The 169,307-nt window shown below is 61.3% G+C and carries 163 protein-coding genes, 1 other RNA gene, 1 pseudogene and 1 riboswitch (1 of these 166 only partly in view); of the genes and pseudogenes, 81 read left to right on the plus strand and 84 right to left on the minus strand.

Annotated elements, in window-relative coordinates:
• From rbbA to AAIS01_RS11930, 3 genes are all read right to left on the minus strand, one after another.
• Positions 1–872, minus strand: partial view of a ribosome-associated ATPase/putative transporter RbbA gene (gene rbbA / locus AAIS01_RS11920; RefSeq protein ID WP_343469119.1) — the beginning only. It extends 1,852 nt beyond the left edge of the window; 872 of the gene's 2,724 nt are visible here — the first part of the coding sequence; the start codon lies at positions 870–872; its stop codon lies beyond the left edge, outside the window.
• Positions 869–1,834: an HlyD family secretion protein gene (locus AAIS01_RS11925; protein ID WP_343469121.1), complete on the minus strand. Its 966-nt coding sequence runs from the start codon at positions 1,832–1,834 to the stop codon at positions 869–871. The genes rbbA and AAIS01_RS11925 overlap by 4 nt, the downstream gene beginning before the upstream one ends.
• Positions 1,835–1,915: 81 nt before the next feature.
• A complete protein-coding gene (locus AAIS01_RS11930) occupies positions 1,916–2,365 on the minus strand; it encodes an EVE domain-containing protein (protein ID WP_343469123.1) in 450 nt (149 codons plus the stop codon).
• Between the two features lie 195 nt (positions 2,366–2,560).
• On the opposite strand from AAIS01_RS11930, the gene AAIS01_RS11935 reads away from it, so the two are divergent.
• Positions 2,561–2,707 carry a hypothetical protein gene (locus AAIS01_RS11935; protein ID WP_092395219.1) on the plus strand — a complete coding sequence of 49 codons (147 nt, stop codon included), beginning with the start codon at positions 2,561–2,563 and terminating at the stop codon, positions 2,705–2,707.
• A 36-nt stretch (positions 2,708–2,743) separates the two neighbouring features.
• On the opposite strand, the gene AAIS01_RS11940 is transcribed toward AAIS01_RS11935, so the two are convergent.
• The 4 genes from AAIS01_RS11940 to AAIS01_RS11955 all read right to left on the minus strand — a co-directional run bounded on the left by AAIS01_RS11940 (position 2,744) and on the right by AAIS01_RS11955 (position 4,199).
• Positions 2,744–3,349 (minus strand): 5-formyltetrahydrofolate cyclo-ligase, encoded by a 606-nt coding sequence (locus AAIS01_RS11940; RefSeq protein ID WP_343469124.1) that lies wholly within the window; start codon positions 3,347–3,349, stop codon positions 2,744–2,746.
• 116 nt (positions 3,350–3,465) lie between these two features.
• Positions 3,466–3,645, minus strand: a non-coding RNA gene (gene ssrS, locus AAIS01_RS11945) — 6S RNA.
• 30 nt (positions 3,646–3,675) lie between these two features.
• Positions 3,676–3,993, minus strand: coding sequence for a cell division protein ZapA (locus tag AAIS01_RS11950; RefSeq protein ID WP_047226084.1), 318 nt, complete (start codon positions 3,991–3,993; stop codon positions 3,676–3,678).
• The gene (locus AAIS01_RS11955) at positions 3,990–4,199 is read right to left on the minus strand and encodes a TIGR02449 family protein (RefSeq protein ID WP_030138125.1); all 210 of its coding nucleotides are present in this window, start codon (positions 4,197–4,199) and stop codon (positions 3,990–3,992) included. Before AAIS01_RS11955 ends, AAIS01_RS11950 begins: the two co-directional genes overlap by 4 nt.
• 127 nt (positions 4,200–4,326) lie before the next feature.
• Between AAIS01_RS11955 and AAIS01_RS11960 the strand changes: the two genes are divergently transcribed.
• From AAIS01_RS11960 to gcvH, 8 genes are all read left to right on the plus strand, one after another.
• Positions 4,327–4,881 carry a YecA/YgfB family protein gene (locus AAIS01_RS11960; protein ID WP_047226083.1) on the plus strand — a complete coding sequence of 185 codons (555 nt, stop codon included), beginning with the start codon at positions 4,327–4,329 and terminating at the stop codon, positions 4,879–4,881.
• A gap of 27 nt (positions 4,882–4,908) precedes the next feature.
• On the plus strand, positions 4,909–6,243 hold the full coding sequence (gene pepP / locus AAIS01_RS11965) for a Xaa-Pro aminopeptidase (protein ID WP_343469126.1): 1,335 nt from the start codon (positions 4,909–4,911) through the stop codon (positions 6,241–6,243).
• Complete coding sequence (gene ubiH, locus AAIS01_RS11970; protein ID WP_343469127.1) at positions 6,240–7,427, plus strand: 2-octaprenyl-6-methoxyphenyl hydroxylase; 1,188 nt, start codon at positions 6,240–6,242, stop codon at positions 7,425–7,427. The genes pepP and ubiH overlap by 4 nt, the downstream gene beginning before the upstream one ends.
• Positions 7,428–7,494: 67 nt before the next feature.
• Positions 7,495–8,712: a 2-octaprenyl-3-methyl-6-methoxy-1,4-benzoquinol hydroxylase gene (locus tag AAIS01_RS11975; RefSeq protein ID WP_343469248.1), complete on the plus strand. Its 1,218-nt coding sequence runs from the start codon at positions 7,495–7,497 to the stop codon at positions 8,710–8,712.
• Positions 8,713–8,938: 226 nt separating this feature from the next.
• Positions 8,939–9,943 carry an extracellular solute-binding protein gene (locus tag AAIS01_RS11980; protein WP_343469128.1) on the plus strand — a complete coding sequence of 335 codons (1,005 nt, stop codon included), beginning with the start codon at positions 8,939–8,941 and terminating at the stop codon, positions 9,941–9,943.
• Positions 9,944–10,068: 125 nt separating this feature from the next.
• Positions 10,069–11,685, plus strand: coding sequence for an ABC transporter permease (locus AAIS01_RS11985; RefSeq protein WP_343469129.1), 1,617 nt, complete (start codon positions 10,069–10,071; stop codon positions 11,683–11,685).
• A 150-nt stretch (positions 11,686–11,835) separates the two neighbouring features.
• Positions 11,836–12,918, plus strand: a complete 1,083-nt coding sequence (gene gcvT, locus AAIS01_RS11990) for a glycine cleavage system aminomethyltransferase GcvT (RefSeq protein ID WP_343469130.1) — start codon at positions 11,836–11,838, stop codon at positions 12,916–12,918.
• Between the two features lie 51 nt (positions 12,919–12,969).
• The gene (gcvH, locus tag AAIS01_RS11995) at positions 12,970–13,353 is read left to right on the plus strand and encodes a glycine cleavage system protein GcvH (protein WP_343469131.1); all 384 of its coding nucleotides are present in this window, start codon (positions 12,970–12,972) and stop codon (positions 13,351–13,353) included.
• Positions 13,354–13,449: 96 nt separating this feature from the next.
• On the opposite strand, the gene AAIS01_RS12000 is transcribed toward gcvH, so the two are convergent.
• The 5 genes from AAIS01_RS12000 to AAIS01_RS12020 form a co-directional block, all read right to left on the minus strand.
• Positions 13,450–13,767, minus strand: coding sequence for a DUF2388 domain-containing protein (locus AAIS01_RS12000; RefSeq protein ID WP_343469132.1), 318 nt, complete (start codon positions 13,765–13,767; stop codon positions 13,450–13,452).
• Between the two features lie 68 nt (positions 13,768–13,835).
• Positions 13,836–14,285: an NfeD family protein gene (locus AAIS01_RS12005; protein WP_343469133.1), complete on the minus strand. Its 450-nt coding sequence runs from the start codon at positions 14,283–14,285 to the stop codon at positions 13,836–13,838.
• A 9-nt stretch (positions 14,286–14,294) separates the two neighbouring features.
• On the minus strand, positions 14,295–15,215 hold the full coding sequence (locus AAIS01_RS12010) for an SPFH domain-containing protein (protein WP_343469134.1): 921 nt from the start codon (positions 15,213–15,215) through the stop codon (positions 14,295–14,297).
• A 188-nt stretch (positions 15,216–15,403) separates the two neighbouring features.
• Positions 15,404–17,188: a type IV pilus assembly ATPase TfpB gene (gene tfpB, locus AAIS01_RS12015; RefSeq protein WP_343469135.1), complete on the minus strand. Its 1,785-nt coding sequence runs from the start codon at positions 17,186–17,188 to the stop codon at positions 15,404–15,406.
• Positions 17,189–17,333: 145 nt separating this feature from the next.
• Positions 17,334–17,666 carry a hypothetical protein gene (locus AAIS01_RS12020; RefSeq protein ID WP_343469136.1) on the minus strand — a complete coding sequence of 111 codons (333 nt, stop codon included), beginning with the start codon at positions 17,664–17,666 and terminating at the stop codon, positions 17,334–17,336.
• Positions 17,667–17,791: 125 nt separating this feature from the next.
• On the opposite strand from AAIS01_RS12020, the gene AAIS01_RS12025 reads away from it, so the two are divergent.
• A complete protein-coding gene (locus AAIS01_RS12025) occupies positions 17,792–18,262 on the plus strand; it encodes an Lrp/AsnC family transcriptional regulator (RefSeq protein WP_343469137.1) in 471 nt (156 codons plus the stop codon).
• A gap of 154 nt (positions 18,263–18,416) precedes the next feature.
• Here the strand turns inward: AAIS01_RS12025 and AAIS01_RS12030 are convergent, their stop codons facing one another.
• The gene (locus AAIS01_RS12030) at positions 18,417–19,784 is read right to left on the minus strand and encodes a CYTH domain-containing protein (RefSeq protein WP_343469138.1); all 1,368 of its coding nucleotides are present in this window, start codon (positions 19,782–19,784) and stop codon (positions 18,417–18,419) included.
• A 158-nt stretch (positions 19,785–19,942) separates the two neighbouring features.
• On the opposite strand from AAIS01_RS12030, the gene argE reads away from it, so the two are divergent.
• The 4 genes from argE to AAIS01_RS12050 all read left to right on the plus strand — a co-directional run bounded on the left by argE (position 19,943) and on the right by AAIS01_RS12050 (position 25,258).
• Positions 19,943–21,100 (plus strand): acetylornithine deacetylase, encoded by a 1,158-nt coding sequence (gene argE / locus AAIS01_RS12035; RefSeq protein ID WP_343469139.1) that lies wholly within the window; start codon positions 19,943–19,945, stop codon positions 21,098–21,100.
• Between the two features lie 132 nt (positions 21,101–21,232).
• Positions 21,233–22,531: an amino-acid N-acetyltransferase gene (argA, locus tag AAIS01_RS12040; protein WP_214913834.1), complete on the plus strand. Its 1,299-nt coding sequence runs from the start codon at positions 21,233–21,235 to the stop codon at positions 22,529–22,531.
• 485 nt (positions 22,532–23,016) lie between these two features.
• Positions 23,017–24,333 carry an OprD family porin gene (locus tag AAIS01_RS12045; protein WP_343469140.1) on the plus strand — a complete coding sequence of 439 codons (1,317 nt, stop codon included), beginning with the start codon at positions 23,017–23,019 and terminating at the stop codon, positions 24,331–24,333.
• Positions 24,334–24,619: 286 nt separating this feature from the next.
• A complete protein-coding gene (locus tag AAIS01_RS12050) occupies positions 24,620–25,258 on the plus strand; it encodes a peroxiredoxin (RefSeq protein WP_092452750.1) in 639 nt (212 codons plus the stop codon).
• Positions 25,259–25,370: 112 nt separating this feature from the next.
• Here the strand turns inward: AAIS01_RS12050 and AAIS01_RS12055 are convergent, their stop codons facing one another.
• Together AAIS01_RS12055 and AAIS01_RS12060 are read right to left on the minus strand one after the other, a co-directional pair.
• The gene (locus AAIS01_RS12055) at positions 25,371–26,006 is read right to left on the minus strand and encodes a TetR/AcrR family transcriptional regulator (protein WP_343469141.1); all 636 of its coding nucleotides are present in this window, start codon (positions 26,004–26,006) and stop codon (positions 25,371–25,373) included.
• 287 nt (positions 26,007–26,293) lie between these two features.
• On the minus strand, positions 26,294–27,670 hold the full coding sequence (locus AAIS01_RS12060; protein ID WP_047226058.1) for a glutamine synthetase family protein: 1,377 nt from the start codon (positions 27,668–27,670) through the stop codon (positions 26,294–26,296).
• Positions 27,671–27,948: 278 nt separating this feature from the next.
• Here AAIS01_RS12060 and AAIS01_RS12065 point away from each other — a divergent pair, with 278 nt between their 5' ends.
• From AAIS01_RS12065 to AAIS01_RS12100, 8 genes are all read left to right on the plus strand, one after another.
• On the plus strand, positions 27,949–28,725 hold the full coding sequence (locus AAIS01_RS12065; RefSeq protein ID WP_343469142.1) for a gamma-glutamyl-gamma-aminobutyrate hydrolase family protein: 777 nt from the start codon (positions 27,949–27,951) through the stop codon (positions 28,723–28,725).
• Positions 28,726–28,766: 41 nt separating this feature from the next.
• A complete protein-coding gene (locus tag AAIS01_RS12070) occupies positions 28,767–30,125 on the plus strand; it encodes a glutamine synthetase family protein (protein WP_343469143.1) in 1,359 nt (452 codons plus the stop codon).
• Between the two features lie 60 nt (positions 30,126–30,185).
• Positions 30,186–31,550, plus strand: a complete 1,365-nt coding sequence (locus AAIS01_RS12075; RefSeq protein WP_343469144.1) for an aspartate aminotransferase family protein — start codon at positions 30,186–30,188, stop codon at positions 31,548–31,550.
• A 180-nt stretch (positions 31,551–31,730) separates the two neighbouring features.
• The gene (locus tag AAIS01_RS12080; RefSeq protein ID WP_343469145.1) at positions 31,731–32,843 is read left to right on the plus strand and encodes a polyamine ABC transporter substrate-binding protein; all 1,113 of its coding nucleotides are present in this window, start codon (positions 31,731–31,733) and stop codon (positions 32,841–32,843) included.
• Positions 32,844–33,057: 214 nt separating this feature from the next.
• Positions 33,058–34,125: a polyamine ABC transporter substrate-binding protein gene (locus AAIS01_RS12085; RefSeq protein ID WP_431191922.1), complete on the plus strand. Its 1,068-nt coding sequence runs from the start codon at positions 33,058–33,060 to the stop codon at positions 34,123–34,125.
• 70 nt (positions 34,126–34,195) lie between these two features.
• On the plus strand, positions 34,196–35,338 hold the full coding sequence (locus AAIS01_RS12090; protein ID WP_343469147.1) for an ABC transporter ATP-binding protein: 1,143 nt from the start codon (positions 34,196–34,198) through the stop codon (positions 35,336–35,338).
• Positions 35,335–36,255, plus strand: a complete 921-nt coding sequence (locus tag AAIS01_RS12095; RefSeq protein ID WP_343469148.1) for an ABC transporter permease subunit — start codon at positions 35,335–35,337, stop codon at positions 36,253–36,255. The genes AAIS01_RS12090 and AAIS01_RS12095 overlap by 4 nt, the downstream gene beginning before the upstream one ends.
• On the plus strand, positions 36,252–37,139 hold the full coding sequence (locus tag AAIS01_RS12100; RefSeq protein ID WP_343469149.1) for an ABC transporter permease subunit: 888 nt from the start codon (positions 36,252–36,254) through the stop codon (positions 37,137–37,139). The genes AAIS01_RS12095 and AAIS01_RS12100 overlap by 4 nt, the downstream gene beginning before the upstream one ends.
• A gap of 206 nt (positions 37,140–37,345) precedes the next feature.
• On the opposite strand, the gene AAIS01_RS12105 is transcribed toward AAIS01_RS12100, so the two are convergent.
• Positions 37,346–37,984: an HD domain-containing protein gene (locus AAIS01_RS12105; RefSeq protein WP_343469249.1), complete on the minus strand. Its 639-nt coding sequence runs from the start codon at positions 37,982–37,984 to the stop codon at positions 37,346–37,348.
• A gap of 185 nt (positions 37,985–38,169) precedes the next feature.
• Here AAIS01_RS12105 and AAIS01_RS12110 point away from each other — a divergent pair, with 185 nt between their 5' ends.
• On the plus strand, positions 38,170–39,135 hold the full coding sequence (locus tag AAIS01_RS12110; protein ID WP_343469150.1) for a GlxA family transcriptional regulator: 966 nt from the start codon (positions 38,170–38,172) through the stop codon (positions 39,133–39,135).
• A 12-nt stretch (positions 39,136–39,147) separates the two neighbouring features.
• Here AAIS01_RS12110 and AAIS01_RS12115 read toward each other — a convergent pair whose 3' ends face one another.
• The 4 genes from AAIS01_RS12115 to AAIS01_RS12130 all read right to left on the minus strand — a co-directional run bounded on the left by AAIS01_RS12115 (position 39,148) and on the right by AAIS01_RS12130 (position 44,975).
• A complete protein-coding gene (locus AAIS01_RS12115; protein WP_047226049.1) occupies positions 39,148–39,489 on the minus strand; it encodes a carboxymuconolactone decarboxylase family protein in 342 nt (113 codons plus the stop codon).
• 104 nt (positions 39,490–39,593) lie between these two features.
• On the minus strand, positions 39,594–42,002 hold the full coding sequence (locus AAIS01_RS12120; RefSeq protein ID WP_343469151.1) for a penicillin acylase family protein: 2,409 nt from the start codon (positions 42,000–42,002) through the stop codon (positions 39,594–39,596).
• A gap of 355 nt (positions 42,003–42,357) precedes the next feature.
• Complete coding sequence (locus tag AAIS01_RS12125; protein WP_343469152.1) at positions 42,358–44,475, minus strand: type III effector; 2,118 nt, start codon at positions 44,473–44,475, stop codon at positions 42,358–42,360.
• 11 nt (positions 44,476–44,486) lie between these two features.
• Positions 44,487–44,975, minus strand: coding sequence for a type III secretion system chaperone family protein (locus tag AAIS01_RS12130; RefSeq protein ID WP_343469153.1), 489 nt, complete (start codon positions 44,973–44,975; stop codon positions 44,487–44,489).
• 157 nt (positions 44,976–45,132) lie between these two features.
• Between AAIS01_RS12130 and AAIS01_RS12135 the strand changes: the two genes are divergently transcribed.
• Positions 45,133–46,257, plus strand: coding sequence for a transglycosylase SLT domain-containing protein (locus AAIS01_RS12135; RefSeq protein ID WP_343469154.1), 1,125 nt, complete (start codon positions 45,133–45,135; stop codon positions 46,255–46,257).
• A 31-nt stretch (positions 46,258–46,288) separates the two neighbouring features.
• Here the strand turns inward: AAIS01_RS12135 and AAIS01_RS12140 are convergent, their stop codons facing one another.
• Positions 46,289–47,446: a serine hydrolase domain-containing protein gene (locus tag AAIS01_RS12140; protein WP_343469155.1), complete on the minus strand. Its 1,158-nt coding sequence runs from the start codon at positions 47,444–47,446 to the stop codon at positions 46,289–46,291.
• 144 nt (positions 47,447–47,590) lie between these two features.
• Between AAIS01_RS12140 and AAIS01_RS12145 the strand changes: the two genes are divergently transcribed.
• Complete coding sequence (locus AAIS01_RS12145; RefSeq protein WP_343469156.1) at positions 47,591–48,805, plus strand: cytochrome P450 family protein; 1,215 nt, start codon at positions 47,591–47,593, stop codon at positions 48,803–48,805.
• Between the two features lie 163 nt (positions 48,806–48,968).
• Here the strand turns inward: AAIS01_RS12145 and AAIS01_RS12150 are convergent, their stop codons facing one another.
• Positions 48,969–49,565, minus strand: coding sequence for a GNAT family N-acetyltransferase (locus tag AAIS01_RS12150; RefSeq protein ID WP_343469157.1), 597 nt, complete (start codon positions 49,563–49,565; stop codon positions 48,969–48,971).
• Positions 49,562–50,113 carry an RNA polymerase sigma factor gene (locus AAIS01_RS12155; protein WP_343469158.1) on the minus strand — a complete coding sequence of 184 codons (552 nt, stop codon included), beginning with the start codon at positions 50,111–50,113 and terminating at the stop codon, positions 49,562–49,564. The genes AAIS01_RS12150 and AAIS01_RS12155 overlap by 4 nt, the downstream gene beginning before the upstream one ends.
• 319 nt (positions 50,114–50,432) lie before the next feature.
• Between AAIS01_RS12155 and sctW the strand changes: the two genes are divergently transcribed.
• The 12 genes from sctW (at position 50,433) to AAIS01_RS12215 (ending at position 61,593) form a co-directional block, all read left to right on the plus strand.
• A complete protein-coding gene (gene sctW, locus AAIS01_RS12160) occupies positions 50,433–51,560 on the plus strand; it encodes a type III secretion system gatekeeper subunit SctW (RefSeq protein ID WP_343469159.1) in 1,128 nt (375 codons plus the stop codon).
• Positions 51,557–53,644, plus strand: a complete 2,088-nt coding sequence (gene sctV, locus AAIS01_RS12165) for a type III secretion system export apparatus subunit SctV (protein ID WP_343469160.1) — start codon at positions 51,557–51,559, stop codon at positions 53,642–53,644. The genes sctW and sctV overlap by 4 nt, the downstream gene beginning before the upstream one ends.
• 155 nt (positions 53,645–53,799) lie before the next feature.
• A complete protein-coding gene (locus AAIS01_RS12170) occupies positions 53,800–54,690 on the plus strand; it encodes an FHA domain-containing protein (protein WP_343469161.1) in 891 nt (296 codons plus the stop codon).
• Complete coding sequence (locus AAIS01_RS12175) at positions 54,690–56,048, plus strand: FliI/YscN family ATPase (protein WP_343469162.1); 1,359 nt, start codon at positions 54,690–54,692, stop codon at positions 56,046–56,048. The genes AAIS01_RS12170 and AAIS01_RS12175 overlap by 1 nt, the downstream gene beginning before the upstream one ends.
• The gene (sctO, locus tag AAIS01_RS12180) at positions 56,035–56,454 is read left to right on the plus strand and encodes a type III secretion system stalk subunit SctO (RefSeq protein WP_343469163.1); all 420 of its coding nucleotides are present in this window, start codon (positions 56,035–56,037) and stop codon (positions 56,452–56,454) included. The genes AAIS01_RS12175 and sctO overlap by 14 nt, the downstream gene beginning before the upstream one ends.
• A complete protein-coding gene (locus AAIS01_RS12185; protein ID WP_343469164.1) occupies positions 56,447–57,013 on the plus strand; it encodes a type III secretion protein in 567 nt (188 codons plus the stop codon). The genes sctO and AAIS01_RS12185 overlap by 8 nt, the downstream gene beginning before the upstream one ends.
• The gene (sctQ, locus tag AAIS01_RS12190) at positions 57,010–58,122 is read left to right on the plus strand and encodes a type III secretion system cytoplasmic ring protein SctQ (protein ID WP_343469165.1); all 1,113 of its coding nucleotides are present in this window, start codon (positions 57,010–57,012) and stop codon (positions 58,120–58,122) included. The genes AAIS01_RS12185 and sctQ overlap by 4 nt, the downstream gene beginning before the upstream one ends.
• Entirely contained in the window at positions 58,119–58,772 is a 654-nt protein-coding gene (gene sctR / locus AAIS01_RS12195; protein ID WP_343469166.1) for a type III secretion system export apparatus subunit SctR, read from the plus strand. The genes sctQ and sctR overlap by 4 nt, the downstream gene beginning before the upstream one ends.
• 9 nt (positions 58,773–58,781) lie before the next feature.
• A complete protein-coding gene (gene sctS, locus AAIS01_RS12200; RefSeq protein WP_343469167.1) occupies positions 58,782–59,036 on the plus strand; it encodes a type III secretion system export apparatus subunit SctS in 255 nt (84 codons plus the stop codon).
• Entirely contained in the window at positions 59,036–59,833 is a 798-nt protein-coding gene (sctT, locus tag AAIS01_RS12205; RefSeq protein ID WP_343469168.1) for a type III secretion system export apparatus subunit SctT, read from the plus strand. The genes sctS and sctT overlap by 1 nt, the downstream gene beginning before the upstream one ends.
• Before the next feature lie 15 nt (positions 59,834–59,848).
• The gene (gene sctU / locus AAIS01_RS12210) at positions 59,849–60,949 is read left to right on the plus strand and encodes a type III secretion system export apparatus subunit SctU (RefSeq protein WP_343469169.1); all 1,101 of its coding nucleotides are present in this window, start codon (positions 59,849–59,851) and stop codon (positions 60,947–60,949) included.
• Positions 60,950–61,068: 119 nt separating this feature from the next.
• The gene (locus AAIS01_RS12215; protein WP_343469170.1) at positions 61,069–61,593 is read left to right on the plus strand and encodes a type III effector; all 525 of its coding nucleotides are present in this window, start codon (positions 61,069–61,071) and stop codon (positions 61,591–61,593) included.
• Positions 61,594–61,782: 189 nt separating this feature from the next.
• Here the strand turns inward: AAIS01_RS12215 and AAIS01_RS12220 are convergent, their stop codons facing one another.
• From AAIS01_RS12220 to AAIS01_RS12285, 14 genes are all read right to left on the minus strand, one after another.
• Positions 61,783–62,229: a type III secretion system chaperone gene (locus tag AAIS01_RS12220; RefSeq protein ID WP_343469171.1), complete on the minus strand. Its 447-nt coding sequence runs from the start codon at positions 62,227–62,229 to the stop codon at positions 61,783–61,785.
• A gap of 12 nt (positions 62,230–62,241) precedes the next feature.
• Entirely contained in the window at positions 62,242–62,619 is a 378-nt protein-coding gene (locus AAIS01_RS12225) for a hypothetical protein (protein ID WP_343469172.1), read from the minus strand.
• 6 nt (positions 62,620–62,625) lie between these two features.
• Complete coding sequence (hrpT, locus tag AAIS01_RS12230) at positions 62,626–62,835, minus strand: HrpT family type III secretion system protein (protein ID WP_343469173.1); 210 nt, start codon at positions 62,833–62,835, stop codon at positions 62,626–62,628.
• Complete coding sequence (gene sctC, locus AAIS01_RS12235; protein ID WP_343469174.1) at positions 62,832–64,982, minus strand: type III secretion system outer membrane ring subunit SctC; 2,151 nt, start codon at positions 64,980–64,982, stop codon at positions 62,832–62,834. The genes hrpT and sctC overlap by 4 nt, the downstream gene beginning before the upstream one ends.
• A complete protein-coding gene (locus AAIS01_RS12240) occupies positions 64,975–65,412 on the minus strand; it encodes a type III secretion system chaperone (protein ID WP_343469175.1) in 438 nt (145 codons plus the stop codon). Before AAIS01_RS12240 ends, sctC begins: the two co-directional genes overlap by 8 nt.
• Positions 65,399–65,623 (minus strand): serine kinase, encoded by a 225-nt coding sequence (locus AAIS01_RS12245; protein WP_343469176.1) that lies wholly within the window; start codon positions 65,621–65,623, stop codon positions 65,399–65,401. The genes AAIS01_RS12240 and AAIS01_RS12245 overlap by 14 nt, the downstream gene beginning before the upstream one ends.
• A 90-nt stretch (positions 65,624–65,713) precedes the next feature.
• Positions 65,714–66,295 (minus strand): type III secretion system stator protein SctL, encoded by a 582-nt coding sequence (gene sctL / locus AAIS01_RS12250; RefSeq protein WP_343469177.1) that lies wholly within the window; start codon positions 66,293–66,295, stop codon positions 65,714–65,716.
• On the minus strand, positions 66,273–66,863 hold the full coding sequence (locus AAIS01_RS12255) for a type III secretion protein (protein WP_343469178.1): 591 nt from the start codon (positions 66,861–66,863) through the stop codon (positions 66,273–66,275). The genes sctL and AAIS01_RS12255 overlap by 23 nt, the downstream gene beginning before the upstream one ends.
• The gene (sctJ, locus tag AAIS01_RS12260) at positions 66,860–67,747 is read right to left on the minus strand and encodes a type III secretion system inner membrane ring lipoprotein SctJ (protein ID WP_343469179.1); all 888 of its coding nucleotides are present in this window, start codon (positions 67,745–67,747) and stop codon (positions 66,860–66,862) included. The genes AAIS01_RS12255 and sctJ overlap by 4 nt, the downstream gene beginning before the upstream one ends.
• 14 nt (positions 67,748–67,761) lie before the next feature.
• Complete coding sequence (sctI, locus tag AAIS01_RS12265; protein ID WP_343469180.1) at positions 67,762–68,136, minus strand: type III secretion system inner rod subunit SctI; 375 nt, start codon at positions 68,134–68,136, stop codon at positions 67,762–67,764.
• 48 nt (positions 68,137–68,184) lie between these two features.
• Positions 68,185–69,114: a type III secretion protein gene (locus AAIS01_RS12270; RefSeq protein WP_343469181.1), complete on the minus strand. Its 930-nt coding sequence runs from the start codon at positions 69,112–69,114 to the stop codon at positions 68,185–68,187.
• A gap of 60 nt (positions 69,115–69,174) precedes the next feature.
• Positions 69,175–69,480, minus strand: a complete 306-nt coding sequence (locus AAIS01_RS12275; RefSeq protein ID WP_489685658.1) for a type III secretion system major pilin HrpA — start codon at positions 69,478–69,480, stop codon at positions 69,175–69,177.
• A complete protein-coding gene (locus tag AAIS01_RS12280) occupies positions 69,455–70,402 on the minus strand; it encodes a sigma 54-interacting transcriptional regulator (RefSeq protein WP_343469183.1) in 948 nt (315 codons plus the stop codon). The genes AAIS01_RS12275 and AAIS01_RS12280 overlap by 26 nt, the downstream gene beginning before the upstream one ends.
• A gap of 415 nt (positions 70,403–70,817) precedes the next feature.
• Positions 70,818–71,393, minus strand: coding sequence for a DUF6436 domain-containing protein (locus AAIS01_RS12285; RefSeq protein ID WP_343469184.1), 576 nt, complete (start codon positions 71,391–71,393; stop codon positions 70,818–70,820).
• Positions 71,394–71,501: 108 nt separating this feature from the next.
• Here AAIS01_RS12285 and bipL point away from each other — a divergent pair, with 108 nt between their 5' ends.
• Positions 71,502–72,449: a phospholipase BipL gene (gene bipL / locus AAIS01_RS12290; RefSeq protein WP_343469185.1), complete on the plus strand. Its 948-nt coding sequence runs from the start codon at positions 71,502–71,504 to the stop codon at positions 72,447–72,449.
• A 132-nt stretch (positions 72,450–72,581) separates the two neighbouring features.
• Here the strand turns inward: bipL and AAIS01_RS12295 are convergent, their stop codons facing one another.
• Positions 72,582–73,325 (minus strand): DUF2059 domain-containing protein, encoded by a 744-nt coding sequence (locus tag AAIS01_RS12295; RefSeq protein ID WP_343469186.1) that lies wholly within the window; start codon positions 73,323–73,325, stop codon positions 72,582–72,584.
• A 140-nt stretch (positions 73,326–73,465) separates the two neighbouring features.
• Here AAIS01_RS12295 and AAIS01_RS12300 point away from each other — a divergent pair, with 140 nt between their 5' ends.
• On the plus strand, positions 73,466–74,098 hold the full coding sequence (locus tag AAIS01_RS12300; protein ID WP_343469187.1) for a 2OG-Fe(II) oxygenase: 633 nt from the start codon (positions 73,466–73,468) through the stop codon (positions 74,096–74,098).
• Positions 74,099–74,100: 2 nt separating this feature from the next.
• A complete protein-coding gene (locus tag AAIS01_RS12305) occupies positions 74,101–74,592 on the plus strand; it encodes a 2-thiouracil desulfurase family protein (protein WP_343469188.1) in 492 nt (163 codons plus the stop codon).
• Between the two features lie 192 nt (positions 74,593–74,784).
• Here AAIS01_RS12305 and AAIS01_RS12310 read toward each other — a convergent pair whose 3' ends face one another.
• On the minus strand, positions 74,785–76,158 hold the full coding sequence (locus tag AAIS01_RS12310) for a DUF3482 domain-containing protein (protein ID WP_343469189.1): 1,374 nt from the start codon (positions 76,156–76,158) through the stop codon (positions 74,785–74,787).
• Positions 76,151–77,518: a DUF2868 domain-containing protein gene (locus AAIS01_RS12315; protein ID WP_343469250.1), complete on the minus strand. Its 1,368-nt coding sequence runs from the start codon at positions 77,516–77,518 to the stop codon at positions 76,151–76,153. The genes AAIS01_RS12310 and AAIS01_RS12315 overlap by 8 nt, the downstream gene beginning before the upstream one ends.
• Positions 77,519–77,593: 75 nt before the next feature.
• Here AAIS01_RS12315 and AAIS01_RS12320 point away from each other — a divergent pair, with 75 nt between their 5' ends.
• The gene (locus tag AAIS01_RS12320) at positions 77,594–78,106 is read left to right on the plus strand and encodes a dihydrofolate reductase (protein ID WP_343469190.1); all 513 of its coding nucleotides are present in this window, start codon (positions 77,594–77,596) and stop codon (positions 78,104–78,106) included.
• A 15-nt stretch (positions 78,107–78,121) separates the two neighbouring features.
• Here AAIS01_RS12320 and AAIS01_RS12325 read toward each other — a convergent pair whose 3' ends face one another.
• On the minus strand, positions 78,122–79,513 hold the full coding sequence (locus AAIS01_RS12325) for an L-cystine transporter (RefSeq protein ID WP_343469191.1): 1,392 nt from the start codon (positions 79,511–79,513) through the stop codon (positions 78,122–78,124).
• Between the two features lie 242 nt (positions 79,514–79,755).
• Between AAIS01_RS12325 and AAIS01_RS12330 the strand changes: the two genes are divergently transcribed.
• Positions 79,756–80,811 (plus strand): HAD family hydrolase, encoded by a 1,056-nt coding sequence (locus AAIS01_RS12330; RefSeq protein ID WP_343469192.1) that lies wholly within the window; start codon positions 79,756–79,758, stop codon positions 80,809–80,811.
• A 106-nt stretch (positions 80,812–80,917) separates the two neighbouring features.
• Here the strand turns inward: AAIS01_RS12330 and ilvD are convergent, their stop codons facing one another.
• From ilvD to AAIS01_RS12355, 5 genes are all read right to left on the minus strand, one after another.
• Positions 80,918–82,759 carry a dihydroxy-acid dehydratase gene (gene ilvD, locus AAIS01_RS12335; protein ID WP_343469193.1) on the minus strand — a complete coding sequence of 614 codons (1,842 nt, stop codon included), beginning with the start codon at positions 82,757–82,759 and terminating at the stop codon, positions 80,918–80,920.
• Positions 82,760–83,026: 267 nt separating this feature from the next.
• A complete protein-coding gene (locus AAIS01_RS12340) occupies positions 83,027–84,229 on the minus strand; it encodes an MFS transporter (protein WP_343469194.1) in 1,203 nt (400 codons plus the stop codon).
• The gene (locus AAIS01_RS12345; protein WP_343469195.1) at positions 84,222–85,175 is read right to left on the minus strand and encodes a diiron oxygenase; all 954 of its coding nucleotides are present in this window, start codon (positions 85,173–85,175) and stop codon (positions 84,222–84,224) included. The genes AAIS01_RS12340 and AAIS01_RS12345 overlap by 8 nt, the downstream gene beginning before the upstream one ends.
• The gene (locus tag AAIS01_RS12350) at positions 85,172–86,254 is read right to left on the minus strand and encodes a SagB family peptide dehydrogenase (RefSeq protein ID WP_343469251.1); all 1,083 of its coding nucleotides are present in this window, start codon (positions 86,252–86,254) and stop codon (positions 85,172–85,174) included. Before AAIS01_RS12350 ends, AAIS01_RS12345 begins: the two co-directional genes overlap by 4 nt.
• A gap of 438 nt (positions 86,255–86,692) precedes the next feature.
• Entirely contained in the window at positions 86,693–87,889 is a 1,197-nt protein-coding gene (locus AAIS01_RS12355) for a class I SAM-dependent rRNA methyltransferase (RefSeq protein ID WP_092395418.1), read from the minus strand.
• A gap of 199 nt (positions 87,890–88,088) precedes the next feature.
• Here AAIS01_RS12355 and AAIS01_RS12360 point away from each other — a divergent pair, with 199 nt between their 5' ends.
• Genes AAIS01_RS12360 through AAIS01_RS12370 form a run of 3 tightly spaced genes read left to right on the plus strand, consistent with a single transcriptional unit; the run spans position 88,089 to position 90,135 of the window.
• Positions 88,089–88,904 carry an HDOD domain-containing protein gene (locus tag AAIS01_RS12360; RefSeq protein WP_343469252.1) on the plus strand — a complete coding sequence of 272 codons (816 nt, stop codon included), beginning with the start codon at positions 88,089–88,091 and terminating at the stop codon, positions 88,902–88,904.
• A gap of 44 nt (positions 88,905–88,948) precedes the next feature.
• A complete protein-coding gene (gene mutM / locus AAIS01_RS12365) occupies positions 88,949–89,761 on the plus strand; it encodes a bifunctional DNA-formamidopyrimidine glycosylase/DNA-(apurinic or apyrimidinic site) lyase (protein WP_047226033.1) in 813 nt (270 codons plus the stop codon).
• A 53-nt stretch (positions 89,762–89,814) separates the two neighbouring features.
• Entirely contained in the window at positions 89,815–90,135 is a 321-nt protein-coding gene (locus AAIS01_RS12370) for a multidrug transporter (protein ID WP_343469196.1), read from the plus strand.
• 162 nt (positions 90,136–90,297) lie between these two features.
• Here AAIS01_RS12370 and AAIS01_RS12375 read toward each other — a convergent pair whose 3' ends face one another.
• The 5 genes from AAIS01_RS12375 to AAIS01_RS12395 all read right to left on the minus strand — a co-directional run bounded on the left by AAIS01_RS12375 (position 90,298) and on the right by AAIS01_RS12395 (position 95,008).
• Entirely contained in the window at positions 90,298–90,549 is a 252-nt protein-coding gene (locus tag AAIS01_RS12375) for a YfhL family 4Fe-4S dicluster ferredoxin (RefSeq protein WP_003206534.1), read from the minus strand.
• Between the two features lie 132 nt (positions 90,550–90,681).
• Positions 90,682–91,161 carry a pantetheine-phosphate adenylyltransferase gene (gene coaD, locus AAIS01_RS12380; RefSeq protein ID WP_007897855.1) on the minus strand — a complete coding sequence of 160 codons (480 nt, stop codon included), beginning with the start codon at positions 91,159–91,161 and terminating at the stop codon, positions 90,682–90,684.
• 115 nt (positions 91,162–91,276) lie between these two features.
• Positions 91,277–92,872: a GMC family oxidoreductase gene (locus AAIS01_RS12385; RefSeq protein ID WP_343469197.1), complete on the minus strand. Its 1,596-nt coding sequence runs from the start codon at positions 92,870–92,872 to the stop codon at positions 91,277–91,279.
• 133 nt (positions 92,873–93,005) lie between these two features.
• On the minus strand, positions 93,006–93,551 hold the full coding sequence (locus tag AAIS01_RS12390; protein WP_343469198.1) for a twin-arginine translocation pathway signal protein: 546 nt from the start codon (positions 93,549–93,551) through the stop codon (positions 93,006–93,008).
• 26 nt (positions 93,552–93,577) lie between these two features.
• Positions 93,578–95,008 carry a coniferyl aldehyde dehydrogenase gene (locus tag AAIS01_RS12395; RefSeq protein ID WP_343469199.1) on the minus strand — a complete coding sequence of 477 codons (1,431 nt, stop codon included), beginning with the start codon at positions 95,006–95,008 and terminating at the stop codon, positions 93,578–93,580.
• Positions 95,009–95,156: 148 nt separating this feature from the next.
• On the opposite strand from AAIS01_RS12395, the gene AAIS01_RS12400 reads away from it, so the two are divergent.
• The gene (locus AAIS01_RS12400; RefSeq protein ID WP_343469200.1) at positions 95,157–95,828 is read left to right on the plus strand and encodes a TetR/AcrR family transcriptional regulator; all 672 of its coding nucleotides are present in this window, start codon (positions 95,157–95,159) and stop codon (positions 95,826–95,828) included.
• Between the two features lie 32 nt (positions 95,829–95,860).
• The gene (locus tag AAIS01_RS12405) at positions 95,861–96,715 is read left to right on the plus strand and encodes a sulfurtransferase (RefSeq protein ID WP_343469201.1); all 855 of its coding nucleotides are present in this window, start codon (positions 95,861–95,863) and stop codon (positions 96,713–96,715) included.
• Positions 96,716–96,845: 130 nt separating this feature from the next.
• Here the strand turns inward: AAIS01_RS12405 and AAIS01_RS12410 are convergent, their stop codons facing one another.
• From AAIS01_RS12410 to AAIS01_RS12425, 4 genes are read right to left on the minus strand one after another with little or no spacing between them, the layout of a single operon-like run.
• Positions 96,846–97,844 (minus strand): hydrolase, encoded by a 999-nt coding sequence (locus tag AAIS01_RS12410; protein ID WP_343469202.1) that lies wholly within the window; start codon positions 97,842–97,844, stop codon positions 96,846–96,848.
• A gap of 29 nt (positions 97,845–97,873) precedes the next feature.
• Positions 97,874–98,485 carry a 16S rRNA (guanine(966)-N(2))-methyltransferase RsmD gene (rsmD, locus tag AAIS01_RS12415; protein WP_343469203.1) on the minus strand — a complete coding sequence of 204 codons (612 nt, stop codon included), beginning with the start codon at positions 98,483–98,485 and terminating at the stop codon, positions 97,874–97,876.
• Positions 98,485–99,975, minus strand: a complete 1,491-nt coding sequence (locus AAIS01_RS12420) for a M16 family metallopeptidase (protein ID WP_343469204.1) — start codon at positions 99,973–99,975, stop codon at positions 98,485–98,487. The genes rsmD and AAIS01_RS12420 overlap by 1 nt, the downstream gene beginning before the upstream one ends.
• The gene (locus AAIS01_RS12425) at positions 99,968–101,323 is read right to left on the minus strand and encodes a M16 family metallopeptidase (protein WP_092395436.1); all 1,356 of its coding nucleotides are present in this window, start codon (positions 101,321–101,323) and stop codon (positions 99,968–99,970) included. Before AAIS01_RS12425 ends, AAIS01_RS12420 begins: the two co-directional genes overlap by 8 nt.
• 344 nt (positions 101,324–101,667) lie before the next feature.
• Here AAIS01_RS12425 and ftsY point away from each other — a divergent pair, with 344 nt between their 5' ends.
• The 4 genes from ftsY (at position 101,668) to rpoH (ending at position 105,770) form a co-directional block, all read left to right on the plus strand.
• On the plus strand, positions 101,668–103,116 hold the full coding sequence (ftsY, locus tag AAIS01_RS12430; RefSeq protein ID WP_343469205.1) for a signal recognition particle-docking protein FtsY: 1,449 nt from the start codon (positions 101,668–101,670) through the stop codon (positions 103,114–103,116).
• The gene (gene ftsE, locus AAIS01_RS12435) at positions 103,113–103,784 is read left to right on the plus strand and encodes a cell division ATP-binding protein FtsE (protein WP_024778908.1); all 672 of its coding nucleotides are present in this window, start codon (positions 103,113–103,115) and stop codon (positions 103,782–103,784) included. The genes ftsY and ftsE overlap by 4 nt, the downstream gene beginning before the upstream one ends.
• Positions 103,781–104,803 (plus strand): permease-like cell division protein FtsX, encoded by a 1,023-nt coding sequence (ftsX, locus tag AAIS01_RS12440; RefSeq protein ID WP_214913777.1) that lies wholly within the window; start codon positions 103,781–103,783, stop codon positions 104,801–104,803. Before ftsE ends, ftsX begins: the two co-directional genes overlap by 4 nt.
• Positions 104,804–104,915: 112 nt before the next feature.
• Entirely contained in the window at positions 104,916–105,770 is an 855-nt protein-coding gene (gene rpoH, locus AAIS01_RS12445) for an RNA polymerase sigma factor RpoH (protein WP_092395442.1), read from the plus strand.
• Positions 105,771–105,951: 181 nt separating this feature from the next.
• Here rpoH and mtgA read toward each other — a convergent pair whose 3' ends face one another.
• A complete protein-coding gene (gene mtgA, locus AAIS01_RS12450) occupies positions 105,952–106,674 on the minus strand; it encodes a monofunctional biosynthetic peptidoglycan transglycosylase (protein ID WP_343469206.1) in 723 nt (240 codons plus the stop codon).
• A 73-nt stretch (positions 106,675–106,747) separates the two neighbouring features.
• Here mtgA and AAIS01_RS12455 point away from each other — a divergent pair, with 73 nt between their 5' ends.
• From AAIS01_RS12455 to trmB, 4 genes are all read left to right on the plus strand, one after another.
• The gene (locus tag AAIS01_RS12455; protein WP_343469207.1) at positions 106,748–107,119 is read left to right on the plus strand and encodes a DUF423 domain-containing protein; all 372 of its coding nucleotides are present in this window, start codon (positions 106,748–106,750) and stop codon (positions 107,117–107,119) included.
• 90 nt (positions 107,120–107,209) lie between these two features.
• Positions 107,210–107,410 carry a sulfur carrier protein ThiS gene (gene thiS, locus AAIS01_RS12460; protein WP_160893822.1) on the plus strand — a complete coding sequence of 67 codons (201 nt, stop codon included), beginning with the start codon at positions 107,210–107,212 and terminating at the stop codon, positions 107,408–107,410.
• Positions 107,411–107,464: 54 nt separating this feature from the next.
• Entirely contained in the window at positions 107,465–108,259 is a 795-nt protein-coding gene (locus tag AAIS01_RS12465; protein WP_003177480.1) for a thiazole synthase, read from the plus strand.
• Positions 108,260–108,268: 9 nt separating this feature from the next.
• Positions 108,269–108,994, plus strand: a complete 726-nt coding sequence (trmB, locus tag AAIS01_RS12470) for a tRNA (guanosine(46)-N7)-methyltransferase TrmB (RefSeq protein ID WP_343469208.1) — start codon at positions 108,269–108,271, stop codon at positions 108,992–108,994.
• Positions 108,995–109,157: 163 nt separating this feature from the next.
• Here the strand turns inward: trmB and AAIS01_RS12475 are convergent, their stop codons facing one another.
• The 9 genes from AAIS01_RS12475 to AAIS01_RS12515 form a co-directional block, all read right to left on the minus strand.
• Positions 109,158–109,481, minus strand: a complete 324-nt coding sequence (locus AAIS01_RS12475) for a DUF3392 domain-containing protein (protein ID WP_343469209.1) — start codon at positions 109,479–109,481, stop codon at positions 109,158–109,160.
• Positions 109,482–109,498: 17 nt separating this feature from the next.
• The gene (gene hemW, locus AAIS01_RS12480) at positions 109,499–110,698 is read right to left on the minus strand and encodes a radical SAM family heme chaperone HemW (RefSeq protein ID WP_343469210.1); all 1,200 of its coding nucleotides are present in this window, start codon (positions 110,696–110,698) and stop codon (positions 109,499–109,501) included.
• Positions 110,695–111,291, minus strand: coding sequence for an RdgB/HAM1 family non-canonical purine NTP pyrophosphatase (gene rdgB / locus AAIS01_RS12485; RefSeq protein WP_047226014.1), 597 nt, complete (start codon positions 111,289–111,291; stop codon positions 110,695–110,697). The genes hemW and rdgB overlap by 4 nt, the downstream gene beginning before the upstream one ends.
• Complete coding sequence (locus tag AAIS01_RS12490) at positions 111,288–111,722, minus strand: DUF4426 domain-containing protein (protein ID WP_214913773.1); 435 nt, start codon at positions 111,720–111,722, stop codon at positions 111,288–111,290. Before AAIS01_RS12490 ends, rdgB begins: the two co-directional genes overlap by 4 nt.
• A gap of 25 nt (positions 111,723–111,747) precedes the next feature.
• Positions 111,748–112,368, minus strand: a complete 621-nt coding sequence (gene metW, locus AAIS01_RS12495) for a methionine biosynthesis protein MetW (protein WP_343469211.1) — start codon at positions 112,366–112,368, stop codon at positions 111,748–111,750.
• 7 nt (positions 112,369–112,375) lie between these two features.
• Positions 112,376–113,515 carry a homoserine O-succinyltransferase MetX gene (gene metX / locus AAIS01_RS12500; RefSeq protein WP_343469212.1) on the minus strand — a complete coding sequence of 380 codons (1,140 nt, stop codon included), beginning with the start codon at positions 113,513–113,515 and terminating at the stop codon, positions 112,376–112,378.
• A 272-nt stretch (positions 113,516–113,787) separates the two neighbouring features.
• A complete protein-coding gene (locus tag AAIS01_RS12505) occupies positions 113,788–114,378 on the minus strand; it encodes a YggT family protein (RefSeq protein ID WP_343469213.1) in 591 nt (196 codons plus the stop codon).
• A 10-nt stretch (positions 114,379–114,388) separates the two neighbouring features.
• Positions 114,389–115,207 carry a pyrroline-5-carboxylate reductase gene (proC, locus tag AAIS01_RS12510; RefSeq protein WP_343469214.1) on the minus strand — a complete coding sequence of 273 codons (819 nt, stop codon included), beginning with the start codon at positions 115,205–115,207 and terminating at the stop codon, positions 114,389–114,391.
• Between the two features lie 42 nt (positions 115,208–115,249).
• Entirely contained in the window at positions 115,250–115,936 is a 687-nt protein-coding gene (locus AAIS01_RS12515; protein ID WP_343469215.1) for a YggS family pyridoxal phosphate-dependent enzyme, read from the minus strand.
• A 53-nt stretch (positions 115,937–115,989) separates the two neighbouring features.
• On the opposite strand from AAIS01_RS12515, the gene AAIS01_RS12520 reads away from it, so the two are divergent.
• Positions 115,990–117,024: a type IV pilus twitching motility protein PilT gene (locus AAIS01_RS12520; RefSeq protein ID WP_214913767.1), complete on the plus strand. Its 1,035-nt coding sequence runs from the start codon at positions 115,990–115,992 to the stop codon at positions 117,022–117,024.
• A 180-nt stretch (positions 117,025–117,204) separates the two neighbouring features.
• On the opposite strand, the gene AAIS01_RS12525 is transcribed toward AAIS01_RS12520, so the two are convergent.
• Positions 117,205–117,816, minus strand: coding sequence for a C40 family peptidase (locus AAIS01_RS12525; protein ID WP_092395466.1), 612 nt, complete (start codon positions 117,814–117,816; stop codon positions 117,205–117,207).
• 249 nt (positions 117,817–118,065) lie between these two features.
• On the opposite strand from AAIS01_RS12525, the gene AAIS01_RS12530 reads away from it, so the two are divergent.
• Positions 118,066–118,494, plus strand: a complete 429-nt coding sequence (locus AAIS01_RS12530) for an NINE protein (RefSeq protein ID WP_047226005.1) — start codon at positions 118,066–118,068, stop codon at positions 118,492–118,494.
• A gap of 132 nt (positions 118,495–118,626) precedes the next feature.
• Here AAIS01_RS12530 and AAIS01_RS12535 read toward each other — a convergent pair whose 3' ends face one another.
• From AAIS01_RS12535 to gshB, 7 genes are all read right to left on the minus strand, one after another.
• The gene (locus AAIS01_RS12535) at positions 118,627–119,898 is read right to left on the minus strand and encodes a dihydroorotase (RefSeq protein ID WP_343469216.1); all 1,272 of its coding nucleotides are present in this window, start codon (positions 119,896–119,898) and stop codon (positions 118,627–118,629) included.
• Entirely contained in the window at positions 119,895–120,899 is a 1,005-nt protein-coding gene (locus AAIS01_RS12540) for an aspartate carbamoyltransferase catalytic subunit (RefSeq protein WP_047226003.1), read from the minus strand. Before AAIS01_RS12540 ends, AAIS01_RS12535 begins: the two co-directional genes overlap by 4 nt.
• A 24-nt stretch (positions 120,900–120,923) precedes the next feature.
• Positions 120,924–121,430, minus strand: coding sequence for a bifunctional pyr operon transcriptional regulator/uracil phosphoribosyltransferase PyrR (gene pyrR, locus AAIS01_RS12545; protein WP_343469217.1), 507 nt, complete (start codon positions 121,428–121,430; stop codon positions 120,924–120,926).
• An 85-nt stretch (positions 121,431–121,515) separates the two neighbouring features.
• Positions 121,516–121,953, minus strand: a complete 438-nt coding sequence (ruvX, locus tag AAIS01_RS12550) for a Holliday junction resolvase RuvX (protein WP_092395470.1) — start codon at positions 121,951–121,953, stop codon at positions 121,516–121,518.
• Entirely contained in the window at positions 121,953–122,522 is a 570-nt protein-coding gene (locus AAIS01_RS12555; RefSeq protein ID WP_047226000.1) for a YqgE/AlgH family protein, read from the minus strand. Before AAIS01_RS12555 ends, ruvX begins: the two co-directional genes overlap by 1 nt.
• A gap of 196 nt (positions 122,523–122,718) precedes the next feature.
• A complete protein-coding gene (locus tag AAIS01_RS12560; protein ID WP_343469218.1) occupies positions 122,719–123,615 on the minus strand; it encodes a TonB family protein in 897 nt (298 codons plus the stop codon).
• A 77-nt stretch (positions 123,616–123,692) separates the two neighbouring features.
• Positions 123,693–124,646: a glutathione synthase gene (gshB, locus tag AAIS01_RS12565; RefSeq protein ID WP_092452638.1), complete on the minus strand. Its 954-nt coding sequence runs from the start codon at positions 124,644–124,646 to the stop codon at positions 123,693–123,695.
• Positions 124,647–124,856: 210 nt separating this feature from the next.
• Here gshB and AAIS01_RS12570 point away from each other — a divergent pair, with 210 nt between their 5' ends.
• The 15 genes from AAIS01_RS12570 (at position 124,857) to madM (ending at position 142,697) form a co-directional block, all read left to right on the plus strand.
• A complete protein-coding gene (locus AAIS01_RS12570; protein ID WP_343469219.1) occupies positions 124,857–125,285 on the plus strand; it encodes a response regulator in 429 nt (142 codons plus the stop codon).
• Between the two features lie 47 nt (positions 125,286–125,332).
• The gene (gene pilH, locus AAIS01_RS12575) at positions 125,333–125,698 is read left to right on the plus strand and encodes a twitching motility response regulator PilH (protein ID WP_245140335.1); all 366 of its coding nucleotides are present in this window, start codon (positions 125,333–125,335) and stop codon (positions 125,696–125,698) included.
• 10 nt (positions 125,699–125,708) lie between these two features.
• Positions 125,709–126,248 (plus strand): chemotaxis protein CheW, encoded by a 540-nt coding sequence (locus AAIS01_RS12580; protein WP_343469220.1) that lies wholly within the window; start codon positions 125,709–125,711, stop codon positions 126,246–126,248.
• Between the two features lie 158 nt (positions 126,249–126,406).
• Entirely contained in the window at positions 126,407–128,467 is a 2,061-nt protein-coding gene (locus AAIS01_RS12585) for a methyl-accepting chemotaxis protein (RefSeq protein ID WP_343469221.1), read from the plus strand.
• A 221-nt stretch (positions 128,468–128,688) separates the two neighbouring features.
• Entirely contained in the window at positions 128,689–134,607 is a 5,919-nt protein-coding gene (locus AAIS01_RS12590; RefSeq protein ID WP_343469222.1) for an Hpt domain-containing protein, read from the plus strand.
• Positions 134,600–135,067: a chemotaxis protein CheW gene (locus tag AAIS01_RS12595; RefSeq protein WP_343469223.1), complete on the plus strand. Its 468-nt coding sequence runs from the start codon at positions 134,600–134,602 to the stop codon at positions 135,065–135,067. The genes AAIS01_RS12590 and AAIS01_RS12595 overlap by 8 nt, the downstream gene beginning before the upstream one ends.
• Positions 135,068–135,443: 376 nt before the next feature.
• The gene (mdcA, locus tag AAIS01_RS12600; RefSeq protein WP_343469224.1) at positions 135,444–137,114 is read left to right on the plus strand and encodes a malonate decarboxylase subunit alpha; all 1,671 of its coding nucleotides are present in this window, start codon (positions 135,444–135,446) and stop codon (positions 137,112–137,114) included.
• Positions 137,115–137,990 (plus strand): triphosphoribosyl-dephospho-CoA synthase, encoded by an 876-nt coding sequence (locus tag AAIS01_RS12605; RefSeq protein ID WP_343469225.1) that lies wholly within the window; start codon positions 137,115–137,117, stop codon positions 137,988–137,990.
• Positions 137,990–138,289: a malonate decarboxylase subunit delta gene (locus tag AAIS01_RS12610; protein WP_343469226.1), complete on the plus strand. Its 300-nt coding sequence runs from the start codon at positions 137,990–137,992 to the stop codon at positions 138,287–138,289. The genes AAIS01_RS12605 and AAIS01_RS12610 overlap by 1 nt, the downstream gene beginning before the upstream one ends.
• Positions 138,282–139,133 carry a biotin-independent malonate decarboxylase subunit beta gene (locus AAIS01_RS12615; protein ID WP_343469227.1) on the plus strand — a complete coding sequence of 284 codons (852 nt, stop codon included), beginning with the start codon at positions 138,282–138,284 and terminating at the stop codon, positions 139,131–139,133. The genes AAIS01_RS12610 and AAIS01_RS12615 overlap by 8 nt, the downstream gene beginning before the upstream one ends.
• A complete protein-coding gene (gene mdcE / locus AAIS01_RS12620; protein ID WP_343469228.1) occupies positions 139,130–139,933 on the plus strand; it encodes a biotin-independent malonate decarboxylase subunit gamma in 804 nt (267 codons plus the stop codon). Before AAIS01_RS12615 ends, mdcE begins: the two co-directional genes overlap by 4 nt.
• Complete coding sequence (locus AAIS01_RS12625; RefSeq protein WP_343469229.1) at positions 139,927–140,550, plus strand: malonate decarboxylase holo-ACP synthase; 624 nt, start codon at positions 139,927–139,929, stop codon at positions 140,548–140,550. The genes mdcE and AAIS01_RS12625 overlap by 7 nt, the downstream gene beginning before the upstream one ends.
• Positions 140,547–141,467 carry a malonate decarboxylase subunit epsilon gene (mdcH, locus tag AAIS01_RS12630; RefSeq protein ID WP_343469230.1) on the plus strand — a complete coding sequence of 307 codons (921 nt, stop codon included), beginning with the start codon at positions 140,547–140,549 and terminating at the stop codon, positions 141,465–141,467. The genes AAIS01_RS12625 and mdcH overlap by 4 nt, the downstream gene beginning before the upstream one ends.
• A 67-nt stretch (positions 141,468–141,534) precedes the next feature.
• On the plus strand, positions 141,535–141,927 hold the full coding sequence (gene madL, locus AAIS01_RS12635; protein WP_047226951.1) for a malonate transporter subunit MadL: 393 nt from the start codon (positions 141,535–141,537) through the stop codon (positions 141,925–141,927).
• 5 nt (positions 141,928–141,932) lie between these two features.
• The gene (gene madM / locus AAIS01_RS12640; protein WP_092456038.1) at positions 141,933–142,697 is read left to right on the plus strand and encodes a malonate transporter subunit MadM; all 765 of its coding nucleotides are present in this window, start codon (positions 141,933–141,935) and stop codon (positions 142,695–142,697) included.
• A gap of 118 nt (positions 142,698–142,815) precedes the next feature.
• Here madM and AAIS01_RS12645 read toward each other — a convergent pair whose 3' ends face one another.
• On the minus strand, positions 142,816–143,730 hold the full coding sequence (locus AAIS01_RS12645; protein WP_092455810.1) for a LysR family transcriptional regulator: 915 nt from the start codon (positions 143,728–143,730) through the stop codon (positions 142,816–142,818).
• A 197-nt stretch (positions 143,731–143,927) separates the two neighbouring features.
• On the opposite strand from AAIS01_RS12645, the gene trhA reads away from it, so the two are divergent.
• Positions 143,928–144,545, plus strand: a complete 618-nt coding sequence (gene trhA / locus AAIS01_RS12650; protein ID WP_047226953.1) for a PAQR family membrane homeostasis protein TrhA — start codon at positions 143,928–143,930, stop codon at positions 144,543–144,545.
• Between the two features lie 128 nt (positions 144,546–144,673).
• On the opposite strand, the gene AAIS01_RS12655 is transcribed toward trhA, so the two are convergent.
• On the minus strand, positions 144,674–145,393 hold the full coding sequence (locus AAIS01_RS12655) for a 16S rRNA (uracil(1498)-N(3))-methyltransferase (RefSeq protein ID WP_343469231.1): 720 nt from the start codon (positions 145,391–145,393) through the stop codon (positions 144,674–144,676).
• Positions 145,394–145,579: 186 nt separating this feature from the next.
• The gene (locus AAIS01_RS12660; RefSeq protein ID WP_343469232.1) at positions 145,580–146,986 is read right to left on the minus strand and encodes an adenosylmethionine--8-amino-7-oxononanoate transaminase; all 1,407 of its coding nucleotides are present in this window, start codon (positions 146,984–146,986) and stop codon (positions 145,580–145,582) included.
• A gap of 220 nt (positions 146,987–147,206) precedes the next feature.
• Here AAIS01_RS12660 and AAIS01_RS12665 point away from each other — a divergent pair, with 220 nt between their 5' ends.
• The 3 genes from AAIS01_RS12665 to AAIS01_RS12675 all read left to right on the plus strand — a co-directional run bounded on the left by AAIS01_RS12665 (position 147,207) and on the right by AAIS01_RS12675 (position 151,216).
• Positions 147,207–148,964 (plus strand): flavin monoamine oxidase family protein, encoded by a 1,758-nt coding sequence (locus AAIS01_RS12665; protein WP_343469233.1) that lies wholly within the window; start codon positions 147,207–147,209, stop codon positions 148,962–148,964.
• Positions 148,965–150,035: 1,071 nt separating this feature from the next.
• Complete coding sequence (locus tag AAIS01_RS12670) at positions 150,036–150,587, plus strand: cytochrome b (RefSeq protein WP_343469234.1); 552 nt, start codon at positions 150,036–150,038, stop codon at positions 150,585–150,587.
• A gap of 32 nt (positions 150,588–150,619) precedes the next feature.
• Positions 150,620–151,216: a YceI family protein gene (locus AAIS01_RS12675; protein ID WP_343469235.1), complete on the plus strand. Its 597-nt coding sequence runs from the start codon at positions 150,620–150,622 to the stop codon at positions 151,214–151,216.
• A 253-nt stretch (positions 151,217–151,469) separates the two neighbouring features.
• Here the strand turns inward: AAIS01_RS12675 and rhlE2 are convergent, their stop codons facing one another.
• The 5 genes from rhlE2 to ahcY all read right to left on the minus strand — a co-directional run bounded on the left by rhlE2 (position 151,470) and on the right by ahcY (position 158,029).
• Positions 151,470–153,329: an RNA helicase RhlE2 gene (gene rhlE2, locus AAIS01_RS12680; RefSeq protein ID WP_343469236.1), complete on the minus strand. Its 1,860-nt coding sequence runs from the start codon at positions 153,327–153,329 to the stop codon at positions 151,470–151,472.
• A 266-nt stretch (positions 153,330–153,595) separates the two neighbouring features.
• Positions 153,596–154,372 carry a substrate-binding periplasmic protein gene (locus AAIS01_RS12685; RefSeq protein ID WP_343469237.1) on the minus strand — a complete coding sequence of 259 codons (777 nt, stop codon included), beginning with the start codon at positions 154,370–154,372 and terminating at the stop codon, positions 153,596–153,598.
• Between the two features lie 55 nt (positions 154,373–154,427).
• A complete protein-coding gene (locus AAIS01_RS12690) occupies positions 154,428–155,510 on the minus strand; it encodes a hypothetical protein (protein WP_343469238.1) in 1,083 nt (360 codons plus the stop codon).
• A gap of 83 nt (positions 155,511–155,593) precedes the next feature.
• Complete coding sequence (gene metF / locus AAIS01_RS12695) at positions 155,594–156,439, minus strand: methylenetetrahydrofolate reductase [NAD(P)H] (RefSeq protein WP_047230426.1); 846 nt, start codon at positions 156,437–156,439, stop codon at positions 155,594–155,596.
• A 180-nt stretch (positions 156,440–156,619) separates the two neighbouring features.
• Positions 156,620–158,029 carry an adenosylhomocysteinase gene (gene ahcY, locus AAIS01_RS12700; RefSeq protein ID WP_343469239.1) on the minus strand — a complete coding sequence of 470 codons (1,410 nt, stop codon included), beginning with the start codon at positions 158,027–158,029 and terminating at the stop codon, positions 156,620–156,622.
• 23 nt (positions 158,030–158,052) lie between these two features.
• Positions 158,053–158,159, minus strand: a riboswitch (S-adenosyl-L-homocysteine riboswitch).
• A gap of 191 nt (positions 158,160–158,350) precedes the next feature.
• Here ahcY and AAIS01_RS12705 point away from each other — a divergent pair.
• Together AAIS01_RS12705 and AAIS01_RS12710 are read left to right on the plus strand one after the other, a co-directional pair.
• Positions 158,351–158,755 carry an acyl-CoA thioesterase gene (locus AAIS01_RS12705; RefSeq protein WP_188251837.1) on the plus strand — a complete coding sequence of 135 codons (405 nt, stop codon included), beginning with the start codon at positions 158,351–158,353 and terminating at the stop codon, positions 158,753–158,755.
• A 135-nt stretch (positions 158,756–158,890) separates the two neighbouring features.
• On the plus strand, positions 158,891–159,772 hold the full coding sequence (locus AAIS01_RS12710; RefSeq protein WP_343469240.1) for a formate/nitrite transporter family protein: 882 nt from the start codon (positions 158,891–158,893) through the stop codon (positions 159,770–159,772).
• On the opposite strand, the gene AAIS01_RS12715 is transcribed toward AAIS01_RS12710, so the two are convergent.
• Entirely contained in the window at positions 159,723–160,892 is a 1,170-nt protein-coding gene (locus AAIS01_RS12715) for an MFS transporter (protein ID WP_343469241.1), read from the minus strand. The genes AAIS01_RS12710 and AAIS01_RS12715 overlap by 50 nt on opposite strands.
• A gap of 197 nt (positions 160,893–161,089) precedes the next feature.
• Here AAIS01_RS12715 and AAIS01_RS12720 point away from each other — a divergent pair, with 197 nt between their 5' ends.
• The 3 genes from AAIS01_RS12720 (at position 161,090) to AAIS01_RS12730 (ending at position 163,584) form a co-directional block, all read left to right on the plus strand.
• Positions 161,090–161,923: an EamA family transporter gene (locus AAIS01_RS12720; RefSeq protein ID WP_343469242.1), complete on the plus strand. Its 834-nt coding sequence runs from the start codon at positions 161,090–161,092 to the stop codon at positions 161,921–161,923.
• A gap of 50 nt (positions 161,924–161,973) precedes the next feature.
• Entirely contained in the window at positions 161,974–162,357 is a 384-nt protein-coding gene (locus AAIS01_RS12725; protein WP_343469243.1) for an MAPEG family protein, read from the plus strand.
• Positions 162,358–163,212: 855 nt separating this feature from the next.
• A complete protein-coding gene (locus tag AAIS01_RS12730; protein WP_343469244.1) occupies positions 163,213–163,584 on the plus strand; it encodes a DUF6124 family protein in 372 nt (123 codons plus the stop codon).
• Positions 163,585–164,038: 454 nt separating this feature from the next.
• Here the strand turns inward: AAIS01_RS12730 and AAIS01_RS12735 are convergent, their stop codons facing one another.
• Entirely contained in the window at positions 164,039–164,377 is a 339-nt protein-coding gene (locus AAIS01_RS12735) for a hypothetical protein (protein WP_047230543.1), read from the minus strand.
• 196 nt (positions 164,378–164,573) lie between these two features.
• A pseudogene (locus AAIS01_RS12740) lies at positions 164,574–169,307 on the minus strand (LapA family giant adhesin); the annotation flags it as partial.

Below are 169,307 nucleotides of genomic sequence, written 5' to 3' on the forward strand. Positions count from 1 at the left end.
CTGACCTTGTCGACTGCGGTGAAATCACCAAAGCGCAAGGTGAGGTCGTGGGCCTGGATGGCGATGTCGGCGTTGTCAGTCCTGGGGGGGATCGTCAGTGGCGCGGTGTTGTGGCCGCTGTCACCCTGGAAATAGGTAAAAGCCGAGTCGAGCTTGCCGTCGGGGGTGACGCCAGCCAGTTCGGCGCTCAAGCCCTTGGCGATCAAACGGCCGTTGTCGAGCATCAGGCAATGCTCGAACTGTTCGGCTTCCTCCATGTAAGCCGTGGCGACCAGCAGGGTCAGTTTTGGTCGTTGCCGGCGCACGTCTTCGATCAGCTCCCAAAAGCGCCGGCGCGACAACGGGTCCACGCCGGTGGTGGGTTCGTCGAGAATCAGCAGGTCCGGCTCGTGGATGAGCGCGCAACACAGGCCGAGCTTTTGTTTCATGCCCCCCGACAGTTTGCCCGCCGGACGTTCGGCAAAACGCTGCAGGTCGGTCGCCAACAGGAGCTTGCCCATGCGCTGTTCGCATTCAGCCCGCGAAAGCCCGAACAGCGTGGCGAAAAACCGGATGTTCTCGCTTATCGACAAATCAGGATAAAGATTGCCCCCCAGCCCTTGGGGCATGAAGGCGATGCGTCGATAAAGCGTATTGCGATGACGTCGATCCTCGATTGACCCCCCCAGCACCTGTAACTCGCCTGTCTGGTGTTTCTTGACCCCGGCAATCAGCCCCAGCAGGCTGGATTTTCCCGCCCCGTCCGGGCCGATCAGGCCGCAACGAGTGCCGATGGGCAGACTGAACGCGATATCGCTCAAGGCTGTCAGCTGGCCGTAATGGTGCTCAAGGCCCCTGACGTGCAGGGCTGGTTCGCCAACAGCGGCGCTCATTGCAAGTTGGCCGGCCAGTCAATGGGGGCCGTGCGCACGTAGCCGGCGCCGGGCATGCCCGGTTTTGCCTGGGGCACTTCGCCGGGCCGCGTCAGGCGTATCTTGACGCGGAACACCAGTTTCTGGCGCTCGTCACGGGTTTCGACTTCTTTGGGGGTGAACTGGGATTTGGCCGCGACGAAGCTGACCGTTGCCGGCAATGGTCGATCGGGCAGGGCGTCGAGCAGCAGACGCGCCTGATCGCCCACCGCCAGTTTCCCGGCCACGGACGCCGGCAAATACAGGTTCATGTATTGATCGTTCGGATCGATCATCAGCAATACCCGGCCACCGGCGCCCAGCACTTCGCCCGGCTCGGCCAGGCGCAACTGAATCACACCGTCAATGGGGGCGCGCAGGCTGCTGTCGTCGATTTCGCTGGTCAGTTGGGCAACCTGGGCCTGGGTCGCACCGATGGCTGCGGCCGCTGCCGACACCTGGGCCTGGGCAGCATTGACCGCGGCGTTAGCCGTGTCGAAACGGGCTTGTTGTTGGTCGATCGCCTGGGCACTGGCGTAACCGCGCCTGAACAGTTCCTGGGTGCGTTTGAGTTCTTGGTGGGCGAGCAATTGTTCGCTCTGGCGCAGTTGCACATTGGCTTGGGCAGCGGACAGGTTTTCCCGGGCACGCGTTACTTCGGCTTCGGCCTGGCTTCGCTGGGCCTCCAGGGTGCGGGTGTCCATGCGCGCCAGAAGTTGGCCCTTGCTGACGACATCGCCTTCGTCAACATGAACGTCGGCCAGGCGCCCGGGTGTCTTGCTGGCGATTTGGACTTCGGTGGCCTCCAAACGCCCATTGCCCATGCTTAGGCCTTCGGGCAGGCGATCCTGGCGCGACTTCCAATAGCCAAACCCTCCGGCGGCCAACAACAGCGCCATCAAGGCGAGGGCGAAAAAGCGAGAGCTACGGTGGTTTGTCGACATGTCCGGCATCCTGCGGCTGTAGCGTTGCAGTCTGCTGGATCCGTTACCGGCCCAGCTTGATATCCATCAACTCATGGAGGATCAGCATAAGGCAATTACCGCCTCCCACTGCTCAGCCGTCACCGGCATCACCGACAGTCGCGAGCCTTTTTGCACCAGCGGCATTTCAGCCAGGGCGGTTTGCTGCTTGAGATAGTCGAGCTTGAGCACGCGGGGAAACGTTTGGACATGGGCCACGTCGATTGCAGTCCAGGGATTTTTATCCGGGCTGGCCTTTGGGTCGAAGTAATGACTGTCAGGTTCCAGGGCCGTGGGGTCGGGATAGGCGGCCTTGACGATTTTGCCGATTCCGGCGATGCCGGGCTCGGGACAGCTGGAATGGTAAAAAAAGAACTGATCGCCCACCGCCATGGCCCGCAAGAAGTTGCGCGCCTGGTAGTTGCGAACCCCGTCCCATCGCGCCTGACCGAGCTTTTCCAGACCCTGGATGGATAATTCGTCGGGCTCGGATTTCATCAGCCAATAGGCCATGATTTCTACTCCTGGGCGGTAATAATAAAAAAAGTTCAGCGATCTTATGACAAACCGACAGTCGGTTGACGCCAGAGTTTGCGTGTTGATGCCGGTTGCCGCAAAATGCCGGCCTTCCAAGCTTTACGCTGCTGCACGGCCAATAAGAAAACCGCTGCTGTCATCGTGTGTGATATGCCTTGAGGGGGGCAATCGATGAAACGCAAACCGGATTTGTTGTGGATCTTGGTCATTCTGTTCGGCCTTGGGGTCGTTACCACGGGTTACGCCCAGAGTTTGTGGGCCAGCAAGACCGATACACCGATGGAAATCACCCAGCCGGCGCCTTCGCTCAAACGCTGAGCCGGTCTGCCGGACGCCGCTGTTTGCCTGCGGCGTCTACCCCGCGATATACCAATGCCGGTCGCTGACCGTTCCCTGCAGCGGCACGTCCCAGCTCGCCTGCGCCAGCCGTTCGACTTTCTGACATTCATGGGCCAGCCCCAACAGCGTCGGCTTGCGCCATTGCTGGCGTCGCGCCAGATACGCCAGGCTGCGGTCATAGAAGCCCCCGCCCATGCCCAGCCGACCTCCCGCCTCGTCAAACCCCACCAGCGGCAATAGCACCAGGTCCAGCGTCCAGACCTTGCGTTGCCGGGCGATGTTCATCTGCGGCTCCAGAATACGAAAACGATTGGCTCGCAGCTTTTCGCCGGGGCGGATGCGTTGGAACACCATCTTGGTCTGCGGCCACGGGCTGAGTACCGGCAGGTAAGTGGCCTTGCCCCGACGCTGAGCGGCGCGCAGCAACAGGCGCGGGTCGATCTCGCCATCGTTGGGCAGGTACAGGGCGATGTGTCTTGCCCGGCGAAACAGCGGATGCTGCGCCAGTTGCCTGTAGAGCCCGCGAGCGGCTTCGCGCTGCTGAGCAGGTGTCAGTGCGCGACGAGCCTGGCGTAGCAGGCGGCGGAGTTGCGGGCGCGGCAGCAGCGCGGGTTCAGTCATATCGATATTTCACGCAATCGGTGGCGACAGCACAGCGTAACCGCAAAACAGTGTGCTCAGAAATGCCTGCGCCAGACACAACAATGCCAGTCTTGATGACTGGCATTGTGAGAATCAGGCTCCCCGGATGAACCGCTGTCGGCTTAGCCCTTGAACCCGAAAGTTCAAGGTGGAAGTTGCAGGGGGCGTTAAGGCTTTCCGTCAAGCGGACATGCACACCGGCCCCAACGTGCAACTCCCGTGGTTGTGCGTATCGGCTCAGGGACATCACCAACTGGCAAGCACCCCAGGGAGTGACGCAAGTATACCCCAGGCAGCCTCGCGAATCAGCCTTTGCTGACGTCCGGATCGGTGGCCAGTACCAGATCAACCCGATCGAGCAGGTCGCGCACCTGTTCACGGGTCGAGCCGCTGACTTGCACGTCCGGCGTATCCTGGCGGTGCAACAGCTCGTGGGTGATGTTCAAGGCAGCCATTACAGCAATGCGGTCGGCGCCGATGACTTTGCCACTGCTGCGGATCTCGCGCATCTTGCCGTCCAGGTATCGGGCGGCGCTCACCAGGTTGCTGCGCTCTTCCTGGGGGCAGATGATCGAATATTCTTTATCGAGGATCTGCACGGTTACGCTATTGCTTGAACTCATGAGTCTTGCTCCAGGGCCTTGAGGCGCGAAATCATCGATTCGACCTTACGCCGGGCGATTTCGTTTTTTTCAATGAGGTGCGCGCGTTCCTCGCGCCAGGTCTTTTCCTGAGCTAATAGGAGTCCGTTTTGGCTCTTAAGTTGCTCGACCCGCTCAATTAGCAATTCGAGTCTGGCCATCAGCGCTTGCAGGTCGGTGTCTTCCATTGTGTCCACTGAAGATTGTGTCTGATGGGAATAGGGTCGCACAGCCTCTGATAGTCTTGGCGAGTCTGTCGATGTAGGATACAAGGCCTCCATTCTAGACATAGCGCCGTCTGGCGCCTAGCTGCCCATGCCCATTCAGAATTCCCCGTATCAAGCGTTTGCCACCCTGCTGAGCACCAGCGGTCATCCTGTCTCGCCTGCTGAACTGCATGGCCTGTTGCTGGGGCGCAGTTGCGCCGGCGCCGGCTTCGATGCCGACGGCTGGCTGGCTGACGCCGCCGAGTTGCTGGAAGGCGAGCCGGCGGACAACGTGCGCAATGCGCTCATCGGCCTGCAGGAAATGGTCAAGGGTGAGTTGACCAGCGATGACATGACCGTCGTCCTGCTGCTGCCTACCGATGACGCTCCGCTGGCCGAACGCGCCGCTGCGCTGGGCCAGTGGTGCCAGGGCTTCCTCGCCGGCTTCGGCCTGACCCGCCGCGAATATGCGTTGAGTGACGAGGCCAAGGAAGTGTTGCAAGACCTGGCGGCGATCTCTCAGGTCCAGGACGCTCTGGAAGAGTCCGATGACGGCGAAAGCGACTACATGGAAGTGATGGAGTACCTGCGGGTCGCGCCCTTGCTGCTGTTCACCGAAACCAAGAAAACCGCTGAACCGGCCGCCAAGCCGTCCTTGCACTGATTGCTTGAAAGGGAACACCGTCTGCCCATGATTCATATCCCGAAATCGGAATACAGTCGTCGCCGCAAGGCCCTGATGGCGCAGATGGAACCCAACAGCATCGCAATCCTGCCCGCCGCCGCCGTTGCCATTCGCAACCGCGACGTCGAGCACGTTTACCGCCAGGACAGCGACTTTCAATACCTCAGCGGCTTCCCCGAGCCGCAAGCGGTGATCGTGCTGATGCCCGGGCGGGCTCATGGCGAATACATCCTGTTTTGCCGCGAACGCAATGCCGAACGTGAGTTGTGGGATGGCCTACGAGCCGGCCAGGAAGGCGCGATGCGTGACTATGGCGCCGACGATGCATTTCCCATCACCGACATCGACGACATCCTGCCGGGCCTGATCGAAGGCCGTGACCGGGTGTACTCGGCCATGGGCAGCAACCCGGAATTCGACCGGCACCTGATGGAGTGGATCAACGTGATTCGCTCCAAAGCCCATCTCGGAGCCCAGCCACCGAACGAATTCGTTGCCCTGGATCACCTGCTGCACGACATGCGCCTGTATAAATCGGCGGCAGAGGTGAAGGTGATGCGCGAAGCGGCGCGGATTTCCGCCCAGGCGCACATCCGGGCCATGCAGGCTGCGCGCGCGGGGCTGTACGAATACAGCCTGGAGGCCGAGCTCGATTATGAATTCCGCAAGGGCGGGGCGAAAATGCCGGCCTACGGGTCGATCGTCGCGGCGGGTCGCAACGGCTGCATCCTGCATTACCAGCAGAACGACGCAGTGCTCAAGGACGGCGACCTGGTATTGATCGACGCCGGTTGTGAAATCGACTGCTACGCCAGTGACATCACCCGTACCTGGCCCGTCAGCGGCAGGTTTTCGCCCGAACAGAAGGCGATCTACGAAGTGGTGCTGGCCGCCCAGGAGGCCGCGTTTGCCGAAATTGCGCCGGACAAACACTGGAACCAGGCCCACGAAGCAACCGTGCGGGTCATTACCGAGGGGCTGGTGCGCCTGGGCCTGTTGGAGGGCGAGGTGGACGAGTTGATCGCCAGCGAAGCCCACAGGGCCTTCTACATGCACCGCGCTGGCCACTGGTTGGGCATGGACGTACACGACGTTGGCGAGTACCGGGTCGGTGGCGAATGGCGGGTACTGGAAGTCGGCATGACGTTGACCGTGGAGCCGGGCATCTACATCGCCCCGAACAACCGCAACGTAGCGAAAAAATGGCGCGGCATTGGCGTGCGCATCGAGGATGACGTGGTAGTGACCAAAACCGGTTGTGAAATCCTGAGTCACGGCGTACCCAAGACGGTCGCTGAAATCGAGGCCCTGATGGCCGCCGCCCGGGCGGATGCGGCATGAGCCGGGTCAATCTGGCGATCGTCGGCGGTGGCCTGGTGGGCGCGAGCCTGGCCCTGGCCCTGCAAGCCGGTGCCAAGGCCCGGGGTTGGAAGATCATGCTCATCGAACCCTTCGCCCCCGGCGATGCCTGGCAACCGAGCTACGATGCCCGTTCCTCAGCCTTATCGTTCGGGTCCCGGCAGATTTATCAACGCCTGGGGATCTGGCAGGAAGTTTCTCGTCACGCCGAGCCGATCAAGCAGATCCACGTGTCTGATCGCGGGCGATTTTCCACGGCGCGGTTGTCGGCCATGGAAGAAGGGGTGCCGGCCCTGGGTTATGTGGTGGAAAACGCCTGGCTCGGCCAGTGCCTGTGGCAAGGGCTGGACACCGAGGTGGTCAGTTGGCACTGTCCGGCACAAGTCACCCGGATGGAGCCCATGGTCGGCGGCTATCGCCTGACGCTCGATGACGAAACCACCCTGGAATGCGACCTTGCCGTGCTGGCTGACGGTGGCCGTTCCAGCCTGCGCGAACAGCTGGGTATTGGCGTGCGCAATCGACCTTACGGCCAGAGCGCGCTGATTGCCAACATCACACCCGGCGAAGCCCACAACGGCATGGCCTTCGAGCGCTTCACCGACGATGGCCCGATGGCCTTGTTGCCGCTGCCGGAAAACCGTTGCGCGTTGGTCTGGACCCGTCAGGGCATGGATGCGCAACGTCTGGCGGCCCTGGATGAGCGCAGCTTCCTCAGCGAATTGCAGGGCGTGTTCGGTTATCGCCTGGGCACCCTGAAACAGGTAGGCGCTCGACATCTATATCCGTTGGCGCTGGTGGAAGCCGAAGAGCAGGTCCGCCCGCATCTGGCGATCCTGGGCAACGCGGCCCACAGTCTGCATCCGATTGCCGGCCAGGGGTTCAACCTGTCCCTGCGCGATGCCCAGGCCCTGGCCGACGCCTTGCTCGACAGCGACAGCGCACCGGGGGATTTCGCCGTGCTGCAAGCCTATCGCGAGCGTCAGCGGATGGATCAGACCCTGACCGTCGGGTTTTCCGATCAGGTGACGCGTCTGTTCAGCAGCAACCTGCCGCTGGTGTCCCTGGGCCGCAACCTGGGCCTGCTGGGCCTCGACCTGTTGCCGCCGGCCAAGCGCTGGTTTGCCCGCCAGGCCATGGGGCTGGGGACACGTCCCGATGCGTAGGGCTGGGTTTGGTTATTTTTCTCATGGGCGACTCATGTCGCCAGCACAACAGGCTTAAAGCATGGAATTGCGCGCAGATCTGCTGATTGTCGGTGCCGGAATGGTCGGCAGCGCCCTGGCGCTGGCGTTGCAGGGCAGTGGCTTGCAAGTGCTGTTGCTCGACGGTAGCCCGATGAGCGTCAAACCCTTCGATCCCCAGGCTGCCTTCGAACCCCGGGTCAGTGCCTTGTCGGCGGCGAGCCAGCGGATCCTTGATCGTCTTGGAGTCTGGGACGGCATTATCGCCCGGCGAGCCAGTCCTTATACCGACATGCACGTCTGGGACGGCAGCGGCACCGGGCAGATCCATTTCTCGGCGGCCAGCCTGCATGCCGAGGTCTTGGGCCACATCGTCGAGAACCGCGTGGTGCAGGATGCCCTGCTGGACCGCCTGCATGACTGTGACCTGGGCCTGCTGGCCAATGCGCGGCTTGAGCAGATGCGCCGCTCCGGCGACGACTGGCTGCTGACCTTGGCCGATGGCCGCACCCTGCGGGCGCCGCTGGTGATCGCCGCCGACGGGGCGAACTCCGCCGTGCGTCGCTTGACGGGTGTCGCGACCCGGGAATGGGATTACCTGCATCACGCCATCGTGACCAGTGTGCGCAGTACCCGGCCTCATCGAATGACGGCATGGCAGCGCTTCACGGACAACGGACCTTTGGCATTCCTGCCACTGGAGCGCGACGGCCAGCAGGACTGGTGCTCAATCGTCTGGTCCACCACCCCTGGCGAGGCGCAGCGGTTGATGGCACTTGATGAAGCGGATTTCTGCAACGAACTGGAGCGGGCCTTCGAGGGGCGGCTGGGGACGGTGCTCAGCGCCGATCCGCGCGTGTGCGTACCGTTGCGCCAGCGCCATGCCAAGCGCTACGTGACCGAAGGGCTGGCGCTGATCGGCGATGCGGCTCACACCATCCATCCGTTGGCCGGACAGGGGGTGAACCTGGGTTTCCTGGATGCCGCTGTCCTGGCCGAAGTGCTCCTACAGGCGGCCGGGCGCGGTGAACGGCTGGCGGACGTGAAGGTATTGAGCCGCTACGAACGCCGACGCATGCCCCATAACCTGGCGCTGATGGCCGCGATGGAAGGGTTTGAGCGGTTGTTCCAGGCCGATCCGTTGCCGGTGCGCTGGCTGCGTAATACCGGGCTGAAGCTGGTGGACGGTCTGCCCGAGGCCAAGGCGCTGTTCGTGCGTGAGGCGCTGGGGTTGACCGGGGATTTACCGGATTTGGCCAAGGCCTAGATTTTTGTCGGGGCGAAAGGCCTCGTCGCGGGCAAGCCATGCTCCCACAGGGGGCAATGTGGGACGAGCTTTTGTGGGAGCAAGGCTTGCCCGCGATGGCGGACGCAAAAACACAGCACATCTCATAGTTGCAACATTTTGAAACGTGTCTGGACAGTGTTCGATTGAGAAGCTAAATGTGAGTCCTTATCATTTGCGCACTTACAACAATCGAGAGACCGCCCCCATGTTGGCATCCAAGCGTCTGCTGTCCGTCCTCGCCCTGGCCCTGATCGGCTCCACCGCCGCCCAGGCTGCCGATGAGGTGGTGGTCTACTCCTCGCGTATCGATGAACTGATCAAGCCGGTTTTCGATGCGTATACCAAGAAGACTGGCGTCCCGGTGAAGTTCATCACCGATAAGGAAGCGCCATTGATGCAGCGGATCAAGGCCGAGGGTGAAAACGCCACCGCCGACCTGCTGCTCACCGTCGACGCCGGCAACCTCTGGCAGGCCGAGCAGATGGGGATTCTCCAACCGTTCACTTCCAAGGTGATCGACGCCAACATCCCGGCCCAGTACCGTGCGTCTTCCCACGCCTGGACCGGCCTGAGCCTGCGGGCGCGGACCATTGCCTACTCCACCGACCGGGTCAAACCGGGCGAACTGACCACCTACGAAGCCCTGGCGGGCAAAGAGTGGGAAGGCCGCCTGTGCCTGCGCACCTCGAAGAAGGTCTACAACCAGTCCCTGACCGCCACCCTGATCGAAACCCATGGCGCGGAAAAAACCGAAGAAATCATCAAGGGTTGGGTCAAGAACCTGTCCACCGATGTGTTCTCCGATGACACGGCATTGCTGGAGGCCATCAATGCCGGGCAGTGCGACGTCGGCATCGTCAACACTTACTACTTCGGGCGCCTGCACCAGCAGAAGCCGGACCTGAAGGTCAAGCTGTTCTGGCCGAACCAGGCCGACCGTGGCGTGCACATCAACCTCTCGGGCATCGCCCTGACCAAGTACGCACCGCACCCGGAAGCGGCGAAGAAACTGGTGGAGTGGATGACCACGCCCGAAGCTCAGAACATCTTTGCCGACGTGAACCAGGAGTTCCCGGCCAACCCGAACGTGGAGCCTTCCAAGGAAGTCGCCGCCTGGGGCAAGTTCAAGGCCGACACCCTGCCGGTGGAAGTGGCGGGTAAACGCCAGGCCGAAGCTATCCGCTTGATGGATCGCGCTGGCTGGAACTAAACACTCAAGATCGCAGCCTGCGGCAGCTCCTACAGGGATTCGCGTTCCAATGTAGGAACTGTCGCAGGCTGCGATCTTTTTTTTGCGGTTTAATAGGCGTTTGCTGTCAGCCCTGAGACTCCCCCTTGACCCACCCCGTCCAACGCCGCTGGTACCCTCTGGTTTTTGCTATCGCCGCGCTGGTGCTGTTGCCCTTGAGCGTCCTGCTGCTGTCCTGGCAAAACATCGACCAGCAGATATGGTCCCACCTGTGGGATACCCAGATGCCACGCTTGTTGGGCAACACCCTGACGCTGATTGTCGGCGTGGGTGTCGGAGTAACGTTGCTGGGCGTCAGCCTCGCCTGGCTCACCAGCCTGTGTGAGTTCCCTGGCCGACGTTGGCTCGACTGGGCGTTGATGTTGCCGTTTGCGATTCCGGCCTACGTGTTGGCGTTTGTCTTCGTGGGCCTGCTGGACTTTGCCGGTCCGGTGCAGACATTGATGCGCGAATGGTTCGGCAGCGACCTGCGCCTGCCCCGGGTTCGCTCCACCGGCGGGGTGATCCTGGTGTTGGTCCTGGTTTTTTACCCTTACGTTTATTTGCTGGCGCGAAGTGCATTCCTGGCCCAAGGCAAGGGATTGATGGAAGCGGCCCGGGTGCTGGGGCAGTCGCCGTGGCAGGCGTTCTGGCGAGTGGCGTTGCCGGTGGCCCGACCGGCCATTGGTGCCGGCGTGGCGCTGGCGTTGATGGAAACCCTGGCGGATTTCGGCGCGGTCTCGGTGTTCAACTTCGACACCTTCACCACGGCCATCTACAAAACCTGGTACGGCTTCTTCAGCCTCTCCAGCGCCGCGCAACTGGCCAGCCTGTTGTTGCTGGCGGTGATGCTGGTGCTTTACGGCGAACGCCGCGCCCGAGGTGCCCAGCGGGCCAGCAACGAGCGACCCCGCGTCAAGGCGCTTTATCACTTGCGTGGCCTCAAGGCTGTGGCGGCCAGTGGCTGGTGCGCGCTGGTATTTGCCTGTGCTTTTGTTATTCCGATGCTGCAACTGGCGGTGTGGTTCTGGCAGCGCGGCCGGTTCGATCTGGACGAGCGTTATGCTGGGCTGATCGTCCACACCCTCTACCTGGGTGGGCTGGCGGCACTGGTCACTGTTTGCGTCGCTTTGCTGTTGGCCTTCGCCCGCCGTCTGGCGCCGACCCGTCCCATTCGCGCCGGCGTCGGCCTGGCGAACCTGGGCTACGCCTTGCCCGGTTCGGTGCTCGCGGTATCGATCATGCTTGCCTTCAGCTATCTGGACCGCGAGTTGGTCATTCCTCTGTCAACACTACTTGGCGGCGCTGGCAAACCGTTGCTGTTGGGCAGCTTGTCGGCGCTGCTGCTGGCCTATCTGGTGCGCTTTCTGGCCGTGGCCTACGGGCCACTGGAAAGCAGCCTTGCGCGAATCCGCCCTTCTTTACCAGAAGCGGCCCGCAGTCTTGGGGTCAGTGGGCCGCGACTGTTTTTCAAAGTGTATCTGCCATTGTTGTTGCCGGGCACCTTGAGTGCGGCGTTGCTGGTGTTCGTCGATGTGCTCAAGGAAATGCCCGCAACCCTGCTGATGCGCCCGTTCGGCTGGGACACACTGGCGGTGCGAATCTTTGAAATGACCAGTGAAGGGGAGTGGGCCCGGGCCGCGTTACCGGCACTGACCCTGGTGCTGGTGGGGTTGTTGCCGGTCATCGGATTGATACGACGCTCGGCCCATCGAAACAGCTAGGTGTCAGTCCTACATCATGCGGCTACAATGCGCGGCATTCGGTGCGGTCCGTCTGTCGGACCGGGCAACTGATAGCGTCTGAGAGCGTTTTTGGCGTTCACGCTGTGCAGTGCTCGTCCGCACCTTCGCCAAGCCCGGAAGGAGACACCCATGGGACAGCGTACGCCTCTGTATGACCTTCATCTCGCCCTTGGCGCGAAGATGGTCGATTTTGGCGGTTGGGATATGCCATTGCATTACGGCTCGCAGGTTGAGGAGCACCATCAGGTGCGTCGCGACTGCGGTGTGTTCGATGTATCCCACATGACCGTTATCGATGTCGCCGGACCCCAGGCCAAGGCCTGGTTGCAGCGTTTGCTGGCCAATGATGTCGATCGCTTGCAGGACACGGGACGTGCCTTGTACAGCACCATGCTTAACGAGCGCGGCGGTATCGTCGACGACATGATCATTTACCGTGTCGAGGACGGCTATCGGCTGGTCTTCAATGCCTCGACCCGCGATCAGGACCTGGCCTGGATGCAGGCGCAGCTCGGTGAATACGATGTGCAGTTGCTTGAGCGTCCTGAATTGGCAATGCTGGCGATCCAGGGGCCCCAGGCCCGGCACAAGATTGCCGAACTGGTCTCGCAATCGCGCGGCCAACTGATCCAGCAACTCAAGCCTTTCGAAGGCCGTGCCGACGGTGACTGGTTCATCGCCCGTACCGGCTACACTGGCGAAGATGGCCTGGAAATCGTCCTGCCTGCCCACGAAGCCCCAAGTTTTTTCAATGATCTGGTGGGCGCCGGCATTTCTCCCATCGGCCTTGGCGCTCGCGATACCTTGCGCCTGGAAGCCGGCATGAACCTGTATGGCCAGGACATCCACCAGGACGTTTCGCCGCTGGCCTCGAACATGGCCTGGAGCATCGCCTGGGAACCGGCCAGCCGTCAGTTCATCGGGCGCAGTGCTCTGGAAGCCGAGCTGGCCGGCGGTGTACAGCAAAAGCTGGTAGGCCTGGTGCTGGAAGAACGCGGCGTTCTGCGCGCTCATCAGGTGGTCCGCATCGCCGATGTTGGCGAAGGGGAGATCACCAGTGGTAGTTTTTCTCCTACGCTTAGCAAGTCAATTGCTTTGGCACGCGTTCCGATGGCCACCGCCGATCGTGCCGAGGTGGAAATTCGTGGTAAGTGGTACCCGGTACGAGTGGTCAAGCCGACCTTCGTCCGCCATGGCAAAACCCTGATCTAACCTTTTGCGGCGGGCCGCTGGCCGCTGACACTTCTCTTGAGGACACTGAATATGAGCAACATCCCTGCTGAACTGCGTTTTGCCGAAAGCCACGAGTGGGCGCGTCTGGAAGCTGACGGTACGGTCACCGTGGGCATTAGCGATCATGCGCAGGAAGCTCTGGGTGATGTGGTGTTTGTCGAATTGACCGAACTCGGTAAGGTTTTTTCCGCGGGTGACCAGGCCGGCGTGGTGGAGTCGGTAAAGGCTGCTTCCGACATCTACTCCCCGATCAGTGGCGAAGTGATCGCAATCAACGAAGACCTGGGCGGTTCACCGGAACTGCTGAACTCTGATCCTTACGGCGCGTGGATTTTCAAGCTCAAGCCAAGCAACGAGGCCGAGTTGGACAAGCTGCTTGATGCGGCAGGCTACAAGGCTGCTATCGGCGAATAACCCGCTCCCACACGGGATACTGCGTACAGCCTGATAATATTTTCGGGCAAAAAAATGCCGCTCCCATCGAGCGGCATTTTGTTTATGGGTCTGGAATCAGTCCTGGGCGACGGCGTTTTTTGCCAGGATCGCGTTGGCCAGTTCCATGTCGGTGGCTTGCAGGTCTGGGTTGTCGGCACGGACTTTCTGCATCGCAGCTTCCAGGTAAGGACCACGGATACCGCCGTCGCTGGCAACGAAGCTACCGGCGTCGTCCTGGGCGGCAACGATCAGCTTGTTATCCTTGAAGGTCAGGTAGGTAGAGCCGGTGGTCGCACCGGATGAGAGGACGTTACGCCAAAATGTGTCGGCCATTACCGAGCCAACAGGAATAGACAGCAAGGCCAGGGTCGCGACAGCAAGTTTGAGACGCATGATAGGTGACTCCACAGGGTTAACTATGACTTTGGATAGCCAACCTCTCGATTCAGTTCCATGACCCTTCAGTCATCCCGTTCCACCCTCAATACCGCCCCTTCCTGTGCAACCACTCGGACCCGCGTACCCACTGGCGATTCGGGGCCTTTGACCAGCCACACCCCGTCAGCCACCTTGATCTTGCCGCGTCCGTCGATGATTGCTTCGTGCACCTGGAAAGTTTTGCCGATTAGTTCCTGTCCACGCAGGTTCAGGAGAGGCTGATCGCTTTCACGGACGGCACTGCGCTGACGTCGCCACCAGTACAACGCTGTCGCCATGGCGAACAGCCCGAACAGCAGGAACTGCATCTCCCATGACAACTGCGGCAGGATGAATGTCAGCACGCCGACCGCAGCTGCGGCCATGCCGATCCATAGCAGGTAGCCACCGGCACCGAACACTTCCAGGATCAACAGGATGACGCCCAGCGCCAGCCAGTCCCAATACGACATCTGTTGCAGGAAAGTCCACATACCCGAGCCTCAGCTTTTCTTGCTGTCGAAAGTGGCCTTGACGATCTCACCGATGCCGCCGACTGCCCCGATCACCTGGCTGGCCTCCAATGGCATCAGGATGACCTTGCTGTTGTTGGCCGAGGCCAGGCGGCCCAGGGCGTCGATGTATTTTTGTGCGACGAAGTAGTTCACCGCCTGGACATTACCATCGGCAATCGCTTCGGACACCACCTTGGTGGCCAGGGCTTCGGCTTCTGCCTGGCGCTCCCGGGCTTCGGATTCCAGGAACGCGGCCTGACGGCTGCCTTCGGCCTCGAGGATCTGCGCCTGTTTCTTGCCTTCGGCGGTCAGAATCGCTGAGGCGCGCAGGCCTTCGGCTTCCAGGATCTGGGCACGCTTGATCCGTTCGGCTTTCATTTGTCCCGACATGGCAGCCATCAGATCCGCCGGCGGGCTGATGTCCTTGATCTCGATCCGGGTGATCTTGATACCCCACGGTGCCGTGGCTTCGTCGACAGTGCGCAGCAGCTTTTCGTTGATGCCATCACGCTGGCTCAACATCGCATCCAGCTCCATGGAGCCAAGCACGGTACGGATGTTGGTTTGCAGCAGGTTGCGGATGGCGTGTTCGAGGTTGTTGACCTCATAGGCCGCCTGGGCCGTGTTCACCACCTGGAAGAAGCACACCGCGTCTATCTGCACCGTGGCGTTGTCGGCGGTAATGACTTCCTGTGGCGGGATGTCCAGTACGCTTTCCATGACGTTTATCTTGCGACCGATACGGTCCATTACGGGGATGATGATGTTCAGGCCCGGCTTGAGGGTGTTGGTGTAGCGCCCGAACCGCTCGACGGTCCATTGGTACCCCTGGGGCACGACCTTGAAGCCCATGAACAGGATGGCGATCACCAGCCCGACAAAAAGTAAAAGTACGCTACCGATCTGCATAACTGTTCCTTGTTTAAGTGAGATGATCCGTGAGTGTAAGGCAAGCGGCCATTATCTGTGGCGAGGGAATTTATCCCCGCTGGGCTGCGAAGCAGGCCCCAACTGACAACGTGGTGTTTCAGACGGATTCTGTTGTGTGTAATTGGGCTTGCTCCGCAAGCCAATGGAGATAAATCCCCTCGCCACAACTACTTCTGCTCACTCTGCGGCGTCACACGCAGGACTTCTTCAACGGTGGTCAGCCCCGCGGCGACTTTTTGTGCGCCCGATAACCGCAAGCTGCGCATCCCTTCCTTGAATGCCTGGCGACGCACTGCCAGCAAGTCGGTGTCGGGGTGAATCAAGCCTTTGACGCTGTCGGTCAATTGCATGATTTCGTAGACCCCGGCACGACCGCGATAGCCGGTGTCACGACACTCCAGGCAGCCGACGGCCTGTTGGGCATTGCCCGGCAACGGGGCCTGCCAGGGGCGTGTCAGGGTTTGCCAATCATCGTCATCCAGGGTCAGGGGGGCCTTGCAGTGCGGGCACAGCGTGCGTACCAGACGCTGGGCCATGACACCGAGCACCGTGGCTTTGATCAGGTAATGGGGCACGCCGAGCTCCAGCAGACGGCTGATGGCGCTCGGCGCATCGTTGGTGTGCAGGGTCGAGAGGACGAGGTGTCCGGTGAGCGCCGCCTGAATCGCCATTTCGGCGGTTTCCAGATCGCGGATCTCGCCGATCATGATGATGTCCGGGTCTTGCCGCATCAGCGCACGTACTCCGGCGGCGAAGGTCAGGTCGATGTTGTGCTGCACCTGCATCTGGTTGAAGGACGCCTCGACCATTTCAATCGGGTCCTCGATGGTGCAGAGGTTGACCTCCGGCGTCGCCAGCTTCTTGAGGGTGGTGTAGAGGGTGGTGGTCTTGCCCGAACCGGTGGGTCCGGTCACCAGGATGATGCCGTTGGGCTGCCGGGTCATGTCTTGCCAGCGGCGCAGGTCATCGGCGGAAAAGCCGAGCTGGTCGAAGTCCTTGAGCAGTACTTCGGGGTCGAAGATCCGCATGACCATTTTTTCGCCAAACGCCGTGGGCAACGTCGACAGGCGTAATTCCACTTCGCCTCCGTCCGGGGTCTTGGTCTTGACGCGACCGTCCTGGGGCTTGCGCTTTTCCGCGACGTTCATCCGCCCCAGGCTCTTGAGGCGGCTGATGATCGCCATCGTCACCTGCGGCGGGAACTGATAGACGGTGTGCAGCACCCCGTCGATGCGGAAGCGCACCGTCCCCTGCTCGCGGCGTGGTTCGATGTGGATATCGCTGGCGCGTTGCTGGAAGGCGTACTGGAACAGCCAGTCGACAATATTGACGATATGAGCGTCGTTGGCGTCCGGCTCCTGATCGCTGGCGCCCAGATTGAGCAGTTGTTCGAAATTGCTCAGGTTGCTCGGTTGCTGGTCGACCGTCGTGGCGCCGCTGACCGATTTGGCCAGCCGATAGAACTCTACGCTCAGGCGCTGGATGTCCACCGGGTTGGCAACGACCCGCTGGATCGGCAGCTTGAGTACATGGGTCAGGTCTGCTTCCCAACTGCTGACGTAAGGCTGCGCGCTGGCCACCGTGACCGCGTCGCGGTCCACAGCCACCGCGAGAATCTTGTGGCGCTGGGCAAAGGCGTAGGACATCAGCGGCGTGACGGCCGCCACGTTGATTTTCAGCGGATCGATGCGCAGGTAGGGCTGGCCGGCCTGCTGGGACAGCCAGAGGGTCAGGCTTTCCAGGTCCAGGCGCTTGCCGGGGCGGCTGAGGTCGTCCAGATGCTGGTTGGCGATGAACTCCAGTGGGTGCAGCTGGGCGCTGGCGCTATGGCGCCGGCGCGCATTGAGTGCGGTTTCGGCGCAGTCCTGGCTGATGAAGCCCTGGGCGACCAATTGGCGCAGCAGATCATTGAGGTCCAGCCAGCGGTCCTGAGTGGCGTGTTTGGTGGACATGGGGGGTTCCTATTGGACAATTGCAGCAAAGCCGCGATACAGACGCCTCGGCGTCCTCGCTCGGTGTGCAAAAGAATAGTCCCGACCTGATAGACCGTTGGGCCACTACCCGACCAATGCGTTTCGAATTCTTGCCAGCCGGCCTTCAGCCGGCCGCCTGGGCCGGCTCAAGGCACGCACCGTCAGCGTCTTGCAGGTCCACGGAACACACGCTGATCAGGTTACGTAATTTTTCAGCGAGCACTTGGGCACGGTGCCAGCTCAAGCCGTCCATGAGGAGCTCCATCGACAGCAGATCGTCGTGGCGTTCGACGAGGACCTGTCGGGGTGTCAGGCCCTGCAAGGCAAATAGATTCAGCGCTCGGCACAGCAGATCCGGTTCAGCTTCGGCCAGCAGATGGTAGCGAGCGCGACAATGGGCGTTATGAGCGTGCCAGACATCGGTGCGGGTGGGGATGACGGCTTCGAGAGGGGGCATGGACAGTCTCCGGGGATATGGAGAAATTTTTACATGCGCGAAGGGGTATTTCTTATCTAATATGGATGATTATCCAAGTCAGATGAATCATATGATTCTTGATTAACTCTAAACGAGGTTTATTTATGCAGGGCGAGTTGGACGGCTACGACCGCAGGATCCTGGCGTTGTTGCAAGAGGATGCCTCGCTGTCCAGTGCGCAGATCGCCGAGCAGGTGGGCTTGTCCCAATCCCCCTGTTGGCGGCGGATTCAACGGATGAAGGAGGAAGGGATTATCCGCAGTCAGGTGACCTTGCTCGATCGCAAGAAAATCGGCCTCAACACGCAGATATTCGCCGAAATCAAACTCAATGCGCACGGACGTTCAAACTTCACGGAGTTCACCGAAGCCATTCGCGGCTTCCCCGAGGTGCTGGAATGCTACGTGCTGATGGGCTCGGTGGATTTCCTGCTGCGCATCGTCACGGCGGACATCGAGGCATATGAGCGCTTCTTCTTCGAAAAGCTGTCGATGGTGCCTGGGATCCAGGAAGTGAACTCGATCGTGGCGCTGTCGGAGATCAAGTCGACGACGAGTTTGCCGGTACTGCGCTGAGCTGGCATTTGCGGTGAATGTGCTGATCCCTTCGCGAGCAAGCCCGCTCCCACATGGGGTCTCTGTCGTACACACATTTTGTGTTCGCTGAAGATCCAGTGTGGGAGCGGGCTTGCTCGCGAAGGCGATATTCCAGACGCTGACGATATCTCGGTTACAGCCGCAGCAAAGTCTTCCAGGCCCGATTCTGATAGACCGCAATCGCCTGTTGCTTGCGCGCCTCCAGGGCTTCGTCGGTAATCGGTTGGTTGGCCAGGTGCGCCAGTTTGTTCAGCTCTCCGTAGAGGCGGTCCATTTCCGGGATTTCCAGCACATGGCGAGCATGGTGCAGCCAGGCCTGGATGCGTTCGATGCGCGGCAACTGCTCGGCCAGGTCTTCCGGCTGTTGCTGATAGCGTTGCAGTTGCAGCGACGACGATTCCTCGCCCAGCAGACGGGGCAGCCAGCTACCCAGTTGGGCCGCGCCCTGGCGATTGCCGCGGGTGTTGCGCTCGGCAGCCCAGCTACGGGCCAGCAGCCAGCGTGAAGTGTTGAGGGAGAATTGGCCCCAGCGCGGGTCTTGCAGCTCTTCAAGGAACTGTTCCGGCGCTGCCTTGCGCACGTCTTCGTCATCCAGGCCGGCCTGGACCAACGGGCGCCAGTCTTCCAGCAGTGCGTCCAGGGCGACGCGCAGGTCATGGGTCGATTGGCGTGGTGCGGCCTGGCCAAGGCTGCTGAGCAGGGCGCGCAGTTCGGCCAGGTTTTCCACCCAGTCCTGCAGCAGGCGCCAGTGGCCGTTAAACCGATATTGCTCGGCCAGACGCTGGCTGCTACCCAGCAAATGCCAACTCAGCGCGGCAAAGGCATCATCGAGTGGCATCTCGGCGGTCAATTGCGGGGCCGGCAGGCTCAGGGCATAGCTGCTTGCATCATGCAGGCGATAGCCACGCTCGGCCTTGCTGATATCACACGGCATCAGGGGCAGGGTCGCGGCCAGTTCGGCGGCCAGTTCCAGCAGAGCGGCGGGCTCGCCTTCGCGCAATTCCAGCTCCAGCTCGCAGATTTCTTCCTTCTGCTTGCCGACCACGACGTGGCCCAGGTCCAGGGCGGCTTCGATGACCACTTTGCTTTTGCCGCGGCCCCAGGCGATTTCTGCGCGTTCACGAACGAAGTCGGTGGTGAAGATGGCCTTGAGGGTTTTCTTGTCCAGCTCGGCCAATGCCTCGGGCCAGCATTCGCCGTCGAGTTTCTTCAGGTCGAGCTTGGCTTTGGCCAGGTGCCAGTCGTATTCGTTGCGCTCGGACAGGCCGGCGATGCTCTGGCCGCGCGTCTTGAGGGTCTGGATCACCTCTTCACCGTCGCGACGCAGGCGCAGGGCGACCTTGGCCCGGGCCAGGTCCCGCTCTGGTGTGTCGAAGTACTGGTTCATCAGTTCACGGCGCTCCCAGCCACTTTTGTTGCGTTTTTTCAGCAGCGGATGCTCGCGCAGGGCTGCCAGGGTCTCGCGGCTGACGCGGAGTTTGATTTCGGTTTCTTTCTGCATGGCCGGAAAATCCAGGGATCGAGTGCGCAGCCGGGGGAAGGTGTGGCTGCCAAGGTCGTGCAGTGTACAGGACTCATCCGTCCTACGCGCCGCGACGGTTTCTTCCTTGCGCCGGATGGTTCTATGATGAACGTCAATTTGTAAGTCCGGAGCCAGCGATGCCTTTGCCTACCCTGAAAGATCAGTTCGCTGCCCTGATCGCCGCGCCTTCGGTCAGTTGTACCCAACCTGGGCTGGACCAGTCCAACAGTGCCGTGATCGAGCTGCTGGCGGGCTGGCTCGCCGACCTGGGGTTCTCCTGCGACATCCAGCAGGTCAGCCCCGGCAAGTTCAACCTGCTGGCCAGTTTCGGCAGCGGGCCTGGCGGCCTGGTGCTGGCCGGGCACAGCGACACGGTGCCGTTCGACGGCGCGTTATGGCAGACCGACCCGCTGAAACTTACCGAGGTTGACGGTCGTTGGGTGGGCCTGGGCAGTTGCGACATGAAGGGTTTTTTCGCCCTGGCCATCGAAGCGGTCAAGCCCCTGCTGGACCAGCCCTTCAAGCAACCCCTGCTGATTCTCGCCACCTGCGACGAAGAAAGCTCGATGTCCGGGGCCCGGGCCCTGGCCGATGCCGGCCGGCCCTTGGGGCGCGCGGCGGTGATCGGCGAGCCGACCGGCCTCAAGCCGATCCGGATGCACAAAGGCATCATGATGGAGCGCATCGACATCCTCGGGCGCAGCGGCCACTCCTCCGACCCGAGCCTGGGCCACAGCGCCCTGGAGGCCATGCACGATGCCATGGGTGAACTGCGCGGCTTGCGCCTGCAATGGCAGCGCGAATTTCGTAACCCGCAATTCACGGTGCCACAGCCAACCCTGAATTTCGGCTGCATCCACGGCGGCGACAACCCCAACCGGATTTGCGGCCAGTGCTCCATGGAGTTCGACCTGCGGCCATTGCCCGGCATGGACCCGAATGTCTTGCGGGCTGCGATCCAGCAGAAACTCAATCCCATCGCCGAGCGCCATAAAGTCAAGATCGACTACGCACCGCTGTTCCCCGAAGTGCCGCCCTTCGAACAAGCCGAGGACTGCGAACTGGTGCGAGTGGCCGAGCGACTCACCGGCCATCGTGCCGAAGCAGTGGCGTTTGGCACCGAAGCGCCTTATCTTCAGCGTCTTGGCTGCGAAACCCTGGTACTGGGCCCCGGCGATATCGCCTGTGCCCACCAACCGGGCGAGTACCTTGAAATGTCACGTTTGCAACCTACCGTGCAGCTATTGCGGCAACTGATTGAACATTACTGCCTGACACCGGCCACGGCCGGCTAAATTGCCCACATCCGGGCCCGTATTCATGAGGAGAGCGCGCGTGTCGCCAAGCCTGTTCCGACGATAACCATCAGCCCGCTGTGCGTTCCGTTTCGTCTTTTTTCGGCTGCTATTTATTACAGGCCCAGGTTCATGCCCGAATACGTCAATTGGCTTCGTCACGCTTCGCCCTACATCAACGCCCACCGCGATTGCACCTTCATCGTCATGCTGCCCGGCGATGGTGTGGAACATCCGAACTTCGGCAACATCGTCCATGACCTGGTGTTGCTGCACAGCCTGGGTGTACGCCTGGTGCTGGTTCATGGTTCGCGCCCGCAAATCGAAACCCGCCTCGCCGCGCGGGGCCTGACGCCCCATTACCACCACGGTATGCGCATCACCGACGCTGCAACCCTGGAGTGCGTGATCGACGCTGTCGGCCAGTTGCGCATCGCTATCGAAGCGCGCCTGTCGATGGACATGGCGTCCTCGCCGATGCAGGGTTCGCGCCTGCGTGTCGCCAGCGGCAACCTGGTGACGGCACGGCCCATCGGCGTACTGGAAGGCGTGGATTATCACCACACCGGCGAAGTCCGTCGGGTCGATCGCAAGGGCATCAATCGCCTGCTGGACGAGCGCTCCATCGTCCTGCTGTCACCATTGGGCTATTCGCCGACCGGGGAGATTTTCAACCTCGCCTGCGAAGACGTCGCGACCCGGGCGGCCATTGACCTGGCAGCCGACAAACTGCTGCTGTTCGGTGCCGAGCAGGGGCTGATTGGCGAAGATGGTCGTTTGGTGCGCGAGTTGCGCCCGCAACAGGTCCCGGCCCACATGCAACGGCTGGGCGGTGACTACCAGGCCGAACTGCTGGATGCGGCGGCGCAGGCTTGCCGCGGCGGTGTGGCTCGCAGTCATATTGTCAGCTACGTCGAGGATGGTGCGTTGCTGGCCGAACTGTTTACCCGCGATGGTAGCGGTACGCTGGTGGCCCAGGAGCAATTCGAAGTCGTCCGTGAGGCGGCCATCGAAGATGTTGGCGGATTGCTGGACCTGATCAGCCCGCTGGAAGAACAGGGGATTCTGGTGCGTCGTTCCCGCGAAGTGCTGGAGCGTGAGATTGAGCAGTTCAGCGTGGTCGAACGCGAAGGCATGATCATCGCCTGCGCGGCGCTGTACCAGATCGCCGATTCAGATGCCGGGGAGCTGGCGTGCCTGGCGGTGAACCCGGAGTACCGCCACGGCGGACGTGGCGATGAGCTGCTGGAGCGGATCGAAACCCGGGCACGGGCCAAAGGGCTCAAGACGCTGTTCGTTCTTACCACCCGTACGGCCCATTGGTTCCGCGAGCGGGGCTTTGAGCCCAGCAGCGTCGAGCGTCTGCCAGCGGCGCGGGCATCGCTGTACAACTATCAGCGCAACTCGAAAATCTTCGAAAAAGCCCTCTAGGCGCCCTGCCTGGGGAGCCGTCCATCGGAGTGAACCGCGTAGCTGCGACCTTCTTGATTCCAGACAATGATCCGTCAGGCTGGAATCTATCAAGATCGCAGCTACGCTGTTTTGTCCATGAGTGCTGCAGTTGGAAGGCTTGGGAGCCTGCTGCGTTTCCCTGGATCGCCAAAGTGCAGAAGCGCTATCAATAAAACATTCAGTAATTCCCAGACTGGCCGATATGCCATGTCACGGTTGGATGACGCTTTGATGGCGGTGATATTTCCAAATGAGCTGAAAAATTATGAAACAATTCTTTTTGGATTTATAAACAAACCATTATTCTGCCGGCCGGTGTCGCTGGGTTAGACCTTGGTCGTAATCACAAATGGTTACGATTGACTTGCCAGTCACAGACTGGCGCTAATCAAGCATCCGCGGATTCCGGGCGTTCGACCGGAAACCAAAGACACACAAGAATTAGAAAACGAGAGGAGCGAAGCATGAACAAGTCCACCTTGGCCCTGGCCGTGGCCGTTGGGGTTCTGGCGCAGCAGGCAGGCGCCGCCGGTTTTATCGAGGACAGCAAGGCGTCTGTCAATTCTCGTACGCTGTACTTCAATAACGATAACCGTGAGGGCGGTGAGGACCTGCGCGAAACGGGCACGGGCCTCAAGTTCGACTACAAGTCTGGCTTCACGCAGGGTGTTGTCGGTTTTGGTATCGACGCTCAGGCACTGGTTGGTATTCGTCTCGATGGCGGCAGGGGTCGTAACGCCGGCTCCTACATGCCAAGTGATACGGATGGTTCGGCGGTACATGAGTGGAGCCGTTTGTCCGGTAACGTAAAGGCACTTTTCTCTAAAACCGAAGCTCACGTGGGCGGCGCTCTGGCACCGAACCTGCCGATTCTGGTTGCCAACGACAGCCGTCTGCTGCCACAGACCTTTGAAGGTGGCACCATCACCTCCAAGGAAATCGACAACGTCACCATTAATGCCGGTCAGCTGGAGCACGCCACGGGCCGTGCATCGAGCAACAGTACCGGTCTGGCGATAGCTGGCGGTACCGAGGAGAGCAACCAGTTCCGTTTTGCCGGTGCTGACTGGAAGGTCACCAAAGACCTGACCCTTCAGTACTACTACGCCAACCTGCAGGACTATTACAAACAGCACTTCCTGGGTGCCGTACACGTATTCCCGATCAGCGAAGGTCAATCCTTCAAGACCGACCTGCGTTACTTCGATAGCAGCTCGGATGGCCGTAACGGTGACGCTGGCTATCAATTTAACAACAACAGCGGTTATGCCAAGACCCCGGGCGAGGTCGATAACAAGACCTGGAGCGCGATGTTCACTTACACCCTCGGCGGCAGTGCCTTCCTGTTGGGTCACCAGCAAGTCGGCGATGACGGTGGATTTGTCTACCTGAACCAGGCCAACGTAGTTGATGGCAACGGTCGTAACGAAGGTGCTGGCGGCGCGAGCTTCTACCTGTTCACCGACAGCATGATCAACGGGTTTGTCCGTGCTGGTGAAAACACCACCTTCGGCCAATACTCCTACGACTTCGCTTCCTTGGGCGTGCCGGGCCTGAAAGCCTCGGTTTCCTACCTGCGTGGTGACGACGTCAAAACCGTCAGCGGTGCAAGCGATTACTCCGAGTGGGAACGCGACATGCGTGTGGATTACGTCATCCAGCAGGGCGCGTTGAAAGGCTTTGGTACCACCGTGCGTCACGGTACCTACCGCAGCAGCGGTGTTGGCGATGATCAGGATCAGACTCGCGTGATCTTCAACTACACTTACAACTTCATGTAAGACGTAGAGCTATAAAAAAAGCCCCGCCCGGCAACACACCGGACGGGGCTTTTTGCATTTTCGAGTCGGGCCCACCCCTGTAGCCTTTCTCGAAGCTTCTCCTCTTTTCAGCAAATCGAGGCCTTCTCGAACCTCACGGCCATCCTGGCTCCGATGGTGCTCCGGCGCCAGTGAACAGTTTTTTAATATTTGAAAACGTTATAAACAAATCGACATTCGGTCTTTCTAAGCCGAGTCAAACGCAGGCACAGTTGGGCTCCCCAAGCACCCCCATCAGGAGCTGCACATGAGTCTCAGACTGGGCGACATCGCCCCCGACTTCGAACAGGATTCCAGCGCGGGCAAGATCCGCTTCCACCAATGGCTCGGCGATAGCTGGGGTGTGCTGTTTTCCCACCCGGCGGACTTCACCCCGGTATGCACCACCGAGCTGGGCTTGACCGCCAACCTCAAGGGTGAATTCGACAAGCGCGGCGTCAAGGCCATCGCACTATCGGTGGACCCGGTGGACTCGCACCAGAAATGGATCGAGGACATCAACGAAACTCAGAACGCGGTCGTCAATTTCCCGATCCTGGCTGACGCTGACCGCAAAGTCTCGGACCTGTATGACCTGATTCACCCCAACGCCAGCGACACCCTGACCGTGCGTTCTCTGTTCGTGATTGACCCGAACAAGAAGATTCGCCTGACCATCACCTATCCGGCCAGCACCGGGCGCAATTTCAACGAGATCCTGCGGGTGATCGACTCGTTGCAACTGACTGACAACTACAAGGTGGCCACCCCGGCCAATTGGCAGGACGGCGATGAAGTCGTGATCGTGCCGTCGCTCAAGGATGAAGACGAAATCAAACAGCGTTTCCCTAAAGGCTATCGCGCGGTGAAGCCCTACCTGCGCCTCACCCCGCAGCCCAATCGCTAAGGCAAACGCAAAACCTGTGGGAGCGAGCTTGCTCGCGATAGCGGTGTATCAGCCATCAATGCTGCTGGATCCGACGCTATCGCGAGGGCGCCCACCGCATGATGAGGTTGCGTCAGACGCGCTCACGTTTGGGCAGGTACGGCGGCAGATACAACCCCAGGTAAGCATCGAACACGCGCATGCCTTCTTCGGCCATGCGCGGGGTGATCTGGCCATGTTGCTGCACCGAGCGGGCGTAGACGCGGTCGCCCAGCTCCATGGCCAGGGCGAACACATCAACGTCATTTGGCAGTGTCGGCAGTTCGAAATGTCGGGCGAAGAGCTTGTGCAACAATTCGCCGAGTTCGAGATCGTGCTGACGGTCGGCCTGAATGACTTCGGTCAGGCCATGCTGGGCCAGGATCAGTTGGCGGGCGGCGGCGTCCTGGCTGTAGATGGAGAGCATGCGCTGCTCCACCAGCCGCGACAGATCGTGCCAGTGGTTCAGTCGCGCATGGTCGATCGGCACTTGCAGGCAGGCGCGAAAGGCGGCGTGGACGTCGGCGGTCAGTCCTTGAAGCAGGGCCGGGACGCTGGCGAAGAAGTGATACACCGAGGAGGGCGGGATGCCGGCGCGCTCGGCGACGCTGTAGATCGACAGGCTGGCCACGCCTTCGGCAGCAAGCAGCGTGCGGGCGGCATCGAGAATCGAGTCGATCCGGGCCTGGCTGCGTGCGCGAGGCTTGCGAGGGGTGGCGGTGCGCGTCATCGGTGTCTCCTGCGGGGCTGCCGGGCATTGTACGCAGAGCGGGCGGTGGGTCCATAGCTTGTGCTTGTGGGGAAAGGAATTCCTGTGGCGAGGGAGCTTGCTCCCGCTGGGCTGCGAAGCAGCCCCGAAGTCAGTCACTGCGGTGCTTCAGGTTGACCGATTTAGCTTTATTGGGGCTGCTGCGCAGCCCAGCGGGAGCAAGCTCCCTCGCCACAATGGGTGTTGTGAACAGCCAAAAAAAACGCCGCAGCCTTTAAGGGCCGCGGCGTCATTTTTACTGCAACCATTTACACGGTATGCAGGTACCAGTTGTACTCAAGGTCGGAGATGGAGTGTTCGAATTCCTCCAGCTCGCTTTCCTTGCAGGCCACGAAGATATCGATGTATTTCGGATCGATGTACTTGGCCATGACTTCGCTGTCGTCCAGCTCGCGCAGGGCATCGCGCAAGTTGTTCGGCAGGCTTTGCTCGTTCTGCTCGTAGCTGTTGCCTTCCACCGGCGCACCGGGTTCGATCTTGTTGACCAGGCCATGGTGTACGCCCGCCAGTACGGCGGCCATCAGCAGATACGGGTTGGCGTCGGCGCCGGCCACGCGGTGTTCCAGGCGCACCGCATCGGCGGAGCCGGTGGGTACACGCAGGGCCACGGTGCGGTTGTCCAGGCCCCAGGTCGGCGAGTTCGGCACGTAGAATTGTGCGCCGAAACGACGGTAGGAGTTCACGTTCGGGCAGAGGAAAGCCATCTGCGCCGGTAGGGTCTCGAGCACACCGCCGATCGCGTGACGCAGTGCGGCGTTCTGCTCGGGATCCTCGCTGGCAAAAATATTCTTGCCATCTTTATCCAGGATCGAAATGTGAACGTGCAGGCCGTTGCCCGCCTGGCCCGGATACGGCTTGGCCATGAAGGTGGTGTCCATTTCATGGTCGTAGGCGATGTTCTTGATCAGGCGCTTGAGCAGTACCGCGTAGTCGCAGGCCTTGATCGGGTCGGCCACATGGTGCAGGTTCACTTCGAACTGCGCCGGGGCACTTTCCTTGACGATGGCGTCGGCGGGAATGCCTTGCTCCTTGGCCCCTTCCAGAATGTCCTGGAGGCAATCGACGTATTCGTCGAGATCGTCGATCAGGTAGACCTGTGTCGAGTGCGGGCGTTTGCCGGAGATCGGCGAGCGGGGCGGTTGCGGGCGTCCATTCACGTTCTCCTGATCGATCAGGTAGAACTCCAGCTCGAATGCCGCGCAGATGGTCAGGCCCAGTTCATCGAACTTGGTCACGACCTGGCGTAGCACTTCGCGAGGGTCGGCGAAGAAAGGGTCACCTTCAAGTTCGTGCATGGTCATTAACAGTTGCGCGGTAGGGCGCTTCTGCCAGGGCTCGTTGCATAGGGTGTCAGGGATTGGATAACAGATCCGGTCAGCGTCGCCGATGTCCAGGCCCAGGCCGGTGCTTTCCACCGTGGAGCCATTGATATCCAGGGCAAATAAAGAGGCCGGCAGGTTGATGCCTTTCTCGTAAACCTTGTGGAGGCTGGTGCGTTCGATGCGCTTGCCGCGCACCACACCATTCATATCCGCAATCAGAAGGTCAACGTACAGAACCTCAGGATGTTCCTTAAGGAACGCGTTCGCTTCGTTAAGCTGAACGGCACGCGGGGGTACCGACATGATGCAACACCTTTGTTGTTAAAAATATCAATCATTGATCTCTTCTAAACCCAGTCAACCCGAACGGCATGCCGAAGTCAAGCTGGGCCTTTTTTGCTCTAAAAAAGCACCTCCGGGGCTTTTTTGAGGCAATTTGGGGCGTTTTTTCCCTTTGGGGGGCGGTGGCGCCCGCAGGTTTGAGCGGGCCGTGTTGTATTTTTTACGGGGGTGTTGTGTAAAAAAATGAACAAGGCTAAGCTCGATTCAAACCCATAACAGCAATAATACCGGGGTGCTCCATGTCTCGCCTGCCGTTAATCGGCGTCACCACCTGCTCCAGGCAGATTGGCCTGCATGCGTATCACATCAGTGGCGACAAATATTCCCGGGCTGTCGCGACAGCTGCCAAGGGCTTGCCAGTGCTGATTCCGTCCCTGGCGGATCTGTTCCCGCCGTCCGATATTCTGGACGCCCTGGACGGTATTCTTTTTACCGGTTCTCCTTCCAATATAGAACCTGTTCATTATCAAGGCCCCGCCAGTGCGCCGGGCACTGCTCATGATCCTGCACGCGATGCCACCACCCTGCCGATGATCCGCGCTGCTGTCGATGCGGGCGTTCCGGTGCTGGGTATTTGCCGGGGGTTCCAGGAAATGAACGTTGCCTTTGGCGGCAGCCTGCATCAGAAGGTTCATGAAGTCGGAACCTTCATCGATCATCGTGAAGACGACACTCAAGCGGTGGATGTCCAGTACGGCCCGGCTCACGCCATGCATATCCTGCCCGGTGGCATCCTGGCAGGCCTGGGACTGCCGCAGGTGATTCAGGTCAATTCGATCCACAGCCAGGGTATCGAGCGTCTGGCGCCTGGGTTGCGGGCCGAAGCGGTGGCGCCGGATGGCCTGATCGAGGCTGTTTCGGTGCCAGGAGGCAAGGCTTTTGCTTTAGGTGTGCAATGGCACCCTGAATGGGGGGTAAGCTCCCATCCGCACTACCTTGCGATTTTTCAGGCATTTGGCGATGCCTGCCGGGCAAGGGCAATACAACGCGACGCCGATGCGTCAAACAACGCCTGACTACTAAATAGCAGCCAGGAAACTCACGCCTAGAGGCATTTATGAGTAACAACCTCGACCAGCTCACCGATTGGTTGAAAGACCATAAGATCACAGAAGTCGAATGCATGATTGGCGATCTGACCGGTATCACCCGGGGCAAGATCTCGCCGACCAACAAGTTCATTGCCGAAAAAGGCATGCGCCTGCCCGAGAGCGTTCTGCTCCAGACCGTTACGGGCGACTATGTCGAAGACGACATCTATTACGAACTGCTCGACCCTGCCGACATCGACATGATGTGCCGTCCGGACGAAAACGCAGTGTTCCTTGTGCCCTGGGCCATTGAGCCCACAGCCCAGGTTATCCACGACTCGTACGACAAACATGGCAATCCCATCGAACTGTCGCCGCGCAACGTGCTCAAGAAAGTGCTCAAGCTCTATGCCGACAAGGGCTGGCAACCGATCGTCGCGCCGGAAATGGAGTTCTACCTGACCAAGCGCAGCGACGACCCGGACTTCCCGTTGCAGCCGCCCATTGGCCGCTCCGGTCGCCCGGAAACCGGCCGCCAGTCATTTTCGATTGAAGCGGCCAACGAATTCGATCCGCTGTTCGAAGACGTCTACGACTGGTGCGAACTGCAGGAGCTGGACCTCGATACGCTGATCCATGAGGACGGCACGGCACAGATGGAAATCAATTTCCGTCACGGCGACGCCTTGTCCCTGGCCGACCAGATCCTGGTGTTCAAGCGCACCATGCGCGAGGCGGCGCTCAAGCACAACGTAGCCGCCACCTTCATGGCCAAGCCCATGACCGGCGAGCCCGGCAGTGCGATGCACCTGCACCAGAGCATCATCGACAAAGAAACCGGCAAGAACGTCTTTTCCAATGAAGACGGGACCATGAGCACGCTGTTCCTGAACCACATCGGCGGGCTGCAGAAGTTCATCCCCGAGCTGCTGCCGCTGTTCGCCCCCAATGTGAACTCGTTCCGCCGCTTCCTGCCGGACACGTCGGCGCCGGTGAACGTGGAATGGGGTGAAGAGAACCGCACCGTGGGTCTGCGCGTACCGGAAGCCGGGCCGCAGAACCGTCGGGTAGAAAACCGTTTGCCGGGTGCCGACGCCAACCCGTACCTGGCCATCGCCGCCAGCCTGTTGTGCGGTTACATCGGCATGGTCGAAGGCATCAACCCGAGCGCGCCGGTGGTGGGACGAGGGTATGAACGTCGCAACCTGCGCCTGCCACTGACCATCGAAGATGCCCTCGAGCGCATGGAAAACAGCGCCACCATCGAGAAATACCTGGGCAAGAAATTCATCACAGGCTACGTCGCGGTCAAGCGGGCCGAGCATGAAAACTTCAAGCGCGTCATCAGTTCGTGGGAGCGGGAATTCCTGCTCTTTGCCGTCTGAAGCGCCGGGCGGGGCTGCTTCGGGCAGTTCCGTCCCCACCGATATACAAGGAGAATTCGCATGACCGGCAACAATCCGCAAACCCGTAAATGGCAGGCCCTGAGCAACGATCACCACCTGGCGCCATTCAGCGACTTCAAGCAGCTCAAAGAGAAAGGCCCGCGCATCATCACCCACGCCAAGGGCGTTTACCTGTGGGACAGTGAAGGCAACAAGATCCTCGATGGCATGGCTGGCCTCTGGTGCGTGGCCGTCGGCTACGGCCGTGACGAACTGGCCGACGCCGCCAGCCAACAAATGCGCGAGCTGCCGTACTACAACCTGTTCTTCCAGACCGCTCACCCGCCGGTACTGGAGTTGTCCAAAGCCATCGCCGACATCGCCCCTGAAGGCATGAACCACGTGTTCTTCACCGGCTCCGGCTCCGAGGGCAACGACACCATGCTGCGCATGGTCCGCCACTACTGGGCGATCAAGGGCCAGCCGAACAAAAAAGTCATCATCAGCCGCAAGAACGGTTATCACGGTTCGACCGTGGCCGGCGCGAGCCTGGGCGGCATGACGTACATGCACGAGCAGGGCGACCTGCCGATCCCCGGCATTGTCCACATCGCCCAACCTTACTGGTTCGGCGAGGGCGGCGACATGAGCCCGGAAGAGTTCGGCGTATGGGCCGCCAACCAGTTGGAAGAAAAGATCCTGGAAATCGGCGTCGACAATGTCGGTGCCTTCATCGCCGAGCCGATCCAGGGCGCGGGCGGAGTGATCGTGCCGCCGGACAGCTACTGGCCGCGCATGAAGGAAATCCTCGCCAAGTACGACATTCTGTTCGTGGCTGATGAAGTGATCTGTGGTTTCGGTCGCACCGGTGAGTGGTTCGGTACCGATCACTACGGGTTGAAACCCCACATGATGACCATCGCCAAGGGCCTGACTTCCGGTTATATCCCCATGGGCGGCCTGATCGTGCGCGACGATGTGGTGGCGGTGCTCAACGAAGGCGGCGACTTCAACCACGGTTTTACCTATTCCGGTCACCCGGTCGCCGCTGCGGTAGCCTTGGAAAACATCCGTATCCTGCGCGACGAAAAGATCATCGAACGCGTTCACGGCGAAACGGCACCCTATTTGCAACAACGCCTGCGGGAACTGAACGATCATCCGTTGGTGGGTGAGGTGCGCGGGGTCGGTTTGCTGGGGGCGATCGAACTGGTCCAGGACAAGGCCACGCGCAAACGTTACGAAGGCAAGGGTGTGGGCATGATCTGCCGACAGTTCTGTTTTGATAACGGGCTGATCATGCGTGCCGTGGGTGACACTATGATCATTGCGCCGCCGCTGGTGATCAGCAAGGGCGAGATCGATGAGCTGGTGACCAAGGCGCGGCATTGCCTGGACCTGACGCTCAGTGCGGTGCAAGGCTAAGTGCTAGGCTCTGAGCGAGGCGCCCGTACGGGTCTCGCCCGGCGTGAATAAAGGCAGGGCTTTTGTTGAAAGCCTGGCCCTTAACTTGCCAGACTACCGGCTGTTCAAGTTGCCCGCGAGCCGGCTACTGAACGACGGCTAAGAAGAATAACTGGAGCATTTTTCATGAAGGCATTAGGCATGAAGACATTAGGTATGAAGATGGCTGGCAAGACCCTTCTCGCCATGTCCCTGACGGGCGTGATGGCGAGTGCTGTTCAGGCGGACGACAAAGTGCTGCACGTCTATAACTGGTCCGATTACATTGCACCGGACACGGTCGCCAAGTTCGAGAAAGAGTCGGGGATCAAGGTCGTCTACGACGTGTTCGACAGCAACGAGACCCTGGAAGCCAAGTTGCTGGCGGGCAAGTCCGGCTATGACATCGTGGTGCCGTCGAACAACTTCCTGGCCAAGCAGATCAAGGCTGGCGTTTATCAGGAGCTGGACAAGTCCAAGCTGCCGAACTGGAAGAACCTGGACACGGACTTGCTCAAGGCCGTGGGCGACGCCAGCGACAAGGGCAACAAATACGCCTTCCCCTACATGTGGGGCTCCATCGGTATTGGCTACAACCCGGAGAAGGTCAAGGCCGCGCTGGGTATCGACAAGATCGACTCGTGGGACGTGGTGTTCAAACCGGAAAACATGGCCAAGCTCAAGAGCTGCGGCGTGAGCTTCCTCGATGCGCCGACCGAAATGATCCCGGCGGCACTGCATTACCTGGGCAAGCCGACCGACAGCAAGGACAAGGCTGACCTGAAGGCCGCTGAAGACCTGTTCCTGAAGATTCGTCCTTCGGTTGCCTATTTCCACTCCTCCAAATACATCTCGGACCTGGCCAACGGCAACATCTGCGTGGCCGTGGGCTACTCCGGTGACCTGGAGCAGTCCAAGGAACGCGCCAAGGAAGCAGGAGACAAGGTCAAGCTCAGCTACGTCATTCCCAAAGAAGGCGCCGGCACTTTCTATGACATGGTCGCTATTCCGAAGGACGCCGAGAACGTCGAATCCGCCTACAAGTTCATGAACTTCCTGATGCAGCCGCAGATCATGGCTGAAATCACCAACGCCGTGCGTTTCCCGAACGGCAACAAGGCGGCCACGCCACTGGTGGACAAGGACATCACCAGCGATCCGAGCATCTACCCGTCTGACGAAGTGAAGAAGCAGCTGTATGCAATCAGCGATCTGGATGCCGGCACGTTGCGTTTGATCACCCGCAGCTGGACCAAGATCAAGTCCGGTAAATAAGCCGGTCTGAAGCATCTTCCTGTTGCCGCCGGCCCTGCGGCGGCGGCAACGGGAACAATTAAATGACTAAAAGTTTTGCTGGATCGGTTTATCGAGGGTAAGTTGCGCGCCGGTTTTGTTGCAGGGCACATCGCTGCCAGGTAACGGGGGCAACTTGGGCCCAACTATTTAAGAGGACCTCCACGTGCCTGTTTTTTCTTTGCTACGCAATGCCATGCTGATCGGTGCCGGATTGACGCTTGCCGTCAGCGTCCAGGCTGCCTCCACCGTGCATATTTATAACTGGTCGGACTACATTGGCGAGACCACCCTGGCGGACTTTGAAAAGGCCACGGGGATCAAGCCGGTGTATGACGTCTTCGACTCCAACGAAACCCTGGAAGGCAAATTGCTGGCCGGTCGTACCGGTTATGACGTGGTTGTGCCGTCCAATCATTTTCTGGGCAAGCAGATCAAAGCCGGGGCGTTCCAGAAACTCGACAAGTCGCAGTTGAGCAACTATGCCAACCTGGACCCGGTGCTGCTCAAGCGCCTGGAAAAGAATGACCCGGGCAATCAGTACGCCGTGCCTTATCTGTGGGGCACCAACGGCATCGGCTACAACGTCGAGAAGGTCAAAGCGGCGCTGGGCGTCGACAAGATCGATTCGTGGGCCATGCTGTTCGAACCGGAAAACATCAAGAAGCTGTCCAGCTGTGGCGTTTCGTTCCTCGATTCGGGCGACGAGATGATTCCGGCGATGCTCAATTACCTGGGCCTTGACCCCAACAGCCAAAACCCTGAGGACTACAAGAAGGCCGAGGCCCAGTTGCTCAAGATTCGGCCTTACGTGACCTACTTCAACTCCTCCAAATACATCTCCGATCTGGCCAATGGCGAGATCTGCGTGGCCGCCGGTTTCTCCGGCGACATCTTCCAGGCCCGCGAACGTGCTGAAGAAGCGAAAAAGGGCATCGAGATCGCTTATGTGATCCCTAAAGAGGGCGCCAACCTCTGGTTCGACATGCTGGCGATCCCGCGCGACGCCTCCAACGCCAAAGAAGCCCACGCCTTCATCAATTACTTGCTCAAGCCCGAGGTGATCGCCAAGGTCAGTGATTACGTCGGCTATGCGAACCCGAACCCCAAGGCCGGCGAGCTGATGGACCAGGACGTGCGCACCGATGAAGCGGTTTACCCACCGCAGGCGGTCGTCGACAAGCTGTATGTCAACTCCGAACTGCCGCCCAAGATCCAGCGCGTCATGACCCGCAGTTGGACCAGGGTCAAGTCAGGCAAATAGCCTCAGCGCTTTAACTATTCCAAGGCTCGTCCGCGCAGGGCGAGCTGCAAATTTTGTGGGAGTTTCGTAAATGGCAGTTGCCTCCGGCGCCTATAAGAAAGCCCTCGAGGGCGACCAGACACCCAAGCAGGTGTTGGTCAAAATCGACCGGGTCACGAAAAAGTTCGACGAGACGATTGCCGTGGACGATGTGTCCCTGGAAATCAAGAAAGGCGAAATCTTCGCCCTGCTCGGCGGTTCGGGATCGGGCAAATCCACCTTGCTGCGCATGCTGGCGGGTTTCGAACGGCCCACGGAGGGGCGCATTTTCCTCGACGGAGTAGACATCACCGACATGCCGCCCTATGAGCGGCCGATCAACATGATGTTCCAGTCCTACGCCTTGTTTCCTCACATGACCGTGGCGCAGAACATTGCCTTCGGCTTGCAACAGGACAAGATCCCGAAAGCCGAGATCGACGCCCGTGTGGCCGAAATGCTCAAGCTGGTGCAGATGAGCCAGTACGCCAAGCGCAAGCCGCACCAGCTTTCTGGCGGCCAGCGTCAGCGTGTGGCCCTGGCCCGTTCCCTGGCCAAGCGGCCCAAGCTGTTGCTGCTCGACGAGCCGATGGGTGCCTTGGACAAGAAGCTGCGCTCGCAAATGCAGCTTGAGCTGGTCGAGATCATTGAGCGGGTTGGCGTAACCTGCGTCATGGTGACCCACGACCAGGAAGAGGCCATGACCATGGCCGAACGCATCGCGATCATGCACCTGGGCTGGATCGCCCAGATCGGCAGCCCGATCGACATCTACGAAACCCCCACCAGCCGGCTGGTCTGTGAGTTCATCGGCAACGTCAACATCTTCGAGACCGAGGTGGTCGAAGACGCCGAAGGTCACGCGGTGCTGACCTGCAAGGACCTGGACCGCCACATCTACGTGGGCCACGGCATCAGTACCTCGGTGCAGGACAAGTCCGTCACCTACGCCATCCGCCCGGAAAAGTTGCTGGTCACTGCCGAGCAGCCGGATTGCGAGCACAACTGGTCCAGCGGCAAGGTCCATGACATCGCCTACCTGGGTGGCCATTCGGTGTTCTACGTCGAGTTGCCGAGCGGCAAGCTGGTGCAGTCTTTCGTCGCGAACGCCGAACGCCGTGGCCAGCGCCCGACCTGGGGCGACCAGGTATTTGTCTGGTGGGAAGACGACAGCGGCGTGGTGCTTCGCTCATGAACATGCGCAAATTCAAACGCCGACTCGACCGAATAACGCCCGGTGGCCGTCAGCTGGTCATCGGGGTGCCCTTCATCTGGCTGTTCCTGTTCTTCATGTTGCCGTTCTTCATCGTCCTGAAGATCAGTTTTGCCGAAGCCGACGTGGCCATTCCGCCGTACACCGAGATCTACAGCTACATCGACCAGAAGCTGCAGGTACTGCTCAATTTCAGTAACTATGTGCTGCTCAGCGAAGATGACCTGTACATCGCCGCCTACCTCGGCTCGCTGAAGATCGCGTTGATCAGCACCGTCTTGTGCCTGCTGATCGGCTACCCGATGGCCTACGCCATCGCCAAGGCCCGCTCGGACCTGCAAACGGTGCTTCTGCTGCTGATCATGATGCCGACCTGGACCGCGATCCTGATCCGCGTCTACGCCTGGATGGGCATCCTCAGCAACAACGGTCTGCTCAACGGGTTTTTGATGAGCATGGGCTGGATCAGCGAACCGCTGCAGATCCTCAACACCAACCTGGCGGTGTACATCGGTATCGTCTACTCGTACCTGCCGTTCATGATCCTGCCGCTCTACGCCAACCTGGTGAAGCACGATGCCAGTCTGCTGGAAGCAGCGTCCGACCTGGGATCGAGCACCTTCAACAGTTTCTGGAAAATCACCGTGCCGCTGTCCAAGAACGGCATCATCGCTGGCTGCATGCTGGTGTTCATCCCGGTGGTGGGCGAGTTCGTCATCCCGGAACTGCTGGGCGGCCCGGAAACCCTGATGATCGGTAAAGTGCTGTGGCAGGAGTTCTTCAACAACCGTGACTGGCCGGTGGCGTCCGCGCTGGCAGTGGTGATGCTGGCGATCCTGATTGTGCCCATCATCCTGTTCAACCGCAGTCAGGCCAAAGAAATGGAGGGCAAGGAATGAAGCGCTTCAGTTTTTCAAGCCTGATGCTGGTGCTGGGTTTGCTGTTCATCTATGCGCCGATGCTGATCCTGGTGATTTACTCTTTCAACGCCTCGAAACTGGTGACGGTGTGGGGCGGCTGGTCGGTCAAGTGGTACGTCGGTCTGCTGGACAACAGCCAGTTGATGGGTTCGGTAGTGCGTTCGCTGGAAATCGCCTGCTATACGGCGATCGCCGCGGTGGCCCTGGGTACACTGGCGGCCTTCGTGCTGACGCGCATTACCCATTTCAAGGGCCGCACGCTGTTCGGCGGCCTGGTCACCGCACCGCTGGTGATGCCGGAAGTGATCACCGGTCTGTCGCTGTTGCTGCTGTTCGTGGCGATGGCGCAGATGATCGGCTGGCCCCAGGAGCGTGGCGTCGTCACGATCTGGATCGCCCACACCACGTTCTGCTCGGCCTATGTGGCGGTAGTGGTCTCGGCACGCTTGCGTGAGCTGGACCTGTCCATCGAGGAAGCGGCCATGGACCTGGGGGCGCGGCCATGGAAGGTGTTCTTCCTGATCACCATCCCGATGATCGCGCCATCGCTGGCGGCAGGTGGCATGATGTCGTTCGCCTTGTCGCTGGACGACCTGGTGCTGGCGAGTTTCGTCTCCGGTCCGGGCTCGACCACCTTGCCGATGGAAGTGTTCTCGGCGGTACGCCTGGGGGTCAAGCCGGAAATCAACGCCGTGGCGAGCCTGATCCTGTTGGCCGTGTCGCTGGTGACGTTCCTGGTCTGGTACTTCAGCCGCCGCGCCGAAGAAAACCGCAAGCGGGCAATCCAGCAAGCCATCGAAGAAAGCGCCGCCGACTCCTGGAAACAGCCAGATCCGCGCCGGGCCGAGACCGCGCCGGTCTGACCGGCCGCTGAGTCACTGTGGGAGCGGGCTTGCTCGCGAAAGCGGTGTGACAGTCGACGGAGATGTTGAATGTCAGTCTGCCTTCGCGAGCAAGCCCGCTCCCACAGGTCTTTTTGTTGCCCACAAATCCGGGGTCAGGCCCAAGTCCAATGTGGGAGCGAGCCTGCTCGCGAAGCCGTGTATCAGTCGATGAAAGGGTGGTTGGATTACGAACTCCAGGGTGAGGAACGGATGATTTCGACAAAATTCACCGGCCTGAAGCCCGGCTCCTGATCTACCAACACATCGGTTTTGACATTGCCGAAGGTGGTCTGCGGGCGATGACGCAACCCGTCGGCGAATGCGCAGATGATGCATTCCTTGAACCCTTCGCCCCGCGGATGTGCGTGCACCACAGCATCACGTTGCCAGGCGGGGAAAGCGGCGTAGTCCATGCCCAGGACGTCCATCTCCACGCCGGCGGTGACCAGGGCGACGGTGGGGCGCAGGTGCTTAGGTATGCCTGGCGTGGTGTGCAGGGCAATGGAGAGCCACACCTGTTCAATGTCGTCATCACTCAACCCGTAGGGTTTGAGGAAAGCGGCGGCGGCATTTGCGCCATCCACTTCGAAACGTTCGCCGTCACTGCGGTGGCCATCCATCAGTCCCAAGTCATGGAACATCGCGCCGACGTAGAGCAATTGCGGGTCGTAAGCCAACTGCTGTCGTTCGCCGCTCAAGGCACCGAAAAGAAACACCCGGCGCGAGTGGTGGTACAACAGTTCGGACTCGATATCTCGGATGTATTCGGTGGTAGCGCGAGCAAGGGCGCTGTCGGGGATGCTGATGCCGGCGATGCTGTTCATGCTGTTCTGCTCCAGACGTTGCGCCTTGATGGCGCCGAAGGTTTGAGTCTGTTCGCAGGCGGACATCGGGACAATCGCGCCATGGCTGCGATCCCGGCCAATGATCCTGGGTTTCGTGCCAACTGGCTTCTGATCAGTGGATTGGCTAGGGTGCGGGTGGTCAGTCTGCAAAGGTGAGCAAGTCCATGCAAAGAACCGTTGCCATCGTGGTGTTCCCGGGCGTCCAGTCACTGGATGTCACTGGCCCCCTGGATGTGTTCTGCGAAGCCAATCGTTTCCTCGCTCCGAAGGATCGCTATGGGCTGGAAGTGATCGGCGTCGAGCATGGAGCGATGTCCTGCTCCAATGGATTATCCCTCAATGCCCACCGACATTTCGGCCAAGCGTTACAGGCCTATGACCTGCTATTGGTCGCGGGTGGTCCACAGTTGCCGTCGATGAGTTTTGGTGCAGCGTTCGACGCCTGGCTGCGCGATGCCTGCGCTCTGGCCCGTCGTTTTGGCTCGATCTGCAATGGTGCGTTCCTGCTCGCCCGGGCCGGACTGCTCGAGGGACGCATTGTCACCACCCACTGGAACGACGCCGCGGCGCTGACGCAGATGTGTCCCTCGACACGGGTCGAAGCGGATCGTTTATACATCCAGGACGGTAAGCTCTGCACCTCGGCCGGGGTCACGGCGGGGATCGACCTGTCGTTGTTCTTGCTGGCGCAGGACCACGGCCCGGACGTGGCACTGAACGTCGCCAAGCGCCTGGTGGTCTTTACCCAGCGCTCGGGCGGCCAATCGCAGTTCAGCCCCTTTCTCGTCCCCCACGCCGAACCGGCCTCGGCGGTGGCCAAGGTTCAGTCGTATGTCCTGGCGAATCTCAACGGTGACCTGACCATCGCCGACCTGGCCACTGCGGCGAACATGAGCCAGCGCAACTTCTCGCGAGTGTTTGCCCGGGAAGCGAAGGTCACGCCGGCACAATTTGTCGAACAGGCCCGGGTGGATGCGGCGCGGGTCATGCTGGAAAGCACCCGTGCGCCGCTCAAGACCGTGGCTTATCAATGCGGTTTTCGTGATGCCCAGCACATGCGCAGCGTATTCAATCGCAGGTTGGGCGTGACACCGCAACAGTTCAGGCTGAATTTCGGCGCGATGGTATAGGCACCGCTGCCCTTATTTTTTCAACGCATCATGCGCTTCCAGCGCCCGCAGGGAGTAGATATACGCCGCGCCGGCATTCAGCGAAACCGCGGTGGCCAGGGTGGCGGCGATCTCTTCGCGGGTGGCGCCGGCCTTGATGGCCGCATCGGTATGCACGCCGATGCAACCGTCACACCGGGTCGTGATCGCCACGGCGATGGAGATCAGCTCCCGGGTCTTGGCATCCAGCACGTTGTTATCGGCCGCAGCTTCATCCAGGGCCATGTAGGCCTTGACCATTTTCGGATTGCTTTTGCCCAGGGCGCCGAAGGCACTTTTGATGGTGGGCAGCAGTTCGGACCAGTTGATGAACATCGGGTTGACTCCATAAAGAGGGTGGTTTGTTAAACCCTTCCAGTCTTGACCATAAATAACGCCCAAGCCTGTTAATTGATGAAAAGCGCTGCCCGCCATTGGGCTCAGGGCTCGACCCCGACCGGCAGCAGCTTCAAGGTGCTGCGGGTATTGGCCGTCACTTCTATTTCGGCCAGATGCGCCTGGTAGTACAGCCCTTCGATGTAAGCCTCGGCCTGATCCTCGTAATGCTTGTCGAACGGCACGCCGCTTTGGCCGACGGGGTTGATGGTGACGCTGTGGGCCGGATCGGCGAAGTCGATGATGCGTCGGGTGGAAGGGCCATAGGTCACCGGCCACGGCGCCGGGCCGATTTTGGCCGAGAGGTTGTTGGGCACTTCATGGGTGCCGGGTGCGGCAAAGGGGCCGACGTTGAATATTCGGTCCAGTGGCTTTTGCAGGCCCAGCGGATGGCCATGGGTCAGGGTATGCGCCTTGCCCCATTGCCATTGGCTGGCATCCTCGCCCAGGGTGGCCTTCAAGTGCGCCAGGCTCTTGCTCCAGGCGCTCATCACCGTGTCGGCACGGGTCTCCTTGCCCGGGGTTGTGCGATCGTCCCACCAGGGCGAATTCTCTGATGCTGCCAGGCGCGGCAGCGCGGCGTCGATCACTCGGGTCGACAGCGCGGTTTCGAAGAGCCCGTCGCCCAACTCATCGTGCAGGGCGGCGTCGGCCAGATTGAACAGGAACTGGTTGAACAGCGTGGCGCTGATGGAGTCCAGCGGATAGTCGCCCTGCCATTGGGCCAGTTGCTCCACCCATTTGCGTTCCTGGGGGTCGCTGACCTCGTTACGCAGCACCGCCAGCAAAGGCGCGAGCAAGCGCGGGCCGTAGGCGGTGGTGGTGCCCAGTTGCAGTTTGCGGGTGGTGTCGATGTCCCACTTGGCCTGCTTGTCGCCGAGCTGGAGGTTGAGTTTCTGGCCGCGGTCGGCAAGGTTGTAATAACCCGGAATTTCCATGCCGCTGGCCGAGACCGGCTGGAAATTGGCCGACACGATGTAGCCTCGGGCCGGGTTCTCTTCCTGGGGGTTGCTGCTGAACGGGTAGAAGCCTTCCTTTTCCGCTTCCGGGCTGCTGCCATCGAGGATGAACCCGGGTTTCACGCCGGCCGGCCGCTTGGGCAACTGCGCGGCGGCCCACCAGCCGATATCGCCCTTGGCGTTGGCCCACACGACGTTCAGGCCCGGCGCGTGGATCTTGGCCGAGGCGCCGCGGGCCTTGGCCAGGGTATCGGCGCGATTGAGCTGGTAAAAGGCGTCGAGGATCGGATTGCGACTTTCCAGAAAACCCCACCACATGGCGATCGGTGTCTTGCCCGCGTTTGCGCCGAGAGCATCGTTGACGATCGGACCATGGGGCGACTGGCGCAGCACCAGCGTCACCGGCGCCTGGCCCTTGACCGCGATCTGTTGTTCGCTGCGGGTCATGTCCACCCATTGGTCGCGATACCAGACCTGTTCGGGATTCTCCGGGTTGACCTTCTCGGCGATCAGGTCCAGGTCGTCGTTCTGGAACATGGTGATGCTCCAGCCAAAATCCTTGTTCATGCCCAGCGTCGCAAACGGCATCAATGCCTGGTAGTGACCGTAGAGCTCGAAACCCGGCGCGGACAGATGCGCTTCGTACCACACCGATGGCGCGGAAAAGCGAATGTGCGGGTCGCCTGCCAGCAGCGGCTTGCCACTGTGAGTGCGGCTGCCGGAGACCGCCCAGGCATTGCTGCCTTCGAACTGCGGCAAGCCGTTTTCAGCCAGGGCCTGTTCACTCAGGCGGGCCAGGGCGTTGAGGTCTTTCCAGTCGGCGGCGGCCAGGGGCAGGCCGCTCTGGTGACCTGCGGCCAGCACGCCCTTGGGCTGCCAGTCGAGGTCGAAGATATCCAAGTAGTCGCTGCCCAGTTGGTCGCGCACATAGGTCAAAAGCGGCTCGGTGCGAAACGCCGCCGCAAAACTGTAGGCCATGTAGCCGGTAATGCTCACGGTGTCCTCTGCTGTGAAAGGACGCTTGGGGATGCCCAGCACATCGAATTCCACCGGCCTGGCGTGGGTTTCCTGGTAGCGGTTGATGCCATCCAGGTACGCCTGCATCGCGATCCAGGCCGGCGATTGAGGGTCTTGTTCGGTCACATAGGTCGCGGCGCGCTCGCGGATGCGCAGGCTGCGCATCAGCTTGTCGGTGTCGAGCAGCTTTGGCCCCAGCACCTCGGCCAGTTCGCCACGGGCGAGGCGGCGCATGATCTCCATTTGAAACAGCCGGTCCTGGGCATGGACATAACCCAGGGCGCGGTACAGGTCGGTTTCGTTTTCGGCGCGAATATGCGGCACGCCGCGTTCGTCATAGCGCACGGTCACCGAGCCCTGCAACCCCTGCAGCTGCACCGTGCCCTGGCGGGTGGGCTGCTTGCTGTAGAGGTAGCCCCCCGCGACGATGATGGCGGTGACGACCAATGACAGGAAGGCGATGAGGGTGCGTTTCATGCTAAATCCTTATTCTGATGACAGCGGTCCCATGGCCTCGCTGTTGATTCCCTGTTTAGCATACGGCCGCTTCCCGGCGCATCGTCCGTCGGAGGGATTTTCTCCAGGCTGCTTCATGGGCCGGAGTATAAGCGGTGCAAGATATCGGGCGGCGGCTGGGCTGGGGGGCTGGCGCATAAAATCGCAAGGCTATCGTTGATCGGCACAACAATCACGTCTGCCGTCGTCGAAGTGCAAGGGCTGTAAGTCGGCGTGTGTCAGGGGGCGCGGCCGCAGGAAGCTCCTGCGACCGGTGATGGGAGGGGAGGTTTAAGCCGGTGACCGTCGAGCCATCAAAGAATGGTCCGACGGGTCATCAGCTTGGCCGGGTAGCCGGTGCCGATTCGGTGGACGGCCCGCTCTGGGGTGGCGCTTCGCCTCGTTCGGCCAACTCCATCGTGTTGCCAGCCGCCGTATCCTTAGGCCGTACTACCACGCTCTTGACCCACTCGGCACCCAGGTTGAGCCCAGCGACCGTGGCTTGCGGAACCAGTTGAGAAGCACCTCGAGTGCCGTGATAGACGTTCTCGCCTGCGCGCCTCCAACCGGGGGGCTGGGTATGGGGCAGGCTGTCCCGATTTGCATTCGTGAGGTTCTGCCATGGAACGTTGGCGCGTGCGGTCAGGTCGTCCTTGCCGTCGTTCAACGCTTTGTTTTCCAGCGGTGCCGCTACGCTGTTGGCGAAGAACGGAAGCAGGGTCAGGCCCGAGGAGAAGAAGGTCGTGATGATCTGCTGCATTTTTTCCAGTGTCTCGGCATCTTCGCCTGGCGCGGCGGCGTCTCCCACTGCGGTGCGCATGGTAATACCTGCACCGACGCCAACGATTCGGTTGGCATAGTCACTGATATTGGCCATGTTGGTCGGGAGTACTTTGCTTGATTCGGCAAAGGCCTTGGGCAGGAGCTCTTTCCATTCGCGCGTTTCGTTTTTGACCCGGTAGGTTGGGATCTTCTCGTCACCGTGGGTTTGTGAGTATTTGAACACTGCCTGACCGCCGGCCATAAGCGTGCCACCGACTGCGGACGCCAGGCTGCGGGCACCGATGCCCGAAGCGTTCACGCTGGTGAATTGATTCAGGACTTCTCGTACCGCATGAGCCGCACCGAAAGCGATGTAACCGGTGAAGTCGCCGCTGATGGTGCCAAAGTTATTGGCGTTTTGTTTAAGCAGGAAATCAGTGCGCTTGTCTTGCTGCGTCTTGTCGAGCGCCTCGCGGTTAGGATTGGCGACCCGCCGCCCATTCATCGTCACCTCTTGCAGGGCCTTGGGGTACACCGACAGCGGATCGACCTTCTCCAGGCCACTGCCGATGGTTTTATCGACGATGGTCTGGATGATGGGGCGGGCGCTGTCGCTGACCACTTTATGGGCGGCCCCCAGGACGGCCGAGGTCCCAGCAGCGTGGGCTGCGAGGTGCGTACCTTCCAGCTCATCGTCGATTGCCGCGGTGCTGGCGCCGAAGTGAGTCGAGGAGGCGAAGCCTTGCGGGATGCCCGCATCGGCAAATACCGCCAGCCCCGTCCGGAATCCACTGTGGGTCTTGAGGTCAGCGACATAGTCCTGGCGACCGACGTTTTTGAGTGCCGTGTCCAGCACCTCGTTTTTCTTCGTCGCCTTCGTCAGCTCGCTGGGCTTGTCGCCCTCCTTGTCCACTAATTCCTCAAACTCCACCTGAACCTTGATCAGTTGGTTCAGTTCAGAGGTCGCCTGGTCTCGTTCGGGCTGGGAAAGGCCCTCGTTGTTCATCACACTGCGTGCGTGCTCGATGCGGCTTTCCATAAAGGTATTCAAGCGATCGGGCAGCTCTTGCGTCATGGCTTGCATGACGCCTTTGGCATAACCGCGGAAGGCATCATGGCTGCTTTGCAGATCCGTACGTTCATCCCCTTCCGGGGTGCTTTCGATAACTTCCTGGCACAACGAATGATAGGCGCCAAGGGTATTACCCATGCGCTCGCAGTGTTTGTCCCAGACGGCTTTGAAACCGCCGTCTTCTTTCCTGTCATCCTCGTTCTTGCCCAGATACTCATTGAAGTCCTTGACGAATGCTGCGGTTTCTTCGTGGCCCGACAGCATCGGGTGCGACGTGCCGCCGAGTTCGGCCAAGTGCTTCTGTACATCTTGATAGCTTGCCCCTGGCGCGTAGCCCAGTACTTTGCCTTCCAGGCTCATGTGCTCGCGTGCATAGCCGATGGGATCGTTTTCAGGGTTTTTCTTGCCGAGGCTGTTGACCAGCCCTGTCAGGCGCTGCTGTCTGGTCTTTAGGGTTTGCTGAGTCTTGTCGGTTGGTTTTCCTTCGAAGTGATAAGGCACCAGGGGATTTGTGGAGGGACGAACCTGCCCGGACAGGCTGGTTCCCACCGGTGTGATTCGATCGTCCTGCTGGTGCAACGCCGCCGAGCTGGTGCTTCGTCCTACTGATAATTCTGGCATGTCGTGCTCTCCTAGATTGACAGGGCGCTGTTGAGCCCGGTGCTACGGGGGGTGGGTTTGGGTTGGGTGGTCTTGGCGGCGTCGTTTGCGCTGGCGCCGTCGAAGAAGTAGCCCTCTCGCCAAATCAACGCCATGTCGGCGGCACCGCCCATCAGCCCGAGCAGGCGCTCGGCGGTGAGGTTTTCCAGGGGGACGTGGCCGATCAGGATCACCTGTTCGTTGTCGCGGTTGTAAGACAGGGAGGGGCAGAACGCCCCGCTCAGCAGGTACAAGTTGGTTTCCAGCAGCCTTTGCAGGACCGCTTCGCGATTCGCCACAGGCAATGGCCCGAAGCTGCAGTAGATAAAAACGTCTCCCTCACCCACGCCAGGGGTGTGTTTCAGGGAAAAGTCGACCTCTTTGACCGACAGGTTCGCCTGCTCGTAGAACGCTGACGGGGTGGGAATCATCGTGAGTTCGCACAACTGATCAATCAACTTGCAATAGGTGGGTGACGCCATGATGGGCCTCGCATAGTCGTGCAAGCGCCGACGAGCGCCTGCTGGCCCATGGTGAGTGACACCTGCGGCATTTCAGTTCCAGCCCGCCGGCGCGCGTGGAACCGCTGGCATGTGATCTGCCACCCAATGGCGCCACCTCATTCAAGGTTGACCGCCCATGTCCCGACCACTAGCACGTTCGCCGGCCCTTCGACTTTTTCCCAAAGGGGTGTCCATGCTGGCCATGGGTACCTTGCTGTATGGATGTCAGCATCTCGAACCGCAGTTGACCATTGGCGATCCTTTCGCCAACGAGCCTTACCGTTCCCAACTGCGTTGGCTTGAACCAGCGCCTACCGACACGATCGTTCAGATCGGCGAGTTAACCGCACCAAGCGACGGCAGCCTGTGGGCGCGTATGCGCCAGGGGTTTTCTTTGCAGGCCAAGACTCAGGGGGTGGCGCGCATCGATGAGCAGCGCCGCTGGCTGATGGCGCGTCCGGGGTTTCTCACCCAGACCGGACGTGCCGGCAGCCGTTACTTGCACTTCATCGTGGGTGAATTGAACAAGCGCAACATGCCGCTGGAGCTGGCGCTGTTGCCGGCCATCGAGAGTGGGTTCAATCCGAATGCACAATCGTCTGCCCAGGCCATGGGCCTGTGGCAATTCATTCCGGCCACGGGGCGCCGTTACCAATTACAGCAGCGAAGCGACTACGATGAGCGCCGGGACATTCCATCATCCACCCGGGCCGCCCTGGATTACTTGTCCTACCTGCACGAGTACTTCGACGGTGACTGGCTGCTGGCGCTGGCCGCCTACAATGCCGGAGAAGGGCGGGTACGTGACGCCATCAAGCGCAATCGCGCCCGCGGCCTGGCGACCAATTATTGGAACCTGCCGTTGCCCGGTGAGACGCAGAACTATGTGCCGCGACTGCTGGCGCTGTCGCAACTGGTGAATGCACCCGCAGACTATGGCGTGAGCCTGGCGCCCATCGCCGACCAGCCGTACTTCCGGATGGTCGCCTTGGCGCAGCCCGTGGACCTGGCACACCTGGCGCAGTTGTCCGGTGTTCATGAGCGAGAGTTGCGCATGCTCAACCCAGCCGCGCGTGGCCGCGCCAGCGGACGCTTGCTGATGCCCATGGAGGCATCGCGCAGGTTGCTGGCGCAGCCGGACATGATCGCCAAAGCGGCGCGGCCCCGTGCGGCCAGTCGCGAGGAACAACTGATCGCCTCGCCCGAGACCGGTACGGCCGAGCCCCAGGTGGCGGACGCGGCCGTGCCGCCAGGAGGATGAGCGAGCGCACACCCGAACCTGGACGAGTCGATTACAGACAGCCCATGGCAACGTTAGCCAGGCTCCGTGCGCGTGGATCCATCAAGACGTAGGAGCCAATGGTGTTGCAGGCGAAGCCGAATGCCACGCCGCGCTCAGGATCGGCAAAGCCGATGGTGCCCCCGGCGCCCATGTGGCCGAAAGTTTCGGCTCCCATGCCATAGCTGCCGTTTGCCACGTGCGGTTGGTTGAGCATGACGCCCAGGCCGAAGCGCGTAGGGGTCTGGATGGTCGGGTCGTAGTCGGCGCTGTGTTCGCGCAACATTTCGTTGAGCAGCGGCGATTCCAGCAACTGTCCGTTGAGCAGCCCGGCGTAAAACATCGCCAGGCTGCGTGCGTTGCCGTGTCCGTTGGCCGCGGGCTGGGTCATGCGCTTCCAGCCGCTTTCGTTACTGCGCCCCAGCACCATCGGCGGGTTGGCGAAGGCCAGTGAACTCATGGCGGTCGGTTCGGTGAGCACGTATTGAAGCACCCGGCCAAAGGCTTCGTCATCGACCTCGTCTTTGGTGCGCGCCATGTAGGCGCATCGGGCGATGGTCGCGTCGTCCAGGCCGAGGTGGAAATCCAGTCCGAGTGGCTCCGCCACCCGTTGGCAGATGCTTTGCGCCGGCGTCAAGCCATCCACCCGGCGCAGCAGTTCGCCGAGGATCCAGCCGAACAGCAAGGGCGAATAGGTCTGCTGTTCCCCGGCGATGGCCCAGGGGTGCTCATTGGCGATCAGGTCCGTCATGGCGCCCCAGTCGTACAGGGTTTCCGGCGCCAGCGGCGTGCGCAGCGCCGGGAGCCCGGCGCGGTGGCAAAGCACCTGGCGCAGGGTGATCCGCGCTTTTCCGGCGTTGGCGAACTCTGGCCAATAGCGACAGACCGGCGCATCCAGGTCCAGGCGTCCTTCGCCTACCAGTTGCATGATCGCCACCGCAGTGAAGGGTTTGGTGCAGGAGAACAGATTGAGCAGCGTGTCGCGCTGCCAATGGCTCCCTGGCTCTGGGCCGGCAATGCCGGCCCAGAGGTCGATAACGGTTTCGCCGTCAATCTGAATGCACAGGGCAGCGCCGCGTTCGAAGGGCCCTTGCATCAGTGTGGTAAAAGCCGCTTTGACCGGTTCGAAACGAGGGTCGCATTGGCCCTGGATTGCAAGTGCATGCGTCATGTCAGCTCCACGCGGGTGTGTGTCCTCCCTAAGTGACCGTGGCGGTGAAAACGGTTCATCGCCTCAGGTGATGTCGCTGCAATGGGATCTTTTCTGCGAGCCATGCCACTCAAGGGCAACGATTCATGCCTTTGGAGAGTGTTCATGGCTTACGAGCGTACCCTTGACTGGAATAGCGACGCGTTTCGCGGCGAGGCTTATCGGCACTATGCGGCGCTGCGCCAGGCATCTCCGGTATTCCTCAGCCAACCCGAAGGGCAGGTGCCGATCTGGTATGTCACCGGCGCCCGGGAAGTCGAGGAGGTCCTGCTGGACAGTGACCGCTTCGCCCGTGACCCGTCACGGATTGACGCGCAGTTCGCGGCGATGCTCGGTGGCGAGCAATCCATCGCGTTTCTTAACGACCACATGCTCAACCGCGACGGGGAGAGCCATCGCAGGTTGCGTCGTCTGGTGAACAAGGCATTCACATTGAAGGCGGTAAACGCCATGCGGCCGCGTATCGAGCAGATCGCCGAGACGTTGCTGGACGCAGCGGGACCGAGCGGGCGAATGGACGTGGTGAGCCAATATGCATTCCCTTTTTCGATTATCGTCATCGCCGAACTGCTCGGGGTCCCCGCGCAGGACCGAGACGATTTCCGACGCTGGTCGCACATGATTGTTCAGCAGGTTGGCCAGGACTTGAGCGAGTTGCAGCGGTGCTACAGCGAGTTCGCGGCCTACATGCTCGCACTGATAGACCAGCGTCGGGCGCAGCCGGCCGACGATATGATTTCAGCGCTGGCCCAAGTCGAGGAAGAGGGCCGGATGCTCAGCCGCAGTGAGCTGTGCAGCATGATCGCGCTGCTCATTATCGCCGGGCACGAAACCTCGGCGTCGATGATCGGCAATGCCGTCCACATGCTGTTGCAGCACCCTGCGACGCTGGCGCGATTGCGTGACGAGCCGGCATTGATGCCCAACGCCGTCGAGGAGTTTTTGCGCTATGACTCGTCGGTGGAGCGGGCAATGGTCCGCTTTGTCACTCAGGACACAACACTGGCCGGGCAGCGCTTGCAGCGCGGGCAGCTGTTGATTGCGGTGGTGGGCTCGGCCAATCGTGACGAAGCGCTTTGTGCAAATCCTGGCACGCTCGACATCGCACGTCCTGTCTGCCCACACATGTCTTTCGGCAAAGGTATTCACTATTGCCTGGGCGCCTCGCTGGCCAGGCAGGAACTGGAAATTGCATTGAACACCCTTCTTCGGCGCTGCCCTGGGTTGCAGTTGGCCGTTGACCCCGGCGCGATACGCTGGCGCTATGTCCCCAACTTCAGGGGGCCGGACGCACTGGTGGTGAACTGGTCGGTGGACTGAGGTGATCGCAAAACGTGGGTGGGCGAGCAGGAACACTTCAAAGCGCCCGTCGTAAAAGCGTCAGTGAGCGTTGTTCAAGCAGGGCAGGGGGCGAATGAGCCGGCGCTCATAGGGGAAGGAAAAGTACGGCTCGCCCGACCACCCGGCCGGGCGAGCCGCAGGTTCACGCCAGGCTGGCGTCCGCGTTTAGCCTCTGCGCTGAGGTCGTGACCGGCACCGCGTCGCTTGGCGTCAGTTGCAGACCGTAGAGGACGACGTCCGCGCGGGTGTCGGCGAACCGGGCAATGCCGGGAAAGCGGCCCCACTGCGTCGCGCCCAGGCCTTGCACACCGCGTTTGCTGGCCTCGTTATGCTCGATGATCCAGGCCACCAGCGTCTCGAAACCATACCGTTTGGCCAACGTGACCGCGGCTTGACCGAGGCGAATGCCGACGCCGCTGCCAATATGGTCGTTACGTACGTAGATCGACACTTCGCCGGTCAGTCGACAGGCCTGGGCGCCCCAACTGAAGCGGTTGACGATCAACCAGGCGACAACTTCGCCAGCGCGTTCGAGCACGTAGATCGGGTCGCCTTCCTTGACGAAACAGTCGACGAAGAAGGTCATTTCCTTCAGGGAAAACGCTCTAAGTACGGGAGAGCTGGTCCCCCCCAGAGCGCTTTCGTTGAAGATATCCGTCATCACCGGCAAGTCGTCGGGGGTGTAACGGCGTACACCGCGTGGCAGGTCAAGCCGGCTGTTCAAGCGTTTGCTGGTCATGGCTGCACCTCTCCATAGACGCTTCGCTTGAGCTGTTCGCGCGCGCGAAACAACCTTGAACGCACGGTCCCGATGGGGACGCCGAGTCGTTTGGCGGCGTCGCGGTAGCTGCTCTCGGTGTCCACGGCGGTCCACAGGGTATCGCGCATATCCTTGGGTAGCGCATCCATGGCCACCAGCGTGCGGTCCAGCAGCCGTCGGTGCTCGCACTGCTGACTCAGGTCGATGTAGTCACTGGACTCGTTGAACTCACTTTCGTCGAACGAACTGAGCGGCGGTTGTGCGTAGAAGCGGCGGAAATGGTTGCGGATCAGATTGAGAGCGATGCCGCACAGCCACGTATCCAGTTTTGCCAGCCCTTTGAATTTCTCCTGATTACGCCAGGCTTCCAGGTACGTGATCTGGATGATGTCGTCGGCATCGTCTTGATTGAGCACACGCTTTTGCACGAACAGACGCAGTTTACGCTCCTCGCCAAAGGCAAAACCTGGCGTGCGGGCACCTGTTCGGGCGGTCGCTGGGGGTGTCATGAGGTTCAGACTGCTCATTGATGTATCCCTCTGAATGGATTCCATAGCGTCGATCCGTAAGACCGACATACCCCATCAGCAGGACCTGTGCCAACCCTGATAAATATCGTATCTATATGATAAATAATGATTTTATTTGTTGGGCGGACTGCCTTCGGTGCAAGGGGGTGCGCAGCGGGTACGAGATCCACTGCATGAATTTGCACGGCGCTGGCTATCGAAAAGGCGGGTGATGTCGCCGTCTCTGAACGCATTCAGAAAAGGCCTTGGCCATTGATGGAACTCAATAAGGAATCGCGCCACCCACTGAGCGTTCCCCACCACGCTCACGGCCATCATGAAAGTAGAAGCACCGACCCATACGCGCATTGCCGTCAACCTTGCCCAGGCCGCTTCGGCTGTGGCGGGCTTGGGCAGGCCTGGCGAATCGTTGCAGAGCGTGCAGTCCAATTCGATGGAGGAGGTCGGCATGACCTTCAGCCATCATGTAGAGCGCAACACCAAGGCCCTGAGCAACCGTCGCATTCGCAACGCCCGCAGCGAGGTGGGTCAAACCCGGGTCGAGACGCGCGAGCAGTTGGAGGAGTGGTTCGACCAACTCGGTCACTCAGGTAAGCAGAGCTTGGGTGCAATGGCCGCGCAGGCGGGTATGTTGCTGTGTGGCGAACCGGTGCTTGAAGAGGTGGTGCAGTCCACCGGTGGCGATCCGGCCCGTACCGACCTGATCCTGCAGCAAGTGCTGCGCGATGCCGAGACGCAAGGTCGTCTGGTCGATGCCAAGCGCGCTCGAGATTACCTGCAGCTATTGCGCGAGCGGTATGGGGCGCAGATTCAGGCGGGCATGAACATCGCCGAGGCACTGCGCGCTGCGGGCGGTGATCCGGAACTACGCCAGGCTGTACGGCGACTCTATTACGACACGGTGGTGCTCAAGCAGTCATTGCCCACCATGATGCAAGCGTTGCTGGGTCTGTTCGGTGAAGCGGCTTTCGTGTCGGGGCTGGACATGATGCGTCGGGCACTGGCGCACGACATCGCCGCGCAGACACCTTCGCGGCCTACCGCCTTGCTGCGCACGCTGCTGATCGGCCTGGCAGCATCGACTCAACTCAGCAGTGTCCTGCAAAGCTGCCGCCAGCTGCTGGAGCAGTTGGCCTACAGCTGTCCGGCAAGCCAGCTCACGGCTGTGCTGTTACTTCAGCGCATGTTGGGGTTTGTCACCAGTGGCTTGTCTTCGGCAGAGGTGCGCCGCATCGCCCGTGAATTGGGCGGCGACCAGGAGCGCAACCAACTGGTGTCCCTGAATGGGCTGTATCCGGTGCTCAAGCGCTTGCCGCTGGTGCTCTGGCGGGATGGCAAGAGCCGTCAGACCGCGCTGAAGAATTTACTGGTGCTGCTTGATGAGCGTTCCCAAGGTGAGCCTCGAGGCCAGACCGCCACCCCGGTCATCGGAGCGCACTCATGATCGGCCTGTTGAACAAAGTCGCTAACGAAGCGGCGCGTGGCATTGAGGTGGCCGGGGCGTTCGTGGTGCTTGGCATCGTGTTCATGCTGATCTTGCCCATGCCGACCTCGGTGGTTGATGCGCTGATCGCGATCAACATCTGCATCTCCTGTCTGCTGATCGTGCTCTCGCTTTACCTGCCACGGCCGTTGGCGTTTTCCTCGTTTCCGGCGGTGCTACTGCTGACCACGCTGTTTCGGCTGGCGTTGTCGGTGGCTACCACCCGATTGATCCTGCTTCAGGGGGACGCCGGTCATATCGTCCAGGCGTTCGGCGATTTTGTGGTGGGAGGAAATCTGGCGGTCGGGCTGGTCATCTTCCTCATTCTGACGGTGGTCAACTTTCTGGTGATCACCAAAGGGTCTGAGCGTGTCGCCGAAGTGGCGGCGCGGTTCACCCTGGATGCGCTGCCAGGCAAACAGATGTCCATCGACAGCGACTTGCGCGCAAACCTGATCGATGTCAGCGAAGCCCGCCGGCGTCGCGAGGAGTTGAACAAGGAAAGCCAACTGTTCGGTGCGATGGACGGGGCGATGAAGTTCGTCAAGGGTGACGCCATCGCGGGCCTGGTGATCGTGGTGATCAATCTTGTCGGCGGTTTCTCGGTCGGTATGCTGCAGCACGACATGGGCGCGTCCGAATCGATGCACTTGTATGCCGTGCTGACCATCGGTGACGGTTTGATCGCGCAAATTCCGGCACTGCTGATTTCCCTCACCGCTGGCATGATCATTACTCGGGTATCGCCGGAAGGGCAGCCGGCGGGCAGCAGCATCGGCAGGGAAATCGCCAAGCAGTTGACCGCTGAACCGAAGGCCTGGGTGATCGCTTCGGTAGGGATGCTCGGCTTCGCTGCCTTACCCGGCATGCCCACGCTGGTGTTCATCGTCATCGCCCTGATCACCGGCACCGCCGGCATCGTTCAACTGCATGCTCGTGCACGAAAGGCACGCCAGGGCGAGCAACCCACCGAAGCCGTGGCCCCTGAGCAAAACGGCGCCGAAGACCTGCGCAGTTTTGACCCGACCCGCGCCTATCTTTTGCAGTTCTCCAAATCGATGCAAGGGCACGGGGCGGCCGAGGAGGTCATCCAGGCAATTCGAAAAAAACGCAATGGACTGGTGGCCGGTTTTGGCCTGACCTTGCCGCCCTTCGAGGTTGAGTACAGCGCGCTGCTGGAGGACGACGAGTTCCGGTTCTGCGTGCACGAGGTTCCGATGTTACGGGCCACATTCGGTGAGCGTGTCGCCGTGGCACGCGGGCCGCTGCCGTTCGAACCGCGCGACGCGCAGTTGGGGAGTGAAGTCCGTGACGAGCATCAGTGGCTATGGCTGACGCCCGACGACCCGCTGCTGGTGGACGAGCGCGTCGAGGCGGTGTCGGCAGCCGAGTTGCTGGTGGAACGGATGAGCCGCGCCATGTTTGCCACGGGGCCGCAATTCCTTGGGCTTCAGGAAAGCAAGTCGATTCTCAGTTGGCTCGAAGCGGGTCAGCCAGAGCTGGTGCAGGAACTGCAGCGGACCATGCCCTTGGCTCGTTTTGCCGCGGTGCTGCAGCGTCTGGCTGGCGAAGGCGTTCCGCTGCGCGCGGTGCGCCTGATCGCCGAGTCCCTGGTCGAGCATGGGCAGCACGAGCGTGACGTCGGTGCGTTGACCGACTACGCGCGCATCGCCCTGAAGTCGCAGATATATCACCAGTACCGCGACGAAGACGGCCTGCACGTGTGGCTGTTGATGCCGGAAACCGAAGGCCTGTTGCGCGACGCGCTGCGCCAGACCCAGACAGAAACCTTTTTTGCCCTGGAAAGCCTGCACACCCGCGCCTTGGTCATGCAGTTGCGCGAAGGCTTCCCGTTGCGCGCCAAGCGCGTGGCCGTGCTGTTGGTGGCTCAAGACCTGCGGGCACCACTGCGTGATTTGTTGCGCGACGAGTTCAATCACGTGCCGGTGCTCGCCTTCAGCGAATTACACAGCAACGCCCAGGTAAACGTACTGGGTCGTTTTGATATCGAGCAAGAACAACTGCGGGTGGAGGATGCCGCGTGACGAGCATGTCTCGGCGCTCCAGGACCTGCACCAGTGCGTAACGATGCAAATCCAGGTGCGTTCAACGGCCTGGCTGTGACAGAGGGCGGGTGCCGCAAGTGCCCCCGTACAACCGGATTGAGGGCGAAGATCAGTCGCCCCTTGAGGACTTGGCCATGTTCGAACTGCGTGTATTGAGTGGTCTGCACCGAGGTGCGGCGTTGCCGCTGGTTGGCGGGCAATGGGTTGTCGGGGCGGCGGAGGATGCCGACCTGGCGCTCTACGATCCCGGTATCTGCGCTCATCACGTACGTCTGAGTCAGAGCCAGGATCAGTGGATGCTGGAAACGCTGGAAGGCGCGGTTTGCGATGCGCAAGGCCAGCCCTGGACGCCGAGCGAACCTCTGCAGAGCCATGTCCCTTTTGCCGTGGCCGGTATCTGGTTGTGCCTGGCTCCGGCCGATCAGCCTTGGCCAGCCGAGGCGGCGCAGGACGTCAGGCATCCGGAGGCGAGTCGGGATACCCTCAAGCCGGCGGCGCGTCCGTCGTGGCCCAAGCGCTTTGCGATCGCCGCGGCAGTGATCACCGTTGCCTCCAGTGCCTGGGCCTTTACCAGCCAACCGACACAGGCGGTGGTGCACAGCCCGGCCCAGCAGCTCAAGCGCCCGAAGGTGACGTTGGAAAACGTCGAGGCGGTCCGCCAGGAGCTGGACCGCATGCTGCAGGAACGTGATTTGGGGGCCGGCGTGCGGGTCGAGGCCCAGAACGACCGGCTCGTGCTGGTGGGTGAGCTGCCGCGCCAGCGTCTGGCGGTGGTCGAGCGACTGATCGAGCGTTTCAACGACCGCTACGATACGCCGGTCGCGATCACGGCCAACGTGAAGGAGCATCTGACGCAGTTGCCGTTTCAAATCGCCCAGATCGTGGGCGGTAAGCGTGGCCATGTCGTCACGTCCGACGGGCGCCGGTTGTTTCTGGGCGACCAGATCGATGGCCTGCGCTTGACCGCGATCGACAGCGGTAAAGTCATTTTCGAGGGCGACCAGCGCTATGAGGTCACGTGGTGATGCCGCCAGCAGTCATCGCGCGACTTGAGGCCTGGGAAGCCGGGCAGCGGGCACACTTGCGTCGGTTCGCACCGGTCATGGTGCGCGGGCGGGTGCAGCGGGTCAGTGGCATTTTGTTGCAATGCCGACTGCCTGGGGCGCAGATCGGCGACCTGTGCCGGGTTGAGCGCGACACCCGCGAGCCGTTGCTTGCCGAGATTGTCGGCTTCGATCAGCACGATGCCTTGCTCAGTGCCTTGGGCGGCCTGGAAGGCGTGCGCGTCGGTGCGGCGGTGGAGCCGCTGGGCATACCGCACAGGGTGCGCGTGGGACCCGAGTTGCTTGGCCAAGTGCTGGATGGATTCGGTCGGTCCCTGCTGGACGGCGGTGCGGGTGCGTTCGCCGATGCGCACGTGCTGCAAGCGGCGGCGGTGATTGGCGAGGCCCCTGCACCCACCGCACGGCCGCGCATTCAGCGCGCCTTGAAGACCGGCGTACGGGCGATCGACGGCCCGCTGACGCTTGGCGAAGGCCAGCGTGTAGGGCTGTTCGCGGGCGCCGGTTGCGGTAAAACCACGCTGCTGGCGGAGATTGCCCGCAACGTTGACTGCGATGTCATCGTTTTCGGTCTGATCGGCGAACGAGGACGCGAACTGCGCGAATTCCTCGACCATGAGCTTGATGATGAGCTGCGTGCCCGTGCGGTCCTGGTGTGCGCCACCTCCGACCGCTCGAGCATGGAGCGCGCCCGCGCGGCGTTCACCGCCACGGCATTGGCCGAGGGTTTTCGTGCCCGGGGCCAGCGCGTCCTGCTGCTCATCGATTCGCTGACCCGGTTCGCCCGGGCCCAACGTGAAATCGGCTTGGCCGCGGGTGAGCCGTTGGGTCGCGGCGGTCTGCCGCCATCGGTCTACAGCCTGCTGCCACGCCTGGTCGAGCGGGCCGGGTTGTCCAACGAGGGCGCCATCACTGCCTTCTACACGGTGCTCATCGAACAGGATTCGATGAACGATCCGGTGGCGGACGAAGTGCGCTCACTGCTCGACGGTCATATCGTGCTGTCGCGAAAGCTTGCCGAGCGCGGTCACTATCCGGCAATCGACGTGCTGGCCAGCCTGTCGCGAACCTTGGCCAATGTGGCCGAGGCGGAGCACCTGCGGGCGAGCATCAATCTGCGTCGGTTGTTGTCGGCCTATGACCAGATCGAACTGATGTTGCGCTTGGGTGAATATCAGGCTGGCGCCGATCCCCTGACCGACCTGGCGGTGGAGTCGCGCGGTGCCCTGGACGTCTTCCTGCGCCAGGATCTGCGTGAGCCGGCGCTGTATGCCTCCACGCTCGCGCATCTCCAGCAGTTGACCGCTTATGTCCCAAGCTGATCTGAGCGCCTTGGCGCCTGTACGTCGTCACCGGGAAGCGCAAGCCGAGCGGGCGTGGCGTCAGCAGCGCGACCTTTTACGCGAGCGAGAAGCGGCGGTTGTCGCCGCGCGCACGCAATGGCAGGCAGCGTGTGAATGGCAAGCGGCGCAACGCGAGGCGCTGTACTGCCAACACCGTGGTCGTGCGCTGAGTGTGTGTGAATTGAACGCCTGGAGTGCGCAAGAACGTCGCTTGATGGGGGAGCTGGCCGAGCAAGCACGTGCGTTGCAGGCCCTGGATGATGAACAGGCGCAACAAGCCCTGAACACGGAAACCGCCCAGCAGCGGTTACAAGGGCGCCGGCGTGATCTGGAAAAGCTCAAGGTGTTGATGGAGCAACTGGTGGAGCCCCCCTGCGATGAATGAACGCACCGTACGCCATGGGCCACCGCGTCATGAGCCCTCGACTGTCCCGGTTCGGCACCCGCTTCGGGCCTCTGAGCAACCGCCCGCTCAGGTGAACCGGGTGGCGCGTTCGGCGGCGCGCGAGCCTGCGACCGGAACCGAGCGCGACCCCGACGTGATGGCTGAGCGCAGTGACGGCTACTGGTTTCGCCAGTGGGTCGATGCGCCACGGGGCGGTTCGCACGATGACACCGCAGGCACGGGTTCGCTGTCGGGCCTGGTGAGCCAGCAGAACGGCGATGTGGAGGCTTTTGTCGATCAGCTCACACCACGCTTGCGCGCCACGCTCGACCAGCAATTGGACCTGCTGCTGCACCTTCCGCATTTGGGTCGTATCAGGGTGTCTGCACGACGCTTGAGCGGGGCGTCTGGATGGGACATCGGCCTGAGCGGCGAAAGCGACGAGGCTCAGGCGCGGTTATCGAGTCGGTCCGGCCATCTCGAAGAGGCGTTGACGCAGTGTTTGGGCCAACGGGTCATCGTGCGCGTAGACCGAGAAAAAGAGGGGGGGCGGGCATGACCGTACGTGCATTGTCGTTGCCGTCTGTTGGCGTCGAGGAGGTCAGCGCCCGGCGACTATTGGGGGGGGGCGTCGGCTTGCCCTTCGAGGTGGCGGGTCAGACGGGGCTGTTGGAGCTGACCTTGGGCTGCGGCCCCGAGGGAGGAGCGCCGTGTGTGCTGGAGTGTGCACAGGGTGTTTTTACCCTGAGCGAGCCCGGCGCGGCGCTGAGTTTATTCGGTGAATGCCCGGTGGTATTGCCTGCCGAGCCTGGACCGGATGACGAGTGGTTCTGGTCACTGTTTCATCAAACCCTGAGCGAGTCCCTGCGCCTGGCATTCGGCTTCCTCAAACCGCTGACCGTCCCCAGGGTCCCGGGTATTGCCTGTCGGCTCGACGTGAGGTTGGGTGCGGCCTGTGTCGTGAGCCATCTGGAGATTCCCGGCGCGACCCTGCTCGGGCTGCTGCACGCCGCGCCCTGGCAGCGGCGTGCAGCGCCGTGGGTCGAGCGTTTTGCGCTGTGTGTTCCGCTGCTGGTGGGGGAACTGGCGCTTCCTCCCGGGCTGTTGGCGACGTTGCGCCCAGGTGATGTGTTGATGCCTGAAACACCATTGTTCGACTCATCCGGTCACGGGCTGATTCGCCTGGGCCGGCAATGTGTGCAGGTGCGCGTGCAAAGCCGTACCGCGCCGTTGCGTCTGATCGTACTCGCTCTGGAGGAGACCGTTATGAGCCCCACTACCGACACTGACACCGACATCCTGACACCCGACTGGGACGATACCAGCCGATACGAGCCCGACGCTCAAGCCCCCGAGGCCGCCGACCAGCCGGCGTCTGTCCATGCCGACGCTCAAACCCAGGTGCCGTCGATGGCTGAACAGGTTGCTGGCGACGTCACCGAGCGCTTCGACGACCTGCCGCTGGCGCTCACGGTGCGCTGTGGTCACTTGAGCCTGACCTTGGCCGAACTGCGCAACCTGGCGCCCGGCGTCGTGCTGCAAGTGCAAGGTGTGGCACCGGGGGCCGGGGCGCTGTTCTATGGTGAGCGTGCCCTGGCCCATGGCGAGCTGGTTGAAGTCGATGGCCAGTTGGGACTGCAAGTCGCCCGCGTGGATGTGGCTGGATGAGTTTCCAGGGGGTCGACCCCTTTCTGCTGGCGCTGTTCATCGGTGGGATGTCTTTGGTCCCGCTGTTGCTGATCATCTGCAGTGCCTTTCTCAAGGTGGCCATCGTGTTGACGATCACCCGCAACGCCATCGGCGTGCAGCAGGTGCCGCCCAACATGGCGCTGTATGCCATTGCGCTGGCCGCGACACTGTTCATCATGGCGCCGGTCGGTCACGACATCGCCGAAACGCTGAAAGAGCAGCCGCTGGATTTCAGCAACACCGAGACGTTGCAAGGTTCTGCCTTGAACGCGATAAAACCGTTGCAGGCGTTCATGTCGCGCAACACCAACCCGGACATCCTCGCCCATCTGCTGGAGAACACCCAGCGCATGTGGCCCAAGGAGCGTGCCGAGCAGGCCAGTCGCGACGACCTGATGCTGCTCATCCCGGCGTTCATGCTGTCGGAGCTTGAGGCAGGTTTCCAGATGGGATTTCTGATCTACATCCCCTTCATCGTCATTGATCTGATCGTGTCCAACCTGCTGCTGGCGCTAGGCATGCAGATGGTCGCGCCCATGACCATTTCGTTGCCGCTCAAGTTGCTGGTCTTTGTCCTTGTACAGGGTTGGACGCAGTTGCTCGACAGCCTCTTCTATTCCTACCTTTGAGGACGAGCAATGGACGCGCTGACGTTATTTAAGGAAGGCATGTTGCTCGTGGTCCTGCTCTCCGCGCCGCCGTTGATCGTGGCGGTGATCGTCGGCGTGCTGACCTCGCTGGTGCAGGCATTGATGCAGATCCAGGATCAGACCTTGCCCTTCGGCATCAAGCTGGTGGCGGTCGGGCTGACCTTGATGGTCACGGGCCGTTGGATCGGTGTGCAGTTGCTAGGGTTGCTGCGCAGGGCGTTCGAAATGATGGCCAACACCTGATGACCGCCTCGGCTTTTCTTCCCTATTTCGACTTGCTGCTGTCGATCGCGCTCGCTATGGCGCGTATTTACCCGATCGCTTACCTGGTTCCGGTGTTCTGCTTCCAGCATCTGCGAGGCCTGCCGCGCCATGCCATTGTGTTTGCCCTGAGCATGTTGCCGGCGCCCGGGATTCGCCAGGCGCTGATCGACGCCAAGGTCAACTGGTTGTCGCTGGGCGGGTTGATGTTCAAGGAGCTGGTGCTGGGCTTCTTGCTCGGGGTGCTGTTGGCCATGCCGTTCTGGTTGTACGAATCGGTAGGCGCCTTGCTGGATAACCAGCGCGGCGCGCTCATCGGCGGCCAGTTGAACCCGGCCCTGGGCGCCGATACCACGCCCCTGGGTCACCTGTTCAAAGAGATGACCATCCTGCTGTTGGTTGCCACCCTGGGCCTTGGCACGCTGACGCAGGTGATCTGGGACAGCTACATGGTGTGGTCGCCCACCGTTTGGTTTCCACTGCCTGGAGCGGATGGCTTCGGCGTGTTCCTTGGGCTGATCGCTGAAATGTTCATGCACATCATGCTGTACTCGGCGCCGTTCATTGGCTTGCTGTTGCTGGTGGAGTTCAGCCTGGCGCTGCTTAGCTTGTACAGCCCGCAATTGCAGGTATTTGTCCTCGCCATGCCGGCCAAGAGCTTGATCGGCCTGGCGTTCCTGCTGGTGTACCTGCCCACGTTGTGGGACGCGATGACCGGCCGTCTCGGTGAATATTCGCAAATCCAGCACCTGCTCCATCTACTGTTGCAGGCGCCCTGAAGGAGGGCTTCGCTCATGAGCGGAGACAGCGGCGAAAAGACCAAAAGCGCGACGCCGAAAAAGGTTCGCGACGCGCGCAACAAAGGCCAGGTCGGCCAAAGCCAGGACTTGAGTAGCCTGCTGGTACTCACTGCCATCACCGAGGTGGCGTTGACGCAGGCCGAAAACAGCATGCAGACGCTGGAAGAAATGGTGGCGTTCCCGCTGCACCGGCTGGATGTCGGGTTCGTTCGTGCCTTCGAGGAAACCCTGTCGCACGCCGGCGGCGTGCTGCTCAGTTTCACATTGATGACCGTGGGATTGGCAATCGCCACGCGCCTGGTGGCCGGTTGGCTACAGTTCGGTTTCCTGTTTGCCCCCGAGGCTCTTCAGCCTGACCCGAACCGCCTGAACCCCGTGAACCAGGCCCAGCAAATGCTCTCCGGCCAGGCGCTGATCAGCCTGTTCATGGGGTTGGTGAAGGCGGTGTTTATCGGGACCGTGCTTTATCTGGTGACCATGCCCGCACTCGGGTCGTTGATCAGTCTGGTCAATAGCGATCTGCACACTTATTGGCGCGGGTTGGCCAGCTTGTTTCGGCACATCATGCACATTTGCCTGGGCGTATTGCTGGTGCTGGCGGTGCTCGACTTCGGTCTGCAGAAGTACTTCTTCGCCAAGCGCCTGCGCATGAGCGAGGAAGAGGTGCGCAAGGAGTTCAAGGAAATGGAGGGCGACCCACACGTCAAAATGCATCGCCGCAGCCTGGCCCGGCAGTTGATCGACCAGCCCGCCAGCAAAGAGACCCAGCCGGTGGAAGACGCCGACATGCTGGTGGTCAACCCCACCCACTTTGCCGTCGCGCTGCGGTATCGGCCCGAGGAAACCGCGCTGCCGCAACTCATCGTCAAAGGCGTCGACGCCGAGGCCCGGGCGCTGATCGAGCGGGCCAAGGCTGCGCGGGTTCCGATTATTCAATGCATCTGGCTGGCGCGCACTATCTACCGCGAAGACGTTGGTGGCTATATTCCCCGCGAAACGCTTCAGGCGGTTGCGCACATTTATCGGGTGTTGCGCGAACTGGATGACGAGGCCAAGGGTGAGGTGATCGAGATTCCGGAATTGAACCAGCGCTGAGCCCGTCGGATGGAACTGATGCACACGCTGGCGCCACTCAGGGATGAGCCAGACTCGTCCGGCTATGCCGGCTTGCCGACAGTGCCCACCACACAGACATTGACTCGTGGAGGTTTCCCATGCCCCGTTCCAGTTCCCTGACGAACCCCTTAGGGCGCGCAGGTGCCCTGCACGGCATCGACAGCTTATCGCCATCGCGCTCCCCCTCGCTGAGCCAACGACCCCGCGAGGCGCAGCAGCGCCAAGGCACCCAGAGCCTGCATGATCGGGGCCGTTCGTCCTCGGCGCCACCTGCGGTGCATCAGCGTGAGCGTGGCCGTTCACGAACGCGGGACGCCAACCACGCGGCGGCGCGCAATGACACTCAACCGTTGGATGACGCGCAAACCCCCAGCCCCACTTCGGCATCTCGCACTCCGGACTCTTTCATGAGTGAGATGAAAACCAGTCAACAACAGTTGATGGAAAGGCAGTTCAAGATACAAATGGACATGGAAGAGCGCCAGAGCACCATGATGGCCATTAAAACCTCTGCCGACATGGCCAAGTTGATGAGCGATACGGTGACGGAGGTCACCAAGGGCTTCATGGACAGCGCGAGGAAAGTCATGCAGGAGGGTGGCGAGGCGATGAAGCTTCGATAAGCATCTTCAATGCTGACTTTCACCCTGTAGGAGCTGGCGAAGCCTGCGATCTTTTGATCTTTCGCTTGAGATTCAAGTGTCTGGGGAAAGATCGCAGCCTCGTTGCACTCGACAGCTCCTACACAGCTCCTACACAGCTGCTACACAGCGCCTACAGGCCCAGCGGGGGCAGGTGCTGTGGTATTTGCGTCATAGTCGGGTGCGGCTCGTATTGAGTGAAGCCGGACGCGGGCCACTGGGTGTTGCGGGCACCATCAGGCGTGTACGAACCTCGGTGACCTGGGCGATGAAACCCACGATCCAGTGGCAGAACTGCGCCTCGTCGAGCATTGACAATGGGCAGTGGGCGCACAAGCGAACGCTGCCTTTTTCGTCCAGGGCCAGCCAGCTGCCGCCGAGCAAGTCCAGGCGAAAGTTGAGTTCCAGCAAGCGCTTGTGCAGGCCGGGTGCATGGACCGGCACATCGATTGAGCAATGCAGGATGGCGACATTGCCGTGATCGGGCAGCTCGATGACCACCGCTTCGCGGTTGCTCGTGTCATACAGCGCGCATACGCCACCTTCCAGTTGCAAGTCCGCATGCAGATGTTCCGCGAGGGCCGAGATCAAGCGTTGGGCAAGCGGTGCGACGGTCATGGAAAATCTCCCTCAATAAGTGGGCGAGTAGTCGTCAAGGTCTTCCAGGCCCAGCAGCGATAACTGCCGGGACTGAATCTGATCGAGCAGTTCAGGGGATATCGACGAGTCAGGCAGCGCGTGCCAAACCACGAGCGCTCGCTGCGGATCAAGAAACACGAACAGTTGGGCGTAGTCCGTCGGGTTGGCAAAACGCCGCTCCAGCGCATGCTGGATCTGGTTTGTGCGCAGCGCCTGGCTTTGTATCTGTAAGGCGAGCCCCACGCTGTGAGGCTCGCGTCGCAGACAAAACTCAATGCCTGGAGCTATTTCCCAATACGTCGCGATGCCGGCAATGATGTTCTTCTGGAAGGCCTGGCGAGTGCTTACGCTGTGTACCGAAAAAGACATAGCGTTTCAGTTCTCCAATGGAACGACCGTATGGTCAAGCGGGTGTTCAGGGGAGCCAAGGCCACCGCGCAAACCGGGTGACCACCAGATCACCAGCCGACCGTTGTCGGGCTCGGCGCGCTCACAGGCGTCGCCCTGGCAGCCCGAGCGGTTCGCGCAGCCGGCGAACACCGGCAGGCTCAGCAATAAAACAAGCAGCAGTGGTGTGCGACTCATGGCGTGGTCCTCGTGCTGGTTTGCAGAAGGGAGGGGCGCTCGCCGCCGGGCGTGCGAGTGGGTTGTTTCATGACCACAAACACTTCGGTTTCCTCGCCGGGCTCAAGCCACACCTTCGGCCAGGCGGAGGCGGCCATGGACCAGCGGCTGCCGCAGCTCGCCTCGTCGAAGCGCAGCCGGTGACGGCCGTCGTTGCGTACCACGCCCACGGCGATTCCATAATCGGGGCCGGCGAACCATTGAGCCCGTGCAGCGTCCAGGGACAATCCGGGTTGCAACGCGCAAAGTGTGTCCGGCGAGTAGGGAATCGATGCGGCCTGCTTGAACGCGGCCGGAATATTGCCGTCGGCGAGTTGGGCAAGTACGTCGCTGATCTCCAGGCGTCCGATCGGACGGGTGCCGTTGCGCCGCTCTTCCAGGCGCGCCATGGCGCTGTCAACCTGTTCGCGGTCAAGGGTAGAGATATAGCGGGCCGGATCGACCTGGTCACCGATCAGGCGCGGCGTCAGGATGAATACCCGTTCCCGGCGGCTGGTCTTGCGCGTGGTCGAAGAAAACAGCAGCGGCCCGACCAGCGGGATGCGACCCAGCCACGGCACCCGTTCGAGGTTATCGCCAGTCTCTTCGGTATGAAAACCCCCCACAACCAATGACCGGCTTTCACCCATTACAGCCTGGGTGCTGACGACTCCCCGCCGCACGCTGGGTGTCTGCTGGCCGACCGTGGAAGTTTCGATGCGTCCGTCTTCAATCTCCAGGGACATTTGGATCTGGTTACGGCCCCCGGTTTCGATGGCATGGGGCACGACCTGCAAGCTGGTGCCCGCGGTGATGGGCTCGATGTTGGCCACGCGTTCGCCGATGGCGGAAATGTATTCGGTACGGCTGAAGTCAATGACCGCCGGCTGGTTTTCCAGGGTCAATACCGACGGGTTTGCCACCACCGTGGCCAGGCCGCGCCCCTCCAGCGCCCGCAGTTGCGCGGAAAAATCGCCGTAGTCCTGAATGAACACCGTCGAGCTGGCACCCGGGCGAATCATCGAGGCTCCGCCAATCAGATCGCCGCTTTCGACGTTCCAATTGGAGGCCAGTTCGGCCAGTTGGGTGCGGTCGATGTCCAGAATGATCGCATCGATTTCCACCAACTTGCGCGGCACGTCCACGTCGCGAATCAGCGGCGTATAGATTTCTCGCCGCTTGGGGGCGTCGTAGATGAGCACCGCATTGTTGCGCACGTCGGCTTCGACGCGGATCTTGCCCCGGTTGCCGCCACCGCCGCTACCGCCGGACGGCACTCGGCTGGTGTTCGGGCGGCCCATGCCGCTGAATGCCAACTGTTCGATATTGCCCATCGCCAGGGACTGATGGCCCTGCATGTTCTGGAGCGACGCTTGCGGCGACATCGTCTGCATGCCTGCCGACGCGTCGCTGCGGGTTTCCAGCAGGCCTTTGAGAATGCTGGCGACCCCGGGAATGACCAGCGTCTCGCCCCGGTATTTGACGTTCCGGTCGGCGGCGGTGGCGTAGCGCAGCGGGAAGCTGATGACTTCCTGCTTCTCTTCGGGGGTCTTGCGTACCTCGGCAAACTGCGCCACCAGACGCACGTAGCGCTCCGGGCCGGAGACCAGTACCACGCCTTCGTCGGGCAATTCACCCCAGCCGAAACGCGGGTCCAGCAGGCCGATATCGGTCAAGGCCTGTTTCATGTCCGGCCCGGCATCGGCGGACACTTCCAGGCGCGTGGAGTCCTGGTTTTGCAAGGGGCTGACGTACAGGGTGTTGCCGTACACGAACCACTGGAACCGATTTTCCAGGCCTAGCCTGTCGAGGAATGCCTGGGGGTTTTCAGCGCGCATCCGGCCTTCGACGGTCCCTGTCACGCTGCCGTCTATCACCAGCTGCACCGCGAAGGTATTGGCAAAGTCGTCGAGTACCTTGGCCAGGGGCGTGGCTTGGGCATCGTAGGCATAAGGGGTGTTCTTCCAGTCGGTCGGAACAGCCGCCTGTGTCGGTACACCCAAGCCAAGCGTGCCGGTTAACACTAGCGCGATGAGTGCAGGTTTCGCCCCGCGGCGTGCGATCAACTGGTGAAAGCGTGCCTGGCCTTCGGTCATCAAACGGTACGGCGTAAGCCACCTGTTAGGCATGTCGGATTCCTGTTCCGAGGAGGTGAGCGTGCGAGGGGCGTCGCGCCATGGGCGTCGCAACGGCACGTTGGTCTTTATTGAGGATCGATTGCCAGGTATCGCGCTGGTTGAGCAGCGCTTCGAGCATCTCCATCAGGTCGTCGATGTGCCAGGCCAGTGTCGGTTGCGCCAGCAGCCATAACCGGCCGTCTTGCGGCGAGCGGGCCAGTGCACCGGGAAACCGTGAGAGGCTTGGGTGCGCCAGCCGAAGAATGTCTTCCAGCAACACCTCATTGGCCAATGGGATGATCAGCTCGACCGATACCAGCAGATCGCCTTCGGGCTTGCTGAAGGTCGCTTCGCCATCGTCGACGACAATGGTGAAGTGCTCCGGGGCGTCGGCACGGGTGCTCCAGCGCATGAGCTGTGATCGCAGCTCATGGCATTGCATCAATGATCGCCTTGGCGAGGTTGTGGTGGGCAGTGGTTTGTTGATTCACTGCGTTCACTGCGACTGACATGCCGTTCATGCTGGTTACGAAGGTGTGCATATCGTCGAGTGACTGACTGTCCGCAGCGTTCATGGCCGCGTTGTTGACGTTATCGGTCGCGCGCTGGAAATAGGTGTCGAGTCGGCGCTGGACGGCATCGATAGAAGACATGGGCGGTTCCTCAAGGCTGGGCATATTCACGGTGTGAGTGGTGGATATGCCCGCAGCGGTTCCGCAAAAAAGAGGGAAAAAACTGCCCGGTTACGACTGCGGTTCGGGCAGGCGTAGCGCCTGGACGGCGGTGGCCCAGTCGAGCAGGAAAGTGCCGCCTGGGGTTTCCAACTTCAGTTGATGTCGCGCCATGTTGACGTCTGCCCCGGGTGTCCAAGGGCGCCCGCCATCCGTGCCCAAACTCTGCGTCAGGCTCGCCAGGTCCTCGGGATGACAGCGAAGGCTGGCGCTGACCGTGTCGTTCTGACAATACACAAGCTGACGCACAAGCGCGTCGATGCGTGCCTGATCCGGAACATTGTCCAAAAGTGTCCCCAAGGCCTCATTGACCAGCTGCGCGGCACTCGCCTCGATCCGTTCCCACATGGCTTGACGCTGGGCCTCCCACGCGGCGAGCAAGGCTTCGGCTTTCTTCCAGAATTGGGCTTGAGCCTCAAGCACCACCGCGTCGGCCTCTATGGCAGCGCGCTCAAGCAACTGAGCGGCCTGGGCCTGGGCCTGTTCAATGACCATTTGCGCACGCGCGCAGTCGACCAGGGTTTCGCGGGCGATATAGGGCTGCAGCAGGCCCTGGCCATCGGGGCGCAGTTCAAGCGAACGCCGAGCGAGCATCGTGCATCTCCGTTTGGGCAGGGGAAGGGGGTGTCAGGCTTTGCTCGGCTTTCCAGCACGCCGACAGCCACAGGGTGTTGAGCTTGGAGGCCGGCGGTTGCGGGGCCGGCAGGGATTGGAGGGCAATAATTCTGCTGCGCGCAAAAGCCAGGCGCGCACGTTGCCAGATCGGTTCGCTCAGCCAGGCGCGCAGTAAGGCGAGCGGATCCTGACCGGGTTGGAGCCAGTGTCCTGGGCGCAGTGCTTTGGCGGTGCGCTCGCACCAGGCTCGATCCTGTACCGAAAGCGCAGCCGTTGCCGTTAACGGCGAGCAGGTGTTCGCCACCAGTTCGCAGGCAAGGGGCAAGGTCCGGGCGTCGCCGCAGAGCAGCGACTGCACCGCCGGGCTGGGCGCTGGTGGCAGGCAGGGGGTTATACCGAAGTGGCGCGCCAGCGTGGCATGGTGGCCCCTGGCAAGGGCGTCGAGGTGTGCCGCGCTCAGTTGGCAAAGCGCCGGTGGGTACCAGTCACTGTTTGCTTCGCGCCACGCATGGCTCCACCAGCGAACCCACTCAAGCGATCCGCTCATGCGGCGGTCCCCTTGCTATCGGGCTTGGCTGCGGGGTTTTTCACCGCAAAGAGGGGAGACGCCGTGCTGCTCTGCGGTGAGGTGGCGGGCACGGTCGGCTTGGCGAGCTTTTGATCGAGAAATCGGGGCAGCACCCAAACACCTTGGTGCCATAGCCGGTAGAGGCCGAACGCAGCGCCCAGCAGAATCGCCAACAGTGTGATGCCCGTCACCGCTGTCACCGTCCGCCAATAGCCAACGTCGCTGGCCTGCATGAGGAAGGGGCCGAAATACGCCATTTTGCGTCGCTCCTGATAACGCGCAGTAGGCACGAATACCACCGATAACTTACTCGTGTTCTGGGCCGCATCGGCCATGCCGGGGAGCCCGCTGGCGACCAGATTGCGCACTCGCGGGGTAATGCTGTCGGGATCCAGGCCACCGGTGTGCTTGATGAATACCGAGGCCGATGCGGGCTGGACCGGCTCACCAGGGGCGACCCGTTCCGGTAACACCACATGGACGCGGGCAAGCACCACGCCATCGATTTGTGAAAGCGTCGATTCGAGCTCCTGGGACAGCGCATAAATGTAGCGGGCTCGTTCTTCCATCGGCGTGGAGATGATCCCCTCTTTGCGGAAGATCTCACCCAGGCTGGAGCGGGAGCGACGAGGCAGGCCGGCGGCTTCGAGCACGTGAACAGCGCTGTTCATGTCGGCGGGCTCGACCAGCACCGCCAGCCCATTCTTGTCGGCCTGCTTGCTCGCCTGGATGTTTTTGTCCGCCAGTTCAGCGATCACTTCATTGGCGTCCTGTTCGGAAAGGCTGCTATGCAGCGCCGCCCGTTCATCGCAGCCGGTAAGCAGCAGGCACAGCAACAGTGTTGGGAACGCGCGCATGAACATGACCGGCCTTCCCTTTACTGGAGATTGGTGAGCTTCTCGATTGCCTGGGAGCCCTTGCTGACCATTTTCGCGGTCATCAGGCTTTCCAGGTGGAAGGATGACAAGGACCGGTTCGACTGCAACATGTCTTGCGGGTCGGCGGTGCGGATGGCCTTGAGCATGTCCCGGTTGGCACGATCATCCAGGCGCTGCAGTTCGCCGGAGCGGCTCGACAACGAATCGATGATTTTCGCCGCGACATTGTTTTCGCTGTCAGGGGCGGGTGGCTTGTCGCGCATCTGTGCGTTGAACCAGCTGACATCACTGGCCTCGGCGCTCGCCTGCGGCTTGGCGGCGGTTTTGGCAGACGTTGAGGCGAGGTTGCTGGCATCAATGGCTTGTATGTCCATGGGGGCTCTCCAGTTTCAAAAAAGGCTCATTTCAAAGGGTGGATGTCTTCAGGCGCACATCAGCCTCAAGACGTTGCGAGCGCTACCGGTGACGCTCAGGTGGAACTCGGTTTCTTCCCGGCTGCGTGTGCCGCGCCGACGTATCGTGACGTGCTGGCCGGCCAGGCGGGCCAGGGCGAAGTCCAGCTGTTCCAGGGCGAGTTGGAACAGCCGTGTTTCGCGAGCATCCAGCCATGAGCCGTGGGCAATACGTTGCGTCCATGTCCACACTTCTGCGTTGAGGGGCGAAGGTGGGGGATAGCGCGCGGGGTGTTGATCCATGAATTGTGCAATCTCGAACAGCAGGTCCTGGTCGTCCGGTTCATAGCGCGCCTGGCCGTCATCTTTGTTGATGTCCAGCAGCGTCAGCAATTTACGACGGCCCAAAACGGCGATGAGCTTGAGCAGCAGTAACAGGCTCGCGTTGTAACGATCGCGCAGCGTGGCGAGGTCGCCCTCCATCTCCCAGGCGGCGAACAGCACGCCGCAAAAGGGGTTGTTGGTGCTACCGAAATCGCTCTGGCTGCCGACATCGTTATCGCCAATGGGCTGCCGGCGCTGGGCGAATATTTGCGCTAGGTCGTGAAACAAATCTTCATGGGTATAGGCGTCGTCAACCTCGACGTTAAGATTGGAGCCGGTACCGCCGTTGATCTCTTCGATAATGTCTTGCAGTACCAGATGCAAGGGGCTTCCGGCTGCTGCGCCCGCGCTGTTCTGGGGGCTCGGCCAACCGTGTTGTGACTGTCCGCCCGTCTTGCCGTGTTCACTGCCCCATTGGGCGAGCGACGCCTTCAAGCGGTCGCTGGTCGAATGATGGGTCAGGTGCTCGACGACCATGCTTGCCAAACCTTGGGAGATGGGTGCCTGGCGCGGCTTCGGATCGTCATGCGACAGGTCCCTGGGCGTACGAAGGCTGTTCAGCAAGTCGATGTGCATAGGGCCTCCTCTCATCGCGCTTGAGGTTACCCCGCCGGAGCGGGGCTTGTAGCGAGAGGGTCAGAATCGTATGTTTTTCGACGCCTCCCCCATGGCGGTGATGGCTTTGGTTGCGGTGTCCATGGATCCTGCCGCGATTGCATTCATGGTGTCGGCGACCAGTTTTTTCTGGTCGAATTGGGATTTCATGGTTGTCATCGCAGCCGAGGTAGCGTCCATCTGCGCCATGGCGGCCGTGGAGGCCGCAAGAGAAGCTCCACCAAAACTCATAGTCGTATCTCCGGATTGTGGAATGGCGAGACGATCGTGAGCGTCTCGACCGTTGAGTGGTGGTGGGGGCCTAAACGGTTCCACACCGATCCGCATGCCCCGTCGATATTTGCAGGCACTTCATCCGGTAATACAGCGTGCGCCGGGCGATACCCAGTTCAGCGATGACCTTGTCGATGCAGTGATGGTGACGGTGCATGCAATCCTCGATGAGGATTTTCTCGAAATGCTGCAGATGCTCTTTCAACTTGAGCGTTGAACTGGTGTGCTCCAGTTGTTCGGCGCGAGGCAGCGCCGGCAAGCCCAGCACGTATCGCTTGGCAGCGGATTGCAGCTCGCGGATGTTCCCGGGCCAGGCGTAGCCGAGCAGATGACGCAACAGCTCTGGCGGCGGTGTGACATAGGGCCGATCCAGCGCCAGGGCCTCCCGACGCACCAACGACTGGAACAGCGGCACGATGCGCTCCTTCCTGCTGCGCAGCGGGGGCAGCTTGAGGCTGATGATGTTCAGTCGGAAATAAAGGTCCCTGCGAAACTCACCACGCTCGACCATTTCCCCTAGCGGGCACTGGGCGGAGGCGATCACGCGCATATTCACCGGGATATTCTGGGTCGAGCCCAGCCGCTGGACCGTTCTGGATTCCAGGACACGCAGCAGTTTGGCCTGCAGCGACAAGGGCATGCTGTCTATTTCGTCCAGATACAGCGTGCCGTTATGCGCGGCTTCGACGAACCCCGCGCGATTTTGGCTGACCCCGGTAAACGCACCGGTATTGGCGCCGAAGAGCTGGCTCTCGGCCAGGGTTTCGGGAATGGCGGCGCAGTTGATGGCCACGAACTTGCCGGAGCAACCGGACATCCGATGGATCTTCTCTGCTAGCGTATCTTTGCCGGTGCCGGTCTCACCACGCAACAGCACGTCAATCATGAGCGGCGCCACACTTTGGATAAACGCCTCGAGGTTGAGGGCGTCTTCTTTGTGAGTGGTGGAAAGTGCAGCGCATAGCAGCTTTTGCATCACTGACGATTCCATTTTTTGTTTGGTTTAGGAGAGTCGACAAGTTGAAAGATGAAAAAGTCGTGTAAAGCTCCCTTGATAGAGCGTCGCCGCGCGGCTGCTCTGGAAGTCACATTTTGCTGGTGTCGAGGTTTAGAGAAGAGATTAAAAAAAAGTTCATGCGTGACGGCCGTTGTTAATCGATTCAGCCAAGAGTCACGAAACCGCGATAACCCCTGCACCGCCCGCGTTCTATGGGGAACGGGCCGTTAAGGAAGGGCGTTGGCACCCCTGAGGAAAAATTGGATCCGACAAACGGTTCAGCACCGGGTCAGCAATTGAGCAGCAGCTCTAAAAGTGAGTAAGTGCTCTAATCGGGTGCCAGTAAACCTGATAAATCCCGCGATGACGGCACCCGGCTGAACGAGCGGATTTATCAGTTCGAAATCGACCACGGGCAATAACAACCGACCGCCAGTGTATGGGTCGCATCCACCGCCCGGCCAACGCTCAATGCCTCGAGAATCGGCTCGATGAAGCTGTTGCTCGAGTTGCAGGTCAGGCCTTCGCTGTAGGGGCCGAAGTACGCCAGTTTGCCGCTGCGATCCCAGATCGCCACCGCCGGGCTGGCGGGAATCTGGTTTGAGCCGGGGAGTACCGAAAGGGGTTTGAGGCTGCTCAGCGTGGTCGGCAATTGGCCCTGGCTGCCGGTTTTTTGGACCGCATAAAACTCGACACCTTGCGGTCCGTATTTCTCCACCAGCTCGGAAAGGTGCTGTTGATTGCCGACGTTGCACGGGCAGGCCGGATCCCAGAAATGCACCAGGCGGATCGGGCCGGGGCCGGCCAGGCCGGGGGGCAGGCGCAAAGGGTCGCCGGAAAATACCGCCGTGTGTTCGCTGAATGCTCGCAGAAAACGGCCCTGGAACCAGTCGTAGGCGATCCACAACACGGCGGCGCACCCGAGGGCAAGCAGGCTGGCAAGCAAGGTCGTGCGGTGGGACGGGCGCATGGAGTCGATCCTCTGAGGCCGCGTAGCTTGCCATGCCTGGCGCGACAGATGAATATCGCAGGCCTACAAAGTCTGTTTCGCGCTTTGCGCTTTTGCCTGGAAATCCTAATGCCCGTCAGTTTCGACCCCGATCACCTGCGTGCCAGCCTGCAACCTTTGGCTCAGTGGCAGCCGCTGTCCGCGCAGGCGCTGGCTTATCAACGGTTTTACGGCGTGGATTTCCCCCACCACACGTTGCGCAAGGGCCTGGGGCGTTTCGAGATAGACGGGTATGAGCTGGTCGGTCAGGTCTGGTGGCCGGAGAAAGCTGTAGCGACGCTGTTTCTGTTCCACGGCTATTACGACCACATGGGGTTGTACCGGCACTTGATCGAGTGGGCGCTGGAGCAGAAATTCGCCGTGATCGCCTGCGACCTGCCGGGACACGGCCTGTCCAGTGGCGAACGCGCCAGCATCGGTGATTTCGCCGAGTACCAGGCCACGTTGCAAGGCTTGCTGACCGAGGCCGGGACATTGGACCTGCCGAAACCCTGGCATCTGTGTGGGCAAAGCACCGGCGGAGCCATTGTGGTTGATCACGTGCTCAACCAGGGCGCACACAGTCCGGCCCAAGGTCAGGTCATCCTGCTATCGCCGCTGGTGCGGCCGCGGGCCTGGGGCTGGTCGCGCTTGAGTTATTACTTGCTCAAGCCCTTTGTAACCGGCATCGCCCGACGTTTCAGCGAGAACTCCACCGACCCGGACTTCCTGCCGTTCCTGCAAGCCGACCCGTTGCAACCGCTACGCCTGCCCACCGCCTGGGTGGGCGCATTGGGGCAATGGATCAAGCGTATTGAAGCCGCCCCGAGCAGCCCGCGCCAGCCCTTGATCGTGCAGGGCCAGGCGGACATGACGGTGGATTGGGCGCATAACCTGCAGGTGTTGCGCAGCAAGTTTGATCGGCCTCAGGTGTTGATGTTGCCCGAAGGCCGGCATCACTTGGCCAATGAATCGCTGGCGATGCGTCAGGAGATGTTTGGGTTTCTGACGAAGCGGATGAGCCGGGTTCGGCGGTGACTGATCAATTGCTTTCGCGAGCAAGCCCGCTCCCACAGGGGATCTTCGACGGTCGCAGAACTTAAGTTCACTCCAAACCCTGTGGGAGCGAGCTTGCTCGCGAAAGCGGTATGGCTGGCGCTGAAGATCTATCTATTGCCCGAGAGTCTGCCCCACCGCCAACCCCGCGCGAATCGCTGCCAAGGCCGCTTGATAATAGGCCTGGCCCTCCGCCGACTCGGCGAAGGTGGCGAACTCTTCCAGCTCGGTGTCTGTCAGGTCGCGGTAGACGTACAGCAATGTGTTGTTCAGGTCTGCGCCGATCTGTTCCATCAGACGCTGGCGCTGACCGTTCAGCATGCCCTGGGCCTGGCCGGCTCCCAGAAGGCCAGGGATCATTGCGCTCAGGCTGTCCGCCGCCACGCCGGCGATCGCCAGGCTGACTTCGGCGCCAGCCTCGCGAGCGGGCAGGGACTGGGCCAGATGGCCGATGATCAACAGGCGGTTATCGCTGACTTGCATCTTGGGCAGGCCCTTGGCGTTCTTCGCCAATTGATCGCGACGGGTCGCCAGCAACTCGGCTGCCACGACTTTGCGGCCCAGGGGTGACTGGAAAAAGGTCAGGGCCGGGTTTGGGTCGGTGAGGTTCTTGCGCAACTGCGCCTCGGCCCGCTGGTCCATGGCCTGGGGGGCAAAGCGCTGATTACTGTTGTTCACCAGCGCCTGGAATACCGCCGGTGGCAGGCTGTTCTGGTAACGCTGCTGCGCGGCGTTCAAGGCGTCGTTGAAATGCGCCCGTTGTTCCGGCCAGCCGGCAACCTTGTACAACTGGTCGTAGCTGTCTGCCCAGGCGGGCAACGCACAGAACATCAACAATGAGAAAAGCAAACGGCGCATAGGGACTCCTGTCAGCAGCCGACTATTCTCCGTGGGGTGTAGGGACTTGTCGAGAATTCGTATCAAGTTACTGCACCTGCGGCGTCAAGCGTGACAAACCCGCTGCGCGGCGCTGTCGGTTTTGCAGGCACAGGAATACTATGCGCGCCATGCAAATACCTTCTGATCACCCACTGCTGTTGCGTATCATCGACGACCTGGCCGAGCGCGGCTGGTCGCAGCAGAATATCTTCCTGCCCGATGCGCTGACCCGCGCGCTGGCAGCCGAATGTCGCCAGCGCGCCGCCCAAGGCGAACTCGCCCCGGCCGCGGTCGGGCGCGGGCCGTTTTCGGAGATTCGTGAAGGGATTCGGGGTGATCATATCCAATGGATCGAGCCCGGCCAGGCGCAAGCGTGCGACCGTTACCTGGGCTTGATGGACAGCCTGCGCGAGGCGATCAATCGCGGATTGTTCCTGGGGCTGGAGGATTTTGAAAGTCACTTCGCGCTGTACCCTCCCGGCGCCTTCTACCTCAAACACGTCGACCGCTTCCGCGATGACGACCGACGCATGGTGTCGGCGGTGCTTTACCTCAACGACGCCTGGTTGCCGGAGCATGGCGGCCAGTTACGCATGTACCTGGACGAGGGCGTGGAGCACGACGTGGTGCCTACCGGCGGTTGTCTGGTGGTGTTCCTCTCGGGGGACATCCCCCATGAAGTCCTGCCGGCCACGCGCGATCGCCTGTCCTTGACCGGCTGGTTCCGGCGCCGCAGTACTGAGTTGTTCTGATCATGGAAAAGATTCTGGTCAGTCGTTGCCTGCTTGGGCACCGCGTGCGCTACGACGGCGGTGCCAGCGGCCCGTTCGATCAGCTTCAACGCTGGCTCGATGAGGGCCGGGTCGTGCCGCTGTGCCCGGAAGTGGCCGGCGGCTTGCCCACGCCTCGGGCGGCGGCGGAAATTCCCGGTGGGCAGGGTGGGCAAGTGCTCGATGGCCTCGCCCCCGTGATCACTGCCGACGGCGAAGAGGTCAGTGCGCAGTTTTTGTCAGGTGCGCATCAGGCGCTGGCCTTGGTGCGCGAGCACGGCATCCGGATCGCCGTGCTCAAAGCCAACAGCCCATCGTGCGGCAATCTGCTGACCTATGATGGGACGTTCAGTGGCGTGAAAGTCAGTGGCGAAGGCGTGACAGCGGCCTTGCTCAAACGCCATGGGGTGCGGGTGTTCAGTGAGTTGGAGTTGCCAGAAGCGGCTTTGGCGCTCAAGGGGTTGATCAACGACTGACGATTGGCGGCGCTGCCTTTTGTGGCGAGGGGATTTATCCCCGCTGGGCTGCGTAGCAGCCCCAAAACCTGACACCCCGGTTCCTCAGATTAATAGCGTTCAACCATTTTGGGGGCGCTTCGCACCCCAACGGGGATAAATCCCCTCACCACAAACTGTGTCCACCCTATCCTCGGTTCAGGTAGGGGGTGCCTAGAGTTCCTCGGCCAACCGCTCAATCTGCTCCTGCCGCTCCGCCTGGCTCAACCGCGCCTGCGGATTAAGCGACGACCATTGTGGATACGCCCTGGCCTTATTCAGCGCCTCGGGCAGCTTGCCCTCGCGCCAGGCCTTGTCCTGAGGCGGGGCGATGTGGATGCTGTCCATTGCCGCATGGCCGCGCTGGTTGAGGGCGTGCAACAGTTGCCGTTGCCGCAGGGCCAACAGGCGAAGCACGCTGTCGTCCACGGTCAGCTCCCGTTGGCCCTTGAGCTTGCCCATCAACCGATTGCCATAGCTACGGGCGGTTTGCAGGGCGCCACCGGCAATGGCGCCGGCCAGGGCGGCGGCGCCGAGGGTCAGACCACCCACCAGCAAGTCCACGCCGGCACCGGCCGCTGCGCCCGCCGCGATCCCGCCACCCACACGCACGCCCAACTGTTTGAGGGTGTCGGGATTGAACAGGTCGTCGCCCCAGCGGCCGTCGAGTAGGGGCAAATCGCTGGCGGCGGCGTCTTGGGGGCGGAAGGCGTAGAGCTTGAGCAAGGCTTCGACGCAGCGCTGCTCCCGCTGACGCACCGCGTTGCGCAACTCGCTGATGGCCTGTCGTTCCAGCTCGGCATCGCTGGCTACGCTGCGTCGGCAAGCGGCGCAATCGATCAGCAGTTCGGCGATCAAGCGCTGCGCGCTCCGTTGACGGGCCAGGCGTTGGGCTTGTTGATCGGCGACCAGTCGTTCCAGTTGCCCACGGGCGCTTTCCAGCAACAGCGCGAGGCTTTCATACAGGCGTCGTTCGCCATCCTCGGGTGGGGCGACGCTGTCGAAACGCACCAGGGCGTGCAGCCCCAACCGGGCCAGGGCTTCGCGCCAGTCGGGCTCGCGGTGGCTGGCGCTGCTGACGAAATTCAACACCGGCAGCAGCGGTTTGCCGCAACTGGCGAGCACCTGAAGCTCATCCCGGTACTTGGCCAGCACCGGCTCTCGCGCATCGATCACATAGAGTCCGGCATCGCTGGCGAGCAATTGCCGCAGCACTTTGGCTTCCTGTTCGAAGCGTTGCCGTGCTTCGCTGCCGTCCAGGAATCGCGCCAGGCGTGCCGGCCCGTCCAGGCGTTCACCAGGACGCTCCAGGCGCTCGAGATAATCGAGCAGGGCGATGGCGTCTTCCAGGCCCGGCGTGTCGTACAGTTCCAACAGCGCTTCGCCGTCCACCGACAGGCGCGCGCCCTCGACGTGTCGGGTCGTGCTCGGGCGGTGGGAAACTTCACCGAAGCCGACGTCCCGGGTCAGGGTGCGCAGCAAAGAGGTTTTGCCCACATTGGTGTGGCCCACCACGGCCAGTTTCAGCGGTTTGCTGGGTTCAGTCATGGCCGGTCTCCAGCCAGTTCAAAGGCGCGCAGTCAGCGAAGGGCAATTGCAGCTGTTGCAGGGCGTTGTGCCAATCGCCCAGGCGTTCGGCGTCCAGCGCTTCGCCGGGCGGTGCCTGCAACAGCCAGATGCGGGTGGCACTGGCGTTGCGGGCCAGCTCGGCGATCAGCGCCAGGCTGCCACGATCCGGGGAACGCCGTGGGTCGCAAGCAATCGCCAGTCGCGCGGGAGGAAAGCGCGACAGTTGCTCAAGCAGTTTGTGGCGGGATTCGCGGTTGTCGAGCACGCCGGCGTTTTTCACGGTGCCTGGCAGTTTTGGTGGCCAAGGCCGGTCGTCCAGTTCGATCGCCACCAGCAGCGCACCGTCGCTTTCCAGCGCGCCGACGTTACTTTCAATGGGGTGCAATTGCGCGGGCGCAGCATCGTTGATGCCCAGGCGCTCACTGCTAGGCATCAGCCGCTCGCGCAGTTGGGCATAACCTGGCAGGGTCAAGTCCAGGCGCAGCGTGGCGCGGCCGCGACGCCAGCGCCACAGGCACAACAGCGCCAGACACAGGCGCGGCAACACGCCGTAGACCAGCGTCACGCCCACCAGCCAGGCGGCCCAGGCCTGGCGGGCGCTTTCGATATTCAGCGCAGCGTCGCCACTGGCGCGAATCATCTCTTCGGTGGGTCCGCTCAAACCGAGCAGGGCGGGCAGGGCGCCGAGGGCCTGGGTCATGACGACGAAGGTCTCGCCGCCGAGAATGGTGGTTTCCCATACAAAACCGTAGCGCCGGGTGGCCATCAGCATCAGTACGATGACCAGCGCGCTGAGCATCGCCAGCAGCCACAAACCATTGACCAGCGCACCGAGGGCCCAGCGATTGAGCTTGTGCCGTTGCAATAACAGCAGCAGGGCTGGCGCCAGTTGCGCAGCTTTGGCATCGCGGGCGAGTTTTTCGCTGAGCCACAACCACAGACGCCCCAGCGCTGCACCTTGCTCACCCGCAAAGATCAGGCCCAGGGCCCAGCCGATAAGCAAGATCAGGTTCAACGCCAACAGGCTGCCCAGGGCCCAGAACACATTGACCGGCGTTTGTCCGTCGCCGAGTGCGGCAAACCCCAGGCCAGCGCCACTGATGATGGCGAGTACAGCCATTATGATCAGCGCCAAGCGCGCCCCTTGCAGCCAGTGATGCAAGGCCTGGCTGAGGCCGTCGCGCTCGGCCAGCCAGCGGGCGCGGTGGCGGATACGGCTGGATAAATCGCCACCGGCCGCGCGGGCCAGGCGATTGGCTTCCTGATCTTCGAGCGGGCCGGCGTGTTCTTCACGCAGGCGTACCGTCTCGGTCAACCAGAGGTCGTGCAGCTTTGTCAGGGGTTCAGACACGGGCGTTTCCGTTGCAAATGAGGGTTGAGCATAACCGCTGTGGCCTCTGGTATCCTCGCCGTCATGAAAAAAACACTTCCCTTAAGCCTGATCGCAGCCCTCGGTGAAAACCGTGTGATCGGCGTCGACAACAGCATGCCCTGGCACTTGCCGGGGGACTTTAAATATTTCAAGGCTACCACCTTGGGCAAGCCGATCATCATGGGCCGCAAGACCTGGGACTCCCTGGGGCGGCCGCTGCCGGGGCGCTTGAACATTGTGGTCAGTCGTCAGCCGGATCTCGTGCTGGAGGGCGCGCAAGTCTTTTCCACGCTGGAAGCCGCGGTGGAACGGGCCGAGGCGTGGGCGCTGGAGCAGGGCGTCGATGAGTTGATGTTGATTGGCGGCGCCCAGCTGTACGCCCAGGCCCTGGAACAGGCGGATCGGCTGTACCTGACCCGCGTGGCGTTGAGCCCGGATGGCGATGCCTGGTTTCCGGCGTTCGATTCGAGCCAGTGGAAATTGGTGTCGACCCAGCCGAATCCGGCAGAAGGAGACAAGCCGGCCTACAGCTTTGAGGTGTGGGAAAAGCTGTAAGTCATGTGGGAGCAATCAAGCCTGCACCAGCTCCCCATGCTCCTCTGCATCGAGCAAAGCCTTGTCGGTCTGCTGCATCACCTGGCTGGTGATGGCCCCGGCGGTGATTGAGCCGCTGACGTTCAACGCCGTGCGGCCCATGTCGATCAGCGGCTCGACGGAAATCAGCAGCGCCACCAGGGAAACCGGCAAGCCCATGGCCGGCAGCACGATCAACGCGGCAAACGTTGCGCCGCCACCGACACCGGCCACCCCGGCCGAACTCAAGGTTACGATCGCTACCAGCGTGGCGAGCCACACCGGATCCAGCGGGTTGATGCCCACGGTCGGCGCGACCATCACCGCCAGCATGGCCGGGTAGAGCCCGGCGCAGCCGTTCTGGCCGATGGTGGCGCCGAAGGACGCGCTGAAGCTGGCAATGGCCCGTGGAATGCCGAGGCGGCTGGTCTGGGCTTCGATACTCAGCGGGATGGTCGCGGCGCTGGAGCGGCTGGTAAAGGCGAAGGTCAGGACCGGCCATATCTTGCGGAAAAAGCGTAGCGGGTTGATTCCTGCGGCGGACACCAGCAGACCATGAACCACGAACATCAGGCCCAGCCCCAGGTACGACACCACCACGAAACTGCCGAGCTTGATGATGTCCTGCACGTTGGAGCCGGCCACCACTTTGGTCATCAGCGCCAGCACGCCGTACGGAGTCAGCTTCATCACCAGCCGCACCAGGCGTGTCACCCAGCTTTGCAGGGTGTCGATGGCGTTGACCACTTTCTGACCTTTTTCCACATCATCCTTGAGCAATTGCAGGGCCGCGACACCCAGGAAGGCCGCGAATATCACCACGCTGATGATCGAGGTCGGCTTGGCCCGGGCCAGGTCGGCAAAGGGGTTCTGCGGAACGAACGAGAGCAGCAGTTGCGCAATGTTCAGGTCAGCGACCTTGCCGGCATAGTCGCTCTGGATCACCTGTAGGCGCGCGATTTCCTGGGTGCCGGCCACCAGACCTTCGGCAGTGAGACCGAACAGGTTGGTCAGGCCGATACCGATAAGCGCGGCGATGGCGGTGGTGAACAGCAGCGTGCCGATGGTCAGGAAGCTGATCTTGCCTAGGGAGGAGGCATTATGCAGGCGCGCCACCGCACTCAGAATTGAAGCGAAGACCAGCGGGATCACGATCATCTGCAGCAACTGCACGTAGCCGTTGCCCACCAGGTCAAACCAACTGATCGAGGCTTTCAACACCGGGTTGTCGGCGCCATAAATCGTGTGCAGGACGGTGCCGAACAGCACGCCCAGCACCAGTGCCAGCAGCACTTTTTTGGCCAGGCTCCAGGTGTTGTGACGGGTTTGCGCCAGACCGAACAGCAAGGCGAGGAACACCAGCAGATTGAGGATCAGCGGCAGATTCATCAAAAAACTCCGATAGGACGTGTGCCAGTCGCCTGAACCCGCGACTGCGAGGCGGGAAGCCTAACAGCCTGATATCTAATGAATTAATAATAAAAAGGTATGTAGATTGTCGTTTATGGAATAAGGCAATGACGTTTATGGGCACGCCGCTGGCGCTATCAAGACGTACACGGTCGCGGGCAGGAGAGAAACGTCACACACATTTGTTAGCGTCGAACTCTTTGAACCTTGGAGAAACGCCGATGAAGCTTGCACCTCACCTTCTCGTTGTCGCCTTGAGCCTGGGCTTCGTTGGCCAGGCGCTCGCCACTGAGCTCAAGCACTGGCCGGCGGAACAGGCCAGGGCGCTGGACGCGATGATTGCGGCCAACGCCAACAAAGGTAACTACGCGGTGTTCGACATGGACAACACCAGTTACCGCTACGACCTGGAAGAGTCGTTGCTGCCGTTCATGGAGAACAAAGGCCTCATCACCCGTGAAACCCTCGACCCATCCCTGAAGCTGATGCCGTTCAAGGACACCGCCGAACACAAGGAAAGCCTGTTCAGCTACTACTACCGTTTGTGCGAAGTGGATGACATGGTCTGCTACCCCTGGGTCGCCCAGGTGTTCTCCGGCTTTACCCTCAAGGAACTCAAAGGCTACGTCGACGAATTGATGGCTTCTGGCAAACCGGTCCCGACCACGTATTACGATGGCGACAAGGTGGTCAACTACAACGTCAACCCGCCGAAGATTTTCACCGGCCAGGTCGAGCTGTACAACAAGCTGATGGAAAACGGCATCGAGGTCTATGTCATGACCGCCGCTTCGGAAGAACTGGTGCGCATGGTCGCCGCCGATCCGAAGTACGGCTACAACCTCAAGCCGCAGAACATCATCGGTGTAACCACGCTGCTCAAGGACCGCAAGACGGGCGAACTGACCACCGCCCGCAAGCAGATCACCAATGGCAAATATGACGAGAAGGCCAACCTGAGCCTTGAGTACACACCGTATCTGTGGACCCCGGCGACCTGGATGGCCGGCAAGCATGCGGCAATCCTGACGTACATCGACGAATGGAAAAAACCGGTGCTAGTGGCTGGCGACACGCCCAGCAGCGACGGCTACATGTTGTTCCACGATGTGAACGTGGCCAAAGGCGGCATTCACTTGTGGGTCAACCGCAAAGACAAGTACATGGACCAGATCAACGGCATGATGGCCAAGCACGCCGCGGCCCAGGCCAAGGAAGGACTACCAGTGACGGCGGACAAGAACTGGGTGATCGTCAAGCCGGAAGATATCCAGTAGGCGCTGGCGAAGCCTGCGATCTTTTGCTCTTTCGCTTGAAACTCAAGCGGTATGGAAAAGATCGCAGCCTGCGGCAGCTCCTACAGGCATTTTGCGGTTATCGCGCTTACAACCCGTCGAGCATCGCCTTGTTACGCACCGCGCCCTTGTCGGCGCTGGTGGCGAGCAGGGCGTAGGCCTTGAGGGCGGTGGTGACTTTACGCGGACGCACTTCTACCGGCTTCCAGCCTTTGGTGTCCTGTTCAACACGGCGCCCGGCCAGTTCTTCATCGCTGATCAGCAGGTTGATCGAGCGGTTCGGAATGTCGATCAGGACTTTGTCACCGTCGCGCACCAGACCGATGGCCCCGCCAGCCGCGGCTTCCGGTGAAGCATGGCCGATGGACAAGCCCGAGGTGCCGCCGGAGAAACGGCCATCGGTCAGCAAGGCGCAGTCTTTGCCCAGGCCTTTGGACTTCAGGTAGGACGTGGGGTAAAGCATTTCCTGCATGCCCGGACCGCCTTTTGGCCCTTCGTAGCGGATGATCACGATATCGCCGGCCTTCACTTCGTCGGCGAGGATCCCGCGCACGGCGCTGTCCTGGCTCTCGAAAATCTTGGCGTTGCCTTCGAACACATGGATCGATTCGTCGACGCCGGCGGTTTTCACCACGCAGCCATCCAAAGCGATGTTGCCGTACAGCACGGCCAGGCCGCCCTCCTTGGAGTACGCGTGTTCGACGCTGCGAATGCAGCCGTTCTCACGGTCATCGTCCAGGGTTTCCCAGCGAGTGGACTGGCTGAATGCCGTTTGCGTCGGAATGCCTGCCGGGCCGGCCTTGAAGAAATGATGCACGGCTTCGTCGGTGGTCTGGGTGATGTCCCACTTGGCGATGGCCTCGGCCATGGTTTTGCTGTGTACGGTTGGCAGGTCGGTGTGCAACAGGCCACCACGGGCCAGGGAGCCGAGGATGCTGAAGATCCCGCCAGCGCGGTGCACGTCTTCCATGTGGTACTTCTGGATGTTCGGCGCGACCTTGCACAACTGCGGCACGTGACGGGACAGGCGGTCGATGTCGCGCAGGTCGAAATCGATCTCGGCTTCCTGGGCAGCGGCCAGCAAATGCAAGATGGTGTTGGTGGAACCGCCCATGGCGATGTCCAGGGTCATGGCGTTTTCGAACGCCTTGAAGTTGGCAATGTTACGCGGTAGCACCGACTCGTCGTTCTCGCCGTAGTAGCGTTTGCAGAGCTCGACGATGGTCCGGCCGGCCTGCAGGAACAGTTGCTCGCGATCGCTGTGGGTGGCGAGGGTCGAACCATTGCCCGGCAGGGCCAGGCCCAAGGCTTCGGTCAGGCAGTTCATCGAGTTGGCGGTGAACATGCCGGAGCACGAACCACAGGTCGGACAGGCGCTGCGCTCATACTCTGCGACCTTCTCGTCAGAGGCACTGGAGTCGGCGGCGATCACCATGGCGTCGACCAGGTCAAGGCCATGACTGGCGAGCTTGGTCTTGCCAGCTTCCATCGGGCCGCCGGAAACGAAGATCACCGGGATGTTCAGGCGCAAGGCAGCCATGAGCATGCCGGGGGTAATCTTGTCGCAGTTGGAAATGCACACGATGGCGTCGGCGCAATGGGCGTTGACCATGTATTCGACGGAGTCGGCGATAATCTCGCGACTGGGCAGCGAATAGAGCATGCCGTCGTGGCCCATGGCGATGCCGTCATCCACGGCAATGGTGTTGAATTCCTTGGCTACGCCGCCTGCGCGTTCGATTTCCCGGGCAACCAGTTGGCCCAGGTCCTTGAGATGGACATGGCCTGGCACGAACTGGGTGAAGGAGTTGGCAATGGCGATGATCGGCTTCTTGAAGTCGTCATCCTTCATCCCCGTGGCGCGCCACAATGCACGGGCGCCGGCCATGTTGCGGCCATGGGTGGATGTTTTCGAGCGGTAATCAGGCATGGAGCACTCCGGGCGGCAAATCAGGTACGTATCAGGTATCAATGGGAAGTGAGCTTCTGTCGACGTCTGGAACACCCGGTTTTGGTCGTGTGTCCGGAAGTGGCCGATGACTTTGCAGGATCACTGCGCGCCTGGGCATGAGCTCATAAACCCGCCGGGGATGAATGGCGATGAATCTCGCGATTCTACACCGCTGGCGTCAGGATGAAATGACGCAAAGCGCTGATCGGGCGCCAATGTCGCGCTCGGGATGACGATTGGTAACGTTCAGCCCGTCAATAGCTCCCTGTGACGATGCCGGAGCAGACCATTGAGTGCCAGCCCCAAGAGGCTGAGCAATATCAGGCACAGGGCCAGCGTGGTTTGCAGGTCCAGCCGGGTGAGGCTGAGCACAGCACTGGTCAAACCGCCGACAATGAAAATCAGCACGCTGCCTGCCGAGGCCGATGTACCGGCTTGCTCGGGGAATATGTTCATCGCGCGGGTGTGGGCAGCCGCACGGGCAATGGTCGTTCCGGCGGTGCATACGATCATGGGCAGCAACAGGGTGGTGATCGACAAGCCGCGGTGGCTGGAGAGCCCAAGCATCAATACGCCCGCCGTCAGGATCAGGCCCAGCCCCGTGAGGATTTGCGTCTGTGGGTCGATCCTGTTGCTCAGCACGGTCGCGACCGCGCCACCGCCGATATAGGCCAGCCCGTAACCCAGCATCGACAGCGCAAATGCCTCGGGCGACAGCTGCAACTGATCGATGAGAACCAGCGGCGAGATGACGATGAAAGAAAAATGGCAGGAAAAAGCCAACGCCGACGTCAGCCAGTACGCCATGAAGGCGAAGTCACTGCATACCTTCCGGTAGGACGCAATGAAGTGCGGGCGCCTGGGTTGGCTATCCGTGGGCAAAGGCTTGAGTAGAAAACTGGCGCTCAAGAACACACTGACAGCCAGGGCAATGAATACCAGGAAGCTGCCGTGCCAGCCCATCCAGCTTTGCAGGCCGGTGCCGGCCAAGGGCGAAATGGAAATGAAAACCCCGCCGCAGGTGACCAGGAAAATTCGTAATCGCTGTTGCTCCTGGCCTGTAAACAGGTCCTGGATCAGTGCCTGAGAGAGTACGAAACAACCGCATCCCAAGGCCTGGATGACTCGAAAAAGCAGGAAGGACCAGTAATCATTGGCAACGACGCACCCGGTTGCGCCAATGGCCGAGACGATGATCCCGATCAGCAGCAGGTTCTTTCGCCCCATGGCGTCGGAAAGCGGCCCGACCAGCAGTTGGGACACTGCGATCCCCACTGCGAACAGGCTGATGGACAAGGCAATATCGGACGAGGGGCGCTCGAAGTGTTCCGACATTGCCGGAAACGAGGGGAGCACCACATCGATGGGAAATACGCCGAGCAAGGTCAGCGTCAACAGTAAACCGACAGTGGCCGCTTTGCGTGTGGCGAGATCTTGAGTGTCAGTCATCGATAAACCCCGCCTGGAAGAACATCTGCCGATTGGCGCCGTCGTCGAAGAAACCTGCCTGCTGCATGGCGGTGAAGGTCGATACTGCCCCCGAGCGAACCCGTCGGGCGTGAGCGTCCGGTTGCAGGAGGCCTGCAACGATCTTCAGGGAGTCCTGTTCGTCGAAACCGACGCTGGCGAGGCTGCGCATTAACCAGGCAGTGTCGGGTTCGAAGTAAAGACCGATGATGTCCAGCAGCAACCTTGCGGCCAGGGCGCGCTGCTCAGGGGCCAGGGCGGACCACAGGTACTGGAACACCTCGCTGAAATAGCGGCTATGGCGTGCCTCGTCCTCGAGATGATTCCTGAGCATCAGGTAAACCGTGGAGACCAGGGTGTCGCGGGTAATGGACAGCAACTCCTTGGCGATGATCGTTTCGGAGACGAACCCCAGCAGAAACCACGCCAAAGGGCGATCCGGGGGGCTGGCGGCAGCGATCACGCCCAGCAGGCGGTCGATGCGCCTGGGGATCGCTCGGTCGCGGATGTCGTACAGGGCGGCGATCTGTTCGGCTACTTCATTGGAAAACAGCGCGTGATAACCCTCGTCGGTGTAGAGCTGCAGGGCGGCGGTTTTCATCTGGATTGGGATGGGGACGGCCAGTTCGCCATGGACGATGGTTTCCACCGCGCGATTGACGACCCGGTGTTCGAGCAAGGTGGTGTAGTCGAGGAAATACACCAGGTGATTGGCGGCCAGGCGTTGGGCAATGGAGCGCCCTGCTTTGTTGATCAGCGGGTGTTCGATATAGGGTATGAAGGCTGGCGCGAACCAGTCCCGACTGGCGAGTTGTTGCTCCAGATCGTCGGGCAGGCGGTAGCCGTTTTTCCGCACGCGCACCGCAGCCTTGTTATCCCAGTCGCCCAAGGTATAGCGAGGCGTGTGTATAAAGCTCGGACCGGTCATGACGCAGTGTCCTGACTATTGACCAGCGCCATCAGTTCCTTGCAGTGCACCTGCCCGTCGCCATGGCCGCAGCCGACAAAAAACAAAGGCTGCTCGGGGGTGTCTTCAAGGCCAAGCAGCCGCTCCACCTGGCGGTCGCTCAACGCTCCGGTCAACCAGGTATTGAGGCCCAGGGCCGTCGCCACCAGCAAAAAGGTCTGGGACACGTGGCCCGTTTCGACAAAAGCCATTCGATAAGCGCGCGAGTGTTCGTACTTCCACCAGAGCTTGTCGAAGCGCGAAGTGATGAACAGCCCGAACGGCAACGGATTAATAAAGTGCTGCCCGCTTAGCAATTGGCCCAAGGGGCCTTCTGGAAGCGACCGGATCAGGCTCAAGGCATGTTCGGCTGGATGGTAGGCGTAGATCCCCGGTTCCAGCCCGGCAACGTGACGCACGTACACGTAACCTTCGCAGGCATTCAGGCCGCCGCCCGAGGGGCTGCTGCGTCGCGCACCCAGCCCTGCGGGATGACCGGTCTCATGAACGGAAGGGCGCTCTTTCAGGTAACCCAGGGTCAGGTACAGGAGGGTGCTGACCTGCTCGATTGAAAGGGCTCGTTCGCTGAATGAGCGAGAGGTGCTTCGACTGACAAGCGTCTGCCCCAGCGAAACATCCGCCATGTCGATCAGGGAGCAGGGCGTCAAGGCAATCCGGTCAACCGGGCAGGGTTTTATGCGTGAGGCCGGCGGCGGTGATGATAGAACCTCGTTGCAATGTTCCAGATACAGGGTTGCCCATTCATGGATATTTTGGGGAACACTTTCGCAAGGAATATTTTTTGTGCCGATATGAAATATTCTGGATAACTCGTCCCACCGCCATTCGCGGGCTTTGTGTGGCGCTGTAGTCAATATGCCGGCGTTCAGGAATTCGATATCAATGGGGTTGCAAGTGTCGAAGTTTGAAGGGTCGTCGATCAGTTGCGCCAGTCGGGTCGAATAATGAAGGTTGAGTTCGAACTGAGTGTGCTGCTCATAGTTCCATACAATCTGGTGCGGCGGGCGCGCAAGTATGAAAACGCACGGATTTATATGCATTAAGGTTTTCCGCTGAGGGGCGAGCATGGATGGGCTGAGGCGCCGGCACTCCTCAGCGCCACCCTTTACTTACTTAGCGGCCTGTTGGAACGATCAGACCGGCCAGGTTTGCGATTTTGTTAGCTTCCAGACGGATTGCTTTCATGATGCAGCTCCTTTGCTTGAAAAAGTGGGTTGAGTAAGTGTTGTGCTTTTCGAAAACCATCACTTGCGAAGTGACAGTTCAATCATAGTTTTTAATGAGTGCTTGGCAAGAGGATATTGAGTAGGAAAGTTCCAGTAATAATGTGGGATGACTCATACAAAAAAATTGTTTTGTAGGCTTTTGCTTAAGCGCTTGGTAACTTTTCGCACGTGCAAAAAAAAACGCAGCCAGGGCTGCGTTTAATAAAGGTCCGTGTGCGGGGCAGGAGCCTTGGCGCCAGCCCTGCAAATGATTCAGCTGTTGGGCAACAACCGGCAGGTGATGCTCTTGATATAGCGGGTTTCGGCGATGGCTGGGTGTACTGGATGATCCGGTCCCTGGCCCCCGCGTTCGAGCAGTTGGATGTTGCGATCCAGGTGCCGGGCGCTGGTCAGCAGGATGTTCTGCAGGTCGTCTTCGGGCAAGTGCATCGAGCACGAAGCGCTGACCAGGATGCCGTCCTTGCTGAGCAGGCGCATGGCTTGTTCATTGAGGCGGCGATAGGCGCCTTCACCATTCTTCAGGTCTTTCTTGCGCTTGATGAAAGCCGGCGGGTCGGCAACGATGACGTCGAAACGCTCTTCGCTGGCCTTGAGTTCCTTCAGGGCTTCGAACACGTCGCCTTCAATGCAGGTCAGCTTTTCGGCAAAGCCATTCAGCGCGGCGTTGCGCTCTACGCCATCGAGGGCGAAGGCCGAGGCGTCGACGCAGAATACTTCACTGGCACCGAACGCTGCGGCTTGCACACCCCAACCGCCGATGTAGCTGAACAGGTCGAGTACGCGCTTGCCCTTGGCGTACGGCGCCAAACGTGCGCGGTTCATGCGGTGGTCGTAGAACCAGCCGGTTTTCTGGCCTGCCATGACCGGTGCTTCGAACTTCACCCCGTTCTCTTCCAAGGCGACCCACTCCGGTACGAGGCCGAACACCGTCTCGACGTAGCGGTTCAGGCCCTCGGCGTCGCGGGCGGCGGAATCGTTCTTGAACAGGATGCCGCTGGGCTTGAGGACCTGGGTCAGGGCGGCGATCACGTCTTCTTTATGAGCTTCCATGGTGGCGGAGGCGATTTGCACCACCAATATGTCGCCAAAACGGTCGACCACCAGGCCGGGCAACAGATCGGAATCGCCATAGACCAGGCGATAGAACGGCTTGTCGAACAGGCGTTCACGTAACGACAACGCCACGTTGAGACGATGTACCAGCAGGGATTTGTCCAATGGCAGCTTCACGTCACGGGACAACAGGCGGGCGCAGATCAGGTTGTTGGGGCTCATCGCGACGATGCCCAACGGCTTGCCGCCAGCGGCTTCGAGGATGGCCTGGTCGCCAGCCTTGAAACCGTGCAGCGGGGTAGCGGCTACGTCGATTTCGTTGCTGTAGACCCACAGGTGGCCGGCGCGCAGGCGACGGTCGGCGTTGGCTTTGAGGCGCAGGCTGGGCAGGGACATGACGTCGCTCCGGAAAAAAGAGCGGGAGTATAACGTGTTGGAGCTTGTACGGGGCTCGTGGTGGACATATGGCGCGATGTGCCCGACGGTGTATCGGATCCCTCTTTAAGGGTTAGAATCGCCGCCTGACCCAGAGTGTATGCCCATGTCCCAAGAGCTTTCCGCCGAACAGATCCAACAGTCCCTGCAAGGCATCAGTGTGCCACCCCAGCCGCAGATCATGGTGGATCTGCAGATGGAGCAGTACATGCCTGATCCGGACCTGGAGACCATTGCCAAGCTGATCTCCCATGACCCGGGCCTCTCGGGTGCCTTGCTCAAAATCGTCAATTCGCCGTACTACGGCCTGCGCAACAAGATCACTTCGATCCAGCGCGCGGTGAACCTGCTGGGCAGCCGTTCGATCATCAACCTGATCAACGCGCAGTCGATCAAGGGCGAGTTGCACGATGATGCCATCGTCACCCTCAATCGCTTCTGGGATACGGCCCAGGACGTGGCGATGACTTGCCTGACCCTGGCCAAGCGTGTCGGCCTGGAGAACGGTGATGAAGCCTATGCTTTGGGGCTGTTCCACGATTGTGGCGTGCCGCTGATGCTCAAGCAGTTCCCCAACTACATGAGTGTGCTGGAGCAGGCCTACGCCAATGCCAGCGCCGAGTGCCGGGTGGTGGACACCGAGAACCGCGAATTCAACACCAACCATGCGGTGGTCGGGTATTACACTTCCAAATCCTGGCGCCTGCCGGACCATGTCAGCCAGGCCATCGCCAACCACCACAACGCCCTGGCGATTTTCAGCGATGAGACGTCACGCAACAACAGCCCGCTGAAAAACCTGCTGGCGATCCTGAAAATGTCCGAAAACATCTGCGCATCGCACCGGGTCCTGGGCAATCAGGCTGTAGACCATGAGTGGTCCTGCGTCGGGGCGCTGGTGCTCGATTACATCGGTTTGTCGGAATACGACTTCCAGACCCAGAAGCAGGAAATTCGCGACCTCGCCACTCGCTAAGCGTCGAAAACCAGCACCAGGTCATCGTCTTATTCGAGAACCCCATGCCAGAACTGCCTGAAGTCGAAACCACCCGCCGCGGAATTGCGCCCCACCTGGAAGGTCAGCGGGTCAGTCGCGTGGTCGTGCGCGACCGGCGCTTGCGCTGGCCGATTCCCGAAGACCTTGACGTGCGACTGTCGGGGCAGCGGATCGTGCTGGTGGAACGGCGGGCGAAGTACCTGCTGATCAACGCCGAAGTCGGCACGTTGATCAGTCACTTGGGCATGTCCGGTAACCTGCGCTTGGTGGAAGTCGGCATGCCCGCCGCCAAACATGAGCATGTGGACATTGAGCTGGAATCCGGCTTGGCCTTGCGCTACACCGACCCGCGCCGCTTCGGGGCGATGCTCTGGAGCCTCGACCCGCTCAACCACGAACTGCTGATTCGCCTCGGACCGGAGCCGTTGACCGACCTCTTCGATGGCGAGCGTCTGTTTCAGCTTTCACGAGGGCGCAGCATGGCGGTCAAGCCGTTCATCATGGATAACGCGGTGGTGGTTGGGGTGGGCAATATCTATGCGACCGAAGCGCTGTTCGCTGCCGGGATCGACCCGCGTCGCGAGGCCGGGGGCATTTCCCGGGCGCGCTACCTGAAACTGGCGATCGAGATCAAACGCATCCTTGCCCATGCCATCGAGCGCGGCGGTACAACGCTGCGTGATTTCATCGGGGGAGACGGCCAGCCGGGTTACTTCCAGCAGGAACTGTTCGTGTATGGCCGGGGCGGTGAGTCATGTAAGGTCTGCGGCACGGGGCTGCGGGAAATCCGCCTGGGTCAGCGAGCCAGCGTCTGGTGCCCACGCTGCCAGAGCTGATCCGTCCTACGGTCTATAGTCAGTAGTCATACTGCTAGCCGAAGGATCGCCCCATGAATCTGCTTCGACCTGTCGTCCTCGCGCTGCTGTTGTGTCTCGGTTTGCCTGTCCAGGCAAACAGCGGCAGCGGCGACCCGCGCTACACCATCCAGAATCCGCCTGCCTACGCCATGATCGGCGACCTGCTGATCGCCCGCCCATTGCTGCTCGCCGCCACGGTGATCGGTACCGGGGCATTTGTGCTGTCGTTGCCCTTCACTGCGTTGGGCGGTGGCGTTGGGGATGCGGGGAAGGCGTTGGTGGTGGACCCGGCGAAGGCCACGTTCGTGCGGTGTCTGGGGTGCGTTGGGGAGGGGTTTGAGCGGCAGGAGTGAGGCCGGCAGTTGAATCTCTGGGGTTGCTGATGGCCCCTTCGCGAGCAAGCCCGCTCCCACAAGGGATTTGCTTAAGACACAGATACTGTGGACATAGCCAATCCCTGTGGGAGCGGGCTTGCTCGCGAAGAGGCCCGCACAAGCGCTACAGCGTCTTCTGGCTCAAGCCTTGCCCGTAATCTTGCGATATTTCGCCATCAACTGTTCTTCCGTTTCCGGATGGGCCTCGTCCAGCGGAATGCAATCCACCGGGCAGACCTGCTGGCACTGGGGTTCGTCGTAGTGGCCGACGCACTGGGTGCACAGGTTCGGGTCGATGACGTAGATCTCTTCGCCTTGGGAAATGGCCTCGTTCGGGCACTCAGGTTCGCAGACGTCGCAATTGATGCAGTCGTCGGTGATGATCAGGGACATGCAGGCTCCTGCCGGGGCATTGAGCCCGGGCATCTGAAAACGAATGCGCAATTGTGCCGCATTGGCGAGCGCAGTGCACGCGGGTGCGATGGACTGCGCTTGTGTCAACTGCGACGGATCGCAGCCGGCGGGTTATTTCTTGAAGCGCAGGGTCAACGCATCGGCCACGGCCGGGTGGACAAACTTGGTGATATCACCGCCCAGGGCCGCGATCTCCCGCACCAGGGTCGAAGAAATGAAGGAGTAGCGCTCCGACGGCGTCAGGAACAGGCTCTCGACGTCCGGCGCCAACTGGCGGTTCATGTTGGCCAGTTGGAACTCGTATTCGAAGTCCGAGACCGCACGCAGGCCACGCAGGAACACATTGGCGTTCTTTTCCTTGGCAAAGTGCGCCAGCAGCGTCGAGAAGCCGACCACTTCCACGTTGGGCAGATGTTTGGTGACCTCGCGGGCCAGCTCCACACGTTGCTCCAGCGGGAACAGCGGGTTTTTCTTCGGGCTGGCGGCGACGGCGATGATCACATGGTCGAACAGGCGCGAGGCGCGTTCGACCAGATCGCCATGGCCCTTGGTAATAGGGTCGAAGGTACCTGGGTACAACACTCGGTTCATCGCGTCGTCCTGGCGGGTGTCCGTTGGGGAGTCGGATGGTATCGCAGCCTACTCGGTCGGCCAAGTCGGCTGTAAGGTAAGTAAGCACTATAGACAGTGCGAATAATCCATATATTCATGATTTTTTCAGACGTTCGGCCAGCGCTGTCGCCAGTTGAGCGGTCAGGCCGTACACCGATAGCTGGGGGTTGGCACCGATGCTGGTGGGGAACAGCGAGCCGTCATGGATGGAAAGATTACTCAATTGATGATGGCGCCCAAGGCTGTCGGTGACGGCGCTTTTCGGATCTTCGCCCATGGCACAACCACCCATCACGTGGGCGCTGCCCAGGCGGGTGCGGTACAGGGCGAGGTCCAGGCCGTCGATTAGCGTGCGGGCTTCGGCCAGGGTTTTCACGTAGCGGGCGTCGCTGTGCATCGGCATGACTGCCCTGGCGCCGCCGGCGAACTGAATCTCGGCCATGCTGTGGAACGCTCGGCGCAAACCGTCCCAGGCGTAGGGTGACACCGCGTAGTCGAGCACAGGCGTGCCGTCGCTGCGCAACTGAACGTTGCCGCCGCTGCTGTCTGGGTGAAAACCATCACGCATCAGCGCCAGCATGGCGTGGGTGTGGGGCAGTTGCGCCATATGTTCGGCATTCTCGCTGCCAAACCCGCCCAGTAGCGCGGCGGCGAGGGCCGGGTGCAGGGGCGGGACTTCCAGTTTGTAGGACATCTTGCCGGTGGCACCGTCCTGCCACTGGAAATGATCTGAATAAATCGATTGTGGTGCGCCGTAGAACGGATTGATCACTTCGTCGAATTGCCCGGCCGACATGTTTACCAGGTGCAGGAAGGTGCGTTTCCCCAGGCGCTCGTGCGGGTCCGGCGCTTCGGAGCGCAACAGCAAGGCCGGGCTGTTGATGCCGCCGCCGGCCAGCACGTAGTGCCGCGCCTTGACCGTGACGTGCCGCCCTGTCGGCGCCACGCAGCGCTCGTCCATGGCCAGGCATTCCAGGCTGACAACCGCATCGTTTTTGATCATTAGCCGTTCGGCCCGTGCCAGGTAAAGCAGCGCGCCGCCCTTGTCCAACGTGGCCGGAATGGTGGTGACCAGCATCGACTGCTTGGCGTTGGTCGGGCAGCCCATGCCGCAATAGCCCAGGTTCCAGCAACCGCGCACATTGCGCGGGATGACGTGCCAGCTATAGCCCAACTGTTCGCAGCCTTTGCGGATCACGTCGTTGTTGGCATTGGGCGGAACCTGCCAGAGCGCCACACCCAGGCGTCGCTCCATCTGTTCAAACCAAGGCGCCATTTCTGCTGGGCTGTGACCCTTGACGTTGTGCTCGGTCGCCCAGTGGTCGAGGGTCTGGTTGGGCGTGCGGAAGCAGGAGGTCCAGTTGATCAATGTCGTGCCACCCACCGCGCGACCCTGGAGAAGGGTGATGGCACCGTCCTTGCTCATGCGTCCGAGGCCTTCCTGGTACAGGCTGGTATAGGCCTGGTCCTCAAGCAGCTTGAAGTCATGGCTGGTCTTGAGCGGACCCTCCTCGATCAACAACACCTTGTAGCCGGCGGCACTGAGGATTTCGGCCGTGGTGCCCCCGCCGGCGCCGCTGCCGATGATCGCAACGTCCGCTTCCAGGGTCAGGTCCTGGGTCAACTGCGCGCCGTTGTAGGTGGTCCAGCCGCGGGCCAGGCCTTCGCGGAAGGGGTCGAGTACGGGCATGTTCGGGGTCTCTTGTTGTGTCTGAGTGGGGGCGGCGTGCTTGAGTCAGCCATCGCGAGCAAGCTTTGCTCCCACAGGTGCTCGGCGATCTACTGTGGGAGCAAGGCTTGCCCGCGATAGAGCCCGCTCGGTTTCAAATCTTCGGCGGCCCCGGGTATCCGCAATGCGCCCAGGCCTCGGCCCGGCTGTACCACGCCATCATGACCAGTTGCAGCAGTGAGCTGTGGCCCTGGCGCAGAAGGTCCAGCGCGCTGTTTTCCCACCGTTCGAGAAACTTTTGGATGTCATCGGCGTTGGCGTTTTCCCACGAGCCCCAGACCCCGGTCAGCGGTCCGCGGGTGATGCCCAGCGTGAGCACGTCGAACAGTTGGCGGGTGAGTTTGAGCATGGCCGGAGACAGATGCGCCAGGCTGATGTCGAGGTTTTGCAAGGTGGCTGCAGCGGCGGCGGGAATTTTCTCAGCGACCACGGCACCGTTCAGCATCACCGGGATGACGGCGCGCAAGAACGGTAAATCGCTGTTACGCAGGGCCGCCAGACCGCTGGCCGGTTGGTTGGGCGAGCAACCGCTCAGGCTGGCACCCAGCCCGACGGTGGCCAGGAACGCGCTGGCGCCGAGGCTGAACTTCAGCAGGCCACGTCGTGACAGGGCGGGTGTATCGATCAGGCTTGGATTCATTATTGTTATTACCCAAAAGACTGCTGCTAGCGGATAAACAACTTCTGGATCAATTTCTGAAGTGGCTTGCCGTATGGCGGGTAAATGAGTTTCGCGGCATTGAACCGCTGTTTGGTCAGTACGCCCTTGGCCTTGCTGAACGTCAGGAAGCCTTCGTGACCGTGGTAGTGCCCCATCCCCGAGGCGCCAATGCCGCCGAAGGGCAGGTCGTCCTGGGCGACGTGCAGCAGCGTGTCGTTCAAGCACACGCCGCCGGAATGGGTCTCGTTGAGCACGCGATGGTGTTCGGCCTTGTTGTAGCCAAAGTAGTAGAGCGCCAGCGGGCGAGGCCGCTGATTGATATAGGCAAATGCCTGGTCGAGGTTCTGATAAGGCACGATGGGCAGCAGCGGGCCGAAGATTTCGTCCTGCATGACGGTCATGTCATCGCTGACGTTGAGCAACAGGCTGTGGGCCATGCGCCGGCCCTGGCCTCGATCGAACAACTCGATCAGCAATGCGCCCTTGCTGGTGGCATCGCTGATGTAGCCGTTGAGCCGCGCCAATTGTCGTTCGTTGATGATCGCGGTGTAGTCCGGATTGTCAGTCAGGGTCGGATAAAACCCGCGGACCGCTTCGCGATACGCTTCAACAAATTCACCTACACGGTTCTGCGGCACCAGCACGTAGTCCGGTGCGACACAGGTTTGCCCGGCATTCAGGGTTTTGCCGAATGCGATGCGCTCGGCGGCGTCCTTGAGGGGCACATCCGCAGATACGATGGCGGGCGATTTGCCTCCCAGTTCGAGCGTGACCGGGGTCAGGTTCTCGGCGGCGGCGCGCATCACGTGCTTGCCAATGCTGGTGGCGCCGGTGAACAGCAAGTGGTCGAAGGGCAACCTGGAAAACGCCATGCCGACCTCGGCTTCGCCGAGCACCACGCACACCAGATCCTGAGGGAAAATTCGCGCCAGCAATTGCTTGAGCAGCAATCCGGTAGCAGGGGTCGATTCGCTCAGCTTGAGCATCACCCTGTTGCCCGCCGACAATGCCCCCACCAGCGGCCCGATGGCCAGGAACAGTGGGTAGTTCCAAGGCACGATGACCCCCACCACGCCCAGCGGTTGGTACACCACTTTGGCTGACGCCGGCTGGAAGGCCACGCCCACCTTGCGCCGGGAAGGTTTCATCCAGCCCTTGAGGTGTCGGCTGGCGTAATGGATGCCGTGCAGGCTCGGCATGAGCTCGGCCAGCAGTGTTTCGTCCGCGCTGCGGTGGCTGAAGTCCTGGCTGATAGCGTCGATCAGTGCTTGTCGCTCGTTGCTCAGTAACTCGCGCAACGCCTTGAGCCATTGCCGCCGCTGCTCGGCAGGTGGCATGGGGTGGGCGGCATAGGCCTGGCGCTGGGTGTCGAAAAGCGCTTGCAGTTCGCCCAGGTGCTGTTGGGATTCGCGCAGGTAAGCAACGTCGGCAGGCATGGGCGGGCACCGATTGTAGGGGGGTGAGTGTTTTCTAGAGCTTATACTCTAAAAAGTCAACCGACATCCGCGACGCCTTTGGGTTTTTCCCGTGACCGATAGGTCGTAAGATGCCGTTCAATGCTTTCCTCGAATTAAAGCTCAAGCCATGGCCATACGAATAAAAACCAGTGAGCGCATCGTGCAAAACAGCCTGGAGCTGTTCAATCAGCAGGGTGAGCGCAGCGTCAGCACCAACCATATCGCCGCCCATATGGACATGTCTCCGGGCAATCTTTACTACCACTTCCCCAACAAGCAGGCGATCATCGCCGTATTGTTCAGTGAATACGAAAACCTGGTGGACAGTTTCCTGCGTCCGCCCCAAGGCCGTGCGGCGACCGTCGAGGATAAGCGCTTCTACCTGCAGGAATTGCTCTCGGCGATGTGGCGCTACCGCTTCCTGCACCGAGACCTGGAGCATCTGCTGGACAGCGACCCGGACCTTGCCGCGCGCTATCGTCGGTTTTCCCAGCGTAGCCTGATTCACGGCACGGCCATCTACGAAGGTTTCGTAGCCGCCGGTATCCTGAAAATGGACCGAGTGCAAATCGAGTCCCTGACCCTCAATGCCTGGATCATTCTCACGTCCTGGGTCCGTTTCCTCTGCACCACGCGGGACAACTCCAACCACTTGAGCGAGCAGGCGATTAAGCGCGGGGTCTATCAAGTGCTGGTGCTGGAGGCTGGTTTTGTGACTGATCAGGCCCGTGAATCAGTGGATGCCCTGTTCAAGGAGTTCTATGTCCCCCTGGCCCAGACCCTGGTGGAAGGGCCTTAGGATTCAAATTCGATCGAGTCACAGGAGCCCTTATGCCCATTGCGCAACTCATCAGCCCCCAAGCCCTGGAACACAGGAGGTCGCAGCCGGGACTGGTGATCCTCGATTGTCGTTTTGCCCTGGAGGACCCGGACTACGGCCAACGCAGTTACGCCGAAGGCCATATTGCCGGGGCATCCTTCGCCGACCTTGAGCGGGACCTGAGTGGGCCGGTCACCAAAGGCGTGACCGGCCGCCATCCACTGCCGGAGCCTGAGGCCTTGATGAAGCGTTTGCGGGCCTGGGGGATCGGCAACGACAGCGACATCGTTCTGTACGATGACGGCCCTGGCGCCTATGCCGCCCGGGCCTGGTGGTTGCTGGCCTGGCTGGGTAAGCGCGATGGCGTTTACATCCTCGACGGCGGGCTCAAGGCTTGGCATGGTGCCGGTTTGCCCTTGAGTCTCGATCCACCGTTCAACGGCCCCGGGACCTTCAGTGGTTCTCCCGACGCGACCCTGCTGCTCAGTGCCGAGTCGCTTGAGCAGCGCCTCGGTGAGCCGGACATGACCCTGCTCGATGCCCGGGCGTTGCCGCGCTTCAAGGGCGAAGTCGAACCGATCGATCCGGTGGCCGGACATATCCCGGGCGCGCAGTGCGCAGCGTTCACCGAGAACCTGGGTGCTGACGGGCGCTTTCTGCCAGTCGACCAGCTCAAGCAGCGCTTTGCCGAGAAATTGGGAGAGCGCTCACCGACGGAACTGGTGGCCTATTGCGGTTCCGGCGTGACGGCATGCCATAACCTGTTTGCCTTGTGCCTGGCGGGGTATCCGTTGGGGAGGTTGTACGCCGGTTCGTGGAGTGAGTGGATCACCGATTCGCAGCGGGGCGTGGCGAAGGGCGAATAGCGGTCAGTCCTGAGTCAATGTGGGAGCGAGCTTGCTCGCGATAGCGGTGGGTCAGCTTGCATCGATGCCAAATGTTCCACCGTAATCGCGAGCAGGCTCGCTCCCACGGGGATTTGGTGTTTAACCACAGTCATCCATGGCCCAGGCTGGCCAGCCAGTGGGGAATCCGCCGCTCCAGGTAATACCCCGGACGGCGCAAGCTCCCTTCGACAAAACCCACATGCCCGCCTTGTGCATGCAGTTCAAGGCAGGTAGAGGCTGACAGCTCGCCAGGTTCGGGCAAGCTGTGGGGAAACACGAAGGGGTCGTCGGCGGCCTGGATGACCAGGGTCGGCGTGCTGATCTCGCCAAGAAAGTAACGACTGGAGGCGCGACGGTAATAGTCGGCGGCGTCAGAGAAGCCGTGCAGCGGCGCCGTCACCCGCCCATCGAAGTCCCAGAAGGTGCGCATGTTTTCCAGAGGGCCCAGCGCCGTGAGGGTCGCCAGCCCTTCGTGGCGTCCATCGTGCTGAAACTGGCGTTGCTTGTTGCGCACGTAGGCCACCATCTCGCGCATGAAATGGGCCTGATAAAACCTGGAAAAGCCCTGTCCGATGCGATCGGCACACTGGTCGAGGCGAAACGGTACCGACACCGCGACCGCGCCTTGCAACTGACTGTCGCCACCTGTTTCCCCCAGGTGCTTGAGCAGCACGTTGCCGCCCAGTGAATAGCCCACCGCAAACAGCGGTGCCAACGGGCGGCGGGCCCGCAGATGGGTGATGGCGGCGGCGAGGTCTTCGCTGGCCCCCGAGTGATAGCTGCGGGGCAACAGGTTGGGTTCTCCCGAGCAACCACGCCAGTTCAGCGCTACGCTGGCCCAGCCTTGTCTGCCAAGAGCCTGTTGCAGACCGGCCACGTAGGGCGAGTTGGAAGAACCGGTGAGCCCGTGAAGCACCAACACCAGTGGCGCATCGACTCGGTGGGGGCCATGCCAATCGAGATCGAGAAAGTCGCCGTCTTCCAGCCACAGGCGCTCCCGTTCCCGAGCGATGTGGAGGGTCTTGCGCCACAGCGGCCCCCACAAGGTTTGCAAGTGCGGGTTGCCAAGGCCCAAGGCCGGGACGAAACGTTCAGATGCAGCAGACACGATCATTTCTCGATGCGCTGGCCAGCCGTTCAGTCAACGGCCTCTGCCACACGTTGCCACAACGCGTAATACACCCGTCCGGATTTCTGCTCGCGATGCAGGCGCCAGTTGCCCGGCAACCCCACGGTGGACGGGGCGGCTTCGCTTTCAGTGTAGACCCAGGCATCGTCGGCCAGCCAATGACGTTCTTCGAGCAAGGTGCAAACGGCTGGCAGCAGGTTCTGATTGAAAGGCGGGTCAAGGAACACCAAGTCGAAAGGCGTCGCTGGCTGGCTGTCCAGATAGCGCAGCGCGTCGGCGGTCTGCACCTGACCGACGGTACAACGCAGTGTGCCCAGGTGCTCTTTCAGGCTGGAGACCGCCAGGCTGCTGGCGTCCAGCGCCTGGCCCATGGCGGCGCCACGGGACAACGCCTCAAGAAACAATGCCCCGCTGCCGGCAAACGGGTCGAGGACCCGAGCGCCGGCCACGTAGGGCGCGAGCCAGTTGAACAAGGTTTCGCGCACCCGGTCCGGGGTTGGGCGCAGACCCGGCGCGTCGGGGAAGCTCAAGCGCCGGCTGCGCCACTCGCCGCCGATGATGCGCAACTGGTTCACACCGTTGTGCACGGGTTTCTTGCTGGAATTGGATGGGCGGGCCATTAGTGCTCCGGAACCCCGAGCGGTTGCTCGGCAGGTTTTTCAGTGGGGGCCGGCAGCGGCTGTTGCGGCACGGTCGGGCCGGCGGTGACGATGACCATTTTATCCGTGCTCAGGTGTTTGTTCAGCGCGGTCTTGACCTGTTCGACGGTCAGTTCCTGGGACTGACGCATGAAGTCTTCCAGGTAGCTGAGCGGCAAGTCATAGAAACCCATGGCGCCGAGCTGGCCGACAATGTCCTCGTTACTGGCGGTGGACAGCGGGAAACTGCCGGCCAGCTCACGCTTGGCATCATCGAGTTCTTTTTGGGTCGGGCCGTTCTTCAGGTAATCGGCGAACACATCCTGCACCAGTTTCAGCGTGCCTTCGCTCATTTCGGCGCGTGTCTGCAGGTTGATCATGAACGGGCCCCGGGCCTGCATCGGCGAGAAGCCGGAATACACGCCGTAGGTCAGGCCACGCTTTTCCCGGACTTCGGTCATCAGTCGCGTGCCGAAACCGCCGCCGCCGAGGATCTGGTTGCCCAGGGACACGGCCGCATAGTCCGGGTCGTCCCGATCGATCCCCAGTTGCGCAAGCATCAGGTTGGTCTGCTTGGACGGGAACTCGATGTGACCGATGCTCGCCTTCGGTTCAACCGGTTGCACGGTCTTCGCCAGCGCCGGGCCCTTCGGCAGCGCGGCGGACACCTGATTGGCAATGGCTTCGGCTTCGGCACGGGACAGGTCCCCTACCAGCGCAATCACCGCGTTGCCGGCGGCATAGGCCCTGGCGTGGAAAGCCTGGACCTGGGCCAGCGTGATCGGTGGAATGCTTTGGGCGGTACCGTCACTGGAATGGGCATACGGATGATCACCGTACAGGCGCTTCATCAGTTCCAGCCCCGCCAGCTTGCCGGGGTTCTGCTTCTGGTACTCGAAACCGGCCAGCAACTGGTTCTTGATGCGCGCAAAGGAATCGGCGGGGAAGGTCGGTTTGCCAACGACATCGGCGAACAGCTTCAGCGCCGGCTCTCGCTTGTCCACCGCGCTGAGGCTGCGCAGTGACGCCAGGGCCATGTCCCGCAGGGCACCGTTGCCAAAGTCGGCGCCGAGGCTTTCGAACCCTTGGGCAATCGCGCTGACATCCTTGCCGGCTACGCCCTCATTGAGCATGGCGTTGGTCAACAGCGCCAGACCGGGTGTATCGCCGTCCTGGCTGCTGCCGGCGGCGAATGTCAGGCGCAGGTCGAACATCGGTAATTCCCGGGCTTCGACGAACAACACCTTGGCGCCGTCAGCGGTTGTCCAGGTTTTTACGTCGAGCTGGCGACGGCTGGGTGCCTTGCCGTCCAGCTCGGCCAACGATTGCAGCTTGTTGCTGGCCTTGGCTTTGTCCAGCGCCTGGCTGGCGTTGGTGTCATTGGATGGCGACAGGTAAAAGGCCAAGGCGCTGATCAGGGCGATCAACACCACACCGATCAGCACCAGACGCGGTGATTTGCGCTCACTCATGAGCTTTCTCCTCGGGCAGGACGTGCGCGACGCTCAGGCGCGAGCGGGTGAAATACAGCTGGGCTGCCTTCTGGATATCTTGGGGGGTCACGCTTTGCAGTTCGGCGAGCTCGGTGTCCATCAGTTTCCAGGACAAGCCGACCGTTTCCAGCTGGCCGATGGCGGTGGCCTGGCTGGTGATCGAATCGCGCTCGTACACCAGGCCGGCGATGACCTGAGCGCGGACGCGCTCCAGTTCCTCGGCGGTCGGGGCGGTGGTTTTCAACTGTTCGAGCAAGCGCCACAAACCGGCTTCGGCCTGGGCCATGGTTTTGTTTTTCTGGGTGTTGGGCGTGGCCGACAAGGTGAACAGCGTGTCGCCACGGGTAAAGGCGTCGTAGCTCGACGAACCGCCGGACACCAGCTCTTCGCCGCGCTCCAGCTGGGTCGGGATCCGCCCGCTATAGCCGCCGTCCAACAAGGCCGAGATCAGCCGAAGGGCATTGACCGAGCGTTTGTCGGTCGCGGTGGCGATGCTTGGCACGTTGAAGGCCAGCATCAGGCTTGGCAGTTGGGTCTGCACATGCAGGGTAATCTGCCGCTCGCCAGGTTCGGCCAGTTCCAGGGGGATCTTCGCCGGCGGCACATCGCGCCGGGCAACCGGGCCAAAGTAACGCTGGGCCAACGTCTTGACCTCGTCGGGCGTAACGTCGCCGACCACCACTAGGGTTGCGTTATTCGGCGCGTACCAGGATTCGTACCAGTGGCGCAGTTCCTGGACTTTCATCCGCTCCAGGTCGGCCATCCAGCCGATGGTCGGGGTGTGGTAGCCGCTGGCCGGGTAAGCCATGGCCTTGAAGCGCTCATAAGCCTTGGACATCGGCTTGTCGTCGGTGCGCATGCGGCGCTCTTCCTTGATCACCTCGATCTCGCGGCTGAACTCCTCCGGTGGCAGACGCAGGCTGGCCATGCGGTCGGCTTCCAGTTCGAAGGCAACGCCCAGGCGATCGCGGGCCAGTACCTGGTAGTAAGCGGTAAAGTCATCGCTGGTGAAGGCGTTCTCTTCGGCGCCAAGGTCGCGCAGGATCAGCGAGGCTTCGCCAGGGCCGACTTTCGAGCTGCCCTTGAACATCATGTGTTCCAGGGCGTGGGACAAACCGGTCTGGCCTGGCGTTTCATAACTGGAGCCAACCTTGTACCAGACCTGGGATACCACCACCGGTGCGCGATGATCTTCGCGCACCACGACCTTCAGGCCGTTGTCGAGGGTAAATTCATGGGTGGGTTGTGGATCGGCAGCCAAGGCTGAAAAAGGCAGACAAACTGTGCTGAGCAGCAGGCCTGCAGCACGGCGGGCAAGAGCATTCATTCGTTTTTAAACCTGTTGGGCTGCCCGCTAGGTCTTAGCGTCGGCGGGCGAGAGGGTGCTAGGATACTGATCCGTTTTACTGGCGGCCACGCCTATCGGGCCTTTTCTCGGTCCGGGGTTGTTTGGGTTCTCGGAAGAAACCCTGGGTTTGTTCGTTGATCCCAGCGTTTTCGCCGATGATGCCGCGCCAGTCCTTCGAAAAAATCGACCTTGAGCTGTCCTGGGGACAACTCGACAAAATGTTGCGCGTGAACAAGCTGGGTGAAACGCAGTCTGTTCAGCATCGAATATTTATCACCGAGGCGCCCTGATGGCGCGTCGCTACCGTGAGATAGCCGTCCTCCATGTTTGGTTCCAACGACGACAAGAAGACCCCAGCTGCGGCTGGTGAGAAAAAAGGCCTGTTCGGATGGCTGCGCAAGAAGCCGCAGGAAACCGTCGTCGAACAGCCGCAACCGCTGCCTGAGCCCGACGCCGAGGCGGTGGCCGAACAAGCTGCCCCGATTGTCCTGCCGATTGCCGAGCCGGTGTTGCAACCGGCCGAGCCTGCGCCTGACTTGGCCGCGGAGCCGGTGGCCGAGCAACCGCTGACCCTGCCCGAAGGGCAAACCCCCTGGCTGACCTTGCCCGTGGCGGAAGAACCGGTAGCGTTGGTGGAAGACGCACAGGCATCGCAGGTCGCTCCGCCGATTCCGGCACTCACCCCCTCCGTCGCGGCCCCGGCCGTGGAGCCGACCGTCGAAGTGCCGGTGCCTGCCATCACGCCTGTCGCAGCCCCAGTCCCAGCCGCCCCTGCACCGGAGCCCGTTGCAGTTGAGTTGCCAGCTCTCGCAGAGCCCGCGCCTGTCGCCGAAGAGAACAAGGTCGGTTTCTTCGCCCGCCTCAAGCAAGGCCTGTCCAAGACCAGCGCCAGCATCGGCGAAGGCATGGCCAGCCTGTTCCTGGGCAAGAAAGTCATCGACGACGAATTGCTGGAAGACATCGAAACTCGCTTGCTGACCGCCGATGTGGGTGTCGAGGCGACGTCGGTGATCATCCAGAGCCTGACTCAAAAGGTGGCGCGCAAGCAGCTCACCGACGCCGATGCTTTGTACAAGTCTTTGCAGGGCGAGTTGACCAACATGCTCAAGCCGGTGGAACAGCCGCTGGTGATTGCCTCGCAGAACAAGCCGTTCGTGATTCTGGTGGTGGGCGTCAACGGCGCCGGCAAGACCACGACCATCGGCAAACTGGCGAAGAAGCTGCAGTTGGAGGGCAAGAAAGTCATGCTCGCCGCCGGCGACACCTTCCGCGCCGCTGCGGTCGAACAGCTGCAAGTGTGGGGCGAGCGCAACAAGATCCCGGTGATCGCCCAGCACACCGGCGCTGACTCCGCTTCAGTGATTTTCGACGCCGTGCAGGCCGCCAAGGCCCGTGGCATCGATGTGCTGATTGCCGACACGGCCGGTCGCCTGCACACCAAAGACAACCTGATGGAAGAGTTGAAGAAGGTTCGCCGGGTGATCGGCAAGCTCGATGCCGACGCGCCCCATGAGGTGCTGCTGGTGCTGGACGCCGGCACCGGCCAGAACGCTATCAACCAGGCCAAGCAGTTCAACCAGACCGTCCAACTGACCGGACTGGCCCTGACCAAGCTCGACGGGACCGCCAAGGGCGGGGTGATTTTCGCCTTGGCCAAGCAGTTCGGTCTGCCGATTCGCTACATCGGCGTGGGTGAAGGCATCGACGATCTGCGCACCTTTGAAGCCGAGCCCTTTGTCCAGGCACTGTTTGCCGAGCGGGAGCACTCATGATTCGTTTCGAACAGGTCGGTAAACGCTATCCGAACGGACACGTCGGCTTGCATGAGCTGAGCTTTCGGGTCCGTCGTGGCGAGTTTCTGTTTGTCACCGGCCATTCTGGCGCCGGTAAAAGTACCTTGCTGCGCCTGCTGCTGGCGATGGAGCGGCCCACCACCGGCAAACTGCTGTTGGCCGGCCAGGACCTGAGCACCATCAGCAATGCCCAGATTCCTTACTTGCGTCGGCAGATCGGCGTGGTGTTCCAGAATCACCAGTTGCTGTTCGATCGCACGGTGTTCAACAACGTGGCGTTGCCCTTGCAGATCCTTGGCCTGTCCAAGGCCGAGATCAACAAACGCGTGGATTCGGCCCTGGAGCGTGTGGCACTGTCGGACAAGACCGATTTGTACCCGGGCGACTTGTCCACCGGCCAGCAACAGCGCGTCGGCATCGCCCGCGCCATCGTCCATCGCCCGGCCTTGCTGCTGGCGGATGAACCTACCGGTAACCTGGACCCGCGTCTGGCGGCGGAAATCATGGGCGTATTCGAAGACATCAATCGCTTGGGCACCAGCGTGCTGATTGCCAGTCACGACCTGGCCCTCATCGCGCGCATGCGTCACCGCATGCTCACCTTGCAACGCGGTCGACTGATCGGTGACGGGGAGGCTGGCGTATGAGTGCGACCCGCAGCCCCAAGGTGGCCGAACGCGTGGCCCCGAAAGCCTCCGATCCGCAGCCGCCAAAGAAGAAGCGCGACGATGATGACGGTCCGGATTTCGCGACATTGTTTCACGCCTGGGTCGAAAGCCATCGCGCCAGTCTGCTGGATAGCCTGAAGCGCCTGGGCAAGCAACCGATCGGCAGCTTTTTTACCTGCATGGTGATGGCGGTGGCCCTGAGTTTGCCCATGGGCCTGTCATTATTGTTAAGTAATGTGGAGCGTCTGGGTGGCTCCTGGCAACGTGCGGCGCAGATTTCCTTATACCTTCAGTTGGACGCGAGCCCTGCTGAAGGCCAGGCGTTGCGCGAGCAGATCAAAGCCATGCCGGGCGTGGCCGACGCCGAATACATTGGTCGCGAGCAAGCCCTGGAGGAGTTCCAGCAGCAGTCCGGCCTGGGCGATGCCCTCAAGGAACTGCCGGAAAACCCGCTGCCGGGTGTAGTGCTGGTGACGCCGGACGAAGTCGACAAGCCGACACTTGAAGCATTAAGACAAAGACTTTCCGAGTTGCCGAAGGTACAACAGGCGCAACTTGATCTAGTCTGGGTCGAGCGTCTTGCGGCGATCCTCAAGCTCGGCGACCGGTTTGTCTTCGGTCTGACGGTGCTTCTGGTTTCTGCATTACTTTTGGTGATAGGCAATACCATTCGTCTTCATATTGAAAACCGCCGCACCGAGATAGAAGTGATTAAACTGGTCGGCGGTACGGACAGTTATGTGCGCAGGCCCTTCCTTTATATGGGGGCTCTGTATGGCTTCGGTGCCGGGATTCTGTCCTGGGGCGTATTGGCATTTGGCCTGGACTGGCTGAATGATGCGGTTGTGGGGCTGGCCGGTTTGTACGGCAGTGATTTTTCCCTGGCCGGAGTGCCAGCCGCCGACGGTCTGTCGCTCTTGCTTGGCGCGGTGCTGTTGGGTTATATCGGTGCATGGATTGCGGTAGCACGCCACTTGCGTGAGCTTGCTCCAAAATAGTGTTTTTTGCGCGTATTGACCTTTCGGTTTTTGTGGGAACTTGTCCTACGGTTCCCGGTCAATTTTCGCAGTGCTGAACTGCACGAGTTATGTGAGTCGGAGGTTTTTTCGTATGACCACTTCTTTGCAACCTGCTTATGCTCTGGTCCCGGGTGCGAACCTGGAGGCCTATGTGCACACGGTGAACAGCATCCCTTTGCTGACGCCCGAGCAGGAGCGTGAACTGGCCGAGAGTCTCTATTATGAGCAGGATCTTGAGGCGGCTCGGCAGATGGTGCTCGCCCACCTGCGTTTTGTTGTACATATCGCCCGCAGCTATTCCGGCTACGGGCTGGCCCAGGCCGACCTGATCCAGGAAGGCAACGTCGGCCTGATGAAGGCGGTCAAGCGTTTCAACCCGGAAATGGGTGTGCGCCTGGTGTCGTTTGCAGTGCACTGGATCAAGGCGGAAATCCACGAGTTCATCCTGCGCAACTGGCGCATCGTGAAAGTCGCGACCACCAAGGCCCAGCGCAAGCTGTTCTTCAACCTGCGCAGCCAGAAGAAACGTCTGGCCTGGCTGAACAATGAAGAAGTCCATCGCGTGGCCGAGAGCCTGGGCGTCGAGCCGCGGGAAGTGCGTGAGATGGAAAGTCGTCTGACTGGCCATGACATGGCCTTCGACCCGGCCGCCGAAGCGGACGACGACAGCGCTTTCCAGTCGCCGGCCAACTACCTGGAAGACCACCGGTACGACCCGGCGCGTCAACTGGAAGACGCCGACTGGAGTGACAACTCCAACACCAACCTGCACGAAGCCCTCGAAGTGCTGGACGAACGCAGCCGTGACATTCTCTACCAGCGCTGGCTGGCCGAGGAAAAAGCCACACTGCACGACCTGGCACAGAAGTACAACGTGTCGGCCGAGCGGATTCGCCAGCTTGAGAAAAGCGCGATGAACAAGCTCAAGACGTCGATTGCTGCCTGACCGCAGCAGCCATAAAAACGCCCCGATCATCAGTGATGGTCGGGGCGTTTTTGTTCGGGCGGGCAAAATCCCTGTGGGAGCGGGCTTGCTCGCGAAAGCGGTGTGTCAGTCCACATCAATGTATCCGGTACACCGCATTCGCGAGCAAGCCCGCTCCCACAAGGGGTGTTCAGTGCCCCGGCTATTGCGCCCAAGGCGCCCGTCGCGAGTCATTGAGCCCCAGCAGGTAGCTGTCGCCCCCCAACTGGCTCATCTGCCGGCGAATCCAGTTCGCGCGCCGCAGTACATAAGGACTTGGGCGGGCGGCGTTCCATACCCGGGGGTTGGGCAGGACTGCCGCCAGCAGGCTGGCCTGTTGCCGGGACAATGCATCGGCGCTGACCCGAAAGTGATGCCGCGCCGCAGCTTCGGCGCCGAACACACCGTCATCCCACTCGACGCTGTTGAGGTACACCTCGAGAATCCGCTGCTTGGGCCAGAATATTTCGATCAGCGCGGTAAACCAGGCTTCCAGCCCCTTGCGCAGCCAACTGCGGCCCGGCCACAGGAACAGGTTCTTGGACACCTGCTGGCTGAGGGTGCTGGCACCGCGAATCGAGCCGCCACGTCCGTTATGGGTAAGCGCGGCCTGGATCGCACCGAAGTCAAAGCCCCAGTGCTCGGGAAATTTCTGATCCTCGCCGGCGATTACCGCGATTTTGAGGTTGTCGGAAATCTGATCCCAGGGTTGCCAGGTACGCTGCAGGTCGATCGGTTCGCCACCGAACCAGGATTCGACTTTGCGCTCGATCATCAGCGCGGTGAACGGCGGCGGCACCACGCGAAACAGCAGCACCAGCACGACGCTGCCAACGGCGAACCAGAGCAGGGCTTTAACGAATCGTCGAAACAATGAACGCAACATAGAGATGGCTTGGCCGAACCCGTCGAGCGGGCCATTATACAGACCCTGTCCACCGAGTCTGACTGGAGTTCTCATGCTGCGTAGTTTTCTGATGCTGGCTGCTTTTTTCGGCTTCACCGGCGTGGCACTGGGAGCGTTTGCCGCCCACGGCCTGAAGAATCGGTTGAGCGCAGATTACCTGGCGATTTTCCATACCGGCGTCACCTATCAGTTGGTACACACCCTGGCGTTGCTGGGCGTCGCGCTGCTGGTCACGCACATCCCGGGACGCATCGTCACCTGGGCCGGGATTTCGTTTGTGATCGGTATCCTGCTGTTCTCCGGGAGTCTCTATCTGCTGACGCTCACGGGCATCAGCAAACTGGGGATTATCACGCCGTTCGGTGGCGTAGCGTTTCTGATCGGTTGGCTGTGCCTGGGGCTTGCCGCCTGGCGGTTGGGCTGACCGCACGGTCCAATTCATGACGAATGGCTTGGGTCGCCCAGACTGATCGGGCTAGAATGCCAGCCCCTAAAAATGATGGCGGCATCCGGCATGCGCATTCAGTTGAACGGCGAACCCCTTGATCTGCCTGACGGTGAAACCGTTGCGGCCCTGCTGACCCGTCTGGAACTTACCGGACGCCGCGTCGCGGTGGAGCTCAATCTGGATATCGTCCCGCGCAGCCAGCATGCCGACACCACGTTGAACGACGGCGATTCGGTCGAAGTGGTCCATGCCATCGGTGGCGGCTAGTCGCCTCGGTTTCGCAGCATTTCGCAAGAACCTCACCCCAACAGAGGATTTCCCATGAGCATCGTTCGTAGCGACAAGCCCTTCGTCCTGGCCGGTCGTACTTACCAGTCGCGCTTGCTGGTAGGTACCGGCAAGTACCGCGACATGGAAGAAACCCGCCTGGCCATCGAAGCCTCGGGCGCTGAAATCGTGACCGTTGCCGTGCGCCGGACCAACATCGGCCAGAACCCGGGCGAACCGAATCTGCTGGATATCCTGCCGCCGGATCGCTACACGATCCTGCCCAACACCGCCGGTTGCTTCGACGCCATCGAGGCTGTGCGCACCTGCCGTCTGGCCCGTGAACTGCTCGACGGCCACAACCTGGTGAAGCTGGAAGTGCTGGCGGACCAGAAGACCCTGTTCCCCAACGTGATCGAAACCCTCAAGGCCGCCGAAACCCTGGTCAAGGAAGGTTTCGACGTGATGGTCTACACCAGCGATGACCCGATCATCGCCCGTCAACTGGCGGAAATTGGCTGCATCGCGGTGATGCCGCTGGCCGGTCTGATCGGCACGGGCCTGGGGATCTGCAACCCGTACAACCTGCAGATCATCCTGGAAGAAGCCAAGATTCCGGTGTTGGTGGATGCCGGTGTCGGCACGGCGTCCGACGCCACTATCGCCATGGAACTGGGCTGTGAAGCCGTGCTGATGAACTCGGCCATTGCCCATGCCCAGCAACCGATCCTGATGGCCGAAGCCATGAAGCACGCCATTGTGGCTGGGCGTCTGGCGTACCTCGCCGGCCGCATGCCGAAAAAACTTTACGCCAGCGCCTCTTCGCCGCTGGATGGTCTGATCAAGTAAGAGCCATTGATGACTGAATCGAACGACACGCCTGTCCTCCCGGAAGAAGGCGAAGAGCGCCAGCACCGCCGCATCAAGAGTTTTGTGATGCGCGCCGGGCGCATGACCGAAGGCCAGCAACGTGGTCTTGAGCAGGGTGCGCCACTGTTTGTCCTGCCCCTGGCCGATGCGCCGGTGGATTTTGATCAGGTGTTCGGCCGCTCGGCGCCGCGCTCGCTGGAAATCGGCTTCGGCATGGGCCACTCGCTGCTGGAAATGGCCGCCGCGGCGCCGGAGCAGGATTTCATCGGTGTGGAAGTTCATCGTCCCGGTGTGGGCGCGCTGCTCAACGGCGTGTTGACCCAGGGGCTGACCAACCTGCGGGTCTACGACTGCGACGCCATCGAAGTGCTTAACCGCTGCGTGGCCGACAACAGTCTCGACCGGCTGATGCTGTTCTTCCCGGACCCATGGCACAAAAGCCGTCACCACAAGCGCCGCATCGTCCAGGCGTCGTTCGCTGAGTTGGTGCGCAGCAAGTTGAAGGTCGGCGGTGTGCTGCACATGGCCACCGACTGGGAACCCTACGCCGAGTACATGCTGGAAGTGATGAACGTCGCCCCGGGTTACCGCAACCTGGCCGAAGATGGCAAATGCGTACCGCGCCCGGCCGAACGCCCGATCACCAAGTTCGAACGCCGTGGCGAGCGTTTGGGGCATGGAGTCTGGGATTTGAAGTTCGAGAAGGTGGATTAGGCATCACGCGATACCCAATGTGGGAGCGAGGCTTTGTGGGAGCAAGGCTTGCCCGCGATAGCAGCGCCTCGGTAGCCACTTGAACCCCGAGTCGCCTGCATCGCGAGCAAGCTCAGCTCCCACAGAGGCCCGCTCCCACTTTTGTTTTGTGGTGTCTGTGGAATCAGCGTCGATCCGCCACCACGCCAATCAACACCAGCACCACCAACAGCACCGGCGCCAGGCTGTAGTTGTTGAATTGGCTCAAGCCCCGGACAATCCATGGCGTGGCGTAGATCAGGGCCGCGCCGCTGCCGATCATGCACAGCAGGGCCATCAGCGGGACGCGCAAGGCGCCGGCGATATTGCCAAGACGTTGTTCGACCCAACCCTTGATGTCGGCACCAAACAGCACCAGCAGGCAGCCTACCAATGCCAGGGAGATTTCCGATAGGTTGCTGCGACTCCAGCGGGACACGGTGGCGAGCAGGTCGAGTACCAGATCCATGGGGTTTCCTTGTGTGATTAGCTCAAAAATGTCTGCAACAGGTCATTGAGAAACAACTGTCCGCGCTCGGTGGCTGCCAGACGTGCCGGTTCGACCCGCAACAACCCGCTTTGTTCGGCCTCGCGTCGGCCTTCAGCCAGGCTTTGCAAGGACAAGCCGGTGCGCTCGGGGTAAAGCCGCGCGTCCACGCCTTCGGTCAGGCGCAGCGCGTTCATCAGGAACTCGAAGGGCAGTTCTTCATTGCTCAGGGTTTTCTCGCCGGCCAGGAAGCGTTTGGCCGGGTTGAGGTAGTCCTTGGGCAGGCGGGTTTTCCAAGTGCGCACGATGCGCCCGTCCGGATGGCTGAGCTTGCCGTGGGCACCGGCACCGATACCGATGAAGTCGCCGAAACTCCAATAGTTGAGGTTATGCCGCGCCGGGCGACCGGCTTGGGCATAGGCCGAGACTTCGTATTGGGCGTAACCGTGGGCGGCCAGCAATGACTGGCCCGCCTCCTGGATGTCCCACAGCGTGTCGTCTTCCGGCAACGTGGGCGGCTGGTTCCAGAACACCGTATTGGGTTCCAGTGTCAGTTGGTACCAGGACAAATGCGTGGGCTTCAACGCAATGGCCTGGCGCAAATCGCTCAAGGCGTCGTCCAGGGACTGATCGGGCAGGCCATGCATCAGGTCCAGGTTGAAGTTGTCGAACCCGGCCTGACGGGCCATGCCAGCCGCGCGCACGGCTTCGTCGCCGTTATGGATCCGCCCCAACGCCTTGAGCTTGTCTTGCTGGAAGCTCTGGATGCCAATGGACAGACGATTGATGCCCAGTGCCCGGTAAGCGACAAATTTCTCTTGTTCGAACGTCCCCGGGTTGGCTTCCAGGGTGATTTCAATGTCATGGGCAAAGGGTATCCGCGCCTCGACACCCTTGAGCAACCGGCCCAAGGCTGGGGCGCTGAACAGGCTTGGCGTACCGCCACCGAAAAAGATCGAGCTCAGTTCCCGGCCATGAACCCCGTGCAGGTCCTGATCGAGATCGGCCAACAAAGCGTCGACGTATTCCTCTTCGGGCAGCTGCGGGCTGGCGGTATGGGAGTTGAAATCGCAATAAGGGCATTTGCGTACACACCACGGAATGTGAATGTACAACGCCAGGGGCGGCAGCACTGGCAGCGGCGCCCGAGGCGTTTGCGCACCGCCATGGATCAGGGGTGCAGGGGACTCATCGATCATTGCAGACCCAGGCGTTGACGCAGCAGGGCCATGGCGCGGGCGCGGTGGCTCAGTTGGTTCTTTTCCACCGGGCCCAGCTCGGCGCTGGAGCAGTTGCGCTCCGGCACCCAGAACAATGGATCGTAGCCAAAACCGTGCTCACCGCTGGCTTCAGTGAGAATGCGCCCGTGCCACAAGCCTTCGCAGAGGATCGGCAGTGGATCGTCGGCATGACGGACCAGGGCCAGCACGCAGACGAACTGCGCGCCGCGCTCGGCTTCGGGCACATCCTTGAGGGCCTCGAGCAGCTTGGCGTTGTTCGCCGCATCGCCTTTGCCATCTGCGTAGCGGGCTGAATAGATGCCCGGCGCACCGCCGAGAAAGTCCACCGCCAGCCCGGAGTCGTCGGCCAGTGCCGGCAGGCCGGAAATGCGCGCGGCGTTGCGGGCCTTGAGGATGGCGTTCTCGACGAACGACAGGCCGGTTTCTTCAGGCTCTACCTGACTGAACTCGCCAATCGAGCGCAACTGCACCGAGCCGCCGAGCATGGCCTGGAGTTCCTTGAGTTTGCCGGCGTTGTGGCTGGCCAATACGAGTTGGGTGAAATTCATCATTGACCGGGGAACAGTTCCTGGTTGAAGTTGATGGTGTTGATCTTGTCGCCCGTTTGCACCTTGATCTCGAAGGTGCGGGTTTCCTGCTGGGGCACTGGGTATTGGGCGATGTAGTAGATCGCACCTTGTTCGGTCACCTGCTTGAAGTTCAGCGCGATACTCTGGCTGGTGAGGTCTTTCACTGTGCCGCTGACCTGGGCCATCAGAGGCTTGCCATCCTTGATGACCGAGACGTTGATCACGCCCTGGCCCTTGCTGCGGATCAGCTCGGCATTCTTGGCGATGTCCGGCGTCAGGAAGGTCGAGTTGAAGGTGTTGTAGTGCACGGTGATGTCACCGAACACTTCCTTGCGCTCGGCCTTGATGACGTCGGCGGCCATGGCGCCGGCGCTCAGGCAGGCGGTGATGAGAAACAACGCGAGACGTTTCATGTCGTGCTCCTGGTAAGGCCGGGGTTCACACCGCGACCTGATGATCGGCAAGGCTTGGGCTGCTGACCCGATAAATGCCTATTTCACCTAACAGATTAGGCCATAGCTTGCTGGCCCACCCGTGGCGGTGCTGCTGGTCCACCGCCAGGCGATCGATGACCTTGGCTTGGCGTTCGCGGCACAGCGCCTCGAAATCCTCGAAGGTGCAGAAGTGGATGTTCGGCGTGTTGTACCAGGTATAAGGCAGGAACTCCGACACCGGCATGCGCCCCTTGCTCGCCAGGTACCAACGGCAGCGCCAGTGACCGAAGTTGGGGAAGGTGATGATGCACTGGCGCCCGACCCGTAGCATTTCGTCGAGGATCTTGTCCGGGTAGTGCACCGCTTGCAGTGCCTGGGTCATGACCACGATGTCGAAGCTGTTGCTGGCGAAGTTGCCCAGGCCCTTGTCCAGGTCCTGCTCGATTACGTTGATGCCCTTGGCCACGCATTCGGCGATGTTGTCCGGGTCGTTTTCCAGGCCGTAGCCGGTGACTTGCTTGTGGTCGCGCAGCCAGGTCAGCAGTTCGCCGTTGCCGCAGCCCAGGTCGAGCACGCGGCTGCCGGCGGGGATCCATTCCTGGATGATGTCCAGATCGGCTCTCATGGCGTCCTCACAGCGTTATACGGTTCATGTAGTTGCCGAACGCCTGCAGGTAGCGCGGGATCGGGATCAAAAAGGCGTCGTGACCCTGGGGCGCGTCGATTTCCAGGTAGCAGACGTCCTTGCGGGCAGCCATCAGCGCGTCCACCAGCTCCCGCGAGCGGGCCGGGGAGAAGCGCCAGTCGGTGGTGAATGACATCACGCAGAACCTGGCGGTGGCGCCAGCAAAGGTTTTCGCCAGGTCATCGTCGAAGTTTGCCGCCGGATCGAAGTAGTCCAGGGCTTTCGTCATCAACAGGTAGGTGTTGGCATCGAAACGTCCGGAGAATTCTTCGCCCTGGTAGCGCAGGTAGCTTTCCACCTGGAATTCGACACTGTGAAAGTCGTAGTTGAGCTTTTCGCTCTTGAGACCGCGGCCGAATTTCTCACCCATGGAATCATCGGACAGATAAGTGATATGTCCGACCATCCGCGCCAGCATCAGCCCGCGTTTGGGGATCACGCCGTGTTCCTGGAACGAACCGCCATGGAACTCCGGATCGGTGAGGATCGCCTGGCGCGCCACTTCGTTGAAGGCGATGTTCTGCGCCGACAGCTTGGGGGCCGAGGCGATTGCCAGGCAGTGGCGCACGCGGTCGGGGTAAGTGATGGTCCATTGCAGGGCTTGCATGCCGCCCAGGCTGCCGCCGATGACTGCGGCCCACTGGGTGATACCGAGGCGGTCCGCCAGACGTGCCTGACTGTGGACCCAGTCTTCCACGGTCAACACCGGAAAGTCAGCGCCGAAGGGCTTGCCGGTGTCCGGATTGACGCTGCTGGGGCCGGTGGAGCCATTGCAACCGCCGAGGTTGTTCAGGCTGACCACGAAGAACTTGTTGGTGTCGATGGGCTTGCCCGGGCCGATGCAGCTGTCCCACCAGCCAGGCTTGCGGTCGTCGATGCTGTGGTAGCCGGCGGCGTGGTGATGCCCCGACAAGGCGTGGCAAATCAGCACGGCATTGCTCGCCGTGGCATTGAGGGTGCCGTAGGTTTCGAAAATCAGGTCATAGGCTGGCAACGAACGGCCGCAGGCCAGGGCCAGGGGCTCGCTGAAATGCGCCATTTGCGGCGTCACCAGACCAACGGAATCGGGGGGAAAGGCAGCTGGCATCGACCCTGCTCTCGTTGAAATGAGGCGTAAGTCTAAAGACCGCTGTGGCAAGCGGCAAGCAAAGGCGCAACCGGGGAATCCAACGGTTGCGAGGGGATTTATTTGTGGTGAGGGGATTTATCCCCGTTGGGCTGCGAAGCAGCCCTGAAACCTGAGTATGCGGAGTATCAGGCTGACCGAGTTGTCTGCTTTGGGGCCGCTTCGCGGCCCAGCGGGGATAAATCCCCTCGCCACAGACAGTTCCTTTGCCACAGAGAGTAGAGCAGGGGGCGTCAGATCAGCAGCCGCAGGATTTCCGGCATCATGGTCATCGCCGCGAGGTTGTTGATCACCAGCATGTCGATCAGCTTGAGCACCAGGAACGCCAGGATCGGCGAGATATCCAGGCCCCCCAGGTTCGGCACGATGCGGCGGAACGGTGCCAGCGCCGGCTCGCAGATCTGGTTCACCAGTTCGGCGCCCGGGTTGTGGCTGCCGGGAGCGATCCAGGACAGGATTACGCTGATGATCAGGGCGAAGAAGAAAATCTTCAGGAACAGCGCGGTCACGCCGATGATTGACCAGATCAGCAGTTGCAGCGGGTTGCCGGTGGTGCCGTAGGTCAGCAGCAGGGTCAGGGCCATCAGCGCCAGTTGCACGATGATCGCCAGTACCAGTGACGACATGTCCAGGCCGAACACGCTCGGAATGATCCGGCGCAGCGGCTTGAGCAATGGCTGAGTGGCCTTGACGATGAACTGGCACAGCGGGTTGTAGAAGTTGGCGCGCACCAGTTGCAACACAAAGCGCAGCAGTACGATCAGCAGGTACAGGCTGCCGAGGGTTTGCAGCACGTAGACCGCTGCAGTGTTCAATCCGATCATGAATGGCTCCTTATTGGCCCAGTTGTTCGGCCATTTCGGCCGAGCGGTGCGCGGCGGCGCCGAGTGCTTTTTCCACCAGGGCTTCGAAGCCCCCGGCCTGGAACGATTTGATGGCGGCTTCCGTGGTGCCGGCTGGCGAGGTCACGCGGCGACGCAGTTCGGCCGCATCGACATCGCTGGACACGGCCATGTGCGCGGCGCCCAGGGCGGTCTGCAACGTCAGCTGGGCGGCGGTTTCGCGCGGCAGGCCGAGTTTTTCACCGGCGGCGGTCATGGCTTCGATCAGCAGGAAAAAGTAGGCCGGGCCCGAGCCGGACACGGCCGTCACCGCATCCAGTTGCTGCTCGGTTTCCAGCCACAGTGCCAGGCCGACGGCCGATAGCAGTTGTTCGGCCTGCTGGCGCTGTTCGGCGGTCACTTGTGCGGTCGCAAACAGCCCACTGACGCCCTGGCGCAACAGCGCCGGAGTGTTGGGCATGCAACGCACGATTGGCTGGGCGCCGAGCCAGTTGTTCATGCTGGCGCAGGTGATGCCGGCGGCAATCGACACCACCAGTTGATGGGGCTTGAGGTTTGGGCGAAGGGTTTCGCAAACGCTTTTCATCGCCTGTGGCTTGACTGCCAGCACGACGACGTCTGCGCCTTCGATGGCCTGGGCGTTATCGGCGAACGTTTCGATGCCGTGCTCTGTGCTCACCCGGGCGCGGGTCTCGGCCCCCGGATCGCTGGCGCGGATCTGCGAAGCGTCCAGACCCTTGGCCCGCAGGCCGCCGATCAGGCTGGCGGCCATGTTGCCGGCGCCGATGAAGGCAATACGTGTGTTGCTCATGACAGGTCCTTGATTAGAGAGTTGAGTCAGCATGGCTTATGGCTAGCGAGCGCTGTAGTCGCGCGCACCAAACAGGGCTGTACCGATCCGCACCCAGGTGGCGCCCTGGGCAATGGCGGATTCGAGGTCATGGCTCATGCCCATGGACAGCGTGTCCAGCGGTAGCTTCAGATCGGCTTGCAAGTGTTGAACCGCTGCGAAAGCGGCATCCTGGGCGGCACGCTCCTCGGTCGGTTCGGGAATCGCCATCAACCCACGCAGCTTCAGGCGTGGCAATGCGCTGATGGCGCTGGCCAGAGCGGGCAGGTCCGCCGCAGTACAGCCGGATTTGCTGTCTTCACCGCTGACGTTGACCTGGATGCAGATGTTCAGCGGCGGCAGTTCGGCCGGGCGCTGTTCGGACAGGCGTTGGGCAATTTTCAAACGATCCACGGAATGCACCCAGTCGAAATGTTCGGCGATAGCGCGCGTCTTGTTCGATTGAATGGGGCCGATGAAGTGCCAGATCAAGGGCAGGTCGGTCAGTTCGGCCTGTTTGCCCAGTGCTTCCTGCAGATAGTTCTCGCCAAAGTCCCGCAGGCCGGCGGCATAGGCTTCACGCAGGGCCTGGGCGGGCTTGGTCTTGCTCACCGCCAGCAGTTGGACGCTGTGTTCGTCGCGGTGGGCGGCGTGTTCGGCTGCGCGGATACGCGATCTAACCTGAGCAATGTTGTCTGCTATCGTGGACATAAAGAAGCGCCAGCGGTGAGGTTCGCGGCATTCTACTGGAATTGAGGAGCGCTATGGATATCACTGAGTTACTGGCGTTCAGCGCCAAACAGGGCGCATCGGACCTGCACCTGTCCGCCGGGCTGCCGCCGATGATCCGCGTCGATGGCGATGTGAGGCGGATCAACCTGCCGGCCCTGGACCACAAGCAGGTCCATGAGCTGATCTACGACATCATGAATGACCGGCAACGGGTGGATTACGAGAAGTTTCTGGAAACCGACTTTTCCTTCGACGTGCCAGGTGTCGCACGGTTTCGGGTCAACGCGTTCAACCAGAATCGCGGCGCAGGTGCGGTGTTCCGGACCATCCCGTCGAAAGTCCTGACCATGGAAGACCTGGGGATGGGGGAAGTGTTTCGCAAAGTGACCGAGGCACCTCGCGGGCTGGTGTTGGTGACCGGGCCGACCGGGTCCGGCAAGTCCACCACGCTGGCGGCGATGATCGACTATCTCAACACTCACAAACACCATCACATCCTCACCATCGAAGACCCCATCGAATTTGTCCACGAACCGCGCAAATGCCTGATCAACCAGCGCGAAGTGCACCGCGACACCCAGAGTTTCTCCACAGCTCTGCGCTCAGCCCTGCGCGAAGACCCGGACGTGATTCTGGTGGGGGAAATGCGTGACCTGGAGACCATCCGCCTGGCCCTGACCGCCGCCGAAACCGGTCACCTGGTGTTTGGCACCCTGCATACCACCTCGGCGGCCAAGACCATTGACCGGGTAGTGGATGTGTTCCCGGGGGACGAGAAATCCATGGTCCGTTCGATGTTGTCCGAGTCCTTGCAGGCGGTGATCTCACAGACGCTGGTCAAGAAGATCGGCGGCGGCCGGGTCGCGGCGCATGAAATCATGCTGGGAACGTCGGCGATCCGTAACCTGATCCGCGAAGACAAAATCGCCCAGATGTACTCGTCGATCCAGACCGGTGGCTCGCTAGGAATGCAGACGCTGGATATGTGCTTGAAGGATTTGGTGAGCAAAGGCTTGATCAGCCGCGAGCATGCGCGGGAGAAGGCGCGTACGCCGGATAACTTCTGAGGCGGGGCGGCGGGGCGGGTAAGATTGTTGCAATCCCCTGTGGCGAGGGAGCTTGCTCCCGCTGGGCCGCGAAGCGGACCCCAATTAACTGGAGCACAGAAATCATTTGCCTGTTGGGGGCGGCTGCGCCACCCGACGGGAGCAAGCTCCCTCGCCACAGGGGCTCGCCTGGCCCGTGGATCAGCGCTGAACCACCTGCATCCCTTTCGGCTCTTTGGGCTGGACCCGTTTGGCAACCACGTAATGTTTGTTCCAGTACGGCTTGTTCAACGTGTCGATAGAGACCGACTTTCCACGGCGTGGAGCGTGGATGAAGCGGTCGTTGCCCAGGTAGATGGCCACGTGGTTGACCCGGCGGCTCTTGAGCTTGAAGAAAATCAGGTCGCCGGGCTTGAGGTCCTTGCGATCGACTTTCTGCCCATGACCGCTGGCCATTGCATTGGAGGTGCGCGGCAGGTCGAAGGAGGCATCGTTAAAGGCGTACTTCACCAAGCCGCTGCAATCGAAACCTTTGCTTGGGCTGCTGCCGCCCCAACGGTAAGGTGTGCCCAGGACGTTCACGGCACGACTCAACACATTGCTGGTCGCCTTGGTCGCCATGGGTGGAACCAACTTGCTGTTGGCAGTGCGCACGCGCTGGGCGTATTGCTTGTTCTTGCTCGAAGGAGCAGAAACATGGGATTTAGGGGTGTAGCCGTTGACGTTGGGCAGACGTTGCTCACGATTGGTGGCGTGGGCGGCCAAGGGCAATAATAGGCAAATGGTTAGCCATGTCTTGAAAAATGGACGCATTAGGCAGGGCTCTTGAAGGTAAGCGCGCAACTTTATAACAGCTTTTTTTACGGTTCCGAGGCCGTTTGTCGAATCGCAACCTGGGGTGAAACCCGCATAATTGCGACAAATTGCCCTGATGGTCCGACAGAACCCCGACAGCACGGGGGTTTCCCGGGTTCCGGAGGCTCGAGACCGCTTGTCGGCAATCCACAAAAAAGTCACAAATAATCCGAACAAATTTATCTATCGAGGCAAAAGAGGCGATTCATGAACAGCTATCAGCAGGACGCTTTACGCGATACCCACAGCAAAGTGATCGGCTATCTCTTGTGGATTTTCGGCTTTACCGGCGCCCACCGCTTCTATTACGGCAAGCCGGTCACCGGCACGATCTGGTTTTTCACCTTTGGCTTGTTGGGCATCGGCTGGCTGATCGACCTGTTCCTGATTCCAGCCATGGATCGGGAGGCCGATCTGCGTTTTACCCCGGGCCCCCTCGAGTACAGCGTGGCGTGGATTCTGCTGACGTTTCTCGGTGTGCTGGGTGTGCACCGCATGTACCAGGGCAAATGGCTGACCGGCATTCTTTACCTGCTGACCGGCGGGGTGTTTTTCCTGGGGGTGCTGTATGACTTCTGGACGCTGAACGATCAGGTCTCGATTCGTAATGCGCAGAAGCGCGGGGCTTTTCACTAAGTCAGTTAGACCGAGTCGCCTGCATTCGCGAGCAAGCCCGCTCCCACAGGGATCTCCAGTGGACACACAATTGTGTGAACACCCCAAATCCAATGTGGGAGCGGGCTTGCTCGCGAAGCAGGCGACGCGGTGTCAGGCCTGGTGAGTCATCCGCCCATCCATCAGCGTATAACGCACCACCCCCGGCAAACTGTGGCCAAGGAACGGGCAGTTGTCGCCCTTGGAGCGCCAGGCTTCACCCGCCACCGTGGACGCCGCCGGGTCGAACAGCACCAGGTCCGCCGCCGCGCCCACCGCCAGTTTACCTGCCGGCAATTGCAGCGCTTCGGCCGGACCGTTGCTCAGGCGTGCCAGCAAGGTCGGCAGGTCCAGTAATCCGTCTTCCACCAGCGTCATGGCCAGTGGCAGCAACAGTTCGACGCTGCTGATGCCCGGTTCCGTGGCGCCGAAGGGTGCCAGCTTGGCATCGCGCTCGTGGGGCTGGTGATGACTGGAGATGGCCGAGATCACCCCGGACTTCACAGCCTCGCGCAAGCCATCGCGGTCGGCGCGGGTGCGCAGCGGCGGCTGGACGTGATAAACGCTGTTGAAGTCGATCAGGGCTTCGTCGGTCAGGATCAGTTGGTACAGCGCCACATCGGCGGTGACGGGCAGACCGCGAGCTTGGGCCTGGGCGATCAGTGCCGCGCCGCGGGCGCTGGTCAACTGGCTGAAGTGGGCGCGTACGCCGCTTTGTTCCACCAGCAGCAGGTCCCGGGCCAGGGCCACGGTTTCGGCGGTTTCCGGAATGCCCGGCAGGCCGAGGAAGCTGGCGGTCGGGCCTTCGTGGGCCAGCCCACCTTCAGCCAGATCGTGATCCTGGGAATTGAAGATCACCGTCAGGCCGAAGGTTGCCGCGTATTCCAGGGCGCGGCACAGGGTGCGGGTATTGCGAAAGCTGTTGAGGCCGTTGCCGAATGCCACGCAACCGGCGTCGCGTAGCGCAATGAGTTCTGCCAGTTGTTCGCCATCCAGGCCTTTGCTCAAGGCGCCGATCGGGAAGACCTTGGTGTTGCCGGCTTCGCGGGCGCGATCGAGGATCAGCTCGGCCACGGCCGAAGTGTCCAGTACCGGCTTGGTCTGAGGCGGGCAGCACAAGCTGGTCACGCCACCGGCGGCGGCGGCCCGGGTTTCGCTGACGATACTGCCTTTGCGGCTGTAACCGGGTTCGCGCAGGGCGACGTTCAGGTCCACCAGCCCCGGAGCGGCCACCAGGCCTTGGGCGTTGAGGGTGTCGACGGCGGTAAAACCGGCCGGAGCGGCGCCAAGGGCGACAATTTTGCAGGCGTCGATATGGATGTCAGTCACTTGATCCAGGCCGCTGGCCGGATCGATCACGCGTGCGCCGAGAATGCTGAGCTTCACTGGGCGTTCTCCTGGTCGAATTGGCGCTGGGCCGTTTGCCCGCTCATGGCCATGGACAGCACGGCCATGCGGATGGCGATGCCGTAGGTCACTTGGTTGAGGATCACCGAATGTGGCCCGTCAGCCACTGCCGACTCGATCTCCACCCCGCGGTTGATCGGCCCCGGGTGCATGACGATGGCGTCCGGCTTGGCCCCGGCCAGGCGCGCGGTGGTCAGGCCGAACAGGCGGTAGAACTCGCCTTCGCTGGGCAGCAGGCCGCCGGTCATGCGTTCGCGTTGCAGGCGCAGCATGATCACCACGTCCACATCCTTGAGACCTTCGGTCATGTCGGTGTAGACCTTCACCCCGTATTGCTCGACGCCAATGGGCAGCAGGGTTTTCGGCGCGATCACGCGGATGTCCGGGCAGCCGAGGGTCTTGAGGGCCAGCATGTTCGAGCGGGCCACCCGCGAGTGCAGGATGTCGCCGACGATGGCCACCGAGAGGTTCTCGAAGCTGCCCTTGTGCCGGCGGATGGTCAGCATGTCCAGCATGCCCTGGGTCGGGTGGGCGTGACGGCCGTCGCCACCGTTGATGATCGCCACTTGCGGGCACACATGCTCGGCAATGAAATGCGCGGCGCCGGAATCACCGTGACGCACGACGAACATGTCGGCCGCCATGGCCTCGAGGTTGCGCAAGGTGTCGAGCAAGGTTTCGCCCTTGCTCGCCGAGGAGGTGGAGACGTTCAGGGTGATCACGTCCGCCGACAGCCGCTGGGCCGCCAGTTCGAAGGTGGTGCGGGTGCGGGTGGAGTTTTCGAAGAACACGTTGCACACGGTCTTGCCGCGCAGCAACGGGACTTTCTTCACCGCCCGGGCCCCGACTTCGAGGAACGAATCGGCGGTGTCGAGGATTTCCGTCAGCAGCTCGCGGCGCAGGCCGTCGAGGGACAGGAAGTGCCGCAGCTGGCCCTGATCGTTGAGCTGTAGTGCTCGCTTGGTTTCGAGAGGCGTCATCGCAATGGACTCTTACAAGGGCAGTTAAAGGGCAAGGTCTTGCAGTTCGAGTTGCAGCGGCGAGGGGCCAGACAGCTTGACTCGCTCATGGGCGGCCAGTGCCAGTGTCGCGCCGACCACGTTCGGGCGGATTGGCAGCTCGGCGGCGTCCAGATCCAGCAGGCACACCAGGGTCACGCTGGCTGGGCGGCCATAATCGAACAGCTCGTTCATGGCGGCGCGGATGGTCCGGCCGCTCATCAGCACATCGTCGATCAGGACCAGATGCTGGCCTTCGATTTCGAACGGCAGGGCCGAGGGGCGCACTTGCGGGTGCAGGCCGTTCTGGCTGAAGTCATCGCGGTAGAACGACACATCGAGGGTGCCCAGCGGCGCATCGCTGCCCAGTTCTTCGAGCAAGGCCTGGGCGACCCAGACGCCACCGGTGCGAATGCCAATGTAGCGCGGTTCGCTGAGGCCGCGTTGTTCCAGGTGCGCCGTGAGACGAATCGCCATCTGGCTGATCAGTTCGGCGGGATTGGGCAGGCTCATGCTGGCTCCTTCAGGTTCCCGGGCCGGTGGTCAGAGGCCCGGTTTATCGCTAAAAGAAAGCGCCCTGTCGGCGCTTTCAAAAAAATCAGGTTTCGAACAGGGCGGCGTTGGCGTCGAGCCAGCCTTGCAGCAGCAGGGCGGCCGCGATGGCGTCCACCGGGTTGTCGCGGTAACTGCCTTTTTGCCCGCCACGTACAAGGCGCTCGCCCTTGGCCTCGAACGTGGTCAGGCGCTCGTCGTGGGTGTAGAAGGGCAGGTTGTAGCGGCCATTGAGCCTGCGGGCGAATTTCTCCGCACGCACGCACATGTCGCTTGGGGTGCCGTCCATGTTCAGCGGCAGGCCGACCACCACGGCATCGGGCTTCCACTCCTTGATCAGGGCTTCGACCTGGTTCCAGTCCGGAACGCCGTTCTGCGCCTTCAACGTGCACAACTCGCGGGCCTGGCCGGTAATCACCTGGCCCACCGCCACGCCGATCTGTTTGGTGCCGTAATCGAAGCCCAGCAGTAAGCGCAGGGCCATCAGGCGTGTCCTGCCTGGCTGGTGAGCAGGCTGAGGTTGACCCCCAGCCGGCTGGCCGCCGCTTCCAGGCGCAGTTCGCTGCTGGTGTTGAACAGAATGTCGGCGTCAAACGGGCAGGTCAGCCAGGCGTTATCAGCCAGTTCGGCTTCCAGTTGCCCGGCTTCCCAACCGGCATAGCCGAGGGCGATCAGGCTTTTTTCCGGGCCTACGCCGTCGGCGATGGCGAACAGCACATCCTGGGAGGTGGACAGCGATACGCCATCCAGGTCCACGGTGGCCTGGTAGGACGGCCCTGTCGGGTGAAGCACGAAGCCTCGGTCGGTCTGCACCGGGCCGCCGATGAAAATCGGGACGTGCTGGCACAAAAGTGGCGGTTCTACATCCGGGCGCAACTGCTCAAGAATGTCCGCCAGGTTCAATTCCTGCGGCCGATTGATCACCAGCCCCATGGCCCCATTGGCCGTGTGCTCGACGATGTAGGTCAAGGTGTGGGCAAAGTTCGGATCGGCCATGTGCGGCATGGCAATCAGGAAGTGATGCTTGAGGTAGGTGGGGCTGACGTTTTTCATAGGCGCTAGTGTGGCGGCGCAGGGGCGAACTGACAAGCTGGGGATGTGCAGCAAATACCTCGAACTGGCTGGCGACAGCGATCAAATGTGGGAGCGGGCTTGCTCGCGAAGGGGGCAGTACATCCGACAGATCTCTTGTGGCAGGACTGCCGTCTTCGCGAGCAAGCCCGCTCCCACAAGGGATTTGGGTGGGGGATCAGTTGCTGAAGAGACGATCACCCCGGGCGAATTTCCAGGTGCGGATGATTTCCAGGCGGTCAATGTCCGACAGGTCGCCGGTAAACGGTGCGAACGGTGCGGCCAGGCGCACGATCCGCTGGGCGGCCTGGTCCAGCAGCGGCTGGCCGGAGGACTCCAGCACCAGCACTTCATACAACGAGCCGTCGCGATTGATCGAGACCAGCAGCCGCAGGTTGCCATAGATCTGCTTGCGCCGGGCTTCGTCGGGGTAGTTGAGATTGCCGATGCGCTCGACTTTCTTGCGCCACTCGTCTTTGTACCAGGCACCCTTGTCGCGCATGGTCGAGGCCGCGCTCAGGCGGTGGATACGCGGCCGCTTGGCGTAAAGCTGCTGTTCCTGGGCCAGTTCGGCTTCCAGGCTGGCGATGTCGCTGGACAGTTGGGCGCTGTCGAAGGTAGGCACCGGGGCCTTGGGTTTGGGGGCGGGCCTGACCTCTTCCTTGACCGGGGCTTTTTTCGGCTTTGGCGCCACGGTGGTCACGGCTGCCTTGGGTGCCGTCTCCCGGACCTCGGGCTTGGCCGCTGGCGGCGGGGTGACCTTTTGCACCTTATTGTCCTGGAATGGCGCGATCTGGGTGGTCTTGGGCGTCGCCTTTTTTTCCAGGGTGCCACTGCCTTGCTGGTTTTCCTGGGCGAGGAAATCCGCTTTCTGTGGCTTGGCTTCGCTTTTGAAGGTGGCCAGGGTGATTTCCAGGGTCTGGCTGATCTGTTTGGGTTCTACCGTGGCAAACCCGACGCCCAGCAGCAGTGCCAAGTGGATCAATGCCGCCAGGAACAGCGTAAAACCGAGACGATCAGCCGGGCGCACGCCGCGATGGGCGAGCTCTTGGGGCAGATCGGACGGGAGGGTCATGGCAAGGAAACCAACATCGCGTTTTTTTCAGGCCGGGCATGATAACGCAATGTGGGTTTCCTTCAGCAGGATCTGGATCAACGAGCCTTGAGCTTCTGATCGATGGCATCCATCAGCATCGCGCCGATGTCGGTGCCGAAGGCGTTGTCGATCTCGCGGATGCAGGTCGGGCTGGTGACGTTGATTTCCGTCAGGTGCTCGCCGATCACGTCCAGGCCGACGAACAACAGGCCCTTCTCGCGTAGGGTCGGGCCGACCTGGGCGGCGATCCAGCGATCCTTTTCAGTCAACGGACGCGCCTCGCCACGCCCGCCCGCCGCCAGGTTGCCGCGGGTTTCACCGGCCGCGGGAATGCGCGCCAGGCAATAGTCCACAGGCTCGCCGTCGATCATCAGGATGCGCTTGTCGCCATCGACGATGGCCGGCAGGTAACCCTGGATCATGATCTGCTGCTGGCCGTGTAGGGTCAGGGTTTCCAGGATTACCGACAGGTTGGGGTGGCCGGCGGTGTGACGGAAAATCGAGGAGCCGCCCATGCCGTCCAAGGGCTTGAGGATCACGTCGCCGTGATGGTCGGCGAATTCACGCAGCACATCCGGGCGACGGCTGACGATGGTCGGCGGCGTGCATTGCGGGAACAGCGTGGCGAAGAGCTTTTCGTTGCAGTCGCGCAGGCTCTGGGGTTTGTTGACCACCAGCACGCCGGCGCTTTCGGCCTGCTCCAGCAGGTAGGTGGAATACACGAACTCCATGTCGAAGGGCGGATCCTTGCGCATGAGGATCACGTCCAGGTCGCTGAGCAGCGCATCGCGTTCGGCGCCCAGTTCAAACCATTTTTCGGGGTTGGCGAAGACGTTCAGCGGCTTCATCCGCGCCCGTGCCTGGCCTTCGGCCTGGTAGAGGTCGCGCTGCTCCATGTAGAACAGCTCCCAGCCGCGCTTCTGAGCGGCCAGCAGCATGGCCAGCGAGCTATCCTTTTTATAGGAAATGCTGGCGATAGGGTCCATGACAATGCCGACGCGTACGCTCATGGCTAGGTTCCTCGAAAAATGACGTGAAAAAGTGGCGTCAGAGTGGCGCCCGGAAGATTGGCGGTCAAGGAAAAACCACCGTACCGAGCGGCCGATAGATCGGCGATGGAGACTGTGCTAAAAAGGCTGGCATGTGACGTGCGGGCCTTGAACATCAAGGGTTTGCGCTGTCGTTCACACTTACGCGTTAAAAACCGGTTTGCAGTGGCAATGGCAGAGCATCTTACGCAGCAGCAACCCAGCGCCTTGAAGGTCATGGTCATCGACGACTCGAAGACCATCCGCCGCACCGCCGAGACCTTGTTGCGCAACGTGGGTTGCGAGGTCATCACGGCTGTCGACGGCTTCGATGCCCTGGCCAAGATCGCCGACCATCATCCAGGCATTATCTTTGTCGACATCATGATGCCGCGCCTGGACGGTTACCAGACTTGTGCCCTGATCAAGAACAACAGCGTTTTCAAGGCCACGCCAGTGATCATGCTGTCGTCCCGGGACGGTTTGTTCGACAAGGCCAAGGGGCGCATCGTCGGCTCCGATCAGTTTTTGACCAAGCCTTTCAGCAAGGAAGAATTGCTGGGCGCGATACAGGCTCTTGTTCCGGGCTTTGCCGTTGTCCAGCCGCACCAGGCACATTAATGACGCTCGGCCATCGGGCCTGGGGTCAACGAAAAATGGGGAACACCATGGCACGAATTCTGATCGTCGATGATTCGCCGACCGAAATGTACAAACTGACCGGCATGCTGGAAAAGCACGGTCATCAGGTCCTGAAGGCCGAGAACGGCGCCGACGGCGTGGCCCTGGCCCGCCAGGAAAAACCCGACGCGGTCCTGATGGACATCGTCATGCCCGGCCTCAACGGTTTCCAGGCCACGCGCCAGTTGACCAAGGACCCAGACACCGGGCACATCCCGGTGATCATCATCACCACGAAGGACCAGGACACCGACAAGGTCTGGGGCACTCGCCAAGGCGCGAAGGACTACCTGACCAAACCGGTGGACGAAGAAACCCTGATCGCGACCCTGAACAAAGTACTGGTGGGTTGACGGCGCGGCCATGAGCCAATCCCTGACCGCATTTGAACTGCTCCTGCGGATCGACCGGCGTTGCCGGCTGCTGGGGGCTGACCTGCCGTCACAACCGACCCACGGCGACAGCTGGAGCGGCATCGGTTTTCGCCTCGGCGAACACTGGTACGTGGCGCCCATGGGTGAAGTCAGCGAAGTGCTGCACGAGCCGCGCTACACACATTTGCCCGGGGTCAAGCCGTGGGTTCGCGGGGTGGCTAATCTGCGCGGGCGCTTGTTGCCGTTGATGGATTTGTGCGGTTTCTTCGGTCATGAGCTGTCGAGCGTGCGCAAGCAACGGCGGGTGCTGGTAGTCGATCACGGCGAAGTCTTTACTGGGTTGCTGGTGGATGAGGTCCTCGGCTTGCAGCATTTTGCCCGGGACAGCCTGGAGCCGACGCTGATGGACGACCTTGACGGCCCGGAGTCGGCCTTCGTCAAGGGCCGGTTCCGCGGCGAACGACAGTGGCAGGTGTTCAGCCCGTTTGCGCTGGCGCGCTCGCCGGGGTTCATGGATGTGGCGATTTGACGAGATGCGGCGCAGACCCCTTGTGGGAGCGAGCTTGCTCGCGATTGCGGCGGGTCAGCTAGAGCAATGCTGACTGGTCCAAGGCTATCGCGAGCAAGCTCGCTCCCACATGGGGACCACAGTGAGAGAGTTGGACTGGGCAGTACAGGCGAAAATCGATGATCAAAGCAAAAACAGGCAAGCCTCTGGAAGCGTCGCGCAGTCGTTCGCAGATCATCGTGCTGTTCGTCGCGCTGATTATCTTCATCGTGCTGCTGTTCGCCAACTTCGCTTACCTCAACACCCAGTCCAACTACGACAAGCAATACATCGGCCACGCCGGTGAGTTGCGGGTGCTGTCCCAGCGAATTGCCAAGAACGCCACTGAGGCTGCCGCCGGCAAGCCCGCGGCGTTCAAGTTGCTGAGCGAGGCACGCAATGATTTCGCCCAGCGTTGGGGCTACCTGAAGCAGGGCGACCCGGTGACCGGCCTGCCACCGGCGCCTGCTGCCCTGCGCCCGCAGATGCGTGCCGTACAGTTGGACTGGGAACGCCTGCTCAAGAACACGGACGCCATCCTGTCCAGCGAGCAGACCGTGCTGTCGCTGCACCAGGTGGCGGCGACCCTCGCCGAAACCGTGCCGCAATTGCAGGTCGAGTACGAAAAAGTTGTCGAAATCCTCCTGCAGCGCGGCGCGCCCGCCCCGCAGGTCGCCATGGCCCAGCGCCAGTCGCTGCTGGCCGAGCGGATCCTCGGGGCGGTGAACACCGTGCTGGCGGGAGATGAAAACGCCAGCCAGGCCGCTGACACCTTTGGCCGCGATGCCGCACGTTTTGGTCAAGTGCTCAATGGCATGTCGCAAGGGGACCCGGCCTTGAAGATTTCCCAGGTCCAGGACCGCGATGCCCGGGCCCGCCTGAGTGAGATCAGCGAACTCTTCGAATTCGTCTCGGGCTCGGTGGACGAAATCCTCGAAACCTCTCCTGAGCTGTTCAAGGTCCGCGAATCGGCAGGCAACATCTTCAATCTGTCGCAAACCTTGCTGGACGAAGCCTCGCACTTGGCCACCGCGTTCGAAAACCTTGCTGGCGGGCGTTCTGTAAACGCCATTGGCGGCTATGTACTGGGCCTGTTGGCGCTGATGTCGATCATCCTGATCGGGCTGGTGATGGTCCGCGAAACCAACCGTCAGTTGCGTGAAACCGCAGAAAAGAACGAGCGCAACCAGAACGCGATCATGCGCCTGCTGGACGAGATCGAAGACCTGGCCGATGGCGACCTGACCGTCACCGCCTCGGTGACCGAAGACTTCACCGGCACCATCGCCGATTCCATCAACTATTCGGTGGACCAACTGCGTGACCTGGTGGCCACCATCAACCTTACCGCCGGCCAGGTCGCCGCAGCGGTGCAGGAAACCCAGGCCACGGCGATGCACTTGGCGCAAGCTTCCGAGCATCAGGCCCAGCAGATATCCGAAGCTTCGACTTCAATTAATGAAATGGCCCAGTCCATCGATCAGGTCTCGGCCAATGCCGCCGAGTCGTCGGCGGTGGCCGAGCGCTCCGTGGAGATCGCCAACAAGGGCAACGAGGTGGTGCACAACACCATTCATGGCATGGACAATATTCGCGAGCAGATTCAGGACACCGCCAAGCGCATCAAGCGCCTGGGTGAGTCGTCCCAGGAAATCGGTGACATTGTCAGCCTGATCGATGACATTGCCGACCAGACCAACATCCTGGCCCTCAACGCCGCCATCCAGGCGTCCATGGCCGGTGATGCCGGGCGCGGGTTCGCGGTGGTGGCCGATGAAGTGCAGCGCTTGGCGGAGCGCTCTTCGGCGGCGACCCGGCAGATCGAGACCCTGGTGCGGGCGATCCAGGCTGACACCAACGAAGCGGTGATTTCCATGGAGCAGACCACCACCGAAGTGGTGCGCGGTGCCCGGTTGGCCCAGGATGCAGGGGTGGCCCTGGAGGAGATCGAAGGCGTGTCCAAGACCCTGGCGGCGCTGATCCAGAGCATCTCCAATGCGGCGCAGCAACAGACCACCTCGGCGGGGCAGATTTCCTTGACGATGAACGTGATCCAGCAAATCACCACCCAGACCTCGTCCGGATCCACCGCCACCGCCGAAAGCATCGGCAACCTGGCGAAAATGGCCAGTCAGCTGCGTCGTTCGGTGTCGGGGTTTACTTTGCCGGCGGCGCCTGCGGCGGATGAGGACAAGGAATGACTGGCCGGATCTGCATATTGAGAAGGGTCATGTGGCGAGGAAGCTTTTGTGGCGAGGGGATTTATCCCCGCTGGACTGCGAAGCAGTCCCAAAATAGCCAGTCTGGGACATAGATGTTGGATTCTGCATTGCAGGGGGCCGCTTCGCAGCCCAGCGGGGATAAATCCCCTCGCCACAAGGGCTGATGTTCCTGCGTCTTAGACTGTTGATTTGGAGTGGTTATGGGTGATCGGCACGACTATGTGGCCCTGGAGTGGGTCAAGGGCGAGATTGCCGAAACGCTGAAGCAGGCCCATCTGGCGCTCAATCGCCTGGTGGACGACCCGCAGGCGGCGGATGCCCTTGCGCATTGCCTGGCGTGCATTCATCAGGTGCACGGTGGCCTGCAAATGGTCGAGTTCTATGGTGCGGCGTTGCTGGCCGAGGAGATGGAACAGCTGTGCGTCGCCCTGCAGGGCAACCGCGTCGTCCATCGCGATGAAGCCATCAGCTTGTTGAGCCAGGCCCTTGGGCAGCTGCCGATCTATCTGGACCGCATACAAGGCGCGCGTCGTGACCTGCCGTTGGTGGTGCTGCCATTGATCAATGATTTGCGCAGCGCCCGGGGCGAGGGCCTGTTGTCGCAGACCAGCCTGTTCAGTCCTGAGTTGCCGCAGATCGCGCCACTGAGCGACGAGGCCTTGAAGCGCCTCGAGCCGCCGGACCTGCCAACCACTTTGCGCAAACTGCGCCAAACCCTGCAAATGGCCCTCGTGGGCCTGTTGCGCGAACAGGACGATGCCACCCATCTCGGCTACCTGGCCAAGGTCTTTCATCGCTTGGAAGGGCTGTGCGGCGCAGCACCGCTCAACGCGTTGTGGCAGGTGGCCTCGGCGCTGGTCGAAGGCATGCGCGAGGGGCGTATCGCCAATAGTCCGGCGTTGCGCAGCCTGTTCAAAGAAGCGGACAAGGAGCTCAAGCGACTGTTGGAGCAGGGCATGCAAGGCATTAATCAACCGGCGCCGCCACAGTTGCTAACCAGTTTGTTGTTCTATATTGCCAAGGCCGAACATCCCAGCGGGCAGATGCAGATCATGAAAGAACGCTACTCACTGGACGACGCGCTGCCCGACAGCGCCACGGTCGAGGAAGAACGCGCGCGTCTGGCCGGACCGGACCGCGATGCCATGCGCTCGGTGCTCGCCGCGCTCTGCGAAGAGCTGGTGCGGGTCAAGGAGCGGCTCGACCTGTTCGTGCGCAGTGACCGCCAGCACGCCTCGGAGCTGGACAGCCTGCTGGCACCCCTGCGACAGATCGCCGACACCCTGGCGGTGCTCGGCTTTGGTCAGCCGCGAAAAGTGATCATCGATCAATTGGCGGTGGTCCTGAGCCTCGCCCAAGGTCATCGTGAGCCGGATGACGCGACGCTCATGGATGTCGCCGGGGCCTTGCTCTACGTGGAGGCCACCCTGGCCGGCATGGTCGGCACCGTCGAGCCCGAGAGCCCTGAAGACAGCCGCCTGCCCACCACCGACCTGACCCAGATCCACCAGATTGTCATCAAGGAAGCCCACACCTGCCTGCAACAGGCCAAGGACATGATCGTCGACTACATCGACGCCGACTGGAACAGCGAACAACTGCGAGCGCTGCCGGCCTTGCTGACCCAAGTGCGCGGTGCGCTGGCGATGATTCCCCTGGGCCGCGCCGCCAGCCTTGTGGAAGCGTGCAATGGTTTCATTCGTGAGCATCTGCTGTTGGACCGTGCGCAGCCGGGCTGGGAAGAGCTCGATCACCTGGCCGACGTCATCACTGGCCTGGAATACTATCTGGAGCGTTTGAGCGATGATCCGCAAACCCCCGGCGAGCCCTTGTTGGACGTGGTCGAGCACAGCCTGGAGGCCCTCGGTTATTACCCCGACGAAGCCCGTGTACCGTTGCTTGACGATGTGCTGAGCCCTAACGAGGCTCAGGTCATGCAGGACTTGCAGGAGCTCGACGACCCGCAGACGGTGCAGTCCTTGGCCCAAGTGCTGGCCAGCCCGGTCTCGGCGGTCAACCCGCCGGCCAGGAGTACGCCGGGTAGCCTGCTGCCACCGCCGCCGGACGAGCATCCGGTGGACGACGAGCTGCGCGAGGTCTTTCTTGAAGAAACCGACGAGGTGCTCGATGTTCTGCGCGAGTATTTGCCGCGCTGGGCTGCTCACCCTGACGACCATGGCGCTCTGGCCGAATTGCGTCGGGCCTTCCATACCCTCAAAGGCAGCGGTCGGATGGTGCGGGCACTGGTTTTGGGTGAGCTGGCCTGGGCCGTGGAAAACCTGCTCAACCGGGTGCTGGAACGCAGCGTTGAGCCAAGTGCTGCGGTCCGCCAGTTGTTGGATGACACGGTGCAGTTGCTACCGGCCCTGGTAAGCGAGTTTGCCGATAACCGCCAGCGTCAGCGCGACGATGTCGACCGTCTGGCCGCGCGTGCCCATGCGCTGGCCAAGGGCAGCGACGACGATGAAGATGCACAGGATGTCGCCGCCCTCGACCCGTTGTTGCTGAAGATATTCGACAATGAAGCCCAGGGTCATCTTGCCAGCCTCAATCGCTTTCTCGACCAGGCCGCCGAACAGCTGCCGTTGCAGGCCAACGACGAATTGCAGCGAGCCTTGCATACCCTCAAGGGCAGCGCATCAATGGCCGGCGTGGTGCCGATTGCCGAGCTGGCCGGCGCGATGGACCAGTTGGCCCGGGAATACAAGGCGCACCTGATCGCCCTCGATCTTGATGAAATTGAATTGCTGCTGGAGGCCGAGGGCCTGTTGCGTCTGGGCTTGCGTCAGTTGCACGGTGAGCCCTTGGCGCCGATTCCCGGCGCCGAAGCGCTGATCCAGCGAACCCAAACGCTGCTGGCTGAGCGCCTGCAAACAGCCCTCAGCGCGCCGGACAAAGGCCTGCGGACCAAGCGCGATCCACAACTGATCAACAACTTCCTCGCCCAGGGCATGGACATCCTGCTCGACGCCGAAAATCTGTTGCGCCGTTGGCAGCAGCACCCCGGCGAAGGCCAGGAACTCAGTGCATTGCTGGACGAACTGACCACCCTCGGCGAAGGCGCCCACCTGGCCGACCTGCACCCGGTTGACGAGCTCTGCGAGGCCTTGCTCGACCTCTATGGCGCAGTGGAAGAAAGCAGCCTGGCGGTCAGCGACGTATTTTTCCAGGAGGCCCAGCGCGCCCATGAAGCCCTGATCGACATGCTCGATGAACTGGCCGCCGGGCAACATGTGCATGCACAGCCCGAACGGGTGCAGGCCCTGCACGGCTTGCTCCACAATAGCCTTGATCCAAACGCCACCGGCCTGATCCGCAGCGATGGCAGTCGCACCCTGAGCATCCGCGAACTGGGGCACGCGACCGCGGAACTGGAGCGCAACGCCCCTGCTGAGACCTCAGTGGACGACGACATTGCCTCGATCTTCCTCGAAGAGGCGCAGGACATCCTCGAAAGCGCCGCCCAGGCCCTGCAACGATGGCTGGCCGACCCGGACAACGCCGCGCCGCTGTCCTCGTTGCAACGGGACCTGCACACCCTCAAAGGTGGCGCGCGAATGGCCGATATCCGGCCGGTGAGCGATCTCGCCCAGGAGCTGGAAAATCTCTACGAAGGGCTGGTCGACCGCCGTTACAGCCTCAGCGAGGAACTGGAGCAACTGCTCAGCAGCAGCCACGAACGCCTCGACCTGTTGCTCGGGCAGCTGCAGCAGGGCCAGCCGTTGGGCGATCCCGTTGCGCTGATCGACGCTATTCGCCGGTTCCGTCAGGACAAACCGAACGCAATCGAGACGGGTGGATCACCCTCCGGCGACGTGGCCGGGCATGATCCTGAATTGCTGGAAATCTTTCTTGAAGAAGGTTTCGACATTCTCGACAGCGCAGGCTCGGCGTTGCTGCGCTGGCAGGACGAACCGTCGAACCGCCAGGCCCTGGAAACGCTGTTGCGCGATTTGCACACCCTCAAGGGTGGCGCGCGGATGGTGGAAATCGTCCCCATCGGCGACCTCGCCCACGAGCTGGAAAACCTTTATGAAGGCCTGTCGGCAGGGTTGCTCCAGCCGACTGCGGCGCTGTTCGCCTTGCTGCAAAGCAGTCATGACCGGCTGGCGCAGATGCTCGATGCGGTACGCGCCGGCCACCCGTGTCCGCTAGCCGACCGGCTGATCGCGCAGATCCAGGCGGTGAATCATCCGCAGGACAGCGAGGAGCCTAAGACCGTCGCGGTGCTGGAACCGGCCCAGGCGCCGTCGCCTGCGCCCGCAAGACCTGACGCTGGCGCCCCGAGCGACGGCGCGGACATGGTCAAGGTCTCCGCCGAACTGCTCGATGATCTGGTGAACCTGGCCGGGGAAACCTCGATTTTCCGAGGGCGTATCGAACAGCAGGTCAACGACGCCCGCGTGGCCCTGGGTGAAATGGAAACCACCATTGAACGCATGCGCGACCAGTTGCGTCGTCTTGATACCGAAACCCAGGGCCGGATCCTCAGTCGTCAGCAGGTCGAGGCCGAGCGCCTGGGCTACGAAGAGTTCGACCCGCTGGAGATGGACCGGCATTCCCAGTTGCAGCAATTGTCCCGGGCGCTGTTCGAATCGGCCTCGGACCTGCTCGATCTTAAGGAGACCCTCGATCGCAGCAATCACGACGCTGAGAACCTGCTGCAACAGCAGGGGCGCATCAACACCGAGCTCCAGGAAGGCCTGATGCGCACGCGCATGGTGCCGTTCGAGCGCATGCTGCCGCGGCTCAAGCGCATCGTCCGGCAAGTGGCGCAGGAACTGGGCAAGGACGTGGAGTTCGTGGTCGGCAATGCCGACGGCGAGATGGACCGTAACGTCCTGGAACGTATGGCCGCGCCCCTGGAGCACATGCTGCGCAACGCCGTCGACCACGGTCTGGAACCGGCCGACGTACGCCTCGCCGCTGGCAAGCCGGCGAGAGGGCGCATCAGCCTCGATCTGTCGCGGGAAGGCGGCGACATCATTTTCGACATCCGTGACGACGGCGCCGGAGTGCCGCTGGAGGCGGTGCGCAGCAAGGCGATCAAGCGTGGCCTGCTGGCGCCGGACAGCGATATCAGCGACCGCGACGTGCTGCAATTCATCTTGCAGCCGGGCTTTTCCACCGCCGAAAAAATCACCCAGATCTCCGGGCGTGGCGTCGGCATGGACGTGGTCCACGAAGAGGTGCGGCAGTTGGGCGGCAGCATGACCATCGATTCCACGCCGGGGCAGGGCGTGCATTTCCGCATTCGCCTGCCATTTACCGTGGCGGTGAATCGGGCGTTGATGGTGCATTGTCACGAAGACCAGTACGCGATTCCGCTGAACACCATCGAAAGTATCGTCCGAGTGTTGCCCGCTGAACTGGACGGCTATTACCAACTCGACCCGCCGAGCTACACCTACGCCGGGCAACGCTATGAGCTGTGCTACCTGGGCGAGCTGCTGAAAACCGGCGTCCGCCCCAAACTGCTGGGTCAGAGCCAGCCGTTGCCGGTGCTGCTGATGCAATGCAACGAGCGACATATCGCGGTGCAGGTGGACGCTACTGCCGGGACCCGGGAGATTGTGGTCAAGAGCCTCGGCCCACAATTCTCGGCGGTGCAAGGCTTGTCGGGGGCGACGATCCTGGGGGACGGCCGGGTGGTGTTGATTCTCGACCTGCTGGTGCCGATTCGCGCCTTGCCCCATCAGGTCCCACGCCGGCCGGCAGCGACGCAAGGCGAGGGCGAGCACCCGCGACCATTGCTGGTGCTGGTGGTGGACGACTCGGTGACGGTCCGCAAGGTCACCAGCCGCCTGCTGGAGCGCCACGGCATGCACGTGCTCACCGCCAAGGACGGCGTGGATGCCATGGCGCTGCTGGCCGAACACGCCCCCGATCTGATGTTGCTGGACATCGAAATGCCGCGCATGGACGGCTTCGAAGTGGCCACGCAAGTGCGCGATGACCCGCGCCTGGCCCACCTGCCGATCATTATGATCACCTCCCGCACGGGCCAGAAACACCGCGACCGCGCCATGGCTATTGGCGTCAACGACTACCTGGGCAAGCCGTACCAGGAATCGGTGCTGCTCGACAGCATCGCTCGCTGGAGCAAAACCCATGCATGACCTTCACCCGCGCACCGGGCACATCACCGGGCTGCTGCTGCCACTGGCCGACCGGCACCTGATTTTGCCCAACGTGGCCGTGGCCGAGCTGATCGACTACCAGAGCAGCGCGTTCGATATGGACACCCCGCCGTGGTTCCTGGGTTGGGTGAGTTGGCGCGAACGGAAAATCCCACTCCTGAGCTTCGAGTCGGCCTGTGGCCAGAAAACCGTCATTGGCGAGCGGGTACGCATTGTCGTACTCAACGCCCTGGGCGGACGGCCAGAGCTGAGGTTTATTGCGCTGCTGGTGCAAGGCATTCCGCGCTCCTACAAGCTCGACACCCAACTGAGCTACGTCGACGTGCCGCTGTGCGGGTTGGAACAGGCGGCGGTGCAAGTGGGGGAACATGTGGCGAAAGTGCCGGATTTGTTGGCGTTGGAGGAGTTGGTGGTGGCGACCGGGCTGGTAAACACCTGAGACGGGCACGATACCTGTGGGAGCGAGCTTGCTCGCGATGGGACAGCACCTCCACCTCGATGCTGACTGATCCACCGCTATCGCGAGCAGGCTCGCTCCCACACTGGTCATCATTGCGCCGAATAACCCCGTGGCGAGGGAGCTTGCTCCCGCTCGGCTGCGTAGCAGCCGCAAACCTGGTAATGCGGTCTGCTTGAAAAGTGCCGGGGCCTGCTTTGCAGGCCAGCGGGAGCAAGCTCCCTCGCCACATGGGCGGTGTCGAGCCGGATCTGGTGATCATTACTCCAGGCGTAACGATCCGCCAGCGAGCTTGATTGATGCCTTCGTCACAACACTCCTAATGTGACCCCCACGACAGCGAACCCGTGGAGTGGTCATGACAACAACAATATCCCCCGACTCGCGCTGGACGCGGCGGCGTTGCGAAAAGCAGCGGCGTCTCGAGCTGGTGAAGGGGCTTGCCGACGGTGTGGTGTTGCCCACCGACAAAATCGTTGCGGCGCTGGAAGCGTTGATCCTGCCGGGCGACCGCGTGGTGCTGGAAGGCAATAACCAGAAACAGGCGGATTTTCTGTCGCGTTCCCTGGCGAAAGCCGACCCTTCGAAGTTGCACGATTTGCACATGATCATGCCCAGCGTCGGCCGCTCCGAGCACCTGGATCTGTTCGAACGCGGCATTGCCCGCAAGCTGGATTTTTCCTTCGCCGGCACCCAGAGCCTGCGCATCAGCCAACTGCTGGAAGACGGGCTGCTGGAAGTCGGTGCGATCCACACTTACATCGAACTTTATGCACGGCTGGTGGTGGACCTGATTCCCAACGTGGTGCTCTCGGCCGGGTTCATGGCCGACCGTGCTGGCAATATCTACACCGGCCCCAGTACCGAAGACACCCCCGCGCTGATTGAGCCGGCGGCGTTCAGCGACGGGATTGTCATCGTTCAGGTCAACCAGTTGGTGGACGACGTCAGCGACCTGCCGCGCGTGGATATCCCTGCATCCTGGGTCGATTTTGTGGTGGTGGCCGACAAGCCGTTCTACATCGAACCGCTGTTCACCCGCGACCCGCGTCACATCAAGCCGGTGCATGTGTTGATGGCGATGATGGCGATCCGCGGGATCTACGAGAAACACAACGTCCAGTCGCTCAATCACGGCATTGGCTTCAACACCGCCGCTATTGAGCTGATCCTGCCGACCTATGGCGAGTCCCTTGGTTTGAAGGGCAAGATCTGCCGTAACTGGACCCTCAACCCCCATCCAACCCTGATCCCGGCCATCGAAAGCGGCTGGGTCGAAAGCGTGCATTGCTTTGGCACCGAACTGGGCATGGAAAACTACATCGCCGCGCGGCCGGACGTGTTCTTCACCGGTCATGACGGTTCGCTGCGCTCCAATCGTATGGTCTGCCAACTGGCTGGGCAATACGCGGTGGACCTGTTCATCGGCGCCACTTTGCAGGTGGACGGCGACGGCCATTCCTCGACGGTTACCCGTGGCCGCTTGGCCGGCTTTGGCGGTGCGCCGAACATGGGCCACGACCCGCGCGGTCGCCGTCACGGCACGCCGGCCTGGCTTGATATGCGCCACGGTGATGGTGAGGCGCCGCTGCTTGAGCGCGGCAAGAAGCTGGTGGTGCAGATGGTCGAGACCTTCCAGGAGGGCGGCAAACCCACCTTCGTCGAAACCCTCGACGCGGTGGAGGTGGCGAAAAAAGCCGGCATGCCCCTGGCGCCGATCATGATCTACGGCGACGACGTCACCCACTTGCTCACCGAAGAAGGCATCGCCTACCTGTACAAGGCCCGTTCGCTGGAAGAGCGTCAGGCAATGATTGCAGCCGTGGCTGGGGTTACTGCCATCGGCTTGCGCCACAACCCCAAAGACACTGCTCGCATGCGCCGCGAAGGCTTGATTGCCTTGCCCGAAGACCTCGGCATCCGTCGCACCGATGCCACCCGCGAGTTGCTCGCCGCCAAGAGCGTGGCCGATCTGGTGGAGTGGTCCGGTGGCCTATACAACCCGCCCGCCAAGTTCAGGAGTTGGTAAATGCACGCCTTCAACCTGCAACCTGAAAGTCTGTCTCTGGCCGAGCGTCTGGCCGACATGGCGGTGGACGCACTGATCGACGAAGCCGACCTGTCACCCAAACCGGCTCTGGTGGATCGGCGCGGCAATGGCGCCCACACCGACCTGCACCTGGGTCTGATGCACGCTTCGGCATTGTCGCTGTGGCCGGCATTCAAGGAAATGGCCGACGCCGCCCTTGAATACGGCGAAATCGGCTTGCCGTTGCGTGAAGCCCTTGGGCGGATCGGCCGTGAGGGGGAAGCGGCGATGCTCGCTACCACCGACGGCGTGAACACCCACCGTGGCGCGATCTGGGCTTTGGGCCTGCTGGTCGCTGCTATGGCGCTGGCACCTGAATCCAGCGCCCCCGGCGCCGTTGCTTTGAGGGCCGCTCGCCTGGCCTTGCTGGAAGATCGCTACGCACCCAAACCCTTCAGCCATGGTGCTCAAGTGGCCCAACGCTACGGCGTGCGCGGCGCCCGGGAAGAGGCACAGCTGGCATTCCCGGCCGTCACCGGCCTGGGCCTGCCACAACTCAAGCGCAGTCGCGCGGCGGGGGTGGGCGAACAGAATGCCCGGCTCGATGCCTTGCTGGCGATCATGACGACGTTGGCCGATACCTGCGTGCTCTACCGCGCCGGCGAACCGGGCTTGCTGGCCATGCAGCACGGCGCCAAAGCGGTGCTCGACGCGGGCGGCAGCGCCAGCCTGGGCGGTCGTCGCCAGTTGCATGCGTTGGACCAACAATTGATTGCCATGAACGCCTCGCCCGGCGGCGCTGCCGATTTGCTCGCCGCCTGCCTGTTCCTTGACCGAGTCGAGCGCGGCGATGGCCTCTTCCCAGGAGTGTGCTGATGCAAACCTTATCCTTTGAATTTCCCGCCGGGCAGCCGCCGCGGGGCCGGGCGCTGGTGGGCTGTGTCGGCTCGGGTGACCTGGAAGTGCTGATCGAGCCGGGCCTGGCGGGCAAGTTGACCATCCAGGTGCAGACCTCGGTCAACGGCAGCGAACAACGCTGGCAGCACCTGTTCGCACGCATGTTCGACGGCCAGACACCGCCGGCCCTGTCTATCGACATCCACGATTTCGGCGCCACCCCCGGCGTGGTGCGTTTGCGCCTGGAACAAGGCTTCGAGGAGATCGGCCATGACTGACAGCGCAGCGTTGCTCAACAAACACAGCTTCGTCGAGCTGGGTGCCCGGCAACGGGCCAAAGCCTTGCTGGATAACGGTTCGTTCCGTGAACTGCTCGACCCCTTCCAGCGAATCATGTCGCCTTGGCTACTGCGCCAGGGCGTGGTGCCGCAAAGCGACGACGGCGTGGTGATCGGCAAAGGCTTGCTCGATGGCTTGCCAGTGGTGATCGCGGCCATCGAAGGCGCGTTCCAGGGCGGCAGCCTTGGCGAAGTCGGCGGGGCGAAGATTGCCGGAGCGCTGGAGCTGGCCGCCGAGGACAACCGCAAAGGCATCCCGACCCGCGCCGTATTGCTGTTGGAAACCGGCGGCGTGCGTCTGCAGGAGGCCAATTTGGGGCTGGCGGCGATTGCCGAGATTCATTCGGCGATTGTCGATCTGCGCCAGTATCAGCCGGTGGTGGGCGTGGTGGCCGGCAGCGTCGGTTGTTTTGGCGGCATGTCCATCGCCGCCGGGCTGTGCAGTTACCTGCTGGTGACCCAGGAAGCGCGGCTGGGCCTGAACGGCCCGCAAGTGATCGAGCAAGAAGCCGGGATCGATGAATATGATTCCCGGGATCGGCCGTTTATCTGGAGCTTGACCGGCGGTGAGCAACGCTTCGCCACCGGGTTGGTGGACCGCTATGTGGCCGATGACGTGACGCAGATCCGCGAGCACGTCAGCCAGTTGTTGCACTTGGGCGTACCCGCCCAGCACCGCAGCGGTCAGGCCGAGGTGTTCCTGCAACGTTTGGCTCGACTGGACACTGAAGTGCAAATCGAACCGGCTGCGGTTCGCCAGCTGTATCAGGGAGAACGCCGATGAGCTCGTATTCATTGAGAGGCTTGCGCTGGTTCGAGGCCTTGAGTGGCAACGCCAAACCATTGGAAGGCTTGCCTGCTTCGTTGAAAGTTGCTGACGTCATCCTGGGCGAGCAAAACGTGCGCCTGCTGGCGGTGGTGGCGGATCCCGACAGTCGCTTTCCCCGTGCTCGCAACGGCGAAGTCGGTTTGCTCGAAGGTTGGGGCCTGGCCAAAGCCGTGGACGAGGCTATCGATGCCGACCGCGATGCCCCCCACAAGCGCGCGCTGATTGCCATCGTCGATGTGCCGAGCCAGGCCTACGGTCGTCGCGAAGAAGCCCTCGGCATTCATCAGGCCTTGGCCGGTGCGGCGGACAGTTATGCCCGAGCGCGGCTGGCTGGGCATCCGGTGATCGGTTTGCTGGTGGGCAAGGCCATGTCCGGGGCATTTCTGGCCCACGGCTATCAGGCCAATCGGTTGATCGCCTTGCGCGACCCGGGCGTGATGGTCCACGCCATGGGCAAGGCCTCGGCGGCGCGGGTGACCCTGCGCAGCGTTGAAGAACTCGAAGCCCTGGCCGCCAGCGTGCCGCCGATGGCTTATGACATCGACAGTTTCGCCAGCCTCGGTTTGCTGTGGGAAACCCTGTCGGTGGAGCAGATTGAACAGCCAAACGCGGCGGATCTGGCACGGGTCAGAGATTGTCTGCAACAGGCGATCAACGAAGTGGCAGACGCGCCTCGGGACTTGAGCAGCCGCCTCGGGGCGACGCATCGTGCGGCCTCCAGCACCGTTCGCCAATTGTTGAGAGCCCAGTGGTGAGCACGTTCCTGGCTCACGACCTGCTGTGGGGAATGACGCCACAGCCGCTGCCTGCGGATGCGCCAGCGTGGGTCATTGAGTCCCTCAGCCTTGGGCAACCGGTGGTGGTGCGGCGGGCGATCACCGCACCGGGACACATTGCCGTGGGTGTGCGGGGCGTCTCGCGGGAGCAGCGTTACGCCGCGTCGATGCCGGTGGCGGCGATCCAGCGCCGGGTGCGCCCCGAGGAGCTTTGCCATGTCGCATTGCGCCGTGACGTGCCGGCGTTGCAGGCGCTCGCGCAATTGCGACCGATGTTGGATGCCAGCGCCTGGATCTGGGGCGTCAGCGGCAGCGCCGGGTTTGAACTGGCCAGTGGCATCGAGGCGCTGCATGCACGCAGCGATCTGGACTTGATCCTGCGCGCACCGCAGCCGCTGGATCGTATTGAGGCCCGGGATTTGTTGGCACAACTGGACGGTTCGACGTGCGCCGTGGATATGCAACTGCAAACCCCCTTCGGCGCTGTTGCCCTGCGCGAGTGGGCCGGCTCGGCGCGACGGGTGTTGCTCAAGGATAATCGTCAGGCGCGTCTGGTGACCGATCCGTGGCAACCGTCGCTGGAGCAAGTGGCGTGAGCAGCCTTTTGGTATTCCCCGGCCAGGGTGCGCAGCGGGCGGGCATGCTCCAGGGCGTGTCGCCGCAACTGCTGGAACAGGCCGGTGAAGTGCTGGGCGAAAACGTACGACAGCTGGACAGCACCGAGGCGTTGCAGTCGACCCGAGCCGTGCAGCTGTGTCTGTTGATCGCGGGGGTCGCGGCAGCCCGGCAATTGCTGGAACAGGCACCTGCGCCGGATTACGTTGCGGGCCTGTCCATCGGCGCGTACCCGGCGGCGGTGGTGGCCGGTGCGCTGGGGTTCGATGATGCATTGCGGCTGGTCAGCCTGCGGGGCGAACTGATGCAGCAGGCGTATCCGCGAGGCTATGGCATGACGGCGATCATCGGCCTTGAGCTGGCGACAGTGGAGGCCTTGCTCGCGCAGGTGCACAGCGCTATGACGCCGGTTTACCTGGCCAACATCAATGCCGATAACCAGGTGGTCATTGCTGGCAGTGACGAGGCCATGGGCATCGTCGCCGAGAAGGCACGCAGCCAGGGCGCCGCGAAAGCGTGTCGGCTGGCGGTAAGCGTCCCGTCCCACTGTCCGTTGCTGGAGGTCCCGGCCCGGGCACTGGCCCAGGCGTTTGCCGAGGTGCCGTTGAAAGCGCCCGCTTTGGGTTATCTGAGCGGCAGTCGTGCCCGGCCCGTGGTGAACACCGACGCCTTGCGTGAGGACCTGGCTTTCAACATGTGCCGTGTGGTGGATTGGCGCGGCACGGTGCAAAGCGCCTACGAGCGAGGCGTGCGGTTACAGATCGAACTGCCGCCCGGTGCGGTTCTGACGGGACTGGCGCGCCGGGTGTTCGAGCAGGGCACCGTCATCGCTTTCGACGGTGCGCGCCTGGACACCTTGCAGACGCTGCTCAGAGAGGAGGGACGCCGCCGACCCTAAACCACCGACTCAAGCTGGCGAAGCACAAAAACAACAACTTCGACGATGCACTTTGAGGACTACAACAATGATTATTTACGGTGTGGCGTTTCTGGCCTTTTGTACCCTGGCGGGTATTTTCATCGGTGAGCTGCTGGGCAAACTGATCGGCGTGCCGGCTAATGTCGGCGGTGTCGGCATTGCGATGCTGCTGCTGATCGGCCTGGGCAGTTACCTGAGCAAACGCGGCCTGTTCAAGGGCAAGTCCGAAGCCGGCGTGGAATTCTGGAGTGCGATCTACATTCCTATCGTGGTTGCGATGGCGGCCCAGCAAAACGTCTATGGCGCGCTCAAGGGCGGACCAATGGCGATTCTGGCCGGGACCCTGGCGGTGGTGATTGCCTTTGCGATGGTGCCGGTGCTGGTACGCATCGGCAACAAAGGGCCTGAAACCGATGTTTCCGCCAAGACGGTCGGGTGATTGCCATGTACGAATCAATGATGAAAGTGATCACCGGCTACGGTCTGCTCAGTGGCTTTGCGATTGTCGGCATCACCATGTGGGTGTCGTACTGGATCAGCGACACGTTCACCAAGGGCCGCCTGCACGGTTCGGCCATCGCGATTCTCCTGGGGTTGGTACTGTCGTACATCGGCGGTGCGATGACCGGCGGGCAGAAGGGGGTAGTCGACATTCCGCTGCTCTCGGGCATCGGCCTGCTGGGCGGCGCCATGCTGCGGGACTTTGCCATTGTCGCCACGGCGTTTGGGGTGAGTGTCGAGGAACTCAAGCGCGCGGGTTACGTCGGGGTGCTGGCCCTGTTCGTCGGGGTGGCCACCTCGTTCATCGCCGGTGTTGGCGTGGCGATGGCCTTCGGTTACACCGATGCGGTGAGCCTGACCACCATCGGCGCCGGGGCAGTGACCTACATCGTCGGGCCGGTGACTGGTGCGGCGATTGGCGCCAGTTCCGAGGTGATGGCGCTGTCCATCGCCGCCGGTTTGATCAAGGCCATCCTGGTGATGGTGGCGACGCCGTTCGTGGCGCCTTTGATTGGCCTTAACAATCCGCGCAGTGCGGTGATCTTTGGCGGGTTGATGGGCACTTCCAGCGGCGTGGCCGGCGGCCTGGCGGCCACCGATCCGAAACTGGTGCCGTATGGTTGCCTGACGGCGGCATTCTATACCGCGCTCGGGTGTTTGCTCGGGCCTTCGCTGTTGTATCTGATCATGCGGGGGTTGTTGGGGTAAGGCTTTGAATCTTCGCTGAGCGGGCTGTCCTCATCGCGAGCAGGCTCGCTCCCACATTGGATCGGTGTTCACAATCCCGTGTGGGAGCGAGCCTGCTCGCGATGAAGGCGACGCGGTCTCAAGCCTGTCGATTGGCATACATCCGGCACTCAGCCAGCAATGCCAGCAAATTCGGATCGCGCTCCTTGGCCTTCAGGAATACCACGCCAATGTGCTGCTGCAGCCGATATTTTTCCTGCAACGGGATCAGCTTCACCCGATTTTCATACACCGCCGCGATCCGTCCCGGCAACAACGCATAACCGACCCCGGAACTGACCATGCTCAGCAGGGTGAAGATGTCGTTGACCTGCATCGCCACCTTCGGCTCGAACCCTGCCTGCTTGAACACCCGATTCCCATCCTGATGGGTGGCGAAGCCCTGGGTCAGGGTAATGAAGGTTTCATTGCACACGTCGGCCAGGTCCACTTCGCTGCGTTGGGCGAAGGCGGAATCGGCGGGCGTGGCGAGAAAAATGTCGTCTGAAAACAGCTCGATATGCTCGCAGTCAGGGTCGTTCACGCTGTCGTCCAGGGAGATCAGGATGGCGTCCACTTCCATGTTCTTGAGCTTGTACAGCAGGTCGATGTTCGAGCCCAGGATCAGGTCGATGTTCAGTTCGCTGCGGCGGATCTTCAGGCCCATGATCAACTGCGGTACGGTTTTTACCGTCAGTGAATACAGTGAGCCGAGCTTGAAACGCTCCGCAGAAAACCCGGCGGCTTCACGGGTCAGGCGCACGCTTTCGACCACGTCCTGAATCAGCTTCTGTGTGCGCTCCTCCAGCACGTAAGCGCTTTCCAGGGGCGTGAGGTTGCGGCCCTCGTGCTTGAACAGCGGGCAACGCAAGGCGCTTTCCAGCGAGTGAATGGCCCGGTGCACACTGACGTTGCTGGTCTGCAACTCGGCCGCCGCCCGGGCCAGATTGCCGGTGCGCATGAAGGCCAGGAACACCTCGAGTTTTTTCAGGGTCAGTTCTTCGTCGATCAGCATGGGGTGGACTCTTATTCGTATCGGCCGATTGTGCCCTGTGGGCGCAAAGCTTGCTCGCGAAACAGGCGACTCGGTTTTGCAGAAACCGCGTTATCTTCATCGCGGGCAAACCTTACCCTCACAGAGAGCAAAACATTGCACTTTCAAGCGCCAGGCCTGAGCCTTGGCATCTGTTTGGGAATGTGAGGCAAGACTGGATGTATCACGGAGAGCGACTCAACGCCTGGACCCACCTGGTCGGGGCGGTGGCGGCTTTTATCGGGGCGGTGTGGTTGCTGGTAATTGCCGGGATGACGGGCGATGCGTGGAAGATCGTCAGCGTTGCCATCTATGGCTTCACCTTGCTGGTGCTGTACAGCGCTTCGACGGTTTACCACAGCGTGCGCGGGCGCAAGAAAGCAATCATGCAGAAGGTCGATCACTTTTCGATCTATCTGCTGATTGCTGGCAGCTACACGCCGTTCTGCCTGGTCACCCTGCGCGGGCCTTGGGGCTGGACCTTGTTTGGGATTGTCTGGGGGCTGGCGTTGATCGGGATCTTGCAGGAGATCAAACCGCGCTCTGAAGCGCGCATCCTGTCGATCGTGATCTACGCGGTGATGGGCTGGATCGTGCTGGTGGCGGTCAAACCGTTATTGGCCGCCTTGGGCAGCGCCGGGTTTGCCTGGCTGGCCTCGGGGGGTGTGCTGTACACCGTGGGCATTGTCTTTTTTGCGCTGGATCACCGGCTGCGGCACGCTCACGGCATCTGGCATCTGTTCGTGATCGCCGGCAGCTTGCTGCACTTTGTGGCGATTTTGTTCTATGTGCTCTAGCTCATAACCACCGCTGGTCCTGTGGGAGCGAGCCTGCTCGCGATAGCGGTGGTTCAGTTGGCATATTCATTGGCTGACACACCGCTATCGCGAGCAGGCTCGCTCCCACCCGACTTCTTCATTCGACTTTAGAAATCCCCCCACAACTGCTGCGCCACGGCCAGTGCTACCACCGGCGCGGTTTCGGTGCGCAGCACGCGGGGGCCGAGGCGGGCGGCGTGGTAGCCGGCGGTCTGGGCCTGCTGGACTTCGGCCTCCGACAAACCGCCCTCGGGGCCGATCAGGAAGGCCAGGGTCGAGGGCTTGGCATGGCTGACCAGCGGTTCGGCCACCGGGTGCAGCACCAGCCTCAGTTCGGCGTCGGTTTGCTTGAGCCAGTCGGTCAGTAGCAGTGGCGGGTGGATCACCGGTACGGTGGAGCGCCCGCACTGCTCGCAAGCACTGATCGCTACCTGACGCCAGTGCAGCAGGCGTTTGTCGGCGCGCTCGTCCTTGAGGCGCACTTCGCAGCGCTCGCTGAAAATCGGTGTGATCTCACTGACACCCAGTTCCGTGGCTTTCTGAATCGCCCAGTCCATGCGTTCGCCCCTGGACAGACCCTGGCCGAGGTGGATGCGCAGGGGCGATTCAACCTGCCCGGCGAATTGTTCGTCCAACTGTACAAGCACGCGTTTCTTGCCGACTTCGGCCAGGGTGCCGCGAAACTCCTGACCAGAGCCGTCGAACACCTGCACCGCATCGCCCTCGGCCATGCGCAGCACCCGACCGATGTAGTGGGCCTGGGCTTCGGGCAGTTCGTGAGCGCCGAGGCTGAGGGGGGCGTCGATGAAGAAGCGGGACAGTCTCATGTCAAATCTCTGAAAAAGTTAAACCTGTGGTGAGGGGATTTATCCCCGCTGGGCTGCGAAGCAGCCCCAAATGCTTACAACGCGATTTGCCTGAAATATCGGAATGTCCGGTTTTAGGGCTGCTTCGCAGCCCAGCGGGGATAAATCCCCTCGCCACAACAGTATTCCAACAAGAACACCGAGGTTTTAACCCGGATCCCGGAACCCCGGATGAAAGTCCTTCGGCACCGCCACGCTGACCTTGTCCCGGGTGGCGATGTCGATGCCCTCGCTGGCCACTTCAGCCAGGAAGTCGATTTGCTCGGGGGTGATGACATACGGCGGCAGGAAATACACCACGCTGCCCAGCGGTCGCAGCAACGCACCGCGTTCCAGGGCATGCTGGAACACCGTCAGGCCGCGACGTTCCTGCCAGGGGTAAGCGGTCTTGCTCGCCTTGTCCTTGACCATCTCAATGGCCAGGACCATGCCGGTCTGGCGCACTTCGGCCACGTTAGGGTGATCGGCCAGGTGCGCGGTGGCGCTGGCCATGCGCTGGGCCAGGGCCTTGTTGTTTTCGATGACGTGGTCTTCTTCGAAGATATCCAGCGTCGCCAGGGCCGCCGCGCAAGCCAACGGGTTGCCCGTGTAGCTGTGGGAGTGCAGGAAGGCGCGCAGGGTCGGGTAGTCGTCGTAGAACGCGCTGTAGACCTCATCGGTGGTCACGCACGCCGCCAGTGGCAGATAGCCGCCGGTCAGGGCCTTGGACAGGCAGAGGAAGTCCGGGGTGATACCGGCCTGTTCACAGGCGAACATCGTGCCGGTGCGACCGAAGCCGACGGCGATTTCGTCGTGGATCAGGTGCACGCCATAGCGGTCACACGCCTCGCGCAGCAGCTTCAGGTACACCGGGTGATACATGCGCATGCCACCGGCGCCCTGGATCAGCGGCTCGACGATCACGGCGGCGACGGTGTCGTGATGTTCGGCCAAGGTCTGCTCCATGGCCGCGAACAGGTTGCGCGAATGCTCTTCCCAGCCCATGCCGTCGGGGCGGTGGTAGCAATCGGGGCTTGGCACTTTGATCGTGTCCAGCAGCAACGCCTTGTAGGTTTCGGTAAACAGCGGCACGTCACCCACCGACATCGCCGCGATCGTTTCGCCGTGGTAGCTGTTGCTCAGGGTGACGAAACGTTTTTTGGCCGGCTGGCCGCGATTGATCCAGTAATGAAAGCTCATCTTCATCGCCACTTCGATGCAGGATGAGCCGTTATCGGCGTAGAAACACCGGGTCAGACCTTCAGGCGTCATTTTCACCAGGCGCTCGGACAGCTCGATCACCGGCTGGTGGCTGAAGCCGGCGAGGATCACATGCTCCAGTTGATCGACCTGGTCCTTGATGCGCTGGTTGATGCGCGGGTTCGCATGGCCGAACACGTTGACCCACCAGGAACTGACGGCATCGAGGTAGCGCTTGCCTTCGAAGTCTTCCAGCCACACGCCTTCACCGCGCTTGATGGGGATCAGCGGCAGCTTTTCGTGGTCTTTCATCTGGGTGCAGGGATGCCATAGCACCGCGAGGTCGCGTTGCATCCACTGGTTATTCAGGCCCATGTTCAGTCTCCTCGAGGCGGCTCGCGGCGGGCGCGGGCAAAACAATCGCGCAAGCCTATGCAATGGCGGCCCTGGGGACAACCCATTGTGTCGCCTCGGCTACTTTGCACGAGTCGATAGACGTCGCTGGCGGCGTTTTGATGGCTGACGTATTCTTCGCCGTTCTCTAGAGCCTGTCTGGCTCAAACTGATTCCTGCGTTTTAATCCGGAGTTCGCTGAATGTCTGCTGGTTGGCTGCGCGCCTGTGCGCTGGTGGTGATGGGGCTGTTCAGCGTTTGTGCGCTGGCCAAGGACAAGCAACCGACGGTGATCGTTATCGGCGGCGGCCTGGCCGGGCTCACGGCGGCCTACGAGCTGCAGAACAAAGGCTGGCAGGTAACCCTGCTGGAGGCCAAGCCAAGCCTGGGTGGCCGTTCGGGCATGGCCACCAGTGAGTGGATCGGCAACGAAAGGACTCAGCCGGTGCTGAACAAGTACGTTTCGACCTTCAAGCTGAGCACCACGCCGGCCCCGGAATTTGTGCGTACCCCCAGCTATCTGATCGACGGCATTTATTTCACCGCCGCTGACCTGGCGACCAAGCAGCCCGCTACGGCCGAGGCCCTCAAACGCTACGAAACCACCTTGGACGACCTGGCGCGCTCCATTGAAGACCCACAGAACCCATCGGCCAACAACACGTTGCACGCACTGGACCAGATCAGCGTTTCAAACTGGCTCGACCGTCTGCAATTGCCGGCCACTGCGCGGCAGTTGGTGAACCAGCAGATTCGCACGCGTTATGACGAACCGTCGCGGCTGTCGTTGCTGTATTTTGCCCAGCAGACCCGGGTTTATCGGGGTGTGTCCGACCGTGACCTGCGCGCCGCGCGGCTGCTGGGTGGCAGCCCCGTGTTGGCCCAGGCCTTCGTCAAACAACTGAAAACCATCAAGACCAGTTCGCCCGTTTCGGCCATCTCTCAGGACAAGGACGGCGTCACCGTCAAGGTGGGCAGCGTCGGTTATCAAGCTGACTACGCAGTGCTGGCCGTGCCATTGCGTGCCCTGAACAAAATCCAGCTGACCCCGGCCCTGGACGGCCGGCATCAGGGCGCAATCAAGGGCACCAACTACGGCTGGCGCGACCAGATCATGCTCAAGTTCAAGACCCCGGTCTGGGACAGCAAGGCGCGCATGTCGGGCGAAATCTACAGCAACGCCGGCCTGGGCATGATGTGGATCGAGCCGGCCATGAAGGGCGGCGCCAACGTCGTTGTCAACCTGTCCGGCGACAACGCCCGGGTGATGCAGGCCTTTGGTGACAAGCAGATGGTCGATCAGGTGCTGATCCGCCTGCATGCGTTTTATCCACGGGCACGCGGTGCGTTCACCGGTTATGAAATTCGCCGCTACAGCACCGACCCATCCATGGGTGGCGCATACCTGGCCTTTGGGCCGGGCCAGATCAGCAAGTACTGGCGTCTGTGGGAAATGCCATTGCAGCGCGTAGCCTTTGCCGGTGAACACACCGACACTCTGTATCCGGGCACGTTGGAGGGCGCCTTGCGCAGCGGTCAGCGGGCCGCCAGCCAGGTTGAAGACCTGGCGGCAGGCAAGTCGTTCGAGCCAGCCAAGGTCGCGCCTGTTGCAACGGCCGCCGCTGCCGGTGCCGTGGCGGCGAAGAAGGGTAATTTCTTCAGCAACCTGTTTGGTGGTTCGGATGACGACCAGAAGCTGGAGCCGGTCAAGGCTCCGGTAGCGCCCGCTCCAACGCCTGCGCCAGCACCCGTCCCAGCACCCGCACCGGTGGAACCATCAGCGCCTGCTCCGGCGAAAGTTGAGCCAACCAAGAAAGCAACGGCCAAACCGGCGGCGAAAAAGCCAGCCGCCAAGGCTGCCACCAAAAAAGCCCCGTCCAAGGCTCCGGTGAAAAAGACCGAGCCGGTGAAAAAGCCAGCAGTCAAACCGACGACGGCTACTGAAACCAAGGCTCAGTAAACGCCAAGCGAAAAAAGCGTGGCTCAAGGGCTGCGCTTTTTTCTAGCATGAGGTGCGCGGGTCCCCGCTCAGTGCTCTGGGTAAACGTCCTACACGTCTCGATATATCGGAAACTTCCCACCGCTTAGCAGGAAACAGGTGATAGAGCAGCCCATGTCATCAGTTTAGGCTCCTAAAAAAACAGGAGTGCATATGAAAATGCTAATTGCGATAGGCGTATTGGTTTCAATTTATGGATGCGTATATGGCGAAGGTCGGGACCCTTTAAAAATCCCAATGATTCCAAAAAGAGATCCCCAATTAGCATATAGGTGCATGATGGATACCTATAAACCCGAGTGTTCGGTGAACTAGTCATTCAAGATCATCATGGTCCCTTGATTCAGGACCTTGATCCGCTTTGGCTTTGAAAAAACGTTCTGGAACGAATCCAAAGCGGGCCCAGCATAGATTCCCTGTTCGTCTGTCATCGATCACCAGGTTGCCGTCGTCTTGCATCGCCGAGCAGGTGTTGTACCAAAGTGATTTGACCCTGCTACGGGTACTTTCAGCAATCCATACCCGTCTTCCAGATGAGCCATGAAGAAAACCGCTATTGGCAATTACAAACTGCAGGGGCTCTCGCATTTTTTTGGATGCAAGTTGCTCTGTAACGTTGGCTGCCGTCTGCAATCCAGACGGCAGTGTCACCATCCGTGATGACTAAGTTTCCATCAACCTGCAATATCCATCGATACTTTCCGTTTGCGGACTGAAGTTACTGTCCCGGTGCCATTGTTTGAGTGGGCGGCAGTCATGGCGATACCTACATATTGCATGGTAAAAAAAGGGGGGCGGTGATGGCCCCGACGCGCCCTCCTGTGAGCGAGCCCGCTCGCGATGAGGTCCATACAGGCCCCTGAAGGCTGCCTGACCCCCTCGTCATGACCCACCGTTTCTCCTTTAATCTTTCCTTAACCCACCCAACCCAGACTCTTCATCGTATTTCTCGATATTTCAAAGCAAAAATTTCCGCTTTAAATCGATAGATAACTCGCTAGTCTTGGTCGCAGTTTTCACAGGATATGAGCAATGCAGCTACGCAACTCTTCTTCTCGCTATGGCTGGGTCAGCATCGTCTTGCACTGGGGCATCGCGCTGGTGGTGTATGGGCTGTTCGCGCTGGGGCTGTGGATGGTTGGTCTGGACTACTACGACACCTGGCGTAAAGACGCGCCGGACCTGCACAAGAGCATCGGCCTGGTGTTGCTGGCGGCCATGGTGTTGCGGGTGATCTGGCGTTTTGTCAGCCCGCCGCCCCCGACCCTGGAAACCTACGGGCGCCTCACCCGTGTCAGCGCCAAGCTCGGCCATAGTGCGCTGTATCTCGGGTTGTTCGCCGTGATGATTGCCGGTTACCTGATTTCCACCGCAGACGGTGTCGGGATTCCGGTGTTTGGTCTGTTTGAAGTACCCGCGCTGGTGTCCGGACTGCCCGATCAGGCAGACGTTGCCGGCGAGATTCACTTCTACCTGGCATGGGCGCTGGTAATTTTCTCCGGTCTCCATGCGTTGGCAGCATTGAAACACCACTTTATCGACCGTGACGCGACCCTCAAGCGCATGCTGGGACGCCAAGCCTGATGTTCAACCTCGACTCCAAAGGAATAGAAAGCATGTTGAAAAAAACGCTCGCCGCCCTGGCAATCGGTTCTGCCCTGCTGTCGGCCGGTCAGGCCATGGCTGCCGACTACGTCGTCGACAAGGAAGGTCAACACGCCTTCGTCGACTTCAAGATCAGCCACCTGGGCTATAGCTACATCACCGGTACCTTCAAGGACATCGACGGCAAGTTCAGCTTCGACGCCGCCAAGCCTGAAGCCAGCAAGATCGAGTTCAACGTGAATACCGCCAGTGTGTTCACCAACCACGCCGAGCGCGATAAGCACATCGCCAGTGCTGACTTCCTGAACGCCAGTAAATTCGCCAAGGCCACCTTCGTGTCCACCAGCGTCAAGCCTACTGGCAAGAACGCTGATGGCAAGGAAACCGCTGATGTGGCCGGTGACCTGACCCTGCTGGGCGTAACCAAGCCTGTCGTGGTCAAGGCCACTTTCCTGGGTGAAGGCAAGGACCCATGGGGCGGCTACCGTGCAGGCTTCGAAGGGACCACCAGCATCAAGCGTTCCGATTTCGGCAAGCAGAAAGACCTGGGCCCAGCGTCCGATGTGGTCGAGCTGTACGTCACGTTTGAAGGTGTTCAAGCGAAGTAACATTCGCGCCTGACAAAAAAACGCCCCTGATCCTGGAATCCGGGGCGTTTTTTATTGCCATGTCTCACCCCGAACAGCCAACACAGAACTCATGTGGGAGCGGGCTTGCTCGCGAAGGCGGTGGGTCAGTCAATTCGATGCTGGCTGATGCACCGTCTTCGCGAGCAAGCCCGCTCCCACATTCAGATTTATGGCGTTCAAAAAAAATGTCCCTGATCGCGAGATCAGGGGCATTTTTATGGGCTGGAGAAACTCAGCGATTGCGGGTCAGCAATGCCGGCTTCTCGCCCCGTGGACGGCTTGGCAGTTGGTCCAGCTGTTCAGGCGTCGGGAATCGATCGACCTTCGATTCCTTGTGCATGATCTTCGGCTGGTTACCACGAGGGGCTTGCACGGCGGGTTCCTGACGAGGCTGATCGTCACGCGCCGGGCGGCGAGGGCGGGAGTCTTCGCGGCGGGCCTGACCGTCACGAGGCGCGCCGTTGCGCGGGCCGCTGCGCTTGGCTGGTGGGGTGCCGGTGGACGAGCCGTTGCTGTTGCGCGGGCCGTTCTGACGCCCCTGGGACTGGCCGCGGGGAGCACCGGCGCCCGCACCCTGTGCCGGAGCGCCCGGACGACGTCCGCGACCCTGAGCGGGTTTCTGTTGCGGCACGTAATCGACGCGGTTACCAAAGTTGTCGATATCGTCGTCCAGGAACTCGTCCGGTGCGCGATCAGCCGCGGCGCGTGGTGCCGGACGCTGCTGTTCACGGGCCGGCGTGCCTTCGCGAGGCTTGTGCTCGCGAGCCGGGCGTTCGCCGCGACTGGTACTGGCCGATTTTTCCTTGCCCTTGTCTTTGCCTTTGTCTTTACGTCCGCCGCCGCCACCGCTGCCATTTGGACCGTCACCGCGAGGGCCACGGGCATTGCGTGGGTTGCGCACGTCCGGACGTTCACGGACTTCAGGCTTCTCGGCCTCGATGGTGCTGGCATCGAAGCCCATCAGGTCACCATCGGCGATTTTCTGCTTGGTCATGCGCTCGATGCTTTTGAGCAGCTTTTCTTCGTCCGGCGCGACCAGCGAGATCGCTTCACCCGAACGGCCGGCCCGGCCAGTACGGCCGATACGGTGTACGTAGTCTTCATCGACGTTCGGCAACTCGAAGTTGACCACATGGGGCAACTGGTCGATGTCCAGGCCGCGGGCAGCGATGTCGGTGGCAACCAGAATGCGCACTTCACCGGCCTTGAAGTCAGCCAGGGCCTTGGTGCGGGCGTTCTGGCTCTTGTTACCGTGGATCGCAACGGCCGGCAGGCCATGCTTGTCCAGGTACTCGGCCAGGCGGTTGGCGCCGTGCTTGGTACGGGTGAACACCAGAACCTGTTCCCAGGCACCGGCGGTGATCAGGTGCGCCAACAGGGCACGCTTGTGGCTGGCCGCCAAGCGGAATACCCGTTGTTCGATGCGCTCGACCGTGGTGTTTGGCGGTGTGACTTCAATGCGTTCCGGGTTGTGCAGCAGCTTGCCGGCCAGGTCGGTGATGTCCTTGGAGAACGTCGCCGAGAACAGCAGGTTCTGACGCTTGGCGGGCAGGCGGGCGAGCACTTTCTTCACGTCATGGACGAAGCCCATGTCGAGCATGCGGTCGGCTTCGTCCAGCACGAGGATTTCCACGTGGGACAGGTCGACGCTGCCCTGGCCGGCCAGGTCGAGCAAGCGGCCCGGACAGGCCACCAGCACGTCGACGCCACGGGACATGGCCTGGACCTGAGGGTTCATGCCAACGCCGCCGAAAATGCAGGCACTGACAAATTTCAGGTCGCGAGCATAGACCTTGAAGCTCTCGTGTACCTGGGCCGCCAGTTCGCGGGTTGGGGTCAGGACCAGGACGCGCGGTTGGCGCGGGCCGTGACGCTGGGATTTGTCTGGATGACCGTTGGGGAAAAGCCGCTCCAGAATCGGGAGGGCAAAACCACCGGTTTTACCAGTGCCTGTCTGCGCCGCGACCATCAGGTCGCGACCTTGCAACACGGCGGGGATGGCCCGCTGTTGCACGGGGGTAGGCTGGGTGTAGCCGGCAGCCTCGATGGCGCGGACTAAAGCCTCGGAGAGACCGAGGGAAGCAAAGGACATGAGTAATCCTGTTTTAGTGAGGGCCTGGCCCAATGGGATAGTCTTGCCGGGCGCGAATGACGTTCAACAAAAAGACGTCATCCCGTCCGGTCCTGCCGAGTCTGGAAGGCAGGTCCGGACAGGGCTCGCGCGGGCTGGAAGCTGCGCTGTAGCGGTGTCGGGATGCCTTTTGCAAGACCGGGCGTCCGGGCGTGAGCCTGGCGGGAAGGCCGGAGTATAACAGAGCAAACGCCGCGCGCCGCTTTCCTGCTGCTCAACGGTTTATTTCAGCGCTGCACCGGGCTGGACGGTTCGGTCCTGGCAGACGGAACGGCGCCATAGCGGGCGATCAGCTCGGCATAGGCCGGTTCGCGCTTGAAGCGCTTGAGTTCGGCGCTGAAGCGCTGCACCAGCAGATCCATCCCGGCGTTGCGCCGCACCGCCAGGTATTGGCTTTGACGGCTCACAACCACGGGGTTTTCGGTGATCTGGTCGCCCAGTTGCATTTGCTTGAGCACGTGCCGGCCCACCCGACGGTCGGTGATGAGCAGGTCAATCCGGCCCAGTTGCAACTTGCCGAAGTTGGCTTCATGGGTGGGCGCCGTCTCACGTTTGAACAGGGGGGATTCACTGAAGGCCTGGCTGTACAGATAACCGGGCGAAGTGCCGACGGTCAGGCCGCCCAAGTCATCAAGGGTGCGAAAGGGATGGGGGCGGGCGTTGGCATAGAACATCACGAACTCCACGTCCGACAGCGGTTCGCTGGGGTAAAGCAGCATGGCGTCGCGTTCGTTGCTGTGGAAAATGTCCAGCGCACCGTCCGCCAGGCCTTGCTCTAGCATCGCCAGGCAACGTTTCCAAGGCAGCAATTGCCATTGCACGTCAATGCCCAGGCGCTTGAACACAATGGCGGTGGTTTCATAGTCGAGTCCCAGGACTTGGCCGTTCTCTTCGTAGACATAAGGCGCCCAGGGTTCGGTAACAATGCGCAACTTCTCGGCCCGGGCATCCATGCTCAGGTACAGGAGGACAAAGGTGGTCAGTAACCGGGTGATGAAAGGCATGGCCTGAGGTTACGACGAGAGCTCATCAAATAGCTAGAGTGCTCTGGCCCGCGGCTTAATTGCCTTTTGCCTGCATTAGATGCCGATAGATGGCTTCGCGGCGTTCGCCCAGCACCCAGCGAATCAGTGGGTGGTTGAGCCATCGTTTGAGTTCATGGTCTTTCAATGGCTCTTTCAGGCGATCTTCAACGTTCTCCCTGGCCTTTTCCCACCAGACCGGGGCGCAGGCCTGGTCGAACGGGTTGGTGTGACGGTAGCAGCCGTAGAGAATTTCGCGCATGAATTGCCGTTTATGGCTGGGTAGCGCCACGGTAATCATTTTATAAGCCAGACGGCGCAATGTGGGCGGTCGGGGTAACGTCGCGGTGACTTGACGGGTTTCATCCAGGGCCAATTGGCACATGGGCGCGGCATGATGTTTGTCGAGCCAGGCCTTGGTTTTGGCGCGGAACAGCTGTTTGCGGCTCCAGTAATGGTGAATCAGGTCGGGACATTCGCGCACGTGCACCGAGCGATAGGCCGCAACCGAAAGGCAGAACTCTTCCAGCGTGTAGGCTCCGTTCGCCATGGGATAAAACTCGTCCATCAGGGCTGTCGAGCGATCCAGAACTGATGCGTCGGTCCAATGAAGACCGATCACGCCTGAGTTCAGCTGCGGCATGTTGTCATCCGCCAGTTGCCGTCGTTGCAGGGCTTGCGCCAGCGTTACGTAAAGTACTGCATCCTTGTTGGCGCCATAGTTCAGATCTACCGCGTTGCAGAGCAACGTGCCAGGCTGAATGCGCCGAAACAGCTCCAGAGGAGAGCAGTGGAAGAAGGTGTCGGTGTCGATCAGCAGTGCCAACTCGACTTCCTCAAGCACCTTTTGCATGACGACATGCTTTGCGCGAAAGTGATAGCCGTGAGGCTCGATCCAGGTCTGACGGGTTTCGTTGTCGAGGGTGCGCACGCGCACCGGCAGCCCGGCGTAGGGCAAGGGATTGTCGGTAAATACCTGGATCTCCAGTGCCTCACCCGGACTTTCGCGCAGCCCGGCCAAGGCGCTGGCAATGCTGAAGACGGCCTCTTGATGATAGGTCTCGGCCCCGTAGACCAGATAAATGAGTTGTGGGGTCGTTGATCTTGGACCAATAGGCATCTACTGCACCCCTCCAGATATTTCGGGTAGAAAAAAGGCCTTGGGTTTTCGCCAAGGCCTCTTTGTACCGCCCAATTAAGACATTAACGCGGCAGTTTGAGGTTATTCCATACGGCGAGGCTGGGCTCGGCCTGGTTAAGGGTATAGAAATGCAGACCTGGCGCCCCGCCTTGTAACAAGCGTTCACACATTTGTGTGATGACTTGCTCTCCGAAGCTTTGGATGCTGGATGTATCGTCGCCGTAGGCTTCCAGCTGCTTGCGGATCCAGCGTGGGATTTCTGCGCCGCAGGCGTCGGAAAAGCGCGCGAGTTTGCTGTAGTTGGTGATCGGCATGATCCCTGGCACGACAGGAATGTCGACACCCATCTTGCGTACGCGGTCGACAAAGTAGAAGTAGCTGTCGGCGTTGAAGAAGTACTGGGTGATCGCGCTGTTGGCGCCGGCGTTGGCTTTGCGCACAAAGTTGAGCAGGTCGTCTTCGAAGTTGCGTGCCTGGGGGTGCATCTCTGGGTAGGCAGCCACTTCGATATGGAAGTGCTCACCGGTTTCTTCACGAATGAACTCAACCAGGTCGTTGGCGTGGCGCAGCTCTCCGCTCGCCATGCCCATGCCCGAGGGCAGGTCACCGCGCAGGGCCACGATACGGGTGATGCCGGCCGCCTTGTACTGGCTCAGCAGGCTGCGCAGGTCGGCTTTGCTGTCACCCACGCAGGACAGGTGCGGGGCGGCGGGGATTTTGACTTCGCTTTCGAGCTGCAGCACGGTGTTGATCGTGCGGTCACGGGTCGAACCGCCAGCGCCATAGGTGCAGGAGAAGAAGTCGGGGTTGTAGCTCGCCAACTGACGGGCAGTGGCGATCAGTTTTTCATGCCCAGCATCGGTCTTCGTCGGGAAGAACTCGAAGCTGTAGCGACGGTCTTGGGACATGGTCATATCCTTGGAAACTCGTAGGCCGGTGAGGCTTGCATAGCCCTTGCGGGAGTGGACTCATGTGGGAGCGAGCCTGCTCGCGATTGGCATCACCTCGGTCTGACAGTCAGATCAAGGTGTCTGCATCGCGAGCAGGCTCGCTCCCACAGGTCCGCTCCACCAAGGAGGCAGCGCCGATCAGTAGCGATAAGCGTGCGGCTTGAACGGGCCTTCGACGGTCACGCCGATGTAGTCAGCCTGCTGCTTGGTCAGTTTGGTGACCACGCCGCCGAAACCGCGGACCATTTCCAGGGCCACTTCTTCGTCGAGTTTCTTGGGCAGCACTTCCACGGTCAGGCGCTCGGCTTTCTGGGCCGGCGACAGGTCGGCGTATTTCTGGCCGAACAGGAAAATCTGCGCCAGGACCTGGTTGGCAAACGAGCCGTCCATGATGCGGCTTGGGTGGCCGGTGGCGTTGCCCAGGTTCACCAGGCGGCCTTCGGCCAGCAGGATCAGGTAGTCATCGTTCTGTGGGTCGAAGCTGCCGGCGCCGGTGCGATGCACCTTGTGGACCTGTGGCTTCACTTCTTCCCACGCCCAGTTCTTGCGCATGAAAGCGGTGTCGATTTCATTGTCGAAGTGGCCGATGTTGCAGACCACAGCGCGTTTTTTCAGGGCCTTGAGCATGTTCGCGTCGCAGACATTGACGTTACCGGTGGTGGTCACGATCAAGTCGATCTTGCCCAGCAGCGCTTTGTCGATGCTTGCTTCGGTGCCATCGTTGTTACCGTCGATGAACGGCGAAACCAGTTCGAAGCCGTCCATGCAGGCCTGCATGGCGCAGATCGGGTCGACTTCGGACACCTTGACGATCATGCCTTCCTGGCGCAGGGACTGGGCCGAGCCCTTGCCCACGTCACCGTAACCGATGACCAGGGCCTGCTTGCCCGACAGGAGGTGGTCGGTACCGCGCTTGATGGCGTCGTTGAGGCTGTGACGGCAGCCGTACTTGTTGTCGTTCTTGCTCTTGGTCACCGAGTCGTTGACGTTGATGGCCGGGATCTTCAGCTCGCCCTTGGCCAGCATGTCCAGCAGGCGGTGTACGCCGGTGGTGGTTTCTTCGGTCACGCCGTGGACGTGCTCCAGAACGGCCGGGTATTTCTTGTGCAGCAGTTCGGTCAGGTCGCCGCCGTCGTCAAGAATCATGTTGGTGGCCCATGGCTGGCCATCCTTGAGGATGGTCTGCTCCAGGCACCATTCGTATTCCTCTTCGGTTTCGCCCTTCCAGGCAAATACCGGGATACCGGCAGCGGCAATGGCGGCAGCGGCCTGGTCCTGGGTCGAGAAGATGTTGCAGGACGACCAGCGCACTTCGGCACCCAGGGCAATCAGGGTTTCGATCAGCACGGCGGTCTGAATGGTCATGTGGATGCAGCCGAGGATCTTCGCGCCCTTGAGCGGTTGTTCGCCGGCGTATTTGCGACGCAGACCCATCAGGGCTGGCATTTCGGATTCGGCGATGATGATTTCGCGACGACCCCAGGCAGCCAGGGACATGTCGGCGACTTTGTAATCGGTAAAATCTGCAGGCGTGATAACAGCGCTCATGAAGAGCCTCCATTCGTAATGTATGCGAATGGGCGCCGTTGTGCGTTTAGTGTCTGTGCGGAGAGCCCCGTACAAACAACGCCCCATCCGAGCCTGACAGGTCGAACCTGCTGCAGCGCCCCTCGGACAGGTGGCGGGAACGGTCCAAAGCGTGGACCGAGGTAAAGCGGTGGCGATTATAGCGGGCTAATCGGATCTTCCAAAGGGTTTCTGTCGGCAAATCAAAATTGCCGATGATCGTTATTAGAGCCTCGACATGGAGCCACGCTGCCCGGTCTGCCATGATGCCGGCATCCATCGGCCAGACGCTCAGGAGTGAACATGAATTTCCACACCCGCAAGTGGGTCAAGCCCGAAGACCTCAACCCCAACGGCACGCTGTTTGGCGGCAGTCTGTTGCGCTGGATCGACGAAGAAGCGGCGATCTATGCCATTGTTCAGTTGGGCAACCAGCGTGTGGTGACCAAATACATCTCCGAAATCAACTTTGTCAGCGCTTCGCGTCAGGGCGACATCATCGAACTGGGCATCACCGCCACCGAATTCGGCCGCACCTCCATCACCCTGACCTGTGAAGTGCGCAACAAGATCACCCGTAAAAGCATCCTGACCGTGGAGAAGATGGTCTTCGTCAATCTTGGGGAAGATGGCCTGCCGGCGCCCCATGGCCGGACCGAGATCAGGTACGTCAAGGATCAGTTCCAGGACGATATTGCTAGCGCGTGAGCTCGGCGGCGTCGCCTATCGCGAGCCCGCTCGCGATAGCGGTTTTCAAGGCTCCAAAGAACATTGCGGCTCTCCACTGAACAGCGCCGCACGCCGCGTGTCGTAGGTACATCACGCTACCGGTTCAGGAGCTCCATGGACACTCACAAAGACGGCAAGACCCCTGATCTTTCGGCGCAGGAAAAGCACGAAGTCGACCGCAATCAGCCACCGCGGGCCGCAGTACTGCATGAAATTATCCGTACCCAGGGCAATCAGGAACTGGAGCGCAGTGTCGCCGCACTTTGGTGGTCGGCCCTGGCCGCCGGGTTGACCATGGGCCTGTCGCTGATGGCGATGGGGCTGCTCAATTCCCGCTTGCCCGAGGGCGAAGCCTTCAAGGTGATCGCCAGCTTCGGCTACTGCGCCGGTTTTCTCGCGGTGATTCTTGCCCGCCAGCAACTGTTTACCGAAAACACCTTGACCGCTGTGCTGCCCATCATGAGCAAACCCACCTTGGGTAACTTCGGCCGTCTGTTCCGGCTCTGGGGCGTGGTGCTGGTGGGCAACCTGTGCGGAACCTTGCTGGTGGCCTATGTGATGCTGCATCTGCCGATTTTCGACCGGCGCACCGATATGGCTTTTCTGGAGATCGGTCGTAAGGTCATGGAAAACGACACCGGCCAGATGTTCGCCAAGGGCATCATTTCAGGCTGGATGATCGCCACCATGGTCTGGATGATCCCTTCCATGGAGAGCGCCAAGATGTGGATCATCATCCTCATCACTTACCTGATGGCGCTTGGCGATTTCACCCACATTGTCGTCGGCTCTGCCGAAGTGTCCTATCTGGTGTTCGCCGGCCAGCTGTCGTGGGAGGACTTCTGGATGGTGTTCGCCGCGCCGACCCTGGCGGGGAACATCATTGGCGGCAGTTTCATCTTTGCGCTGCTGAGTCATGCCCAGGTGCGGAGCGAGACTGGCCAGCCTAGTCGGCCACACCCACCAGGGCGTCCTGACGACGCTGACGATAAATAAAATACAGCGCGGTCAACACGGTCAGCCCGCCCACCAGAGCGCCGGTCCATGGCAAGTCCGCCAGGTCGGCGCCGCTGGCCACCACCAGACCGCCAATCCAGGCGCCAGCTGCGTTACCAAGGTTGAATGCGCTCTGGTTCAGGGTCGAGCCCAGGTTCGGCGCTTCTTGGGCCTGGTCGATGATCAGCAATTGCAGGATCGGACACAGTGCAAAGGCAAAAACACCCCATAGGACCAGGGTAACAGCCGCAGGAATCACTGATCGGCTGGTCTGGCTGAACGCGGCCAGCACCAGCACCACCGCCAGGGCCATGGCTACCAGCGAAGGCAGCAGGCGCCGGTCCGCCAGCCGCCCGCCGAGGAAACTGCCCGCTGTCAGGCCGACACCGAACAGCAGCAGCATGAGCGTGATGCCGTGGGGGCTGACACCTGTGATGTCCTGCAGGATCGGCGCGATGTAGGTGAACACGCTGAATAGACTGGTGGAGGCCAGTACGCTCATGCCCAGGGCCAGCAGTACGTTGACCTTGCCCAGCACCTTGAACTCGCTGGCCAGATTGGCCTTCTCCATGGGGATTTCCCGGGGCAGCCAGAGCCATTGGGCAAGGGCGGCAATGACCCCTATGACCGATACCGCCCAGAAGGTCGAGCGCCAGCCGGCGTATTGGCCCAACGCAGTGCCCAGCGGCACGCCCAGCACATTGGCCAGGGTCAGCCCTGTGAACATCATTGCAATCGCCTGGGCCCGTTTGTTCGGCGCCACCAGTCCGGCCGCGACCACCGAGCCGATCCCAAAGAATGCCCCGTGGCACAGTGCGGTGATGACTCGGGCGGCCATCAGGGTGGTGTAGTTCGGCGCCAGGGCGCAGAGCACGTTGCCGACAATGAACATCAGCGTCATGCCCAGCAGCGTGGCCTTGCGCGGCATGTTGGCGGTGCCGATGGCCAGGATCGGCGCGCCGAACACCACGCCCAGGGCGTATCCGGTAATCAGCAGCCCGGCCTGGGGAATGCTCACGGCCAGATCACGGGCGACATCGGGCAACAGCCCCATGATGACGAATTCGGTGGTGCCGATGCCAAAAGCGGCGACGGCCAAAGCAAGCAAGGCGAGTGGCATGCGCAAGGTCTCTGTCTGTAGTCTTGACGCTCTGATCAGGCATACGCATGCCGATGCGCCAGTTCGGATGAAGCGGGGCAGCAGCAAACATTATTGGAATTGGTTTATGCGCAACTGAGTGCGGCGTGGTCGTTTGCAGTATAAACGGCCGCTGATGGATGGCGAATCAATTCTCTGGACGCAATAAGGAGCGTGCTGTGCTGGCAACGGCCTTGGTATTGGTCGCCGCGCTGTTGCATGCGGCATGGAATACGCTGATCAAGTTCAGTGGCGAGCGTTTGCTGGTGGTGGCGTGCATGGACAGCGTCGCGTTGCTGTTCGTGGTGCTGGCGCTGGGCTTCGTGGCGTTGCCGCCGCTGGAGATCTGGCCGTGGATCCTCGCCTCGGCGGCATTCGAGTTGTTGTACCGCTATCTGTTGATCCAGGCGTACCGGGTGGGTGACCTGGGGCTGGTCTATCCGCTGATGCGTGGTCTGTCGCCATTGGTGGTGCTGGCTTTGACGTTGATCTTCGCCGGGGAAGTGCTGACGACCCAGCAGACCATCGGCATCTTGCTGATCCCGTTCGGCATGCTTTGCCTGTTGTGGCAGGGCGGCGGTGGTGAGCGGTTGCCCTGGTCGATGTTGCCGGTGGTGGCGCTGATCGGCCTGTGCATCGGCTGCTACACCTTTATCGACGGCCATGCCCTGCGACGCTGGCCCGAGCCACTGGATTACCTGGTCTGGGTGACGCTGCTCAGTGCCTGGCCATTTCCGTTGCTGGCGCTGGTGCGCAAACGACCTGCGTTCATCTTGTTCTGGCGTGAACAGTGGCGGCTGGGGTTGGCGGTCGGATTTTGCGTACTGTTGAGCTACGCTTTGGTGCTGTGGGCCATGCAACTGGGCTCGATCGCCGAAGCGGCGGCGCTGCGGGAGATCAGCGTGATCCTGGTGGTGCTGTTTGGCATGCGCTACCTGAAAGAACCTTTTGGCCGGCCGCGGCTCTTAGCCTGCGTTCTGGTGCTGATTGGCATGCTGGTGATGAAACTCTGACCAGTACCCCGATTTTCGATGTCTATAACACTCAAAGAAGGAACTGCTTCATGACGGTTGCCCTGTGGTGCATTTTGATTGCCTTTCTCCTGCCTTACCTGTGCATTGCGATCGCCAAGGCCGGTGGAAAATACCGGTTGCGGGATAACCACGACCCTCGGGACTTTCTGGACTCGCTCGAAGGAGTCCCCCGGCGTGCATACGCCGCGCAACTGAACAGCTTTGAAATCGCCCCGTTTTTCGCCGCTGCCGTGATCGTCGCGCACCTGGCCGGCAATGCCGAGCTGGTGACCATCAATGTGCTGGCGGTGCTGTTTATCACCAGTCGGCTGCTGTACATCATCTGCTACCTGGCGGACTGGGCGATCTTGCGTTCGCTGGTGTGGTTCGTGGGGGTAGGGTTGGTGTTGAGTTTCTTCTTCGTTTCGGTCTGAGCCTGGCGGTTGAATTCCGTTGCCTGTGCTGGCCCTATCGCGAGCAAGCTCGCTCCCACAGTTGATCTCCAGTGGACACATGTTTTGTGTACGACTAGATCCAATGTGGGAGCGAGCCTGCTCGCGATAGCGGTGACTCAGCTACATAGAGGCTGGACGTGTCGCGCTCTTGCTTTGCTTTGCTTTGCTTTGCTTTGCTTTGCTTTGCTTTGCTTTGCTTTGCTTTGCTTTGCTTTGGATCTTGATCTTGATCTTGATCTGGTCGCCCCGTTAACCACGCTGGCCGAACGCAGGCATTGCGTAGGGGGCACCTCGGCATGGATGCCGAGGTAGCCGCGCTGGGCCATGGATGGCCCTTCGCGGCGGGCCCCCGGAGCAATGCCGGAGTGAGGGCATGCCGAGCCTAGGCGAGGCACCGAGTGGTGGGGCAAAGCGTTTTTGGTTACTTTTGGCGCTTTTCCAAAAGTGACCCGCTGTAAGAGCGGAACCATAAGCAGCCGTTACCGCAGAAACGGATATACACCCCCTCTAAAAGTAAGGTCCTAGGAGATTTCCTTCAAGTTGTAGCGGTGTTGGTGAACTTGTCCGGCTTCGGGCTCGTGGCTAGTCTGGGTTTGTCACTGAAAAAACGGTGACACGGACGTGCAAGTCCGAAGAAACTGTTTAGGATGCGACGCTACATCGCTCAGGGGCTTCTTCTGCCCACTGGCTTTATGGCGGCTGCACGCAGGAGATCCTCGGATCTGCTGGGTGTCCTAAACAGGCCCGGTCTTGCACACCTGCGTACGGCCGCCACCCCCATTCGCGTGCAAGCGAACGGTGACGGTTTCCACTTAACTGTTTAGGAAATCTCTAATGTTCAAAGTAACTCCGAATCCGCCAGAAAACCCTGGCAACATCTTCGGCAAATCCTCGAAATCCAAAAAACTCGACGAAGCCGCCGAGCGCGCCCTCGACTATTACCTCAATCCAAAACCCACCGACGAAGCATCCGGCCAAGCATCAACGGGACAACTTTTCATGGTTGCCCCGAACATCGACACCGAAACCCTACTGGCCAACGCCTCCGAAGACCTGCTGTCCATCAGCGCCATCGCCGCCGACCTGGCTGATGACGTCGACGGCTCGCGCCGCAGCTTGATCCTGGCGATTAGCCGGATGGCCGACGGGGTGCATTTGTTGGTGGAGCGGGCGATGGATCGGCTTGAGGTTCAAGCGCCGGGCTGACATCTGTGGTGGATTGAAAACCGCCTTCGCGAGCAAGCTCGCTCCCACACTGGATCTGTGTCAAACCGGAATATCGAGACAACACCATCTACTGTGGGAGCGGGCTTGCTCGCGAAGGCGTCGGCACATCCAACATCATCGCAAACTGTCCCACCGCTTTCGCGAGCAAGCTCGCTCCCACACGGGGTCTGTGTCGAGCCGAAATATCGAGATCAACACCGATCAACTGTGGGAGCGAGCTTGCTCGCGATAGCGTCAGTCCTTCAGCTCTTTCCCAAACTGAAGCCGGACGCCGTTGTGGCGAGGGGATTTATCCCCGCTGGGCTGCGCAGCAGCCCTAAAACCAGTCGCCTCGGAGTGTCAGATTGCCCACATTCAGCCAGTTGGAGCTGCTTCGCAGCCCAGCGGGGATAAATCCCCTCGCCACAGCGGTTTGTGTTCCTGCTCGGGCAGGCTAGATCAACCCCTTCTCATCATCATCGATCAACCGGCTCAACCCGCCCAAGGCTTCCCGGGCCTGGTTGCGGTCCATCAGCTTGGCTTGGGCCGCGGGCGGCAGGTCGGTGACGCGGATGACGCCTTTGCTGGTCAGCACCTGGATCAAGTCGTCGAGCACCCGGATCATTTCCAGGTCGCTCTGCTTGAGCTGCTTGAGGCTGTTTTCTACCGCTTGGTTAGCGAACCAGTCCTGGATCTCGTGGCTGTCGGCCGGCAGGGTTTCGGTGGCCTCCGCATAAGCGGTGGCTTCCACGCGCACCAGCAGGCCTTGTGCATCGCGTTGCACATAAAACATCGGGCATCCCTCATGTATGAAGCGGCGTCATGCTGGGCAGCATAGGCCAACTGCGGGGAGTATGAACACAATTCCCGTGGCGAGGGAGCTTGCTCCCGCTGGGCCGGGCTGGCGCACCCGCGCGAAGCCGCCCCTGTTTAGGGGCTGCTGCGCAACCAGCGGGAGCAAGCTCCCTCGCCACGGTTTTGTGTCAGGTTCAGCTGTTGTTGTGATCGATCTTGATGGTCGGGTCACTGCCGGCGATCAACGAGTTCAGGTTGATGTTCGACCAGTTGTTGCCTTCGAGCTTGATCGTCACGTCCGGTGAGGCCGCTGCATCATTGGCCGGGTTGAACTGGCCAGTGGTGCTGACTTGCAACGAAGACACGCCATCGACCGTGCTGATCTTGAGGAAGTGATCGATGGTGCTACCGGTCTCGCCCTGCAACAGATCCCGCAGGTCGATCCGGTCACCTTCGCCGGCCTTGAAGTCCTTGATCACGTCGGTGCCGGTGTCGCCGGACTTCCAGACAAAGGTATCGCCACCCAGGCCACCGATCAGGGTGTCATTGCCCTGGCCGCCGATCAGCGTGTCGTTGCCTTTGCCGCCTAGCAGGATGTCATTGCCCTTGCCACCGTCGAGCAGGTCGTTGCCACCCTGGCCGAAGATGATGTCGTTGCCAGCACCGCCCAGCAGTGTGTCATTGCCATCGTTGGCACCGGACACATCGAAAGCGCTGTAGTGCTCGGTGATGTATTGGTGCACGTTGCTGGTGGTGACTTTGCTGACTTCCACACCGTTCTGCTGGGCTACGAAGGCCTGAATGGACTGGTAGCCTTCGCCGGCGATGCCATTGAAGCTCACCAGGTCGCCGAACAGGATGTCGTTGCCGTCTGCTCCATTGACTGTGTCAGCGCCCGGCAGGGTCGCTTCGGTGTGCCCGATGATGGAGTCGGCCAGGTTCTTGGGATCGATGTTGGTCTGCGGCGTTTTGTCGGAGTCGTAGTCCTTCAGGTCGTCCAGCGTCACGCCTTTGTTCAGGCCGATGGCTTCCACGCCAGACACCGAGCTCAACAGGGCGAAAGCGCTGAGGGAGTTGCTGGTGGTGGTCGAGCTGGTGCTGCTGCCCGTGCCGTCGCGATACGACAGTTCATACGTGCCGTCGCCCTGGGCGCGCAGGGTGCCCAACTCTTCACTGTTCCAATAACCGCCCCAGGATTTTTTCCAGGTCAGCAGCGTGACATCGCCGGACGCGTTTACCTGAATGCGATGCGTGCTGTCCAGGTCGGCGCTGAACGTCTGGCCCAGCTTGTAGTTGGCTGTCGTGATCAGGCTGTCGAGCTTCACGTCGCCATACAAGGTCGGATTCGTTTGCTCACCGGACTGGTAGTAGGTCGGCTGGCCGTCGGTGATGAAGTACGTCAGGTTCGTCGCGCCGGTGTTGCTCAATGCTTCGCTGCTCTTGAACCAGTTGGCCGTGGTCTTGAACACATCCTCGTAGTTGGTACCGCCGCCGGACACCATCGAATCCAGCACGCTTTTGAGCAGCACGAGTGCGTTCGGATCATTGAGGTTGACCGATACGGTTTTATTCACCTGGCTGTCGAAGTCTGCCAGGAAAATGTTCACCGTCCCGGAGTTGCCGCCCATGCTCTGCTTGAGGGTGTTGAACACCGAGGTCAACGAGTCCTTGGCGGCTGTGACGGACGATGCGCTCATGCTGCCGGAGCTGTCGACCATGAAGGCGATGTTGTAGTTGACGCCTGGCACGACGGTCAGCCCGCCGATGTCGGCGACCACAATGTCGTTGCCGTCGGTGCCGGTGACGTTGTCACTGCCAGAGGTGGCCGTGGCGGAGTTGTAGACCGCCGGATAAACCGTGACCGGAATCTGCGCCGTGGTGGTTGCCGACCCGCCGAGGGCTTCGGTGGAGGTCGATGTCACGGTCAGGTTGAACTGGCCGTTGTAGTACGTCGGTGGTGTCAGGGTCAGGCTGCCCAGGTTCCAACCGGTGACCGAGGCTTCGCCATTGCTACCCACGGTGGCCGTGTGGCCGGCACCGTCGCTCAGCACGCTGCCTTCCGGGATCCCGCCGATTTTTACGCTCAGGCTTTCGGAGCCGTCGGTATCGGTCAGGGCCGTGGTGATCTTCGACAGGTTCACACTGCCGCCTTCGGCGCCTTCGTTGAGCTTGAAGCCGTCGTAGTAGCCTTCGCCATTGGTGCCGTGCAGATCGGAAACGGTTACGCCCGCATTCACCAGATCAGCCACGCCGGTGTACAGCGGCACGCCGGCACTGCTCAGGTCGGTTGGCGTGCTGCCGTTGACCGACAGGTTCACGTCATAGCTGCCCGGGCCGGTCTGGTTGTGGTGGTAGATGTCCAGGGTGTAGTAGCCGCTGGTGGTCGGGGTGAACGAGCCATTGAGCTTGCCGCCCGCTCCCCAGGTGATGCCCGCGACATCCTTGCCACCGATGGTCACCAACAGGCTGTCATCGCCGGTGCCGCTGAAGGTGTAGGTCTTGCCAGCTTCGAGGAAAATCAGGCCCGAGGTTTTCGACGCGGTGCCCGGGTTCACGTTGCTGTCGGACTGCACGTTGTTCACGGTGGTGCTGCTGTTGGGTGTTCCCGCCGCATCGATCACCGACTTCAGCGTACCGGACGGTGCGCCGTTGCCATCGGTGCCCAGGCCCGACAGACCGGTCCAGACTTCCTTGACCAGGCCCGTGGAGGTCACCGCGTTGCCGGCCACATTGAGGGTCGGTGCGTCGGCGACCGGCGTGATGTCGATCTTCACGGTGCCGGTGGTACCCAGTGCGTGGCCGTCGGTGGGCTGGAACTTGATCTGTGCGTAATCGGATTTCTGATCACCCACGCCGTTCGCGTTGCCGTTGGCGCCGGATTCGTTGGTGTCCGGCGTGAAGCGCAGTTTTCCGGCGTCGATGTCGGTTTTGGTGAAGGTCTGGTTGTTGGCCACGTCCTTCCAGGTCGCACCGTCCAGATACTGCAACTTGCCGTCAGCAGGCAGCCCGGTGATTTTCACCCCAAGGCTGGATGCCGAATTGTCCACATCGCTGACGCCGAAGGTCGACCAACCAAGGATCAGCGAAGTGTCTTCGGTACCGGTTACCGCGCCGCCGGTCGCGACCGGCGCATCGTTGACCCCGACCACGTTCACGGTGGTGGTGGCGGTGTTGGAGTAGCTCGTACCGTCGGTCACCGTCACGGTGATGATGCGCGGCACGGTGCTCGGGTCGTCGCTGCTGTTGGTGAAGCTGATGTTCTTGATTTGCTGCATGTAGTCGGCCAGCGTCGCATTGCCCGACAGGGTCAGGGTGACCGTGCCATTGGTGCTGTTGGCATTGATGCTGATGCCGTTGACGCTGTTACCCAGGTTCAGCGCGTCACCGGGCTGACGGTTGGTCAGCACGATGGTGGCGCCGGTCAGCATCGTGCTGTCCGGGTCGGTGATTTTCAGGTCGGTGTCGCCGATGGACACGCCCGGGCCGGTGGTGCCTTCGGTGAAGGTCACCTGGTAATCGGCGCCAGTCTTTCCGCTGGAGTTGTTGGCATCCAGGTCCAGTACCGGCGGTGCATCGTTGTCGATGATCGAGGTGCTGACGCTGCCGTTGGTGCCGCTGACGGCCAGGTTTTCGAAGTTGCCGCCAGTGGCCGAGTCGACCTTGACCACGAAGTTTTCGGTACCTTCGGTGATCTTGTCGTCCAGCGTCGCCACGTTGAAAGTGGCGCTGGTGGCATTGGCCGGAATCTTCACGGTGTAAACGCCGGTGAAGTCCGTACCGTCGGCGGCGGTACCGCTGTAGACGATCTTGAGCGTCACTTCGGTTTGCGCCGGGTTCGTCAGGCTCACGGTGTACGTGGCGGCCTGGCCTTCGGTGACCGAGGTGCTGCCGGTGATGCTGACGATGGTGTTATCGACGGTGTCGGTGACATCGGTCACTGCTGGCGTGGTGCTCGGGACGAGGTTCTCGAAGTTGCCACCGGTGGCGTTGTCGATGCTGACTTCGACTTTGCCGGCGTCTTTGTAGACGTCATCTTTTGGCGCGTCGACGGTGACAGTGCCGGTGGTGGCGCCGGCAGCGATGTTGATTACGGCACCGTTGCTCAGGGTCACGGTGACCGGGGTGCCGGCGGCATTGGTCAGGGTTGCGGTGTAGGTGATCTGACCGCCTTCGGCAACCGAATCGGTAGCGCTCAGGCTCAGTCCAATCGTGTCCTGCACGTCAGTGACAGTGGTGTCCGCTGGAGTGGCATCGATGTCCAGTTTTTCGTAGTTGCCACCTTGGGCGTTGTCGATCTTCACGCTCAGGTTGTCGCCGCCCGCGAGGGCGTCGTTCTGGGTAACGAAGTTGACCGAACCACTGCTGGAGCCGACTGGAATGGTGATGCTTTGACCGTTCGACAGGGTGATCACCAGCGGGGCGCCGGTTACCGGTGCGTTGACCGAAGCGGTGTAAACGACGGTGCCGCCTTCAGCTACGGAGGATGTCGCGGTCAGGCTGACCGTCGATGTATCGATGGTGTCGGTGACGTCGGTGACGGCTGGCGTGGTACTCGGTACAAGGTTTTCGAAGTTGCCGCCGGTGGCGTTGTCGATGCTGACTTCGACTTTGCCGGCGTCTTTATAGACGTCATCTTTTGGCGCATCGACGGTGACCGTGCCGGTGGTTTGCCCTGCGGCGATGTTGATTACGGCGCCGTTGCTCAGGGTCACGGTCACTGGCGAGCCAGCGGCGTTGGTCAGGGTTGCCGTGTAAACAATCGAGCCGCCTTCGGCAACGGTGTCAGTGGCCGAGAGCGTCAGGCCAGTGGTGTCCTGTACGTCAGTAACGGTGGTGTCCGCCGGAGTGGCGTCGATGTCCAGCTTTTCGTAGTTACCGCCCTGGGCATCGTCAATCTTGACACTCAGGTTGTCGCCGCCGGCGAGGGC

Source organism: Pseudomonas halotolerans (genome assembly GCF_039581215.1).
Classification (GTDB): domain Bacteria; phylum Pseudomonadota; class Gammaproteobacteria; order Pseudomonadales; family Pseudomonadaceae; genus Aquipseudomonas; species Aquipseudomonas tehranensis.

Bases quoted from the DNA above. Each gene is read 5' to 3' on its own strand.
- gcvH (WP_343469131.1), top strand. From the start codon at position 12,970: ATGAGCAACATCCCTGCTGAACTGCGTTTTGCCGAAAGCCACGAGTGG.
- AAIS01_RS12670 (WP_343469234.1), top strand. From the start codon at position 150,036: ATGCAGCTACGCAACTCTTCTTCTCGCTATGGCTGGGTCAGCATCGTC.
- pyrR (WP_343469217.1), bottom strand. From the start codon at position 121,430: ATGAGCCTGCCCAATCCCGCCGAACTGATCAGCCAGATGGCGATTCGT.
- sctI (WP_343469180.1), bottom strand. From the start codon at position 68,136: ATGGACATACAAGCCATTGATGCCAGCAACCTCGCCTCAACGTCTGCC.
- AAIS01_RS12000 (WP_343469132.1), bottom strand. From the start codon at position 13,767: ATGCGTCTCAAACTTGCTGTCGCGACCCTGGCCTTGCTGTCTATTCCT.
- AAIS01_RS12675 (WP_343469235.1), top strand. From the start codon at position 150,620: ATGTTGAAAAAAACGCTCGCCGCCCTGGCAATCGGTTCTGCCCTGCTG.
- AAIS01_RS12370 (WP_343469196.1), top strand. From the start codon at position 89,815: ATGAATCTGCTTCGACCTGTCGTCCTCGCGCTGCTGTTGTGTCTCGGT.
- AAIS01_RS12505 (WP_343469213.1), bottom strand. From the start codon at position 114,378: ATGATCGGATTGAACACTGCAGCGGTCTACGTGCTGCAAACCCTCGGC.
- AAIS01_RS12425 (WP_092395436.1), bottom strand. From the start codon at position 101,323: ATGAATGCTCTTGCCCGCCGTGCTGCAGGCCTGCTGCTCAGCACAGTT.
- AAIS01_RS12400 (WP_343469200.1), top strand. From the start codon at position 95,157: ATGGCCATACGAATAAAAACCAGTGAGCGCATCGTGCAAAACAGCCTG.
- AAIS01_RS12085 (WP_431191922.1), top strand. From the start codon at position 33,058: ATGCTGATCGGTGCCGGATTGACGCTTGCCGTCAGCGTCCAGGCTGCC.
- AAIS01_RS12120 (WP_343469151.1), bottom strand. From the start codon at position 42,002: ATGAAACGCACCCTCATCGCCTTCCTGTCATTGGTCGTCACCGCCATC.
- AAIS01_RS12325 (WP_343469191.1), bottom strand. From the start codon at position 79,513: ATGAATCTGCCGCTGATCCTCAATCTGCTGGTGTTCCTCGCCTTGCTG.
- AAIS01_RS12065 (WP_343469142.1), top strand. From the start codon at position 27,949: ATGTCTCGCCTGCCGTTAATCGGCGTCACCACCTGCTCCAGGCAGATT.
- pepP (WP_343469126.1), top strand. From the start codon at position 4,909: ATGATTCATATCCCGAAATCGGAATACAGTCGTCGCCGCAAGGCCCTG.
- AAIS01_RS12595 (WP_343469223.1), top strand. From the start codon at position 134,600: ATGCATGACCTTCACCCGCGCACCGGGCACATCACCGGGCTGCTGCTG.
- sctW (WP_343469159.1), top strand. From the start codon at position 50,433: ATGAAAGTAGAAGCACCGACCCATACGCGCATTGCCGTCAACCTTGCC.
- AAIS01_RS12655 (WP_343469231.1), bottom strand. From the start codon at position 145,393: ATGAGACTGTCCCGCTTCTTCATCGACGCCCCCCTCAGCCTCGGCGCT.
- gshB (WP_092452638.1), bottom strand. From the start codon at position 124,646: ATGAGCGTACGCGTCGGCATTGTCATGGACCCTATCGCCAGCATTTCC.
- proC (WP_343469214.1), bottom strand. From the start codon at position 115,207: ATGAGCAACACACGTATTGCCTTCATCGGCGCCGGCAACATGGCCGCC.
- ftsE (WP_024778908.1), top strand. From the start codon at position 103,113: ATGATTCGTTTCGAACAGGTCGGTAAACGCTATCCGAACGGACACGTC.
- AAIS01_RS12090 (WP_343469147.1), top strand. From the start codon at position 34,196: ATGGCAGTTGCCTCCGGCGCCTATAAGAAAGCCCTCGAGGGCGACCAG.
- AAIS01_RS12005 (WP_343469133.1), bottom strand. From the start codon at position 14,285: ATGTGGACTTTCCTGCAACAGATGTCGTATTGGGACTGGCTGGCGCTG.
- AAIS01_RS12395 (WP_343469199.1), bottom strand. From the start codon at position 95,008: ATGCCTGCCGACGTTGCTTACCTGCGCGAATCCCAACAGCACCTGGGC.
- AAIS01_RS12030 (WP_343469138.1), bottom strand. From the start codon at position 19,784: ATGCAGAAAGAAACCGAAATCAAACTCCGCGTCAGCCGCGAGACCCTG.
- metW (WP_343469211.1), bottom strand. From the start codon at position 112,368: ATGAGAGCCGATCTGGACATCATCCAGGAATGGATCCCCGCCGGCAGC.
- AAIS01_RS11960 (WP_047226083.1), top strand. From the start codon at position 4,327: ATGCCCATTCAGAATTCCCCGTATCAAGCGTTTGCCACCCTGCTGAGC.
- coaD (WP_007897855.1), bottom strand. From the start codon at position 91,161: ATGAACCGAGTGTTGTACCCAGGTACCTTCGACCCTATTACCAAGGGC.
- AAIS01_RS12570 (WP_343469219.1), top strand. From the start codon at position 124,857: ATGGCAGAGCATCTTACGCAGCAGCAACCCAGCGCCTTGAAGGTCATG.
- AAIS01_RS12245 (WP_343469176.1), bottom strand. From the start codon at position 65,623: ATGTCTTCTATCGATGCCGTCCAGCGCCGACTCGACACCTATTTCCAG.
- argE (WP_343469139.1), top strand. From the start codon at position 19,943: ATGCCTTTGCCTACCCTGAAAGATCAGTTCGCTGCCCTGATCGCCGCG.
- bipL (WP_343469185.1), top strand. From the start codon at position 71,502: ATGCCCGTCAGTTTCGACCCCGATCACCTGCGTGCCAGCCTGCAACCT.
- sctO (WP_343469163.1), top strand. From the start codon at position 56,035: ATGTCCCAAGCTGATCTGAGCGCCTTGGCGCCTGTACGTCGTCACCGG.
- metX (WP_343469212.1), bottom strand. From the start codon at position 113,515: ATGCCAGCTGCCTTTCCCCCCGATTCCGTTGGTCTGGTGACGCCGCAA.
- mdcA (WP_343469224.1), top strand. From the start codon at position 135,444: ATGACAACAACAATATCCCCCGACTCGCGCTGGACGCGGCGGCGTTGC.
- sctL (WP_343469177.1), bottom strand. From the start codon at position 66,295: ATGCTCGCTCGGCGTTCGCTTGAACTGCGCCCCGATGGCCAGGGCCTG.
- AAIS01_RS12150 (WP_343469157.1), bottom strand. From the start codon at position 49,565: ATGACCAGCAAACGCTTGAACAGCCGGCTTGACCTGCCACGCGGTGTA.
- AAIS01_RS12295 (WP_343469186.1), bottom strand. From the start codon at position 73,325: ATGCGCCGTTTGCTTTTCTCATTGTTGATGTTCTGTGCGTTGCCCGCC.
- AAIS01_RS12515 (WP_343469215.1), bottom strand. From the start codon at position 115,936: ATGTCCACGATAGCAGACAACATTGCTCAGGTTAGATCGCGTATCCGC.
- AAIS01_RS12155 (WP_343469158.1), bottom strand. From the start codon at position 50,113: ATGAGCAGTCTGAACCTCATGACACCCCCAGCGACCGCCCGAACAGGT.
- AAIS01_RS12175 (WP_343469162.1), top strand. From the start codon at position 54,690: ATGCCGCCAGCAGTCATCGCGCGACTTGAGGCCTGGGAAGCCGGGCAG.
- AAIS01_RS12405 (WP_343469201.1), top strand. From the start codon at position 95,861: ATGCCCATTGCGCAACTCATCAGCCCCCAAGCCCTGGAACACAGGAGG.
- AAIS01_RS12270 (WP_343469181.1), bottom strand. From the start codon at position 69,114: ATGCACATCGACTTGCTGAACAGCCTTCGTACGCCCAGGGACCTGTCG.
- AAIS01_RS12010 (WP_343469134.1), bottom strand. From the start codon at position 15,215: ATGCAGATCGGTAGCGTACTTTTACTTTTTGTCGGGCTGGTGATCGCC.
- AAIS01_RS12170 (WP_343469161.1), top strand. From the start codon at position 53,800: ATGTTCGAACTGCGTGTATTGAGTGGTCTGCACCGAGGTGCGGCGTTG.
- AAIS01_RS12420 (WP_343469204.1), bottom strand. From the start codon at position 99,975: ATGAGTGAGCGCAAATCACCGCGTCTGGTGCTGATCGGTGTGGTGTTG.
- argA (WP_214913834.1), top strand. From the start codon at position 21,233: ATGCCCGAATACGTCAATTGGCTTCGTCACGCTTCGCCCTACATCAAC.
- AAIS01_RS12255 (WP_343469178.1), bottom strand. From the start codon at position 66,863: ATGAGCGGATCGCTTGAGTGGGTTCGCTGGTGGAGCCATGCGTGGCGC.
- sctQ (WP_343469165.1), top strand. From the start codon at position 57,010: ATGACCGTACGTGCATTGTCGTTGCCGTCTGTTGGCGTCGAGGAGGTC.
- rdgB (WP_047226014.1), bottom strand. From the start codon at position 111,291: ATGATGAATTTCACCCAACTCGTATTGGCCAGCCACAACGCCGGCAAA.
- rsmD (WP_343469203.1), bottom strand. From the start codon at position 98,485: ATGGCCCGCCCATCCAATTCCAGCAAGAAACCCGTGCACAACGGTGTG.
- AAIS01_RS12340 (WP_343469194.1), bottom strand. From the start codon at position 84,229: ATGACTGACACTCAAGATCTCGCCACACGCAAAGCGGCCACTGTCGGT.
- AAIS01_RS12585 (WP_343469221.1), top strand. From the start codon at position 126,407: ATGATCAAAGCAAAAACAGGCAAGCCTCTGGAAGCGTCGCGCAGTCGT.
- AAIS01_RS12610 (WP_343469226.1), top strand. From the start codon at position 137,990: ATGCAAACCTTATCCTTTGAATTTCCCGCCGGGCAGCCGCCGCGGGGC.
- AAIS01_RS12665 (WP_343469233.1), top strand. From the start codon at position 147,207: ATGTCTGCTGGTTGGCTGCGCGCCTGTGCGCTGGTGGTGATGGGGCTG.
- ftsY (WP_343469205.1), top strand. From the start codon at position 101,668: ATGTTTGGTTCCAACGACGACAAGAAGACCCCAGCTGCGGCTGGTGAG.
- AAIS01_RS12605 (WP_343469225.1), top strand. From the start codon at position 137,115: ATGCACGCCTTCAACCTGCAACCTGAAAGTCTGTCTCTGGCCGAGCGT.
- AAIS01_RS12130 (WP_343469153.1), bottom strand. From the start codon at position 44,975: ATGGCGTCACCCACCTATTGCAAGTTGATTGATCAGTTGTGCGAACTC.
- sctT (WP_343469168.1), top strand. From the start codon at position 59,036: ATGACCGCCTCGGCTTTTCTTCCCTATTTCGACTTGCTGCTGTCGATC.
- AAIS01_RS12730 (WP_343469244.1), top strand. From the start codon at position 163,213: ATGTTCAAAGTAACTCCGAATCCGCCAGAAAACCCTGGCAACATCTTC.
- AAIS01_RS11935 (WP_092395219.1), top strand. From the start codon at position 2,561: ATGAAACGCAAACCGGATTTGTTGTGGATCTTGGTCATTCTGTTCGGC.
- AAIS01_RS12310 (WP_343469189.1), bottom strand. From the start codon at position 76,158: ATGACTGAACCCAGCAAACCGCTGAAACTGGCCGTGGTGGGCCACACC.
- sctC (WP_343469174.1), bottom strand. From the start codon at position 64,982: ATGCCTAACAGGTGGCTTACGCCGTACCGTTTGATGACCGAAGGCCAG.
- madM (WP_092456038.1), top strand. From the start codon at position 141,933: ATGTACGAATCAATGATGAAAGTGATCACCGGCTACGGTCTGCTCAGT.
- rpoH (WP_092395442.1), top strand. From the start codon at position 104,916: ATGACCACTTCTTTGCAACCTGCTTATGCTCTGGTCCCGGGTGCGAAC.
- tfpB (WP_343469135.1), bottom strand. From the start codon at position 17,188: ATGTCCACCAAACACGCCACTCAGGACCGCTGGCTGGACCTCAATGAT.
- ahcY (WP_343469239.1), bottom strand. From the start codon at position 158,029: ATGAGCGCTGTTATCACGCCTGCAGATTTTACCGATTACAAAGTCGCC.
- AAIS01_RS12520 (WP_214913767.1), top strand. From the start codon at position 115,990: ATGGATATCACTGAGTTACTGGCGTTCAGCGCCAAACAGGGCGCATCG.
- sctS (WP_343469167.1), top strand. From the start codon at position 58,782: ATGGACGCGCTGACGTTATTTAAGGAAGGCATGTTGCTCGTGGTCCTG.
- thiS (WP_160893822.1), top strand. From the start codon at position 107,210: ATGCGCATTCAGTTGAACGGCGAACCCCTTGATCTGCCTGACGGTGAA.
- AAIS01_RS12350 (WP_343469251.1), bottom strand. From the start codon at position 86,254: ATGCATATAAATCCGTGCGTTTTCATACTTGCGCGCCCGCCGCACCAG.
- AAIS01_RS11980 (WP_343469128.1), top strand. From the start codon at position 8,939: ATGTTGGCATCCAAGCGTCTGCTGTCCGTCCTCGCCCTGGCCCTGATC.
- AAIS01_RS12555 (WP_047226000.1), bottom strand. From the start codon at position 122,522: ATGAAAAACGTCAGCCCCACCTACCTCAAGCATCACTTCCTGATTGCC.
- AAIS01_RS12145 (WP_343469156.1), top strand. From the start codon at position 47,591: ATGGCTTACGAGCGTACCCTTGACTGGAATAGCGACGCGTTTCGCGGC.
- AAIS01_RS11930 (WP_343469123.1), bottom strand. From the start codon at position 2,365: ATGGCCTATTGGCTGATGAAATCCGAGCCCGACGAATTATCCATCCAG.
- AAIS01_RS12140 (WP_343469155.1), bottom strand. From the start codon at position 47,446: ATGACGCATGCACTTGCAATCCAGGGCCAATGCGACCCTCGTTTCGAA.
- AAIS01_RS12185 (WP_343469164.1), top strand. From the start codon at position 56,447: ATGAATGAACGCACCGTACGCCATGGGCCACCGCGTCATGAGCCCTCG.
- AAIS01_RS12705 (WP_188251837.1), top strand. From the start codon at position 158,351: ATGAATTTCCACACCCGCAAGTGGGTCAAGCCCGAAGACCTCAACCCC.
- AAIS01_RS12725 (WP_343469243.1), top strand. From the start codon at position 161,974: ATGACGGTTGCCCTGTGGTGCATTTTGATTGCCTTTCTCCTGCCTTAC.
- mdcE (WP_343469228.1), top strand. From the start codon at position 139,130: ATGAGCTCGTATTCATTGAGAGGCTTGCGCTGGTTCGAGGCCTTGAGT.
- AAIS01_RS12660 (WP_343469232.1), bottom strand. From the start codon at position 146,986: ATGGGCCTGAATAACCAGTGGATGCAACGCGACCTCGCGGTGCTATGG.
- mutM (WP_047226033.1), top strand. From the start codon at position 88,949: ATGCCAGAACTGCCTGAAGTCGAAACCACCCGCCGCGGAATTGCGCCC.
- AAIS01_RS12300 (WP_343469187.1), top strand. From the start codon at position 73,466: ATGCGCGCCATGCAAATACCTTCTGATCACCCACTGCTGTTGCGTATC.
- AAIS01_RS12055 (WP_343469141.1), bottom strand. From the start codon at position 26,006: ATGACGCGCACCGCCACCCCTCGCAAGCCTCGCGCACGCAGCCAGGCC.
- trmB (WP_343469208.1), top strand. From the start codon at position 108,269: ATGACTGAATCGAACGACACGCCTGTCCTCCCGGAAGAAGGCGAAGAG.
- AAIS01_RS11955 (WP_030138125.1), bottom strand. From the start codon at position 4,199: ATGGAAGACACCGACCTGCAAGCGCTGATGGCCAGACTCGAATTGCTA.
- AAIS01_RS12125 (WP_343469152.1), bottom strand. From the start codon at position 44,475: ATGCCAGAATTATCAGTAGGACGAAGCACCAGCTCGGCGGCGTTGCAC.
- AAIS01_RS12345 (WP_343469195.1), bottom strand. From the start codon at position 85,175: ATGACCGGTCCGAGCTTTATACACACGCCTCGCTATACCTTGGGCGAC.
- AAIS01_RS12615 (WP_343469227.1), top strand. From the start codon at position 138,282: ATGACTGACAGCGCAGCGTTGCTCAACAAACACAGCTTCGTCGAGCTG.
- AAIS01_RS12080 (WP_343469145.1), top strand. From the start codon at position 31,731: ATGAAGACATTAGGTATGAAGATGGCTGGCAAGACCCTTCTCGCCATG.
- sctR (WP_343469166.1), top strand. From the start codon at position 58,119: ATGAGTTTCCAGGGGGTCGACCCCTTTCTGCTGGCGCTGTTCATCGGT.
- AAIS01_RS12215 (WP_343469170.1), top strand. From the start codon at position 61,069: ATGCCCCGTTCCAGTTCCCTGACGAACCCCTTAGGGCGCGCAGGTGCC.
- AAIS01_RS12580 (WP_343469220.1), top strand. From the start codon at position 125,709: ATGAGCCAATCCCTGACCGCATTTGAACTGCTCCTGCGGATCGACCGG.
- AAIS01_RS12285 (WP_343469184.1), bottom strand. From the start codon at position 71,393: ATGCGCCCGTCCCACCGCACGACCTTGCTTGCCAGCCTGCTTGCCCTC.
- ftsX (WP_214913777.1), top strand. From the start codon at position 103,781: ATGAGTGCGACCCGCAGCCCCAAGGTGGCCGAACGCGTGGCCCCGAAA.
- hemW (WP_343469210.1), bottom strand. From the start codon at position 110,698: ATGATCGATGAGTCCCCTGCACCCCTGATCCATGGCGGTGCGCAAACG.
- AAIS01_RS12715 (WP_343469241.1), bottom strand. From the start codon at position 160,892: ATGCCACTCGCCTTGCTTGCTTTGGCCGTCGCCGCTTTTGGCATCGGC.
- AAIS01_RS12095 (WP_343469148.1), top strand. From the start codon at position 35,335: ATGAACATGCGCAAATTCAAACGCCGACTCGACCGAATAACGCCCGGT.
- AAIS01_RS12225 (WP_343469172.1), bottom strand. From the start codon at position 62,619: ATGTCTTTTTCGGTACACAGCGTAAGCACTCGCCAGGCCTTCCAGAAG.
- AAIS01_RS12375 (WP_003206534.1), bottom strand. From the start codon at position 90,549: ATGTCCCTGATCATCACCGACGACTGCATCAATTGCGACGTCTGCGAA.
- AAIS01_RS12490 (WP_214913773.1), bottom strand. From the start codon at position 111,722: ATGAAACGTCTCGCGTTGTTTCTCATCACCGCCTGCCTGAGCGCCGGC.
- AAIS01_RS12280 (WP_343469183.1), bottom strand. From the start codon at position 70,402: ATGCAAAAGCTGCTATGCGCTGCACTTTCCACCACTCACAAAGAAGAC.
- rhlE2 (WP_343469236.1), bottom strand. From the start codon at position 153,329: ATGTCCTTTGCTTCCCTCGGTCTCTCCGAGGCTTTAGTCCGCGCCATC.
- sctV (WP_343469160.1), top strand. From the start codon at position 51,557: ATGATCGGCCTGTTGAACAAAGTCGCTAACGAAGCGGCGCGTGGCATT.
- AAIS01_RS12530 (WP_047226005.1), top strand. From the start codon at position 118,066: ATGAACAGCTATCAGCAGGACGCTTTACGCGATACCCACAGCAAAGTG.
- AAIS01_RS12070 (WP_343469143.1), top strand. From the start codon at position 28,767: ATGAGTAACAACCTCGACCAGCTCACCGATTGGTTGAAAGACCATAAG.
- pilH (WP_245140335.1), top strand. From the start codon at position 125,333: ATGGCACGAATTCTGATCGTCGATGATTCGCCGACCGAAATGTACAAA.
- mtgA (WP_343469206.1), bottom strand. From the start codon at position 106,674: ATGTTGCGTTCATTGTTTCGACGATTCGTTAAAGCCCTGCTCTGGTTC.
- AAIS01_RS12025 (WP_343469137.1), top strand. From the start codon at position 17,792: ATGCAGGGCGAGTTGGACGGCTACGACCGCAGGATCCTGGCGTTGTTG.
- AAIS01_RS12710 (WP_343469240.1), top strand. From the start codon at position 158,891: ATGGACACTCACAAAGACGGCAAGACCCCTGATCTTTCGGCGCAGGAA.
- AAIS01_RS11940 (WP_343469124.1), bottom strand. From the start codon at position 3,349: ATGACTGAACCCGCGCTGCTGCCGCGCCCGCAACTCCGCCGCCTGCTA.
- AAIS01_RS12075 (WP_343469144.1), top strand. From the start codon at position 30,186: ATGACCGGCAACAATCCGCAAACCCGTAAATGGCAGGCCCTGAGCAAC.
- AAIS01_RS12590 (WP_343469222.1), top strand. From the start codon at position 128,689: ATGGGTGATCGGCACGACTATGTGGCCCTGGAGTGGGTCAAGGGCGAG.
- AAIS01_RS12475 (WP_343469209.1), bottom strand. From the start codon at position 109,481: ATGGATCTGGTACTCGACCTGCTCGCCACCGTGTCCCGCTGGAGTCGC.
- madL (WP_047226951.1), top strand. From the start codon at position 141,535: ATGATTATTTACGGTGTGGCGTTTCTGGCCTTTTGTACCCTGGCGGGT.
- AAIS01_RS12645 (WP_092455810.1), bottom strand. From the start codon at position 143,730: ATGCTGATCGACGAAGAACTGACCCTGAAAAAACTCGAGGTGTTCCTG.
- AAIS01_RS12390 (WP_343469198.1), bottom strand. From the start codon at position 93,551: ATGAATCCAAGCCTGATCGATACACCCGCCCTGTCACGACGTGGCCTG.
- ilvD (WP_343469193.1), bottom strand. From the start codon at position 82,759: ATGCCTGATTACCGCTCGAAAACATCCACCCATGGCCGCAACATGGCC.
- sctJ (WP_343469179.1), bottom strand. From the start codon at position 67,747: ATGTTCATGCGCGCGTTCCCAACACTGTTGCTGTGCCTGCTGCTTACC.
- AAIS01_RS12685 (WP_343469237.1), bottom strand. From the start codon at position 154,372: ATGCCTTTCATCACCCGGTTACTGACCACCTTTGTCCTCCTGTACCTG.
- sctU (WP_343469169.1), top strand. From the start codon at position 59,849: ATGAGCGGAGACAGCGGCGAAAAGACCAAAAGCGCGACGCCGAAAAAG.
- AAIS01_RS12455 (WP_343469207.1), top strand. From the start codon at position 106,748: ATGCTGCGTAGTTTTCTGATGCTGGCTGCTTTTTTCGGCTTCACCGGC.
- AAIS01_RS12115 (WP_047226049.1), bottom strand. From the start codon at position 39,489: ATGTTCATCAACTGGTCCGAACTGCTGCCCACCATCAAAAGTGCCTTC.
- AAIS01_RS12465 (WP_003177480.1), top strand. From the start codon at position 107,465: ATGAGCATCGTTCGTAGCGACAAGCCCTTCGTCCTGGCCGGTCGTACT.
- AAIS01_RS12110 (WP_343469150.1), top strand. From the start codon at position 38,170: ATGCAAAGAACCGTTGCCATCGTGGTGTTCCCGGGCGTCCAGTCACTG.
- AAIS01_RS12275 (WP_489685658.1), bottom strand. From the start codon at position 69,480: ATGCGGATCGGTGTGGAACCGTTTAGGCCCCCACCACCACTCAACGGT.
- AAIS01_RS12060 (WP_047226058.1), bottom strand. From the start codon at position 27,670: ATGTCGGTACCCCCGCGTGCCGTTCAGCTTAACGAAGCGAACGCGTTC.
- AAIS01_RS12540 (WP_047226003.1), bottom strand. From the start codon at position 120,899: ATGACGCCTCTCGAAACCAAGCGAGCACTACAGCTCAACGATCAGGGC.
- metF (WP_047230426.1), bottom strand. From the start codon at position 156,439: ATGTCCCAAGACCGTCGCTACAGCTTCGAGTTCTTCCCGACGAAGACC.
- AAIS01_RS12045 (WP_343469140.1), top strand. From the start codon at position 23,017: ATGAACAAGTCCACCTTGGCCCTGGCCGTGGCCGTTGGGGTTCTGGCG.
- AAIS01_RS12220 (WP_343469171.1), bottom strand. From the start codon at position 62,229: ATGACCGTCGCACCGCTTGCCCAACGCTTGATCTCGGCCCTCGCGGAA.
- trhA (WP_047226953.1), top strand. From the start codon at position 143,928: ATGTATCACGGAGAGCGACTCAACGCCTGGACCCACCTGGTCGGGGCG.
- AAIS01_RS12305 (WP_343469188.1), top strand. From the start codon at position 74,101: ATGGAAAAGATTCTGGTCAGTCGTTGCCTGCTTGGGCACCGCGTGCGC.
- AAIS01_RS12100 (WP_343469149.1), top strand. From the start codon at position 36,252: ATGAAGCGCTTCAGTTTTTCAAGCCTGATGCTGGTGCTGGGTTTGCTG.
- ubiH (WP_343469127.1), top strand. From the start codon at position 6,240: ATGAGCCGGGTCAATCTGGCGATCGTCGGCGGTGGCCTGGTGGGCGCG.
- ruvX (WP_092395470.1), bottom strand. From the start codon at position 121,953: ATGGCCCTGCGCTTACTGCTGGGCTTCGATTACGGCACCAAACAGATC.
- AAIS01_RS12020 (WP_343469136.1), bottom strand. From the start codon at position 17,666: ATGCCCCCTCTCGAAGCCGTCATCCCCACCCGCACCGATGTCTGGCAC.
- AAIS01_RS12320 (WP_343469190.1), top strand. From the start codon at position 77,594: ATGAAAAAAACACTTCCCTTAAGCCTGATCGCAGCCCTCGGTGAAAAC.
- AAIS01_RS12240 (WP_343469175.1), bottom strand. From the start codon at position 65,412: ATGCAATGCCATGAGCTGCGATCACAGCTCATGCGCTGGAGCACCCGT.
- AAIS01_RS12355 (WP_092395418.1), bottom strand. From the start codon at position 87,889: ATGTCCCTGCCCAGCCTGCGCCTCAAAGCCAACGCCGACCGTCGCCTG.
- AAIS01_RS12105 (WP_343469249.1), bottom strand. From the start codon at position 37,984: ATGAACAGCATCGCCGGCATCAGCATCCCCGACAGCGCCCTTGCTCGC.
- AAIS01_RS12050 (WP_092452750.1), top strand. From the start codon at position 24,620: ATGAGTCTCAGACTGGGCGACATCGCCCCCGACTTCGAACAGGATTCC.
- AAIS01_RS11950 (WP_047226084.1), bottom strand. From the start codon at position 3,993: ATGAGTTCAAGCAATAGCGTAACCGTGCAGATCCTCGATAAAGAATAT.
- AAIS01_RS11925 (WP_343469121.1), bottom strand. From the start codon at position 1,834: ATGTCGACAAACCACCGTAGCTCTCGCTTTTTCGCCCTCGCCTTGATG.
- AAIS01_RS12560 (WP_343469218.1), bottom strand. From the start codon at position 123,615: ATGACCCTCCCGTCCGATCTGCCCCAAGAGCTCGCCCATCGCGGCGTG.
- AAIS01_RS12735 (WP_047230543.1), bottom strand. From the start codon at position 164,377: ATGTTTTATGTGCAACGCGATGCACAAGGCCTGCTGGTGCGCGTGGAA.
- AAIS01_RS12330 (WP_343469192.1), top strand. From the start codon at position 79,756: ATGAAGCTTGCACCTCACCTTCTCGTTGTCGCCTTGAGCCTGGGCTTC.
- AAIS01_RS12135 (WP_343469154.1), top strand. From the start codon at position 45,133: ATGTCCCGACCACTAGCACGTTCGCCGGCCCTTCGACTTTTTCCCAAA.
- AAIS01_RS12385 (WP_343469197.1), bottom strand. From the start codon at position 92,872: ATGCCCGTACTCGACCCCTTCCGCGAAGGCCTGGCCCGCGGCTGGACC.
- hrpT (WP_343469173.1), bottom strand. From the start codon at position 62,835: ATGAGTCGCACACCACTGCTGCTTGTTTTATTGCTGAGCCTGCCGGTG.
- gcvT (WP_343469130.1), top strand. From the start codon at position 11,836: ATGGGACAGCGTACGCCTCTGTATGACCTTCATCTCGCCCTTGGCGCG.
- AAIS01_RS12690 (WP_343469238.1), bottom strand. From the start codon at position 155,510: ATGCCTATTGGTCCAAGATCAACGACCCCACAACTCATTTATCTGGTC.
- AAIS01_RS12525 (WP_092395466.1), bottom strand. From the start codon at position 117,816: ATGCGTCCATTTTTCAAGACATGGCTAACCATTTGCCTATTATTGCCC.